224 protein-coding genes, 3 tRNA genes and 1 pseudogene (1 of these 228 cut by a window edge) are annotated in these 223,367 nt (G+C 65.0%); 108 read left to right on the forward strand and 120 right to left on the reverse strand.

What is annotated here, in order from left to right:
- Positions 1–124 carry the 5' end (the start) of an ROK family transcriptional regulator gene (locus I8N54_RS11285; RefSeq protein WP_140192465.1) on the reverse strand. Its footprint begins 1,046 nt before the window's first position, so 124 of the gene's 1,170 nt are visible here — the first part of the coding sequence; the start codon lies at positions 122–124; its stop codon lies beyond the left edge, outside the window.
- Between the two features lie 122 nt (positions 125–246).
- Here I8N54_RS11285 and I8N54_RS11290 point away from each other — a divergent pair, with 122 nt between their 5' ends.
- From I8N54_RS11290 to I8N54_RS11310, 5 genes are all read left to right on the forward strand, one after another.
- Positions 247–1,497 carry an ABC transporter substrate-binding protein gene (locus I8N54_RS11290; protein WP_140192464.1) on the forward strand — a complete coding sequence of 417 codons (1,251 nt, stop codon included), beginning with the start codon at positions 247–249 and terminating at the stop codon, positions 1,495–1,497.
- An 84-nt stretch (positions 1,498–1,581) separates the two neighbouring features.
- Positions 1,582–2,454: a carbohydrate ABC transporter permease gene (locus I8N54_RS11295; protein WP_231592344.1), complete on the forward strand. Its 873-nt coding sequence runs from the start codon at positions 1,582–1,584 to the stop codon at positions 2,452–2,454.
- Entirely contained in the window at positions 2,454–3,305 is an 852-nt protein-coding gene (locus I8N54_RS11300; RefSeq protein ID WP_140192462.1) for a carbohydrate ABC transporter permease, read from the forward strand. Before I8N54_RS11295 ends, I8N54_RS11300 begins: the two co-directional genes overlap by 1 nt.
- 16 nt (positions 3,306–3,321) lie before the next feature.
- Positions 3,322–4,446 (forward strand): ABC transporter ATP-binding protein, encoded by a 1,125-nt coding sequence (locus I8N54_RS11305; protein ID WP_140192461.1) that lies wholly within the window; start codon positions 3,322–3,324, stop codon positions 4,444–4,446.
- A 24-nt stretch (positions 4,447–4,470) separates the two neighbouring features.
- Entirely contained in the window at positions 4,471–6,600 is a 2,130-nt protein-coding gene (locus I8N54_RS11310; protein WP_140192460.1) for a beta-galactosidase, read from the forward strand.
- Between the two features lie 36 nt (positions 6,601–6,636).
- Here the strand turns inward: I8N54_RS11310 and dhaL are convergent, their stop codons facing one another.
- The 5 genes from dhaL to I8N54_RS11335 all read right to left on the reverse strand — a co-directional run bounded on the left by dhaL (position 6,637) and on the right by I8N54_RS11335 (position 13,486).
- Positions 6,637–8,367, reverse strand: a complete 1,731-nt coding sequence (dhaL, locus tag I8N54_RS11315) for a dihydroxyacetone kinase subunit DhaL (RefSeq protein ID WP_140192459.1) — start codon at positions 8,365–8,367, stop codon at positions 6,637–6,639.
- Positions 8,368–8,383: 16 nt separating this feature from the next.
- Complete coding sequence (locus tag I8N54_RS11320; protein ID WP_140192458.1) at positions 8,384–9,316, reverse strand: TIM barrel protein; 933 nt, start codon at positions 9,314–9,316, stop codon at positions 8,384–8,386.
- Positions 9,316–10,824 carry a glycerol-3-phosphate dehydrogenase gene (locus tag I8N54_RS11325; RefSeq protein WP_140192457.1) on the reverse strand — a complete coding sequence of 503 codons (1,509 nt, stop codon included), beginning with the start codon at positions 10,822–10,824 and terminating at the stop codon, positions 9,316–9,318. The genes I8N54_RS11320 and I8N54_RS11325 overlap by 1 nt, the downstream gene beginning before the upstream one ends.
- Positions 10,825–10,826: 2 nt before the next feature.
- Complete coding sequence (locus tag I8N54_RS11330; RefSeq protein ID WP_140192456.1) at positions 10,827–12,449, reverse strand: FGGY-family carbohydrate kinase; 1,623 nt, start codon at positions 12,447–12,449, stop codon at positions 10,827–10,829.
- 71 nt (positions 12,450–12,520) lie between these two features.
- Positions 12,521–13,486, reverse strand: a complete 966-nt coding sequence (locus I8N54_RS11335; RefSeq protein ID WP_140192455.1) for a sugar-binding transcriptional regulator — start codon at positions 13,484–13,486, stop codon at positions 12,521–12,523.
- A gap of 550 nt (positions 13,487–14,036) precedes the next feature.
- Here I8N54_RS11335 and I8N54_RS11340 point away from each other — a divergent pair.
- The 5 genes from I8N54_RS11340 to I8N54_RS11360 all read left to right on the forward strand — a co-directional run bounded on the left by I8N54_RS11340 (position 14,037) and on the right by I8N54_RS11360 (position 19,302).
- The gene (locus I8N54_RS11340; RefSeq protein ID WP_140192454.1) at positions 14,037–14,690 is read left to right on the forward strand and encodes a DUF2291 family protein; all 654 of its coding nucleotides are present in this window, start codon (positions 14,037–14,039) and stop codon (positions 14,688–14,690) included.
- Positions 14,687–16,237, forward strand: a complete 1,551-nt coding sequence (locus I8N54_RS11345; RefSeq protein WP_140192453.1) for a sugar ABC transporter ATP-binding protein — start codon at positions 14,687–14,689, stop codon at positions 16,235–16,237. Before I8N54_RS11340 ends, I8N54_RS11345 begins: the two co-directional genes overlap by 4 nt.
- Positions 16,238–16,259: 22 nt before the next feature.
- A complete protein-coding gene (locus I8N54_RS11350; RefSeq protein ID WP_140192452.1) occupies positions 16,260–17,336 on the forward strand; it encodes an ABC transporter permease in 1,077 nt (358 codons plus the stop codon).
- Between the two features lie 60 nt (positions 17,337–17,396).
- The gene (locus tag I8N54_RS11355) at positions 17,397–18,350 is read left to right on the forward strand and encodes a D-ribose ABC transporter substrate-binding protein (protein WP_140192451.1); all 954 of its coding nucleotides are present in this window, start codon (positions 17,397–17,399) and stop codon (positions 18,348–18,350) included.
- A gap of 103 nt (positions 18,351–18,453) precedes the next feature.
- Positions 18,454–19,302, forward strand: coding sequence for a DeoR/GlpR family DNA-binding transcription regulator (locus I8N54_RS11360; protein WP_140192450.1), 849 nt, complete (start codon positions 18,454–18,456; stop codon positions 19,300–19,302).
- 41 nt (positions 19,303–19,343) lie between these two features.
- Here I8N54_RS11360 and derI read toward each other — a convergent pair whose 3' ends face one another.
- From derI to I8N54_RS11375, 3 genes are read right to left on the reverse strand one after another with little or no spacing between them, the layout of a single operon-like run.
- On the reverse strand, positions 19,344–19,805 hold the full coding sequence (derI, locus tag I8N54_RS11365; RefSeq protein ID WP_140192449.1) for a D-erythrulose-4-phosphate isomerase: 462 nt from the start codon (positions 19,803–19,805) through the stop codon (positions 19,344–19,346).
- A 12-nt stretch (positions 19,806–19,817) separates the two neighbouring features.
- Positions 19,818–20,594: a triose-phosphate isomerase gene (locus I8N54_RS11370; protein ID WP_140192448.1), complete on the reverse strand. Its 777-nt coding sequence runs from the start codon at positions 20,592–20,594 to the stop codon at positions 19,818–19,820.
- A complete protein-coding gene (locus I8N54_RS11375; RefSeq protein WP_140192447.1) occupies positions 20,591–21,364 on the reverse strand; it encodes a DeoR/GlpR family DNA-binding transcription regulator in 774 nt (257 codons plus the stop codon). Before I8N54_RS11375 ends, I8N54_RS11370 begins: the two co-directional genes overlap by 4 nt.
- Positions 21,365–21,552: 188 nt before the next feature.
- Here I8N54_RS11375 and I8N54_RS11380 point away from each other — a divergent pair, with 188 nt between their 5' ends.
- Both I8N54_RS11380 and fba read left to right on the forward strand, forming a co-directional pair.
- Positions 21,553–22,530, forward strand: coding sequence for a class 1 fructose-bisphosphatase (locus tag I8N54_RS11380; protein ID WP_140192446.1), 978 nt, complete (start codon positions 21,553–21,555; stop codon positions 22,528–22,530).
- A gap of 11 nt (positions 22,531–22,541) precedes the next feature.
- Entirely contained in the window at positions 22,542–23,582 is a 1,041-nt protein-coding gene (gene fba / locus I8N54_RS11385; RefSeq protein ID WP_140192445.1) for a class II fructose-bisphosphate aldolase, read from the forward strand.
- Between the two features lie 60 nt (positions 23,583–23,642).
- Here the strand turns inward: fba and I8N54_RS11390 are convergent, their stop codons facing one another.
- From I8N54_RS11390 to I8N54_RS11445, 12 genes are all read right to left on the reverse strand, one after another.
- Positions 23,643–24,152, reverse strand: coding sequence for a cell wall hydrolase (locus tag I8N54_RS11390; RefSeq protein ID WP_140192444.1), 510 nt, complete (start codon positions 24,150–24,152; stop codon positions 23,643–23,645).
- Positions 24,153–24,256: 104 nt separating this feature from the next.
- On the reverse strand, positions 24,257–25,039 hold the full coding sequence (locus I8N54_RS11395; protein ID WP_140192443.1) for an efflux RND transporter periplasmic adaptor subunit: 783 nt from the start codon (positions 25,037–25,039) through the stop codon (positions 24,257–24,259).
- Positions 25,040–25,044: 5 nt separating this feature from the next.
- On the reverse strand, positions 25,045–25,974 hold the full coding sequence (locus I8N54_RS11400) for a preprotein translocase subunit SecA (protein WP_140192442.1): 930 nt from the start codon (positions 25,972–25,974) through the stop codon (positions 25,045–25,047).
- Positions 25,971–26,411, reverse strand: coding sequence for a hypothetical protein (locus I8N54_RS11405; protein ID WP_197097413.1), 441 nt, complete (start codon positions 26,409–26,411; stop codon positions 25,971–25,973). The genes I8N54_RS11400 and I8N54_RS11405 overlap by 4 nt, the downstream gene beginning before the upstream one ends.
- Before the next feature lies 1 nt (position 26,412).
- On the reverse strand, positions 26,413–26,961 hold the full coding sequence (locus I8N54_RS11410; protein ID WP_269434068.1) for an HlyD family secretion protein: 549 nt from the start codon (positions 26,959–26,961) through the stop codon (positions 26,413–26,415).
- A gap of 484 nt (positions 26,962–27,445) precedes the next feature.
- Entirely contained in the window at positions 27,446–28,510 is a 1,065-nt protein-coding gene (locus I8N54_RS11415; RefSeq protein ID WP_140192440.1) for an ABC transporter ATP-binding protein, read from the reverse strand.
- A 16-nt stretch (positions 28,511–28,526) separates the two neighbouring features.
- The gene (dld, locus tag I8N54_RS11420; RefSeq protein ID WP_140192439.1) at positions 28,527–30,224 is read right to left on the reverse strand and encodes a D-lactate dehydrogenase; all 1,698 of its coding nucleotides are present in this window, start codon (positions 30,222–30,224) and stop codon (positions 28,527–28,529) included.
- Between the two features lie 22 nt (positions 30,225–30,246).
- Positions 30,247–31,302, reverse strand: coding sequence for a glycoside hydrolase 5 family protein (locus I8N54_RS11425; RefSeq protein ID WP_140192438.1), 1,056 nt, complete (start codon positions 31,300–31,302; stop codon positions 30,247–30,249).
- Positions 31,303–31,331: 29 nt separating this feature from the next.
- Positions 31,332–32,342: a zinc-dependent alcohol dehydrogenase gene (locus I8N54_RS11430; protein ID WP_140192437.1), complete on the reverse strand. Its 1,011-nt coding sequence runs from the start codon at positions 32,340–32,342 to the stop codon at positions 31,332–31,334.
- Between the two features lie 11 nt (positions 32,343–32,353).
- Complete coding sequence (locus tag I8N54_RS11435; protein ID WP_140192436.1) at positions 32,354–33,163, reverse strand: carbohydrate ABC transporter permease; 810 nt, start codon at positions 33,161–33,163, stop codon at positions 32,354–32,356.
- On the reverse strand, positions 33,160–34,107 hold the full coding sequence (locus I8N54_RS11440; protein WP_140192435.1) for a carbohydrate ABC transporter permease: 948 nt from the start codon (positions 34,105–34,107) through the stop codon (positions 33,160–33,162). The genes I8N54_RS11435 and I8N54_RS11440 overlap by 4 nt, the downstream gene beginning before the upstream one ends.
- Positions 34,108–34,114: 7 nt before the next feature.
- On the reverse strand, positions 34,115–35,401 hold the full coding sequence (locus tag I8N54_RS11445; protein WP_140192434.1) for an ABC transporter substrate-binding protein: 1,287 nt from the start codon (positions 35,399–35,401) through the stop codon (positions 34,115–34,117).
- A 303-nt stretch (positions 35,402–35,704) separates the two neighbouring features.
- Between I8N54_RS11445 and I8N54_RS11450 the strand changes: the two genes are divergently transcribed.
- A complete protein-coding gene (locus I8N54_RS11450) occupies positions 35,705–36,331 on the forward strand; it encodes a TetR/AcrR family transcriptional regulator (protein ID WP_140192433.1) in 627 nt (208 codons plus the stop codon).
- Positions 36,332–36,370: 39 nt separating this feature from the next.
- Here I8N54_RS11450 and I8N54_RS11455 read toward each other — a convergent pair whose 3' ends face one another.
- Positions 36,371–37,573: a GTP-binding protein gene (locus I8N54_RS11455; protein ID WP_140192432.1), complete on the reverse strand. Its 1,203-nt coding sequence runs from the start codon at positions 37,571–37,573 to the stop codon at positions 36,371–36,373.
- A gap of 116 nt (positions 37,574–37,689) precedes the next feature.
- On the reverse strand, positions 37,690–39,132 hold the full coding sequence (locus I8N54_RS11460) for a helix-turn-helix domain-containing protein (RefSeq protein WP_140192431.1): 1,443 nt from the start codon (positions 39,130–39,132) through the stop codon (positions 37,690–37,692).
- Positions 39,133–39,262: 130 nt separating this feature from the next.
- Between I8N54_RS11460 and I8N54_RS11465 the strand changes: the two genes are divergently transcribed.
- Both I8N54_RS11465 and I8N54_RS11470 read left to right on the forward strand, forming a co-directional pair.
- On the forward strand, positions 39,263–40,873 hold the full coding sequence (locus I8N54_RS11465; protein WP_140192430.1) for an isocitrate lyase: 1,611 nt from the start codon (positions 39,263–39,265) through the stop codon (positions 40,871–40,873).
- Positions 40,874–40,932: 59 nt separating this feature from the next.
- Positions 40,933–41,175: an SMc00767 family acetate metabolism repressor gene (locus I8N54_RS11470; RefSeq protein WP_140192429.1), complete on the forward strand. Its 243-nt coding sequence runs from the start codon at positions 40,933–40,935 to the stop codon at positions 41,173–41,175.
- Between the two features lie 69 nt (positions 41,176–41,244).
- Here the strand turns inward: I8N54_RS11470 and I8N54_RS11475 are convergent, their stop codons facing one another.
- The 3 genes from I8N54_RS11475 to sbnA are packed head-to-tail and all read right to left on the reverse strand — an operon-like array spanning position 41,245 to position 45,267.
- Complete coding sequence (locus I8N54_RS11475; protein ID WP_140192428.1) at positions 41,245–42,711, reverse strand: alanine racemase; 1,467 nt, start codon at positions 42,709–42,711, stop codon at positions 41,245–41,247.
- Complete coding sequence (locus I8N54_RS11480; protein ID WP_140192427.1) at positions 42,708–44,252, reverse strand: FAD/NAD(P)-binding protein; 1,545 nt, start codon at positions 44,250–44,252, stop codon at positions 42,708–42,710. The genes I8N54_RS11475 and I8N54_RS11480 overlap by 4 nt, the downstream gene beginning before the upstream one ends.
- Positions 44,242–45,267, reverse strand: coding sequence for a 2,3-diaminopropionate biosynthesis protein SbnA (sbnA, locus tag I8N54_RS11485; protein WP_140192426.1), 1,026 nt, complete (start codon positions 45,265–45,267; stop codon positions 44,242–44,244). Before sbnA ends, I8N54_RS11480 begins: the two co-directional genes overlap by 11 nt.
- 267 nt (positions 45,268–45,534) lie before the next feature.
- On the opposite strand from sbnA, the gene I8N54_RS11490 reads away from it, so the two are divergent.
- The 6 genes from I8N54_RS11490 to I8N54_RS11515 all read left to right on the forward strand — a co-directional run bounded on the left by I8N54_RS11490 (position 45,535) and on the right by I8N54_RS11515 (position 51,819).
- Positions 45,535–46,266, forward strand: coding sequence for a Crp/Fnr family transcriptional regulator (locus I8N54_RS11490; RefSeq protein ID WP_140192425.1), 732 nt, complete (start codon positions 45,535–45,537; stop codon positions 46,264–46,266).
- A 90-nt stretch (positions 46,267–46,356) separates the two neighbouring features.
- Positions 46,357–46,914 (forward strand): hypothetical protein, encoded by a 558-nt coding sequence (locus I8N54_RS11495; RefSeq protein WP_140192424.1) that lies wholly within the window; start codon positions 46,357–46,359, stop codon positions 46,912–46,914.
- A 698-nt stretch (positions 46,915–47,612) separates the two neighbouring features.
- Entirely contained in the window at positions 47,613–48,698 is a 1,086-nt protein-coding gene (locus tag I8N54_RS11500) for an ABC transporter ATP-binding protein (RefSeq protein WP_140192423.1), read from the forward strand.
- 16 nt (positions 48,699–48,714) lie between these two features.
- Entirely contained in the window at positions 48,715–49,983 is a 1,269-nt protein-coding gene (locus I8N54_RS11505; protein ID WP_197097412.1) for an ABC transporter substrate-binding protein, read from the forward strand.
- Positions 49,984–50,011: 28 nt separating this feature from the next.
- The gene (locus I8N54_RS11510) at positions 50,012–50,947 is read left to right on the forward strand and encodes a carbohydrate ABC transporter permease (protein WP_197097411.1); all 936 of its coding nucleotides are present in this window, start codon (positions 50,012–50,014) and stop codon (positions 50,945–50,947) included.
- The gene (locus I8N54_RS11515) at positions 50,947–51,819 is read left to right on the forward strand and encodes a carbohydrate ABC transporter permease (RefSeq protein ID WP_140192420.1); all 873 of its coding nucleotides are present in this window, start codon (positions 50,947–50,949) and stop codon (positions 51,817–51,819) included. The genes I8N54_RS11510 and I8N54_RS11515 overlap by 1 nt, the downstream gene beginning before the upstream one ends.
- 2 nt (positions 51,820–51,821) lie before the next feature.
- Here the strand turns inward: I8N54_RS11515 and I8N54_RS11520 are convergent, their stop codons facing one another.
- On the reverse strand, positions 51,822–52,826 hold the full coding sequence (locus I8N54_RS11520; RefSeq protein ID WP_140192419.1) for a GntR family transcriptional regulator: 1,005 nt from the start codon (positions 52,824–52,826) through the stop codon (positions 51,822–51,824).
- Positions 52,827–52,837: 11 nt separating this feature from the next.
- The gene (locus I8N54_RS11525) at positions 52,838–54,124 is read right to left on the reverse strand and encodes an alpha-L-fucosidase (RefSeq protein WP_140192418.1); all 1,287 of its coding nucleotides are present in this window, start codon (positions 54,122–54,124) and stop codon (positions 52,838–52,840) included.
- Between the two features lie 164 nt (positions 54,125–54,288).
- Between I8N54_RS11525 and I8N54_RS11530 the strand changes: the two genes are divergently transcribed.
- Positions 54,289–55,398, forward strand: coding sequence for a mandelate racemase/muconate lactonizing enzyme family protein (locus I8N54_RS11530; protein ID WP_140192417.1), 1,110 nt, complete (start codon positions 54,289–54,291; stop codon positions 55,396–55,398).
- Positions 55,399–55,546: 148 nt separating this feature from the next.
- On the opposite strand, the pseudogene I8N54_RS20200 reads toward I8N54_RS11530, so the two are convergent.
- A pseudogene (locus I8N54_RS20200) lies at positions 55,547–55,899 on the reverse strand (integrase core domain-containing protein); the annotation flags it as partial.
- A gap of 461 nt (positions 55,900–56,360) precedes the next feature.
- Here I8N54_RS20200 and I8N54_RS11535 point away from each other — a divergent pair.
- The 3 genes from I8N54_RS11535 (at position 56,361) to adh (ending at position 59,935) form a co-directional block, all read left to right on the forward strand.
- Complete coding sequence (locus I8N54_RS11535; protein ID WP_140192416.1) at positions 56,361–56,651, forward strand: PDDEXK family nuclease; 291 nt, start codon at positions 56,361–56,363, stop codon at positions 56,649–56,651.
- A gap of 671 nt (positions 56,652–57,322) precedes the next feature.
- Positions 57,323–58,282: a GAF domain-containing protein gene (locus I8N54_RS11540; RefSeq protein ID WP_140192415.1), complete on the forward strand. Its 960-nt coding sequence runs from the start codon at positions 57,323–57,325 to the stop codon at positions 58,280–58,282.
- A gap of 129 nt (positions 58,283–58,411) precedes the next feature.
- Positions 58,412–59,935, forward strand: a complete 1,524-nt coding sequence (adh, locus tag I8N54_RS11545) for an aldehyde dehydrogenase (RefSeq protein WP_054540808.1) — start codon at positions 58,412–58,414, stop codon at positions 59,933–59,935.
- 306 nt (positions 59,936–60,241) lie between these two features.
- Here adh and I8N54_RS11550 read toward each other — a convergent pair whose 3' ends face one another.
- The 7 genes from I8N54_RS11550 to I8N54_RS11580 all read right to left on the reverse strand — a co-directional run bounded on the left by I8N54_RS11550 (position 60,242) and on the right by I8N54_RS11580 (position 67,438).
- The gene (locus tag I8N54_RS11550) at positions 60,242–61,339 is read right to left on the reverse strand and encodes an IS630 family transposase (RefSeq protein ID WP_140192414.1); all 1,098 of its coding nucleotides are present in this window, start codon (positions 61,337–61,339) and stop codon (positions 60,242–60,244) included.
- Positions 61,340–61,496: 157 nt separating this feature from the next.
- On the reverse strand, positions 61,497–62,498 hold the full coding sequence (locus I8N54_RS11555; RefSeq protein ID WP_140192413.1) for an ABC transporter ATP-binding protein: 1,002 nt from the start codon (positions 62,496–62,498) through the stop codon (positions 61,497–61,499).
- Between the two features lie 13 nt (positions 62,499–62,511).
- Entirely contained in the window at positions 62,512–63,543 is a 1,032-nt protein-coding gene (locus tag I8N54_RS11560; protein WP_140192412.1) for an alcohol dehydrogenase catalytic domain-containing protein, read from the reverse strand.
- Between the two features lie 22 nt (positions 63,544–63,565).
- Entirely contained in the window at positions 63,566–64,375 is an 810-nt protein-coding gene (locus I8N54_RS11565; protein ID WP_140192411.1) for a carbohydrate ABC transporter permease, read from the reverse strand.
- Positions 64,375–65,235: a carbohydrate ABC transporter permease gene (locus tag I8N54_RS11570; RefSeq protein WP_140192410.1), complete on the reverse strand. Its 861-nt coding sequence runs from the start codon at positions 65,233–65,235 to the stop codon at positions 64,375–64,377. Before I8N54_RS11570 ends, I8N54_RS11565 begins: the two co-directional genes overlap by 1 nt.
- A 53-nt stretch (positions 65,236–65,288) precedes the next feature.
- Positions 65,289–66,569, reverse strand: a complete 1,281-nt coding sequence (locus I8N54_RS11575) for an ABC transporter substrate-binding protein (protein ID WP_140192409.1) — start codon at positions 66,567–66,569, stop codon at positions 65,289–65,291.
- A 47-nt stretch (positions 66,570–66,616) separates the two neighbouring features.
- On the reverse strand, positions 66,617–67,438 hold the full coding sequence (locus tag I8N54_RS11580) for a sugar phosphate isomerase/epimerase family protein (protein WP_140192408.1): 822 nt from the start codon (positions 67,436–67,438) through the stop codon (positions 66,617–66,619).
- Positions 67,439–67,644: 206 nt separating this feature from the next.
- Here I8N54_RS11580 and I8N54_RS11585 point away from each other — a divergent pair, with 206 nt between their 5' ends.
- Entirely contained in the window at positions 67,645–69,459 is a 1,815-nt protein-coding gene (locus tag I8N54_RS11585; RefSeq protein WP_140192407.1) for an extracellular solute-binding protein, read from the forward strand.
- Here the strand turns inward: I8N54_RS11585 and I8N54_RS11590 are convergent.
- Entirely contained in the window at positions 69,407–69,955 is a 549-nt protein-coding gene (locus tag I8N54_RS11590; protein ID WP_140195465.1) for a YcbK family protein, read from the reverse strand. The genes I8N54_RS11585 and I8N54_RS11590 overlap by 53 nt on opposite strands.
- Before the next feature lie 148 nt (positions 69,956–70,103).
- A complete protein-coding gene (locus I8N54_RS11595) occupies positions 70,104–71,033 on the reverse strand; it encodes a LysR family transcriptional regulator (RefSeq protein WP_231592331.1) in 930 nt (309 codons plus the stop codon).
- 103 nt (positions 71,034–71,136) lie between these two features.
- On the opposite strand from I8N54_RS11595, the gene I8N54_RS11600 reads away from it, so the two are divergent.
- Entirely contained in the window at positions 71,137–71,856 is a 720-nt protein-coding gene (locus I8N54_RS11600; protein ID WP_140192406.1) for a putative quinol monooxygenase, read from the forward strand.
- Positions 71,857–72,053: 197 nt separating this feature from the next.
- Here I8N54_RS11600 and I8N54_RS11605 read toward each other — a convergent pair whose 3' ends face one another.
- The 5 genes from I8N54_RS11605 to I8N54_RS11625 all read right to left on the reverse strand — a co-directional run bounded on the left by I8N54_RS11605 (position 72,054) and on the right by I8N54_RS11625 (position 75,243).
- Positions 72,054–72,755: a recombinase family protein gene (locus I8N54_RS11605; RefSeq protein ID WP_198571719.1), complete on the reverse strand. Its 702-nt coding sequence runs from the start codon at positions 72,753–72,755 to the stop codon at positions 72,054–72,056.
- A gap of 77 nt (positions 72,756–72,832) precedes the next feature.
- Positions 72,833–73,345: a phage terminase small subunit P27 family gene (locus I8N54_RS11610; RefSeq protein WP_198571720.1), complete on the reverse strand. Its 513-nt coding sequence runs from the start codon at positions 73,343–73,345 to the stop codon at positions 72,833–72,835.
- A complete protein-coding gene (locus I8N54_RS11615; protein WP_140196941.1) occupies positions 73,342–73,755 on the reverse strand; it encodes a hypothetical protein in 414 nt (137 codons plus the stop codon). The genes I8N54_RS11610 and I8N54_RS11615 overlap by 4 nt, the downstream gene beginning before the upstream one ends.
- A gap of 1 nt (position 73,756) precedes the next feature.
- Positions 73,757–73,978, reverse strand: a complete 222-nt coding sequence (locus I8N54_RS11620) for a DUF7220 family protein (protein WP_198571721.1) — start codon at positions 73,976–73,978, stop codon at positions 73,757–73,759.
- On the reverse strand, positions 73,975–75,243 hold the full coding sequence (locus I8N54_RS11625; RefSeq protein ID WP_198571722.1) for a site-specific DNA-methyltransferase: 1,269 nt from the start codon (positions 75,241–75,243) through the stop codon (positions 73,975–73,977). Before I8N54_RS11625 ends, I8N54_RS11620 begins: the two co-directional genes overlap by 4 nt.
- Before the next feature lie 928 nt (positions 75,244–76,171).
- Between I8N54_RS11625 and I8N54_RS11630 the strand changes: the two genes are divergently transcribed.
- The 6 genes from I8N54_RS11630 to I8N54_RS11650 all read left to right on the forward strand — a co-directional run bounded on the left by I8N54_RS11630 (position 76,172) and on the right by I8N54_RS11650 (position 80,312).
- Positions 76,172–77,092 (forward strand): hypothetical protein, encoded by a 921-nt coding sequence (locus tag I8N54_RS11630; RefSeq protein WP_140197634.1) that lies wholly within the window; start codon positions 76,172–76,174, stop codon positions 77,090–77,092.
- 147 nt (positions 77,093–77,239) lie between these two features.
- Entirely contained in the window at positions 77,240–77,461 is a 222-nt protein-coding gene (locus I8N54_RS20330) for a helix-turn-helix domain-containing protein (RefSeq protein ID WP_140197633.1), read from the forward strand.
- A 193-nt stretch (positions 77,462–77,654) separates the two neighbouring features.
- Entirely contained in the window at positions 77,655–78,101 is a 447-nt protein-coding gene (locus I8N54_RS11635; RefSeq protein ID WP_140197632.1) for a DUF2924 domain-containing protein, read from the forward strand.
- A complete protein-coding gene (locus I8N54_RS11640; RefSeq protein ID WP_140197631.1) occupies positions 78,098–79,405 on the forward strand; it encodes a recombinase family protein in 1,308 nt (435 codons plus the stop codon). Before I8N54_RS11635 ends, I8N54_RS11640 begins: the two co-directional genes overlap by 4 nt.
- Positions 79,406–79,458: 53 nt before the next feature.
- Positions 79,459–79,899 carry a hypothetical protein gene (locus I8N54_RS11645; RefSeq protein ID WP_140197630.1) on the forward strand — a complete coding sequence of 147 codons (441 nt, stop codon included), beginning with the start codon at positions 79,459–79,461 and terminating at the stop codon, positions 79,897–79,899.
- A 59-nt stretch (positions 79,900–79,958) separates the two neighbouring features.
- Positions 79,959–80,312, forward strand: coding sequence for a hypothetical protein (locus tag I8N54_RS11650; RefSeq protein ID WP_140197637.1), 354 nt, complete (start codon positions 79,959–79,961; stop codon positions 80,310–80,312).
- A gap of 498 nt (positions 80,313–80,810) precedes the next feature.
- Here I8N54_RS11650 and I8N54_RS11655 read toward each other — a convergent pair whose 3' ends face one another.
- From I8N54_RS11655 to I8N54_RS11700, 10 genes are all read right to left on the reverse strand, one after another.
- A complete protein-coding gene (locus tag I8N54_RS11655; RefSeq protein ID WP_197097705.1) occupies positions 80,811–81,572 on the reverse strand; it encodes a glutaredoxin family protein in 762 nt (253 codons plus the stop codon).
- An 11-nt stretch (positions 81,573–81,583) separates the two neighbouring features.
- Positions 81,584–82,408 carry a DUF6692 family protein gene (locus I8N54_RS11660; RefSeq protein ID WP_197097704.1) on the reverse strand — a complete coding sequence of 275 codons (825 nt, stop codon included), beginning with the start codon at positions 82,406–82,408 and terminating at the stop codon, positions 81,584–81,586.
- Positions 82,409–82,485: 77 nt separating this feature from the next.
- On the reverse strand, positions 82,486–82,890 hold the full coding sequence (locus tag I8N54_RS11665) for a c-type cytochrome (RefSeq protein WP_140197629.1): 405 nt from the start codon (positions 82,888–82,890) through the stop codon (positions 82,486–82,488).
- Positions 82,887–84,266: a multicopper oxidase family protein gene (locus I8N54_RS11670; RefSeq protein ID WP_140197628.1), complete on the reverse strand. Its 1,380-nt coding sequence runs from the start codon at positions 84,264–84,266 to the stop codon at positions 82,887–82,889. The genes I8N54_RS11665 and I8N54_RS11670 overlap by 4 nt, the downstream gene beginning before the upstream one ends.
- 1 nt (position 84,267) lies before the next feature.
- Positions 84,268–84,708 (reverse strand): c-type cytochrome, encoded by a 441-nt coding sequence (locus tag I8N54_RS11675; protein WP_140197627.1) that lies wholly within the window; start codon positions 84,706–84,708, stop codon positions 84,268–84,270.
- An 87-nt stretch (positions 84,709–84,795) separates the two neighbouring features.
- Complete coding sequence (locus tag I8N54_RS11680) at positions 84,796–85,116, reverse strand: hypothetical protein (RefSeq protein ID WP_140197626.1); 321 nt, start codon at positions 85,114–85,116, stop codon at positions 84,796–84,798.
- 556 nt (positions 85,117–85,672) lie between these two features.
- Entirely contained in the window at positions 85,673–86,224 is a 552-nt protein-coding gene (locus I8N54_RS11685; protein WP_140197625.1) for a hypothetical protein, read from the reverse strand.
- Between the two features lie 75 nt (positions 86,225–86,299).
- The gene (locus I8N54_RS11690) at positions 86,300–87,325 is read right to left on the reverse strand and encodes a sensor histidine kinase (protein ID WP_140197624.1); all 1,026 of its coding nucleotides are present in this window, start codon (positions 87,323–87,325) and stop codon (positions 86,300–86,302) included.
- 952 nt (positions 87,326–88,277) lie between these two features.
- Positions 88,278–88,619: a YnfA family protein gene (locus tag I8N54_RS11695; RefSeq protein ID WP_140197623.1), complete on the reverse strand. Its 342-nt coding sequence runs from the start codon at positions 88,617–88,619 to the stop codon at positions 88,278–88,280.
- Complete coding sequence (locus I8N54_RS11700) at positions 88,616–89,056, reverse strand: MerR family transcriptional regulator (RefSeq protein WP_045681275.1); 441 nt, start codon at positions 89,054–89,056, stop codon at positions 88,616–88,618. The genes I8N54_RS11695 and I8N54_RS11700 overlap by 4 nt, the downstream gene beginning before the upstream one ends.
- A gap of 92 nt (positions 89,057–89,148) precedes the next feature.
- Here I8N54_RS11700 and I8N54_RS11705 point away from each other — a divergent pair, with 92 nt between their 5' ends.
- Both I8N54_RS11705 and I8N54_RS11710 read left to right on the forward strand, forming a co-directional pair.
- Positions 89,149–91,380: a heavy metal translocating P-type ATPase gene (locus I8N54_RS11705; RefSeq protein WP_208997431.1), complete on the forward strand. Its 2,232-nt coding sequence runs from the start codon at positions 89,149–89,151 to the stop codon at positions 91,378–91,380.
- A 140-nt stretch (positions 91,381–91,520) separates the two neighbouring features.
- The gene (locus tag I8N54_RS11710) at positions 91,521–91,877 is read left to right on the forward strand and encodes an ion channel (RefSeq protein WP_208990406.1); all 357 of its coding nucleotides are present in this window, start codon (positions 91,521–91,523) and stop codon (positions 91,875–91,877) included.
- A 53-nt stretch (positions 91,878–91,930) separates the two neighbouring features.
- On the opposite strand, the gene I8N54_RS11715 is transcribed toward I8N54_RS11710, so the two are convergent.
- Positions 91,931–92,392, reverse strand: coding sequence for a c-type cytochrome (locus tag I8N54_RS11715; RefSeq protein ID WP_082724933.1), 462 nt, complete (start codon positions 92,390–92,392; stop codon positions 91,931–91,933).
- Positions 92,393–92,473: 81 nt separating this feature from the next.
- Here I8N54_RS11715 and I8N54_RS11720 point away from each other — a divergent pair, with 81 nt between their 5' ends.
- The 9 genes from I8N54_RS11720 (at position 92,474) to I8N54_RS11755 (ending at position 100,659) form a co-directional block, all read left to right on the forward strand.
- The gene (locus I8N54_RS11720) at positions 92,474–92,872 is read left to right on the forward strand and encodes a hypothetical protein (RefSeq protein ID WP_140197622.1); all 399 of its coding nucleotides are present in this window, start codon (positions 92,474–92,476) and stop codon (positions 92,870–92,872) included.
- A 72-nt stretch (positions 92,873–92,944) separates the two neighbouring features.
- Positions 92,945–94,498: a multicopper oxidase family protein gene (locus I8N54_RS11725; protein ID WP_140197621.1), complete on the forward strand. Its 1,554-nt coding sequence runs from the start codon at positions 92,945–92,947 to the stop codon at positions 94,496–94,498.
- A gap of 103 nt (positions 94,499–94,601) precedes the next feature.
- Entirely contained in the window at positions 94,602–94,730 is a 129-nt protein-coding gene (locus I8N54_RS20280; protein ID WP_269802031.1) for a hypothetical protein, read from the forward strand.
- 87 nt (positions 94,731–94,817) lie between these two features.
- Positions 94,818–95,303 carry a DUF305 domain-containing protein gene (locus tag I8N54_RS11730; protein WP_140197620.1) on the forward strand — a complete coding sequence of 162 codons (486 nt, stop codon included), beginning with the start codon at positions 94,818–94,820 and terminating at the stop codon, positions 95,301–95,303.
- 66 nt (positions 95,304–95,369) lie between these two features.
- Entirely contained in the window at positions 95,370–95,756 is a 387-nt protein-coding gene (locus I8N54_RS11735) for a DUF302 domain-containing protein (protein WP_140197619.1), read from the forward strand.
- 1 nt (position 95,757) lies between these two features.
- A complete protein-coding gene (locus tag I8N54_RS11740) occupies positions 95,758–96,432 on the forward strand; it encodes a TVP38/TMEM64 family protein (protein WP_140197618.1) in 675 nt (224 codons plus the stop codon).
- Positions 96,429–97,739 (forward strand): APC family permease, encoded by a 1,311-nt coding sequence (locus I8N54_RS11745; RefSeq protein WP_140197617.1) that lies wholly within the window; start codon positions 96,429–96,431, stop codon positions 97,737–97,739. The genes I8N54_RS11740 and I8N54_RS11745 overlap by 4 nt, the downstream gene beginning before the upstream one ends.
- 67 nt (positions 97,740–97,806) lie before the next feature.
- Positions 97,807–100,140, forward strand: coding sequence for a heavy metal translocating P-type ATPase (locus I8N54_RS11750; RefSeq protein WP_140197616.1), 2,334 nt, complete (start codon positions 97,807–97,809; stop codon positions 100,138–100,140).
- Between the two features lie 39 nt (positions 100,141–100,179).
- Positions 100,180–100,659, forward strand: coding sequence for a DUF411 domain-containing protein (locus I8N54_RS11755; RefSeq protein ID WP_140197615.1), 480 nt, complete (start codon positions 100,180–100,182; stop codon positions 100,657–100,659).
- 192 nt (positions 100,660–100,851) lie between these two features.
- Here I8N54_RS11755 and I8N54_RS11760 read toward each other — a convergent pair whose 3' ends face one another.
- From I8N54_RS11760 to I8N54_RS11795, 8 genes are all read right to left on the reverse strand, one after another.
- Positions 100,852–101,109, reverse strand: a complete 258-nt coding sequence (locus tag I8N54_RS11760; RefSeq protein ID WP_140197613.1) for a hypothetical protein — start codon at positions 101,107–101,109, stop codon at positions 100,852–100,854.
- Positions 101,106–101,780 (reverse strand): YcbK family protein, encoded by a 675-nt coding sequence (locus I8N54_RS11765; protein ID WP_140197612.1) that lies wholly within the window; start codon positions 101,778–101,780, stop codon positions 101,106–101,108. Before I8N54_RS11765 ends, I8N54_RS11760 begins: the two co-directional genes overlap by 4 nt.
- 160 nt (positions 101,781–101,940) lie before the next feature.
- A complete protein-coding gene (locus tag I8N54_RS11770) occupies positions 101,941–102,228 on the reverse strand; it encodes a DUF6127 family protein (protein ID WP_232790390.1) in 288 nt (95 codons plus the stop codon).
- Between the two features lie 514 nt (positions 102,229–102,742).
- The gene (locus I8N54_RS11775) at positions 102,743–103,438 is read right to left on the reverse strand and encodes a recombinase family protein (RefSeq protein ID WP_198571723.1); all 696 of its coding nucleotides are present in this window, start codon (positions 103,436–103,438) and stop codon (positions 102,743–102,745) included.
- Between the two features lie 77 nt (positions 103,439–103,515).
- Positions 103,516–104,028 carry a phage terminase small subunit P27 family gene (locus tag I8N54_RS11780; protein ID WP_198571720.1) on the reverse strand — a complete coding sequence of 171 codons (513 nt, stop codon included), beginning with the start codon at positions 104,026–104,028 and terminating at the stop codon, positions 103,516–103,518.
- Positions 104,025–104,438 (reverse strand): hypothetical protein, encoded by a 414-nt coding sequence (locus I8N54_RS11785; RefSeq protein ID WP_140196941.1) that lies wholly within the window; start codon positions 104,436–104,438, stop codon positions 104,025–104,027. The genes I8N54_RS11780 and I8N54_RS11785 overlap by 4 nt, the downstream gene beginning before the upstream one ends.
- Position 104,439: 1 nt before the next feature.
- On the reverse strand, positions 104,440–104,661 hold the full coding sequence (locus tag I8N54_RS11790; protein ID WP_140196943.1) for a DUF7220 family protein: 222 nt from the start codon (positions 104,659–104,661) through the stop codon (positions 104,440–104,442).
- Positions 104,658–105,926 (reverse strand): site-specific DNA-methyltransferase, encoded by a 1,269-nt coding sequence (locus I8N54_RS11795; protein ID WP_140196946.1) that lies wholly within the window; start codon positions 105,924–105,926, stop codon positions 104,658–104,660. The genes I8N54_RS11790 and I8N54_RS11795 overlap by 4 nt, the downstream gene beginning before the upstream one ends.
- A 262-nt stretch (positions 105,927–106,188) precedes the next feature.
- Here I8N54_RS11795 and I8N54_RS11800 point away from each other — a divergent pair, with 262 nt between their 5' ends.
- From I8N54_RS11800 to I8N54_RS11835, 8 genes are all read left to right on the forward strand, one after another.
- On the forward strand, positions 106,189–106,605 hold the full coding sequence (locus I8N54_RS11800; RefSeq protein WP_140196948.1) for a thermonuclease family protein: 417 nt from the start codon (positions 106,189–106,191) through the stop codon (positions 106,603–106,605).
- A 138-nt stretch (positions 106,606–106,743) separates the two neighbouring features.
- Positions 106,744–107,373: an SH3 domain-containing protein gene (locus I8N54_RS20355; protein WP_140196951.1), complete on the forward strand. Its 630-nt coding sequence runs from the start codon at positions 106,744–106,746 to the stop codon at positions 107,371–107,373.
- A gap of 760 nt (positions 107,374–108,133) precedes the next feature.
- Positions 108,134–108,916 carry a hypothetical protein gene (locus I8N54_RS11810; RefSeq protein ID WP_198571724.1) on the forward strand — a complete coding sequence of 261 codons (783 nt, stop codon included), beginning with the start codon at positions 108,134–108,136 and terminating at the stop codon, positions 108,914–108,916.
- Positions 108,909–110,786, forward strand: a complete 1,878-nt coding sequence (locus I8N54_RS11815; RefSeq protein ID WP_140196957.1) for an adenine nucleotide alpha hydrolase family protein — start codon at positions 108,909–108,911, stop codon at positions 110,784–110,786. Before I8N54_RS11810 ends, I8N54_RS11815 begins: the two co-directional genes overlap by 8 nt.
- A 225-nt stretch (positions 110,787–111,011) precedes the next feature.
- Positions 111,012–111,224, forward strand: a complete 213-nt coding sequence (locus I8N54_RS11820) for a helix-turn-helix transcriptional regulator (protein ID WP_140196960.1) — start codon at positions 111,012–111,014, stop codon at positions 111,222–111,224.
- A gap of 234 nt (positions 111,225–111,458) precedes the next feature.
- Positions 111,459–111,905, forward strand: coding sequence for a DUF2924 domain-containing protein (locus I8N54_RS11825; RefSeq protein ID WP_140196966.1), 447 nt, complete (start codon positions 111,459–111,461; stop codon positions 111,903–111,905).
- On the forward strand, positions 111,902–113,209 hold the full coding sequence (locus I8N54_RS11830; RefSeq protein WP_140196968.1) for a recombinase family protein: 1,308 nt from the start codon (positions 111,902–111,904) through the stop codon (positions 113,207–113,209). Before I8N54_RS11825 ends, I8N54_RS11830 begins: the two co-directional genes overlap by 4 nt.
- Positions 113,206–113,589 carry a hypothetical protein gene (locus I8N54_RS11835; RefSeq protein ID WP_140196971.1) on the forward strand — a complete coding sequence of 128 codons (384 nt, stop codon included), beginning with the start codon at positions 113,206–113,208 and terminating at the stop codon, positions 113,587–113,589. The genes I8N54_RS11830 and I8N54_RS11835 overlap by 4 nt, the downstream gene beginning before the upstream one ends.
- A gap of 178 nt (positions 113,590–113,767) precedes the next feature.
- Here the strand turns inward: I8N54_RS11835 and I8N54_RS11840 are convergent, their stop codons facing one another.
- From I8N54_RS11840 to I8N54_RS11860, 6 genes are all read right to left on the reverse strand, one after another.
- A complete protein-coding gene (locus I8N54_RS11840) occupies positions 113,768–114,115 on the reverse strand; it encodes a nuclear transport factor 2 family protein (RefSeq protein WP_331459750.1) in 348 nt (115 codons plus the stop codon).
- Between the two features lie 555 nt (positions 114,116–114,670).
- Complete coding sequence (locus I8N54_RS20285) at positions 114,671–115,030, reverse strand: alpha/beta hydrolase family protein (protein ID WP_269802032.1); 360 nt, start codon at positions 115,028–115,030, stop codon at positions 114,671–114,673.
- A 136-nt stretch (positions 115,031–115,166) separates the two neighbouring features.
- Positions 115,167–115,316, reverse strand: a complete 150-nt coding sequence (locus I8N54_RS20290; protein ID WP_331459743.1) for an alpha/beta hydrolase family protein — start codon at positions 115,314–115,316, stop codon at positions 115,167–115,169.
- A 327-nt stretch (positions 115,317–115,643) separates the two neighbouring features.
- The gene (locus I8N54_RS11850; protein ID WP_140196977.1) at positions 115,644–116,375 is read right to left on the reverse strand and encodes an amino acid ABC transporter ATP-binding protein; all 732 of its coding nucleotides are present in this window, start codon (positions 116,373–116,375) and stop codon (positions 115,644–115,646) included.
- Positions 116,372–117,046, reverse strand: coding sequence for an amino acid ABC transporter permease (locus tag I8N54_RS11855; RefSeq protein ID WP_140196980.1), 675 nt, complete (start codon positions 117,044–117,046; stop codon positions 116,372–116,374). The genes I8N54_RS11850 and I8N54_RS11855 overlap by 4 nt, the downstream gene beginning before the upstream one ends.
- A gap of 8 nt (positions 117,047–117,054) precedes the next feature.
- Positions 117,055–117,831, reverse strand: a complete 777-nt coding sequence (locus I8N54_RS11860; RefSeq protein WP_140196982.1) for an amino acid ABC transporter substrate-binding protein — start codon at positions 117,829–117,831, stop codon at positions 117,055–117,057.
- Between the two features lie 597 nt (positions 117,832–118,428).
- On the opposite strand from I8N54_RS11860, the gene I8N54_RS11865 reads away from it, so the two are divergent.
- The 5 genes from I8N54_RS11865 (at position 118,429) to I8N54_RS11885 (ending at position 124,633) form a co-directional block, all read left to right on the forward strand.
- Positions 118,429–119,061 carry a hypothetical protein gene (locus I8N54_RS11865; RefSeq protein WP_198571725.1) on the forward strand — a complete coding sequence of 211 codons (633 nt, stop codon included), beginning with the start codon at positions 118,429–118,431 and terminating at the stop codon, positions 119,059–119,061.
- Positions 119,046–120,371, forward strand: coding sequence for an ImmA/IrrE family metallo-endopeptidase (locus tag I8N54_RS11870; RefSeq protein WP_140196985.1), 1,326 nt, complete (start codon positions 119,046–119,048; stop codon positions 120,369–120,371). The genes I8N54_RS11865 and I8N54_RS11870 overlap by 16 nt, the downstream gene beginning before the upstream one ends.
- Before the next feature lie 620 nt (positions 120,372–120,991).
- A complete protein-coding gene (locus I8N54_RS11875) occupies positions 120,992–122,206 on the forward strand; it encodes a restriction endonuclease (RefSeq protein ID WP_140196988.1) in 1,215 nt (404 codons plus the stop codon).
- 271 nt (positions 122,207–122,477) lie between these two features.
- Positions 122,478–123,989, forward strand: coding sequence for an AAA family ATPase (locus I8N54_RS11880; RefSeq protein WP_140196991.1), 1,512 nt, complete (start codon positions 122,478–122,480; stop codon positions 123,987–123,989).
- The gene (locus I8N54_RS11885) at positions 123,986–124,633 is read left to right on the forward strand and encodes an HNH endonuclease (protein WP_140196994.1); all 648 of its coding nucleotides are present in this window, start codon (positions 123,986–123,988) and stop codon (positions 124,631–124,633) included. Before I8N54_RS11880 ends, I8N54_RS11885 begins: the two co-directional genes overlap by 4 nt.
- A 342-nt stretch (positions 124,634–124,975) precedes the next feature.
- Here the strand turns inward: I8N54_RS11885 and I8N54_RS11890 are convergent, their stop codons facing one another.
- The 13 genes from I8N54_RS11890 to I8N54_RS11950 form a co-directional block, all read right to left on the reverse strand.
- Complete coding sequence (locus I8N54_RS11890) at positions 124,976–125,149, reverse strand: hypothetical protein (protein WP_197097656.1); 174 nt, start codon at positions 125,147–125,149, stop codon at positions 124,976–124,978.
- A 356-nt stretch (positions 125,150–125,505) separates the two neighbouring features.
- A tRNA-Ser gene (locus I8N54_RS11895) sits at positions 125,506–125,595 on the reverse strand.
- 153 nt (positions 125,596–125,748) lie between these two features.
- Positions 125,749–126,348 (reverse strand): M35 family metallo-endopeptidase, encoded by a 600-nt coding sequence (locus I8N54_RS11900; protein ID WP_140196997.1) that lies wholly within the window; start codon positions 126,346–126,348, stop codon positions 125,749–125,751.
- A gap of 48 nt (positions 126,349–126,396) precedes the next feature.
- Entirely contained in the window at positions 126,397–127,113 is a 717-nt protein-coding gene (locus I8N54_RS11905) for an alanyl-tRNA editing protein (RefSeq protein ID WP_140197000.1), read from the reverse strand.
- Entirely contained in the window at positions 127,110–129,515 is a 2,406-nt protein-coding gene (locus I8N54_RS11910; protein ID WP_140197002.1) for a DUF3772 domain-containing protein, read from the reverse strand. The genes I8N54_RS11905 and I8N54_RS11910 overlap by 4 nt, the downstream gene beginning before the upstream one ends.
- Positions 129,512–130,546: a cysteine synthase A gene (locus I8N54_RS11915; protein WP_140197005.1), complete on the reverse strand. Its 1,035-nt coding sequence runs from the start codon at positions 130,544–130,546 to the stop codon at positions 129,512–129,514. The genes I8N54_RS11910 and I8N54_RS11915 overlap by 4 nt, the downstream gene beginning before the upstream one ends.
- A gap of 52 nt (positions 130,547–130,598) precedes the next feature.
- Positions 130,599–131,708, reverse strand: coding sequence for a gamma-glutamylcyclotransferase (locus I8N54_RS11920; protein WP_140197007.1), 1,110 nt, complete (start codon positions 131,706–131,708; stop codon positions 130,599–130,601).
- Position 131,709: 1 nt separating this feature from the next.
- Complete coding sequence (locus I8N54_RS11925) at positions 131,710–132,153, reverse strand: TrgA family protein (RefSeq protein WP_140197009.1); 444 nt, start codon at positions 132,151–132,153, stop codon at positions 131,710–131,712.
- A 33-nt stretch (positions 132,154–132,186) separates the two neighbouring features.
- The gene (locus tag I8N54_RS11930) at positions 132,187–133,395 is read right to left on the reverse strand and encodes an SAM-dependent methyltransferase (protein ID WP_140197012.1); all 1,209 of its coding nucleotides are present in this window, start codon (positions 133,393–133,395) and stop codon (positions 132,187–132,189) included.
- 79 nt (positions 133,396–133,474) lie between these two features.
- A complete protein-coding gene (locus I8N54_RS11935; RefSeq protein ID WP_140197015.1) occupies positions 133,475–134,896 on the reverse strand; it encodes a cryptochrome/photolyase family protein in 1,422 nt (473 codons plus the stop codon).
- Positions 134,897–135,035: 139 nt separating this feature from the next.
- Complete coding sequence (locus tag I8N54_RS11940) at positions 135,036–136,670, reverse strand: BCCT family transporter (protein WP_140197018.1); 1,635 nt, start codon at positions 136,668–136,670, stop codon at positions 135,036–135,038.
- Positions 136,671–136,979: 309 nt separating this feature from the next.
- On the reverse strand, positions 136,980–137,966 hold the full coding sequence (locus I8N54_RS11945) for an MDR family oxidoreductase (RefSeq protein WP_140197020.1): 987 nt from the start codon (positions 137,964–137,966) through the stop codon (positions 136,980–136,982).
- 3 nt (positions 137,967–137,969) lie between these two features.
- Positions 137,970–138,458 carry a DinB family protein gene (locus I8N54_RS11950; RefSeq protein WP_231592734.1) on the reverse strand — a complete coding sequence of 163 codons (489 nt, stop codon included), beginning with the start codon at positions 138,456–138,458 and terminating at the stop codon, positions 137,970–137,972.
- A 143-nt stretch (positions 138,459–138,601) separates the two neighbouring features.
- Here I8N54_RS11950 and I8N54_RS11955 point away from each other — a divergent pair, with 143 nt between their 5' ends.
- The 9 genes from I8N54_RS11955 (at position 138,602) to I8N54_RS11995 (ending at position 149,033) form a co-directional block, all read left to right on the forward strand.
- The gene (locus tag I8N54_RS11955) at positions 138,602–139,651 is read left to right on the forward strand and encodes an ABC transporter substrate-binding protein (protein WP_140197023.1); all 1,050 of its coding nucleotides are present in this window, start codon (positions 138,602–138,604) and stop codon (positions 139,649–139,651) included.
- Positions 139,652–140,335: 684 nt separating this feature from the next.
- Positions 140,336–140,800, forward strand: a complete 465-nt coding sequence (locus I8N54_RS11960) for an SH3 domain-containing protein (protein ID WP_140197026.1) — start codon at positions 140,336–140,338, stop codon at positions 140,798–140,800.
- Between the two features lie 4 nt (positions 140,801–140,804).
- Complete coding sequence (locus I8N54_RS11965) at positions 140,805–141,251, forward strand: hypothetical protein (RefSeq protein ID WP_140197029.1); 447 nt, start codon at positions 140,805–140,807, stop codon at positions 141,249–141,251.
- 50 nt (positions 141,252–141,301) lie between these two features.
- Positions 141,302–142,114 carry a TIGR00282 family metallophosphoesterase gene (locus tag I8N54_RS11970; RefSeq protein WP_140197032.1) on the forward strand — a complete coding sequence of 271 codons (813 nt, stop codon included), beginning with the start codon at positions 141,302–141,304 and terminating at the stop codon, positions 142,112–142,114.
- A gap of 61 nt (positions 142,115–142,175) precedes the next feature.
- The gene (locus tag I8N54_RS11975; RefSeq protein ID WP_140197035.1) at positions 142,176–143,963 is read left to right on the forward strand and encodes an SLC13 family permease; all 1,788 of its coding nucleotides are present in this window, start codon (positions 142,176–142,178) and stop codon (positions 143,961–143,963) included.
- Between the two features lie 97 nt (positions 143,964–144,060).
- The gene (gene dnaG, locus I8N54_RS11980; RefSeq protein WP_140197038.1) at positions 144,061–146,007 is read left to right on the forward strand and encodes a DNA primase; all 1,947 of its coding nucleotides are present in this window, start codon (positions 144,061–144,063) and stop codon (positions 146,005–146,007) included.
- A 114-nt stretch (positions 146,008–146,121) separates the two neighbouring features.
- A complete protein-coding gene (rpoD, locus tag I8N54_RS11985) occupies positions 146,122–148,104 on the forward strand; it encodes an RNA polymerase sigma factor RpoD (RefSeq protein WP_140197041.1) in 1,983 nt (660 codons plus the stop codon).
- Position 148,105: 1 nt separating this feature from the next.
- Positions 148,106–148,387 (forward strand): HlyU family transcriptional regulator, encoded by a 282-nt coding sequence (locus tag I8N54_RS11990; protein ID WP_140197044.1) that lies wholly within the window; start codon positions 148,106–148,108, stop codon positions 148,385–148,387.
- Positions 148,380–149,033: a hypothetical protein gene (locus tag I8N54_RS11995; protein WP_198571726.1), complete on the forward strand. Its 654-nt coding sequence runs from the start codon at positions 148,380–148,382 to the stop codon at positions 149,031–149,033. Before I8N54_RS11990 ends, I8N54_RS11995 begins: the two co-directional genes overlap by 8 nt.
- Before the next feature lie 3 nt (positions 149,034–149,036).
- On the opposite strand, the gene I8N54_RS12000 is transcribed toward I8N54_RS11995, so the two are convergent.
- Positions 149,037–149,708 (reverse strand): SDR family oxidoreductase, encoded by a 672-nt coding sequence (locus I8N54_RS12000; protein ID WP_140197050.1) that lies wholly within the window; start codon positions 149,706–149,708, stop codon positions 149,037–149,039.
- Positions 149,709–149,863: 155 nt separating this feature from the next.
- Here I8N54_RS12000 and I8N54_RS12005 point away from each other — a divergent pair, with 155 nt between their 5' ends.
- The 4 genes from I8N54_RS12005 (at position 149,864) to ribD (ending at position 152,376) form a co-directional block, all read left to right on the forward strand.
- Complete coding sequence (locus I8N54_RS12005) at positions 149,864–150,211, forward strand: hypothetical protein (RefSeq protein ID WP_197097657.1); 348 nt, start codon at positions 149,864–149,866, stop codon at positions 150,209–150,211.
- Positions 150,212–150,263: 52 nt separating this feature from the next.
- Positions 150,264–150,683 (forward strand): secondary thiamine-phosphate synthase enzyme YjbQ, encoded by a 420-nt coding sequence (locus I8N54_RS12010; RefSeq protein ID WP_140197055.1) that lies wholly within the window; start codon positions 150,264–150,266, stop codon positions 150,681–150,683.
- 134 nt (positions 150,684–150,817) lie between these two features.
- Positions 150,818–151,288 (forward strand): transcriptional regulator NrdR, encoded by a 471-nt coding sequence (gene nrdR, locus I8N54_RS12015; protein WP_140197057.1) that lies wholly within the window; start codon positions 150,818–150,820, stop codon positions 151,286–151,288.
- The gene (ribD, locus tag I8N54_RS12020) at positions 151,285–152,376 is read left to right on the forward strand and encodes a bifunctional diaminohydroxyphosphoribosylaminopyrimidine deaminase/5-amino-6-(5-phosphoribosylamino)uracil reductase RibD (protein ID WP_231592735.1); all 1,092 of its coding nucleotides are present in this window, start codon (positions 151,285–151,287) and stop codon (positions 152,374–152,376) included. Before nrdR ends, ribD begins: the two co-directional genes overlap by 4 nt.
- Here the strand turns inward: ribD and I8N54_RS12025 are convergent.
- A complete protein-coding gene (locus I8N54_RS12025) occupies positions 152,373–154,139 on the reverse strand; it encodes an ABC transporter ATP-binding protein (RefSeq protein ID WP_140197061.1) in 1,767 nt (588 codons plus the stop codon). The genes ribD and I8N54_RS12025 overlap by 4 nt on opposite strands.
- Positions 154,140–154,252: 113 nt before the next feature.
- On the opposite strand from I8N54_RS12025, the gene I8N54_RS12030 reads away from it, so the two are divergent.
- Positions 154,253–155,434, forward strand: coding sequence for a pyridoxal-phosphate-dependent aminotransferase family protein (locus tag I8N54_RS12030; RefSeq protein ID WP_140197064.1), 1,182 nt, complete (start codon positions 154,253–154,255; stop codon positions 155,432–155,434).
- A 2-nt stretch (positions 155,435–155,436) separates the two neighbouring features.
- Here the strand turns inward: I8N54_RS12030 and I8N54_RS12035 are convergent, their stop codons facing one another.
- From I8N54_RS12035 to I8N54_RS12045, 3 genes are all read right to left on the reverse strand, one after another.
- Positions 155,437–155,655, reverse strand: a complete 219-nt coding sequence (locus tag I8N54_RS12035; RefSeq protein ID WP_140197067.1) for a hypothetical protein — start codon at positions 155,653–155,655, stop codon at positions 155,437–155,439.
- A gap of 74 nt (positions 155,656–155,729) precedes the next feature.
- A complete protein-coding gene (locus I8N54_RS12040; RefSeq protein ID WP_140197070.1) occupies positions 155,730–156,851 on the reverse strand; it encodes a pyridoxal phosphate-dependent aminotransferase in 1,122 nt (373 codons plus the stop codon).
- Between the two features lie 36 nt (positions 156,852–156,887).
- A complete protein-coding gene (locus tag I8N54_RS12045) occupies positions 156,888–157,742 on the reverse strand; it encodes a LysR family transcriptional regulator (protein WP_140197073.1) in 855 nt (284 codons plus the stop codon).
- Between the two features lie 195 nt (positions 157,743–157,937).
- On the opposite strand from I8N54_RS12045, the gene I8N54_RS12050 reads away from it, so the two are divergent.
- From I8N54_RS12050 to I8N54_RS12065, 4 genes are all read left to right on the forward strand, one after another.
- Positions 157,938–158,150 carry a DUF1127 domain-containing protein gene (locus I8N54_RS12050; RefSeq protein WP_140197076.1) on the forward strand — a complete coding sequence of 71 codons (213 nt, stop codon included), beginning with the start codon at positions 157,938–157,940 and terminating at the stop codon, positions 158,148–158,150.
- Positions 158,151–158,289: 139 nt separating this feature from the next.
- Positions 158,290–159,060 carry a Bax inhibitor-1/YccA family protein gene (locus tag I8N54_RS12055; protein WP_140197078.1) on the forward strand — a complete coding sequence of 257 codons (771 nt, stop codon included), beginning with the start codon at positions 158,290–158,292 and terminating at the stop codon, positions 159,058–159,060.
- 73 nt (positions 159,061–159,133) lie between these two features.
- The gene (gene ygfZ, locus I8N54_RS12060; RefSeq protein ID WP_140197080.1) at positions 159,134–159,868 is read left to right on the forward strand and encodes a CAF17-like 4Fe-4S cluster assembly/insertion protein YgfZ; all 735 of its coding nucleotides are present in this window, start codon (positions 159,134–159,136) and stop codon (positions 159,866–159,868) included.
- Between the two features lie 251 nt (positions 159,869–160,119).
- Entirely contained in the window at positions 160,120–160,443 is a 324-nt protein-coding gene (locus I8N54_RS12065) for a DUF6280 family protein (RefSeq protein ID WP_140197082.1), read from the forward strand.
- Between the two features lie 60 nt (positions 160,444–160,503).
- On the opposite strand, the gene I8N54_RS12070 is transcribed toward I8N54_RS12065, so the two are convergent.
- Positions 160,504–161,082 carry a cobalamin biosynthesis protein CobQ gene (locus tag I8N54_RS12070; protein WP_140197084.1) on the reverse strand — a complete coding sequence of 193 codons (579 nt, stop codon included), beginning with the start codon at positions 161,080–161,082 and terminating at the stop codon, positions 160,504–160,506.
- A 49-nt stretch (positions 161,083–161,131) separates the two neighbouring features.
- Here I8N54_RS12070 and I8N54_RS12075 point away from each other — a divergent pair, with 49 nt between their 5' ends.
- The 5 genes from I8N54_RS12075 (at position 161,132) to I8N54_RS12095 (ending at position 166,370) form a co-directional block, all read left to right on the forward strand.
- Positions 161,132–162,598, forward strand: a complete 1,467-nt coding sequence (locus I8N54_RS12075; protein WP_140197086.1) for a cobyric acid synthase — start codon at positions 161,132–161,134, stop codon at positions 162,596–162,598.
- A gap of 65 nt (positions 162,599–162,663) precedes the next feature.
- Positions 162,664–163,707: a pyridoxal-phosphate dependent enzyme gene (locus I8N54_RS12080; protein WP_140197088.1), complete on the forward strand. Its 1,044-nt coding sequence runs from the start codon at positions 162,664–162,666 to the stop codon at positions 163,705–163,707.
- On the forward strand, positions 163,704–164,870 hold the full coding sequence (locus I8N54_RS12085; RefSeq protein ID WP_140197090.1) for a M24 family metallopeptidase: 1,167 nt from the start codon (positions 163,704–163,706) through the stop codon (positions 164,868–164,870). The genes I8N54_RS12080 and I8N54_RS12085 overlap by 4 nt, the downstream gene beginning before the upstream one ends.
- On the forward strand, positions 164,867–165,607 hold the full coding sequence (locus I8N54_RS12090; protein ID WP_140197092.1) for a maleate cis-trans isomerase family protein: 741 nt from the start codon (positions 164,867–164,869) through the stop codon (positions 165,605–165,607). The genes I8N54_RS12085 and I8N54_RS12090 overlap by 4 nt, the downstream gene beginning before the upstream one ends.
- A 187-nt stretch (positions 165,608–165,794) precedes the next feature.
- Positions 165,795–166,370, forward strand: coding sequence for a thermonuclease family protein (locus tag I8N54_RS12095; protein WP_232790391.1), 576 nt, complete (start codon positions 165,795–165,797; stop codon positions 166,368–166,370).
- 178 nt (positions 166,371–166,548) lie between these two features.
- Here I8N54_RS12095 and nikR read toward each other — a convergent pair whose 3' ends face one another.
- Positions 166,549–167,016 carry a nickel-responsive transcriptional regulator NikR gene (gene nikR / locus I8N54_RS12100; protein ID WP_140197093.1) on the reverse strand — a complete coding sequence of 156 codons (468 nt, stop codon included), beginning with the start codon at positions 167,014–167,016 and terminating at the stop codon, positions 166,549–166,551.
- Between the two features lie 127 nt (positions 167,017–167,143).
- On the opposite strand from nikR, the gene I8N54_RS12105 reads away from it, so the two are divergent.
- The 9 genes from I8N54_RS12105 (at position 167,144) to I8N54_RS12145 (ending at position 176,106) form a co-directional block, all read left to right on the forward strand.
- A complete protein-coding gene (locus tag I8N54_RS12105; protein WP_197097658.1) occupies positions 167,144–168,709 on the forward strand; it encodes an ABC transporter substrate-binding protein in 1,566 nt (521 codons plus the stop codon).
- A complete protein-coding gene (locus I8N54_RS12110) occupies positions 168,706–169,689 on the forward strand; it encodes an ABC transporter permease (protein WP_231592738.1) in 984 nt (327 codons plus the stop codon). Before I8N54_RS12105 ends, I8N54_RS12110 begins: the two co-directional genes overlap by 4 nt.
- On the forward strand, positions 169,686–170,543 hold the full coding sequence (locus I8N54_RS12115; RefSeq protein ID WP_231592739.1) for an ABC transporter permease: 858 nt from the start codon (positions 169,686–169,688) through the stop codon (positions 170,541–170,543). The genes I8N54_RS12110 and I8N54_RS12115 overlap by 4 nt, the downstream gene beginning before the upstream one ends.
- Positions 170,540–171,262 (forward strand): ATP-binding cassette domain-containing protein, encoded by a 723-nt coding sequence (locus I8N54_RS12120; protein WP_140197097.1) that lies wholly within the window; start codon positions 170,540–170,542, stop codon positions 171,260–171,262. The genes I8N54_RS12115 and I8N54_RS12120 overlap by 4 nt, the downstream gene beginning before the upstream one ends.
- Positions 171,256–171,882, forward strand: coding sequence for an ATP-binding cassette domain-containing protein (locus tag I8N54_RS12125; RefSeq protein ID WP_140197099.1), 627 nt, complete (start codon positions 171,256–171,258; stop codon positions 171,880–171,882). The genes I8N54_RS12120 and I8N54_RS12125 overlap by 7 nt, the downstream gene beginning before the upstream one ends.
- A gap of 515 nt (positions 171,883–172,397) precedes the next feature.
- Positions 172,398–173,675: an extracellular solute-binding protein gene (locus I8N54_RS12130; protein ID WP_197097659.1), complete on the forward strand. Its 1,278-nt coding sequence runs from the start codon at positions 172,398–172,400 to the stop codon at positions 173,673–173,675.
- A 113-nt stretch (positions 173,676–173,788) separates the two neighbouring features.
- Positions 173,789–174,742 carry a carbohydrate ABC transporter permease gene (locus I8N54_RS12135; RefSeq protein ID WP_140197101.1) on the forward strand — a complete coding sequence of 318 codons (954 nt, stop codon included), beginning with the start codon at positions 173,789–173,791 and terminating at the stop codon, positions 174,740–174,742.
- Positions 174,735–175,586, forward strand: a complete 852-nt coding sequence (locus I8N54_RS12140; RefSeq protein WP_140197103.1) for a carbohydrate ABC transporter permease — start codon at positions 174,735–174,737, stop codon at positions 175,584–175,586. Before I8N54_RS12135 ends, I8N54_RS12140 begins: the two co-directional genes overlap by 8 nt.
- Positions 175,587–175,818: 232 nt before the next feature.
- A complete protein-coding gene (locus I8N54_RS12145; protein ID WP_140197105.1) occupies positions 175,819–176,106 on the forward strand; it encodes a hypothetical protein in 288 nt (95 codons plus the stop codon).
- Positions 176,107–176,126: 20 nt separating this feature from the next.
- Here I8N54_RS12145 and I8N54_RS12150 read toward each other — a convergent pair whose 3' ends face one another.
- Entirely contained in the window at positions 176,127–177,206 is a 1,080-nt protein-coding gene (locus I8N54_RS12150) for an ABC transporter ATP-binding protein (RefSeq protein ID WP_140197107.1), read from the reverse strand.
- A gap of 300 nt (positions 177,207–177,506) precedes the next feature.
- On the opposite strand from I8N54_RS12150, the gene I8N54_RS12155 reads away from it, so the two are divergent.
- Entirely contained in the window at positions 177,507–178,208 is a 702-nt protein-coding gene (locus tag I8N54_RS12155) for a YoaK family protein (protein ID WP_140197108.1), read from the forward strand.
- 99 nt (positions 178,209–178,307) lie between these two features.
- Here the strand turns inward: I8N54_RS12155 and I8N54_RS12160 are convergent.
- A tRNA-Cys gene (locus I8N54_RS12160) sits at positions 178,308–178,381 on the reverse strand.
- Between the two features lie 269 nt (positions 178,382–178,650).
- Between I8N54_RS12160 and I8N54_RS12165 the strand changes: the two genes are divergently transcribed.
- The 3 genes from I8N54_RS12165 to I8N54_RS12175 all read left to right on the forward strand — a co-directional run bounded on the left by I8N54_RS12165 (position 178,651) and on the right by I8N54_RS12175 (position 182,289).
- A complete protein-coding gene (locus tag I8N54_RS12165) occupies positions 178,651–179,304 on the forward strand; it encodes a protein-L-isoaspartate O-methyltransferase family protein (protein ID WP_140197110.1) in 654 nt (217 codons plus the stop codon).
- A gap of 31 nt (positions 179,305–179,335) precedes the next feature.
- The gene (locus I8N54_RS12170) at positions 179,336–180,694 is read left to right on the forward strand and encodes a TolC family outer membrane protein (RefSeq protein ID WP_140197112.1); all 1,359 of its coding nucleotides are present in this window, start codon (positions 179,336–179,338) and stop codon (positions 180,692–180,694) included.
- Positions 180,695–180,813: 119 nt separating this feature from the next.
- On the forward strand, positions 180,814–182,289 hold the full coding sequence (locus I8N54_RS12175; protein WP_140197114.1) for a hypothetical protein: 1,476 nt from the start codon (positions 180,814–180,816) through the stop codon (positions 182,287–182,289).
- A gap of 203 nt (positions 182,290–182,492) precedes the next feature.
- Here I8N54_RS12175 and modC read toward each other — a convergent pair whose 3' ends face one another.
- From modC to modA, 3 genes are read right to left on the reverse strand one after another with little or no spacing between them, the layout of a single operon-like run.
- On the reverse strand, positions 182,493–183,548 hold the full coding sequence (modC, locus tag I8N54_RS12180) for a molybdenum ABC transporter ATP-binding protein (protein ID WP_140197116.1): 1,056 nt from the start codon (positions 183,546–183,548) through the stop codon (positions 182,493–182,495).
- Positions 183,545–184,231: a molybdate ABC transporter permease subunit gene (modB, locus tag I8N54_RS12185; protein ID WP_140197118.1), complete on the reverse strand. Its 687-nt coding sequence runs from the start codon at positions 184,229–184,231 to the stop codon at positions 183,545–183,547. Before modB ends, modC begins: the two co-directional genes overlap by 4 nt.
- On the reverse strand, positions 184,224–184,937 hold the full coding sequence (gene modA / locus I8N54_RS12190; protein ID WP_140197120.1) for a molybdate ABC transporter substrate-binding protein: 714 nt from the start codon (positions 184,935–184,937) through the stop codon (positions 184,224–184,226). The genes modB and modA overlap by 8 nt, the downstream gene beginning before the upstream one ends.
- Positions 184,938–185,043: 106 nt before the next feature.
- Here modA and I8N54_RS12195 point away from each other — a divergent pair, with 106 nt between their 5' ends.
- Entirely contained in the window at positions 185,044–186,276 is a 1,233-nt protein-coding gene (locus tag I8N54_RS12195) for a 3-deoxy-D-manno-octulosonic acid transferase (protein WP_197097660.1), read from the forward strand.
- On the opposite strand, the gene I8N54_RS12200 is transcribed toward I8N54_RS12195, so the two are convergent.
- Together I8N54_RS12200 and I8N54_RS12205 are read right to left on the reverse strand one after the other, a co-directional pair.
- On the reverse strand, positions 186,239–187,372 hold the full coding sequence (locus I8N54_RS12200) for an acetoin utilization protein AcuC (RefSeq protein WP_231592740.1): 1,134 nt from the start codon (positions 187,370–187,372) through the stop codon (positions 186,239–186,241). The two genes, I8N54_RS12195 and I8N54_RS12200, sit on opposite strands and share 38 nt — an antisense overlap.
- Positions 187,362–187,919, reverse strand: coding sequence for a glutathione peroxidase (locus I8N54_RS12205; protein WP_140197124.1), 558 nt, complete (start codon positions 187,917–187,919; stop codon positions 187,362–187,364). The genes I8N54_RS12200 and I8N54_RS12205 overlap by 11 nt, the downstream gene beginning before the upstream one ends.
- A 73-nt stretch (positions 187,920–187,992) precedes the next feature.
- Here I8N54_RS12205 and I8N54_RS12210 point away from each other — a divergent pair, with 73 nt between their 5' ends.
- On the forward strand, positions 187,993–188,451 hold the full coding sequence (locus tag I8N54_RS12210; protein ID WP_140197126.1) for an NUDIX hydrolase: 459 nt from the start codon (positions 187,993–187,995) through the stop codon (positions 188,449–188,451).
- 11 nt (positions 188,452–188,462) lie between these two features.
- Here I8N54_RS12210 and I8N54_RS12215 read toward each other — a convergent pair whose 3' ends face one another.
- Positions 188,463–188,717 carry a BolA family protein gene (locus I8N54_RS12215; RefSeq protein ID WP_140197127.1) on the reverse strand — a complete coding sequence of 85 codons (255 nt, stop codon included), beginning with the start codon at positions 188,715–188,717 and terminating at the stop codon, positions 188,463–188,465.
- A gap of 73 nt (positions 188,718–188,790) precedes the next feature.
- Between I8N54_RS12215 and I8N54_RS12220 the strand changes: the two genes are divergently transcribed.
- Positions 188,791–189,420: a J domain-containing protein gene (locus tag I8N54_RS12220; protein ID WP_140197128.1), complete on the forward strand. Its 630-nt coding sequence runs from the start codon at positions 188,791–188,793 to the stop codon at positions 189,418–189,420.
- 4 nt (positions 189,421–189,424) lie between these two features.
- Here the strand turns inward: I8N54_RS12220 and I8N54_RS12225 are convergent, their stop codons facing one another.
- From I8N54_RS12225 to I8N54_RS12245, 5 genes are all read right to left on the reverse strand, one after another.
- Positions 189,425–189,901, reverse strand: coding sequence for a hypothetical protein (locus I8N54_RS12225; RefSeq protein ID WP_140197129.1), 477 nt, complete (start codon positions 189,899–189,901; stop codon positions 189,425–189,427).
- A gap of 64 nt (positions 189,902–189,965) precedes the next feature.
- Positions 189,966–190,622 carry a hypothetical protein gene (locus I8N54_RS12230; protein ID WP_197097661.1) on the reverse strand — a complete coding sequence of 219 codons (657 nt, stop codon included), beginning with the start codon at positions 190,620–190,622 and terminating at the stop codon, positions 189,966–189,968.
- Positions 190,623–190,842: 220 nt separating this feature from the next.
- Complete coding sequence (msrB, locus tag I8N54_RS12235; RefSeq protein WP_140197131.1) at positions 190,843–191,316, reverse strand: peptide-methionine (R)-S-oxide reductase MsrB; 474 nt, start codon at positions 191,314–191,316, stop codon at positions 190,843–190,845.
- A 117-nt stretch (positions 191,317–191,433) separates the two neighbouring features.
- The gene (locus I8N54_RS12240) at positions 191,434–192,132 is read right to left on the reverse strand and encodes an anti-sigma factor (protein ID WP_140197132.1); all 699 of its coding nucleotides are present in this window, start codon (positions 192,130–192,132) and stop codon (positions 191,434–191,436) included.
- Positions 192,129–192,671 carry a sigma-70 family RNA polymerase sigma factor gene (locus tag I8N54_RS12245; protein ID WP_140197133.1) on the reverse strand — a complete coding sequence of 181 codons (543 nt, stop codon included), beginning with the start codon at positions 192,669–192,671 and terminating at the stop codon, positions 192,129–192,131. Before I8N54_RS12245 ends, I8N54_RS12240 begins: the two co-directional genes overlap by 4 nt.
- 167 nt (positions 192,672–192,838) lie before the next feature.
- Between I8N54_RS12245 and I8N54_RS12250 the strand changes: the two genes are divergently transcribed.
- Together I8N54_RS12250 and cobS are read left to right on the forward strand one after the other, a co-directional pair.
- Positions 192,839–194,035, forward strand: a complete 1,197-nt coding sequence (locus tag I8N54_RS12250; protein WP_140197134.1) for a GSCFA domain-containing protein — start codon at positions 192,839–192,841, stop codon at positions 194,033–194,035.
- 119 nt (positions 194,036–194,154) lie between these two features.
- Positions 194,155–195,141 (forward strand): cobaltochelatase subunit CobS, encoded by a 987-nt coding sequence (cobS, locus tag I8N54_RS12255; RefSeq protein ID WP_140197135.1) that lies wholly within the window; start codon positions 194,155–194,157, stop codon positions 195,139–195,141.
- 25 nt (positions 195,142–195,166) lie between these two features.
- On the opposite strand, the gene I8N54_RS12260 is transcribed toward cobS, so the two are convergent.
- The 5 genes from I8N54_RS12260 to I8N54_RS12280 are packed head-to-tail and all read right to left on the reverse strand — an operon-like array spanning position 195,167 to position 198,774.
- Positions 195,167–195,865: an N-acetylmuramoyl-L-alanine amidase gene (locus I8N54_RS12260; protein WP_140197136.1), complete on the reverse strand. Its 699-nt coding sequence runs from the start codon at positions 195,863–195,865 to the stop codon at positions 195,167–195,169.
- Positions 195,866–195,872: 7 nt separating this feature from the next.
- Positions 195,873–196,283: a hypothetical protein gene (locus I8N54_RS12265; protein WP_140197137.1), complete on the reverse strand. Its 411-nt coding sequence runs from the start codon at positions 196,281–196,283 to the stop codon at positions 195,873–195,875.
- A 40-nt stretch (positions 196,284–196,323) separates the two neighbouring features.
- Positions 196,324–197,805 (reverse strand): Asp-tRNA(Asn)/Glu-tRNA(Gln) amidotransferase subunit GatA, encoded by a 1,482-nt coding sequence (gatA, locus tag I8N54_RS12270; RefSeq protein WP_140197138.1) that lies wholly within the window; start codon positions 197,803–197,805, stop codon positions 196,324–196,326.
- Positions 197,802–198,089 carry an Asp-tRNA(Asn)/Glu-tRNA(Gln) amidotransferase subunit GatC gene (gene gatC / locus I8N54_RS12275; protein WP_140197139.1) on the reverse strand — a complete coding sequence of 96 codons (288 nt, stop codon included), beginning with the start codon at positions 198,087–198,089 and terminating at the stop codon, positions 197,802–197,804. The genes gatA and gatC overlap by 4 nt, the downstream gene beginning before the upstream one ends.
- Before the next feature lie 28 nt (positions 198,090–198,117).
- The gene (locus tag I8N54_RS12280) at positions 198,118–198,774 is read right to left on the reverse strand and encodes a ceramidase domain-containing protein (protein WP_332872141.1); all 657 of its coding nucleotides are present in this window, start codon (positions 198,772–198,774) and stop codon (positions 198,118–198,120) included.
- Between the two features lie 129 nt (positions 198,775–198,903).
- Here I8N54_RS12280 and recJ point away from each other — a divergent pair, with 129 nt between their 5' ends.
- The 3 genes from recJ to I8N54_RS12295 all read left to right on the forward strand — a co-directional run bounded on the left by recJ (position 198,904) and on the right by I8N54_RS12295 (position 201,372).
- On the forward strand, positions 198,904–200,670 hold the full coding sequence (gene recJ / locus I8N54_RS12285; protein WP_140197141.1) for a single-stranded-DNA-specific exonuclease RecJ: 1,767 nt from the start codon (positions 198,904–198,906) through the stop codon (positions 200,668–200,670).
- Positions 200,667–201,185, forward strand: coding sequence for an AAA family ATPase (locus I8N54_RS12290; protein ID WP_140197142.1), 519 nt, complete (start codon positions 200,667–200,669; stop codon positions 201,183–201,185). The genes recJ and I8N54_RS12290 overlap by 4 nt, the downstream gene beginning before the upstream one ends.
- Before the next feature lie 112 nt (positions 201,186–201,297).
- Positions 201,298–201,372 (forward strand) — tRNA-Glu (locus tag I8N54_RS12295).
- A 144-nt stretch (positions 201,373–201,516) separates the two neighbouring features.
- On the opposite strand, the gene I8N54_RS12300 is transcribed toward I8N54_RS12295, so the two are convergent.
- Genes I8N54_RS12300 through I8N54_RS12310 form a run of 3 tightly spaced genes read right to left on the reverse strand, consistent with a single transcriptional unit; the run spans position 201,517 to position 204,843 of the window.
- Entirely contained in the window at positions 201,517–202,128 is a 612-nt protein-coding gene (locus I8N54_RS12300) for a hypothetical protein (protein WP_140197143.1), read from the reverse strand.
- A gap of 11 nt (positions 202,129–202,139) precedes the next feature.
- Positions 202,140–204,380, reverse strand: a complete 2,241-nt coding sequence (locus tag I8N54_RS12305; protein ID WP_140197144.1) for a xanthine dehydrogenase family protein molybdopterin-binding subunit — start codon at positions 204,378–204,380, stop codon at positions 202,140–202,142.
- A gap of 1 nt (position 204,381) precedes the next feature.
- Positions 204,382–204,843, reverse strand: a complete 462-nt coding sequence (locus tag I8N54_RS12310) for a (2Fe-2S)-binding protein (protein ID WP_140197145.1) — start codon at positions 204,841–204,843, stop codon at positions 204,382–204,384.
- Positions 204,844–204,957: 114 nt separating this feature from the next.
- Between I8N54_RS12310 and I8N54_RS12315 the strand changes: the two genes are divergently transcribed.
- Complete coding sequence (locus I8N54_RS12315; protein WP_231592741.1) at positions 204,958–206,589, forward strand: MHYT domain-containing protein; 1,632 nt, start codon at positions 204,958–204,960, stop codon at positions 206,587–206,589.
- A gap of 120 nt (positions 206,590–206,709) precedes the next feature.
- On the opposite strand, the gene I8N54_RS12320 is transcribed toward I8N54_RS12315, so the two are convergent.
- Positions 206,710–208,248 carry a UxaA family hydrolase gene (locus tag I8N54_RS12320; RefSeq protein WP_140197146.1) on the reverse strand — a complete coding sequence of 513 codons (1,539 nt, stop codon included), beginning with the start codon at positions 208,246–208,248 and terminating at the stop codon, positions 206,710–206,712.
- 146 nt (positions 208,249–208,394) lie between these two features.
- Between I8N54_RS12320 and I8N54_RS12325 the strand changes: the two genes are divergently transcribed.
- Together I8N54_RS12325 and I8N54_RS12330 are read left to right on the forward strand one after the other, a co-directional pair.
- Positions 208,395–208,742 carry a hypothetical protein gene (locus I8N54_RS12325; protein ID WP_140197147.1) on the forward strand — a complete coding sequence of 116 codons (348 nt, stop codon included), beginning with the start codon at positions 208,395–208,397 and terminating at the stop codon, positions 208,740–208,742.
- Between the two features lie 48 nt (positions 208,743–208,790).
- Positions 208,791–209,294 carry a copper chaperone PCu(A)C gene (locus I8N54_RS12330; protein ID WP_140197148.1) on the forward strand — a complete coding sequence of 168 codons (504 nt, stop codon included), beginning with the start codon at positions 208,791–208,793 and terminating at the stop codon, positions 209,292–209,294.
- 131 nt (positions 209,295–209,425) lie between these two features.
- Here the strand turns inward: I8N54_RS12330 and I8N54_RS12335 are convergent, their stop codons facing one another.
- From I8N54_RS12335 to I8N54_RS12355, 5 genes are read right to left on the reverse strand one after another with little or no spacing between them, the layout of a single operon-like run.
- Positions 209,426–209,911 carry a GAF domain-containing protein gene (locus I8N54_RS12335; protein ID WP_140197149.1) on the reverse strand — a complete coding sequence of 162 codons (486 nt, stop codon included), beginning with the start codon at positions 209,909–209,911 and terminating at the stop codon, positions 209,426–209,428.
- Complete coding sequence (locus tag I8N54_RS12340) at positions 209,908–210,669, reverse strand: ABC transporter ATP-binding protein (RefSeq protein ID WP_140197150.1); 762 nt, start codon at positions 210,667–210,669, stop codon at positions 209,908–209,910. Before I8N54_RS12340 ends, I8N54_RS12335 begins: the two co-directional genes overlap by 4 nt.
- A complete protein-coding gene (locus I8N54_RS12345) occupies positions 210,666–211,496 on the reverse strand; it encodes an ABC transporter ATP-binding protein (protein ID WP_140197151.1) in 831 nt (276 codons plus the stop codon). The genes I8N54_RS12340 and I8N54_RS12345 overlap by 4 nt, the downstream gene beginning before the upstream one ends.
- Positions 211,493–212,389 carry an ABC transporter permease gene (locus I8N54_RS12350; RefSeq protein WP_140197152.1) on the reverse strand — a complete coding sequence of 299 codons (897 nt, stop codon included), beginning with the start codon at positions 212,387–212,389 and terminating at the stop codon, positions 211,493–211,495. The genes I8N54_RS12345 and I8N54_RS12350 overlap by 4 nt, the downstream gene beginning before the upstream one ends.
- Positions 212,386–213,441: an ABC transporter permease gene (locus I8N54_RS12355; protein ID WP_140197153.1), complete on the reverse strand. Its 1,056-nt coding sequence runs from the start codon at positions 213,439–213,441 to the stop codon at positions 212,386–212,388. The genes I8N54_RS12350 and I8N54_RS12355 overlap by 4 nt, the downstream gene beginning before the upstream one ends.
- Positions 213,442–213,547: 106 nt before the next feature.
- Here I8N54_RS12355 and I8N54_RS12360 point away from each other — a divergent pair, with 106 nt between their 5' ends.
- Positions 213,548–214,171 (forward strand): helix-turn-helix domain-containing protein, encoded by a 624-nt coding sequence (locus I8N54_RS12360; RefSeq protein WP_140197154.1) that lies wholly within the window; start codon positions 213,548–213,550, stop codon positions 214,169–214,171.
- Between the two features lie 59 nt (positions 214,172–214,230).
- Positions 214,231–215,814, forward strand: a complete 1,584-nt coding sequence (locus I8N54_RS12365) for an ABC transporter substrate-binding protein (RefSeq protein ID WP_140197155.1) — start codon at positions 214,231–214,233, stop codon at positions 215,812–215,814.
- Between the two features lie 86 nt (positions 215,815–215,900).
- Here the strand turns inward: I8N54_RS12365 and I8N54_RS12370 are convergent, their stop codons facing one another.
- Positions 215,901–216,443, reverse strand: coding sequence for a hypothetical protein (locus I8N54_RS12370; RefSeq protein ID WP_140197156.1), 543 nt, complete (start codon positions 216,441–216,443; stop codon positions 215,901–215,903).
- A gap of 10 nt (positions 216,444–216,453) precedes the next feature.
- Complete coding sequence (locus I8N54_RS12375) at positions 216,454–217,833, reverse strand: hypothetical protein (protein ID WP_231592742.1); 1,380 nt, start codon at positions 217,831–217,833, stop codon at positions 216,454–216,456.
- 161 nt (positions 217,834–217,994) lie between these two features.
- Between I8N54_RS12375 and I8N54_RS12380 the strand changes: the two genes are divergently transcribed.
- Positions 217,995–218,963: a ketopantoate reductase family protein gene (locus I8N54_RS12380; RefSeq protein WP_140197157.1), complete on the forward strand. Its 969-nt coding sequence runs from the start codon at positions 217,995–217,997 to the stop codon at positions 218,961–218,963.
- 1 nt (position 218,964) lies between these two features.
- On the opposite strand, the gene I8N54_RS12385 is transcribed toward I8N54_RS12380, so the two are convergent.
- The 3 genes from I8N54_RS12385 to I8N54_RS12395 form a co-directional block, all read right to left on the reverse strand.
- Positions 218,965–219,672 (reverse strand): alpha/beta fold hydrolase, encoded by a 708-nt coding sequence (locus I8N54_RS12385; protein ID WP_140197158.1) that lies wholly within the window; start codon positions 219,670–219,672, stop codon positions 218,965–218,967.
- Between the two features lie 112 nt (positions 219,673–219,784).
- A complete protein-coding gene (locus I8N54_RS12390) occupies positions 219,785–220,648 on the reverse strand; it encodes an alpha/beta hydrolase (protein WP_140197159.1) in 864 nt (287 codons plus the stop codon).
- Positions 220,645–221,979, reverse strand: a complete 1,335-nt coding sequence (locus I8N54_RS12395; protein WP_140197160.1) for an MFS transporter — start codon at positions 221,977–221,979, stop codon at positions 220,645–220,647. The genes I8N54_RS12390 and I8N54_RS12395 overlap by 4 nt, the downstream gene beginning before the upstream one ends.
- A gap of 112 nt (positions 221,980–222,091) precedes the next feature.
- Here I8N54_RS12395 and I8N54_RS12400 point away from each other — a divergent pair, with 112 nt between their 5' ends.
- Positions 222,092–223,327, forward strand: coding sequence for an Hsp70 family protein (locus I8N54_RS12400; protein ID WP_332872142.1), 1,236 nt, complete (start codon positions 222,092–222,094; stop codon positions 223,325–223,327).
- Positions 223,328–223,367: the final 40 nt, after the last annotated feature.

Below are 223,367 nucleotides of genomic sequence, written 5' to 3' on the forward strand. Positions count from 1 at the left end.
CGATCTGACCGGCGAGTTCTGCCCGGCTGAGACCGGGCTTCATCCTCAACAAACCAAGGACGGACCGCCGGTTCAGCGCCCGCGAGGTTTCCTGTCCGCCCTTCAGAACTGGCCTCGAACTCATTGTTAGCTTTCTAAATTAACTATTGATCTTCATAGGCGCCTGCCCATAGCGTCGTCAACATTCGATGCGGAATCGGGACACGAAGAGATGTCCGATCCCGCATAATCGTGGGAGGAAATCGAATGACCAGACGACATTTCTCGCGTCGCGGGGCCCTCAAGCTCGGCGCCGGACTGACCGCCAGCGCGCTCGCCACACCGGCTTTCGCCCAGTCGAGATCGCTGCGAATCATCAACGACACGAACGCCGGCGAAGAGCGTGACGGCTTCATCGAGGTCGTCGAAGGCTTCCAGGAGGAAAGCGGCGTGGAGGTGGACCTCAGCTTCATCGATCACGAGGCCCACAAGACCGCCATTCGCAACTACCTCGTCGCCGACGCCCCCGACATCTGTTTCTGGTTCTCCGGCAACCGCATGAGAACCTTCGTCGAACGTGATCTGTTCCTCGACATTACCGATTTCGTGCAGGAGCAAGGCTATCCGGACGTCCTCGGCGGCGTGATCTCCGCCGTGACCATCAACGACCGCCAATGGGGCCTGCCGCTGAACGGTACGCTCTGGGGCAACTGGTACCTCTCCAACGTCTTCGATGAGATGGGCCTCACCCCGCCCGAGGACTGGGACGGCATGATGGCATTCGTCGACCAGACGAAGGGCATGGGCCTCGTGCCGATGACGCTCGGCACCAAGGAACTCTGGCCGGCGGCCGGTCTCTTCGACCAGTTCAGCCTGCGCACCGTGGGTCTCGAGACGCATATGGCGCTGATGAACGGCGAGATCGCCTATACCGATCCGCAGCTCGCCCCGATCTTCGAACACTGGGAAGAGATGATAAACGCCGGCGCTTTCCTCGAGAACCACACGTCCTTCACGTGGCAGGAGGCGGCGGCCCTGCTCGGCCGGCGCGAAGCGGCGATGATCAACCTCGGCCCGTTCGTGAACAGCGCGATCCCGGATGCGGACAAGAAGTTCCTGACCTACACGCCGTTCCCGAAGATTGCCGACATCCCGCGCTTCGAGGATTTCTCGACCGACTCCGTCCACATCCCCGCCCGCGCGGAGAACCCGGAAGTCGCCAAGGAGTTTCTCGAGTACTACTACCGCCCCGAGAACCTGATGAAGACGATCGGCCCCGCCGGCGCCGTGCCGCCGAGGAACGACGTCCCCGCCGGGGACAACCCGCTCGTCAACCAGGCAGTCGAGGCGCTCCGCTCCGTCGAGGGCACCGCGCAGTACTACGACCGGGATACCAACCCGGACATGGCGCAGGCCGGCCTCAACGGCTTCCAGGAATTCATGGTCCGGCCCGAGCGGCGCGACCAGATCCTGCAGCGGCTCGAACAGACCCGTCAACGGATCTACGGCGACATCTGACGCCTCCGACCCGACCGACACGAACCGGCGCAGCCCATCGCTGCGCCGGTCTCTCCCTTCACGTCCGGAGGACCGATGTCCGACATGTGGAAACGTAACCGAAGCTGGCTCTGGCCGACGATCTTCATCCTGCCGGCGGTGATCCTGTTCGGCGTGGTGATCGTCTGGTCGTCGCTGCAATCGCTGTGGATCTCGCTGCACCAGTGGGACGGCCTCGGCCCCAAGGTCTGGGTCGGCATCGACAATTACCGAGAGCTGTTCCGTGACCCGCAGTTCTTCACCGCCCTGAAGAACAACGTGATCTGGCTGGTGATGTTCATGCTGGCGCCGCCTCTCGGCCTCGCGATCGCGCTGCTGGTCAATCAGAAGATCGCCGGCATGCGGTTCGCCAAATCGCTGTTCTTCACACCGCTGGTGCTCGCCTCCGTCGCCGTCGGCGTCGTCTTCACCTGGGTCTACACGCCCCGCTTCGGGCTGCTGGCGCTCGCCTATTCCGCTTTCGGGGCAGAAGCCCCTGCCCTGCTGTCCGATCCCGACCTCGTCACCTTTGCCATCGTCGGTGCCGCGCTCTGGCCGCAGATCGCCTTCTGCATGATCCTCTACCTCGCCGGGCTCAACAACCTCAGCGAAGAGCTGATCGGCGCCGGTCGCGTTGACGGCGCGAAGGGCTGGGACATGCTGCGCCACGTCGTGCTGCCGCAGCTCAAGGAAGTCACCTTCATCGCCATCGCCATCACCGCGATCGGCGCGCTGCGCTCGTTCGACATGATCTCGGTGATGACGCAGGGCGGACCGTTCGGGTCGTCCTCGGTGCTCGCCTACGAGATGTATGAGCAGTCTATCTTCTCCTATCGCTTCGGCTACGGCGCGGCGATCGCGGCGGTCCTGTTCGTCATCATGCTTGTCTTCATCGGCTGGTATCTCAGCCGGATCATGCGCGCGGAGGACCTTCGCTGATGTATCCCCGTCCTATTCCCGAAACCGCCAAGGGCGCCCGCTTCACCTACGGAGCCTTTGTATGGGTCATCCTGCTGCTGTGGCTCGCCCCGCTGTTCGCGATCTTCCTGACGTCCGCCCGCACGGCGGAGGACATTGCCGCCGGCAACCTCTGGGGCATTCCGACCGAAATCGGCCTCGTCGACAACTACATCGGAGTGTTCCAGCTCACGCCGATGACGAGCTACTACTGGAACTCCATCCTGATGACGGTGCCGTCGGTGATCCTCGTGCTCGCACTATCGACGCTGGCCGGGTTCGTGCTGTCGAAATACCGTTTTCCGGGGAACATGCTGCTGTTCGGCATCTTCATCGGTGGCAACTTCCTGCCCGCGCAGATCATGATGATCCCGGTGCGCAACCTGATGGTGAACCTCGGCGTCTACGACACCGTCTGGGCGCTGGTGATCTTCCACGTCGCCTTCCAGACCGGCTTCGCCACGCTCTTCATGCGCAACTTCATCGCCGCGCTCCCACGAGAGCTGTTCGAGGCGGCGCGGGCCGAGGGCTGCTCGCCGATGCAGATCCTCGTCCACGTGGTCTTCCCGTTGGTCCGCCCGGCACTCGCCGCGCTGGCGATCCTGACCTTCACCTTCATCTGGAACGACTATTTCTGGGCCGTGGTCCTGACCATCAGCGACAGCGTGAAACCGGTGACCGCCGGACTCGCCTCGCTCAGGGGCCAGTATTACTCCGCCTGGAACCTGTTGTCGGCCGCGACCGTCATCGTCGCGATCCCGCCGGTCGTCCTCTTCTTCTTCATGCAACGTCACTTCGTATCGGGCCTCACCATGGGCGCGGTGAAGGGCTGAACCGGAGGCTTACGCCATGAGCAGTCTCGAACTCGAGAACATCAACAAGTCCTACGGTGGCTTCCAGGTCCTCAAGGACATCAACCTCAGCGTCGAGGAAGGCGAATTCATCGTCATGGTCGGCCCTTCGGGATGTGGCAAGTCCACGTTGCTGAAGTGCATCGCCGGGCTGGAGCCGATCGAGGAAGGCGCGATGCGCATCAAGGGCGGGGACGTCACGAAGATGGAGCCGGGCGACCGCGACATCGCGATGGTCTTCCAGAGCTATGCGCTCTACCCGCACATGACGGTGGCCGAGAACATGGGCTTCGGTCTGCGGATGGCCAAGCGGCCCAAGGCCGAGATCAAGGACGGCGTCGATCGCGCCGCCCGGATCCTGCGGCTCGAGGACCAGCTCGACAAGCGGCCCGCACAATTGTCGGGCGGCCAGCGCCAGCGCGTCGCCATTGGTCGCGCGATCACCCGCTCCCCCGCCGTCTTCCTGTTCGACGAGCCGCTGTCCAACCTCGACGCCGCCCTGCGCACGCAGATGCGGGTGGAGCTGTCGACCCTGCATGCCCAGCTCGGCGCGACGATGATCTACGTCACTCACGACCAGACCGAGGCGATGACGATGTCCGACCGCATCGTCGTGTTGAACGGCGGCCGGATCGAGCAGGTTGGCACGCCGGAAGAGCTCTACGTCAATCCCCGCAACCAGTTCGTGGCGAGCTTCCTCGGCGCGCCCCGGATGAACTTCTTCGAAGGCACCGTCGCCGGATCCGGCGCGGGCGTGCTGACGGTGGAGCTTCCCGGCCTCGGCCGCATCGACGTGCCCTCCGTCGACAACGCCCCGGTGCACACGGGTGACACGATCAGCGTCGGAATCCGGCCCGAACACATGCGCATCGCACGCGGCGACGGCCCCCGCGTCTCGGCGAAGGTCCGGCTGGTCGAATACCTCGGCAAGGAGACGATCGTCTACGCCGACGCCACGCCCCTGGCCTGCACCTCGTCGGAGACCGGCACGGACAACGTCACCGTACACTTGCCCGAAGTCAGACACCTGACCGCCGACGACACGATCGAGATCAGCATCGACCCGGCCGATGTCTACCTCTTTGGCGGAGAGGACGACGCTACCCTCACCGCCTCGAAATAACCCGACACGACAAGGGAGTACCCCATGAAGTTCAACCGCAACGACAGGCCGATCTCGGTCTGGCGGCCCATCGACACGGACACGTTCCTCGTCGGGGCGCCCCATTACCCCGAACATGTCGACGACAGTTTCCTCGAACGCGACGCCGAGCGGATGAAGGCGGCGGGCTTCAACATCGTCCGCATGGCCGAGTTCGCCTGGCACATCATGGAGCCGCGTGAGAACACCTACGATTTCTCGCTGTTCGACCGCGCGATCGAAGTGCTCGGCAAGCACGGGATCAAGACGATCCTCTGCACACCGACCGCCACCCCGCCCCGCTGGCTGACACAGCATTACCCCGAGGTGCTGCGCACCGACGTGCGCGGCCGCCCGGCAAGCCACGGCTCCCGCCAGCACGCCGACACGTCGAGCCCGGTCTACCGCACCCACTCGCAGCGGATCACCCGAGTCATGTCCGAACATTACCGCGACAACCCCCATGTCGTCGGCTGGCAGACAGACAACGAGCTGAACACTTCCACCTCGCTTTCCTACTCCGAGGTCACGCGGCGCGAGTTTCAGAAGTTCCTCGAAGACCGCTACGACAACGACATCGCGAAGCTGAACTTCGCGTGGGGCGGGGACTTCTGGGCGACGGCCTACGACAACTTCGATCAGGTCGTGCTGCCGCTCGACAACGCGCCGGTGTCTTGCAGTCCCGGACACGTGCTCGATTACCACCGCTTCCTCGCCTTCGCGACGGCACGATTCCAGTCCGACCAGATCGAGATCCTCCGCGAAGTGAACCCCGAGTGGTTCATCTTCCACAATCTCGGACGGATGACCGACATCGACTTCCGCGGCCCCTTCAGCCGCGAGCTCGACTTCAACGCCTACGACTTCTACCCGCTTCTTCATGACGAGATGCAGCGGCTCGGCGGGCCGGGGCTGGTCCATTCCCAGCATCTCGACGTCGCGCGCAGCCATTCGGGCAACTTCATCGTCCCCGAACAGCAGTCCGGGTTCGGCTCCCAGCCGCCGTTCTCCACCCTGACGCCGGAACCGGGCGAGATGCGGCGGATGGCCTATTCCTCCGTCTCGCGCGGCGCGGACGGGGTGATGTTCTTCCGCTGGCGCCCGGCGCATTTCGGGGCGGAAATCTACTGGATGGGCGTGATCGACCACGACGACATCCCGCGCCGCCGCTACGACGAGGCGAAGCAGTTCGCCGGTGAAGTGACCGCGATGAAGGACAAGCTGCTCGGCACTCATGTCCGGATGGATGTCGGCATCGCCGGCGCGGACTTCGACAACGAGGAAGCGCACAAGACCTACGCCATGGGCCTGCCGAGCCCGCATGACGATGCGCTGATCCTGCATTCCCACTGCTACCGGCGTGGCATCGCGGCGGGCTTCATCCATCCCGAGGACGACCTGTCGCCGCTCAAGGTGCTCTACGTGCCGCACTGGCTGATCTGGCGCGAGGAATGGACGGCCAAGCTCGAGGCCTGGGTCAGGGCCGGCGGCACGCTGATCCTGTCGGCCCGCACCGGGTCGCGCGACATCAACAATCACGTCATCCATGACCCCGCCCCGGGCAAGCCGCTCACCGCGCTGGCCGGCGTCACGGTAGAGGAGTTCGGGCGTCTCACCCCTCCGGATGCCGACGGCCTGTTTGCGCTCGGCGGCATGTACGACACCAATGGCAAGCGCGTGGTGAAGCAGACGGAATCGAGCCGCCGCAAGTATCGCTTCCGCCTCGGCAACCAGGAGTTCACGGCTGCCCACATGTACGAACACCTGTCGCTCTCGGACGGAGCCGAGCCGGCGGGCGAATGGTCGAACCGCTGGCTCGAGGGGCAGCCCGTGATCTCGCGCCGTGCGGTCGGCGAGGGTCAGGTCATCTATGTCGGCACCTACCTCACCGAGGACATGATGCCGGCCTTCGAGGACCAGTTCATCGCGCCCGCCGGCGTCACGCCGATGCTAGAAGATCTGCCGGAGGGGATGGAGGTTTCCATGCGGCAGTCCGATGACCGTCGCTTGCTGTTCGTGCTGAACACGACGTCGGAGCCGCTGGACGTGCCCGCGGGCCTTGAAGGCTCCGCGCTGATCGACGACCGCAAGGGCAATGCGCTGCAGGGCTACGGCGTGCTGGTGCTGGAACTCTGATGTTGGAGCGGCCCGCTTTACGCGGGCCGCCTCCCCTCAGCCGAGGTTGCTGAAGTCTTTCGCCAGTTCTTCGAGGATCATCGCGGTCGACACCGCACCGGGATCGGGGTGGCCGATGCTGCGGTCGCCCAGCTTCGCCGCGCGGCCGAAGCGGGCGACCATCGGTTCTGTCGCTTTCGCGCCCTCGTCCGCTGCGGCGGCGGCCCTGGCGAAGACTTCCGCCACGCTCTCGCCGCTCGCAGCGTCGGCAGCCGGTGCCCAGGCGTCCACCATCGTCTTGTCGCCGGGCTCCGCCCCGCCGCGCGTGACGATGCCGTCGCGCATTCCCCTGACCCAGAGCGCGGAGGCCCCGGCATCAAGGTTCAGCCGGTCGTCGACCGCCTTCCCCGCCGCGAGGAAACCGGACGCATAGAGCGGGCCGGCGGACGCGCCCACCGCGTCGAGGAAGCTCGCCGCGATCCGGCGGCACATCGCGGAGATCGTCTTGTCCTCGCTGCTCTCCAGCGCCTCGCGCACCGCGCGCCAGCCGACGTCCATCGTCACCCCGTGGTCGCCGTCCCCGATTGCCCCGTCGAGACGCGAAAGCTGGTCCTTCTCGGCCGAGATCCGGTCGGCGACCTTCAGCATTGCGGCCCGGAACAGATCGGGCGTCAGTGGACCCGAGGCGTCGAGCCCCTCGATCGACTGTGCCTCGTCCGCCTGCGCGGCGCGGTGCTGGTGCCGGGTATGCGTCCCGGACGGCGCGTCGTCCGGCTTGCCCACCTGAAGCGCGAGCGTGTGGCAGGGATGGTCGAGCAGCTCTGTCAGCTCGTCGTCCAGCGTCATCAGCGTCACGGAGGCCCCGGCCATCTCAAGCGAGGTGGCGTAGTTCCCGACCCAGCTTCGGTGGATCTCGATCCCCTTCTCCGCCAGCCGCTGCCGGACGCGGCGGTGCAGGATGTAAAGCTCAAGCATCGCGGTGGAGCCAAGCCCGTTGACCATGATCGCCACGCGCGCGCCGCTCTCGATCCCGAGGTCGGCGAGGATCGGGTCGAGCAACCGGTCCGCGACGGCGTCCGCCGTTTCGAGCTCGATCCGCTCGATCCCCGGCTCGCCGTGGATGCCCATCCCGATCTCCATCTCGGTCGGGCCGATTTCGAAGTTCGGCTCCCGCGTTTGAGGCAGCGAACAGGGGCCGAGCGCCACACCCATCGACGCGGTCGCGGCGTCCGCCTTCTTCGCCAACGCCTCCACCCGGTCGAGGTCGTGGCCGAGGTCGGCTGCCGCGCCCGCGGCCTTGAAGACGAAGATGTCACCCGCGATGCCGCGCCGCTCGCTCCGGCGGTCCCTGGGCGCGGAGGCGACGTCGTCGCGCACCTGCACCGAGCGCGCCTCGATCCCGTCCCCGACCAGCAGTTCGGCCGCCATGTCGAAGTTCATCACGTCGCCGGTGTAGTTCCCGTAGAGGAACAACACCCCCGCCCCGCCATCGGCGGCACGCGCGGCATCGCAGATTTGGGTTGGGCTCGGCGAGGCGAACACGTTGCCGATGGCCGAGGCGTCCGCAAGTCCGCGCCCGACGTAGCCGGAGAACAACGGCTCGTGCCCCGAGCCGCCGCCGACCACGATCCCGACCTTGCCATCGCGCGGCCCGTCGACCGCGGCGAGCGCCCGGCCCGTGGGGCCGTCGACGCGCAGCAGGTCGGGATGCGCCCCCGCCATGCCGTCGACCAGCTCGGAGATGACGTCGTCGGGATCGTTGATGAGCTTCTTGGTCTTCTCGGCCATTGGGCCCTCCTCCGGGTCAGACTTTGAGGTCGTCGGCACCGGTGTCTATGTGCGGCGCCCAGAAGGCAACGCTCTCGGCGATCTGGGGGATCACCTCGCGGTCGTTCGGCTCGCGCTCCTTGAAGGACAGCTCTAGGCAGATCTCGTTGTCTTCCGCCCCGCCCTCGGCGAAGGCGGCAAGCAGCGGGTCGGGCTGGATACGGCCCCTGGCGTTGAACTCTGCGGTGAAGGGGCGGTGACCGCCCTTGTCCATCAGGCTCTGCTTGATGTGGATGATCGGAGAGACCTTCGGCACCGCCCGCGCCCAGGCGTAGGGGTCGAAGTCGTCAGGATTGTCGGAGGTCACATCGCCGTGGTCGATGTCGGCCATCATCCACATCGGCACCGCCATGTCGGCGGCCGTCAACCTGTCCTGAAGCGCCATGCATTCGGCGATCGTCTCACCGAACTCGCGCCCGATGCTCATCGGCTCCCAGAAAACGTAGTCGAGCCCGGCGGCCTTCGCGTGCACGGCCACCTCGGACCAGTGGTCGATAGCGATCTGGATCAGGTCCTCGCGGCGGGCCGGGTTGTCGTAATCCTTGAAGGTGAAAATCGCGAACTGCGTGCCGACCGACTTGCCGCCGAGGTCGCCGATGATGTCGGCGAAGGTCTTGAACCAGTCGACGTAGTAGCGCCGGACGTCCGGATCCGGGTGGCCGAAGTGGTTCAGCCGCCCGTAGGGCCCGGTCATGCCCGAGGTGCAGCGCACCCCGGTGCGCTGGCAGGCGCGGTCCATCTCGCGGGTCAGCCGCCGGATCACCGGAGCGGGCCACGAGGGGTTGATGAACTCGTGCGTCAGTTGCAGATCGCGCAGGCGCAACTCGCGGGCCGTCGTCTCGATCAGGTCGGACGGCTCGGCGAAGCGATTCACCAGCGGGTTGGTGTTGAGCGACAGCGTCAGGGGCATCAGGCGGCGTCCTTCATGCCGTCGAACCAGTTCGCGAAGGCCGCCTGTTCCGCGTCCGTCAGGTGCAGCCGGTGCTTGGTGCGCCGCCAGAGGATGTCCTCGGCGGTGCGCGCCCACTCGTGCGCGACAAGGTAGCGCGCCTCTGCCTCGTAGAGGTGCCCGCCGAAATGCTGTCCGAGATCGGCGAGCGAGGTCGCCTTGCCCGCGATCATGGTGATCCGTGCCCCGTAGAGCCGCCCGTAGTGCTCGCGAAGGTCGCGCGGCATCCAGGGATATTGCGCCTTCATCGTCTCGCGGAACAGCTCGTAATCCGCCTTCTCGATGTCGCCCCCCGGCAGCGCGGCGCCGTGGGTCCAGTCCTTGCCCATGTCCGGAAAGAACTTGCCGAGCTTCCGGATGCCGTGCTCCGCCAGCTCGCGGAAGGTGGTGATCTTGCCGCCGAAGACGTTCAGAAGCGGCGCATCGCCCCGCTCCTCGAGGTCGAAGACATAATCCCGCGTCACTGCAGAAGGGTTGCCCTGTCCGTCGTCGAACAGCGCGCGCACGCCCGAGAAGGTCTCGAGGATGTCCTCGCGGCGCAGCTTCTCCTTGAAGTAGCGGTTCACGGCGGCCAGCAGGTACTCGATCTCGTCATCGGCGATCTCGGGGTTGGCGGCATCGCCCTCGTAGGCGACGTCGGTCGTACCGATCAGCGCCTTGTTGCCCTCGTAGGGGTTGATGAAGATCACCCGCTTGTCGTGGTTCTGGACAAGGTAGCTGTTCGGCCCCTCCCAGAACTTCGGGACGATGATGTGACTGCCCTTCACGAGCCGGACGTTACGGCTGGAATTGGCCCCCGCGACGCGCTGGATCACGTCGGACACCCACGGCCCCGCCGCGTTCACGACGACCTTGGCGCGGAAGGTACGCTCTTCCCCGGTCAGGCTGTCCTTCGTGGTGCAGATCCACGCCCCGTCCTCGCGCCGGGCGGACGTGCAGGGCGAGCGGGTCAGCACCGTGGCGCCCTTCTCGGCGGCATCGACGGCGTTGAGCACGACGAGCCGCGCATCGTCGACCCAGCAGTCGGAATATTCGAAGCCGCGCTTGTACTGGTCGAGGATCGGCGCGCCCTCGGGATCGCGGCGCAGGTTCAGCGTGCGCGTGCCCGGCAGCTTCTTCCGCCCGCCGAGGTTGTCGTAGAGAAACAGCCCCAGACGGACCAGCCACGCGGGCCGGTCGTCGGGCGAATGCGGCAGCACGAAGCGCAATGGCCAGATGATGTGCGGCGCTGCGTTCATCAGCACCTCGCGCTCGATCAGCGCCTCGCGGACGAGACGGAACTCGTAGTACTCGAGGTATCGCAGCCCGCCGTGGACCAGCTTTCCCGACCGGGACGAGGTCCCTTCGGCGAGGTCGTCCTTTTCGCAGAGCACGACCGACAGGCCACGCCCCGCCGCGTCCCGCGCGATGCCGGCGCCGTTGATCCCGCCACCGATGACGAAGAGGTCGATGTCCGTGTGCTGGCTCATGGTCAGGCTCCTCCGGCCCGTTCGGCCGCGTCGATTGTCATTGAAGTGTTCACGTCCTCGGCCTCGGCGCTTTCGGCGCGCTGGCGGGCGAGCTTGTCCCAGACTGGGACCAGCGCCTCGCGGGCCTCGGTGTAGGCGGGGAAGATGCCATCGTAGATGTCGATCAGCGCCGGATCGGGCGCTTCCGGCGCGCCAAGCAGCGGCGTCACCCACTCGGCAATGCAGCTGTCCATGTCCGGATAGACGCCGATCGCCACGGCGGCCATCATCGCGCAGCCCGCCGCCCCGGCTTCACCACGGGACGAGACACGCACAGGCGCTTTGTTGGCGGCCGCCAGAACCTGTCGCAGCGCGGCGGATTTCGCGGCGCCGCCGGTTAGGCGCAGCTCGGACGGCTCCGCTCCCATCGCGGCGTAGCAATCGCGGGCGGCAAGGCCGAGGCCCTCGATCACGCCGCGCATCATGTCAGCGAAGCGGTGGTGGCTCGACAGGCCGATGAAGCCCGCGCGGGCGTCGGCATTCACGAAAGGCCCGCGTTCGCCCGCTTCGGAGATGTAGGGATGGTAGAGCATCGCGCCGGGACGCGACTGCGCCATCCAGCCGTCGATGCGGCCGACGAGGTCGGAATATTCGTGCTCGTGACCGGTCTGGCTCATCAGGTCGGCGGCAAGGCGCAGCGCCCAGTCGACGTTGAGCGTGGCGGCCATGTTGGTCTGCACCTGCGTGACCATGCCCGGCACCGGCAGGCAGATGACGTACCCGGTGCGCGCGTCGTTCAGGTGAACGCCCGTATCCCGCACGGATTTCATGTGGACCCCGGTCGAACCGACTGTCGAGCAGGCAGCGCCTGCGTCGCCCGTGTGGACCCCGGCGCCGAGCGCGGTCATCACCATGTCGACGTAACCGAGCGTTACCGGTGTGCCCTCGGGCAGGCCGGTCGCGGCGGCGGCGGCAGCGCCCAGCGGGTGGGTTTGCTGCCAGCCATCGACGATCTCGGGCAGCAGCGCGCGACGGTGCGACAGACCGAGCGCCTCGATGACAGTGTCGTCGTAGGCGCGGGTGCGGAAGTTGCCGAACGTGAAGCTCGCCTCGGACGGATCGGTCGCCCGCACGCCCGTGAGGTTCAGGTAGAGCCAGTCCTTGCAGTGCAGCGCCACCTCGGCGCCGTCCAGAAGCTCGGGGAAATGCGCATCCATATGCGCCATCTGCGATCCCATCTGGCAGGTATTGAGCCCCGTGCCCGTCGCCTCGAACCGGGCACGGTCGGCGGGGCCGCCGGCGATCCGGCGCACGGTCGGCGCGGCGCGCGCGTCCAGCCAGAGCCACGCATCCGCGACGGGACGATCGTCCTTGCCGACGAGCCAGGTGCCATCCCCCTGCCCCGTCACCGCCAGCGCGGCGACACGTGACGGCAGGCCGGGGATCTTCTCGACCAGCCGGCGGAGTGCAGCAGCGCAATCTTCCCATGTCCGGTCCAGCGATTGCCATGCCGAGCCGTCGGGCGCGGTGCGGTAGTGGTTCAGAACGGAGGCATCGTCGATCTGACGGCCGCTCAGGTCGAATGCGACTGCCTTGATAACGGAGGTGCCGGCGTCGATGCCGATCAGGATGTCCCGCTCAGCCATGACGCAGCGTCCCGCCCCGCATCGCGCAAGGATCGTCGTGAATCGTCATCTCTCCTCCCTTCGGCGGCGCGTCAGGCGACGTTGTCGTCCAGCAGCGCGCGCGCCGTTCCTTCATCCGTTATGAGGCCGCTCAGCAGGCCGCCCTTGAGAACCGAGCGGATCGCCCTGATCTTGCCCGGGCCGCCGGCGACGGCGACGATCCGGCGCCCGGTCAGCGACTCGACGGTGGGTGTCAGGGTCCGGGCGCTGAGCGCGGTTTCGATCACCTGTCCGTCTGCGCCGAAGAAATGGCCCAGCATCTCGCCCTCGGCTCCGGCGGCACGGACTTCCTCGATCTCGGACGGCTCGATCATCCGTGCGGCGACGAGCTGCGCGTCGGGCTGGGTCGTGCCGATCCCGACGATCATCAGTCCCGCCTGCCGGCCAAGTTCGAACACGTCGCGCACGCCGCGCTGCGCCAGAAGCACTTCGCGGTCCTGCGCGGTGTTGGCAAAGAAGGGCACGGGCATCACGTAGGCCTCGGCACCGGTCTTCTCGGCAAGCGAGTGCATGACGTCATGCGCGGTGGCGACGTAATTGCGGGTAAGCCCGCCCATCAGCGCGACCACCCGCAGCCCCTTCACCTCGCGCACGGGCAAGGCAGAGACGGCAGCCGACAACGACCGCCCGTGACCGAACCCGATCAGCGCCTCGTCCCCGGCGTGCAGCGCGCGTTCGATGAACTGCGCGCCGATCCCGGCAAGCGCCTTCAGCGGCAGACCGTCCTCGGCGAGATCGGGAGCGACGTGCGCCTCTGCCAGGCCGAAGGTTTCGGCCAGTCGGGTTTCGAGCTCGATGCACTCGACGATCGGCCCCTCGACCACCACGCGGACCGCCCCGCGCTGAGTGGCTGCGGCGATCAGCCGGTGCGCCTTTGCATTGGAAAGTCCGAGCCGCGAGGCGACTTGCGCCTGCGTCATTCCCCCAGTGAAGTGCAGCCACGCCGCGCGAATCGCGAGACCGAGTTCTGCGTCATCATCCGCCGGCGCCTTGGCCATACTCCCCTCCCCGGATTCGGCCTGAAGAATTTTTCAGTGTTATAAAAATAGTTCGATCGGCGGGGTGAGGTCAAGAAAATCACACCAGTTTTCGTGATTCTATCAAACACGATCTCAGACTGGCGCGGGCTTGGCACGGTTTTGAAATGCCGCCCCGCAGCATCCTGAAGCCGCATTTGGGCCGACAACATAACCCCCTCAAAGCCAAAATAACCCTATTTTCCGCAGGCTAGATGCCGCCCAGCCCCCAAGCCGGCGCCAGCGCTTCGCCATAGCAACGCAGAAATCATTTCACGATCCGCAAAATCTTTCACTGATTGATTGACAGCCGACCGGAAACTTATCACGGTGATAACACTTCGAACGTGATGTTTGCCCCTCAGCGAACATGACCTCGAAGCGCGGGCGCAGGGAGAGCGCCCAACGGGAGGACACGGACCATGCGAACCGCGCTTTTGCCGGCGATCATCTGCACGCACCGCCAGGCCCCCTCGGCCTGCAGCGCCGCATGCCGCCTCTCCAGATACGAAGTCTCACGAAAGGGTCAGGCATGAGCACCGCCGCCAAAGCCCCCGCCCGCCGGTCCGGCCTGTCGCGGAAATCCATCATCACCGGCGCCGCCCTTCTTGCCCTGGTCGTTGCCATGGCCGTCGACACGCGCGTCGTCGTCATCGGATCGGACGAGGATGTTCAGGCTGCCGGCTTCCAGCCTGAAGTCTTCGGCGCCGAGCAATTCCCGATCGTTCGCGACTTCGTCCAGGAGAATGCGGTCGAGGCGACCGAGCTCGCCGCCGCCGTGCAGGAAGATCAGACAGCCGCAGGTCAGGAATACGGCGTCGGCGAAGGCTTCGGCCCGGTCATCCCCGTCACCTTCACCGGTGTCGCGGGCGAAGCGACCGCCGGTATCTACAATGTCGAGGTCGAGGGCATGCCCGAAGGCATGGGCATCCGTGTCCAGACCGGCCCCGCCATCAATGGCACCGAGCTTCGCGACGCCACCGGCGAGATCGAGTTCGGCCAGTTCACCAACCAGATCGAGTACCAGGACGCCGGATCGGCCATCAACAACGAGATGAAGGTCCAGGTGCTCGAGCCGATCGACACCAGCGACCTGACCGGCAAGAGCATCACGGTCACCGGGGCGTTCAAGCTCATCAATCCGAACAACTGGCTCGTCACGCCGGTGAGCATGAGCGTCGAATGACCCGGCAGGACCCGATCACCTCTGGGACGCCGGCCGGCACCGCCGTCATTTCGGCGCGCAACGTCTCCAAGTCGTACGGCAACGTGCACGCGCTGAAAGGCGTCAACTTCGATGTCCACCGCGGCGAGGTCACGACGCTGTTCGGCGAGAACGGCGCGGGCAAGTCCACGCTGATGAAGATCCTGTCGGGCGTCATCCAGCCCACCTCGGGCGAGATCGTGCTCGACGGCGAGGCGGTCCGTTTCGACACCTCCACCGACGCGCGCGACCGGGGCATCTCGATCATCCACCAGGAGCTGAGCCTCGCGCCCAACATGAATGTGCGCGACAACATCTTCATGGGTCGCGAGATCATGGGCCCCGCCGGCGTCGATTTCGCCGAGGAGGCGCGCCAGACCAGGGCGCTGATGGCCGAACTCGAGGAAGAGATCGACCCGCTCACACCGGTCGAGGAGCTGCGCCTCGGGCAGCAGCAGCTGGTCGAGATCGCCCGCGCCCTGTCCGTCGACAGCCGCATCCTCATCATGGACGAGCCGACGTCGGCGCTGTCGGCCTCCGAGGTCGAGGTGCTGTTCAAGGTCATCCACGACCTCAAGGCGCGCGGCGTCTCCATCGTCTACATCTCGCACCACCTCGAAGAGGCGCTGCAGATCACCGATCACGCGGTCGTCCTGCGCGACGGCAACATGACCGCGAAGGCGCCCCGCGCCGAGATCGACCTGGAGTGGATCGTGCGCAACATGGTCGGCGACAACTTCGACCTCGGCAGCCCGCCGACAGGGCACGAGATGGGCGACGCCGCGCTGTCCATCCGCGACCTCGTGGTGCCCGACCAGTCCCGCCCCGGCCGCAACGTGGTCGACGGCGTCTCCCTCGACGTGCGCGCGGGCGAAGTCGTCTGCATCTACGGGCTGATGGGTGCGGGGCGCACCGAGATGCTCGAATGCGCGGCCGGACGGCTGCACAACACAGGCGGCGAGATCCGTCTGCTGGGCGAGGACGTCTCGGGCCTGTCGATTGCGCAGCGCATCGAATCCGGCCTCGTGCTGGTCCCCGAGGATCGCCAGCGCGACGGGCTGGTGCAGACCATGTCCGTCGGCCAGAACATGTCGCTCGCTTCCATCCGCGACTTCGTGCGCGGCATCTTCACCTCCCGCAAGGCCGAGCGCGAGATCGTCGAGCGCGGCATCCGCGAGGTCACCGTGAAGACCTCCGGCGGTGGTGCGGCGATCGGCTCGCTGTCGGGCGGCAACCAGCAGAAGGTCGTCATCGGCAAGATGATGGCCACCGGCCCGACGGTCGTGATGCTCGATGAACCTTCGCGGGGGATCGACATCGGCGCCAAGGCGGAGGTCTTCCGCCTGCTGGCCGAAACCGCACGGGACAAGGGCCTCGCGGTCCTGTTCTCCACGTCCGAAGTCAACGAATGCCTGAGCATCGCCCACCGCGTGATCGTCATGCGGCGCGGCAAGATCTCGGCCGAGTTCGGCTCGGACGTGTCCAAGGAAGAAATCATGGCCGCCTCTGGCGAATCCGCCGACGCGTGACGAGACCATCGGAGTACCCCGAATGAGCGATACCAGCGCCACCCGCAGTTCCGGCCTCCTGCCCGGCAACCTTGATCCGATCAAGCTCCTCCTTGAGGGACGCGCCTTCTTCGCGCTGATCGCGATCATCATCGTCTTTGCCATCCTGTCGCCGGTCTATTTCTCGGTGAACAACTTCCTCATCATGTCGAGCCACGTGGCGATCTTCGGCCTGCTCGGCCTCGGCATGATGGTGGTGATCCTGACTGGTGGCATCGACCTGTCGGTCGGCTCAACCCTCGCGCTGTCGGGCGTCTGCGCCGGCTTCATGATGCAGGGCCTCGAGTTCGAGATGTTTGGCGTCATTCTCTACCCGCCGGTCTGGGTCACGGTGATCCTGACCTGCTGCATCGGCGCCTTCGTCGGCTCGATCAACGGCGTGCTCGTCGCCTACTTCAAGGTGCCGGCCTTTGTCGCCACGCTTGGCCTGCTCTACGTGGCGCGCGGCGTCGCGCTGCTGCTGACCAATGGCCTGACGATCAACGACCTCGCGGGGGAAGAGAACCTCGGCAACACCGGCTTCTCCTGGCTCGGCTTCAACCGGCTGTGGGGCGTGCCGATCGGCATTCTCGTCATGGTGCTGGTCGCGATCGTCATCTCGCTGATGCTGAACCGCTCCGCGCTCGGCCGCTGGATCTACTCCACCGGGGGCAACGCCCGCGCCGCAGAACTGTCGGGCGTGCCGGTCAAGCGGACGCAGGTGCTGGTCTACGTGATCTCGGGCGTCTGCTCGGCCATCGCCGGCCTCGTGCTGTCGTCGCAGCTGACCTCCGCCGGGCCCACCGCCGGCCAGACCTACGAGCTGACGGCCATCGCCGCCGTGGTCGTTGGCGGGGCCTCGCTGATGGGCGGGCGCGGCACGGTGCGCGGCACGCTGCTCGGCGCCTTCGTCATCGGCTTCCTGTCCGACGGCCTCGTGATCATCGGCGTCAGTTCCTACTGGCAGACCGTCTTCACCGGCGCGGTGATCGTCCTCGCCGTCCTGCTGAACTCCATCGAATACAAGGGCGGCCGCAAGGCCTCCCCCACCCCGTCTTCTTCGCAAAAGGCCAAGAGCTGACCTGACTGCGAACAAGCCGCCGACTACCGGCACGTACCACACTCAAGGGAGGAAACCCGAATGTTCAACCGCAGAACCGCGCTCGCCCTGGCTGCCGCTACCGCGCTTACGCCCGGTATCGCTTTCGCCCAGGACAACGGCCTGATCACCATCATCGTCAACGACCCGGCGAACCCCTACTGGTTCACCGAAGGCGAAGTGGCCCGCGCCACCGCCGAAGAGCTTGGCTACACCGCCAACGTCTCGGCTCACAACGGTGACACCAACACCGAAAGCAACCTGATCGACACCGCGATCACCAACCAGGCCGCCGCGATCATCCTCGACCCGGCGAACGCCGACGGCTCCATCGGTGCCGTGCGCAAGGCCATCGACGCCGACATCCCCGTGTTCCTCGTGAACGCCGAGATCAACGAGTCCGGCCTCGCCATCGCGCAGCTCGTTTCTAACAACGCCCAGGGTGCCGCCCTCGGCGCGCAGCAATGGGCGCAGCTCGTCGGTGAAGAAGGCCGCTACGTGGAGTTCTTCGGCAACCCCGCCGACAACAACGCCGCCACCCGCTCCAACGGCTACGAGACGGTGCTGAGCCAGTACCCGACGTTCGAGAAGGTCGCCGAGGAAGTGGCGAACTGGGACCGCACGCAGGGCTACAACAAGATGCAGTCCATCATCCAGGCGAACCCGGAAATCGACGCCGTCATCTCCGGCAACGACGAGATGGCGCTCGGCGCGATCGCCGCGCTCAAGGAAGCCGGTCAGCTGGACGGCATGATCGTGGGCGGCTTCGACGGCTCCCCCGACGCGGTTGCCGCCATCCAGGCCGGCGAGATGGCCTATTCCGTCCTGCAGCCCGTCGCCGTGTTCGCGGCCGAAGCCGTGCGCCAGGCCGACTACTACATCCAGAACGGTGAACCGATGGTCGACAGCGAGAAGCAGCTGTTCGATTGCGTTCTCATCACGCCCGACAATGTCGAGCAGTACTCCGCGCCCTTCGTGCTCGACGGCATGAACTGATCGCGGATACAACAGGACCGGCGGCCAATGGGCCGCCGGTCTTTCGCAGAACGGGACCTGCTGTATGAAGCCTCAGGCCAGACTTCAGTCGGACCAGAGCACAATGAAAGAAACACCCGACGTGGCGGCGCTCGACCAGCTGATGGCCGAGGACGTGCCCCCCGACTCCCGGCAGGCGCGCCAGCTGGCCCGCCGCCAGGCGATCGCAGAGGCGATCATGGCCGAGGGATCGATCCGGATCGAGGATATCGCGGAGCGTTTCGAGATCAGCCTGATGACCGCGCACCGCGACCTCGACGACCTCGCCGGTCGCGGGCTGCTGCGCAAGACGCGCGGCATCGTCTCCGCCGCACCGACCAGCCTTGTCGAGGCGAGCGACCTCTACCGCTCCTACCGCCAGTCGGGAGAGAAAGCCGCCATCGCCGCTGCCGCCGCCGATCTGATCGAGCCGGGACAGGCGCTCTTCCTCGACGATTCAACGACCGTGCTGCAGATGGCGCCGCACCTTGCGGAGAAGCTGCCGCTCACGGTCATCACCAATTCGCTGTCCCTGATGTCCGAGTTGAAGGGCCTGCCCGACCTCACGCTGTTCGGGCTCGGCGGGCAGTATCATTCGTGGTGCAACGCCTTCATGGGCCGGATGACGGTGCACGAAATCTCGCGCCTGCGAGCGGACGTGCTGTTCGTTTCGATGCCCGCGATCACTGACGGGATCGTCTTCCACCAGTCGCCCGAGATGGCGGACACCAAACGCGCCATGTTCGAGGCCGCCTCGCGGCGCGTGCTGCTGGCCGATCACACGAAGTTCGACCGCCGCGCGCTCCATGGTATGGTCGCCCTCGCCGATTTCGACGCCATCGTCACCGACGACCTGACGCCGCAGGTGCATCTCGACGCCCTGCAGGCGCTCGACCTCACCGTCGTCGTCGCAAAGACCGGCCAAGCCGGCTGAAATGCCTGCCCGACGCCGTGGCGCCGGGCAAGGACATGGCCTCAGGCGGAGTGGTAATGTGCGTCAAGCGCGTCGATCGCCTTCACATTGTCCGCTGATTTGCCGTCCGGATCGAACGAGGCCGACAGCCACGCCTCGGCGATGTCCTTGGCCAGTTCGCCGCCGATAACCCGCGCGCCCATCGTGATGACCTGCGCATTGTTCGAGGTCGACGCCTTGCCGGCCGAGTATGTGTCGTGGGTCTGCGCGGCGCGGATGCCCGGGACCTTGTTTGCCGAGAGCGCCACGCCGATGCCGGTGCCGCAGCACAGGATCGCCCGGTCGTAGGTGCCGTCGAGGATGCCGGAGCACACCCGGTCGGCGAGGTTGGCGTAATATTCTTTGGTCCCGGCGGGCGGGTCGCTGACCTCGCTCACGGTCAGCCCGTCCTTGCCGGACAGGTGTTCGGCCAGGAGTTTCGCCAGCGGGGCGCCGGCGCTGTCGCCTGCAATCGCGAGTTTCATGTCGTCTCCTTCTCAGACGTTGGCATTGATGGTGCGGGCGCAGCGGTCGAGGATGTCGAGGTAGCCCTCGACGTCCCAGGCCGAGCGCCCGATGAACAGCCCGTCGATGTGCGGACGGGCGATGAGCTCTTCGCAGTTGCCGGGGTTCACGCTGCCGCCGTAGAGGCAGGGCACCTTCCGGCCCAGCATGTCCGACGCGACCTCGATGATCCGGGCCTGCCGGTCGTCGGCATAGTCGGGCGACGCGGGCACGCCATGCTCACCGATGGCCCAGACGGGCTCGTAGGCCAGCAGGACCGGCGCGTCCTTCGCAGTGCCCTCCAACTTGCCGAGCGCGCCCTGCACTTCACGGGCCAGCACCTCGTCGGCGCGACCGGCGTCCTTGTCCTCGGCATGTTCGCCGATGCAGATCAGCGGGATCAGGCCATGACGTACCGCGGCCTCGGTCTTGAGGCCGACCGTCTCGTCCGTCTCGCCGAAATGGGCGCGGCGTTCGGAATGGCCGAGCTCGACGATGTCGAGGTTGCAGTCGGTCAGCATCAAGGGCGAGACTTCCCCCGTCCACGCGCCGGCATCCGCCCAGTGCATGTTCTGCGCGCCGACCTTCACGTCGGTCTTCCCTAAGGCTGCTTTCACTTCGCGCACTGCGGTAAAGGGCGGGATCACGAACCGCTGGATCGCGGGGTCGCCCGCGCTGTCCATCAGCCCCTCGGCAAAGGTCATCGCCTCGGCCAGCGTCTTGTTCATCTTCCAGCTTGTGCCGATCCAGGCCTGCGTTGCCCCGGTCATGCCGAGCCCTCCTCTGCGATTATCGTCTTTATTCCGTTGTCCCGCAGCAGCGTCGCCTGCCGGGGGTCGAGGTCACCGGACGTCACGACACCATCGAACACGTCGAGGTCGGACATCATGTGCAGCGCGGTGCGCCCGAACTTCTGATGATCGACCAGCAAGTACCGGCGCGAGGCTGAGGCGATCATGCGCCGCTTCACCTCCAGCACGTCCTGGTCCTGGTGGTAGGCGGTCCGCCCCTGCACCGCGGAACTCGACAACAGGGCGACGTCCGCCCGCAGGTTCTTCAGCGCGGCGAGCGTCAACATCCCGAAGAAGCCGTTGAACTTGCGGGAATAACTGCCGCCGAGGGCGATCAGCTCGATCCCCAGCGCGCCGGTCAGGCCCTCGATCACCGACTGGCTGTTGGTGATGACGGTCAGTGGCCGCTTCTCGATCAGGAACGGCACGAGGTGCTGCGTCGTCGAGCCGTCGTCGACAAGAACGCTGGTGCCCGGCTCGACGAACTCCGCCGCACGGGCGGCGATCGCCGCCTTCTCGCTCACGCCCACGCGGGCGCGGTAGCGGAAGTCGCTTTCGAACTGGCCCGATGCCTCGATCGTCGCGCCGCCGCGCACCTTGCGCAGCAGGCCGTCGCGTTCAAGGTCGTCGAGATCGCGGTGGATCGTCATCTTGGAGACATTGAAGCGCGCCGCCAGATCCTCGAGAGAGGCCGACCCGACCTCCATCAGGTGTTCGAGCAGTTCGTCGCGGCGGTCGTCGGGCTTCACGGTCTCTCTCCTCTGCAGCCATCCAGATAACAGTCTTTTTGAAATTTACAACGCCATTTATGTGATGTTGTGATTCTTGTTGTGATTTTTAACTTATCAACATAACAGATGCTGGAAGGATGGAGGACACCCATGACCGAACACACCGCCCCTCATACCGCGTGCCGTCATCCGCTGGCGGGCAAGGCATGAGTCCGCTGGTGCTCCCCGGCGACGATCGTCCGCCGGCACCACCGCTGGAAGAGACGCTCGCCACCGCGGACGCCGGCCCCGCCGAGATCGTCCGCGCCATCGCGGCTGCCGCGATCCCGATCGCACAACGGCTGGCGCTGGCCGCCCTGCCCGGCGACCCCGCGGCGCCGGTTGGCAGGAACGAAACGGGCGACACGGTAAAGGCGCTCGACCAGGCGGCGCACGAGCTGATGATCGACGCGCTCTCGCACGCACCAATCGCTCAGGTCGTCTCCGAGGAAGCGGCCGAGCCGATCCGCCTCAGCGACGCGGGGACGTGGGACGTGGTGATCGACCCGATCGACGGGTCGGGCAGCATCGGCATCGGGGCGCCTCTCGGATTGCTGTTCGGTATCTTCCCCGCCGCGCCCCACGTGCTGCGCCAGGGGCGCGAGATGGTGGCAGCCGGCTACGTCTCCTTCGGACATTCGACCGATATCGGACTGTCGTTCGGCGACGGCGTCCGGCTCGCGACGCTCGACCCGCGCGACGGAACGTTCCGGCTGCGCGCCGAGCCCGCGTTGATCAAGCCGACGACGAAGATGATCGCGTGGAACGCCTCGAACCACAGGCACTTCGCGCCCGGCCTCCGCCGCTACTTCGACGAGGCGCTCGCCGGCGCGGACGGGCCCCGGGGCGAGAACACCAACATGCGCTGGATCGCGGCGGCGGTCGGCGACCTGCACCGTATCCTTCTGAAGGGCGGCGTCTTCCTCTACCCCGACGATGCGCGGCCCGGCTATGACAAGGGCCACCTTCGGCTGCTCTACGAGGCGTTCCCGATCGCCTTCCTGATCGAACAGGCCGGTGGCCGCGCCAGCGACGGGCACGGCGACATCCTCGACCGCAGTCCGGCCGAGATCCACGAGAAGACCCCGCTCATCTTCGGCGCGTCCCGCGAGGTCGCGACGATCGAACGTCACCAGTCCCACTGAGGAGCCCGGACATGGCCCGCATCACGCTTCGCCAACTGCTCGACCACGCCGCCGAACATGACTACGGCGTGCCCGCCTTCAACATCTCAAACATGGAACAGGGCCTCGCCCTGATGGCAGCCGCCGACGCGACGGACTCGCCCGTGATCCTGCAGATGAGCCGGGGCGCCCGCGCCTATGCAAACGACCTGATCCTGTCCAAGCTGCTGGACGGGCTGACCGAGCTCTACCCGCAGATTCCGGTTTGCATCCACCTCGACCACGGCAACGGGGTCGACACCTGCGTGACTGCCATCCAGCATGGCTTCACCTCGGTGATGATGGACGGCTCGCTGATGGCGGATGGCACGACGCCGGCGGATTACGACTACAACGCCGGGATCACCCGCCGCGTGGTGGAGATCGCCCATGCCGCCGGAGTCTCAGTCGAGGGCGAGCTCGGCGTGCTCGGCAGCCTCGAGACCCGACAGGGCGACCAGGAGGACGGGCACGGCGCGACGGGCGTACTGGAAGAGCACCAGCTGCTCACCGACCCGGACGAGGCCGTACGCTTCGTGGCCGACACCGGGGTCGATGCGCTCGCCATCGCGATGGGGACCAGTCACGGCGCCTACAAGTTCACGAAGGAGCCCGACGGCTCCGTCCTCGCCATGCACGTGATCGAGGAGATCCATCGCAGGCTGCCCGACACCCACCTCGTGATGCACGGCTCGTCCTCGGTGCCGACCGACCTCTGCCAGATCATCAACGACCACGGCGGCGCGATCCGCCCGACCTGGGGCGTCCCGATGGAGGAGATCCGGCGCGGCATCCGCCACGGGGTGCGAAAGGTGAACATCGACACCGACATCCGCCTCGCCATCACGGCGGCGGTGCGCAGTGTGATGTGGGACAACCCCGACGAGTTCGATCCGCGCAAGTTCATGGCCCCCGCCATGACGGCGGTCACGAAGCTCGCCACCGAGAAGTTCGAAGCCTTCGGCACGGCGGGCCACGCCGCCACCATCCGCGCGACCTCCCTGCGCGACATGGCGAAGCGCTACGCCGCCTGAGCCGTAGCCCGCGGCGCCCCCTCGGCGACGAGGGAGCCCGCCGGCGATAGGTCCGGCCTGTCAGTAGCGCGCCCGCGTCAGGCCCTCGATGTTGGGCAGCGGATCGGGCTGCGTGACCAGCTCGCTCGGCCGCTTCTCGTAGAAGGCGTTCCCCCCCGCCGTAACGACGTAGTGCATGTTGTCGTAGGGCGCGTTGTAACTGGCGGCGTGGAAGAACTCGGCCCGTCCCACGTGCGGGTGCCGCTCACCCTGCAGGACAGCCGCCGCCGCCTCCTTCGCCAGCGGAAGGCCGCTGTCGGTCATCCGCCGCCGCATCACGCCGGGTGCGAACTGGCGGGGCTGGGAGACCACGCCGCAGACCGTGTCCGGATATTCCGATGAGGCCACGCGGTTCATCACGACGCTGCCCACCGCGACCATGCCGTCGCGGCTCGACCGGTTGGATTCGAAATACATCACCCGCTCCATGCAGGCCGCGTCCCGGTTGGGACGCAATCTGCCGCAGGATGACAAGGTTGCAGTTGCAAGAAGAAGGAGCGCGATCACGCGCCCGGTCGATCGGAGAGTCATGCCTGTACCGCCTGCTTCTGCCGGTTTGCCCGGCTTTATGGGAGCAGCGTAGCCAAAGGCGGGCGTGTCGATCAATCCCCTTGGGTGGCCTTCGTCGGGGAGGCCTAGAACTCGACGAGGCAGCGCAGGCCGGCGGGGATCTCGTGGTTGGGGTTGGCGAGGTCAATCTGAAGCCCGAAAGTCCCGCTTGCCGCGTCGAAGACCCGGTCGATGACGCTGATCGTGCCGACGTGGCTGCCCTCCAGCGGTGGTGGCGTTACGATCGTCGCCTCCGCGCCAACCTCCACCTCTCCGAACACGGACACGGGCAGGAAAACCTGCACATGCAGCGGATCGATCTGCGCCAGTTGCAGCACGGGACTGTTGGGGTCGGCATATTCACCGGCGGAGAGGTTCGTTTCCACCACGATGCCGTCGATCGGGCTGTGGATCGTGCGCCGCTCCAGCGTTTCCCGCGCCCGCTCCAGTTCGAGCTCGGCGATACGCTTGCGCATCTGGGCGAGCGACAGGTCACCGAGGGCGACTTCGACGCTCGCCTCGGCTTCCTCGAGATCGTTGGCCGCGCCGATGTTGCGTTCAACCAGCGTCTGCGCGCGGGCGCGCTGGCTTTCGGTCAGGTTCAGGCGGGCCTGCTGGGCGACGATCTCCGCATCGCTGACAGCGCGTTCTTCGAGCAGGCTGATCGTCGTTTCCTCCACGCGGCTCTCGAGCCGGGCAAGCACATCCCCCGCGGCCACAACATCGCCACGCCGGACCGGCACCTCCTCGACGAGACCACTTTCCGGGCTCGCGATTTCGACTGTCTGCGCGGGTTCGATGACGCAGTCGTAGCTGACCTGCGCGGCCGCGGGCGTGGTGAGGAAAGAGGCGATCAGCAGGTAGCGCATGTCATTCACTCCGGTCGGCCGCTGAAGGCGAGCATGGTATCCAGTCGCTTGTCATGCTGCATCAGGGACCTGCGGGCGCGCAAGTTCGCTCGTGTCGCGAGCCGCTGCGCGAGGCGGAAGGCCCGCAGCGCGGCGAGGCGACCGACGGGTCCCGGCAGCCGGGCAAACCGGGCCGACGGGGTCTTGCGGACCGTCGAGAGCAACGTTTCATCGGCGGAGAGGATCGTCTCCGCCGAGCCGGGCTGCCCCTGCCGCGCGGTCCGTCCCTGAAGCTGCCGGTCGATCCTCGTGGAATCGTGCCGCTCGGTCAGGATGACATGTAGCCCCCCTGCCCTCAGCACGTCGTCGTGCACGGTGATGTGGGTGCCCCGTCCTGCCATGTTGGTCGCGACGGTGACCCGCCCGGGCTGGCCAGCCTCAGCGACGATGGCCGCCTCGTCGGCGTCCTGCAGGGCGTTCAGAACGGAATGGGCGACACCGGCCCGTGCAAGCGCGGCGCTCACCGCCTCCGATGCCGCGACAGTCCGGGTACCGAACAGGACAGCGCGGCCTTGCGACGACAACTGCCCGGCCCGCGCGGCGATCACGCGCAGCTTGCGGTCCTGATCGCGCAGGACCCGCGTTGCCCCCCGGCGCAGACGGGAGCGCTTACGCGTGGGCACCCGCAACGTGCCGAGCTTGTACGTATGGGCAAGTTCGCCTGCCACTTCGCGCGCCGTGCCAGTCATGCCGGCGAGCTTCATGTAGCGACCGAAGAAGCGTTGGTAGGTCAGACGCGCGATGGTCAGCTTCTTTGGTGTGACCTCGACGCCCTCCTTCACCTTGATAAGTTGGTGGAGCCCGCCGCTCCACGACCGCTCCGGCATCAGGCGGCCAGTATATTCGTCGACGATGACGATCGCCCCCTCGCTTGTCAGGTAATGGTCGCCCTTCAGGAAAACAGGAACCCTTCCGGGTCGAACACCGGCACACGCAGGGCGAGCGGATTGGCGACGCTCATCATCCGCTTCTTGCGCCGCATCTGGCGGCCCCGGTCGGTCTCGTCGATGTCGGGGGGCATGTCGCCCATCAGCACGTCGGCGGAATGCAACTGCGCCATGAGCGAGATCACCTCGTTCTGGCTGAGCGCGTCCGAGTCGAGCTGTTCACAGGCCGTGTCCCAGGCTTGCTGCACGGTGTGTCGCCCGTCGAACATCGACATCACGAAGTAGCGTTCGGGCGTGAAACGGTGAAACCGGCCGGAGGTCCGGTCCTGCATCACGTACCAGAGCTGTCCGCGGTAGTGTGTCCGGAATAGCCGCGCGTGCTGTCTCAGCCGGGGCCGGAGGTTGGCGACGCGGTGCCACTGATCGCTGTGGAAGCTGTCCGACATATCAGGGCTGCATCCGCCACCAGGTCATCCGCAGCCAGTCCACGAAGCGACGGGTCCAGACCTTCACAACGAGACGTTCTTCCACCACGGTGCGCGCCGCGCCCTCCATGCTGGGGGCGACCCAATCGGGCACGGTTTCGAGCGAGGCTTCGACGCGGAAGAAATTGCGGCCATCGCTCTGCTCGGCGATCGGGGTGATGCGGGCGACCTCGTAGGGGATCGACGTGTCGGGCCGTGTCGACAGGCGCAGCGCGCCGGACTGGCCGGGCGCGATCTGCGCGAGGTCGCGTTCGTCGACTTCGAGAACGACGCGGTAGGCGTCGAGCGGCGCGATCTTGAACAGCTCCTCGCCACGTTCGACCGAGGCGCCGATGCGCTGGCTCAGGTCACCGTCGACGACGAAGCCATCGAACGGCGCGCGCAGGCGGGTGCATGAGAGCTGCTCATCGATCAGGGCGAGTTGCGCGTCGACCTGCTTGATCTGGCTACGCATGATGTTGGCTGTCGACATCCCGCGCGTTGCCATTTCTTCGAGGTGCGTCGCCGCGATCTCCTCGTGCCGGTCACAATGCTGTCGTCGTCATCAAAGCCGAACGGAAAGGCCATATGAAATGCTTCCGGGCGAGCACACCAAGCGAGAAGAGACGCCTGAAATTGGCACCCCATCGACTACATCCTGTTGAAACTCGTCCCTAAACTTCGAGCAGGCCAAAGACCGGCCGCCCTCTTAACCGCAAGGTCCTTGCTGTCCCCACAACGATGGACATTGCTTACTTTACGTTAACCGAAACCTAACTCTGCGCTCAAACGAAGAGAAACATTATTTCTCGCGAACTTCCCCGAACGCCGTGTCAATTGCGAACGCCGAACATTGCGAGCGATTCTCCGTAAGTCGCGCAAAATGCGTGCTTTCTGCCATGACCGGCCACAAGCGGCGCAAATCACGACAGGGAAGTCCCGCCACGAATTGCTCCGGGCGGGACAGGATCGACCTCAAGTTTCTATGTACAGGTCGCGGAGACTGCCCGGATTGTTTAATCCTTGGCCCCAATCCGCTTGCGTGACGCGGCATCGAACAGATGCACGGTTTCCGGCGCGACCGAGACCGTGATGTGCTCGCCTGGTCTCGCGGTGATGCGCTCCCGGAAGGCGACGGTCACGGTCTGGCCGGCGAACTCGGCCATCACCTGCGTCTCCGCGCCAGTCGGCTCGACAGTGACGACTTCCATGTCGAGGCCCTTGGGGTCCAGACGGAAATGCTCCGGCCGGATGCCGAGCACGACCTCGCGGCCGTCGTGGCCGGCGCCGAGCGCACCGATGGGCAGCCGGGTGCCGTCGGTCGCCACGAACGCGCCTTCGACGATGCGGCCGGGGAACTGGTTCATCGCGGGGGAGCCGATGAAGCTTGCTACGAAGAGATTGCCGGGCGCGTCGTAGAGCTCCAGCGGCGTGCCGATCTGTTCGATCACGCCGTCATGCATGACGACGATCCGGTCGGCCATCGTCATCGCCTCGATCTGGTCATGGGTGACGTAGACGGTCGTCGTGCCGAGCCGCTGGTGGTTGCGCTTGATCTCGGAGCGCATCTGCACCCGCAGCTTGGCATCGAGGTTCGAGAGCGGCTCGTCAAACAGGTAGACCTGCGGATTGCGCACGATGGCGCGGCCCATGGCGACACGCTGCCGCTGACCACCCGACAGCTGCTTGGGGTAGCGGTCGAGATAGGGATCCATCCCCACCATCGCGGCCACGTTCGCGACCTTTTCCTTCACCTCGGCCTTCGAGGCTCCGGCGAGTTTCAGCGAGAAGCCCATGTTGTCGGCAACGGTCATGTGCGGGTAGAGCGCGTAGTTCTGGAACACCATCGAGATGTCCCGCTGCGCCGGGGCGAGGCTGTTGACGACTTTTCCCGCGATCGAGATCTCGCCCGAGGTGATCGGCTCCAGCCCCGCGATCATCCGCAGAAGCGTCGACTTCCCGCAGCCCGAGGGGCCGACGAGGATGACGAACTCGCCATCCGGAATTTCCAGCGAGACGCCGTGCAGCACCTCTACCGCGCCGTAGACTTTGCGGGCCTCGCGTATGCTCATCGCACCCATCGTGTTACCTCCCCTTTTATACTGTCAGGTCGCCGGCCCAGTCCGCGCGCTTGGTGGCGCGGCCGATGCCGGGGTTGAAACTGTTGGTCGGATCGAGCGCCCGGTAGAACTGCAACAGCTCCTCGGGCGCCTTGTAGGAATGGCCGAAGTTGTGCTCGGCCGGGTAGCGCGCGCCGCGCGTGTCGAGCGTCGCAAGCAGCTTGGCCTTCACCACATCGCAATCGACGCCGCGCCGGACGAAATATTCCTGGTGCAGGACGTGGCAGAAGAAGTGCCCGCAATATTGCTTTGCCACGAGATCGCGCTCGATCTCGTCGGGCAGAACTTCAAACCAGTCGGCGGTGTTGCGCGGCAGGGCGATGTCGAGCGCGACGATATCCTCGACTTCCCTGGCGTGGACCGCCCGGTAGCGCACGACGCCACCGCCGACGGCGAAGCGCAGCAGGAAGGCATCCTCGGCCTCCCGTGCATCGCATTCGAACACATCGCCCGACCGGGACGGAAAGCGGCCGGCGAGACAGGCGCGGGCCTCTGCCGCGCCCTCGGCGGTCGTCTTGAGCAGCAGGTGATGCGCGTAGCGGTCGCGCCAGTCCTCCAGCCGGGGGGGAACCTGTCGGGGCAGCAGGCGCGAGAGGCCTTGGAGCAGGTGATCCGACAGGCGCGGGCCGAGGCCGATCGCGTCGGTCACGCCGTCGATCCAGCTCTTGACCGCGAAAGCGCGGGGCACGTTGCGTGTCCCGAAGCGTTTGATGAACCAGAACAGGTCCTTGCCGTACGTCCGCGACAGGTCGAAGGCAGTCGCGTGCAGATATTCACCGGCGATCGGCAGGTGCTCGAAGTCGCTCAGCACATCGCGCCGCAGCGTGGCGAGCTCGTCCGGGTCGTTCGTGCCGATGTAGAAGACCGCCGGCTCGGGATCGGCTGCGAACGTGTCGAGGCGGAGTGCGAAGACCGCGAGGTGACCGGCGGACCCCGACGCTTCGTGCAGCCGTCGCGGATCGGCGTTGAACCGGGCCGGAGTCGGCGCGCCGACATCGCGGACGTGATGGGCGTAGTCCCGGTCGGAGGCGGCGGCGTTGCCGCCATTGCCGACGTCTTCGGGCGCCACGTCCCATGCCTCCAGACGGCGCAGTATGTCCTCCGGCCCGGTGCCGAGGTCGATGCCGAGGTGATTGACCAGCTCCAGTCGACCCTGCGCGTCAATCCGGGCGAAGAGCGCCATCTCGGTGTAGGCGGGGCCGCGCCGCACCAGCGCGCCGCCGGAATTGTTGCAGACGCCGCCGGTCGCGGTCGCGCCGATGCAGGAGGACCCGATGACGGAGTGCGGCTCCCGACCGAGAGGGGCGAGTTTGCGCTCCAGCCCGTCCAGCGTGGCCCCCGGCAGGCACACCACTTGCGCGCCGTCCCCGATCAGCCGGATCGCGGCCATGCGCATGGTGTTGATGATGACGACCGGACGATCGTACCCATCTCCGTCCGGGGTGGAGCCGCCGGTCAGGCCGGTGTTCGCCGCCTGGCAGATCACGACGACGCCGGCGTCTGCGCAGCATTGCAGGACCCGCCACTGTTCCAGCGGCGTGCCGGGACGCACGACGGCGAGCACGGGCCCGTCGCCCTGGCGGTAGCCACGGCGGAACCGCCGGGTGGCACGCGCGCCGACATGCACATGACGCCGCCCGACGATCCCGCGGAACTCGGAGATGAGGCTCTGCATGCCGGCGCTCCGGGTCCCTGCGCTACTCGGCCGCCTTCTGACGCAGGACGGACGGCGCGTAGTCGTTGAACGCTTCGTGGCCTTTGCGCAGCGAGCCGTCTGCCTCAATGAAGTGGAGGCATTCGGGAAGGCCGACCGGGCCGTATTCGTCGCGGTGAAGGTCCGAGATCAGGCTGTGGTGCAACGCATGGACCGTGAAGCCGATGCCGCGCTTCGACAATTCGTCCAGCGTGAAGCGCATCACCTCCACATGCTTGGCGTCGTCACGCGCGCCCCAGACCGTCTCGGATGCGATCAGGCCCTTGCCGACGGAGTCGGCGAAGGCGAGCGTGTCCTCGACGAGCTTGATGAAGCCCTCCTTCTTCGTGACCTGCATCTGCGCGGCCTTGCCGTTCCAGACGTAGTAGGGATGGAAGGACAGGATATCGACCCACGGCTCGGTCGCCTGCACGGCGGAGAGACCGGGGTAGTTGCCGATGGTGATCGGCTGGCTGGCCCCGAGCATCCGCACCTTGTCCGCCAGCCACTTGAGCCACTTCAGCTCCGCCGCGCGCAGGGGGCTGTCGGCATCGTCGACATATTCCCCCATCAGCGGCTCGTTGCAGAGGTCCCAGCAATAAATGCGGTCGTCGTCCTTGTGCGCCCCGATCACGGCGTCGAGGAAGTCGGCATGGACCTCCTCCACGATGGTCAGTTCGCGGCCCGCCGGGTCGGCGGTCGAGAAGAGATCGTCGGAGTGGTTCCAAGCCGTCGCCCAGGGGATCAGGTGTTCGAGGCCGACGCCGCCGAAGTCACAGACCGGATCGCGCCAACGGTTGAAGAGCACCGGCATCACCTTGATGCCGTGGCCGGCGAAGATGTCGAGCCCGGCGTCGAGGTTCGCCATGAACCGCTCCGGGTTCCTCTGGTAGCTCTCGTTGGACAGCCACCAGCGACCGACGTTCCACTCCGGGAAGTAGCGCTTGCCGCGGGCGATCTCGACCGACATCAGGCCGTGGTCGTGGTAGTTCCACACCTCGAGCCCACTGCTGCCCCATGATCCGTCGTAGTTGAAACCGAAGACTTCGCTGGTATCCATCTCTTCTCTCCCTTGTTTGCCCCGACCGCTCAGCGGCGGTCGTCCTCGTCCACGAGGATGAGCAGTTTTCCCGTTCCCGGTGCGTTGGCCAGAAGCGCCGCGTAGGCCTCTTCCGCGTCCGACAGTCGGTAGCGTCCCGTGACGAGCGGAGCCGGTCGCAACCGCCCCCGCCCCAGCATTTCGAGCATGTCGCCCCAGACCCCCGGACTGCCGAGCGAGCCGGTGAGGGACTGGTCGCTCACCACCATCCGGTCGATGTCGACGGCGTGGGCGGCGCAGCCCGTCAGGCTCACCGCAACCAGCCGGCCATTGCTGGCGAGCCGCCCGAGCCCGGCCTCCAGCCCGTTGCTGTTGCCGCTCGCCTCGATCACCACGTCGAAGGCTTCGCCCTCTTCAGCCGCGCGAGCGCCGATCGCCGCGACGCGCGCCATGCGGGCGGCGTCGGGCTCCAGCACGGCGACGTCGGCCCCGTAGCGGTCGAGCGCGATGGCGGCAGCAAGCCAGCCGATCGTGCCCGCGCCGACGACGAGGATGCGGTCGCCCTCCTGCCAGTTGCCGCGCATCACCGCGCGCAGCGCGACGGCGGCGGGTTCGGCGAAGACGGCATCCTCTGTCGCGATCCCCTCGGGCACCTTGTGGGCGGAGGCGGCGGGATAGCGGAAGTAGCCTGCCATCGCCCCCTCCTGCCCCATGATGCCGGTCTCGGCCCGGCTGTCGCACTGGTGGTAGTCGCCCGACGCACATTTCCGGCAGGTTCCGCAGCCGATGGAGCATTCGCCGACCACGATGTCGCCGGTCGCGAAGCCCGTCACCCCCGGGCCGACGCAGGCGACCTCTGCCACCCACTCGTGCCCCGGCGTGAGCGGCAGGCTGGTCCGCCCCTCGCGCAGATAGATCATGCTGCCGTCGGCGAGCTCGGCGTCCGTGCGGCACAGCCCGACTGCGAGCGGTGCGAGCAGCAGGTCGTCGGGGCCCGGCGCCGGCATCGAACCGGCGACCAGCTCCACCCGGCCGGGGGCCGAAATCAAGAGACGTCTCAAGGCTGTTCCTCCTATTGCCCGGCCAGCGATCCGCCGATCCCGCCCACGCTGAAATAGCGGTTGAGGAAGGAGAAGATGATCACCGGTGGCAGCATCGTAACGACGGAGACGGCCATGACGGCACCCCAATCGGTGGAGGTCTGCTGGAAGAAGGACTGCAGGCCGATCGGCAAGGTGAAGCCGGTGTCGGTCTTCAGGAACACGATCGCGACGAGGTAGTCGTTCCACGACAGCAGGAAGGTGAAGATCGCGGTCGACAGGACGCCCGGCAGCGAGTTGCGCAGGACGATCCGCATGAAGCCACCGAAGACGGAGCAGCCGTCGATCCAGGCCGCTTCCTCGAGCGCGGCGGGGATCGTGTCGAAATAGGCCGCCATCATCCATGTCGCGACCGACAGCGATCCGGCGACGTAGATGATGACAAGCGCGCCGAGGTGATCGGCGAGCCCGAGGCGCGCGAACAGCATGAAGAGCGGAATGACGGCGGTGATGATCGGCAGCGACTGAACGACGAACAGCAGCAGCGAATAGCCCTGGACCAGCTTGTTGCGCCCGCGCGAGATCACGTAGCCTGCCGGCGCAGCGACGATGATCGCCGCCACAACGGTGAAGAGCGACACCAGCAGGCTGTTGATGAGCCAGTCCGCCACGAGCGTCTCGCGGAAGACATGGACGAAGTTGGAGAAGCCGAGGCCGATGGCGTCGGTGCCCGGTCGCGGGCGGAGCGACAGAAGGACCGTCGCCCCGATCGGCAGCAGCGCGATTACGGTGAAGCCGTAGACGATGCCGGTGCGGGCGAGCTTGCTCGACAGGATGGTCATGCCGGGCCTCCCGATTTGCGGATCTGGCGGAACAGGATCAGCGAGACGACGACCATCGCGGCGGTCATCATCAGCGCGATCGCCACACCGGGACCCGTCTGGAAATTCTGGAACACCAGCCGATAGGCCAGCACGATGAGCGAGGTCGTCGCGTCGATCGGTCCGCCCGCGGTCAGCAGGTAGATGGTGGGAAAGTCGTTGACGCAGAAGATCGTCATCAGGATCCAGCTGATGTAGGTGGTGCGCGCCGTGAGCGGCAGCGTGATGTAGCGCAGCCTCTGCCAGCCGGTCGCCCCATCGATGGAGGCCGCCTCGTAGACACTGCGATCGATCCCCGACAGAGCCGCCGACATGATGAGCATCATGAAGGGAAAGCTGCACCAGACCTTGAAGACGCAGACCGTGATCGCCGCCAGCAGCGGATCGGCGAGGAACAGCGGCGTCTCGAAGCCGAGCATCCGCGCCAGCGTCGGCATCGGCGAATCCGGCGTCGCGACGAGCCAGTTCCATGCCATCGAGGACACCACGATCGGCACGACCCAGGGGAGCAGCAGAAGCACCTTCACGGTGCCTCCGCCGTAGACCCCGGCGCGCAGGAGCAACGCCAGCGCCATGCCGATCAGCCAGCTCCCCGCCACGCCCGACACCGTGAAGATCGCGGTGAACCGGACCGAGTGCCAGAAGTCCGGGCTTTGCAGGACCTTGGCGAAATTCGACAGCCCGACAAACTCGCCCGGCGAGATCAGCGTGCCGTTTCGCACGGACTGAAGCGCCGCGTAGAAGACCGGGTAGGCGTTCAGCAGCACCAGCAGCAGGACCGATGGTGCCACGAGGAGGAGGAAGAGTCGTCCGCGGCCCGCGCTCCAGTCGTCGCGGGGGATCTCTCCCCCGCTCTGACCGGTCAGCGTCCGCGCGACGTTCGGCTGGTCGGCATGGCTGGTCATCGCCGGCTCACACCAGCTCGCGCAGGTCGGACTCGAGCCGCTCGAGCGCGGCCCGCGCTTCGGTCCGGCCCTGCAGCATGGTCTGGGCGAAGCGCGTGACCGCCTGCCCCGCGTCGATCGAGGCAAGCGCGGCGAAGGAGGCGCTCGACCGGGCCGCCATCGGCTTGCAGACCGGCTGCCATTCCTCGATGACCTTCACGGCTTGCGTGCGGGCGCGGAAGACCTCCGTCTCGGTGATGGAGCGCAGCGCCGGCAGCGACGGTGCCCGGCCCGCCGTCCATGCATGTTCGAGGTTGTTGACATACCAGAACATGAACTGCTCGGTCTCTTCGCGCGACGGGCTGTTGGCGTACATCATCAGGTTGTTGACGTAGTAGGCCGACCCCTTGTCGCCGTGCGGACCGGCGGGCGGGCTCATCACCACGAGGTCGCCGTCCGTCTCGCCCAGCACTTCGTCGAGGCCCGGCGTATGGTAGCCGAGGCCCGCCTTGCCCGAGCGCCACATCTGGTCGAGGTTGTCGGTCGAGTAGCTGATCGAGGCGGGGTCGATCATTCCATCGACCGCCATCTCGCGCACGAATTCCATCGCCTCGACGTTGCGGTCGAACAGCACGTCGAGCTCGCCTTCTTCCGTGAAGAGACCGCCGCCGTTGTTGATCATGAGCGCCATCATGGAGTGGTAACCGAAGTTGTTGTTCGGGCCCGCCCCGGTGGCGAAGGCATAGACGTCCATCGCCTTCAGCGCGCGCCCGACTTCGAGCCACTCGGCCCAGGTCGTCGGCGCCTCGACACCGGCCTGGTCGAGCAGCGACTGCCGGATCCAGACCGGGCGGACGTCGAGGTTCCACGGAATGCCGACATAGCCTTCGGGCGTCTTCAGCGCATCGAGCGTGCCCGGCAGGAAATCGTCGATCTTGCCGGACTCGGTCAGCATCTCGATGACGTTGTCGGCGTAGATCACCTGGCCCTGCTCGGCGAACTGGAACGCCTGGAACGCGCCGCCGGTGCTGGCCGCGGGGCCGGTGTTGGAGGCGAGCGCCGAGGCGAAGACCTGCTGGAAGTTCGCCCACTGGATCGCCTGATAGGCGGTCGGGCCGGCCTCGTAGCCCTCGACCATCTCCTTCATGGCGTTGTTGTAGGTCGTGCCGCCCCACGGCATGTCCCAGAACTTGATCGGCTCGCCCTGTGCGAAGGCGGCGCCCGCACCCATGCTGCCGGCGGCCATGCCGACGGTCGTGGTCCCGACCAGCGACATGAATTCGCGGCGGTTCAGACCCTTGGTGAAATTGTTCATCTTGTCCTCCTCTCTGCGGTCACCCGGCCACTTGGCAAGGCGATCCCGTTTGCCGGAACGCCCTTCGCGCCCGGCATTGTCCACTCACGTCCCGTGACCGTTTGGCTTACTGTCGTCCCGGCATCCGCCGCCTCTGCGCCCTGACCTTTGGGCGCTTTACCTCCTGTGGCGGCCGGTGTACGAAAAGTAAATCGTGATTCACTTTTTGGCAAGCGTCATTTTGCCAGAGGCGGGAAACGGCGGTAAAAGCTTTGAGTGACAGTCGCTTGGCGCGACGGGCGGGACGAAAGGACAGGACGCGGGATGGAGGAAACGAAGCGGGCCCGGGGGCCCTACAAGACCGGACAGAAGCGGCGCGCGAAGATTCTTCAGGAGGCCGTCGAGGTGTTCGGCACCTACGGCTACAGCGCCGGCTCCCTGCAGGAGATCGCCCAGCGCGCCGGCATCACGCCAGGTGCGATCATGCGCCATTTCGAGAACAAGGCCGAACTGCTGGTCGAGGTCCTGCGCCACTGGGACGACGCGCAGCGCATCGACGAGAAGCGGCACGTCGGCCTCGCCTACTTCCGCAGCCTGCGCGACGTCACCGCCAACAACGTCGCGCACCGTGGCTTCATGAACCTCTATTTGACGCTCTCGATCGAGGCGAGCCGGGAGGATCATCCGGCCCACCCCTTCGTCGCCGAACGCTATGGCCGCACGATGGAGGTCTTCACCCGCCACCTGCGCGAGGCGATCGAGGGTGGAGAGGTCGCCGAGATGGACGACGCCACGGTGGAGTACGAATCCCACCTGCTGATCGCGGTGCTGGACGGGTTCGCGTTGCAGTGGATGATAGATGACCGGGTCGATCTGCTGGCGATGATCACCACCTATGTCGACGCGATGATCGCCCGCTGGAAAGCCGGGGAGACCTACCGACAGGGCTGACCGGCCCGCTTCAAGATGGCGACGGGCCGGCTGAAATCGTCAGGCCGCCCGGCGCCAGTTCGGAAAGGGATCGGGCAGATCGGGCAGTGCGTCGGGCCCCGTCGCGAGTTCCTCGGAAACGAGGCAAGCATCGAGCCGGGCCTTGAGTGCCGGCCAGTCGATCCCCGACCCGATGAACACGATCTCCTGCCGCCGATCGCCCCACGGCTCTTGCCAGTGCGTCGCGATATAGTCGCGGGCGCTCGCGTGATCGGGCCAGCGCTCCTTCGGCACCGCCGCCCACCAGGTGCCGAGCGGCGTGACGGAGGACAAGGCCCCGGCAAGCGAGAACTCCGCAACCCAGTCGGGCCGGGTCGCGATCCAGAAGTGACCCTTGGCGCGGATCACGCCGGACAGCGACCCGTTCAGGACCGACAGCAACTTCTCGGGAACGAAAGGACGGCGAGCGCGGTAGACGTGGCTCGTCACACCGTATTCCTCGGTCTCCGGCACATGGTCGGCGAAGCCGTAGAGCTCTTTCGCCCACATCGGGTGCTCATGCGCCGACTCGAAATCGAACAGCCCGGTGTCGAGGATCGCGCTGGCCGGCACATCGCTGTGGTTCGTCTCGATGATCCGGGCGTCCGCGTTCAGGCTGCGGATGATCTTGCGCGCGGCGTCGGTCTTCTCCGGCCCGGCGTCTGCGACCTTGTTGAGAACGATGACATCCGCGAACTCGATCTGGTCGGTGAGAAGATGGACGAGCGTGCGCTCATCCTCCGCGCCGAGAGTCTCGCCCCGGTCCTTCAGAAGGTCGTGGCCGGAAAAGTCGTTCAGCAGGTTCGCGGCATCCACCACGGTCACCATCGTATCGAGCCGGGCGAGGTCGGCGAGGCTCTGCCCCTGCGCGTCACGGAACTCGAAGGTGGCGGCCACCGGCAGCGGTTCGGAGATCCCGGTCGACTCGATCAGCAGGTAGTCGAACCGCCCGGCCCCGGCGAGGCGGCGCACCTCGTCGAGCAGGTCATCGCGAAGCGTGCAGCAGATGCAGCCGTTCGACATCTCGACCAGCGTCTCGTCGGTACGGCTGAGCTCGGTATCGGCGCGGACGAGGTCGGCATCGATGTTCACCTCGGACATGTCGTTGACGATGACCGCCACCCGGCGGCCATCACGGTTGTTCAGGACCCGGTTCAGCAGGGTCGTCTTCCCTGCCCCGAGAAATCCGGAGAGGACGGTGACGGGAAGGCGGGTGTCAGGCATGGCGCGGCCTTTCGCTTATGGTGTGTCCGTCGCATTGCCGAAGGCGCTCCGGCGGCGACTGGCGCACCGTATGTTATGTTATAACATAACACAAGCGATGAGAGACCGTCCGCATCCTATTCGTCCGGGTCCACCTCGAAGCTGAAGCTCGACACACCCCGGATACGCTCGGAGAAGGTGAAGGCCCGGTTGATCGGCGGATAGGCCCGCGAGGCGCAATTCTGCCGTTCGCAGAGGTAGCAGTTCACGCCGATCTCCACCGGCTCGACGGCGGAGAGGTCCATGTCCCGTGCGTAGATCAGCCTTGGCGCGTAGGCGATGTCGCAGCCCAGTCCGATCGCGAACCGCGCGGCGGGGTCGGAATAGGTGCCGAGTTGCCGTGTCACCGCCCGCGCGATGGAGAAGTAGCGTGTCCCGTCGGGCATCCCGATCACCTGCGTCTGCATCTTGTCGGGCGCCTCGAAGCAATTGTGGATGTTCCAGAGCGGGCAGGACCCGCCGAACTTCGAGAAGTGGAAGCGCCCCGCGCTGAAACGCTTCGACACGTTCCCCGCCTTGTCGACCCGGACGAAGAAGAAGGGCACGCCCCGCGCCTCGGGCCGTTGCAGGGTCGTCAGTCGGTGGGCGGTCTGCTCGAAGCTGGTGCCGAAGCGCTGGCAGAGCAGTTCGACATCGTAGCGCTCGCTCTCCGCCGCTTTCTGGAACCGACCATATGGCATCAGCAGCGCGGCGGCGAAGTAGTTCGCGAAGCTCGTCCGCAGAAGTGGCCGTGCCTCGTCGGACAGTCGCGCCGCGTCGCATTCCGCCTCGATCAGCGTCTCGTATTCCAGCCGGGCGATCTGCACCGCGATCTGGAAGCGGCGCCCCGGCTGGTCGAGCCGTTCCGACAGGTTCAGGTGCCGCCGGTGCGGGTCGCGCCACATCAGCTGTCCGGGCATGACATCCTGCGGCAGGATACGCACCCGGTAGCCGTGCCGGTCCCGCAGCCTGTCGTTCAGCACGATCTGCGGCTCGGCGCTCGAGATCTTCAGCTCGTCGGCCAGCGCCTCGGCGGCGCGGTCGATCGAATCGACATGGTTCTGCCGGGCGTGGAAGTGGGCGCGCACCTCGTCCACCGGCCGCGCGGATTGTTCGAGCAGCTCCACCTTGTCGCGATCGGAGAACGGGTTCTCCTCCGAAATCGCCGCCATCGCCATATCGCGATAGCGCTCGTGCAGGCGCAGAACAGCCCGCGCCAGGGCAGGCGAAAGGTTCACGGCTTCCTCCACTTCGGTGCGGGGGATGCTCTCTCCGAAAACCGGGTCTTTCAGCGCGGCCTCAAGCGCGCCCTGAAGCTGCAGGTCGCCACCGCCCGCGATCTCGGTCATCGAGAAATCGTAGACCTGCGAGAGCTTTAGCAGCAGCTTCGCACTAACCGGCCGCTGGTTGGACTCGATCAGCGTGATGTATGAGGCCGACACATCGAGGTCCTGCGCCATCTGCGCCTGAGTCAGCCCGAGCGACCGGCGCAAGCGCTTCAGCCGCGCCCCGATGATCAGCTTCTCCCCCCGCTCCGCCATGACAATCCTTACAAGTTTCCGCGCCGCGTCATTACAAGCCTGACAGGCTAACCCCTTTGCGTGACAGGCCATATTCCCTGCCATCAGTGACATTACTAACCTTACACCATCACGCAGGAAAGGGAGAGGCATGACCCACCGCAAGACATACGAAGCGACCCGGTCCGAGATCGCGGCCCGCTATCCCGACGGTCGGACGCCGAACGGCATCTCCGTCGACGACATCGTCCAGCTCCGGCTGCAGAACACCTGGAGCACGCACCTCGAGATCGCTCGGCAAATGGCGACGGTGATGCGGGCGGACATGGCGGCCTATGACGCCGATCCGACGCAATTCACCCAGAGCCTCGGCTGCTGGTCCGGGTTCCACGCCCAGCAGATGATCAAGGCGGTCAAGCGGATGCGCGGCACCGCAAAGGGCACCTACGTCTACCTGTCGGGCTGGATGGTCGCGGGCCTGCGCAACCGGTGGGGCCACCTGCCCGACCAGTCGATGCACGAGAAGACCGCCGTCGCCGACCTGATCGAAGAGATCTACACGTCGCTTCGGCAGGCCGACGAAGTCGCGATGAACGACCTGTTCCGCGCGCTGAAGACGGCTCGAACAGACGCCGAACGCGCGGACATCATCGAACAGATCGACACTTTCGAGACGCATGTCGTGCCGATCATCGCCGACATCGACGCGGGCTTCGGCAACGAGCACGCGACCTACCTGCTGGCGAAGGAGCTCATCAAGGCCGGAGCCTGCTGTCTTCAGATCGAGAACCAGGTTTCCGACGCGAAGCAGTGCGGCCACCAGGACGGCAAGGTCACCGTCCCCCGCGAGGACTTCATCGAAAAGCTGCGCGCCTGTCGTCTCGCCTTCGAGGAACTGGGCGTCACGGATGGCGTGATCGTCGCGCGAACCGACAGCCTCGGCGCAGGGCTCACCCAGAAGGTGCCGGTCAGCCGTCACCCCGGCGACCTCGCCTCAGGCTACATCAAGTGGCTGAAGACGGAGGCGATCACACCCCGGTCGCCGATCGCGGACGGAGAGCTCGCGCTCTACCGGGACGGAGCGTTCGTCCGTCCCGTCCGCCTGCCGAACGGCCTGTTCCCCTTCCAGGAGGGCACAGGGCGCGCCCGTGTCATCGAGGATTGCATCGCCAACCTGACCGAGGGCGGGGCCGACCTCCTCTGGATCGAGACGGACACCCCGAACGTGGACGAGATCGCCGCGATGGTGGCCGAGATCCGCGAGGTCGTGCCGACCGCCAAGCTCGCCTACAACAATTCGCCGTCCTTCAACTGGACGCTGAACCTGCGCAAACAGGTCCGCGCGCAGTGGCTCGAGGAGGGCCGGATCGACGAGGGCGAGTATCCCGAGGGCAATGCGCTGATGCGCCCCGAGTTCGACGATACCGACCTCGGCGTCGAGGCCGATGCGCGGCTGCGAAACTTCCAGCACGACATCTCGACCCGGGCCGGCGTGTTCCACAACCTCATCACGCTGCCGACCTACCATCTGACCGCGAAGTCGGTGGACGAGCTCAGCCGTGGCTACTTCGGCGCGGACAAGATGCTCGCCTACGTGAAGACCGTCCAGCGGGAGGAGATCCGCACCGGCATCTCCGCCGTGCGCCACCAGCACGAAGTCGGCTCCGACCTCGGAGACACGTTCAAAGAGATGGTCTCCGGCGAGCGCGCGCTGAAGGCCGGCGGCCACGCCAACACCATGAACCAGTTCGCGGCCGAGTAGACCGCCCTGCCCCGGCCCTCGGGCCGGCGGCTGCCAACGCCAGCAAGAGGATGCAGACAATGAATGCCAACCCCGATTTCGAGCGCGTCCAGCGCCCCGAGACCGACGCCCAGACCCGCGCCATCCACCGCGTCGCCGACGCGGTTCACCGCCTGAACGAAGCCGTCCAGCGCGCCGTCGGCGAGGGCGTCTCGGTCGAGCTCGTCCGCGTCTCCCGCCACCACAGCGGCACCGGCGCATGGGGCGACCAACTCGTCCCGACGGTGCGGGAGGCTGCGAAGGTTGCATTGACTTCGGAGTAGATAGAAGCCCCGCAGCGTTTCACGCCGCGGGGCCGTTGTTTACGGTGCAAAGACGCGATCGGGCCGGGATCAGACCAGCTGTTGCTGCGGCATTCTCTGCTGCCATGTCCGCGATTGAGAGGTCGGCACCGCCCCGTCGATCCCATCGGGGCGCGGGTCGGCGTCGGCTCCTGCGAAGACCACGTTGCGGGCGAGGTCGAACTGGTGCGAGCGGCTCTCGAGGAAGTGCATCAGATAGCCGGCTGTGTTCGGGAAGACCACGATATCGCCGATCGCGACGCCGGCGGGGAACACCATCTCGCGGAGGACGAGGAACTCGGATTCCGTGCAATAGGTGCCGGTGAGGTAGCCGCGCATCTCTTCTTCCTGACGGTCCGCGCCGGTCGGGATCAGGATCGGGTCCACCATGACCTCCTGAAAGCCGGTGCGGAACTGGGTGCGGTTCATCGCGAGACCGATCATCCAGTTGCCCTCGCTGTCCCGCTTGCGATGGACCACGCGCGCCGCCGTGAGGCCGCACCCGTCAAGCGCGCTTCGGCCGGGTTCGCAGCGCAGGCGGATGCCGGAACTGACGAGGGCCTGGGCAATCGTGCCGGTCCCTGCCGGCGTGTCGAGGACCGAGGCGAGCCAGTCGTCCTGCACAAGCGACTGTGCGACGGGATAGGCGTCGGGCGCGCCACCGTCGCGCCGGCCCAGCCCTTGGTTATGGAAGGTGACGGGCTCTGCGTCGCCCGCAAGCGCCCTGTCGTGAGCGTCGAGGAAGGTGGAGAGCTGATCGGGCTGTTCGAGGTACGACATCGGGATACCGCCGCCGATGTCGATATAGGGCGAGCCGCCAACGGATTTGCGCAGCCGGTCGGCATGAGAGAGTAGCGCGACAAGCGCCGAGGACCGCTGCGCCGAGTCATACCCGTTCAGGTGAAAATGGACGCCACCGAACGACAGTTCAGGCATCTGGTCGAGGGTGTCGAGCAGCTCCGGCAGGTCCGACACCGGAAAGCCGAACCGGGAATAGAGCTTTCGCCCCTCGTGTTCGAACCCGGACAGCCGAAGGCCGACCGACGCCCTGCGACCGAGCTCCCGCGCACGGGCCGCGACCAGGGCCAGCTCGTCATGATTGTCGAGCATGATCTCCGCGCCGTGGCCGATACAGGCGTCGATCATGTCGGCCTGCTTGATCGCGGCGGTGCAGACGATCCGGCCGCCACGGACACCCGCGTCGATGGCCTGAACGACTTCCGCCTCGCTGGCCGTGTCGACGCCCCAGCCATAGTCGCGGGCCGAGGTGACGAAGGACAGGCACTTGTTGGCCTTCCGCGCGAAATAGGGTGTCAGCTGCACGCCGCGCGACTTCGCGACATCGACGAACCGCGCCATGTTGCGCTGGAACGGTGCGACGGCATGGATGTTCACCGGTGAGCCGTAGGTGTCGACCGCGCGACGCAACCAGTCCGGGGACATGGCCTCCTGCATCCAGGGCTCCAGCCGGGCGGTGAGCGGGACGGCCCCGTGGCAATGGCGGGTCGGCGTGGTCATGTCTGGTGTGCTCCTATGGCGGGTGACGGTTCCATTGCGCGGGCCGCGACGCGGGCGGCCCAGCGATCGTTGAGTTGGTGCAGCGACCTGTTCAGCGTGTCGTTGCCGAGGACGTCGACCTCGGTGAGCCGTCCGGTGACGGAGAGACCTTCCGCGCGGCCATTCAGGCCCAGCGCGCATCCATCGCGGTCGATGGCGATCGTGCCGAAATCGTTGCGACGGAGGGTGCCGTCGGCCAGCAGCCCGGAAACAGGCCCATCCGGGTCCACGGCGCTGGCGGCGGGCAGCGTGGCGTCGATACCGGGCATGGAATGGTCCGAGAGCCTGCCAAAGGTCACCAGACCGGCTTCGGACAGTGCGACCAGCCGCGCGACGTTCAGTGGGGGCGGGCCGAAGGCGATCCGCTCCATCTCTGTCGTGAGGCTCCTGAAATCCGGTCCTGCCACCGGATCGAGGCCGCCGTGACTGACGGTGCGGACAAGAGCCGGGTAGACGGCGCGCCACGTGAGGCCGAGCAGGTCCGGGATGTCAGGGGTACTGACGCCGGTTGCCGCGTCGCGTGAGTTGCGGAGCAGGTCTTCGATGTCGTCGTGACCGGGGAGGCTCGCGCTCCAGTCCGTCAGCCAGTGACGTGTGCTGCCCGGCATCCGTCCCAAGAGATCATCGACGACGAAACAGATCGGCGCGAGCAGCTCTCGCTCGATATTCCTGAGGGTATCGAGCGCGGCGATGGCCGCGGCGAGGTTCGTCGTTGCGGCCTCGAAGCCTTGGGGCAGCTGTACCCGTGACAGATCGGCCTTCGCCAGCATCGGCCGCCCGGTGCGCGAGCGCAGGTCGATGCGGGCGGGCTCCTGCCCCGAGGTGCGATAGGTGAGCCCGTTGCCGGTGTCGTCGAACGCGCCGCCCCGCCCGACCGTCAGCGCGAGCACGGCGTCGATCGCGGTCAGGCCGAACCCGCGCACCGTGACGGGTGAGCCGGCCGGGACCCGCTCGGGCGACAGTTGCGTACGCACCGGGAACACCTTGCCGCCCTCTGCCGTGCCCTGCCAGTTCTGGTGGCCGGTCGCGATCATCACTTCGTCGAACAAAGTACTGTCCTGAGCCGTCGCAACCGACCATCGAGCGCCCTGCCGCGCAATACCGGTGACACGCCTCGGCCGGATCTTGATCCGGACATTGCGCGGACAATTCCGACGGACGAGGGCGAGGCAATCGGTCAGGTAGCGACCGACGTCACGTCGCGGCGGAAACCCGTCGGGCGCCACGCGGTCGGGCGCTTCCGTCGCCGCCCAGTCGAGGAACGAGGGCCGCCCAGACTTGGCGGGCCAGGCGTCGATGTGGCGCGCGGCGAAGTTCATCAGCAGGTAGCCGGGCTGCGCGGGATCATAGACTAGCCCGGCCGCCGGAGTCGGTGCAGGTTCGAACAGGGTGATGTCGACCCTGCCCTGTTGCCCGCGCACGGCCTCCGCCAGCGCGTCGAGGCAATAGAGCCCCTTTGGTCCGCAGCCAACGATCGCGACGCGGACCGGCTCACCTCTCATCAGCACCGACCATGCCCGCAAGATCCTGTGCCGAGACTCCGAGCGTGCGTTCGACCCACTCGTCGTTGAAGACCGTGTCGAGGTAGCGGGTCCCGGAATCGTGCAGGATCGCGACGACCCGCTTGCCCCTGAGCTGCGCACGGCGGGCGCGGACAGCTTCGAGCACGCCGCCCGCCGAGCCGCCGACGAGCACTGCCTCACGCTGCGCGGCGCGGCGGCAGCCGACGACACAGGTGAGGTCGGACACGCGTTCGAGACCATCGAACCGCTGTCCCTCGGCCAGGGCCGGGATGCGTCCCGCCCCCATACCCGGAATGTGTCGGGGGCCGGCCGTGCCGTCGAACAGGCAACTGCCCTCGGCATCCACCGCCACGACTTCCGTCTTGCGGCCGCGCCGTTCCAGGAAGTCGCGGCAGCCACGCGCAGTGCCGGTGCTGCTGGTGGCCACGAACAGCGCGTCGACTGTGCCACCCAGGATATCGTCGATCTCCTGCATCGTCCCTTCGGTGTGGGCGGTGGGATTGTCGAGGTTGGCATACTGGTTCGTCCAGAACGCACCGGGTGTCTGGTCGAGCAATTGCCCCACCGCTTCCATCCGCGCGGCGAGGAAGTCGCCGTCGATCGGATCGGTGACGAGGTGGATTTGCGCCCCGAGCGCGCGCATGATCGCCACGTTTTGCGGCTGAGCCTTCGGGTCGACGACGCAGATCAGCTTCAGCCCGTGAACCCGGCAGGCCTGTGCGAGGCCGATGCCCATGTTGCCGGACGTGGACTCGATCACCGTCGCGCCCGGCGTCAGGTCACCACGCCGCAGTGCCTGTTCGATCATCTGCCGTGCCGGGCGATCCTTGGCGGAGCCGCCGGGGTTGGCGGCCTCGTACTTCACGATGAGTTCGACATCCGGATCGCCGAGATAGCCCGTGAAACGCACCAGCGGCGTCCCCCCGACGAGAGAGAGAATGCCGGGCGCGATGGCACGGTCGGCAGCCGCCGCCTTCGTGATCTGGATGTTCATGCTGCAACTCCTGCTGATCGACCCGAGGGCCACCGAACGCAGCAGACTGCGCGGGAGGTCATCGGTTCTGACTAAACTCATGCGGTACGGGATCGGGTCCGACGGTGGTCCACCAAAGCTGCCCGAGCGTTGCCGACCGCTTGCTTCCCCCTGGTCATTCCCAAGAACTGACCATTTCGAAACAACGGCATCATGCAGTTGGTTCAGCTAACATTTGTAGGGAACGGGTGCTTGCCGATGCGCCCGCCGCAACGCAATTATGCCGCCATGAAGATTTCGACCGATCTGGCCGCCACCGACCGGCGTGGAATGCTCGCCCAACTGGACCCCGAGCAGTGGGACCGGCTGCGCGCGCTCTGCTCCGATATCCGCAACATCCCGCCCCGCACGACGATCTCGGTCGCGGGAGAGCCGCTCGACCACAGCCTGTTGCTGCTCGACGGGATCGCGGTGCGCTATGTCGGGTCCGGCCCCAGTCACCGGCAGATGGTGGCGCTGCAGGTGGCTTACGATTTCATCGACCTGCACGCCCTGCCCCTGCAGCGCCTCGACCACGACGTCGCGACGCTCACCTCGGCGACGCTCGCCGTGTTCCCGCACGACGCGCTGCAGAGGCTGGTGACCGAGGACAAGGAGCTGGCGCTGCGGCTCTGGCGGATGACGCTGATCGACGCGGCGATCCACCGGCAATGGACCTACCGCGTCGGCGGCCTGCGCGCGCTAGCCGGGATGGCGCATTTCTTCTGCGAACTCGACTACCGCCTTGTCAGCTCCGGCCGCGGCGGAGAGGACGGCTATCGCCTGCCTCTGACGCAGCTCGACCTCGGCGACATCGTCGGTATCTCCGAAGTGCACGTCAATCGCACCCTCCGGCAGCTGCGCGAGGCGGGGCTCTGCACCTTCCAGAACGGCTTCCTGCAAATACACGACCGCCCGGGTCTGAGCCGTACCGGCCACTTCGACGCCAGCTACCTCTACGGCGGAGATGCGGTGCCGTAGGCCATAAGCCGCCCGCCCCGGCAAACCTTTGTTGGCATTCTCTTCGGCGACACATCTCCTACGTCTCAATACAGATCAAGGAGGTCATTCATGCCAGCCAGAGGTTTCTCTCAACCCGATCCCGGCACGGTGGCGTTGATCGCCACGCCGCAGGCGCCCGAGACTGCACGTTCCGCAACTGCGTCGACCGTGCGCCGCTACCTCGTCGAGGCCGCCGCGCGGGCTGACGTCACATCTGCCGAGATCGACGCTTTGCTCTACATCGCCTATGCGATGCACGAAGCGGCCCGTGCGGATCACCGTCCGTTCCGCCCGCCACTCGATGCCCCGCTCTGCGACGAGCGCCCGGTCGCGGGTCCCCTGCAGGCGCCGACCTTCGCCTCTCTCGCCGATCCACTCGTCAGCGCCGACCCGGTTCCGGAGTTCGACCGCGAACTCGCCACGCACCTCGACGCGCTGACCGACCGGGTCTGCTACCGCTTCCTCGAGCTCGTCCAGGTCGGAACGCAGGACTTCATCGAGACCCACTCGACCGCGTGGCGCACCGTCCGGGAGACCGGCGGCGCATTGGACGGCAGCCTCGTGGCGCTCGCTCCGGCGGACATCGCGGAGGATGGCCGCACCTTTGCGGCGTACTGGATGGGGTGATCGCGCTAACGGGGCCCAGCACAGAGCGTCCAGCGCCCCTCAATCGGTATCCACATTCACAGGAGCGATCGAGAACCCCGGCCACGCGTTGGCAGCATCGGGATACTCTGTGACGCAGTCTAACCGACTATCGCCGATCCATGACAAACTCACCGTAAATCCTAGACGGAGCGAGGCGAACAAAGCGTTCGGCGCGCTCTTAGCCCCAAGTCAGTGTCAGAAAGACGCGTCAGCACACGGAGCTTGGCCAAGCACGGGTCCGCTGAAGCGATTGCATGCTTGAACCAGCTCGCTGTCATCCGCGGGCCGCGCGCAAAAAGCTAGCGAGCGCAAATACCCGGCACAACCCAATCGGCGCCTTGGGCACGGGGCGTGATCAGCCCGTCCCGAATAACTTCGGAAACACCGGAAGAAACCGTGCATGCCTTACACGAACGGAGAAAAGGCGACCTCCGCCTTGAAGACAGAACGCTGAGACCGCTGTTCCATCCCAGTGTTTTCAAGCTTTGCTGAACTCAAGACTGCTCAATCGTTTCTCTGAATACCCAGCAACTGCGGCTACGCCAGAAGGGCTGTTTACCGAACGCTGCCGCCAAGTGGGGTGCTGGCGCACTGACAATCCGGCGGCAAGTTGAAAAAACGCATATTGCGCGCACTAAGCATTTAAGCTAACCTCGAATTGTCGCACAGAGGACGTCATGGCACGGCTAGATATCGAACACGTCACCAAGAACTACGGGGCGGTTGAGGTCATTCCCGATCTCACGCTCTCGGTCCGCGATCAGGAATTCGTGGCATTGGTCGGCCCCTCGGGCTGCGGCAAGTCTACGACGCTACGCATGATTGCGGGGCTGGAAAAGATTTCGAGAGGCGAGATGCTCATCGACGGGCAGGTCATAAACGACCTAGAGCCGGACGAGCGTGGCATCGCAATGGTGTTTCAATCCTACGCCCTTTATCCGCATATGACCGTGGCCAAGAACATGTCGTTCTCCCTTCGCGTAGCCCGCCACCCACGGGAGGAGATCAACAGGCGTGTAAAGGATGCAGCCGAAATCCTCGGTCTCACCGCGTATTTGGACCGCAAACCTTCGGCGCTTTCGGGCGGCCAGCGGCAGCGGGTGGCGATGGGACGCGCGATCGTTCGCCAGCCCAAGATCTTTCTGTTCGATGAGCCGCTCTCGAACCTCGACGCCAAGCTTCGCACCCAAATGCGAACGGAGATCAAGCGGATCCACCGCAGCGTCGGTGCAACGACCGTCTACGTGACCCATGATCAGGTCGAGGCGATGACACTCGCCGACCGGATCGTCATCATGAATGCAGGCAAGATCGAGCAGGTCGGCACCCCGTCCGAGGTCTACAAATCACCCGCGTCAACTTTTGTCGCTTCCTTCATCGGCACGCCGCCGATGAACCTCATCCCCGCAGTAGTCGCCAATGGGGTGCTCCGTCTCGAAGACGGTACCGAGATCCCCCTTCCCGTCCATCTGGAGACGCCGGTTGCGGATGGCCAGAAGCTGATATTCGGGATCCGGCCGGATCAGATTTCTCCCGAAGGCCATGGCATGGAAGCAAGCGACCCTTGGCGCAAGGACGCCGATATCAACTTGGCGGAGCCACTCGGATCCGAAACTCTGATCTTCTTTGGAATGATGGGACAGGAATGGGTCGGAAAGATGTACCGGCCCCGCGACATTCAGCCGGGCGAGCGCCTGACGCTCCTCTTTGATCTGGCCAATGCGCACGTCTTCGACGCTGAAACCGGAACGAGAATTACTTGAATTAAGGGAGGAAGATATGAGCAAGCTTACGACATACACGGCTGCGATCGCCCTATGCATGGGGTTGGCCACGCCGGCCTTCGCTCAGACGACGCTGACCTATATGGCTATCGGCCCGGAGCGGACGGCATTCAACGAAGAGATCATCCGTCGGTTTGAGGAGGAACATCCCGATATTAACGTGGAGTTTCGCTGGCTTGCCAACGAACCCTACAAGACAGGTATCAAGGTTGTGATGGAGTCGGATTCACCTCCGGACGTCTTCTTCATCTGGGCGGGAACTTGGGCGCAGGATTTTGTCGATGCCGGGGCCGTCGCCGATCTCAGCGAGTCGGAGGCGAACGGTGACCTTTGGACCGTCGGAATGCCCAAAGCTCTGGTCGATCAGTTCCGAGACGAGAACGGGCTGTGGGGCGTGCCATCAGAGCTTTACGTTAAAGAATTCTGGAGAAACGACGCGTTCTTTGCCGAACACGACCTCACTATGCCCGAGACATTCGAGGGACTTCTGAACATGTGTTCGGAAGTGCGCGAAATAGATCCCCAGATGACGCCGATCGCGTTCGGCGCCTCCGAGAGCTGGACGATCAACCACTACCTCACCACGCTCTTCCAGCGGCACGTGGCTCCGGACGTTTCCGCCAGGGATTATCGCCTGCAGGGCAATCCCGAAGAATTGTTCACCGATCCCGGCTACCTGAAGGCCTTGCAGGACTTCAAACGCCTGCAGGAGGCGGACTGCTTCAATGACGGTATCAATTCTGTCTCGCCCGAAGTGTCCCGCGCGATGTTCGGCTCGGGACTGGCCGCGACGACATATTGCGGCAGCTGGTGCCCGCCACAATTCGACGCCGCCGGAATGAATGGTGGCTACACCCCATTCAGATTTCCGGCGATCGAAGGGGCCTCGGGGGTGCAGCAGGGTTCCATGGCCGGCGCGTCGGGCTATCAGGTCTCGAATGCATCGGAATACCCCGAGGCAGCGATGACATTCCTCAACTACATCGCCAATGCCGAGTCACAGGTCCTCATGACCGAACTGACGGGCCTGCTACCCGCAAACGGGACCCAGGTTCCCGAGGGTGGGCTGTCAGAGGCCAACTCTGCGCTTCTTGACATCGTCGCAGAGGACGAGGCCACCGTTGCGGCTCTGAACACTGTGGTCGAAACGAGCGTCAGCGACGTCATTCTGAAGTCCGGCCAGGATCTGGTTGCGGGCACCGTGACGCCTGACGAATTCATGGAACGAGTCCGCGAAGCGGCCCAGACCGCTGCGGCACGCTGATCGCAAAATGACAAGGGGCGGCGAGATCATGAAGCGCCGCCCCGATCCACACGGCACAAGACGGCGAGTAGACAGTGTGAAACGGACTTTTCCATTTCCGATGCGGGGCAAGCTATTCGACATCGTCCTGGTTGCCCCGGCCGTGGTGATGTTCACGCTCTTCATCGTCTGGCCGGCTGTCCAGACGCTTCATACCTCTCTCTTCGACGAGACGAGCCGCGGTGGCGAATACATCGGTTTACGAAACTACCGTGAGCTCGTGCAAGATCCGGTATTCTGGATCGCGATGAAGAACAACACGCTGTTCATCTTTACCAATCTCGTTTTTCAAGTTGGGATCGGTACTATCCTCGCCGCGATGATCGATCGCGGCATCCGCCATTTTTCCTCGGCCATACGAACGATCATCTTTGCACCACTCGTGATTGCCCCGGTTGCAATCGGCCTGATCTGGAAGATGCTGCTCGAACCCAATTTCGGCCTCTTCCGGCAAGTTATGGACAATCTCGGATTGCCGTTTCCGACCCAAGGCATTCTTGGCAATCCCGACCTCGCCTTCCCCGCGCTCGTTGCCGTGGGCGCCTGGAACTATATTGGCTTCATGATGACGATCATGCTGGCCGCGATGCAGGGGATATCACGCGACATTTACGAGGCGGCGCGGATAGACGGTGCATCGGCGATACAAACGTTCTTTCATATCACCCTTCCGGCGGTGCGGCATGCGCTGGTCCTGTGTGGGCTCATCGTCGTCGTCGGATCCTTCAAGACGTTCGAGCTGGTTTACGTGCTGACCGGGGGTGGCCCGGGCAACACCACCCAAGTCCTAGGTACGCATATCGTCGAGAGCGCTTTCTCGTTGTTCCGACCCAACTACGCGGCCAGCATGTCAGTTGTCGTATTACTGATCGCCATCCTCTTCGGAGCGCTGCAAGTCCGTGAGCACGACAAGGAGAGGTCCTAATGTCATCCATTGACGCCAACCAGAATGCGGCCACGGGGCGTACTCGGGGTAAGACGTTCGCGATCATGGCGCGCCGCGTCTCGGCTTACGCCGTGCTCGGCCTCGCCTGCTTCATCGTGCTGGTGCCGATTGTCTGGGTGCTCGTCGCATCCTTCAAGACAAGACAGGAGATCTTTTTGTCTCCTCTCGCCCTGCCCGAGACTTTGCAATGGGAGAACTATCTCAACGCGATCGAAACCGGTTTTCCGGCATACCTGCGAAATTCTCTCATCATCACAATCTGCTCGGTCATCCCGATGGTAATCATCAGTTTGATGGCCGGGTACGCACTCGCGCGGCGCGTTTTTATCGGACGCAAGCTGATCTACATGCTCATCGTCCTAACCTATGCGATCCCGTTTCATGCAATCCTTATCCCGCTATATCGCATGGTCGATTCCATGGGGCTTCTGAATACTTACCTCGGGTTGATCCTGCCCAATATCGCGATCGGCATCCCGTTCAGCGTTATGATTCTCTATGCCTTCTTCCGAGAATTCCCGAAAGAACTTGAAGAGGCCGCGCGGCTCGACGGCTGCTCGCCATGGCGGATATTGTTCTCGGTGGTCCTACCATTGTCGCTCCCCGCCGTCTTGAGCGTGGTGATTCTTCAGACCGTCAATACATGGAATGAATTTCTTTGGGCATCTCTTGCAGCCTCAAGCGACAGCGTGCGTCCCTGGACAACCGGGATCATGCAATTCCAAGGTCAGTACAGCAGTGACTGGCCAAAGATCCTTGCCGTTGTGAACATCGTCATGCTGCCGCTTCTGATAATCTACATCCTAGCACAAAAACACTTCGTTCGGGCATTTGCGGGGATGGGTAAATAAGATCAGTCGAGCTGCACCAGAAACGGTGGAATGAGACCGTCCGGTGGCTCCGGAGCACTCGCGATATAGGTTGACGTCGTTTGCTCACCGTTATCGAGGTGAGCCACCATCAATTCGCGCCATACCCGATCGTCCGCACCGTCCCGAATGGCGGCGAGAATTTCCTCGTGATCGTCCAGCACGCTCTCCATCTCCTCAGGCTTGTTGTATCGCGCGAATGCCATGTGTGTCGCGATCAGCGGTAACTGACTACGGTGAATGGTCTCGCGCATCTGCGGGTTTCGGCAACTTCTGACAAGGCGGAAATGAAGGTCGGCCTCGACATCATTGACGAGGTCGATTGTGAAGCTTCTCGACTTACGCAGGGCATCAATACGAGCGAGCGCAGAGCCGACCTTTTGTCCTGCCCCCTCCTCCACCACGTCGGCCAGCGCAGCTGGCTCGAGCAACTTGCGGATCTGGTAGTGGTGCCTAACACCCGTGACGCCCATTCGCGGAACGATCCAGCGCCCGTTCGAGGCCTGTTCTACCAAGTTGACCCGTTCGAGCCGGCTGATCATTTCGTTCGACGTCGTTCTGCTCACTCCCAAGTGGGACGCGAGCGCGGCACTGCTCAATACAAATGTGCCATAGCTCATGCAACTCGCCACGGCCGCCTCAACTTCTGGATAATGGATGTCGCGCCAGTTCCGGGCGTCCAGGGGCCCTACCTCACGCGCGGCCGTCGCCAATGCCGTTTCTTCGAGGGGCATCCGTACAGGGTTCAGTTCAGCGCCACCAACGATGTAGCCCCGCCCCTCAAAACGAAACACAAGGCTGTCGTCGACGAGACGCTGAAGCGCGTCAGCCGCAGGTGCGCGACTGACATTGAACAGCCGCGCAACTGCGCTTTCGGTCAGGACAAGCCCCTCAGGAAGTTCGCCCTTTGTCAACAACCGGTGAGCCGCGCCGTAGATCGCGCGGTTGCGTCGCGCGGGAGCTTTCTTCGCGGAACTAGATTCTGACATAGCCTCCTATTTCACTGCAATACCGGCAATTTGTCGAGCTTCATTTCCACGATATTGTCCAGTGCATTGTCGTTTTGAAGGCCAAGGTCGAGGTGGATCAGGTCCCCCTCAACCTCGTAAGTAAGGCCCTCGCCGGTTAATAGCGTCACGGATTGGGGCCGGGCGCCACCGAGCGGAAGCGTCAGCCTGTCCTGCAGCTCCGGCCATCGGCGGACATGCACGTAGATCGTATTGCCATCATGCGTGGCGCCGCCCCATCTCCAGCGCGGGTAGGGGCCCCCACGAGTGCCGTAAATCGTGTGGCCGTACGCGTCCATCCAGGCCGCGATCTGGTTCAGAACCCTCTCCTGCTCCGGGGGGATTAGGCCGTGGCGATCCGGTCCCACGTTCAGCACAAAATTTCCCCCGCCACAGGCGGCATCGACGACATGGCCAATCATCTCGTCCGAACTCTTCACGACTTCATCAAACGAATAGGCCCATTGCCCCCCGATGGTCATTGAGCTTTCCCACGGATTTTCGGGGTCGAAACCACCAACACGCTGTTCTGGCGTGTAGAAATCTGCCTGTAGGACGCAGCGATCGTTGATTACCATGTCGGGCTGCCACGCGCGCATCTTCTTCAGAAGAGCTTCGGCATCCCACAGACCCGGGTTCGGCTCCTCGTGGTAGGCAGCGGGTGTCGCCAAGCCAGTGACGTGGTTGTCCCCCTTCTCGTTAGCCGTCAGTCCGTCGAACCACCAGACGTCGATCTTGCCATATCGGGTGCAGAGCTCTTCAATCTGCGCGTGGAGATACTGGATGTAGCGATCGTGGTTCTCGGTACGATAATCGGGATGATGCCAGTCCGGCTGCGAATAATAGATGCCCAGCCCCATATCCAGTTCGCGGCAGGCGTCCACGTATTCCCGCGTGAGGTCCCGTCCTGCAGGACAGCTTGACGAGGTTACCTTGTAGTCCGTCAGATCGGTGTCGAAATTGCAGAAGCCGTCGTGGTGCTTGGTGGTGAGGTAGATGTAGCGGAACCCCCAGGCTTTCGCCTTCGCCACGAAGTCGCGCGCATCCCAATGCGAGGCATCGAAATAGCGATAAAGGCTATCATAGAGCTCTGCCGGGATACAGGTGCGTGGCGATACGGTATGTGCCCGTGGCTTGTGCGGTTGCTCGGGTTTGTCGTTCTCGCGCGACCAGCTGATCTCATGCCCGATCACGCTGGACGGGTTCCAGTGCACGAACAGGCCATAGCGCCAATCCAGGAACTTATCGATCTGCGGTGTCGCTCCGAAGGTGTTGGGCATCGTTTCGCATTCCTCGCATCGCCATGTCTGTGCCACAGGATGCCAGCGCGGATGGCGGCAGGAGCGGCCCGACGAAGCGGGGCTCCGGGAACTTCCGGTCTTGCACCAGCGGCTAAGCTAAGTATAACCTTAACGCATAGTGCGTGCAATAGGCGTTAATTCAGATGACCACAATCGACCGAGTCGAAATCGGATTAGTCAACTTAGAGCCAAAGGTTCTGCGGACAGATGCGATCCAGACCTTTGAGGTCCAAGAAACCCCGGTCGTCACTGTGTATGACAGCGATGGCGGCGTGGGGATCGGTTATTCCTATACGATCGGTTCGGGTGGCCCTTCGGTGATCGCTCTCCTCGAGAAGACGCTTGCGCCAGCCTTGATCGGACGCGATCCGGCCTGCATCGGCGGCATCTGGTACGACCTGCTGCGCCGCACCAATGCCACTTCAGTGGGTGCGATCACTTCGCTTGCTCTCGCGGCGATCGACACGGCACTGTGGGACCTGTCCTGCCGCCGCGCAGGACAGCCACTCTGGAAGGCCGCCGGCGGTGCGCGCGACCACGTTGAGGTCTATTCGACCGAGGGCGGCTGGCTTCATCTAGATCAGGGCGCGCTGATCGAAGACGCCGTCGAAAAAAAGCAGGCTGGCTTCAAGGGAGCCAAATTGAAGATCGGTCGCCCCGGCCACGAGGACGCTGCGCGATTAAATGGCGTGCGCAAAGCCGCGGGCGATGACTTCCAGATCATGACCGACGCCAATCAGGCATTCTCGCTGTCCGAGGCCATCCGCCGAGCCAGCATTCTCGAGGATCACGGTGTCGCCTGGTTCGAAGAACCACTACCCGCAGACCGGGTCCGGGCGCATACGGCCCTCGCCCAGTCAACCAACGTGCCCATCGCGGTCGGAGAAAGCATGTACTCGCTCTCTCAGTTCAACGAATACCTGGCCAACGATGCTGCATCCATCGTTCAAGCCGACGTTGCGCGCATCGGTGGAATCACGCCGTGGCTGAAGGTCGCGGCGCTGGCTGAAGCATATGGGGTCGCGATCTGTCCCCACTTCCTAATGGAGCTGCATGTGTCCCTTGTCTGTGCCGTTCCGAACGCTCCTTGGCTCGAATACATCCCTCAGCTGGATGCAATAACGCAATCCGAAGTCGAGATCCGCGACGGTATCGCGCGACCCAGCAATGCACCAGGTCTTGGGATCGACTGGGATCACGATGCGCTCCGTCGTCTGTCCGATCTTGCACTTGTCGTCGACAGCCCGGTGTGAGGGCGCAGTTTCAGTCCAAACGTCTCTTGTAAATGACTCTCCAAGATCCGCAGCATATCAATCTCCGAGCCTCGCTTACGCCAAAGCCGGCCAGCAAACAATCGACCTGACCTGGGACCCTTCTGAACCGCACCGGGTTCGCCGGAGGCTAAATTTCGTTGCGTCGCCACGGCTTCAATATCCCCTGCGTAAAACGCGGTTTCGGCTTCACGGGCGGGATGTTCCCGATGGACTGGAGTAGGCGACGGGCATTGAACCAGTCGGCCCATTCTAGCGTCGCGTATTCGACGGCCTCGAAACTGCGCTAAGGGCCGCGGCGGTGAATAACCTCTGCTTTCAACAGGCCGGTGATAGCCTCCGCGAGAGCGTCTTCGTAGCTGTCTTCGACACTGCTCACCGACGATTCGATACCTTCCTTGCCGAGAGGCGCTAGGAATACTTGATGGACAGTTGCTGAGACCTGCAATCAATGTGGTTGACCAGTCCCATGCCCTTCGCTGGCTAGCGCTCATGGACGCCCAGCGAGGCGATCCGAGTTCCGCGCGCGATGCCATAAGCACGAGATGCCGGGCAGTGGGCCAGATCAAGTGCAGCCGTGGGGATGACGGCGAACACGCTCGGAGCTCATTAGGCCGGCTTGAGTGCTTGACGACCGCGCGCCCGTGCCAGCGGATGCGCCATAGAAGGGGCGCGTCGGAGGTAGGGGATGCGGGCCCTCTCGCCCGCTCAGATGCAGGAACGCCTGTTCAGATCCAGCGTCGGGCCACTGCATGACTGGGAGAAGCCAAACATTCCCGAAGGAGTTGCTCTCTACGAACCTGAACTTTTCGATAGCTACGACAATGCAAGCACCCAAGTCGTTCAGGGCCTAAGAACAGATCAACGATTTGAACGGGTTTCGACACTTCACTGCTCCTACCTCACCTCTTTCGAGGTTTTCACAGACGCGGCAAGGAGATGAGATGGTGGACATCGTCGATGCCGAGACACGCTCACGCATGATGGCGGGGCTCAAGGGAGAGAACACCAAGCCCAGCTGGCTCTCAGGCAGGCATTGCACGCGCGCGGTTTCCGCTTCCGACTCCATTCGAAGAATGGTCCATGGTCGACTAGACCTCGTTCTCCCGAAGTATCGCGCCGTCGTCTTTGTGCACGGCTGCTTCTGGCATCGGCATGAGGGATGCCGCTACTCCACCACTCCCGCAACGCGCTCGGAGTTCATCGCAGGCAGGTCCGAACAATATCGGCCCTGAGTGACCGCTTCAGGGGCTCGCGGCGGCGAAGCCAGTGCCCAGCCCCACCCGCATATCCCTCGAAAGAACGAAAAAATCTGGCCGCAGCCGGAGGGGGAGAACGCTTTCGCGAGGGTAAGTGGCGGAGGGGATGGACCTGACGTCGAACCTTCTCTGCCGCTAACTCATTGATTGCGCTTGCCATCAAGATCGTTCCCCTGCCCTCCAAGCCTGTGACTGCGATTCCCTCACCGAACGCCGCTTTCTCAAAACCGAACAGATTTTGTCTGCCCGATAGCCAGTCGTTGGCGGCACGGCATTAAGAAGAGACTTTGCCGTATTCGGCCATTCGCTGCGCCCTGTCTCAAGGTTCACGATGCGGACGAAGCTGACTTTAACTCCGCGAAGATCAATGGCCGCATTTAATGGGGGCATATTTAGAGAAAGCACCTCGGGTGGGAACTGGGCCTCCGAGTCGAAAGTCACTTTCCCTTTTGGTCCATTTAAAGTCCCCACTTCGGGGAACCATTTCAATCGGCAGGACTTCATCCCAACGACAGAACAGCCCAAGAATTTGAAAAAGGAGGGCGTCAAAATTTCTTGGCGCAATGAGCCCCACTGGCAGTGAAGGTTAGGACAGTAGTCGACAAACCGAGACCAGCGCGTCTTAATGATGCTGTAGGGAGAGCAAAATGACACCAAAGGCATCGCATGCTGATATTGTGATGGAGGCAACGCAGTCGACATCGGCTGCGGCAAAGTCGCGGGTTGCTGCGAGTTGGCACCGTTCTGTCATTAAGCATGGACTGGACCCTGATGAGCATCGGGCACCTGACCGAATAGAGCAAAAAAGTCTGCAATTCAGGATGGAGACGCTCGAAAAATTCATGACCGTCGCGAGCCCGCGTTTGGACGCGCTTTTCTCTCTGGTCGGGCAATCGGGTTGCGCGGTTTTCCTGACCGATACAGATGGCATCATCCTAGATCAACGTCTCTCTGATGCTGACGCTATGGCATTTGAAGGTTGGGGCCTCACAACCGGTGCCGACTGGAGTGAAGAGAAAGAAGGCACGAACGGCATTGGGACCTGTCTGACCGAGCAACGTCATGTAATCATTCATCAAGACGAGCATTTCTATACGCGCAACACAGGCATGAGTTGCATCGACGCGCCGATCTACGGCAGCAACGGTCAACTTGTGGCGGCGCTTGATTTATCATCCGCGCGTGCAGATCAAACGGAGGCCTTCAATCGCCTGATCGCGGCCCAAGTGGCCCAAACCGCACGCGCGATTGAAGCCGTGAATTTCAGGGCCGCCTTTTCATCCGCGCGGATCATTGTGGCCGAGAGCGACGACGCCGAGGCCTCAACGCTACTTGCCATTGACGAAAGTGATTTGGTGATAGGGGCCACCCGCGAGGCCCGCCGTGTCTTTGGGCTGCAACGGACGGGTGATTTAGTCGCGCGCCCTGCAACAGACATACTGGGACGTGAAGATGGCCCTACAGGATTTGAGAAGGCCGAAAAGGCCGCTGTGATTCGTGCGTTGGCACGGGCCGGAAACAACGTATCGCAGGCCGCGCGCCAGCTTGGGATCGGTCGTGCGACGCTTTATCGGCGGATGAAGCGGCTTGGACTTGAAGATAGTTAGGGGAAACTGTCTCATTGGTGAGACACCTTTAATCCCGCGACACCTTCCTGCCACAAGACGTGGCGCACGACGCAAGTCACACTCTTTGTAATCCGGGAGGAGAAGCCGGATAACAATGGAGGATTTCAAATGAACGATATGACCCACACCGAGGCAGGCACATATGTGTCGCCGTTTAAGCTGCGCTACGACAACTATATCGGCGGCGCGTTTGTGCCACCCGTCAATGGCAAATACTTCGAAAACGTGACGCCCATTACCGGTGGCTTGATCAACGAATGCGCCCGCTCTGACGCGGCGGATATTGAGCTCGCACTTGATGCAGCCCACGCTGCCAAAGACGCTTGGGGCAAAACATCTGCCACGCATCGCGCGAATATTTTGCTTAAAATTGCGGACCGGATCGAAGAGAACCTAGAACTCTTGGCCACTGCCGAAACATGGGACAACGGCAAGCCGATCCGCGAAACGATGAACGCAGACGTGCCACTTTGCGCCGACCACTTCCGCTATTTTGCAGGTGTTTTGCGCGCGCAAGAAGGCAACATGAGCGAGATCGACAACGACACCGTCGCCTATCACTACCACGAGCCCTTGGGCGTTGTCGGCCAGATCATTCCTTGGAACTTTTCTTTGCTGATGGCGGCATGGAAACTGGCCCCTGCTTTGGCTGCGGGCAACTGCGTCGTAATGAAACCAGCCGAACAAACGCCTGCCGCGATCATGGTCTTTGCAGAACTAATCAACGATTTGTTGCCAGCCGGCACATTAAATATCGTCAACGGCTTTGGCGGAGAAGTCGGCGCAGCACTTGCCAGTTCCTCGCGCATTGCAAAAATCGCCTTCACTGGGTCCACCGTCACGGGACGCAAAATCATGGAAGCGGCGACCAAGAACCTGATCCCCGTCACGCTTGAACTGGGTGGCAAGTCGCCAAACATCTTCTTTTCTGACGTGATGGCAAAGGATGATGCGTTCTTGGACAAGGCCGTCGAAGGCTTCGTTCTGTTCGCCTTCAACCAAGGCGAAGTCTGCACCTGCCCTTCACGTGCGCTGATCCAAGAGGACATCTACGAAGAGTTCATCGCGCGCTGCATCAAACGCGTCGCTGCGATCAAGCACGGCGACCCTCGCGACCCCGAGACCATGGTCGGTGCACAAGTCAGCAAGGCCCAACACGACAAGATCATGGGCTATTTCACGATCGGTCGCGAAGAAGGCGCCGAAGTGCTGGCTGGTGGTGGTTCAGCGCGGTTCAACGGTGAATTGTCAGGCGGGAACTACATCCAACCGACGATCCTCAAGGGTCACAACAAGATGCGGGTTTTCCAAGAGGAAATTTTTGGGCCCGTCGTGTCGGTAACGACGTTCAAGGATGAAGCCGAAGCTTTGGAAATCGCGAACGACACGATGTATGGCCTCGGCGCTGGCGTTTGGTCGCGTGACATGAACACCTGCTACCGCTTTGGGCGTGCCATCGAGGCTGGCCGCGTGTGGGTGAACAACTATCACGCCTATCCAGCCCACGCAGCGTTTGGCGGCTATAAGCAATCGGGCATTGGCCGTGAAAACCACAAGATGATGCTGGACCACTACCAGCAAACCAAGAACTTGTTGGTGAGTTATAGCCCCAATAAGTTGGGCTTCTTCTAAATACTTCGAAAGGCGGCCTTTGCAAATACATGCAAAGGCCGCATCGCAGACCTCGTCAGTTCAAGCTTTGTAGCTATTCCATGAATTCCAATTGAAAACCTTGCTCTGGCAGCGTGTCAGTCATTCAAGGTATTTCTGTTAACCTAATTGACCGCTCTACCTACCGATCGAGAAACGCTCTCAGAATTTAGTCTATTGCTCCGCTTTGGGCTGGAATTTCGGGGCACGATTTCCTTGTTTCCCTTATCAAGATTTAAGCCGCTCCTCAGGTGTTCGGTTCATTCGGCACATTTCATAACCTTTAACCTAGTCACCCGGAATCGAAGTTCGGTTCATTGTCTTGAGGCAGAAGCGTTTGACGGAGGTTAGGATTTCGTCGGCTGATTTGACCCATCTGTAGGGTTTTGGCTTATCGTTATGCGCATCGATGAAGGCCATGATGTCAGCCTCCAATTCAGCGACGGATCTGTGCACACCACGCTGGATTTGCTTTCGAGTGAGTTCCGCAAACCAGCGTTCGATCTGGTTCAGCCAACTGGCTGATGTCGGCGTGAAGTGCACCTGCCAAGGCGGCCTGCGGGCCAACCATGCTTTCACCTTCGGCGTCTTGTGCGTGGCATAGTTGTCCATCACCAGATGCACGTCCGGCCCTTCGGGCAGGTTGCGGTCCAACTCCTTGAGGAAGTCCAGGAACTCTGTCGCGCGGTGCCGCTTGTAACACTTGCCCACGACAGCCCCGGTCGCGATGCCCAGCGCGGCAAAGAGTGATGTTGTCCCATTGCGCAGGTAGGTATGGGTGCGACGCTCTGCGACACCGGGTGCCATTGGCAAAACGGGCTGCTCGCGATCCAGCGCCTGGATTTGGGACTTTTCGTCCAAGCACAATACGATAGCCCGGTTGGGTGGCGACATATACAGTCCCACCACGTCTTGCACCTTGTCCACGAATAGCGGGTCGGTGGATAGCTTGAACGTCTCCGAGCGATGTGGCTGCAAACCAAACGCGTTCCAAATGCGACGGATGGTCGTATGCGAGTATCCCGTCTCGGCCGCCATTGACCGAATTGACCAATGGGTTGCGTCCTTCGGTGTCGTTTCCAGCGTCTGCTTGATGATCTCGGCAACCTGCGCGTCGGAAATTGTGCGCGGACGGCCCGCACGATATTCGTCCGACAAGCCTTCTATGCGATGTTCGGCAAATCGCCTACGCCATTTCCCGACTGTATGCTCGGCATGACCAAGTTCCGCCGCGACCTCTTTGCTGGTCAACCCATCTGCGCATCGCAGCACAATCCGGCACCGATCCGAAAGCGACCGCTCCGCCTTGTGCCTGCGCAACTGCGCTTCCAGAAAACTCCGCTCCTCATCGCTGAGGTCTATCGCAACTGATGCCCGTCCACGCATGCTCGCCCCCTGATTTGTCTCAAATCAATGATGGCAAATTCAGTTCCGGGTGACTAGGACCAACGGAGGCGACGCAGCACCGACCCAGAGTACGGTGCTGGCAGGCGCTGGAAGATGTCCGCGAGCCTGCAAGTCCTGTGCTGGCTGCCCGACCATCTCAGACTGCATTACCGACTGCGTCGAAGCGATGCACCTGGCGGTCGCGGGGAACCAGGTTGACTGTCTGATCGGGTTCGAGGTCGATATTGCCATCGATCCGAACCGACAGGAGTTCGGTCTCGCCGATGTCCACGTAGGCATAGCTATCGGCGCCCAATCGCTCGAAATGCACGAGCTTGCCCTGCCAATTGCCCGAGCTCTCGGACAGGGCGAGATGCTCCGGCCGGACCCCGATCCTGTCTGCGCCGAAAGGTGCCGCTCTCTCTCCCGAAAGGATGTTCATCTTCGGCGAGCCGATGAACTCGGCCACAAAGAGAGAGGCAGGGTTGTGGTAGAGTTCCATGGGCGTCCCGATCTGCTGGATCAGGCCATCCTTGAGTACCACGATCCGGTCCGCCATCGTCATCGCCTCGACCTGGTCGTGGGTGACATAGATCATCGTGGTATTCGGCAGTTCTCCTTTCAGGCGCGAAATTTCGATCCGCATCCGCAGCCGCAGCGCCGCGTCCAGGTTGGACAGCGGCTCGTCGAAGAGAAAGACCTTCGGGTCGCGGACGATGGCCCGACCGATCGCCACGCGCTGCCGCTGGCCGCCCGAAAGCTCCCGGGGGTACCGTTCCAGGTAGTCTTCGAGGTGCAGCATCCTGGCGGCTTGCCGCACCATCTCGAGCCGTTCGCGCTTCCGGTGACCCGCGATCTTCAGCGAGTAGCCCATGTTGTCGGCCACGTTCATGTGTGGATAGAGCGCGTAGGTCTGGAAGACCATCGCGATGCCCCGCTTCGACGACGGGACCTCGTTCATGCGCTTGCCGTCGATCTCCAGTGTTCCCGAGGTGATCGTCTCGAGGCCCGAAATTGTCCTGAGCAGGGTGGACTTGCCGCAGCCGGACGGCCCGACGAAGACGATGAACTCCCCCGAACTTATATCGAGATCGACGTTCCTCAGCACTTCGGTGTCGTTGAAGTTCTTGCACAGGTTCCGAATTCGGATGTCTGACATATCGTGTTTCCGTCTACCGGACGAAGACGGCTTTTTCCGTCTCCCTGTTGTCGAACATGCGGAAGGCCGTCTCCGCCTCCTTGAGATCGAACGTATGGGTGGCGAGGCGCTCGAGATCGACGTTGTGGTCGCGGATGATCCGCAGGATGTCGTCGTACTCGGCGATCGAGAAATACCATGAGCCGAAGACCGTCAGCTGCTTGCGGATCATGTGATCGGAGGTGCGGATGCGCGTTTCGGCATTTTCGCCAACGAAGGCGACACGCGCCAGAGGGGCCGCACAGTCGAGCGCCATGTCATGTGCTGCAGGCTGGCCCGAGCAGTCGATCGCTCCGGTCAGCCCCTCGCCGCCGGAGAATTCAAGCAGGCGCTCCCTGGCGTTCTTCGCGGTGGGATCGAGGACTAGATCCGCGCCCAGGTCGTGGGCGAAGGCGCGGCGCTCTTCGATCGGGTCCAGGGCGGCTACGCGTCCACCCAATGCCTTGGCGGCCATCACGCCTGCGGCTCCCATCGGTCCCAGCCCCCAGATCCCGATGGCCGACCGGCCGTCCACGCCCACCTTCTGGCATGCCGAGTAGAGAGTTCCGAATGCATCGGTCGAGATTGCGGCGGCCAGGTGCGACATGCCGTTCGGCGTCTTCAGCAGGTTGCGGGCCGGAACTTTCAGAAACTCGGCATTGCCTCCGTCCATCGTGAAGCCAAGGCATTTCCACTTCTGGCACATGTAGAAGTGGCCGGTGCGGCAATGGCCGCAGACGCCACACCCCACACCGAGGTAGACGGCGACATTGTCACCCTCCGCGAATTCCGTCACTGCCTCGCCGACCTTCACCACGATGCCCGCCGGCTCGTGCCCGCAGATGAACTGGTTGCTGTCGCCGCCGGAGATCACGGCGTTGCCGTAGTAGAGCGAAAGGTCGGAGCGGCAGATGCAGGAGGCCTTGATCTCGACCAGGACCTCTTCAGGTCCCGGCTCCGGCACCTGGACGCTGCGGACCTCGACCTGCTTGTCGCCGGGAAGGAAGACTGCGGTCATTCTGGACATGCATTGATCCTTTGAAGGTTGGCTACTTGACGGCGCCGGCCGAGAGGCCGCGCACGAAGGAGCGTTGAAGGGAGAGGAAGAGGACGACCAGCGGCGCGAAGGCGATCAGGCCCGCGGCCGCGATGCCGCCGTAGTCGACGCCGTAGCGTCCCTGCAGGCTCGCCGCGCCCACCGTGAGCGGCTTCAGCGTCTCGGTCTGCAGGACGACGAGCGGCAGCAGGTACTCCTGCCAGGAGAACAGGAAGACGATCAGGATCAGCGACATGAGACCCGGCCGCACGACGGGCACCACCACGCCGAGAAACGTCCGCAGCAGGCCGGCGCCGTCCATCATGGAGGCCTCGATCAGCTCGTCGGGGACATCCTGCATCACCGTCCGCATCATGAAGATCGAGAAGGGCGTCAGGATCGCCGCCTGCGGCAAAACCACGCCGAGCTGCGTGTCGATCAGCCCCAGCGTCTGAAGGTTGCCGTAAAGCGCCACGATGACCGAAGGCGCGGGAACGACGAGACCGGCGAGAAAGAAGACGAAGAGCGCTTCCCGTCCGCGGAACTTCAGCTTGGCGAAGGCGAAACCGGCAAGCGGCGCGGTAAGTACGACCAGCACCGTGGCGCCGAGCGACATGATCAGCGAGTTCAGGAAGTAGGTCGAGAAGCCGCCTTCGGTCCAGATCCGGACGAAGTTGTCGAGGTTGAGCGGCCAGGGCAGCGAGAGCGGACCGGAGAATAGGTCTGCCTCGCTCCGCATCGAGGCAAGAATGATGAGATAGATCGGCGCCAGCGCATAGAGCGCGAAAAGGCCGAGGACGAGTGTCTGGAACGGTCGCTGCATCACTTGCTCCTCAGGGCCCAGAAGCTCACCGCAGAGAGCGACAGGACGATCGCGAGAAGGACGACCGACAGGACAGCCGCGTAGCCGAAGTCGCCGACGAGGAAGAAGGTCTTGTAGACGTGGGTTGTCAGGACCTCGGTCGAATACCCCGGCCCGCCCTGCGTCGTGACCCAGATGAGGTCGAAGAAGCGCATAGCCTCGATCGCGGCATAGAGGCCGAGGAACAGGGTCGAGTTCCGTAGCAGCGGGACCGTGATGTCCCTGAACTTCTGCCCCCAACCCGCGCCGTCGATATCGGCCGCTTCGTATAGCGACGGATCGATCGACTGGATCGCCGAGAGGTAGATCACGACGCAGAAACCGAAGAACGTCCAGGCGCCCACCACGTTCAGCGACAGGAGCGCGGTCTGCTCCTCCGCCAGCCAGGCATGGGACAGGCCTCCCAGCCCGACGGCTTCGAGCGCGTAGTTCAGGAGCCCGAAAAGCGGATTGTAGATCCAGCCCCAGATGATGCCGGCGACGACCAGCGGAATGGTTCTCGGGATGAAGTAGATGGCGGCCAGCGTGCGGACCGTACGCGACCCCCGCTCCGCCAGGAGCGCAGAGAGCAACAGCCCGGCCATCAGCGGGAAGGCAAGCGTCAGGACGACCCAGATGGCGTTGTGCAGCAGGGACGCCCAGAAAACGGTGTCCGTTCCGAGGCGGGCGTAGTTCGACAGGCCTGCGAACCCCACCATGCGACCGTTGTCCCAGGAAAACAGGCTAAACCCGAGGATCTGGGCGATCGGAATCGCGACGAAGGCAACGTAGAGGATGAGCGCCGGAGCGATCAGAATGTATGCGGTACGGGGGGCATGCATCGGTCAGTCCCAGCCAGGAAGGGGGCGGGCCGGAAGTCCGGCCCGCCGAAGGTTCAGGGGATCCAGCGCTCGCCATTCTCAATGGCGCTGTCCCAGGACGCCTGCATCGCGGCAAGGAACTCTTCTGGGGCCGTCTCGCCGCCGGCGAGGCGCTGAAGCTCGGGATAGAGCACTTGCGTGACGCTTTCGGGCAGCGTCGTGTGAAGGTCGTAGAAGTTGGCGTCCGGCGTGGACAGCCCCTGCTCGAAGAAGGTCTGCACCACCGGGTTAGCGCCCCACTCTGTCAGTTCTTCCGGCGAGGTGCCGATCGGCACGGTCGAGGCTTCCTGGACCCAGACCTGGCGGCTTTCGTCACTGATCAGACAGTCGAGATAGGCCGCAGCCGCATCCTGCGTGGCCTGGTCCGCATCGGCCGAAAGCTGCCATTGCGACCCTTCACCCCACATGGTGCCCGCGGCGACGCCTTCGCCGATCGGGGGCAGCATGAAGACGTCCAGATCGATATTGTCCGACCCGCGGATCATGTCCTGGATCACCCAGGTACCGGTGATGGTCATCGCGGCACGTCCCGCTAGGAAATAAGCGTTGGCCTCGTCGTATCCGATGCCGTTGAAGCCCGGCGGGAACCATCCCTGATCGGCCCAGTCCTGAAAGACCTGCGCGGCCTCGAGAAAGGCATCGTTGGTCCAGGGCTCGTCTCCGAAGAAGACCTGCTCTTCCATGTCCTTGCCGGCGGTGAGGCCGAGGATCAGGGAAAATGTGTTCGTGGCGGGCCAGCGGTCGCGGTTCCCGAACGAGATCGGTATGATCCCCGCCTCCTTGAACGCATTCGCCGCGGCTTCGAATTCCTCGTAGGTGGTGGGCACCTCGATGCCGTGCTCCTCGAACAGCGCGCGGTTGAAGTAGACGCCCATCAGGTCCTGCTCCATCGGGACGCCGTAGAGGTGGCCCTCGAAGGAGTTTCGACCGCGATAGAAGTCGTTGATCTGATCCCAGCCGTATTGCTCGTAGTACGGGTCGAGCTCGGCCAGCGCGCCGATCCGCGCATAGCCGGCCAGCACCGAAGCCGCCGGCCAGGTGTAGGCGAGATCAGGCGTCTTGCCCGCCGCGACGGCGAGACGATAGCTGTCGCGGATACCGATGGACGGTGCCACCGTGCGCAAGACCTCGGCGCCGCCAAGAGCGGGCTCGCACGTCTCGATCAGCTTGTCCATCGCGGGGCCGGCGGCCGAAATGCCGGTCTGGGCGAATTGGTCCCACTGCGTCACGACGGTTTGGGCCAGCGCTCCGCTGGCCGACAAGCCGAGGACAGCGGTTGTCACAAGGTACTTCATGGTTCTCCTCCCATTGATTGTGGTCTGCGCGCCGCGCGCCTGGCGGCCTAAATGATTGATTTCAGATAGCTGAGCGAGCGCCGGGCCATGTCGTCGGGCTCCACGCTGCGGCGGTTGAAGCCGATTTCCATCGTCAGGTAGCCGTCGTAACCAGTCTCCTTCAACGCCTCGATCAGCGAGGGAAAGTCCACCACGCCGCTTCCGGGCGGATCGCGATCGCTGTCGGACAGGTGGATGTGTTTCAACCGATCGCCGAGGCGATAGACGTAGTCCGTCGGGACCTCGTTTCGGTAATGCGTGTGGAAGGTATCGAACATGGCAGCGACGTTCGGCGCACAGACCTGGTCGATGAGCTCGATCATGTCGTCGCAATGATCGATGAGGTTGCTGTCTGAAGAGGTGGGTTCCACCACGATGGTCAGGTCCTTGCCGACATGCGTCGAGAGGGCGGCGAGCGCTTCGCGGCTCCAGTCCCAGGCCTGCTTCCTGCCGGTCCCGAAGACTTGCCATCCCGCGACGTAGATCAGCGTCGGCGATCCCCACGCGGCGCAGAGATCCGCGACCTTCTTGTACTGGTCGAGAGCAGCCTCCCGCTCGGCCCGGTCAGGCGAGGCGACATTGAAACCGGGACCGCCGCCCGGGGCGGGCAGCATGGAGGAACACGCGATCCCGTTGTCCTTAAGGATCGCGGCGATTTCACCGATGCGCTCCCTGCTCAGGTAGTCGGGAAAGGCATGGGGCGCCGCGGCTCCGATCTCGATCCCGTCGTAGCCCATGCGGGACAGGCGCCGGATGACCTCCTCGAGCGGATAGGACGGAACCCAGACGGGAAAGCCGGAATAGACCCAGGTATTGAAAGACAGCTTCATTCTTTTCCTCCCACTGGACCTGCGTGTTCTGTCCGGCCACTTCGTTCATCGAGGGCACCTTAACGCAGCTCCGCCGGCTGCAATGCCCCGAACTTGTCCAGATTGGACAAACGCCTCTCTCCGGTATGTTCACTTGTCCAATCTGGGCATGTAGATTTTGACGGGCGGCAGCGCCCGACTTCGGCAGGGACGGGAACAGGAACCCAATGGCCAAGCTTCGCGACGGAAATGGCGGCAAAAGCGCTCCGCCCGAGGGGCCCTATGAAATCGACAGCACCCAGCATCTTCAGCGGGTCCGCGATGAGCAGGTGCGCTTTGCTGAATTCGTCGCCCGCTTCTACGATGAGGCCGGGACGATCCTTAGTCTCAGCAGCGGGATACGCGAGCTGAGGATCATCCTGCACCTCGTCACCTCGCATTTCGACGGCAAGCTCGTGACCTCCTCCTCGCTGGCGGCAGAGTCGGGGTTGTCCTACGGGACCGCCATCCGAACTATCGACGGAATGCAGCAGTCCGGCCTCATCCTGCGGCGAGAAAAGACCGCGTCCGGCCGGTCGCATTCCTTGCACCCGTCGCCCGAACTTCTCCTCCGCTGGCGCCAGTTCGCCTATACCGGAGCAGAGCTGGTTCAGGACAACTTGCAGAAAGTCCCGTCGCGGCGGCGCCCGGGCGGACTTCCTGCGAAGGTCCTGCCTGCGCCGGCCGTGTTGTCCGAGAAGCTGTCCCTCGATGGCGGGCTTCGGGTCCTGGTGCACGCGGACCCGACGTTCATCGCGATGCTGAATCTCAAGCGGCAATTCGAGATGATCCTCGGAACTCCGATTCACAGCCGCGCTCACTCCATCGACCGCCTGCGGACCGAGCTCATCCGCAACGCGGAACTGGACGAGTCGGACTACGACATCGTCGCGGTCGACCTGCCCTGGTTCGGTGAGATGGCCCAGACCGAACGACTTCTGCCTCTCGACGACCTTCTGTCTATGAGCGCGGAGGATCGGTGCGACATCTATCCCGATGCCTTGGCAAGCTCGTGCTGGAACGGCCGCCAGTACGGGGTACCGATCATGGTTTCGGGCGAGGTTCTCGTGCATCGCTCGGACCTCTTCGAGAGGGCGGGGCTGGCGACGCCCCGCACGACGGAGGATGTCCTGCAGGCAGCGTCCATCCTGCACCAGCCGGGGTCGGGCATCTCCGGGATCGCCTGGAATGGCGGAAGGGGCACGCCTCTCGGGCACACGGTACTCATGCTCATGGCGGCCTTCGGACAGCCGATCATCCAGATGCACGACGGACCGGAAGGGCCCCAGTTTTCACCGGCTCCCGGTGTCGCCCACCGCCCGATGTTCGACAGCGAGGCTGCACGGCAGACGGTCGATTACCTTCTCCGTCTTCGCGAATTTAGCCCGCCCGACGTCCTCGAGATGGCCTGGTACGACCGCGCCCGCTGCTACGGCGACGGGCGCGCCGCGATGGCCTATTCACATTCACTCCTCGCCCCGGTCTACGAGCTCGACCCCGCGTCACCGGCCTACCGGAGCACCCGCTACGCCCCCCATGCCGCCGGGCCAGCCGGCGCGCCGATCGTCCCGATCGGGGGATACTCGCTCTCGATCCCCTCCAACATCGCGCCCGAGCGGATCGGGACAGTCAGCAAGGCCCTCGAGGCCCTGACCTCGGCGCCGGCAGCCAAGCTTTACCTCAGCAACGGCTCCCTCTCGAGCCCGCGACGCTCTGTCAGCAGGGATCCCGAGGTCGCCGCGCTGTCCCCTCTGATCGCGAACATCGACGAGATGGATGCACGAGGACTGCTCCGGATGTGGCCGAGGCCCCCCATTCCCGGCATATCCGATATCATTTCCATCGCGGGCGAGGAACTGCACGACATGTTGACGGGAACGGCAAGCGCACACGCGGCACTTGCCGCCGCGCAATCACGCAGCGAGCAGGTCCTCGAAGCAGTTGGACGGACTAGATCCTCAGGCCGCAGGCATGCTGTCGGGGGCCGAGCGCCACAACGATGAACACCCAGCGCAGGGTGTCGAGATACGGGACCAGCGGAAGGATGGCGCTTTGCGTCTCCGCCAGCACCTGCTGGGCTACCTCGACTCCGGCCGCGCCCAGTGTCGCAACTCCGGCCGCGCCACTCCCCTTCATGGTGCGGCTGTCGGCCAGCACCTCGCGGGCGGGCGGCGTCTCGGCTGCGAAGGCAGTCGTTCGAACCGGGAAGCGATCGCCCCAATGTCGCGCGGGTCCAAGGTCGACATGGATGAACCCGGAGCGCGGATAGTAGCCGAAGCCGAGGAACCCGACCTCCCGCGCCGCCGCCTCGGACGCCACCGGGTCGTGGTTCGCCATGGCGATGTCGAAGGCGGCGCCGTCGAGGTGCTTTGAGCGGGTCGCGCCGCCGACCGCACGGTTGTGCTCGGGGCTGCGATACGCAGAGCGGACGATCAGCGGCTTATCCAGCCGGTCGCGCAGCGCCTGCAGCCTGTCGAGCGCGGGCGGGTTGTTAAACAACACGCCGCCCCCCAAGAGGCGACTTCGCGTTGGTTTCGAGCACGTCAAAGGCGGCGAAACGGACGTTCACGTCTTTGGCGGCGAATGGCTGGGGAGAGCCCAAAGTGACGAATGCTGCACTATGGGCGAATGTCGGTTACCGACCTCACTACGCTGGCGTGCGCGTCATCTCACGGATCAGGTCATTTGTCTCTGGTCTCGTCGTTTGGTGCCGATATCGAAGAGCCAAAACAGTTCTTGATATTTCAAGACCATCGAAGGGTTTCGACACAAGGCCCATGTCCGAAGGAATTGCGGTGGCTGGCAGGATCACCGCACCTGACCCTTGCCGCGCGAGTTCAACTAACCAATCCACGCGATTTGACCGATAGGCCGCGTAGAGTTCGTGACCATGATCCGCGCAGGCCCCATGCAAAGCATCCCGCATTTCGCAATTTAGTCGGTCAAGCATATCAGTTCCAGCAAGAGTCGAAAGAGAAATCGCATTTAGTTCAGACAACGGGTGCGACTTTGACACCACGACCTTGTAATCCTCTTCATAGAGACGGTCTATGCGATAGAGATCTTCACTGACCTTCTCTGCGCTGACTACAACGTCAAATTCACAATCCCGCAACCCGGCAAGAAGCTCAGAGGATGACGCAACGATCAATTCGATTTCGGCTTGCGGCAATCGCGTACGAGTGCGCTCCATAGCAGCCGAAATTCTGTTGTGGCCAATCGTTTCGCCGACACCGACAGAGATTGGAACCCGCTCCAAGCGCATATGACGGATCGCTTCTGCCTTAGCCTGTAGCGTCTCATCGTGAACCTTCCGCAACCTTGGCTGCATGAGTTTTCCGAGGGCGGTAAGCCTGCATCCCGCACGGTCTCTGACAAACAGCTCACCTCCAAGCTCGTCTTCAAGTTTCTTGATCGCAGTCGTCAAGGAAGGTTGGGAGACATTGGCGGCACTGGCTGCGTGGGTAAAGTTTCGGTGCTCGCAGACAGCGAGAAAATACCTGATCTGGTTCATTTCCATCGCCGCATTCTCCGTCACATCCCTGTTCAGGCCATCAAACCAACTACGATAGCCCATGTCTATCAAAGAATAGAATTTCGGAATTGGAGTCCGACGCATCCGTCATGGGACAAGAGTGCATCGAAACCAACCACGATGCACTTCAAACCGGGAGACGACCATGAAAACGCAAGTCCTTCAGGCATTCGCCGCACTGGCTCTGATCACAACTTCTGCAACTGCACAGGACAACCCGATGGAAAATCATACTGCCAGCTACATCGCCATGCCCGCCGCCGAAGGCCAGACCGAAGCCTTCGCGGAGTTTCTGGCTGGTGCCGCACCGATCGTGCGAGAAACAGAGCCGGGCACCGTACTTTGGTTTGCTCTGCAAGCCGACGATACGCTCGCAATCTTTGACATCTTCGCAGATGAAGAAGCACGCGACGCTCATTTCTCAGGAGCGGTTGCTGCGGCTTTGAACCAAAACGCGGACGCGCTGGTCGACGGAGGATGGGACGGCGGTGTTGTCGCGAATATCAACAACTCCGATGTCCTGTCGGTAAAGGCGCCGGTTGATCTCTACACGGCAACGACCGCAACTTACATCAAGCTCGAAGCTGCTCCAGGTAAAGGCCCCGAATTGGCAGCCTTGCTGACCGCCGCCGGCCCCATCGTCGCAGATACCGAACCCAAGACATTGTTCTGGGCGGCGCTGCAGATTGACGAGAACAACTTTGCCATCTTCGACATCTTTGCCGACAACTCTGGCCGCGAAGCGCACTTTGCCGGACAAGTCGCCGGACTCCTGAATGAAAAGGCTCCAGAATTGGTCTCTGGCGGATGGGACGACGGTGTGTTGGCAAACGTCCACAATTTCGACATCCTCGCTACTAAGTAATCTCGAGGTGACTTGAGAAAGAAGTGCCCGGTGCAACCCATCGGGCGCTTTGCCATTTGAATTCGGATTCACCCCATAGCGGCCGTTCGAGCAAGCGCAGCGAACTGGTGCTCTGTCCCGCACACCAGACCTCCCTGTGCCTATGCGCGAATGACCAATTTCCGGCAATTCTGCGGAAGCCGCATGCTTGGACCTAGTCAAACCCGCTTCATCCGCTGCAGCAGATTACGGACACTGGAGACATGCCACCGCCCACCTCGCCGGGTCCGCATGGCCGATGCGTTGAGCTCGGCCGCGAGCGCCCTCAGGGATGTGTGGCCAGCAGTCTGCAGCTGACGTACCACCGGCGCCAGCGCCTCCGCATGCGCATCCGCGTTGGCTCGCACAGCGGCTCGCAGCGCCTCGCCGCCCTTCCCTGCCCGCCTGAGCGCCGCAGCCCCATTCGGATTGCCCAGCTTCACCCCACGCGCCTTAGCCGCCGCCAGCGCTTCCTTCGTACGCCGCGAGATCGCCTCGCGCTCCTGCTCCGCCACCAGCGCCATGATCCCGACCGTGAGGTTGTTGGCCTCCGGCATGTCGCAAGCGACGAAGCGGACGCCGCTGTCGCGGAGGGTGAGCAAGAAGGCGGCGTTGCGGCTCAGGCGGTCGAGTTTGGCGATGACCAGCGTTGCGCCGGTGAGCCGGGCCAGGTGGAGCGCCTTCTCCAGTTCGGGCCGGTCGTTCTTCCGTCCGCTTTCGACTTCGGTAAAGCGGCTCAGGATCGAAGCCCCCTGCCCCGATGCATAGTCATCGATAGCCTTCCGTTGCGCTTCGAGCCCGAGACCCGATCGCCCTTGCCTTGCCGTGGAGACGCGCTCGTATGCGACGAGCCGCTGAGGTGAGGGCGTATCGCTGACCATGTACAAACCTGCCTGACGTTGGTTGCGCAGGTGTGTACATCGCGCCGATGCCGCCGATCTCGTAGTCGTTTCTGCTCTCAGAGGCGCTCGCAGTCCGCGTCGAGCGTCAGCCCGGCCGGCTTGTCCTCGACAGGTGTGCCGTCCTTGTCCCGCAGCGTGCCGTCAGGCCCCCGCCAGACCAGTTCGATCCGGTTCAAGGTCGCTGTGCCATCTTCCGCCATCACATCAGACAGGCGCGTCCGGGAGGTCGGCGTGATCCCGAGCTCCGCCATGTAGCGCCCCATCAGCTCGAGCTGCTTGTTGGCGATCGCGATCCAGGGCGACTGCTGAACGTAGCCCGAAGGTGTCTTGATCAGCCTGGGAGTCTCTCGTTGTTTGCGGACCGCCTCGGCCCAGAGACTGTAGGATTGGCAATAGGCGGCGAAGGCAGCGCGGTCCGCCACGGTGAGGATGCCCGCCTCGTGGAGCGTGCGCGCGAGCCGACGCCACTCCTTGCGCGCATCCGCGTCGAGGTGGTCCGGACAGCGCGGCACGCCACCCTCCTTGAGCCGCGGCGACATCGTCGGCTTGAGCTTTGGCCCGCGTCTCATGTCGTGGAGTCCGGCGCCTCGACGCCGATCCTCTGTTTGCGCTCTGCGATCTGGTCGAGCAACTTCGCCAGCGCGTCCGTCGCCTGCCCCTTGTGCGTCACGCTGGTCTCGCCGGAATGCTCGATGCCGGACGTCTCCTGCCAGCCCGCCTGTGTCTTGAGATAGAAGATAGACGAGGTGGTGCAGCCGGCACGGGCCTTCTGGAGCAGACCGTGGGCCACATGCGCGATGGCCTTCGCCTTACCCCTTTTGTAGTGCTCAAGAACCTCCGGATCTCGTTCGCAAATGGCACGGAAGGTATTGCGGGCGATGCCGAAGTAATCGGCGATCTGCTCCTGGTTCAGCAAGGCGGCGAGCGTCTCGACCTCGGAGCGCTGATGATCGTCGAGGGTGATCGGCTGCCGCCCCATCTCACGCTCCCTTTGCCGTCCAGCGGTCGAACAGGCGCCGCAGCGCGTAACTGCGCACCAGCGATACCGCCATGAAGGCGAGGCCCGTCAGCACCATCTGCCGGTGTTGAGCTTCGATGCCGACCAGGGGGAACACGGCGAACTGCGTCGCAAGCGCGACGCCGTAGCCGACCACGACGTTCGCGATCGCCTCAACGAGCGACATCCGGCGCTGCTGGCTCATGCCGCCGCCTCCCCGCGTCGCTCGATCGCGGTCTCGGTGAACGTCGCTCCTCCGGACAGTATGGCGTCCTGACCGGTGAAGGCCTGCCACCGCGTCACGGCCACATCGACATAGGCCGGATCCAGTTCCATTGCGTAGCAGACCCTGCCCGCCGTCTCCGCCGCGATGAGGCTGCTGCCCGACCCGGAGAACGGCTCGTAGACCGCCTGTCCCGGGCTCGAGTTGTTCAACATCGGTCGGCGCATGCACTCCACCGGCTTCTGCGTTCCATGAACCGTGGCCGCATCCTGGTCTCGGCTGGCAATCTGCCACAGGGTCGATTGCGTGCGATCCCCCGACCAGTGACCCTTCCCCCGTACGGCGTACCATGCCGGCTCATGCTGCCAGTGGTAGTGCCCCCGGCTGAGCACATGCCTGTCCTTGGCCCAGATGATCTGGCTGCGGATATCGAAGCCGGTGGCCACAAGACTGTCCGCCACGGTGGTCGCGTGCAGCGCGCCATGCCAGACGTAGGCGACATCGCCGGGGAACAACGCCCAGGCCTCACGCCAGTCGGCGCGGTCATCGTTGGCGACTTTGCCCGTGCGCCTGGTCTTCGACGCACCGGTCTCGTTGCGCCAGGCCGGATCGTAATTCACGCCGTAGGGCGGATCGGTCACCATGAGATGCGGCGTGACGCCATCGAGCAACCGATCGACGTCAGCCTTGCTGGTGGCATCCCCGCAGAGCAATCGGTGCTGGTCCAGCATCCAGAGATCGCCCGGTCGGCTGACCAGCACCGCGGGCGGCTCCGGGGTCGTCTCTTCGCCCGCCTGCGCCTCTCCGCTCGCCAGCAGCGCATCCAGCTCCGCCCCGTCGAAGCCGAGACTGCCAAGGTCCACGCCGAGGTCTCCGAGGTCAGCGAGTTCGAGGCCGAGCAACTCCCGGTCCCATCCCGCCTGCTCCGCCAGACGGTTGTCCGCCAGGATATAGGCCCGCTTCTGCGCCTCCGTCAGATGCGCCAGTTCGATCACCGGAACGCTCGGGAGGCCCAGCTTCCGCGCGGCCAGCACGCGGCCATGCCCTGCGATGATGCCGCTGTCGCCATCGACCAGCACCGGGTTGTTGAACCCGAACTCGCGGATGGACCCGGCGATCAGCGCAACCTGCGCCTCGCTGTGCGTGCGGGCGTTGTTGGCATAAGGAACCAGGTCCGCGACCGGCCGATGTTCGATCGACTGGGCTCCGATCGGCCCGCCTACCCGCTCTGCCACTGCCTGCGCCATACCCCCGCTCCGGAAACTCTCGGCTGTTCGCCTGCCTCTCCCGGAGACCATATCACGGTAGCTAAATCCCTGTCACCGTGACGGAAAACGACAACGGGCGACATGAGCAGACAAAGTGCCGGACAATGACGCCAAGTCGCGCCACCTCGGCCAAGGTCAGCATTGCTGACCTTAATGCTCGATATCACGCGTGGCAGCTGCATGGCCTTGACCGCCGACCCGGCGCCGCGGACCATGACAACTGAGTTTGGAGTATGCGCTCAACCAGGCAGTCACGATCGCGGCTTTGGTTGCCGGTCGTGAGCGCAAATCTGGCGGTATCCGCGTTCGGCAGTCTGAATGCCGCCGCAGCTGACGTCGCCAGTAGTTCACTCGCGCGCGCGTCTCTCTCTACTACTACCTACTGTCCCTGTCGGTTGGAGAGTCCTTGAGCAGAAGGCATAGGACGACCAGCCCCGGCATTTACCGAGGTGGGTCCCACTGCCCTCAGCTGTCCGTGTCGGTCGGAGCCGCCCCGTCGCTTCAGGCCCCCGAGGTCGATAAGGTCCTCTCCTCGAGGTCAGCCGCTACTTACGACACCGGACCCGGCACCGGGGGACGCGCTTCGGCCTTTCGGACTGCGCTCGGCATCTGTCCCCGCCCCGCGGTATGCCACTCCAAATCCGGCGCCGCGGTCATGCAAACCCTCCGCTGGATCGGGTTCAGCGAGCGGCGCGATACATCCGCCCATCGAACTCCCCCATCATAAAGTCCAGCATAAATCATTGTAATATAGACATTTTCAGACACCGACCGTCAAACGACGACACTGACCCTTGATTGGCCTCACCGGCGCCGAAATAATCGGGACGATCGTCGATGCCAGCACTCGCCTAGACCGCGTTCAACCGCACCGGGGTAGCGCGAGGCGCATTCAATGGAGGTTTGAATGCTGCCATTTCGCAAACCTGCGCCCTCGCCCGCCCAGATGCGGGAACGCTTGTTCAGGTCAAGCGTCGGATCACTGCACGATTGGGAAAAGCCAGACGTACGCGAGGGAGTTGGCCCCTACGAACCAGAAGTCTTCGACAGCTATGACAACGCGCGCCGTCAAGTCGTTCAGGAAGTCCGAGCAAAGCTGGACGCAATGCCCGACACCGAACTTCAGACGCTGACCGACCGCCAGTCCGAGGGCCATGACTCTCTCCGACGATCTTGGGAGGCCTTCGTAGATGACAGCAAGCAAAGCCTCCCCCAAAGGCCGCCTTGGTACGCTGGCGGTTTCAACGTCAGACATCATGCTGCCGACCGCGAGCACTGGGCGCGCATGCCGAATTTCACCATACACGAGTTGCTGTGTCTGTCCGCAGGCGTTGAGCCGACGTCTTTCGACCAGAAGGTTCTCGAGAAGAATGCGCGCGGCAATCCCGAGACGTACTGGTCCCCCATGCAGTTCCTCCTCAAACGCCGCGAACTGCTGAACCGAAAGTTCCTGGGCTACTCTGTGTCTGGAAAAGTTGATGGCGCTGGCTTTTCGACTTGGTGCAGCAAGGTCGATTTTGAGGCCGATCAAGAGTTTCTGGAACTGCTCCGGCGGTATCATGGGCTGTCAGACGATGGAGTGCGCGGAGGTATCGCTAGGCACCCTGCCAAGACGCCGCAACAGCGAGAGATTGACAAGATCGCGCAGCTCTTCACAGCGATGGCGATTGAACTGTACGGCTTCGACCGCTTCGCCGACCGAAGCCCGACTCCGCGCGAGATCACCAATCTGGCAGCATCGATGGGGATATCGGTACACGAGGACACGGTGCGCAAATACCTCGGGATTGGTGCCAAGTTCATCCCGAAAGACTGGAAGCCCGAATAGCGCTATTCTGCCGCCGAATAGCGAAGCGATACCCCCTGAAATTTCAAATACTTAAACTTAATCGGGCAGGCCAGCTGCTGTTCCGTTACGCCACCTGCACGCTCTTCTACGGTCCCGTCATCGACCACGGACGCGGAGTAGAAAGAGATGACAAGCGGGACATCAGCAAGTCGCGGGCTGGACCCAAGCAACAGGCAGTTGAAGGAACGCGATCTCGCCGAACGATGGCAAGTTTCCCGACGCACCCTCCAGCGTTGGCGAAGCGGAGGGAACGGGCCGCCTTTCCTGATCATTCGAGGCTGCATGCGCTACCGCCTCGACGACATCATCGAGTTCGAAAATCGTCACCGGCAGGAAGGTGAGGAATAGCGGCCATGAACCCGCTCCCACCTCATCACCTCCGCCCCCTCGAACGCCGCGCCGAGCTTTGCAGGCTGCTCGCCCTCGGCCTCGTCCGGCTTCATGCGCGGAACCGGCAACTCTCTGCGGAAAATGGAGAATTTTCGCTACACTCTCCGCCCAACCAGAGCGGTGATGCAACTCCAACCAATCGGAGAGACGCATGACCGATCCCATCCCCGCGCGACTGGCCGCCCTCAAGACCACGCCGACGCCCGACCTGAAGCAGCAGTGGCGCGATCTGTTCGACAGTGAGCCGCCGCCCTTCAATCGCCGCTACCTGGAGAGCCGCCTCGCCTACCGCATCCAGGAATTGGCCTATGGCGGCCTGAAACCCGAAACGATCCGGCGGTTGGAGCGGCTGGGTGAGGACCTGGACGGTGGGGATCGCCACAAACGCTACATCCGTGCGGATCGGATGCCCATCGCCGGGACGCGGTTGATCCGGGAGTGGCAAGGCGTGGAACATGTCGTCACCGTCACGAAGGACGGCTTCGAGTGGCAGGGGCGACCCTACAAATCGCTGTCCGCAATCGCCCGCGGCATTACCGGCACGCGCTGGAACGGCTGGGTGTTCTTCGGCCTCAAGAACCAAAGGGGCCGGACATGACAGAGCTCAAGATCAAGCGCCGCTGCGCGATCTACACCCGCAAGTCCTCCGAGGAAGGGCTGGATCAGGAGTTCAACTCGCTTCACGCTCAGCGGGAGGCCTGCGAGGCGTACATCGCCAGCCAGCGCTCCGAGGGTTGGGTGCTGGTCCGCGATCAGTATGACGACGGCGGCATCTCCGGGGGCACGCTGGAGCGCCCCGGCCTGCAGCGGCTGCTGGAGGATATCGAGGACGGGCTGGTCGACGTGGTCGTGGTCTACAAGATCGACCGCCTCAGCCGGTCGCTCGCCGACTTCGCCAAGCTGGTCGAGGTTTTCGACCGGAACGGCGTGACCTTCGTCTCCGTCACGCAGTCGTTCAACACGACCACGTCGATGGGCCGGCTGACGCTCAACATTCTCCTCTCCTTCGCCCAGTTCGAACGCGAGGTGACGGCAGAGCGCATCCGAGACAAGTTTGCCGCAAGCCGCAAGAAGGGGCTCTGGATGGGCGGAGTGCCGCCCTACGGCTACCGCGTCGAGAACCGGAAGCTGATCGTCGACGCCGAGCGCGCGGAGCAAGTCCGCTGGATCTTCGCCCGCTTCCTCGAAATCGGCTCCGGCACGGAACTGGCGCGGGAGGTGGCGAAACGCGGCATCCGCACGCCGCGCGGCAACCGGATCGACAAGAAATACCTCTACCGGATGCTGAACAACCGCGCCTACCTCGGCGAGGCGGTCCACAAGGGAGAAAGCTATCCCGGCGAGCACGACGCGATTATCAACCACGAGACGTGGGACCGCGTCCACGCCATCCTGCAGGAGAGCCCGCGCAAGCGTGCGGCCCGCACCCGCGCCGAGACGCCCGCTCTCCTGAAGGGGTTGCTCTACGGCCCCGACGGCGCGGCGTTCTCGCCGACGCACACGCGCAAGGGCGGGAGGCTCTACCGCTACTATGTGAGTCAGACCGTGCTCAAGCATGGCGCGGGGGCCTGCGCGGTCGGCCGAATACCTGCAGGCGAGATCGAAGTGGCCGTCATGGACCAGCTACGCGCCGTATTCCGCCAGCCGGAGATCGTAGCGGGGACATGGAAGGCAGCGCGTGCCCAGAACGGCGACATCGCTGAGACTGACACACGTGAGGCGCTGACCCGGCTGGATCCGCTCTGGGACGAACTGTTTCCGGCAGAGCAGGCGCGCATCGTGGCGCTGCTGGTCGAGCGCGTGGACATCAGCTCGGACGGGCTCAACGTACGGCTTCGTGTTGACGGGCTCAGCGGTCTGGCTCGTGAGATGCACGCGGGTGCCGCTGAAAAGGCAGCATGAACTCAATCGCTACTTCGTCATCAAGTCCAAATGCCTAGACCAGGAGATTGAAAGTGGAACATAAGACCGAAGCTCGCGCAGGCCGTACTGTCTGCAACCCGGCGCTCCAACGGCCAATCGAGTCCATCTTGGCAGAGATCAGAGAGGGCTTCGCGAGGCAGCTTCACGTTGCCCACCTCGGTGACGGCTACCACGTCGTGCAGATCCCGGGTGAGGAAGGAGAGCCGCTGAAAGCCTGGCCTGGGCCATTTAAGTCAGAGAGAGCAGCGAGCCTGTTTCGAGATGATCTGATCGAGGCAGCAACGCAGGGCAATCCACGCGACGCTTGCTGCTCGGACGGAATATTCGATCACTTCAACCTTGCCGGACGGTTTCTGGACCTCATCGAGACCCATGAAGGCGATGCGAGGACGCTAGCAACGATGATCGCAGCGGAAAGGCCATGGATAGGGCTGGCGCCTACCAGGCTCGACGACACGGGCATCGAGTTCTGATGGAGCGGAGTACCGATCGTAATCTGCATGAGCCGTCGAGTGGCAAGGTCCCCGAGACAATGACGCTCCACGTCCCGTTCCGCGTCGTGAAACGTGGCGGGCGGAAGGAGGTGCAGCTTCCGGCAGGAGCGCCGCATCCGCAGCGTACGGACAGTTCGCTGGTCAAGGCACTGGCGCGTGCCTTCCGCTGGAAGCGCATGCTGGAGTCGGGCGAGTTCGCCACCATCGCCGAACTGGCCGAGCGCGAGGGCATAGCGCCGTCCTACATGACCCGCGTCCTGCGGCTGACCCTGCTCGCGCCCGATATCGTTGCAGCGATCCTGAACGGGAAACAGGGTCCGAAGGTGATGCTCGCAAGGCGGCTGGAGCCGTTTCCCATCGCATGGTCCGAACAAAAAGCGACTGTCGCCTAGCGGTCTACAGCAGACCTTGGAGCTCAGTGTCGGTCATGTCCGCTCCCGGCCCTTAGCAGACATTCGCCCCCCTGCCCGGTCGTCGTCGCTTCCGGCCCACACCGGACCTTGGACGGAACAATAGACGCTGCGATGCAGCTACCGGGAAGCGGTCGCCCGTGATCTGGTGCAGCATATGCTGAAAGGCCAAGGTCCGCATTGCCGACAAAGCTGCCGTTCGCTGCACGCGCCCGATCTGTGCTGCAGAGGCGCTCTTGCCGGGAGGGCGGAGAGCCGACATTCGCTGCACTTCACACTGATGACCGCTGTGCGCAAAATCGGTAACACCGCACTGCCGTGATTGTTGGTCCGCCGGAACCCGCCGCCTGCGTCGTGATCCGGCTGGTCACCGCCACCTTCACGTCCACGGTCGCGCCGGAGCATGTTGACTAAGCCATAACCATGACAGGCTCGTCAGCTGGAAACGGGGGCGTCACGGCGACACCCCCGTTTCTCGTCTCATACCCCGAGGGCGCGCAGGCCCATCCAGAGGCCCATCACCATCATCATCAGGTTCTCGGTCAGGGAAATGAAGCCGAGCGGTACGTTCGACTCCCCGCCAACGCAGGCACATTTCAACTCGCGCTTATCGATGTAGACGGCCTTGAACACGCTGACGGCCCCAATGGTCCCGATGAAAAGGGCAACGGGCGCGGAAATCCATGTCAGGACGCTTGCAGTCATCAGGATGCCAGACAGCGCCTCACCGTAGGGGTAGATCTTGCCGTAGGGCACCCAGCGTTTCGCCAGAAGGTCATAGTTCAGGAACATGGTCGAGAACTGCTCGACGTCCTGAAGCTTCTGAATCGCAAGCACCGTCATCGACAGCGAGATGAACCACTGGAAGCTCTGCCAAGTCAGGATCGTCCCGTATTGGTGCCATGCCAGCCCGAGCGCCAGCAGGGCACAGACTGAAAAGATCGCGATGACAGGCCGGTAGGTCGTGTCGCTCTGTTCTTCCTTGGGCGGGTCGATCCCGAGGAAGATGCGCAGATCGTCATGCCCCCCTACCCGGTCCCCGTCGATGAAAGTCTGGGGTGTCGTCTTGACGTCATGCTTGCGCTTGAAGGCCTCGGTCTCGTCCTTGTTCTTCAGGTGGTGATCCTCAACGACATAGCCTCTGCGCTCCAGCAAATCCTTGGATTTGAGGCCGAAGGGGCATGTGTGCTCGGGCATGACCATGCGGTAGAGAATGGCGGTTTTCGTGGTATCTTTTGGCATGATCATCTTCCTCAATTCGTGCAGGTGTACTGACCGCGGAAACCGGCCTCGTAGTCAGGGCCCGCGCTGATGATGAAGTCCTGAAGGCTGTCATCTTCCGTATCGCGCACCTGAATCCTGATCGGGTCAGCCGTAAAGCTTTCTTCCGCGCCATCGAGCCGGACAAGGTCCCCGCTGATCTTGACCAGGGCAGTGCCGCCCCCCGACACGAATACGGGCGGGCTTGTTTCGGTGTAAGTGAAGCTGCACGCGGCGCGTTCCGAAAAGACTTCGGCGATATCTGCCTGCGTCAGGAACTCCGGATCGACCTTGGAAACAACCTCGCTGGACAGGGCATCCTGAGCGGATTTCAACTCGGCCGCCGGTTTGTCCCCGGCGGGGATTGCCTCTCCAGTCGCCGATATGTCCGCGATCAGATAACGCATCTCCGCGATTTCCTTGTCCTGAGCATAGATGATGTCATCCGCCAAGGTGCGTACCCTGCGATCGGTGATTTCCGCGCGGGACGAGGTCATGATGGCTATCGAATGGTGCGGAATCATCGCCCGCATGTAGGCGCGGTCCTGCACCGTCACTTGGCTACGCACCAGCCAGAGCGCCCCCGCGAACACGATGACCGAGCTCGCGAAGATCGCGATGTTCAGCGCGTGGTTCTTGTACATGCCCAGCATGAAGGCCAGCATGACGAAGGCCATTAGCGCCCCCATGACAAGTGCCATGTAGGCGCGGGTCTCTGACCAGAAGACATGGCCGACCAGATAGGTGTTCAGGTACATCAGCCCGAACATTAGGACCGTGGAAACGGCAATCATCAGGAAAAAGCGGGAATAGGCCATCGGCGCCTCCGAGTGGATTCAGGCGAACAACAACCTTCCAGTGGGTGGATGTTCCCTGAATTCTGACTTTTCTCGGCCTATTCCTGCTGGGTTCTTTCACGTTGATAGGCACGTTCGCGCTCGGGCCAGGTGGATTTGATGTAGTCGAGGATCGCTCGAATTTTCGCATCCCCCAAGCTGTCGCCAAAGCCGGGCATGTCACTCTCAAAGCCCCCGCCGACCACCGCGGCCGTCCCGTCCCGCGTGATGCGGAACAGGATGTCATCGCCGTGATGCCAGGTGTGGCCAGTGGCATCATGCGGCGGTGCAGGCAGGCGCCCGTCGGGACCGGGACTGCGCCAGTCCGGTTGCCCCTCAAGCTCGGCCCCGTGGCAGGATGCGCAGTTTTGCTGATACAGAGCTGCGCCATCTACGCCTTCCTCAGTCGCGACGGCCTGCGCCCAGCTTGCAAGAGTTGCTGCAAATGCGACCATACCCTTCATATGACCCTGATCCAGTTCGTCATGCCCGAAGCTGCGTGCCCCAGCATGTGACAATGCAACAGCCACTTTCCCGGGTTGTCCGCAACGAAGGCGATCTCTGTCGTCTCGCCTGCCATGACCAGAACCGTGTCACGCAGCGGACCAAGGCTTCCGTCTTCCTTGCGCACGCTGAAATGTAGCCCGTGCAGGTGCATCGCGTGCGGGAAGATCGTGTCATTGGTCATGCGGATGCGCGCTGTCTCCCCGCGCGACAGGCTGACAAGAGGCGTCTCTCCCGGCCCGGCCTGCCCGGCCAGGGCCCAGAACTGTCCTTGCTGCACCAACTCCTGCCAGCTCAGCCTTTGTCCGTTGAAGGTGGCGCTTTCCAAGCCGCGCATCGCACCGCCCTGTAGCGGCATTTCAAGCACAAGCGCGGCGTCGACGCCCACGACTTCCATGCGCGGATTGCGGGGCAAGGCCCGAGGCGCACCGCGAGGCCCTGACGCGGCACGTCCTTCGACAGAGACTTCAGCAAGTACGCGCCAGCTATCATCCGCCGCGGCAAAGAAAAGTCCCGCGGCTTCCCCGTCCTCGGCGGTGACATCGACGATCAGGTCCATGCGTTGTGCAGGTGCAATCACAAGCGTATCCACCAACGGTTCCGGCGCGCCGAGCGGCATCCCGTCGAGCGCCACCGTCCAGCCAGTCAGCCCCTCCAGCTTCAGACCGAAGATCCGGGCATTGGCCGCGTTGATTAGCCGCAACCGCAGCCGCTCGTTCTGCCGGGCCGGAAGCCTGTAATCATGGCGCCCGTTCACCCCCACGAGGTTGCCGATCCGGCCTCCGTGGCTGCGCGTCATCGGCGCTGCGAAATCATCGACGAACAGGCCCGTGTCGGGGTCCAGCAACCAGTCGTCGATCATCAGGACCTCGTCGCGGTCCACATCCGGCGGCGTCGCCTCTTCGATGATCAGGGCTCCGGAAAGGCCCCGCGCGACCTGCTCCATCGAGCTGGTATGGGCGTGATACCAGTAGGTCCCCGCATCGGGCAGATCGAAAGTGTAGTCGAAGCTCTCACCGGGTGGCACCGCGTCCTGTGTCAGCCCAGCGACACCATCCATGGCATTATCGATACGAATGCCATGCCAGTGAACCGAGGTCGGAACCTCCAGCGTGTTCATCAGCCGTCGCTCCAACCGGCTGCCCTGAGCGGCGCGAATGACCGGACCTGGAATCGTACCATTATAGCTCCAAACCGGCGTTGCCGGATAGCCATCCGGGGCAAGCTGCGCAGTGGCCGCCTGGGCTCTCAGGAGCGAAGTATCTTGAGCATGTGCAAGGCGTGCCACTGGAACGGCGGCAAGACCTGCGCAGAAGGTGCGGCGCGTCATCTTCATTTCAGTTGATCCCGTTGGCGCGCTGCACTTCGCGGATGTAGGCGATGATTGACGTTACATCCGCACGGGTCACCTCGGGTTGCGGCGGCATGTCTCCGAATTTCCAATGGTGCGCGCGTACGCCGTTCGCAGCCGCCATCTGGAAGGCCGTGTCGCCATGATGCGACGGCTCGTAGATCCTGTGGATCAGCGGCGGGGCGATCCCCATTTTTCCGGCGGCATTTTCGCCATGGCAATCAGCGCAGACCGCATCGAAGGCCCGCTTCCCCATCGTCCCCTCGGGCGAAAGCATATCGGGATGCGTGGAGGCCACCATGGGCGCGCCATCCTCCGGCGACGTGATTTCCTGCACGGGGGCGGTTTGCTCGGAAGAGCGGGTGACAGCATAGGCACCAAGCACCACGGCAAGAACCGCGGCCCCGGCGAGGGTGAATTTGTTCATGGGAGTATCCTGACCTGCACGGCTTTACGGGCCGCGCGCTCTGATGATGGGGCGACAGAAATCGACCTAGGTTCAACTGGAGCTGGCTCAGGCGCGAGGAGGCGGGAGGTCCAAGGACAGACTGATCGTCGTACCAATTCGTGGCTCCGGCCACGCATGACGGAGCGGCAACTGATCGTTTTCATGCAGGGGCTGACTGCCATCCAAAAGGGCATGGGACCCACAGGTCACCATATCAGCGCAAGGCGCCTCGACCTGGTGATGACTATCGGAAATTTGCCGATCTGCTGGCACCATCGTTTCCGGACAGACCGTACAGTCATGCATCTCCGCCCCCGCCGCAGACATTTGCGGCGAGGCTGCCAGCATCAAGAGGCTGGTCAGAAAGATGACGGCGATCAGACGCATCAAGACTCTCCATCCGAGCCCCATAAGTGGGTTCCGACGACTCTGCGGTCAATCCCGAAATGAAGTATCGTCTGGGGCTGGGAACGGACATCCTTAGGCGCGAAGGTCCGGTATGGGCCGGTTGCGACAGGCGCGCCCATGCAGCAACTGCGAACTCGCCTAAGATCGACGAAGTCAATTTGGGCTCAAAGCGGTCATGGGGTGGCGCGGCAGGGCGCAAACTACTTCCCCCAACAGCCCCCACTTCCTGAACGGTCGCCTACCCTACCCCGTCGTTGGCGCTTCCGGCCCAGAGCGGGCATTTGACCAGGGTGCGGCGAAGGTCGGCTTCGAGCCCTTCCTGCTCATTCGAAGGGCTGCAGCGAACGGCCGCTCTCGCGAGCCGCCCAAAAAAGTGCCGGAACCACATGGGTTTTGCTTTGGGGTTCTGCCCGGCGAACCTTCTTTAGACGCGAGCACCGTTAGGGAGGGACAGAAACGACCGTTTTTGACAAAGCAGCTGTTCGTCATTGGCGGAGCTGCTGCTTCGATTCTCAGTCGCCTTGAGCTGACTGCACTATCCCAGCCTGTCTTCAAGTCTTCGGGCCAAGTCCCGGCGCCCCGCCCTACCTCTGATCTGCTCAGTGTGTAGCTTCGTGGCGAGCAAGTACCAGTCGCCGTCGTCAGAGGACTGGAGACGATAGTGGCGCGAGGCTCCTACTACCATTCCCTGTGCTGCAGTCGCGGCGACAACCGTGATAGTGAGGCCGCGAATTTCACTGGCATGTCCTATCTCTACATTCCCTCTCTGAAGCAAAGTCTCCAGATTGCCTATACTCATGAAGCTGCCGCTGCTGAGCGGTCCCTGGTTTGTCGCTTCTGCAGGATTCGCCAAATCCTTATCTGACATCTCCGTGCGATCGGTCACGATTGCCTCGGCAATACCCGACGCGGTTTCGAACCTGACAATGATGTCGACAACGAATACAGGCTCAAGCCCAAGGTTGGCCACGAACCAGCTCGCCTGCTTCCCGAACCCTGCGCCCAATGAGATGATAATCTCTGGTCGACGCTGTCGGCGGAAGCTGGTGAAGAAGACCTGTAAGTAAACGACCCAGATCAGCACCATGACCGCGTTTAAGATCACTTGCAGCGCACTGCTGTTACTGGATAGCCACTCAAACATAATAACATGTCATTGTGCTTACCCTGTCGGTGTACGTTCCGCCGCGCCCAAGGTTGCGGGCATAGCGACTTTTTGAGGATCGAGTTTCAGGATCACCGATAGATTTTTGTCGGTTAAGCTCCGTTCGATATCGCCATTCAGATAGAAGCGGATCGTGTTGTCGATCATCGAGGAGCCGAATCCGCTTCTTTCTTCAGCAGCTGTTCGCGTCTCTGGGCCAAACGACTCCTTCCAAAGAAGGATCAGTTGATGTTCTCGCCGTTCACTTCGAATCTCCAGTTTTCCCCCTGGGTGGGACAGCCCGCCGTATTTCATCGCATTGGTAGCAAGTTCATAAAATATCAGGGCGAGCGGGGTGACGGCCTCACCCGGCAAGCATACCTCCTCGACCTCAATATTCAACGCGTTCACATCCGCGAAGGCGCGGAGAACCGACTGGAGGAGCTCGGACAAGGTCGTCCGGTCAGCATCGCCGGCCGGACTAGAATTCCGCATGGAAAGGGAATGCGCAGTAGACAGGGCCGACAGGCGGTCCCGCATGAGCGGAACCAATTCGGTCACGCTATCAACCTGTCGAGCGCTGATGCTCAGCAAGGCACTGGCAATAGCAAAGCTGTTGGCGACGCGGTGCCGCATCTCGGCCAGCAGCAGTTGCTGCTGCTCCTCAGCTTGGCGCTGACGCGTGATGTCACGTGCGATCTTCGAGGCACCGATCACAGTCCCACTTGCATCTCGAACCGGTGAGACGGTCAGCGAAATCGGTACGAAGCTGCCGTCCTTCCTGCGGCGGGTGGTCTCATAGTTTGCGATACGCTCGCCTCGACGCAGCCTCGCAATAAAATCAACCTCTTCATCCAGTCGATCTTCGGGAAAGAGGATGGTGATGGGTTGACCGATGACTTCGTTGGCCGAGTAGCCAAAGAGCCGCTCCGCGCCCCCATTCCAGCTCTTTATGATGCTGTTGAGATCTTTGGTGATGATCGCATCATCGGACCCTTCGACGATGGCGGCGAGGTGTTCTCTCGAATGATCGATCTTGCTCATGTCTTGGCAGCCCTCACATTGGCGTAACGATAGGGTCTGTTGCTCCCAAGTGGAAGAGGCAGGACCAACACTCCCGACCCTCGGACGTTCGGGGCGACCTGCCGCGGGATTTTTGTTCCGCACAGCGGTTACTGACCAAGCTGCAGGTGAAGGTTCGCTCCAGAACGCCCAGCGGTCGAAATCCAGACGTTCTTGTCGCCGACAGAACCCACCATTTGTGTACAACCGAAAGCTGCCGTTTGTCGGAGGTCCGCTTCGTCCGCAAAGCTGACCTTGACTACCGGTCAAGGTGCCGATCTTGCGTGCTGACGCGGCGAAGGTCAGGTTCGAGCCCAAATAGGCCGGGCCGATCTTGGGAGACTTCGCGGTTGCAGCACCGGTGCGCCTGCCGCGACCGCCCTACTCGGACCTTCGCGCCTTGCGCAGCGACCTACGGCTCTCCGCCCGGCAGAAGTTCAACGCGACCCGCAACTCAGCAACCCGCACCCGGCGCATGATATACGGCCGGCAATCGTCCGATTTGGGTTCCATCTCGGCGAACGCGACTCCGGTCGAAGTGATTAGGTTGGCCCCCGGGAAAACTATACATTTACAGCATCTTATGAGAAATTCACCAAATGGGCTCAGTCATCAGGTCCAGAGAATAGCGGCCCTGAGAGACCGCTTTCGGGCCTCTTGGCGCCAAGCGCAGTGCTCAGCCCCTTCCGCATAACCCTCGGAAACAACAACAAAATCCGGCCGGAGCTGAAACGGGAGAACATTTTCGCGGGGACTAGTGGCGGAGAGAGCGGGTCTGACGTCCAACCTTCTCCAGTATAAGTCATTGATTTTATTTGATATGCACAGCTGCTACGCTGGAAGAGCGGGAGTCCGTCCGCAAAGGTTGGCTCTATCGTGATGTCGGCAACGATGAGCGGCAGTCGGCTGCCTTGATCTTGGAGAGCACCCCCGATCATCCACCAGCCGCCCTCGGCGCCAACAGGATGACGGCCGCACCGGCGAGGCAGATTGCGGCACCTGTCAGGTCCCAAGTGTCCGGGCGCTGCTTCTCGATGAGCCACAGCCAGAGGAGCGAGGCTGCGATATAGACCCCGCCATAAGCTGCGTAGGCCCGCCCCGCAAAATCGGAGGGGGCAAGGGTCAGGAGCCAAGCGAAGACGGCCAGGCTCAGGAGGCCGGGGACCAGCCAGAGCGCGCTCGCGCCTTGCCGCATCCATGCCCAGACCGCAAAGCAGCCCGCAATCTCGGCCAGAGCGGCACCGATGTAGATGGCGAGGGTGCCGGGTGCGTTCACGATGCCGCCTCGCTCTCCGGATGCTGGTGATCGGTTGCGCAAAGCGAATGGTCGCCCAGAACTTCAATGACCCGGCAATCGGCAATCCGACCGCCTGCACATTGCACGACCATGCGCTCAAGTTCGCCTTTCAGCGCAGTCAGGCGCGCAAGGCGGCTTTCAACCTCGGCCAGCTGCGCCCTGGCGATGACATCGGCGGCTGCGCAGGATTGATCGGGTCTGTCAGAGAGACTCAGAAGGTCTCGGATAGCGTCCAGCGGAAAACCGAGCTCCCGCGCATGGCGGATGAAGGCTAGCCGATCCAGTGCCGACTGCCCATAGAGCCGCTGGTTCCCGGCACTGCGATCTGGCTCCGGCAGGAGCCCGATCTGCTCGTAGTAGCGGATCGTCGGAACCTTCACGCCGGCCGCTTCGCCCAATTTTCCGATGGTGAGCATCAGATTTCCTCTTGAAGCTATAGCTACTAGAGACCTTAGGTTCCCGACTCAGCAAATACAATGTTGCCCGCTGGGCGGGTTGGAAGGGCGTGATGACGGCGAACGACAGTGCAACCTACGAATGGACGGTTTCCGGGATGGACTGTGCGTCGTGCGCCGGCAAGGTCCGGGGTGCGGTCGAACGCCTGCCTGGCGTGAGCGACGTCGATGTGGCGCTGATGACCGAGCGGCTTCGGCTGACTCTGGATGAAGGGCAGACCCCTCGCAACCAGATCGAAGCAATCGTCAAGCGGCTCGGCTACGGGATCGCGGCGAAAGGATCGAGCCCCGATCGGAAAGGCTTCGTGCTGCCGGACGATGAGCAAGCGTCCCGTGCGGACGGCTCGCGAGATGCCGCAGGACTCGAGCCCAACGCTGGATCGACAGGGCCCGAGAGCGGTCCCGGGCCCGGTTCGCGTTGGTATCAGACCGCGAAGGGCAGACTGGTGATCGGCACCGGTCTCCTCCTCGCGGCGGCATGGGCCGTGAAACTGCTCGCCTCCCAGGATGTGGCAACGTGGGCATTCATCCTCGCGACGCTCATTGGTGTCGCCCCTATCGCACGCCGCGCCGTCGCGTCCGCCAGAGCGGGGATGCCGTTCACGATCGAGATGCTGATGACAATCGCCGCCAGCGGCGCGCTCGTCATCGACGCCGCCGAGGAAGCGGCGCTCGTCGTCTTCCTCTTCGCCGTCGGGGAGGTTCTCGAAGGTGTTGCGGCGAACAAGGCCCGCGACGGGATCCGGGCGCTCGCTCGTCTGGTACCGAAGACCGCGATCCTGGAGATCGGCGGCCGGACTCGGGTGATACCAGCCGACCAGCTGCAGGTGGACCAGATCGTTCTGGTGCGCCCGGGAGACCGGGTCCCGGCAGATGGCGAAGTTATCGAGGGCACCTCGGGCGTCGATGAGAGCGCCGTCACGGGCGAGAGTGTGCCGAAGCTGAAGGAACCCGGTGCCTCCGTCTTTGCCGGCTCCATCAATTCCGAGGCGGCGCTGCGTGTTCGGGTCACCAAGTCGGCCGAGGACAACACCATTGCCCGTATCATCCGGCTGGTCGAGGAAGCGGAAAGCGCCCGGGCCCCGACCGAGCGCTTCATAGACCGTTTCAGCCGCATCTACATGCCGGCCGTCGTCGGAGTTGCGGTGCTGGTGGCCATCGTCCCGCCCCTCGCGTTCGGGCAAGGCTGGGATACGTGGATCTACCGGGCGCTCGCGCTTCTCCTGATCGGATGCCCCTGCGCGCTGGTGATCTCGGTACCGGCTTCCATCGCCTCTGCGCTTTCTTCAGGCGCGCGTCGCGGGCTGCTGATGAAAGGAGGCGCCGTGATCGAGGCCGCGGCGGCCACCACGCATGTCGCATTCGACAAGACCGGAACCCTGACCCACGGACGGCCGCGCGTCACGGACGTGGTGCCGATCTCGGGATCGGAGACAGAGGTGCTGGCGCTGGCTGCCGCCGTCGAAGCGGGGTCGAGCCATCCTCTGGCGGAGGCGATCCTGTCCCGCGCGGAAGCTGCGGGAGCGCCGTTCCTGGCCGCGACCGCCGCCAAAGCGCTTCCGGGCAAAGGGGCCGAAGCAGTCGTTGAGGGTGAAACCGCCTGGGTGGGCTCTCCACGGTTCGCCGGGGAGCGCGGTGTGTTGGACGACCACGCGCTCCGGGCGGTGGTCGGCATGGAAGATGAAGGCAAGACAGTCGTCGCGGTCTTCCGCCGGAGCCAGTTGGTCGGACTCGTAGCGCTCCGGGACGAACCCCGAGAGGATGCCGCCCGCGCGGTGCAGCAACTCAAGGCGCTTGGCATCGCGTCTGTGATGCTGACCGGCGACAACCGGCGCACGGCAGCAGCCATTTCCGCTGGGCTGGGCATTGACCATCGCGCCGAATTGATGCCCGAAGGCAAGGTCGCGGCGATCCGTGAGATGACCGCCAGGGACCGCGTGATGATGGTGGGCGACGGCATCAACGATGCCCCTGCGCTCGCCACCGCCCACATCGGAGTTGCCATGGGCTCCGGAACGGACGTCGCGCTTGAAACCGCCGACGCCGCGATCCTGCGCAATCGCGTGACCGATGTGGCCGGCAAGATTCGCCTTGCTCGCGCAGCCATGGCGAACATCAGGCAAAATGTGGCGATCGCGCTCGGCCTTAAGGCGGTGTTTCTGGTGACGACGATCCTCGGCATTACCGGGCTGTGGATCGCGATCCTTGCAGATACCGGCGCGACGGTGCTCGTCACACTGAACGCGCTGCGGCTTCTTGCGTTTGATCCGGAACGTGAGGCCTGAGATCAGATCATCGGCAGGGCGATGGTTCCGCTGCCATGCCGCAGGGCTGAGCGCTGAGAACATAAACCTCGGGGTACTGTTCCGCCGCGAGTGCTCAACATGCTGCAACTGGAATCGGGCTTCTGCTCGGTTTCGCGCTGGTGGCCGCCATCTGGTCGCGCACCACTACGGGGCTATTGGCCGTCCGGGGCGTGAAGCCGAACTCGAAAGAGAGACCGCAGGCGGCGATCATGGTGGCGTTCGTCGGGCTGCTCGCGCTCCACACGATTGAAATCCTGGCTTTCGCCGCAGTCTACAGGGCGCTGCAGGGCTGGGGCGTGGGAGGCTTCGACGGCAGCTACGACCCATGCTGGAGCGGCCTGATCTACTTCTCCGGCGTCAACTTCGCCACGCTCGGGTACACGCAGATCGAGGCAACCGGGCCGATACGGATGGTCAACATGATGCAGTCGCTCGGCGGCTTCATGGTGCTGACCTGGTCGGCGACGTTCCTCTAACTCGGTCTGCGAACTGGCCTGGCGCGAGTAGCAGCCGACGACCATGGGGAATGTCAGTTTGCCTCCGACACCCTCTCTTGGTATCGGCGCTCGCGCTCTGGCCATGTGCTCTTGATGTAGTCGAGAACGGCGCGGATGTCCGCGTCGCTCAGCACGTCTGCGAAGCCGGGCATGTCGCTCTCGTATCCGCCGCCGACCACGGCGGCGGTGCCTTCCCTAACGATGCGGAACAGGACATCGTCAGGATGGTGCCAGGTGTGGCCGCTGGCGTCGTGGGGTGGCGCCGGCAACCGGCCGGACGGAAGCGGCGAGCGCCAGCCCGGCTGGCCCTCCAGTTCCGCGCCGTGGCAGGCGGCGCACTGATCCGCATAGATCTGGCGTCCTTGCGCGATGATGTCCGCCGACGCAACGGCGGTGGATGCGGTACCGGCATAACGCCAGCCAGCAAAGACCGCGAGGATCACACCTCCGACGACCAGACCGATCACGACAGTATTTCGGAGAGCTTTTTTCAAGACGTCTATCCCCGATCACTGCGGAATAACATTCGCGTTTGGTCGAGACCACGTTGTGCCAGCGGCGAGGCGCCTGCGACAATGGACATTCTCGTGAGCAATGCCTATCTTTGCAGCATGCTCGAACGTGTCGTCACCATGCTTGCCATACTCGCGATCACCGTGGTGACGACGGTGACCTCCGCGCATGCGACACGCATGAGCATGAATTCCGGTGTGGATCACGCGATGCATGTCGACGACATGATGCACTCTCCGGTCATTTCGGGCTTCGACTGTGACGCTGGAGAGCACTGTGGATCGGCCGATGCCGAGATGTGCGAGTTCGTATGCGCAGGCCTCTCTGCCTTCCTGACGTCGGCAGGCGAGGAAGCCGGGCACGCCTACGGCGCCGCCAGTCATGACGTCCCGTCCGCGGCAATCCACGTCAGCCGTGCGCCGGGACTGAACGAACGACCTCCCAAGCTCCGTCTCCTCTGAGCGCGCCCGGGCAGACGCCCGAGGCGCCCCATCGGTATTGATGAACGGGACGGAAGTCCCGAGGAGACGACCATGAACATGCTTTCTCGACGCGGCTTTCTTGCCGCAAGTGCGGCCGCCATTGGCGCTGCACACTTGCCCCGCATCGCCTTCGCGCAAGGGGTGGCGCCGATCAGCCTCTCCGCTGCGACGCGCACGCTCGACATCGACGGTCGCGCTGCCACGGTCTTCGGGCTTGCCGGCCCCGGCGGTCAGGGACTGATCCTCGACCCCGGCCAGAGGTTCCGGGTCGATCTGACCAACGACCTGGACGTCGGTACCATCATCCACTGGCACGGACAGATCCCGCCCAACGCGCAGGACGGTGTGCCGGACATGCCGATGCCCCTCCTCGCACCGGGTGAAACCCGATCCTACGACTTCGAGGCACGGCCCGGCACGCACTGGATGCACAGCCATGTGCCCACCCAGGAGATGCAGCTGCTCGCCGCGCCGCTGATCGTGCGCTCGGCCGAGGACGTTGCTGCCGACCGGCAAGACGTCGTGATGTTCCTTCATGACTTCTCCTTCAAGGCCCCCGAGGAGGTTCTGGCCGAGATCGGCGCAGGTCATGGCGGCGGGCACGGCGCGGGCCATGGTGCCGGTGCATTGCCCGATCAGGGCGCTCCCATGGGAGGCATGGGGGCGATGCAGGGCATGGATCACGGGGCCATGGGCCATGGCGCCACGGGCGGCATGCCGATGGGCAACATGCCCGGAATGGGCGGGATGATGGGTATGGGCGGCCAGATGGGCGGCATGGCCATGGACCTGAACGACTATGACTGGGACGCCTATCTCGCCAACGACCGGACACTGTCGGACCCGGAGGTAGTGCGGGTCGAGCGCGGCGGGCGTATCCGGCTCCGGGTCATCAACGCCGCAGCGGCGACGGTGTTCTGGATCGACACCGGGGCGGCCGAGGCGCGGCTGGTCGCGGTGGACGGGCACGCCGTCCAGCCTATCGCGGGCTCGCGGTTTGGGCTGGCGATGGGCCAGCGGCTGGACATCGAGATCGACCTGCCGAACGAGGGCGGCGCCTGGCCGATCATTGCGCTACGCGAAGGGGCGCGGGAGCGCACCGGGCTCATCCTCGCCACGCAGGGCGCCGAGGTCCAGCGCCTCGATGCCGTGGCGGAGTCTGAAGCGCCCGCTTTCGACACCGATCTGGCGCAGGAGGCGCGCCTGGTCGCGCTGAATGCCCTGCCGGACCGGCCGGTGGATCGCAGCCAGATGCTTATGCTGGGCGGTTCGATGCAGCCCTATCTCTGGACGATCAACGGGGCTGTCTGGGGCCAGCACCAGCCGATCACCGCTCGCAGCGGCGAGCGCGTCGTACTGTCGTTCCACAACATGTCGATGATGGCCCACCCGATGCATCTGCACGGCCATGTGTTCCAGGTCGTCGGGTTGAACGGGCGACGCGTTGCCGGTGCGCTGCGCGACACGGTTCATGTGCCGCCGATGTCCAGGGTCGACGTCGCGCTCGATGCAGGCGAAGCCGCCCGCTGGATGCTGCACTGTCACCACATGCCGCACCTCGCCTCGGGCATGATGACCGAGTTCGCGGTCACTGCTTCGGTCTGACTTAGTCGGGGCGCTCGGACCGATCGCCCCGACGTCCTGCCCCTTGTTGTCGCTAGGGTCAGTTACGAAGCCCATCCCAGGGCTGAAAAACACGGAGTATGAAATGATGAACGGCGACAACACGGGCTCGATGATGGGTTGGGGAATGGGCTTCGGTTGGTTCTGGATGGTCGTCATCCTTGTGCTGGTCGGTCTCGTGATTGCCGCGCTGGTAAAATATCTGCGCAAGTGAGGGCTTTCCCTTACCTGAAAAGCCAAGGGCATTGTTGCTTTGCTGAATGCGCTTAACTTGCAGCAACATTCGTTCAGGAGCTGAAATATGAACTACGGACGTTTCTTTGCGATGATTGCGACTTCGACGGTCGTGATGTTTGGATTGATGTATCTGAACACCTACGCGCTCGACCACATCTTCTTCTCGCAGACGCGGATGTGGATGGCGATCTATATGGGCGCGGTGATGGCAATCATCATGCTAGCTTTCATGCTGGGCATGTATTCCAACAAGAAGGTCGATTTCGCGATCTTCGCGGGCGCTGCCGCAGCCTTCGCCCTGTCGCTGTGGCTTGTCCGCAGCCAGGAGACGGTCGACGACCTCGCCTGGATGCGGGCGATGATCCCACACCATTCCATCGCCATCCTGACCAGCGAGCGCGCCAATATCTCAGATCCTAGGGTTCGGGCACTGGCAGATGCAATCATCGAGGCACAGCTCAGCGAAATTGCTGAAATGAAGAGCTACATCGCAGACATCGAGGCGAATGGCGAGGCACCCGCGGGCACGCCCCGCGCCGAAATTGAATGACGCCACAGCCTGGTGGAGAGCAGATTCCGCTGCTGGAGTTGAAGTGATGAACCGAAAGGAACGACAATGGACTACACGATCAACCGCCTGATTGCGGACGCAGAATTTGACGCCGTCGAGGCCCGCACCCGTGCTGCGTTGACCGACAACGGTTTCGGCATCCTGACCGAAATCGACGTCAAGGCGACGATGAAAAAGAAGTTGGATGTCGAGATGCCGGCCTATCGCATCCTCGGTGCCTGCAACCCCAAGATGGCACATCAGGCGATCGGGATCGAGCCTAGGGTGGGCGCGATGCTGCCCTGCAACGTCATCTTGCGCGAAGTCGAGGACGGCGTCGAGGTCAGCGCTATCGATCCTGTGGCGTCGATGCAGGCGATCGAGAACGCCGAGCTGACGGCCGTGGCAGGCGAGGTGCGCGACCTGCTGGCGAAAGCCGTCGAGGCGATCTGAGATGAGCCTGCGCGCCGCCATCCTCACGGGCCTTGCGATCCTCGGGATCGGACTGCTCGCTGTCTGGCAGTTCGCGCCTTCGGTATTCGCCGAGGCGCGCAGCCTTCTGGACGTCGAGCGTCTGGAAATGCTGGTGGCGCGCGCCGGTCTCTGGGGGCCGGTCCTGATCGTCACGCTTATGACCCTTGCGGTCGTGGCCAGCCCCATCCCGAGCGCGCCGATCGCACTGGCGGCCGGAGCGGCCTACGGACATCTCTGGGGGACCGTGCAGGTCGTCATCGGCGCCGAGCTCGGGGCGCTGATCGCCTTCGGTCTCGCACGGGTTCTGGGGCATGATGTCTTGCGGCGGGTGTTCGGTGATCGCGTCGATGCCGGGCTTCTCGGCTCGCAGACCGCGTTGACGGCGACGGTTTTTGCCAGCCGCCTGATGCCCTTCGTGTCCTTCGACATGATCAGCTACGCGGCCGGACTGAGCCGATTGCACGCCTGGCTTTTCGCCCTCGCAACATTGGCGGGGATCATCCCGGCAAGCTTCCTGCTGGCACATTTCGGCGGTGAGGCGGTTAGCGGAGACCTCGGGCGCGCGACATGGGCGGTGCTCGGACTCGGGCTTGTGACGGGGCTGCCGCTGCTCTGGGTGGCGCTGCGGCAAAAGCCTGAAAAGGAAAATCCATGACGAAAAGCGATTACGAGAAGAACAGCATTACCCTGCCGGGCGCAGTGGCCATGGGAACCGGCGTGATGATCGGCGCGGGCATCTTCGCGCTGACCGGACAGATCGCCGAACTTGCCGGACCGCTCTTCCCGCGCTCGTTCGTCGTCGGCGCCATCGTGACCGCGTTCAGCGCCTACACCTACATCAAGATGTCGAACGCGTATCCGTCAGCGGGTGGCATCGGGATGATCCTGAAGAAGGCGTACGGCCCGACGACGGTCGCGGCGGGTGCTGCACTCCTGATGGCCCTGTCGATGGTGATCAACGAAAGCCTCGTCGCGCGCACATTCGGCACCTACACACTGCGGGCGTTCGGCGGCGATCCGGATAGCGTGCTGGTGCCAATCCTCGGCGTCGGGCTGATCGTCTTCGCCTGGCTCGTGAACGTATCGGGCAACCGGTCGGTCGGGCTTTTGTCCATCGTCATGGCCGTTCTCAAGGTGGGCGGCATCGCGCTGTTCGGGGCAGCCGGCCTCTGGGCGAGCGGCATCTCGTTCGAGGCGACAGGTGGAGACATGGGCGCCACCGGCTTCGTGGCGTCGGTTGCGCTGTCGATCCTGGCCTTCAAGGGCTTCACGACCATCACCAACAGCGGCGCAGAGGTCACCGACCCGCACCGCAATGTGGGCCGGGCCATCATCTGGTCGATTGCCATCTGCGTCGTCGTCTATCTGCTGGTGGCCTTCGCGGTCGGCTCCAGCCTGCCGCTCGACCGTATCGTGGCGGCGAAGGACTACGCGTTGGCCGAAGCGGCCCAGCCCTCCCTCGGTCAGACCGGCTTCTACCTGACGGTGGCGCTGGCGCTGGTGGCCACGGCGTCAGGTCTGATCGCCAGCGTGTTCGCGGTCTCGCGGATGCTGGCGATGCTGACCGACATGAAAATGATCCCGCACAGCCATTTCGGGATGCCGGGCACGATCAAGGACCACACACTCGTCTACACAGTTGTGATCGCGGGCTTTCTCACGGTCTTCTTCGACCTCAGCCGGATCGCGTCTCTCGGGGCCTTCTTCTATCTGGTGATGGACATCATCATCCACTGGGGCGTGTTCCGGCACCTGCGTGAGGACATCGGCGCACGGGGCTGGGTGTTGCTGACGGCCATCGCGCTGGACGCGGCGGTGCTGGCCGCCTTCGCCGCGATGAAGTGGCAGTCCGACCCCCTCATTGTCGTCCTCGGCGCGATCGGCATGGCGCTGGTGTTCCTGCTTGTCGGGATCTTCCTCGCACGCAATCCCGCCCCGGAAGACGCTCACGACCATCACTAAAAAGAGCTTGAGCTTCCAACGGCTGGAGGCCGCAAGCTGAAACAAGAGATCGAAAGGCTTGCAGACCATGGAGCATGATCATCATCACGCGGCACCCGACATTCCGGTGGGGACAGAGACGGCGAAGGACCCGGTCTGCGGGATGACGGTCACGGTAAAGCCCGACGGGCGGCACGCCGAGTTCCAGAGCGAAACCTTCCATTTCTGCTCGGAGAAGTGCCAGACCAAGTTCAAGGCGGATCCGTGGTTCTATGCCTCGGGCCGGGCCGCCGGGCAGAAGAAGGCTGCTCCGGCCAACGTCCAGTACACCTGCCCGATGCATCCCGAAATCGTTCGCGATGCGCCGGGGTCCTGCCCGATCTGCGGCATGGCGCTGGAGCCGATGGTTCCCTCGGACGAGCCGAGCGAGGAGTTGACCGACTTCACCCGCCGGATGTGGATTTCCGCCGCGGCGGCGGTGCCGCTCATTATCCTGACGATGGGTGAACTGGTCGCGCTGCCGGTGCGCGACTGGATCGGGCATCAGACCGCCAGCTATCTCGAATTCGTACTGGCCACGCCGATCATCCTCTGGGCCGCCTTGCCATTCTTCCGGCGCGGCTGGGACTCCCTCGTGAACCGCAGCCCCAATATGTGGACGCTGATCAGCATCGGCGTGGCGGCGGCCTATCTTTACTCGATCGTCGCCACTTTCCTGCCAGGGATCTTTCCGGAACAGTACCGGATGGGCCATGGCGTCGGCACCTACTTCGAGGCGGCGGTCGTGATCGTGGCGCTGGTCTTCGTCGGCCAGGTTCTCGAATTGCGGGCGCGCGAACGCACCGGAGACGCGATCCGCGCGCTCCTCGACCTCGCTCCAAAGACGGCGCGGCGCATCCTGCCGGACGGCACCGAATACGACGCGCCGCTGGAGAACATCATGGAGGGCGACCGGCTGCGCGTGCGGCCCGGCGATGCGGTCCCGGTCGATGGCACGGTGATCGAAGGTCGATCGTCTCTGGACGAAAGCATGCTGACCGGCGAGTCCATGCCGGTCGAAAAGGGCCCGGGCGATGCGGTGACCGGGGCAACGATCAACAAGAACGGCTCCCTCGTGATCGAGGCGGGCAAGGTCGGGTCCGACACCGTGCTGGCGCAGATCGTCGCGATGGTGTCGAACGCGCGCCGGTCCCGCGCGCCGATCCAGGGGCTGGCTGACCGGGTGTCGGCGGTGTTCGTGCCGACCGTGGTCGCCATCGCCATCATAGCCTTCGTCGTCTGGATGATCTTCGGCCCGGAACCCGCGTTGGTCTTCGCCATGGCATCCGCCGTTTCGGTCCTCATCATCGCCTGCCCCTGCGCGCTGGGGCTGGCGACGCCGATCTCCATCACCACGGCCGCGGGGCGCGGTGCGCAGGCGGGTGTGCTGATCAAGGACGCCGAGGCGCTGGAGCGTATGGCGGGTGTCGATACGCTCATCGTCGACAAGACCGGCACGCTGACCATGGGCAAGCCGAAGCTGACGGACGTTGTGGCGCTTGGTGACATCACCGAGACCGACCTGCTGTCGCTGGCCGCAGCTCTGGAGCGCGGCTCGGAACACCCGCTGGCTGAGGCGATCGTCGAGGGAGCCGAGGCGAAGGGTGCGCCGCGTCAGGAGGCCACGGACTTCGACGCCGTCACCGGCAAGGGCGTGCAGGGGATAGTGGGCGAACGCGCGGTGGCGCTCGGCAACGCCGCGATGATGCGGGAGATGGGGCTCGACACCGCGCAGGCCGAGGCAAAGGCCGACACCCTGCGCGCCGAGGGCAAGACGGCGATGTTCGTCGCTCTTGACGGCGCGCTCGTCGGCATCGTGGCGGTCGCCGACCCGATCAAGGACAGCACCGCTCAGGCGATCCGGGAACTCCATGCCCAGGGGCTGCGGGTCATCATGGCCACGGGCGACAACGAGCGCACGGCACAGGCGGTGGCGGGCAAGCTTGACATCGACGAGGTCCGCGCGGGCATCCTGCCCGAGGCCAAGAAGGACCTGATCGACCAGTTGCGCCGCGATGGCCACAAGATCGCCATGGCGGGGGACGGGGTGAACGACGCGCCCGCGCTGGCCGCCGCCGATGTCGGCATCGCCATGGGCACTGGAGCCGATGTTGCGATGGAAAGCGCAGGCATCACCCTGTTGGGCGGCGACTTGATGGGCATCGTGCGGGCCCGCAAGCTCGCCCGCGCCACATTGCGCAACATCAAGCAGAACCTGTTCTTCGCATTCGCCTACAACGCTCTCGGCGTCCCTATCGCAGCAGGACTGCTCTATCCCGTGACCGGCCTGCTGCTCTCGCCGATGATTGCGGCGGCGGCGATGAGCCTGTCCTCGGTCTCGGTGATCACCAACGCCTTACGGCTCAGGCGGGTCGATCTCTGACCTGCAAGTCCACACATTCAACCTCGAAAGGAAAATCAGATGACCCAAGACACTTTTTCCCGCCGCACGCTCCTGATCGGCGGAGCTGCACTGGTGGCTGCATCGCCCCTGAGGGCTCTTGCGCAAGGCGCCGGACCGGCGATCCACGTGATGAAGGACCCCAACTGCGGCTGCTGCTCGGCCTGGATCGAGATCCTCGAGAACGACGGCTTCTCCGTCACGACCGAGGCGAGCGCCGGGACGCTTCTGATGCGTTACAAGCTGGACAACGGAATCCCGCAGGAGATGGCCTCCTGCCATACAGGCCGCATCGAAGGCTACATGATCGAGGGCCACGTCCCCGCTGCCGATATCTGGCGCCTTCTGGAAGAGCGTCCGGACGCAGTCGGCCTCGCAGTGCCCGGCATGCCCTACGGCTCGCCCGGAATGGGACCGGAAAGCGAGCGAGAGGCCTTTGACGTGTTTCTGATCCGAGGCGACGGATCGACCGAGGTCTTCACCAGCTATGCTTCTGCCTGACCTTGAGGCTGCAATTCGGTTCTTGATCAGGGGCGAGAAGATATACGCGCCTGATCCCGCATAACAGCGTAGTCCGCCAGCATCTCCGCGACCGCCGACCCCTCCGGCAGCAGGGCCAGTTCCTCGGCCGCCCGCGCCTGGAGATCCCGGCTGTACTCGACGACGGGCGGACACGCCCCGAGGCTGCCGACGTCAGAAGCGCCCGTCGCGCAGCTGCTCAGCCAGATCGTCGCGAGAACGAGGGCGACGCGTCGCGGCCTCGAGCATCTTGCGTTGGACATCATTGGCCTTCTCCGTAGTCTCAAGGCGTTCGACGAGGCGTCCCGCTCGCTCGCCGAACCGCCGAAGCGCGAGCACGAACAGCACCACGGCGAGGATGATGGCCCCGTAGCGCAGCGCCGCCTGCACCCACGGGCGGGCCGCGATCCCGGTGAGGAGCCCGGCGATCACCGCCGGCCCCGCTTCCAGTCATCGAGGCGAGCATAGATGGTGACCGCGATGCCTCCGAGCGCCACAAGGATGAACACCCAGGGCAGGGTGTCGAGATACGGCACAAGCGGCAGGATGGCGGATTGGGTCTCTGCCAGGACGCTCTGCGCGACCTCGACCCCGGCTGCGCCCAGCGTCGCCACGCCAGCCGCGCCACCGCCTTTCAAGGTGCGGCTCTCAGCCAGCGCTTCGCGTGCGGGCGGCGTCTCGGCTGCAAATGCCGTCGCCCGGACCGGGAACCGCTCGCCCCACTGACGCGCCGGGCCGAGGTCGACATGGATAAACCCCGAGCGCGGATAGAAGCCGAAGCCGAGGAACCCGACCTCCCGCGCTGCGGCCTCGAACGCCACCGGGTCGTGGTTCGTCATGGCGATGTCGAAGGCGGCGCCATCAAGGTGCTTGGATCGGGTCGCGCCGCCGACGGCGCGGTTGTGCTCTGGGCTGCGATAGGCCGAACGGACGATCAGCGGCTTGCCCAGCTGGTCGCGCAGCGCCTGCAGCTTGTCGAGCGCGGGTTCGCTGACCAGCAGTTTGCCAGTGCCCCGGCAGGCGATCTCAGCCGGGCTGAAATTCCGCCAGCGCCATGCGCTCTCCGGAACGTCGCGCCAATGGCGATAGAATGTCGTGGTCATGGGGGTCCTCCGAAACGAGTTGTCGGCCCCTCGCAGGGCTCGGTGCGTTCGCCGTTCGGGAAGGTCCACTGGACCTTCTCGTCTGCCTTTCAGGCAGACCACGGCTCACCCCGCCACGAGGGCGGGTCATTGCGGGCTGATGAATGGGGATCGGGTACGGCTACGGGCCGCCGCCGAAGATCTTGAGCTTGATGGCGATGCCCGCGAGCAGCGCCAGCATGACGCCGGTGGTGATCATGCGCGCGGCAGTCTGCATGGCGGTGCGGCGCACCAGGCGGATGCAGTCCACCAGCGAGCGCAGATCGCGGATGTCGAGCGCGGCCTCGTCGCCGTCGAGGCCGACATCGGCGAGAGCGCGCTTCGCGCCTTCCTCGGCGGCCCGCGTCAGGATGGCCTCGAACTCGGCGTCGGGCATGCGGACGTAGCCCTCGGATCGGGGTGGGTTCATCAGGGTCCTCCTTCCGCCGCTCAGCCGATCTTGCAGCCCCAGAAGGACGTGTGATCGGCGGCGAACTAACCGTCCGCTACCAGGAAATACCTCTGCAGCTCGACGGTATCGCCCGCCGTCAGCGGGACCATGGTCTGATGCCAGATCGCGGTGGCGAGCGAGACGTGGGTGGCGGAGATTTCGCCAAGGGAGCCGCGGATTTCGGTGGTGCCGTTCAGGACGAGCTGCCCGCAAATTCAGGCAGTCGTGCTGGCGTTGACCTTGTACATGAGCGTCGCGCCGAAGAGGTAGGTGCCATCGACCGGGCGCCACGAAATGGTTGTTCGCGGCGTCGAAGGCCCCCTGAGCGTTATGGTCAGTGTTGTTGAGGCCGATCTTCGTCCAGGTCCCGACGCCGACATAGTTGTCGTAGCTGGTGTACGCCTTGACGCGCGGCAGCCGGGGCTGATCGACGATCCCGTTAGCGTTGTCGACGCTGAGCCAGTCGAAAAGGTGCTGACGTCGGCCGAGCCACTCAGCTGATCCTCCCCAACAGATTACGGACGTTCGACACATGCCACTTCCCGCCTCGTCTGGTTCGCATGCCTCGAGCGTTCAACTCGTCGGCAAGGGCCCGCAGGGACGTGTGACCGGCCTGTTGAATGGCGCGTACGATGGGGGACAGCGCCATGGCGAAGTCATTTGCGTTGCCCGCCACAGTGACCCTCAGCGCTTCTCCGCCCTTGGCCGCCCGCCTGAGCGCCGCGGCCCCGTTCGGGTTGCCAAGCTTGACCCCGCGCGCCTTGGCCGCCGCCAGCGCTTCCTTGGTGCGCCGCGAGATCGCTTCGCGCTCCTGCTCCGCCACCAGCGCCATGATCCCGACCGTCAGGTTGTTGGCCTCCGGCATGTCGCAGGCGACGAACCGGACGCCACTGTCGCGGAGGGTGAGCAGGAAGGCGGCGTTGCGGCTCAGACGGTCGAGTTTGGCGATGACCAGCGTTGCGCCGGTGAGACGGGCCAGGTGGAGCGCCTTCTCCAGTTCGGGCCGGTCGTTTTTCCGTCCGCTTTCGACTTCGGTAAAGCGGCTCAGGATCAAAGCCCCCTGCCCTGACGCATAATCGTCGATCGCCTTTCGCTGCGCTTCGAGCCCGAGACCCGATCGCCCTTGCCTGGCCGTGGAGACCCGCTCGTAGGCCACGAGCCGGAGGATCGGGGCAGTATCGTTGACCATGTACACACCTGCCTGACGTTGGTTGCGCAGGTGTGTACATCGCTCCGATGCCGCCGATCTCGTAGTCGTTTCTGCTCTCAGAGGCGCTCGCAGTCCGCGTCGAGCGTCAGCCCGGCCGGCTTGTCCTCGACAGGTGTGCCGTCCTTGTCCCGCAGCGTGCCGTCAGGCCCCCGCCAGACCAGTTCGATCCGGTTCAAGGTCGCTGTGCCATCTTCCGCCATCACATCAGACAGGCGCGTCCGGGAGGTCGGCGTGATCCCGAGCTCCGCCATGTAGCGCCCCATCAGCTCGAGCTGCTTGTTGGCGATCGCGATCCAGGGCGACTGCTGAACGTAGCCCGAAGGTGTCTTGATCAGCCTGGGGGTCTCTCGTTGTTTGCGGACCGCCTCGGCCCAGAGACTGTAGGATTGGCAATAGGCGGCGAAGGCAGCTCGGTCCGCCACGGTGAGGATGCCCGCCTCGTGGAGCGTGCGCGCGAGCCGACGCCACTCCTTGCGCGCATCCGCGTCGAGGTGGTCCGGACAGCGCGGCACGCCACCCTCCTTGAGCCGCGGCGACATCGTCGGCTTGAGCTTTGGCCCGCGTCTCATGTCGTGGAGTCCGGCGCCTCGACGCCGATCCTCTGTTTGCGCTCTGCGATCTGGTCGAGCAACTTCGCCAGCGCGTCCGTCGCCTGCCCCTTGTGCGTCACGCTGGTCTCGCCGGAATGCTCGATGCCGGACGTCTCCTGCCAGCCCGCCTGTGTCTTGAGATAGAAGATAGACGAGGTGGTGCAGCCGGCACGGGCCTTCTGGAGCAGACCGTGGGCCACATGCGCGATGGCCTTCGCCTTACCCCTTTTGTAGTGCTCAAGAACCTCCGGATCTCGTTCGCAAATGGCACGGAAGGTATTGCGGGCGATGCCGAAGTAATCGGCGATCTGCTCCTGGTTCAGCAAGGCGGCGAGCGTCTCGACCTCGGAGCGCTGATGATCGTCGAGGGTGATCGGCTGCCGCCCCATCTCACGCTCCCTTTGCCGTCCAGCGGTCGAACAGGCGCCGCAGCGCGTAACTGCGCACCAGCGATACCGCCATGAAGGCGAGGCCCGTCAGCACCATCTGCCGGTGTTGAGCTTCGATGCCGACCAGGGGGAACACGGCGAACTGCGTCGCAAGCGCGACGCCGTAGCCGACCACGACGTTCGCGATCGCCTCAACGAGCGACATCCGGCGCTCCTGGCTCATGCCGCCGCCTCCCCGCGTCGCTCGATCGCGGTCTCGGTGAACGTCGCTCCTCCGGACAGTTTGGCGTCCTGACCGGTGAAGGCCTGCCACCGCGTCACGGCCACATCGACATAGGCCGGGTCCAGTTCCATTGCGTAGCAGACCCTGCCCGCCGTCTCCGCCGCGATGAGGCTGCTGCCCGACCCGGAGAACGGCTCGTAGACCGCCTGTCCCGGGCTCGAATTGTTCAACATCGGCCGGCGCATGCACTCCACCGGCTTCTGCGTGCCGTGGACGGTCGCGGCGTCCTGATCCCGATTGGGGATGGTCCAAAGCGTGGATTGCGTGCGATCCCCCGACCAGTGTCCCTTCCCCCGTACGGCGTACCATGCCGGCTCATGCTGCCAGTGGTAGTGCCCCCGGCTGAGCACATGCCTGTCCTTGGCCCAGATGATCTGGCTGCGGATATCGAAGCCGGTGGCCACAAGACTGTTCGCCACGGTGGTTGCATGCAGCGCGCCATGCCAGACGTAGGCGACATCGCCGGGGAACAACGCCCAGGCCTCACGCCAGTCGGCGCGGTCATCATTGGCGACTTTGCCTGTGCGCCTGGTCTTCGACGCGCCGGTCTCGTTGCGCCAGGCCGGATCGTAGTTCACGCCGTAAGGCGGATCGGTCACCATGAGATGCGGCGTGACGCCATCGAGCAACCGATCGACGTCAGCCTTGCTGGTGGCATCCCCGCAGAGCAGCCGGTGCTGGCCCAGCAGCCAGAGGTCGCCGATCCGGCTGACAGGATTGGTCGGCGGGTCCGGCGTCACCTCCTCGCCGTCCTGAGCCTGTCCGCTCGCCAGCAGCGCATCCAGCTCCGCCCCGTCGAAGCCGAGACTGCCAAGGTCCACGCCGAGGTCTCCGAGGTCAGCGAGTTCGAGGCCGAGCAACTCCCGGTCCCATCCCGCCTGCTCCGTCAGACGGTTGTCCGCCAGGATGTAGGCCCGCTTCTGCGCCTCCGTCAGATGCGCCAGTTCGATCACCGGAACGCTCGGGAGGCCCAGCTTCCGCGCGGCCAGCACGCGGCCATGCCCAGCGATGATGCCGCTGTCGCCATCGACCAGCACCGGGTTGTTGAATCCGAACTCGCGGATGGACCCGGCGATCAGCGCGACCTGCGCCTCGCTGTGCGTCCGGGCGTTGCTCGCATAAGGAACCAGGTCCGCAACCGGCCGATGTTCGATCGACTGGGCTCCGATCGGCCCGCCTACCCGCTCTGCCACTGCCTGCGCCATACCCCCGCTCCCGAAACTCGTGGCCCTCTGCCTGCCTCTCCCGGAAAGTCTATCACGACCGCTAAAACCCTGTCACCGTGACGAAAAACGACAATGAACGACATGAGCAGACAAAGTGCCGGACAATGACGCCAAGTCGCGCCACCTCGGCCAAGGTCAGCATTGCTGACCTTAATGCTCGATATCACGCGTGGCAGCTGCATGGCCTTGACCGCCGACCCGGCGCCGCGGACCATGACAACTGAGTTTGGAGTATGCGCTCATGTTGAAGCCGTTTCTTTTAGTCCTCCTGTCAATCGTTCCAGCGGCATTGACCGCTCAGGCATCGCTGGAGGGCGTCGTCACTCATGTTCGCGATGTCGATACGTTTGAGGTTGATGGCATCGCCATCCGCCTAAATGGCATTGACGGGCCGGAGCTGAACGAGCCCCACGGCCGGCAAGCAAGCGCATTCATGCAGCAGCTGGTCGACGGCCGCACTGTGACATGCGCTCTCAATGGGGAGCGCAATGGAGATCGGTTGATCGGCGTCTGCTTCCTCGACGGACAGGATGTGGGCGCTCTTGCGATCGCTCAAGGCCTTGCCCTCGATTGCCGGCGTTACTCTGGCGGCCGCTACGCGCACCTGGAGCAGCCTGGTGCGGTCCAGCGTCTGGGTGGACGCGCCGGATACTGCTGATCTCGGCAACCTCCGAGAGAGGCTTCGATAGAGCACTGCGCCGGCATTCCCTGAGCCGAAGCCGAACCAGGTCCGAGGCCTTGCTCGAACGACAAGTGGCCGATTGCCTGATCGGCCATCGCGGATCTATCATTCAAAATGCGCAGGCTGTGGTGGATCGTACCGATCGTCGCGGTGTGGGCGATCGCCAACACCGCGGATGATATCTCCGAGAAGACTCGAGGACCAACCTCGCCATCCGCTCAGACATTCCAGACCAATCCTGCAACCGAGACGAACCTTTCAGGTCCTCAGGTCAATACCGATCGAGCGACCTATGAGTATGTCACCGGAGACCGCGTCCGGCTTCGGAGCGGGCCGACGACATCGGATTCCGTTCTCGGGCATCTCAACACGGGAGATCGCGTCAGGCTACTTGGAAGAAGCGGTTCTTGGAGCGAAGTAATTACCTCTTTCGGCAGAGGGTGGATGTCGTCCGATTACCTTTCACCTGATCAGCCGCCGACCACTGTCAGAGCTCCTGCCACCCCTAGCAGACAGATCGCGGCACCAACGGACCGGGAGATACGCGACGCGAGAGCACAGATAATCCGCCAAAGTATCGCGAGCTACCAAGGATCATGCCCCTGCCCCTACAACATCGACCGGGCCGGGCACCGGTGTGGAGGCCGAAGCGCTTGGTCCAGACCAGGGGGCTTTAGCCCGATCTGCTACGACAGCGATGTGACCGACGCTCGTTTGCAGTCCTACCTCGCGAGGCAGCGATGACCGCCAACGTGGCGTGCCGCTTAACCAAGCAGTCACGATCGCGGCTTTGGTTGCCGGCCGTGAGCGCAAACCTGGCGGTATCCGCGTTCGGCAGTCTGAATGCCGTCGCAGCTGACCTCGCCAGTCGTTCACTCTCGCGCGCGTCTCTCTCTATTGCTACCTACTGTCCCTGTCGGTTGGTGAGTCCTTGAGCAGAAGGCATAGGACGACCAGCCCCGGCATTTGCCGAGGTGGGTCCCACTGCCATCAGCTGTCCGTGTCGGTCGGAGCCGCCCCGTCGCTTCAGGCCCCCGAGGTCGATAAGGTCCTCTCCTCGAGGTCAGCCGCTACTTACGACACCGGACCCGGCACCGGGGGACGCGCTTCGGCCTTTCGGACTGCGCTCGGCATCTGTCCCCGCCCCGCGGTATGCCATCCTGCAACCGGCGCCACGGTCATGCAAACCCTCCGCCGATCCGGACCACCAGCGAGCCCTGGGCTCGCCGAACATGGTGCTTCGATTATCACACACAACTTAATCCATTGAAATATAGTCATTTTATGACACACGCCGTCACACGACGACATGCTCCCGTGTGCGAGATCGATACAGCGCTGCTGCGTGAATTCAGGCTGCCCAACCGAAGCAACCCGCTAAGCGGAGCTGGCCATCGCCACTTGATTGCTCGTTGCCGGACCCTATTGCGATCATCTCGCGTCCGCGCCTGCTTTGACATACGGCTACATCTGCGCTGAACTGAGAGCCGGGAGGAGGGCCGTCATGGGCCACAACACGCTCGGCGTAATACCGAACAACGTGAAGTGGCGGCGAGTGGTCGGGCTGCTCGGCTCAGACGCGGCCGGCCCGGAAGTCTTCGCAGCAAGCGCGCAAGCGGCCGAGCGGGATCTTCTGGACGCGTCCGATGATCCGGTCTTCGTCGAAGCCGTCAGGCTCCTGCTCGCGATCCCGGCTGCGGCAAGGTCGGAGGATTTCGGCGACGCACTGAGGCAACTGGACCTTTCCGTCGTGGATCAGCCAGAGTTGCTGGACATAATCGTTGCGACAGGCCAGCGGCTCGACAACGTGAGACGGTCGACCAACCGCCGCACCGACCTCGGCGAACTCGCGGGCCGGGCGCTCACGGCCACGCTCTCTGACTGGATCGGTAATTCCTTGCCCGGGCTCTTCGAGGCGACGGCGGATGACGTCAGGCTCGCCGCACGGACGCTGAGCTACTCCAAGCGGATCTCCGAACTCACCCGTGGGTATTTCGCGAACCTTACAAAGGCGACCCTCGCATATTGGCTGGAGCGCGATCTGAGCAACCACGTCGGGGCAGATGCACGGTTTGCCGCGCAGGGGAGCCGCAGCGCTTTCGACGAGGAACTTGGCGCGTACGCGCACGAGGCGACCAGAATCATCAAGGAGTTCTCCAGCGGGTGGTACGGCAAGACACTGCACGACCGGGGCGGCTTCTCCGAGCACGATGCCGCCTCGTTCGGAGCAGTCAGCCTGAAGAAGATCGTGGCAGAGTTAAAGGTGAAAAGGGTCGCTCATGGCTGAACCTGTAATCACCGTGTTCGAGGGCGATGACCGTCAGGAAATTCGGATCAACGGGCAGGATCCGACCTTCACCTTGGCGTTCGACGCGATCCGGGCCGCCGCCGTTACCGAGATCGATGACCTCGCGCTCGATTTCTTGGAGATCGCCGCCGCTGTGTTCGCCGCAGACAGTGGCTTCAAACGCGGCGGACCGACCCGGCCGCGAATGGGCGAAGACTGGCGTCGCGAGTTCCGGTTCCGCATTCCGGTCAGACGCTCCGAGATCTGGTCTAAGCCGGAGATCACCGACGCGCTTATCGCCGTGGCGGAGTTCCTCACCGAAGACAGCATGGCTTTCGAGTTCGCGGACGCAGAACCGGCCATACCGATTGATCCTTATTTCGACCTCGATACCAGCGGTGCGACGTACAAGGCAGACGAGGTCATCCTGTTCTCGGGCGGCCTAGACTCCTTTGCGGGGGCACTGGAAACGCTTTCGGCATCGACCGAACGGGTCATTCTGGTCACGCACCGGTCGGCTCAGAAGGTGATCCCACGGCAGGTAGAGCTCGGAGAAATTCTAAAGAAGCGATTTGGGTCCCAGGTCATGCACCTGCAGGTTCAGGCGCGGCGGAAGGGCCAGCAGGGACGGGATGACACGCAACGATCCAGAACGCTGCTCTTCACGGCTCTCGGCCAGGCGGTCGCCCGAACATTCGGCGCCCGGCGCCTCAGCCTGTTCGAGAACGGCGTCATCAGCCACAATCTGCCGATCTCACAACAGATCGTGGGCACCATGGCCACGCGCACGACGCACCCGCTCGGCCTCAAGCTCATGAACGACCTGCTGGGCCTCATCTGGCCCGGCGGGCCGTCCATCCGCAATCGCTACGAATGGCTGACGAAGACGGATGTTGTCCGACGGGTTGCAGAATACGGAGCTGCCCGTGACATCCCGAGAACCGTGAGCTGCACAAGCATTCGCGAGCAGACCAGTCGCCACACTCACTGCGGCGCCTGTACACAATGTCTCGACCGGCGGTTCGCCATTCTCGCGGCCGGACAAGCGGAACACGACAAGGCAGAGGACTACAAGACGGACATCCTGTTCGGCCCCCGCGATACGACGCGATCCCGCACATTCGCATTGGAGTGGACTCGGCACGCGATCCGCGTCGGTCAACTCGACCGCACGTCTGCCCTCACCGAGTTCGGGCAGGAGATCAGCCGCATCGTTTCAGGGAATCCCACGCTGTCGTCGCGGGAGGCCCTGGACAGGGTCCTCGATCTGCACCGGCGCCATTCCAGAGCGGTGCAAGACGTCATCGAGTCTGCGACCGTCACACAGGCAGGTGCGCTCGCCCGGCAGGCACTGCCCCGGACGTCGCTGCTCGTCCTGCATCTCAGCCAAGCGGGGCCGGAGTGTGCCGCCCCCTCTCGGCGGTTTGGCGACCTGTTCAGGCCAGCCAAATTAAACGACGTCGAAGAGGTCGATATGGTCCCTGACCCTTCCGCGTTGCTCCGGGTCGCATTCTTCGAAGACGAGAACCACGTACTCGCGGTCGAGGGACTCGGGCGGGTCGAAGGAATGCCGGCCCGTGTCGCCCATGAACTGAAGCCCCAGTTCGACGTGGATCGCGCCGCGGGCCTGAAGCCCGATGACCACCGGTACGTGGAGCAACATCGGCTCGCACATCGGACAGGCCAGACCGCGGATGCCGCCCGGCAGAGCGTGCGTCGTTGCCGGCAGACACTCGCAAGCTTTTTCGAAGACGTCCACGGTGAGCCCCCGCCACACGACCTCCTCATCGAGAGTCCGCGAGACCCGGCAACCCGAGGTTACCGGCTCGATCCGACCATGATCCCGATCTCGCGGGACCGGGTGGACTGAGTCGCTAGTCAAAGCTGCCTTGGCGCCCCCAAAAGAACGACGGGAACACCCGAGTCACGACAAATCCGCTCCGTGTCACGTCTCAGCGGTTACGGCCCTTGTTATCGCTGAGTTTTCTGGTCCGCCATGTCACGTCGAAAACCCGCCGCGTCACGCTGAAAACATGTCTAAGCCACTGACAATATTATATATTTATCCACACGAGCAGACAAGTTCAGAGGTAGCATGTCATACGCGTCCATCCCCCAGAATCCAGACCGCATGCTCAGCGAGCGCGCCCTTGCCGCCCGGTGGGTCCTCTCCACGAGAACGCTCCAGAGGTGGCGCAGCGACGGGTACGGCCCAGCGTTCCTAAACATCGGCGGGAGTATCCGCTACCGGCTTGGCGACATCCTCGCCTACGAGGCGCAGCATCGCCAGGGCGGCGATGACCTGTAACTGGAGAACAGGCGAAGTCGCGGGCAATCGCGACCCGGCCGTCGGACGCAATCCACTGCCCGCATGCGCCATGAGGCCACCAGAACGCCGGGCCGAGCTCTGCAGGCTGCTCGCTCTCGGCCTCGTCCGGCTCCATGCGCGCAACCGGCAACTCTCTGCGTCCGATGGAGAATCTCCGCTACACTCTCCGCCCGACCAGAGCGGTGATGCAACTCCAACCAATCGGAGAGACGCATGACCGATCCCATCCCCGCGCGACTGGCCGCCCTCAAGACCACGCCGACGCCCGACCTGAAGCAGCAGTGGCGCGACCTGTTCGACAGCGAGCCGCCGCCCTTCAATCGCCGCTACCTGGAGAGCCGCCTCGCCTACCGCATCCAGGAACTGGCCTATGGCGGTCTGAAACCCGAAACGATCCGGCGGTTGGAGCGGCTGGGTGAGGACCTGGACGGCGGGGATCGCCACAAACGCTACATCCGTACGGATCGGATGCCCATCGCCGGGACGCGGTTGATCCGGGAGTGGCAGGGCGTGGAACACGTCGTCACCGTCACGAAGGACGGCTTCGAGTGGCAGGGGCGACCCTACAAATCGTTGTCCGCCATCGCCCGCGGCATCACCGGCACGCGCTGGAACGGCTGGGTGTTCTTCGGCCTCAAGAACCAGAGGAGCCGGACATGACCGAGGTCAAGATCAAGCGCCGCTGCGCGATCTACACACGCAAATCCTCCGAGGAAGGGCTGGAGCAGGAGTTCAACTCGCTTCACGCTCAGCGAGAGGCCTGCGAGGCCTACATCGCCAGCCAGCGCTCCGAGGGCTGGGTGCTGGTCCGCGATCAGTATGACGACGGCGGTATCTCCGGCGGCACGCTGGAACGCCCCGGCCTGAAGCGGCTGCTGGAGGACATCGCGGACGGGCTGGTCGATGTCGTCGTGGTCTACAAGATCGACCGCCTGAGCCGCTCGCTGGCCGACTTCGCCAAGCTCGTGGAGGTGTTCGACCGAAACGGCGTGACCTTCGTCTCGGTCACGCAGTCCTTCAACACCACCACGTCGATGGGGCGGCTGACGCTGAACATCCTGCTGTCCTTCGCCCAGTTCGAGCGCGAGGTGACGGCCGAACGCATCCGCGACAAGGTCGCCGCCAGTCGGAAGAAGGGCATGTGGATGGGCGGGGTGCCGCCCTACGGCTATCGGGTCGAGAACCGGAAGCTGGTGGTCGACGAAGAAGCCGCCGCGCATGTGCGCTGGATCTTTGCGCGCTTCCTCGAGATCGGCTCGGGGACCGAACTGGCGCGCGAGGTTGGGACGCGCGGAATCCGGACGCCGCGCGGCAATCGGATCGACAAAAAGTACCTCTACCGCATGCTCAACAACCGCGCCTACATCGGCGAGGCGGTGCACAAGGGCGAAAGCTATCCCGGTGAGCACGACGCGATCATCGACCGCGAAGCGTGGGATCGCGTCCACGCCATCCTGCAGGAAAGCCCCCGCAAGCGCGCCGCCCGGACTCGCGCCGACACGCCCGCGCTGCTGAAGGGGCTGCTGTTCGGACCCGATGGCGCGGCGTTCTCGCCGACGCATACTCGCAAGGGCTACAAGCTCTACCGGTACTATGTCAGCCAGACCGTGCTGAAGCATGGCGCCGGATCGTGCCCGGTCGGCCGAGTGCCCGCGGGCGAGATCGAAGCGGCCGTCATCAAGCAGCTGCGCGTCGTATTCCGCCAGCCGGAGATTGTGGCGTGCACCTGGAAGGCGGCACGCGGACATGCTGACGACATCACTGAGGCCGACGCTCGCGTGGCCCTGCAGCCACTCGACCCGCTGTGGGACCAGCTCTTCCCGGCAGAACAAGCCCGCATCGTTGCACTGCTGGTCGAGCGCGTGGAGATCGGCACAGACGGTCTCAACGTCCGGCTTCGCGTCGACGGACTCGGCGGTCTAGCCCGCGAGATGCTTGCCGGTGGCATCGAGGCCGCAGCGTGACCCGCGGGGATGCAATCCCCGAAACTATGACGCTTCACGTCCCGTTCCGCGTCGTGAAGCGTGGCGGGCGGAAGGAGATGCAGTTGCCCGATGGCGCCGCGCAGACGCGTCCGAGGGACAACACGTTGGTGAAGGCGCTGGCGCGGGCGTTCCGCTGGAAGAGGATGCTCGAGTCCGACGAGTTCGCCACCATCGCCGAACTGGCCGAACGCGAGGGGATCGCGCCCTCCTACATGACCCGCGTCTTGCGCCTGACACTGCTCGCGCCCGACATCGTCGAGGCGATCCTGGACGGCAGGCAGGGGTCAGAGGTATCGCTGACGCGCGTTCTGGAGCCGTTCCCGCTTGAGTGGGAGGACCAGCCGGTTCTCTTCGGCTAGCAGCCCTTAATAGGCATTCCCCCCCTGCCCGGTCGTCGTCGCTTCCGGCCCTCTGCGGTCATTGGTTAGGATCTGCATTGCCGCAGGGCGGCTTCCCCATACCGGACCTTCATGGCACCGCGCAGCAAAGTCCAAAGCCCCAAGGTCAGCAGTGCGGACAGAGCGGACACTGGCGCGGTCAGCTGTAACTTCTGACGACGGCGACGCAGTTGGCCTTGGCACTTGTGAAGTCGAACACATGGCAGAAGCGTCGAGTCTGCCCGTTTGCGAACGTCACCTCTCCACTCGCAGCACCGACCTTACCGTGCGAAATTGCGTGCTGGACAGTGACAGATTTTGGTCTCCGTCGAGTTCCAAGGTGCTTAAGAACCGCACCCTTCCCCGAGATTGGCTCTGTTGAGGGATTCTCCCAGATCACGTCTTCGCTGAAGGCGCTCGGCTCAGCGTCACCGCATTCCAGCGCGATCGCCACATCCTGAGCGAACTTGTTCTTCGGTGAATTGCCACAGTCCTTGCTGCCTTGCACTTGGGCCAACGTCGCCTCCCTGCTTGGTTCATTCTCAGCATACGACCGACTTTCTGAGGGTCAAAATGGGCTCGAAGTCGGTCATATTGCGGCGCAGCGCATCTTGCGCATGGCAGGCAGTGGCGGCCGTCGCGGCCACGCGACATAGAACCGCGCAGTGACCGCTTCCGGCCCAAAGCCGACCTTCAGCGTCGGTCCAGCTATTGCACTCCGGCAAACAAAAGCTGCCGCTCGCCTCACTCGCCCGGCACGTGCTGCGGTTAGCATTAACTCTAAGGACAGTGTGGAAGTGAAGGAAAGTGTGGAAGCGGCCGTTCGCTGCGGACGTGAAGGGTATTGCTGTAGCTCTCCAATCCTGAACTTCACAGACGTGCCGCGAAGAATTTCGTCCGACCTCAAGAACCCGACGATGCCCCTCTACTGCGTCAGACCCCAGAAATTCGCTATGTGGCGTGTCGAGGAGATGCCGACTTCCAGCATGTTATTGCCCTCTTTGCCAAGGCCGTCGTCTCCCTCGGCACTGATGGACGTGCCATGGCCCATTCCTTCGATCATTTATTCCTCAATGACGTCATGGCCGGAAGTGTCGTACCAGACCCGCCGGGGAAGGCCGTCAATCTCCTCAATGCGCGTCGGCGGCCCTTCGACCTCGTGGATCTTCTGCCATTGCCGGAGAATGGAATCGGCGTTGGAACTGTCGACGGAATGATCGCTGTCGCCATGCCAGACCGAGATTTTCGACCAAGGACCGGTGAATTTCGACGCTGAGCGCACAAGAGCGTCCAGCTTGCGGTCCGACGGTCCGCCATAGCTTTTCATGCGGAAGAGCGCCTGGACCAGACTGTTCGCGCTACGGTAGGGCAGACCGGCGATGATCGTGCCCTCCGCGAACACTTCCGGATGGGTCGCCAGCATGACAGATGTAATGCCCCCCCGAGGACATCCCCGTGATGAAAACCCGAGACGGATCGATGGCGTGATCGTCAACGACCCGCATGATCATCTGCCGGATTGAGAGTGGTTCGCCGCCGTCGCGATGGCTGTCGCCCGGCTAGAACCAGTTAAATCTGCCGATTGCGTTGTTGGCCTTCCGCTGCCCCGGAAACAGAAGTGCCACCCCGCACGCGTTGGCGAGACTGGACCAGCCCGATCCGACGTCATAACTCGCCACAGATTGGGTGCTGCCATGCAGCACGACCACAAGGGGCCGTTACTAGGTAAGTTATCAGGAATGTACACGCCTGCGCTCCGCGAACCCGGGTCGGTTCCGAACTCCCTGAGGACGGTGAGGCGGTCCCTTGTTTCAGAGGGTTGCCGAGCAGAAGGTTCGTTCATGAATTGGGTTCCTTGGTGACACCGGTTTGCGCCGACGCAAAGTCAAACTGCCCTGAAAAGGTAACGCTGCATCGCAGCAATGCCACGCATGATTAGACAATGATCTGTGTACCTCACGTCCGCGTTTGGGCCGTGAACCGCGGACGGCCCTTCACCGAAATATCGATCTTTGACGGCGTCCAGGCATGCGTCTTCAGCCGACACGCCGCAGGAAGTGCTGCAACCGCTCGTCCTTTGGTGCATCGAGCATCTGCTCGGGCGGCCCCTGCTCGACAATGCGGCCGCCCTCCATGAAGAGGATCCGGTCCGCGATCTCGCGGGCGAAAGACATCTCGTGCGTGACAATCAGCATGGTCTGCCGTTGTTCGGCCACGCGGCGCATCAGGTCCAGCACCTCGCCGACCCATTCGGGGTCGAGCGCCGAGGTCGGCTCGTCGAACAGCATCAAGTCTGCGCCGATCGCCATCGCCCGGCCGATTCCGACGCGCTGCTGCTGACCGCCCGAGAGGGCGGCAGGATAGCTGTCCGCCTTGTCGGCCAGGCCGGTCTCCGCCAGGACCTTGATCGCGCGCGCCTCGGCTTCGTCCTTCGGGCGGCCCTGCACAGTAACGAGGGCTTCCATGATGTTCTGTTTCGCAGTGCGGTTCGCGAAGAGCGCGTAGTTCTGAAAAACATAGGCAGTCGCCCGCCGCAGGGCCAGAATGTCGCGCTTGCCGGCATGGGCGGCGTCGACCGCGACGCTACCGATCTCAATCCGCCCAGCCTCGGGCCGGTCAAGGAAATTCAGGCAGCGCAGCAACGTAGATTTGCCGGTCCCAGAGGGTCCGATGATGACCACCCGCTCGCCGTCCGCGATGTCCAGGTCTATGTCGTCCAGCACCGTGGTGGCGCCGAACCGCTTGGTTAGGCCACGGACCCGGATCATCTGGCGAAGGCCTTTCCAAGCCGCGTCTCAAGCTGTCTTTGTCCCTGGCTCAGCACCTCGACGATCACCCAGTAGATCAATGCTACGACGAGGAAGGCCTCGAAATACAGGAAGCTCCCCGACGCCTCCTTCTGAGTGGCGCCCATCATCTCCGTGACGCCGAGTGTGAAGGCGAGCGAGGTGCTTTTTATCATGTCGATGAAGTAGTTGACCAGCGTCGGCGCCGCGATGCGGGCGGCCTGGGGCAGCACGATCCGGCGCATCATCTGCCCTTGGGTCATGCCGATCGACTGCGCCGCCTCCCACTGGCTGCGGTCCACGCCGGTGATGGCGGCGCGGATTGCCTCGGCCATGTAGGCGGAGAAATGCAGCGTCAAACCCATGATCGCCGCCGTCACACCGTTGATCTGGGTGAGGACCGAGACGACCTGCGGCAGTCCGTAGTAGAACAGGAACAGCTGCACGAGCAGTGGCGTGCCGCGGAAGAAGCTGATGAAAAGGATCACCAGCCAGTCCAGCCCCGGCACGCGCACCACCCGTTCCACCGCCAGGAGCGAAGCGAGGATCAGTGCGCAGCCCATGGCCACGACCGCCATCAGCAACGTCAGCGGCACGTAGCTCAGGATGACAGGCACCAGCGCCAGCATATAGTCGAGGTCGAGTGCCCGCATCCGTCAGGTTATTCCGCCGCGGCGGTGGCGGCCGTCGTGATGTCGCTGCCGAACCACTCCTGAGAGATCGCCTCCAGCGTGCCGTCCTCGCGCAGGGACGTCAGCGCGGCGTCCACCCGGTCGCGCAACTCGCGCCCGTCCTCGTCGTCGCGGAACGGCAGGGCGTTGCGGATCTCCGAGAAGGGTTGCCCGGCCAGTTGCAGCGGCAGCGGGCTTTCGGCGATGACTTGGGTGGAGGAGACGCGGTCCATGACAAAGGCATCGACCCGGCCGAGCGCAACGTCCTGCTCGATGTTCGATTCGTATGTGCGAATATCGATCTCGTCCGCGTTCGGCAGGTCCCGCAGCAACTGCTCGAAGTTCGAGCCAAGGTTCACTGCAACCGATCGGCCGGACAGGTCATCGACCCCGCCGATCTCCTCGTTGCCCTCGCGCACGACGACCTGCGCGCCGTCGATCACGTAGGGCTGGCTGAAGACGAAGGCGGCTTCGCGCTCGGGGGTGATGGTGATCTGGTTGGCGATCGTGTCGATCCGCCCCGCCTCCAACGCGCCGATCAGGCCCGAGAAGGACATCGTCTCGAACTCGATCTCAAACCCCGCCCGCTCGCCGACGGCGTTCATCACATCGACCTCGAAGCCCTGCAATTCGTCCTGGCGGACGAAGGTGAAGGGGAAGTAGCCGCCCGACATGCCGACACGCAGCGTCTCGATGTCCTGAGCGGCGAGCGGGCTGGCAATGGCGGTCGACGCGATCCCGGCGGCGAAGATGAACGATCTGAGCATCTAGGGCTCCCTTTCGATTGGTGAGGACTAGAGGTGGCCACAACTGCCGGGTGCTACAACGCGTGCGTAGGAATAAGAACAGCCGAGCTAATCCAACAGCGCGGACGGCCGTTTGTTCCGCTTGCCGCTCCGCCACAAGACAAATGTTCCGTCTCAATACGGGACGGCGGCTTGGCCTACCGAGGGCATAGTCCCAAAGTAGATCCTACCGAGGTTCTAGGCGGTGGGTTGTCGGCACGCAGAGCTCCTCTCGAGCGAGGTCTTGAAGGCAGGTTTATGGGTCGGCCCCGGCTTCTGGTCTTCGCGCAGTAGGTCGGTTCGGTCTCCGACTTAGAGTGGAGGTGGATCAGTTGAACTGATCGCTCGGGTGCTTCCAGCTCTAACCGGACACTCATCGGATGTTCAGGCGACCATCCCTCCCGGCCCTAACCGGACCTTCGCGACAGGGGCTGGTCGCTGCGATGCGGCTTCACCATACCAGCCGTTCGCCGCGCCCGCGAGATCGATGCCGAGGAGAACTCACACTTCGCGGGTCGAAACTGCCGTCTGCTGCCTGTGTATGATAGTTTTCTGGACCCGTAGTGAGGCCATACAGAGGTGGAAAGCGATCCGGCCGTAACGCGATGGCAATCGGACGAAACTCTCGCAAAAGAGCCGAATCTAGCTCCCTGTGTTTCTTCGTTTCGCCATGCTATATGGGCTATCGGTAAGTATGACGGACCAGAACAGACAGACTACGACGCGGGACGCGTGCTGCAGTTTCACGGAAGCATTGCCCCTAAGGAGCACAAGCCGATGGCTGGCCGAAGGCGCGAGGGCAATCGCCCGGACAGACGTATCTGGGATGAAGATGCGACCACAATTGAGCAGCGTAAAGCTCTGTGCGCAAAAGTCTGCTACGTCGGCACGGCGAACCACAAGCTACGCCCTGGTGACTATGGCTTCACCCCGAGCCACAACCCAAGACCGTCGAAGTCACCATGCGATGCGCTTCGCGCCGTTCTCATCAAGGAAGCATCAGAACTGTTCCAGAGCGGTATCATGCGTGGCATGGTCAGCCGCTTTGAGCCCGACGGCATTCCCAAATATGTTTGGGCTGTTGATGCTGATGGCGAGGTTTATGAAGCAAAGGCTAAGGCTGATCAGGAAACCAAATATCATGGTTACCGCATTGGCGAAGATGAACAATCTGTCCGGAAGTATGTCCTGGAAGAGTGGAAAAAGCGATGACTTCTGGATTGGAATTCAGTCTCACATCTGAGGTTCTTGACGAGGGTGCGCCAGAAGAACGCGCCTCCTTTGGGATACTTTCGATCAAAGCCAACGGTCAAACGCTCACTGAGGGATTCGATCATTACCTGAATGGATTCAGGGTTGGACCGCTTGTTTCAGCCTACTACCTTGCCGAATGGTTGGCCTGGAACTGGTGGCGTCTGAGATGGGAGTCGTGTTCTCACGCCCCCGACTGGAATCTCGTTCACCAGATGAATACAATCGGCGAGGGGTATGTATGGCCGAATATTCAAATCTGGTCGGATGGACACCGATCCGTTCTTATATCGCGTCCGTCTGTCAGACCGGATGCCAAACCATTCCGGTACGTCGGTGCATCGCCTGTCGTTATTCCCTCGACTACATTTGAACATGCAGTTGATGAATTCATGCCGCGTATAATCGGAAGGCTACGCGAAAGAAAAGTTGAGTTCACTAATCTTGACCGCCTCTGGAAAGACGTTCTTGAAGAGCGCAACAATCCGGACCTCGCTGAACGGAGGCGGTTGGAAGCGCTTATGGGACGAGACCCTGATTCTATTGATGATCAAGCGATTGAAAGTTTAATAGCAAGTCGTGAACGGCTGGGGAGCGCTGCCGTTGATGAAGTCGCTGCCGGCTTTTCAACGTCTGGTCGCAGGATGATGAGCAATGTCGAAGATTTTGAAGGTGCGGCAGCAACTGTCGGTTTCAACGCAAAACTAAGTGACGCCTTACGAATGCGCGAGTTACCTAATCCAGCCGAGGTTCCCGCCTGGAAGCGCGGAAGGATTGCTGCTGACCTAGTCAGACAACAGGAACGCCTCGAGGACAGAGCTCTTACTGATAAAAAACTTGCCGAACTGATGGGCGCAAGCCCGTCTCTTCTTTCAAACGAACCTTCGGTCCAGGTGCCGCTCTCATTTGCTCTGACCGAGAGAAACGGAACGAAATCGAGTATAGTTCTCAATCAGCGTCCCAGAGTGAGCCGGCGATTTGCGCTGGCGCGCCTTATTGGCGATCAACTCATGAATCCTCCTGGGTCACTTCACCCAGCTATCAGTTCCTCAACATATAGGCAGAAGGCGCAGCGTTCCTTTGCTGCCGAGCTGCTTGCACCCTTCTCGGTTATTGATGAATTAATGGCTGGAGACTACTCAGAGGAGAAGCAGCAGGACATAGCCGATCTCTTTGATGTTTCTCCTATGGTTATTAACACGCTTCTTCGGACCCATGACAAAATTGATCGTGATGATCTTGAAGGCCTGGGATATTTGGCGACGCCCTGATTTAGAGTGAATGCTGGGAAGCAAAGGCAATTCTTTCTTTGACGTATTCGCGGGTGCTGACCATCAGCTATAGATCGCCTTTGATGAGATGCTGGTTTCGCGGCGGCTGGTCCGAGTGTCGGCGACAGGCTCCAAGCCGACCTGGGGTCGCGCGCCAGAGTATCCGTCATCTGGCCCAAGTCATCGGTATGCTCCGTCCCACAGCTGCCGATCGAGATTGGGCCCGAGCCACGTCCGGTTCCGGCCCCTTCCGGACATTCGCCAAGCTGGCTCTGCTGCGGCGCTGCTTCACCAAACCGGCCGCATCTCCTCTCCGCAGCATATTGCCTCCGAAGAGGGCCCTCAGTAGGAGGAAGCCGCAGCTGACGCGCCCTTCTTAGATGACCCTTCTATTATGGACCGGCCAGTCTCTCGTGCTCCACGTGATTTTAGCTCTTATTTAATCTTGCCATTAAACGGATAGACAGGGAGGGGCGCCGATCAGCTTGAGGGTCATGCACATAGCATAGACGAGCGGTTATTATTCGGCGACTGTGTTGTCGAACCTACGGGAGATGACAGTCGAGCCGGATGCGTTAGAGACAAAGCCATTCAACAGCCAACCGGGGCGGAAACACACGATGTCTGACGAATTGCTGAATCCGAGCGTCGCAGCGCAGTCTCCGTCCGATGCAGAGCTCGACGTGGTGGTCAACGACCTGCAACGTTCAATACAGGAGTGGGCAATCCGTCACGAGCTTTGGTTCGACTGCGGCTTCAAGTCCTTTGCCGAACGCGTCGGCGGAGAGCCTGGGGAGCCCCCCGTCGTCACAATCCTACACTTCGACGGCGACCTCGGACGCGCGCTCGATGGCGATTTCCACGGACTCGATATTGAGTTCTTCGACCTGCTAGCGCGACAAGGTTTCTGGTATGAGCGTAACGATAGTGCCAGCGTTTATTTATATCCAGAGGACAATAGCCCATTATTCCAGCCGTTCCTCGACCGCGAAAACTGGCAGTGGGTGTGCGGACTGGTCCAGCAGGACGTCGCAGATGTTTACGAAGAGCTATATTCGTACTTCGCGAGGCGCCCGGAGGATCTCCACCGCCTCACTTGGCGAGAATTCGAGACACTACTGTTCCGGATCTTCCAGGCTCAAGGGTTCACTTGCGAGCTAGGACCGGGCTCCAATGATGGCGGCATAGACGTTCGCGTGCTCCAGCGAGACCCACTGGGCGACATACTGACGCTGGTCCAAGCCAAGCGCTACTCTCCAAAGAATAAAATCGATCTGTCGGCAGTAGCAGCGCTGCATGGCGTCGCAGACGTTGAAGCGGCGCAGAAGAGCATGTTCGTCACGACCTCCGATTACCTTCCTTCGGCACGGAAGTTCGCCGGACGGACCCGCATCCCAATGAAGTTAACGACCTCTGCCGATGTCAGCGAATGGTGCCAGGAGGCAAGCGCAGGCATCATCCGCGATAAGTCAAAGCTGGTGACACGCCAAGCAGTAGCTTCGCTGCTTCAGAGCCTTACTTTTAGGGATCCCCGCATCGTCCACGCGCGGACAGGCTACTCTGTTCTCACCAACCAGTTCTCGATCATACTTAAGGAGACGAAGCACGCAGCGCTGCTGATGGCCATCCCAGCAAAGACCATCTCAGACGATGGTTATGGACAGAGAGGTTGCGAGGTGCCCGATACTGGCCCCGCTTGCCTGGACCGTCTGACAGCTGATACCGTCTTCCGCGCAAAGCGGACCGTCCACGACGGCAAGGTAAGCTATTGGGACGGTCAGAACCTATATACAGCATGGGACGGAGCTCCCGCGAGCTTCGATCTTTACGATTAGCTCGGGAATGATTGCCGGCCCTGAGTTAACGTCCATGCCAAGCGCAGCGGATGGCTGCTCCCATCCTACTTCACCAGCTTTTCAAGTGAGCCAACGCGTAGTCACGCTCGTGCATCCACATGCGGCCACTTAGTTTTGGCACAGCGTGCCTTCGTGGATAAGTTGCTCCGGTGGCACATTTAGTCAGAAGTCTGCCACATGCACATAGCTAACCTCGACATTGCACATTGCACACTTGATAGTTGCTAAAATTATACTGAGGGTTTGGTTCTTGTACGCAGAAAATGATTTTCAGTTGCTGGAAGCGCGCACTGCAGATGTACGCGTTGAGATTCCATGGCGACACAAGGGCCGCCCGTATATCAACCCTCACGCCGTCTTTAGCCGCAAGCCTCACATGGCTGGCGAACAGCATGAACATTTGACGGCAATAATCGGAAAAAACGGAACTGGGAAATCCCATCTATTAAGCGCAATCGTTCAGACATTCCTGCGCCTCGAAGAGCTGCAACAGGGTGAGCGAAAAAGGATCAAGGATGAGCTCCCGCTGGAACTTCTGGTCTATCGCGTGGATGGCCATCAATGCAGAGTCGCGCAGACAGGGCATCGCTCGATTAGCATTCAGGTAAACGGCGAGGAAGTTGCTCCCAAAGACCTTCCCTTACCGAAACGTATCGTCGCGCTGACTATCAGCCCATTCGACAAGTTTCCACTACCCAGAACAATACGTCGTTCAGTAGTTCAAGTTGATGCCGCATCATCAATGTACCAGTATCTTGGCCTACGAGACAATTTCGGTAAGGCATCCATTCGGACTCTTTTATTTAGATCCTTAAGCAGCTTGTTCGACACAGCGGATAACAGCGCTCTTAGACTGAGTAACATCGGGGCCGTATTCGACTTTCTTGGAATGAGGCCGATGGTTAATGTCATCTACGCGCTCAGGGAACGGTCATTGCTCCAAACCATCGCGAACGGCGGCGACCCTTACGCCGATCACGACTTATCTTATACGAAAAGGCGTCTTCTAGAGGATATTTCTCGAAGTGATGTGTCGTTATCCCACCTTCAACATCTAGCGCGTCTCGCCTTCGCGAAAGCTTTGGGAAGCCGTATTGGAACGCACGCAGACCTGGAGACTGGATTTCAAGACCCCTTGTTTCTCGATCTTCAGCCGTTACGTCGTGCAGGCCTCCTGAGCATGTCCGGCGTTGAAGTTGAACTCAAGGATGGGGGCCCGACCGATCTCCTTCAGGCAAGTTCTGGTCAGTTGAGTATGGTCTCTGCGCTTATCGCGCTGGCATCTGTCATCAAGAACGGAAGTTTGGTCCTCATTGACGAGCCAGAACTCAGCCTGCATCCCGAGTGGCAGGTGAAGTACATCGATTTGCTGCTGCGCACTTTCGCTCGTTACCATGGTTGTCACTTCGTAGTGGCAACTCACTCACCTATGGTGGTCTCCGAGTTGCCTGAGCACGCCGAAGTCATCTCGCTCGACCAAGAAGAGCTGCCAACTACGAAGGAACTGAAGGGTCAATCCGCAGACTACCTCCTCGCCGAAGTCTTCGGTGCGCCGACATCAAACAATCTTCACGTCCGAGACCGTATCGTCACTGCACTCCGTTTGATTGCAAATGGGGATATGAACTCCAAGGATTTTGACGAAGCGCTTGCTGACTTGCGTAAATTTGCGACCGAGTTGGAGCCAAACGATCCAGCGGCTGAATTGATTAGAAACGTTGAAGAAGCTGCGAGGGACGCAGGGACTGAGGCGCAGTCATGAATCCGGTTCAATATGGCGCTGCGTGCCAAGCACTGGTTGATACTTTCGATGCGCTTGAGTGTGGGCAAAAGGATCACAAATATTGGGGCGACGACGCTGTCGCCACTGTCCGTGCAGAGATCAAAGTACACTATATCGCCGAGCAGAACCGCCGATGCTGCTATTGCGGGCGCGAGTACCCGACCGACAACAATGCGGTCTGGGACGGTGAGCACATAATCGCCAAGAAAATCGCGCCACACTTCATGTTTGAGCCACGTAATTTGGCAGCATCATGCAAAGACTGCAACATCGCTAAAGGAGACGATGAAGTCCGCACTAATCCCAAGCGTAAGTCATTTCCTGATGAAGCGAAGCACTACAAAATCGTCCACCCTCACTTTGACAACTACCATGATCACATTCGGTGGTATGGCGATGTTGTTAAGCCACTCTCTCCCAAGGGGGCCGAGCTTGTCGGCATGTGCAAGCTGTGGCGCTTTGGCATCACCAAGGCAGGGGCCGAAGTGACACCGCCCAACCCTTTGGTCGACGGGTTGATCGGCGTGATGATGGACCCCCAAGCGGACGCCTTGACCAAGGAAGTCGCTATCGAAGCGTACAAAACTTATGTGAGGGCACAACCTCAGAAGGCGGCAGACTAAGGACGAACATCGATTTTGAGCATGGCGCGGCCATCACGAAGCTTGCAAGGTTTGCGTGCTACTCGAGATACGTCGCTCTGCGGGCAAATCTACATTTCTGAAGTTGGCCACTTGCGCAGCGAACGGCAGCTTCCCGCCCCTCCCGGACCTTGATCGACACTGCAGCAAACGACTGCTCCCCGCCCTTAGGCGACTTTGATGCGGACCGCAGCGAATGGCCGCTCTCCGCCTCTCCCGGACCTTGATCGACACTGCAGCAAACGACTGCTCCCCGCCCCTTTCGGACGTTAGTCGTCATCGCAGCGAAGGTCCGCTCTCCGCCTTTCTTGGACCTCGGTCGTCTCAGCAGCGAATGGCTGCTCTCCGCCCGCCTTCACCTATTGCCCCCTTGCTCGCATGCTCCAGCGACCAACCGACCGTGAAGCCGTGGAGGACGGTCAAAATTTTTTTCACCAAGGCCAACAGAGAACTGAGCGCCGCCTGGTCGCGGAAGCCGAAGTAGGGGTCGTCGTGCATGGTCTCGGGAAAGGTCCTCGAGACTTAAGTCGCAGCACGACAAGCAACGGAAGCCGCAGCATCAGGATGACGGGTCAGGTCACGCCAGTCTCTTGTTCGATCCCGGTCGCGCTTGACCGAACGCGACCGCGATCGACTTGATCAGGCGGACCACCCAGAAACCAAGCCACCTCAGTGACTTGCAGGGTATTCACCAAATCGGCGCAGTCATGAGGTCCAGAGAATATCGGCCCGGAGAGACCGCTTCCGGGCCACCGCGCACCGGGGCCAGTGCTCAGCCCCTCGCGCATAACCCTCGAAAACAACGGAAAAATCCGGCCGCCGCCGGATCGGGAGAACGCTTTCGCGCGGGCAAGTGGCGGAGAGGAAGGGATTCGAACCCTCGAGACGGTTTCCCGCCTACACACTTTCCAGGCGTGCGCCTTCGACCACTCGGCCACCTCTCCGCCGGCGTCTCTAGCGGAAGGTGTGGACCGAGTGCAAGAGGCCGAAGACGCTTTTCACCGGGCTTTTGCCCGAGGTCACCGCCGAGGCACCGCACAGGCAATGCGCGGGCGCCGTCGGGCCGCCACAGGGGGCGGCCAACGACAACGCGCCCGTCACTGCAGGTAGGAGATGTCCTCGGCGAAGTACTGGTAGCTGTCGGCGTTGTCGATCAGCACCTCCAGATCGACGAGAGCACGCTCCGAGCAGGCGCTGCGGGAATAGCAGATGTCTTCCGTCCGGGCGACGACGTCGAAGTGGCTCATCTCGTGGATGATCGTGCCTTCGCGGCTGCCGTTCTCCATCTCGATGGAGCCGGAGGGGAAGGCATACATCCGCGGCATCTCGAAGAAGGACGGACAGAGGTTGATGGCGAAGTGATCGTGCGTCCAGACGTTGGCGTACATCTCGCTGTCGCAATCCTCCTCGCCGATGTTGGCGCAGACGATCTTGATCTCGTTCTCGTTGATCGCGGTGTAGATCGACTTGAAGCTCGCCCGGACGGAGGCCGCGTTGTTCTTCGAGTAGGGGCCGAACCAGCGGCGGTACTCGGGGGTATCGCCGATCGAGACAGCGGCGCGCAGGGCGATCTTCTCGGCCCCGACGAGCGCTTCCTCGACGAGCGCGATCTCCCCCTTCTCGCAGCGTTCGAAGTCGTGGGCCAGCGCAGGCGCGGCTATGGTCATGAGGATGACCGCAAGGAGAATACGAAACATCCCTGCCCTCCGTTGAGACGTAACTGAGCTGACTATGCGTCAGCCCGGTCAGTCGAGCAACAGGGAGACCCGGCGGTTCTGCTTGCCCTTCTTCTCGATCTTCCCGAGGCGCACGGTGCCGATTTCGGACGTCCAGGCGACATGCGTGCCACCGCAGGGCTGGAGATCGGCGGTATTCTCACCGTCGCCGATCCGAACGAGGCGAATGCGCCCTGCCCCGCGTGGCGGGCTGACCGACATGGTCTTCACAAGGTCCGGCTGCGCGTCGAGTTCTTCTTCCGTGATCCATTCCTCGCTCACCGGGAAGTCGCAGGCGATCATGCGGTTGAGGGTATCCTCGATCTCTTCCTTGTTGTCGGGGGCTTCGGGCATGTCGAAGTCGAGCCGCCCCTTCTCAGCCCCGATGGAGCCGCCGGTGACGGGGCGCGGGATGACGACGGACAGGAGGTGGAGCGCGGTGTGCATCCGCATGTGGCGGTGCCGCCGCTCCCAGTAGAGGACCTGGGTGACCTTCGCGCCCTCGGGCGGCAGCGCGGCGGGCTCCGCGGGGATCAGGACGATGTCGTCGCCCTCCCCCTTGACCGCGGTCGCGATGTCGATTGTGCCGCCGTCCCATTCCAGCCGGCCGCTGTCGCCGGGCTGGCCGCCGCCGGTCGCGTAGAACAGGCTGCGGTCGAGGATCAGGCCCCCTTCGCTGGTGTGGCCGGTAACGTGGGCCTCCGCCTCGCGCAGGTAGGCATCGGCGCGGAACAGCATCTCGGTCATATGTCTTCCCCCTTCACGACGTCGGGCTGATCGCCCTTCAACGTGTCCTCCCAATTGTCGTGCGGCCCCTGCGTGGAGCGCGCGTCGGACCCCGCGCCGTCCTTGCTGCGCACCCAGATGTCGCGCTGCGGGAACGGGATCTCGATCCCCTCCTCGGCGAAACGGCGCGCGATGGCGTGGTTCATCTCGGTCTGAACCGACAGGATCCAGTTCACGTCGCGCAGGATGGCACGGATCTCGAAGTCGAGCGAACTGTCCCCGAACCCCTTGAAGAAGACGTACGGCTCCGGATTGTGCAGCACCATCGGATGCTGCCGCGCGATGGAGAGCAGCACGTCGGAGACCATCTCGGTATCGGTGCCGTAGGCCACCCCGACGGGGACGATGATCCGCCCGACGTTGTTGCCGCGCGTCCAGTTGGTCACGACGTTGGAGACGAGGTCGGCGTTCGGCACGATGACGTCGGTGCGGTCGAAGGTCTCGATCCGGGTGGACCGGACGGAGATGTCGCGGACGTAGCCCATCTGGTCGCCGACCTGGATCCAGTCGCCCTCGCCGATCGGGCGTTCGACGAGCAGGATGATCCCGGAGATGAAGTTCGACACGATATTCTGCAGGCCGAAGCCGATACCGACCGTCAGCGCGGAGGCGACGAGCGCGAAGTTCGACATGTCGATGCCCGCGCTCGTGATGGCGAAGATCGCGGCGATCATGATGCCGAGGTAGCCGATCCCGACCGCGACCGCGTTCTGGCCACCGACATCGAGCCGGGTCTTGGGCAGCACGGTCGCGCGCAGCGCGCCCTGCACGATCCGGGTCAGCACGTAGCCCCCGGCGAAGACCGCCGCGAAGATCAGCACGTTGCGCGGCGACAGCGTGGTGTCGCCGACGGTGAAGCCCTCGCGGAACCGGGTCCATGCCTCGGTCAGGTCGGCGACGCGGGCGCCCCAGATCAGGATGAGGATCGGCAGCGCGATCAGGGCGAGCGCCATCGCGACGAGGACCGGCAACAGGGCGTTCTCCGCCGTCTCCGAGTTGTTGGTGATCAGGATGTAGATGTCATAGACCAGCCGCTGAAGCAGCAGCACCACGCCGAACACACCCAGTGTCATCGCCATCGGACGGCCGAGTGCCTCCGCCGCCGCCTCGTAGCCAAGCGCAGCAAGCAGCGGCGTGGCCACCCCCGCCAGCGTGGCGATGCGGCCCACGGTGCTGATGATCCGGCCGCGATACTTCCGGCCCTCGTCCTCTTCCGTGTCGGAGATCGGCCGCGCGAGGATGCGGCCGAACTGGAACAGCGCGAAGCCGGTCAGTAGGTGCGCCGGGAACATCACGACCGCCGACGCCTCTGGCGAGCTGTCGATGGTTGAGAGCATGCTGCGCAGCACGGTCTCCAGCCCGATCGCCCAGCCGAGCAGGTTGGCGAGAAAGCGCGCCCGCATTCGGCCGAGCTCTCCGAACTCCAGCGGTCCGGCGCGCCCCTCTCCGTCGCTCGGGAAGTAATGCTCGCCCAGCCACCGGGTGAAGAGGATCAGGATGCCCGCGCCGAGGAGGTCGGGCAGCATGGCCTCTCCGTGGACCCCGACGAGGCCGGTCGCGATGATCCCGGTGAACAGCGCCAGAAGCCCGATGGAGGGCAAGATGAACTTGCCGGTCGACAGCAGGAAGGACAGCACCCCGTGCGATCGCCCGCCCCGTCGGTTCACCCGCGCGTTCAGCCGCCGCATCCAGAGCCGCCCGCGCATCAGCAGCACCGTTGCCACGACCACGAAGATCAGGATGGCCGGCAGGTTGTCGAAGAGCTCGCGCTGGCGGACTTCGTTGCTGATCGAGTTTTTGGTCTCCGACGCGAGAGTCGCGATACCGCGCTGCAAGGTGAGCACGCCATCGCCCCATGTCGTCGGGTTCAGCGGCATCGGCCCCCGCCCGGCGAGCGAGCGCGTCTGCCGCATCCGGATCAGCGCGTCGATTTCGCCGATCAGGCCGTTGGCCTGCACGTAGGTTTCGTTGGCGAGCCGCACCGGCGCCATCAGATCGTTCAGGCGCGACCGAAGCTCCGCCCGGCGCTCGGTGATCGCCTCCGGCTCGCTACCGCCCTCCTCGGGCGGCTCGCCGAGCGCCTCGATCTGCTGCTCGAGCGTGGCGATGCGGGCCGAGTTCTGGCCCTGCGCCTGCTCGAACCGGGTGCGATAGCCGGCGATCTCGTTGCGGAGTTGCTCGAACGCGAAGGTCGAGGCGCGCCGGTTGTCGATCGCAAGCTCTGCCCGCTCGACCACGCTCTCCCACGACAGAAGGTCGGGGACCTCTTCCCTGTTGACCGGAGAATCCACCTGCGCCAGCGCCGCCGGCCCGGCCAGGATGGCCAGCGCCAGCAGAAGCGCCGCGACCAGGCGGGAGGTCATGCGTCCTCGAACACGCCGGGGAGGTCGTCGGGCGTGCCGTCCATCCAGCCGGGCACGGGCAGGTCCTTGGACCGCAGGAACTCGGGGTTGAACAGCTTGGACTGGTAGCGCGTGCCGTAGTCGCAGAGGATCGTCACGATGGTGTGGCCCGGCCCCAGCTCCTTGGCGAGGCGCATCGCCCCCGCGATGTTGATGCCGGAAGAACCGCCAACGCAGAGCCCCTCGTCCTTCAGCAGGTCGAAGACGATCGGCAGGGCCTCCTCGTCGCTCACCTTGTAGCAGAAGTCGGGCATGAAGCCTTCGAGGTTCTTCGTGATACGGCCATTGCCGATCCCCTCGGTGATCGAGGTGCCGGACATATCGGCCTCGCCCGACTGGAGCAGCGACATAACCCCGGAGCCGCCCGGATCGGCGAGCGCGATCTTCACGCCCTTGGGCTGAAGCGCCATGCCGACGCCAGCCAGCGTGCCGCCGGTGCCGACGGCAGAGACGAAGCCGTCGACCTTGCCGCCGGTCTGCTCCCAGATCTCGGGGCCGGTGCCGTCGATGTGGGCATCGCGGTTGGCGGTGTTGTCGAACTGGTTCGCCCAGATGACGCCGTGCGTGCTGTCCTTGGCAAGCGTCTCGGCCAGCCGGCCGGAGTAGCGGACATAGTTGTTCGGGTTGCGGTAAGGCACGGCCGGCACCTGTACGAGCTGCGCGCCCGCGAGCCGGATCATGTCCTTCTTTTCCTGGCTCTGGGTCTCTGGGATCACGATGATGGTCTTGAAGCCCATCGACGCGCCCACGACAGCGAGCCCGATGCCGGTGTTGCCGGCGGTGCCCTCGACGATCGTGCCGCCGGGCAGCAGCTCACCGCGCTCGATGGCGTCGGTGATGATCGAGAGCGCGGCCCGGTCTTTCACGGACTGGCCGGGGTTCATGAATTCGCACTTGCCGAGGATCGTGCAGCCCGTCTCTTCCGAGGCGCGGCGCAACTTGATCAGCGGCGTGTTTCCCACGGCGGTGGCGAGGTCGGGTTTGAACTGCATCGTAGCCTCCTGATGCGCTGCTGGGACGGTTTAGGTTCGCACGCCGGCGAACTCAACCCGAGGCGCGCAACCGCTCGCGATGCCGTGCGAGCCAGAGCAGCATCATCACCAGCGGTCCGACGTTGATCTCACCGCTGTCGACAAGCGCCATCGCGCGGTCGAAGGACATCACGTGGCTCTTGATGTCCTCATGTTCCTCCTCCGCACCACCGAGCCTCTGGTCGGCCCCGGAGAGGTCGGCAAGCCCAAGAAAACAATGGAAATAGTCCGTGTTGTAGCCCGGCGATGAATAGACCGAGGAGATCGGCAGGACTTCGCGGATGCCGAGGCCCGCCTCCTCGATCGCCTCGCGGACGGCGCCCTCTTCCGGCGTTTCGCCCGCGTCGACCATTCCCGCGACTGGTTCCAGCACAAGGGGATGTGGATCACCGCGCATAAGCGGACCGAAGCGCAGCTGCTCGATCAGCAGCACCTGATCCGTCGCCGGATCGTAGGGCAGGATCAGAGTCGCATCGAACGACACGAAACATTCCCGGCCGAGCTCCGGGCTCAGCGCACCGTCGAACCGGCGATGTCGGAAGGTAAACCGCCGCATCCGAAAGAAGCCGTCGTAGCCCGTGGAGGTCGAAGTGATGTCGACCGGGTTGTCCGACCCGCGCACTTCGGTCGGCGCGGGTTTCACCAGTTCGGCCCGGATCCAGCCGCGCGCCTCGATACCGTGGTGCACCGCGATCATGTCCTCGACCGGCTGGCCGGCCTCGAACCGCTCCATGATCTCGACCGCCGATTCCACGGTGGCCGCCGCCCAGCGCGCCACCCAGGCGTCCAAATCCCACGGGTCGCCCGACAAGACGGACCGGTCACCCGGCATGTAGACCTCGGCCCGCACCGGACCGTCCCCCGTGCTGACCTCGACCTCCTTCACGGCGTAGAGCGTGCCGCCCTCGTAATAGTCGAGCCGTGCCCGCTCCTGCGGCGTGACGTCGAGCAGCAGGCCCGGCACGTCGCCCCCACCGGTGGCGAGGCCCGGATAGCGCTGCCCGTCGACGCCGCGCACTTCATGCCCGGCCAGCACACCGGACGGCAGCTCGCCCGGGTCACGGCCGAGCACATGCGTCAGCAGCGGGCGGTGCCGCAGCGTCCCATAAAGGAAGAGCGTCATGTCAGCGATAGGTCCGGCCCGCGATTTCCGTGACGATGCCGCCGATGATACCGACGCCGAGGATGGTGCCCCAGATCTCGTAGGTAGAGATGAAGGTCAGGTGGACGACCATCTTGTCGAACACATCTACCACCGCCGCCATCGGGCCGGGATAGAGCATGTTCAGGCTGTCGAGGATCATCTCGTAGAAGCTGAGCAGGAAAACCGCCCAGAGCAAAGTGATGACCGCACCCGTTAGTCCGACCCCCATCATCGCCGCAAAGCCGAGGCCGGCGCGGCTGCCGACGATCGACCAGCCGCAGAACAGGCCCACCACGGCGGTGAACTCGGCGAAGCGACCGGGATCGGCGTCCTCCGGCAGCATCGGTTCGATCAGGTACTCCGAGACGTACCACGCCAGCGCGGCGTAGAAGATGGCCGCCGCAAGGCGTGCGAACGTCGGCATGTCCTGTCCCTCCTGCTCTCGCGGAAGGCCGGGTCAGGCTGGCCGCTCCACGGTGATCTGCGTCACGTCGCAGTTGCTACTATGAAAGGTCGCCGCGCAAGAGGTGAGATAGACATTCCAGAGCCGCCGGAACCGCTCGTCGAAGCCGAGGCGGGCGATATCGTCCCACTTCTCGTTGAAGGTCTCGTGCCAGCGCCGCAGCGTGATGGAGTAGCTCTCGCCGAAGTCCATCTTCTTCGCCAGTTTCAGGCCGGCGTCCGCGATCTCTTCCTTCAGGCGCTTCGGAGCGGGCAGCATACCGCCCGGAAAGACGTACTTCTGGATAAAATCGACGCCCTTGCGGTAGCTCTCCCACCGCTCGTCGCGGACGGTGATGATCTGTAGCGTGGCATTGCGGCCGGGCTTCAGCCGATCGCGCAGCGTCTGGAAGTAGACGGGCCAGTATTGCTCGCCCACCGCCTCGAACATCTCGATGCTGGCGATACCGTCGTAAGAGCCCGTCTCGTCCCGGTAGTCCTGCAGTTTGAATTCGACCTGATCCTCGAGACCCGCCTTGCGGATCCGCTCGACGGCGAAATCGTACTGTTCCTTGCTGATGGTCAGTCCGGTGACCTTCAGGCCCCGCTCCTTCGCGGCGTATTCCGCGAAGCCGCCCCAGCCGCAGCCGATCTCGAGCACGTGGTCGCCGGGCTTCGCGCCCATCTGGTCGACCATCGCCGCATATTTCTGGCGCTGCGCCGTTTCGAGCGCCTCCTGCCCGCTTTCGAACAGCGCGGAGGAATAGGTCATGCTCTCATCGAGCCACAGGCTGTAGAACTCGTTGCCGAGGTCGTAGTGGGCCGAGATGTTCTTCTTCGCCTGCGTCTTGGTGTTGCGCTGCATCCAGAAGCGGAACCGCTCGTAGGCGCGCACGATCGATATCCCCGGAAAGCCGTCGAAGATCGCGTCGTTGTCGGCGTGGACGAAGTCGAAAAACGCCAGAAGGTCGGGCGTCGACCACGCCCCGTCCACGTAGCCCTCGCAGAAGCCGAGGTCGCCGTCCCGGATCAAACGGGCGAAGATGTCGGGATCATGAATGTGCGCTTCGGCCACCGGGCCGGGTTTCCGCCCCTCCGCACGGAACGTGCGCCCGTCGGGCAGGTGCAGGTCGATACGACCATGCTCCAGCTTCTGCGCGATATCGAACACCTGTGCGAAATATCGCGGAAGGTTCTTCTGCCCTTCGGTCGTCATCAGGATCATGTCTTTTCCCCGTCATCCCTAACCCCATGTGGAGTTTAGGTCGGCATCGTTAATTGTCACGCTATCGCAAGGCCATGGCTCAGAAATCCCGGTTCTGGTAGGCGTCGAGCGCACGCTCGCGGCCCTCCTTCACTCCGACCACGGGCTCCGGCTCGGGATCGTCGGGCGACATCCCCCAGCTCTTCGGGATGGCGTCGAAATAGGCCAGCGCGGTCTTGGGCGGAGAAGACTGGCCTTCCGCCACCCACGCCTTGCGGTAGTCGCCGTCCTTGTCGAACCGCTCCGCCTGCGTCTCGGGGTTGAAGACCCGGAAATAGGGCGTCGCATCGGGGCCGGAGCCCGCCGACCATTGCCAGCCCAGCGCGTTGTTCGCCGGGTCCCAGTCGATCAGGCAATCCTCGAACCATTCCTTGCCGATGCGCCAGTGACACATCAGGTGCTTGGTGAGGTAGGAAGCGACGATCATCCGGCCCCGGTTGTGCATCGTGCCTGTGACGAACATCTCGCGCATTGCCGCGTCGACGAAATCGATCCCGGTGCGACCTTGCTTCCAGGCCTTCACCTCGGCCTTGCGCTCGTCCTCGTTCCACGGGAAGGCGGACCATTCCTCGCGCCAGTTGTCCGAGGTCAGACGCGGCGTGTGGTGAACCAGATGGTACGCGAACTCGCGCCAGCAGAGCTCTTTCAGGAACGTCTCTGCCCCCTGCTTGCCCTCTTCCCGCGCCCGCACCCCGGCGTGCCAGCATGCGCGCGGAGAGATCTCTCCGTAGGTGAGGTTTTCCGACAGGCGCGACGTGCCCTCGACCGAGGGGACGTCGCGTGCCTCGCCGTAGTCGGCGACGCGGTTGGCGATGAAGGAGCCGAGCCGGTGCGACGCCGCGTCTTCGCCGACGCAGACGTAGGGTTCGACCACAGCGGCGCCGCGCTGCATGGCGGCGCCCATCTTCCAGTCTTCGAGCTTGTCCGATTTCGGCCAGCTGTCCGGCGCGGGAAGCTCCTTCGGTGCGGACAGGGTTGGGGCCACGTCGCGGCCACGCACAGCTTTCCAATAGGGCGTGTAGACCTTGTAGAACTCACCCTGCCCGGTCTCGACAGTCCAGGGTTCGAACATCAGGTGCCCCTCGAAGGACCGTGCGTCGATGCCGTCGTCCTTGAGGCCGGCCTTCACGCGCTCGTCCCTCTGGCGGGCGTCGGGATCGTAGAGCCGGGACCACCAGACCGCGCCGGCGCCCGTCTCCTTCACGAGCGCCCTCAGCTCCTCCAGCGCCTTGCCGCGCCGCAGGACAAGGCGAGAGCCTTTGTCCGACAGCGTCTCCGCAAACGCACCGACACCGAGGCCGAGCCGCCAGCGCGGTGCCGCGCCAGTCACCTCGACGACCTCGTCATGCAGGAAGACAGGGATGACCGGACGGCCACTCTTCACGGCCTCCGTCAGGCCGGGGTGATCGCCAAGCCGCAGGTCGCGGCGGAACCAGAATATGATGGGGGACGTGTCGCTCATGTCTCTCTTACGCTCGATGCCGGGTGCAGGATCAATCACCGCACCCCCTGCCCGGGTTCCGTGTTCCACCCAGCCAGAACGCAACGCGGCGCCCCCGGGATGAGGACGCCGCGCCGCAGTTTCGGATCATGTCGCCGGATCAGCGGGGCTCGGAGCGGAGCCCTTTCACGATCGAGTAGCACATGACGAGCAGGATGACCGCGAACAGCAGACCGGTGGAGATCACCATCGACTGCAGAGCCGCGAGCCCTCCGGCCAGCAGAAGGGCGATCGCAACGACGCCTTCGAACATGGCCCAGAAGATCCGCTGCGTGACCGGGGCGTCGACCTTGCCACCGGCGGTGATCGTGTCGATCACCAGCGACCCGGAGTCCGACGAGGTCACGAAGAACACCAGGACGAGGATGATCCCGATCAGCGAGGAGATCGCCGTCAGCGGCAGCGCGTCGAACACGCGGAACATCTGCACGTCGAGCACCGCATCGGCGGCGGCAGTGTAGCCGTCGTTGACGACCTGGCTGATCGCGGTGCCGCCGAAGACGGTCATCCAGAAGACCGACAGCAGCGTCGGGATAATCAGCACGCAGACGATGAATTCGCGCACGGTGCGACCCCGGCTGACGCGGGCGATGAACATGCCCACGAACGGTGACCAGGAAATCCACCAGGCCCAGTAGTAGCTGGTCCAGCCCTGTGTGAAGTTCACGTCCTCACGGCCGAACGGCATCGACAGCGCCGGCAGGTACTGCCCGTAGGCGCCGAGGTTCTCGAAGAAGCCGAGCAGCAGTGCCACGGTCGGGCCGGCCAGCAGCACGAAGACCAGCAGCAGCAGCGCGAGGCTGAGGTTGATCTCCGACAGCACCTTCACACCACCATCAAGGCCCCGGATGACCGAAATCAGCGCCATCGCGGTAATGATGCCGATCAGGATCACCTGCGAGGTGATGTTGGAGGGGATGCCGAACAGGTCCGACAGGCCGGCCGTCGCCTGCGCCGAGCCGAGCCCGAGCGAGGTGGCGAGCCCGAACAGCGTCGCGAAGACCGCGATCACGTCGATGACGTGGCCCCAGAAACCCCAGACCTTCTCGCCCAGGATCGGGTAGAACGCGGAGCGGATCGAGAGCGGCAGACCCTTGTTGTAGGAGAACAGCGCTAGCGCCAGCGCAACGACGGCGTAGATCGCCCAGGGGTGCAGGCCCCAGTGGAAGATCGTGCCGGCCATCGCCAGGCGCTCGGCGGCCGCGGCATCGCCCGCAGCCCCGCCGAGCGGAGCCCAGTCGGTGCGAAGGCCGTTTTCGCCCACCGTCGTGCCGCCCATCGCGGAGGAGAAATGCGTCAGCGGCTCGCCCACGCCGTAGAACATCAGGCCGATGCCCATGCCGGCGGCGAACAGCATCGAGAACCACCCGGCATAGCCGTAATCCGGGGTGGCTTCCTTCCCGCCGAGCCGGACGGAGCCAAGCGGCGTCAGGGCGATGACCAGCGCAAAGATGACGAAGATGTTGCCCGAGAGCAGGAAGAACCAGTCGAAGCCCTTCGTGACGAAGTCGAACATCCACGCAAAGGCCGCCGCCGCGGTGTCGGGGGCGAGGATGGCGAACAGGACGAACAGGACGATCGCGGCGCCCGAGACGACGAAGACCGGGTTGTGGATGTCGATCCCGAAGGGGCCGATCTTGGTCTCGATGTTGTCCTGTCCGATCTCGTAATCGGTGTCGATGACGCCGGCCGCCCCCTCCGGGGGTGGTACGGCGTCGGTGATTTCGTCGGTCATGTGACCTTCCATTTCTTGTTATCGGGCCCGGCCCGGGTCAGCAGGAGGGATGCTGACCAGTCCGGCAGGACGCAAAGTATCGTCCGCGCTGCCGGAAGCGGCCGGTTCAAGTCGAGGAAGACGCGATGCCTTCCGCCCGTGAGTGTCATTTCATCGCACGGCGCCCTCTCCGGCCGCGACAATATGCCTAGCGTAACAGCAGAAAGTCGCCGAAGTGAACCCGTGAAGCCGCTTTTCCGACCAAAAACGACGGATGCGGGCATGTCGTGTGACATACCCGCGCACCCGGCCCCTCGTTCGCGACAGCCGTCAGGCGGTGACGTCGACCACAACGCGGCCCTTGACGCCACCCTCCAGGATCGAATTGCCGAGCTCCGGCAGGTCCTCGAGCGTCGCGGGCACCACCATGCCGTCGAGTTTGGAAAGATCGAGGTCGGAAGCGATCCGCGACCATGCCACGCCCCGGATCTCGTTCGGGCAGGTCACGCTGTCGATGCCGAGCAGGTTGATCCCCCGCAGCAGGAACGGCACCACCGTGGTGGGCAGGTTCGCTCCGCCGGCGAGGCCGACGGCCGCGACCGAGGCACCGTGTTTCATCTGGCCCAGCACTCGGGCCAGCATCGCGCCCCCGACAGCGTCGATGCAGCCGGCCCAGGTCTCGCTCTCGAGCGGGCGCTTCACGGTCTCCGCGATGTCCTCGCGCGGCACGATCGTGGTCGCGCCGAGGTCCTTGAGATAGTCCGCGTTGTCCGGCCGACCCGTGACGGCTGCGACCTCGTGACCAGCCGCCGCAAGCAGCGCCACGGCGACGGAGCCGACACCGCCCGAGGCGCCGGTCACCAGCACGGGCCCCTGCCCCGGCTGCAGCCCCTGGTCCTCGAGCCGCAGCAGCGCGAGCATCGCCGTCAGGCCCGCCGTGCCGACCGCCATTGCCTGCCGGGTCGTCAGCCCGTCCGGCAGCGGCAGCAGCCAGTCGGCCTTCACCCGCGCTTTCTCGGCGTAGCCGCCCCAGTGAACCTCACCGACGCGCCAGCCGGTCAGCACCACCTTGTCGCCGGGCTTGAACCGGTCGCTGTCGGAGGATTCCACCGTGCCCGCGAAGTCGATGCCCGGCACGTGCGGGTAATTGCGCACCAGCCCGCCGCCGGGCCCGATGCAGAGCCCGTCCTTGTAGTTCAGGGTCGAATATTCGACCGCGACGGTCACGTCCCCGTCCGGCAGGCGGGATTCATCCATGACCTGTATCCCGGCGTGAGTATCGTCTCCGTCCTTCTCGACGACGAGCGCTCTGAACATCTGCTATTTCTCCGGCATGAGGGGAAGGTCGGTCGCGGTGGTCGCGTGACCGGCTGCGGTGAGCATCGCGTGAACCTGTCCCCGGTGGTGTGTCTGATGATTGAACAAGTGAGTAACGATCAGGGCCCGGGGGTAGGTCCCGCCCGGCCCCCAGGTGACGGTGCCGGTGAGGTCGAGCGCCGTCAGCGAGTCGGCCCAGAGCCTGATCCGTCCGTCTGCCCGGAACCGCGCGGTGCTCCACTCCGCCCCGTTCGGCGTGAGGTCTGCGCTGCCCTCGGGCGAGCCGCCCGGCAGCGACGCGCCCTGCAGCCGCGCAAGGATCCGGCGGTCGGCCCAGAGCAGGTGGTTGAGCGTGCCGAGGATCGAGCCGAAGAACGCGCCCCGGTCGCGCCGCAGCTCCTCGTCCGGCATCGCCGCGACGGTCGTGCGGATGGAGTCGTTCTGCCATGCGTTGTAGCGCGCCATGGTCCGGCAATAGTCGGGCGTGATCACGTGACCTCCATCGGGTTGCCGCCACCTCCTTCAGCACCTGCCGACTATTGTGCGCGACGGGACCGGCTGCAAGCACATCCCCCTTGCCCGCGCGCAGGCCCGTGCTAGCGTCGGTGCGGTCCAAAGACACAGGGAGAACACTCATGACCCTCAAGCATCTGCTCGGCTCCGCCGCCGCGCTCGCCACGGTCGCCTCCGCCGCCGCGGCCCAGGACGGCGACCTCATCATTCTCGACTATCCGGGGTTCGAGGATCCCGCCTACCACGCCGCCTACATCGAGAAGAACGGCGACAGCCCGACCTTCAGCTTCTTCGGTGACGAGGAAGAGGCGTTCCAGAAACTCGTCTCCGGCTTCGAGGCCGACATCGCCCACATCTGCGCCGGCTCGGTGACGAAGTGGGTCGAGAGCGGCATCATCGAGCCGTGGGACACCAGCATGATCGACGCCTTCGGCGAGCTGAACTCCGACCTGACGGGTGAAGACGTGGCCTCCGGCGATGCCGAAGCCTACTTCATTCCGACCGACTTCGGCTCGACCGCGATCGCCTACAATCCCGACGAAGTGCCGGAAGAGGACGTCTCGACCCTCGAAGTCTTCAAGAACCCCGACTACGCCGGCCGCCTGACGATCCCCGACAACGTCGACGACGCCTACGCGCTCGCTTACCTCGCCACCGGTGTCACCAACTGGTCCGAGGCGACGGACGAGGAATTCGAGGCCGCCAGCGCCTGGCTGCGGGAGGTTCACCCGAACCTGCGCACCTATTGGACGGACCCGGCCGAGCTCGCGCAGCTCCTCTCCTCGGGCGAGATCCTCGTCTCCTGGGCCTGGAACGAGACCTACCCGACGATGGTCGAGGAAGGCCGGTCCATCGCGTTCGAGCGTGAAATGACCGAGGGCTCCTCGCTCTGGCTCTGCGGCTACGTCAACATGACCGAGTCGCCGGGCTCGGAGGAGAAGGCCTACGACTACCTGAACGCCATCCTCGCCCCCGAGAGCGCGATGCCGCTGCTCGAGGCCGGCTTCGGCACCTCGAACGATGCCGCCCTCTCGAGCGAGATCAGCGAAGAGGACCTCGTCGCCTCCGGCCTCGAGTCGATCGACGTACCGGTGCTCGCCCAGCTACCGATGAGCCAGGAGCTGCGTCAGAAGCAGTCCGAGACGTTCGAGATGATCAAGGCCGGGTTCTGAGCCTCAGACCATCCGGTATTGCACCCTCGCGGGAGACCGCGGGGGTGTTTTTTTTGGGGGGGCCGTTGGGGGTGCGCATCGAGCGCGCACCCTACGCGATCCGCCTGCAACGCGCCGCATAGCCTTCGCCCCTCGGGGGAGAGGGTTGGGTGAGGGCCAGTCCGCATCCACCGCGCACCCCACACCATATACCCGCAACGCGCCGCATAGCCCTCTCCCCGCGGGGGAGAGGGTTGGGTGAGGGGCCAGCGCGCGCCCACCGCGCACCCACACCATCCACCCGCAACGCGCCGCATAGCCCTCTCCCCTCGGGGGAGAGGGTTGGGTGAGAGGCCAGCGCGCGCCCACCCGCACCCACACCATCCACCCGCAGCGCGCCGCATGGCCCTCTCCCCTCGGGGGAGAGGGTTGGGTGAGGGGCCAGCGCGCATCCACCGCGCACCCCACGCGATCCGCCTGCAACGCGCCGCATAGCCCTCTCCCCTCGGGGGAGAGGGTTGGGTGAGGGGCCAGCGCGCGCGCCCTCCCCGCCCCGACACACCACCCGCACAATCCCCAGAAGATCGAAGTTCCGCCCCGCCTTCACCAAGGTTAACCGCCCCAACCCCGCTCTGAGCAGTTGCCCGATCCCGAGCCCCCGCCTAGGCTGCCGGCAGTTCATTCACAGACCCGCATTCCAGCACCATGATCCGATTTCTCGCACCGCTCTTCTTCTGCCTCGTCGCCGCCACCGCATGGGCGGAGACACTCTATGTCCACGCCCCCGGCGATGGTTACCTGAACCTGCGCACCGGGCCCGGGACCGGCTACGCGATCGCGGCCGAGATGTATCACGGGTCCGGTGTCGACGTTCTCGACAAGCCGGGGGCCTGGTATCGGGTTCGCCATCCCGACACCGGTCTCTCCGGCTGGGCGCACAGCAGTTACCTGACGCACCGGACCGACCTGCGGGACATGTACGTGAATTCACCCGGCGACGGTTTCCTGAACCTGAGGACCGGCCCCACCAGTGGCGCGCAGGTGATCCGGCGAATGTACCATGGCGACGCGGTGAGCCTGCAGGGACGCAACGGCCGCTGGTTCTTTCTCTATCATCACGGCTCCGGCTCTCAGGGCTGGGCGCACGGACGATACCTGACGGGACCCTGACGACATGAAGACCGCCATCGCGCTGCTGTGCCTCCTCGCCGCCGCACCGGCAGCTGCCCAGGATTGTACCCTGCCCGTCGCCAATCCCCGCGCCGACGGCTGGGTGATGGAACAATCACCCGATGACGGCTGGTCGGCCAGCCACGAGGTCCTGTCACTGACCGTCCTGCTCACCGTCGACGCTCCGGTCACGCCGCTCGCGCTCGACTGGTATGTGCCGCCGGAGCTCGGCAGCCGGGTCGGCCTGCTGCGCTATTTCTCCGGCGAGCCGGGCACCTACGAGCTGACGGTGCTGGAGCGCACGGCCGTCATCGACCTCGAAAGCGGGCTGATCCTCGCCGCGCCGATCTCCTCGGCGAACTGCGTGCCGACGGTCTGGACCTGGTACGAGGACCGGCTCGAGGTCGATGACGGCCACGGCGGGGTCGTCGTGGAACTGCCGGCGGGATAATCCCCGAAAGGCCGTTTCCGCCCGGCGCGCGGCCGTGCTAAGGCACGGCGATGCGACTGCTTTTCCTTGGTGACGTGATGGGTCGTGCCGGGCGCTCGGCCATCACGTCGGACCTGCCCCGCCTGCGAGAGGCGTGGCGGCTCGATTTCGTCGTGGTCAACGGGGAGAACGCCACCAACGGTGCCGGCCTGTCCGTCGAGCACGCAAAGCTCATCCTGCAGGCCGGGGCCGATGCCATCACGCTCGGCGATCATGCGTTCGACCAGAAGGACATGCTGGGCTTCTGCGAGTCAGAACCCCGCATCGTCCGCCCGCTGAACTATTCCAAGGCGGCGCCGGGCCGTGGCGCCCGCGTCTTCGACGCGCCGGGCGGCCGCAAGGTCCTGGTGGCGCAGGTTCTGGGGCAGGTGTTCATGAAGCGCCCGTTCGACGACCCGTTCTCCGCCGTCGAGACGGTGCTCAAGAGCCATCCGCCCGGCGGCATGGTCAACGCCAGTCTGCTCGACGTCCATTGCGAAGCGACTTCCGAGAAGATGGCGATGGGCCATTTCTGCGACAGCCGGGCGAGTGTCGTGGTCGGCACGCACACGCACGTCCCCACCGGCGACGCGATGATCCTGCCGGGCGGCACGGCCTACATGACCGATGCCGGGATGTGCGGCGATTATCACTCGGTCATCGGCATGGACAAGCAGGAGCCCCTGCGCCGCTTCATCACCGGCATGCCGAAAAGCCGTTTCGAGCCCGCCAAGGGAGAGGCCACGCTGTCTGGCCTCTATGTCGAGACCGACGACCGCACCGGCAAGGCGACGCGCGTGACCGCGGTGCGACAGGGCGGACGGCTGGAGCAGTCCGGCCCGTGATCCGGCTTGCACCCCTCGCTTCGCCGGATCATCCTCACGGCTGGCGAGTCGACAGGGCATCATGACTGACCTACTCCAGCTTTCGCAGACCGGCGAAGCGATCCTCACCCTCACCATCGTCGTGATGATGTTCCTCGCGTTTCTGCGAGAGACCTATCCGGCGGAAGTGGTGGCCATCTGCGGCGCGGCCCTGATGTTGGTGGCCGGCGTCCTGCCCTACGAACAGGCCCTGACCGTTCTGTCGAACCCGGCGCCCTGGACCATCGCGGCAATGTTCATCGTGATGGGCGCATTGGTGCGCACCGGCAGTCTCGATGCGCTGACGAGTTTCGCCGACCGCTACGCGCAGACCCATCCGAAGCTCGCCATCGGGGCGGTGCTGGTGTTCGTCATCCTCGCCTCGGCGATCATGAACAACACGCCCGTCGTCGTCGTGATGATCCCGGTGATGGTGCAACTGTCCCGCACGCTCGGACGACCGGCGTCGAAGTTCCTGATCCCGCTGTCCTACGCGGCGATCATGGGCGGCACGCTGACGCTGATCGGCACGTCGACCAACCTGCTGGTCGACGGCGTGGGCCGCCGCTACGGGCTCGAGCCGTTCTCGATCTTCGAGATCACCCCGCTCGGCCTGATCGTGGTCGCGTGGGGCATGGTCTACCTGCTGTTCATCGCGCCGCGGCTGCTGCCCGACCGGGACAGCATGGCGACGCTCCTGTCGGACCGCTCGAAGATGCGCTTCTTCACCGAGGCGGTGATCCCGCCCGACAGCAACCTCGTCGGTCGCGAAGTGACAGGCGTCCAGCTCTTCAAGCGCGAGGGCGTGCGGCTGATCGACGTGATCCGGGGCGACCTGTCGCTCCGGCGCGACCTCAAGGGCGTCGAGCTGCAGGTCGGTGACCGCGTAGTGCTTCGGACCGCCATGTCCGAGATCCTGTCGCTCCAGCGGAACAAGTCGCTGCGCCGGGTCGACCAGCTCTCCACGGTCGAGACCCAGACGGTCGAAGCCCTCATCACGCCTGGCTGCAAGATGGTCGGCCGGACGCTCGGCACGCTGCGGCTGCGCCGGCGCTTCGGGGTCTACGTGCTTGCCGTGCACCGCCGGAACCAGAACATCGGCCGCGCCATCGACGACCTCGTCGTCCGGGTCGGCGATACGCTTCTGCTCGAGGGGGCGCACGAGGATATCCAGCGTCTTGCCACGGAGATGGAGCTCGTCGACGTCTCCCAGCCCTCCGCTCGCGCATTCCGCCGCAGCCACGCCCCGATCGCCATCGGCGCGCTGTTCGGGATCGTGATCCTCGCCGCGCTCAGCGTGATGCCAATCCTCGCGCTCGCCGTCATCGCGGTCGCACTCGTGCTGGTCACGGGCTGTATCGATGCCGACGAGGCCTTCGGCTACATCGACACGCGCCTGCTGGCGCTGATCTTCGCGATGCTGGCGGTGGGGGCGGCGCTCGACCATTCCGGCGCGGTGCAGCTGATCGCCGGGGCGCTGGCGCCGTCGCTGGCGGTGCTGCCTGCCTTCGCGGTCGTGTTCGCGGTCTATGTGCTGGCGACCACGCTCACCGAAGTCGTGTCGAACAACGCGGTCGCGGTGGTTATGACGCCGATCGCGATCGGCCTTGCCAACGCGCTCGGCTTCGATCCACGGCCGCTGGTGATTGCGGTTATGTTCGCCTCCTCCGCCGCCTTCGCGACACCGATCGGCTACCAGACCAACACGCTGGTCTACGGTCCGGGCGGCTACAAGTTCTCCGACTTCATCCGCGTCGGCCTGCCGCTGAACCTGTCGCTGGCCGTGATCGTCTCCATCGCCATCCCGCTGATCTGGCCCCTGGTTCCCTAGACGGTTTTCGACGGAAAACCGCTATCGACCTTTCGGCGAAAATTCGTGATCGCCGGGCCGGTGGACTCTACCCTCCCGCACCCGGATAATTCCGCCCATGAGTCTGCCCCCCGCCTTCTTCGACGAGTTGCGCTCGCGCCTGAGCCTCGCCCAGGTCGTCGGGCGCAAGGTCATGTGGGACAACCGCAAGTCGAACGCCGCGAAGGGCGACCTCTGGGCGCCCTGCCCGTTCCACCAGGAAAAGACCGCCAGCTTCCACGTCGATGACCGCAAGGGGTTCTACTACTGCTTCGGCTGCCACGCGAAGGGCGATGCGATCTCCTTCGTGCGCGAGACGGAGAATGTCGACTTCATCGAGGCGGTGAAGATCCTCGCCGGCGAAGTCGGCCTCCAGGTGCCCGAGGCCGATCCCCGGGCCCAGCAGCAGGCCGACCAGCGCACCCGCCTGACCGACGTGATGGAAGAGGCGGTGAAATACTTCCGCCTCCAGCTCAAAACCGGCGCGGCGGCTGACGCGCGGGATTACCTCAAGCGGCGTGGCCTGTCCGAGGACGCACAGGAGCGCTGGCAGATCGGCTTCGCCCCGCCCGGCTGGCAGGGGCTGTCCGACAGTCTGCGGGGCAAGGGCATCGCACCGGACCTGCTCGACGCTGCCGGCCTCACCCGCAAGTCCGATCGCGGGAAAGAGCCCTACGACGTCTTCCGCAACCGCATCATGTTCCCGATCCGCGACCCGCGCGGGCGCTGCATAGCCTTTGGCGGCCGCGCGATGGATCCGAACGACAACGCCAAGTACCTGAACTCGCCCGAGACTGCGCTCTTCGACAAGTCGCGGACGCTCTACAACCACGGCCCCGCGCGCGAGGCTGCCGGCAAGGGCGCGCCGCTCATCGTGGCGGAAGGCTACATGGACGTGATCGCGCTGTCCGAACACGGCTTCGGCGCCGCTGTGGCGCCGCTCGGCACCGCCGTCACTGAGCACCAGCTGGCGCACCTCTGGCGGATGGCCGACGAGCCGGTGATCGCGCTCGACGGCGACACCGCCGGGGTCCGGGCGGCCCGCAAGGTGGTGAGCCTCGCCCTGCCAATGCTGCAACCGGGCAAGTCGCTGCGCTTCGTGCTGCTGCCGGACGGACAGGACCCGGACGATCTTCTGAAGGCCAAGGGCCCGGCGGCGATGGCCAAGCTGCTCGACGAGGCGGACCCGATGGTGCGCGTGATCTGGGCGGAGGCGACCGAGAACAAGTCTTTCGACAGCCCGGAGCGGAAGGCCGCGCTCGACCACGCGCTGTCGCAACGCACCGCGCAGATTCCGGACCAGGGGCTGCGGCGCCACTACGACGACGCGCTGCGCCAGCTGAAGTGGGAGCTGTTCCGCCCTGCCCGCACCCCGCGGCGTGGTGGTGGCTTCCGGCGCGACGTGCCGGCGACCGCGCGGACCTCCACCCGCAACTCGATGCTCGCGACCGGCGTCATGCCCGAGGACCACCTGCGCGAGGCGGTGATCCTCGCCACCTTCGTCATCACGCCCGGCGTGCTGCCCGATTTCCTCGGCGAACTCGAACAGCTGTCGTTTTCCGGACCGGGTCACGCGGCGCTCGCCCATGCGCTGCTGCACATCGATCCGGAAACGGACATCCGTCCGCAGATCGAGGCCCGGCTCGGCCCCGATGCCCTTGAAGCATTGCTCTCCCATACCCATGTCGCCCTCACCCCCGCCGTGCGCAGGCCCGGCGATGTCGAGGCCGCGCGCCTCTGCCTGGCGGAGGAACTGGCGAAGCTGAATGCCCGGCGCGGTCACCGGCGGGAAATGCAGGAAGCCGAAGAGGACATAAGGGACGGCCTCGCCGACGAACATGTCACCGCCCGCCTTGCCCAGTCCGGGGCAACGCTGCAGCGGGCAGGTTCGGGCACGTCGTCCGAGGACAGAACGGAATTCGAGGTCGGCGCGAACGGGGCGCGAATCAGCCGCGACGAGCGTGCTCGCTTCGACGATTTGCTCGCGCAGATCAACTTTGAAAAACGGCCGGACGGCGCTAACTGACTGCCATAGGCCACATCTGAAGGTTTTTCCGGTAGAGAGCTTGCGAATCACCCGATTCGGCTTTTGATTCGAAAGCTAACTCTTCCCGGCAGCCGCCATATCCGAGGAGCGCCCATGGCCGCTAAAGACACCGACGATCACAAGGAAGACGTTCAGGACGGTGACATCTCGCTCGACATGAGCCAGGCCGCCGTCAAGAAGATGATCGCCGAAGCGCGAGAGCGCGGGTACATCACCTACGACCAGCTGAACCAGGTTCTTCCCCCTGACCAGGTCTCGTCCGACCAGATCGAGGACGTGATGTCGATGCTCTCGGAAATGGGCATCCAGGTCACCGAAGAAGAAGAGAGCGAGGAGACCGAGGAGGAGACGAAGTCCACCGACCTCGTCACCAAGGAAGGCTCCCGCGACGTTGCCCTGTCCTCGGGCGATACCGAGAAGCTCGATCGCACCGACGACCCGGTGCGCATGTACCTGCGCGAGATGGGCTCGGTCGAGCTTCTGTCCCGTGAGGGCGAGATCGCGATCGCCAAGCGGATCGAGGCTGGCCGGAACACGATGATCCTCGGGCTCTGCGAGAGCCCCCTGACCTTCCAGGCCATCACGATCTGGCGCGACGAACTTCTGAACGAAGACATTCTGCTGCGCGATGTCATCGACCTCGAGGCAACGTTCGGCAACCAGCTCGACGGTGCCACGGACGAGGAACCGGTCGTCGATCCCAATGCCGAGTCCCAGACATCCAAGAAGGACGACGGCCCCGAGCTCGACGCCGACGGCAACCCGATCCAGAAGGACGACGACGAGGACGAGGAAGACGCGGCCAGCATGTCGCTCGCCGCGATGGAAGCCGCGCTCAAGCCGCGCGTGCTGGAAACGCTCGACATCATCGCCGAGAGCTTCGGGCGCCTGTCCGAGATGCAGGACGCCCGGATTTCCGCCCAGCTGAACGAGGACGCCTCGTTCACCGAGCAGAACGAGGAAGTCTACCAGCAGCTCCGCTCCGAGATCGTTGAACTGGTGAACTCGCTTCACCTGCACAACAACCGTATCGAGGCGCTGATCGACCAGCTCTACGGCATCAACCGCCGCATCATGTCGATCGACAGCTCGATGGTGAAGCTGGCCGACCAGGCCCGGATCAACCGTCGCGAGTTCATCGACGCCTATCGCGGCTACGAGCTCGACCCGACGTGGCTCGACCGGATGAGCCAGAACACCGGCCGCGCCTGGCAGGCGTTCATCGAGAAATCGACCGACAAGGTGGAAGAGCTGCGCGCCGAGATGGCGCAGGTCGGCCAGTATGTCGGCGTCGACATCTCCGAATTCCGCCGCATCGTGAGCCAAGTCCAGAAGGGTGAGAAGGAAGCCCGCCAGGCCAAGAAGGAAATGGTCGAGGCGAACCTCCGGCTCGTCATCTCGATCGCCAAGAAATACACGAACCGCGGCCTGCAATTCCTTGATCTCATTCAGGAAGGCAACATCGGCCTGATGAAGGCCGTCGACAAGTTCGAGTATCGCCGCGGCTACAAGTTCTCCACCTACGCGACATGGTGGATCCGGCAGGCGATAACCCGCAGCATCGCCGACCAGGCCCGCACGATCCGTATCCCGGTCCACATGATCGAGACGATCAACAAGCTGGTCCGCACCGGCCGCCAGATGCTCCACGAGATCGGTCGCGAGCCGACGCCCGAGGAGCTGGCCGAAAAGCTGCAGATGCCGCTCGAGAAGGTCCGCAAGGTGATGAAGATCGCCAAGGAACCGATCTCTCTCGAGACGCCCATCGGCGACGAGGAAGACAGCCAGCTCGGCGATTTCATCGAGGACAAGAACGCGGTCCTGCCGCTCGACTCCGCCATTCAGGAGAACCTGAAGGAGACGACGACACGCGTTCTGGCCTCCCTCACCCCGCGCGAGGAACGTGTCCTGCGGATGCGCTTCGGGATCGGCATGAACACCGACCACACGCTCGAGGAAGTCGGCCAGCAGTTCTCGGTCACCCGCGAACGGATCCGCCAGATCGAGGCGAAGGCGCTCCGCAAGCTCAAACACCCGAGCCGCTCGCGCAAGCTCCGCTCGTTCCTGGATCAATAAGATGTCGTTTCTGTCCAAACTCTTCGGTGGCAAGTCCTCCTCCTCCAACCGGGAGGAGGTCAAACTCCATTCCTACAAGGGCTTCGACATCTATCCTGACCCGATGTCGGACGGCGGTTCCTGGCGGATCGCCGCCCGGATCGAGAAGACTGTCGAGGGCGAGCTGAAAGTGCACCAGCTCGTCCGCGCCGACACGTTCCAGGACAAGGACGTCGCCACCAAGGAGTCCATCGCCAAGGCCGAGCTGATGATCGACCAGGAAGGTGAGCGGATCTTTGGGTAGAACGACTGCGGATGGCATTGCCCTCCGCGGTAGCCAAAAGTGGCTTCAGACCTTCGTCGAAAATCATCCCGAGGCTCTCAATCCCCGCAGTCTTCGCCCTCTGACTTGGGTTTCGCCGGTCAGATCTGATCGGTTTCGTGAGTATCGAGACGGCCCGTTCCTCGAAAGGATCGGTTTAGCGCATCTTACCGAGCCGCTTGCAGACTTTTGGCCAATTCGGGGGGCCGTCTGGGACGGACTGGCCCTTGCCGGTGAACAACCGGTTCTCGTCGAAGCCAAGGCACACGTCGCGGAGTTTCTTTCCTCTCCCAGCGGCGCGGTTTCGGAGGCATCAAAGGCGCAAATCGCGGCGGCGCTCGCCCAGTGCAAGCTCGGCCTCAAAGCGGATGATCGCTCTGATTGGAGTCGCTGTTTCTACCAGTACGCCAATCGGCTGACCCATCTTTGGTGGCTACACCAGCACGGCATCAGCGCGCATCTGCTCTTCGTGAATTTCGTGGGTGACAAGGACATGGGCGGACCCGAAGACGTCGCGCCATGGCATGCTATTGAGAAGGCCGCAGACTACGCCTTGGGGCTCCCCAAGACGCATCCGCTTTCGCGTTTCGTCCATCATGTCCATCCCGACGTCCGGACCGGGGCTTAACCCCTACCCCGTCGGCATCAGGAACACTTCGCGCACCGCGCAGCGCGGGTCGGCTTCGAGCGCGTGCATGACGGCAGCGGCGACGTCCTCGGGTTTCAGCTTGTCGGGCTTGGCCTCGTCGAAGAAGGGCGTGTCGACCATGCCCGGCGCGACGACGGTGCAGCGCCCGCCCCACTCCTTCATCTCCTCGGCGAGGTTGCCGGCGAAGCCGTGCACGAACCACTTGGTCGCGCCGTAGACCGAGCCCGACAGGTGAACACGCCCGGCGGCCGATCCGGTGAGGATCATGTGCCCCGTCGTCTTGTGCAACTCCGGCAGCGCGGCGCGGACGGTGTTTAGCAGGCCCATGACGTTGAGGTCGATCATGCCCTTCCAGTCGTCGACATCGCCCTTCTCGGCCCCGCCCGGCTTGCCGCCACGTCCTGCGTTGGCGAAGGCCGCGTTCAAGCCGCCGAACGTCTCGACGGTCTTCGTCACGGCACGTTCGACTTCGTCGTAGTCGGTCACGTCGCCGCGCAGGGCGAGGGCCCTGTCCCCGATTTCCTCGGCGAGCGCTTCCAGCTTGTCGGCGGAGCGCGCCATCAGCGCGACGTTCCAGCCGGCTTTCGCGGCCTGCCGGGCGGTTTCGGCGCCGATTCCGCTGGAGGCGCCGGTGATGAGCAGTGTCTTGGACATGTCGGACTTTCCGTTGTTCGCTTGGGTTCACATCCCAACGGACGAGGGCCGCCTTGCGGTCCATCCGCACAAGCGCTGTGCAGTTGTCCGACACGGGCAGCGCCGCTTGTCGCACCCCGACGATTTCCGCATTCTTGCCGCAAGGACCTGATAAGATGGCGGTCAGGGCGGCATGGTGCCGTCCGGCGGCCTCGCGCCGCGAATTCCATCAAGGACAGAGTTCCATGGAAGAAACTAAGGCCCCGCTCACGGAAGAGCAGAAAATGCGGCGCAGGGCTGCCCGCGATCTTGGTCGGGCGCTGTTTCGCGCCGACTTCGACACGGCCAATCCGGAGGCCACGGCGCAGGAACGCAAGGCGGCCTACAAGGACGTCTCGCGCCAGCAGACCAAGCTTGGCATGCGGATGATGCGCCGCCTGGAACAGAGCGGCTTCAAACTCGTTCCCGATCCGGAAGCGCTTGCCAGGATGACGGAGGCGAGCGCGGAGGCGACGGCCGCCTGATCTCACCAGAAAGGACCTGGCCGGAGCTCACACTCCGGCCTTTTCGTGCCCGATGCAGACAATTCTCTCGATCCCGACCCGGGGCCCCGGCCTCACCGATTTCACCCGCGAGGTCGCCGCCTGGGTGCAGGAACAGCGCTTGCCCGGCGATGCCCTTCTGACGCTGTTCGTCCAGCACACCTCCTGCTCGCTGCTGATCCAGGAGAACGCGGACCCCGATGTGCAAAGCGATCTGCTGGCATGGCTCAAGCGGTTCGTGCCGAACTCCGACGCACCCGAGATGTCCTACCTGACCCACACGGCAGAGGGGCCAGACGATATGCCGGCCCATATCAAGGCGTCGGTGCTTCCGGTCAGCTTGCAGATTCCTGTTCTGGACGGCCGTTTGCAGCTCGGAACTTGGCAGGGAATATACCTTTTCGAACATCGGCGGCGTCCGCACCATCGTCAGGTGGTGCTTCACCTCGCGTGAGTCCCTGATGCCGCACTTCGGACCCACATCTGGGGCCAGTCTCAATTCCGTTTCCAAATACTGCGGGCCTCCCTATAGTCTAGCCATAATAGAGGGCGAAGCCCCTAGAGGCAGACAAGAAGGGGACGAGGGCCATGCGCTGTCCGTTTTGTGGGAACGTCGACACCCAGGTGAAGGACTCGCGTCCGGCGGAGGATCACGTCGCGATCCGCAGACGGCGCTTCTGCCCGGCCTGCGGCGGTCGCTTCACGACCTACGAGCGAGTGCAGCTCCGTGACCTCGTCGTCATCAAGACCAATGGCCGCCGCGAGGATTTCGACCGCGACAAGCTGGAACGGTCGATCCGCATCGCGCTGCAGAAACGTCCGGTTGAGCCTGAACGCATGGACCAGATGATCTCGGGCATCGTGCGGCGGCTCGAAAGCATGGGCGAGACGGACATCCCCTCCAAGGTGATCGGCGAGATCGTGATGGAGAGCCTCGCGCGGATCGACACCGTCGCCTACGTCCGCTTCGCCAGCGTCTACAAGAACTTCCAGGCCGCGGACGATTTCGACAAGTTCGTCAGCGAGTTGCGCCCCGCCGTGACGCCCACCGAACAGTGACCGCGGAAGCCGACCGGCGCTACATGGCGCTGGCCCTGTCGCTCGCGCGTCAGGGTCTTGGGCGGACATGGCCCAACCCGTCGGTCGGCTGCGTTCTGGTCCGCGACGGGCGCATCCTCGCCCGCGCGCGGACCGCCGATGGCGGCCGTCCCCATGCGGAAGTCGGCGCGCTCGCCGGCGCCGATGCCTCCGGCGCGACGGCCTATGTCACCCTCGAGCCCTGTGCCCATGTGGGCGAGACGCCGGCCTGTGCCGATGAACTCGCCAAGGCCGGTGTCGCCCGCGTCGTGATCGGCTGCGGCGATCCGGACCCGCGCACCGCCGGGGCGGGGATCGCCAAGCTCATGGCGGCCGGGATCGAGGTCGAAACAGGCGTCATGGAAGCCGAGGCGCGGGACGTTACCGCCGGGTTCCTGACCCGCGTCACCGAGGGCCGGCCCTTCGTGACGCTGAAACTCGCCTCCAGTGTCGACGGCCGGATCGCCACCGCCACGGGCGAAAGCCAGTGGATCACCGGCCCCGCCGCACGACGCATGGTGCACCTGATGCGGGCCTCGCATGACGCGGTGATGGTCGGCGCCGGCACGGCGCGGGCAGACGATCCGTCGCTTACCGTGCGCGGGCTCGGCATCGACCGCCAGCCTGTGCGCGTCGTCCTGTCCCGCAGGCTCGATGTGCCCCGCGACGGCACCCTGGCCCGCACCGCACGCGAGGTGCCGGTCTGGATCCTCGTCGGGCCGGAGGCCGACAAGGCCGCGCGGGCACACTGGACCGACGCCGGCGCGACGCTGATCGACTGCGAGATCGACCACGGCCAGATCTCACCGGAGTCCGCGCTGGCCGCGCTCGGTGCGCAGGGCCTGACCCGCGTCTTCTGCGAAGGCGGCGGCGCGCTCGCCGCGACGCTGCTGGCGGCCGGTCTCGTTGATCAGCTGGTGACCTTCACCGCCGGCCTCGCGCTTGGCGCCGAGGGGCTGCCGATGATCGGGGCGATGGGGGTCGACCGCTTGGCCGAAGCGCCACGCTACGCGCTCACCGAAACCCGCGCCATCGGTCCGGACGCGATGCAGATCTGGCGGCGAACCTAGGCGGACTTCTCGAACTGCAGGCGGTAGAGTTCCGAATAGAGGCCGCCGCGCTCCAGCAATTCCTCGTGGCGGCCCTGATCGACGATGCGGCCCTGTTCCATCACCACGATCTTGTGCGCGTTCCGCACGGTCGACAGGCGGTGCGCGATGACGAGCGTGGTGCGGCCCTTCGACAGCCGGTCGAGCGCGTCCTGCACGATCTGCTCCGACCTCGTGTCGAGCGCGGAGGTCGCTTCGTCCAGCAGCAGGATCGGCGTGTCGCGCAGCAGGGCGCGGGCGATGGCGACACGCTGGCGCTGACCGCCCGACAGGTTCGAGCCGCGTGGCCCTGCGGGGCTTTGCAGCCCGTCCGACAGGTTCGGCAGGAAGTCGGCGACATGGGCGGCCCGCAGCACTTCGTCGAGCCGCTCGTCGGAGATGTCCTCCCGCCCGAACAGGATATTCTCGCGCAGTGTCTCGTCGAACAGCGCGGCGTCCTGCGACACGGTGGAGAACATCGCCCGCAGATCGGCAAGGTCCATGTCCTTTGCCGGCACTCCACCGATGGTCACGCGACCCGCGGCCGGATCGACGAGGCGCGTCAGCACGTTGAAGATCGTGCTCTTGCCTGCGCCCGACGCCCCGACGAGGGCCGTCGTCTGTCCCGCCTCCGCGACGAGGTCGATGCCCCGCAGCACTGCCATGTCGCCATAGGCGAGCTCGACCCCTTCGAGCCGTACTTCCGGTGCGGCGCCGGCAGGTGATTTGGCAGGCGTCGCGGGCGACGTGATGACCGGGCGCAGCGACAGGATGCCAAGGATCCGCTCGATCGAGGCGGCGGCGGACTGCCACGCACCGGACAGCTGACCGAGGCGGCGCATCGGGTCGAAGGCGAGGCCGATCGCGGTGAAGAAGGACATGAACTGCCCGACCGTCTTGTCGCCGGCGATGATCTCCGCCCCGCCGTAGATCAGCACGCAGAGGAAACCGATGCCCGACATGACGTCGAGCAGGCCGGGGATCGCGCTCTGCCCGGCGGCGGTCTTGACCTCGGCGTCGATGCGCTGCCGGACGAGCGCGGCGTCGCGGCGGGCCTGGTAGCCCTCGAGCCCGTTCAGCTTGATCGGGTTGATGCCGTGGAAGACTTCATCCAGCCGGGTCGCCATCTGCGACGCCAGCCCGCGCGCGCGACGGGCGCTCGTGCGGACGTAGCGCTGGACGATGAAGGACGGGATGATGAGCAGCGGCGCCCCGACCAGCGCGACCGCCGTCCAGCGCCAGTCGATCGACAGCGCCACCCCGAACAGCCAGAGCAGCGCGACGAGGTCGCGGCCGAGGCCGGTGGCGATGGTGGCCCAGATCGAGTTGATCGCGGTGACGTCGCCCTGCACCCGCTCGATCAGTTCGCCCGGCGATTTGGCCTGGTGAAACGAGGTGTCGAGCGTCATCAGGTGGCGCAACAGGTCCGAGCGGATCGCGGCGGCCGTGCGCTGCGCGATCCGCGTCAGCAGGATCTTGTGCGCCATCGAGGCGATGGCCCGCACGATGAAGATGCCGAGGATGCCGAGGCCGACCCAGGCGATCGCGCCCTGATCCTTGCCGACGAAGATCCGGTCGAACATCGGCTCGATCATCAGCGACAACAGGCCGAGCGCGGAGCCCTCGATCGCCATGATCGACACGGCGATCGCGAGCGGCAACTTGAAGCGGCTGAGGTAGCTGCGCCAGAGCCAGGCGAACAGGCGTTTGCTGTCGGGGGACGCGTGTTCGGTGCTCTTGGTCATGGCGCGCAGATAAGGCTGCAGGCGGTGGCATTGCAAGCGGCGGGGACTCGTTGACCTTCCCGGCCGGCTCGACCAATGTCTGCGCCGACAAATCTCCCGCACAGGATCGCACGATGTCGCTCGCCAACGGTCGCCACTACCTTGCCATTCCCGGCCCCTCCGTCATGCCCGACCCGGTGCTCGCGGCGATGCACCGCCCGGCGCCGAACATCTACGAGGGCGAGATCGTCGACGTCGTCGGCTCTATCTCCGAGGACCTCAAGTGGGTCGCCGGCACAAAGCACGACGTGGCGATCTACATCTCGAACGGTCACGGCGCATGGGAAGCGGCGCTCGCCAACATCGCGTCGCCCGGCGACCGCGTGCTGGTCGCCCAGACCGGGCGCTTCGCCGTCGGATGGGCCGAGATGGCGAACGCCATGGGGATCGAGACGGAGATGGTCGACTTCGGCCTCACCTCCTCGATCGAACCGGATCGCATCGAATCCGCGCTGCGGGCGGACGTGGACAAGACGATCAAGGCGGTTCTGGTGAACCACGTCGACACGGCGACGTCGTTGCGCAACGACATCGCCGCCGTGCGCGCCGCGATCGACGCGGCCGACCACCCGGCCCTGCTGATGGTCGACTGCATCGCCTCGCTCGCCTGCGACCGCTACGAGATGGACAACTGGGGCGCCGACATCACCGTCGCGGGCTCCCAGAAGGGGCTGATGACTCCTCCGGGGCTCGGCTTCGTCTTCTTCAGCGACCGCGCGGCAGAGGCGCAGGCCGGTCGGTCCGTCAGCAACTACTGGAACTGGAGCCCGCGCTCGCGGCCCAACCAGTTCTACCAATATTTCGGCGGCACGGCCCCGACGCACCACATCTACGGACTGCGGCAGGCGCTCGACATGCTGAAGGACGAGGGGATGGAGGCGGTCTGGCACCGTCACGAAGTCTTCGCCAACGCCTACTGGGCCGCCATCGACGCGTGGAGCGAAGGCGGCGAGATCCGCCTCAACGTGCCCGACCAGCGCAACCGGTCCCATGCCGTGACCTCGGTCTACCTGCCGGGGGCGGAGGAGATGCGGCAATGGTGCTCGCAGAACCTCGGCGTGACTTTCGGGATCGGGCTTGGCCGCGAACCCTCCATGGACTGGTTCCGCATCGGACATATGGGCCACATCAACGCGCACATGGTTCTCGGCACGATCGGCGTGATCGAAGCGGGCATGATCGCGATGAAGAAGCCCCACGGCGAAGGCGCGGGCGGGATCGCCGCGCGCATCATCGCCGAAGGTGCGCTGGCCTGAAGTCAGGAGAGCTGGCGCTGCAGTTCGAGATGCAGCCGCGCAGAGCGGCGGCGGCGCCAGTTCAACACCCGGAAAAGCAGGTCGCAGGCGAACGCGGCGATCAGGACCATGCGGAATCCGCCGAGCACGGCAATGGTGAGAAGACCGACGAACAATGTCAGGCCGGTCGTGACCAGAAAGGCCGACGTGTAGTCCTCGACCCGGTCAGGATAGGTTTTCATGTGGTGTCTTGTCCCTCGTAAACCGGTTTCGCGTCTGACCCCTCAAAACGTACAGCATGAATGGCGGTGCAGGGTTACTGGTTCCTTAATGCGTCGAGCTCGGCAAGAGATCGCCGCAACGCCTGCGCGAAACACTCCGTATCCTCGGGCCGGCCGCAGCTGACACGAATACATCTGGACAAGGGTTCGACACCGGGCATCCGAACGAATACGCCGTTTTTCTCGAGCGCTTTCAGAAGGCTGGCAGCGAAAGCACCATCGCGCCCGCAGTCGATGGCGACGAAATTGGTGGCGGAGGGAATGGCCTTGAGCCCCGCCTCTTCCGCGATCCGGGTCAGCGCGATGCGGGCGTCCGACACCTGACCGATAACGGACGATAGCCACTCATTGTCTCCGATCGCGGCCAGCGCGCCGGCCTGACTGACGCGAGTCATGCCGAAATGATCGCGGACACGCTCGAACGTGGCGATCAGGTCGGGATGCCCGATGGCGTAGCCGACCCGCGCCCCGGCGAGGCCATGCGCCTTGGAGAAGGTGCGGAAGCGGATCACCCGCGGATCGTCCGCCCGCTCCGGCAGGCGCGATCCCGGCGGCATGAAATCGGCATAGGCCTCGTCCAGCAGCATCAACGTGCCCTCGGGCAGCGCGTCGATGGTGCGGGCGATCGTCTCGGGCGCGTGCCACGTACCCATCGGGTTGTCGGGATTGCAGAGGTAGAGCAGCTTCGCCCCGACCTCCTTCGCCTTGGCGAGCAGCCGGTCCGGATCCTCGTGATCCGCGGTGTAGGGCACCTTGTGGAGCGCCCCGCCGAAACCGACGACATGATAGTTGAACGTCGGATAGGCGCCGTCCGATGTGACGACGGGCGTGCCGTCGGTCACGGTGAGGCGAACGAGGTTGCCGAGCAGCCCGTCGATCCCGCCACCGACGATGACGTTCTCCGGCTTCACGCCGTGATACTCGGCGATGGCGTTGCGCAAGTCGTGGCTCGTGCTGTCGCCGTATTTCCAGCTTTCGGCCGCCTCTCGCTTCATCGCCTCCACGGCGTTCGGCGAGGGCCCGAAGACGCTCTCGTTCGCGCCGAGGCGGGCGTCGAAGGGGGCACCGCGCTGACGCTCGAGCGTCTCGGGGCCGACGAAGGGAACGGTCGGGGGCAGCGACGCGGCGAGCGGCGTCAGGTAGCGGTCCTTGGTCATGGCGCGGACCATGGCAGGGCCCGCCGCCGAGGGCAATCAGCCGTCGCCGTAGGCCGTCCGCACGATATCGGCGAGGCCGGCCGCCGCGGCGCCCTGCCCCTGCTCCGAGTAGTAAAGGTTCACCATGATCTCTTTCAGCTCGGGCAGTGCGCCGCCGTGCTGGATCGGCTCGAGGTAGATCGGCTCCGTCCCCTCCAGCCGGGCGGTCACGGCGAGGTCGGCGGACACCGTCGCGTCGATGGAGCGGCTCGCAACGCTGTCGACCGCCATCTCCCAGCCGATCCCCGCCTTGTCGAGCAGTGCGACGATCCCGGCGCGAAAGATGCAGTGCCGCTCGAACGCCAGCCGCAATGGGCGGTCGCGCCAGGCCACGCCCTGCGGTGCGCCGAGCCAGTTGAGCCTTTTGGTCACCAGCGTCTCGCCGCCCGCGTCGAGATTATCCTCGGTCGTCAGGATCACGTCGGCCTCGCCGCGCCGGAACTGTTCCTTCAGGTCGCGGGTAAAGCCCGACAGCAGCTGCACCTTCATGTTGGGATATTCGACCGAATAACGGCGCAGCACCGTCGGGATCACCGGGTAGACGATGTCATGCGGCACGCCGAGCGTGATCTCGCCCTCGAATTCCTTCGAGGTGAGGCGGCGGAAGACCTCATCGTTGATGGTCAGCATCTTGCGCGCGTGGGACAAAAGCTGCTCGCCCGCCGCCGTCAGACCGAGCCCCCGGCCCGCCCGGTCGAAGAGCCGCGTGTCGAGGCTGTCTTCCAGCCGCTTGATCTGCATCGAGACGGCGGATTGTGTCAGGTTGAGCAGCCCGGCCGCGCGGGTCACTCCGCCGGATTCGGCGGTGGCGACGAAAGAGCGGACGGCGGTCAGGTCGAGATTTCTCGGCATATCACGTTCCGTGATGGATCACTTGTGAATCATTCGTTTCCATTGTGCCTGACACCCCCCTATCTATCAAGCATCCTGATGGACGGACCCTGATCCATCAAGACGAGAGCCATGACGCGACCGGGGGCGGTGCGTCACCCTGTCTTGAGACCTCCGGGCCGGTCCCCCAAACCGACTGTCACGAGGACACGTAAAATGAACTACGCAAGCACCACCATCTCCCCCTCCCGGCTGTTCCAGCCTCGCCGGCTCCCCGGCATCCGCCACTATGTCGCGCTTCTGCGCCAGCGTCGCGCCCTTGCGCGCCTTGACGATCGCGCGCTCGCCGACATCGGCCTGACCCGCGCAGAGGCCTGGTCCGAAGCCGATCGGCCGCTCTGGGATGTCCCCGCGCACTGGCTTCGCTGAGGCGTCGGCAACAATCCTGCGTGAACCCGTAGGATTTGAACGATCGCGGTCCGGATCTTCTTGAATCCAATGGCCGAACCCCCAATATTCGACACAAGGTCCAAGACTGGGCCAGTGTCTTTAACCTTGGAGGGTTTTGATGGCTGACTATCAGACGGTCCGGACAGCCGGCGGCGTTCGCTCCGCCGCCATCGACGAAGGGCTCCGGGCCCACATGAACAAAGTCTACGGCACGATGTCCGTGGGCATGCTGATCACCGCACTCGCGGCCTGGGCCATCAACGGGCTCGCCGTGACGGATGTGGCAAACGAATACGCGATCGGCAACGGTCGTTTCCTGACCGACATCGGCTATGCGCTTTATGCGTCGCCGCTGAAATGGGTCGTGATGTTCCTGCCGCTGGTCATGGTTTTCGCCTTCGGCGCCATGATCAACCGCCTCTCGGCGGCCGGTGCGCAGCTGTTCTTCTACGCCTTCGCGGCGCTGATGGGCCTCAGCCTGAGCTGGATCTTCATCGCCTTCACGTCTTACTCGATCGTGCAGGTGTTCCTCGTGACCGCCGTGGCCTTCGCCGGTCTGTCCCTCTGGGGCTACACCACGAAGAAGGACATTTCCGGCTGGGGATCGTTCCTGATCATGGGCGTGATCGGCCTGATCGTCGCGTCCATCGTGAACATCTTCCTCGCCTCCCCGGCGATCATGTTCGCGATCTCCGTGATCGGCGTGCTGATCTTCGCGGGCCTGACCGCCTACGACACGCAGAACATCAAGAATACCTACATCGCCCACGCGGCGCATGGGGATCAGGAGTGGCTCGGCAAGGCGGCTATCATGGGCGCGCTGAACCTCTACCTCGACTTCATCAACATGTTCATGTTCCTGCTGCAGCTCATGGGCAACCGGGAATAAAAGCGACCTGACGTTCTGGAAAGGCCGCCTTCGGGCGGCCTTTTCCGTTTCAGGGACCGCGAAGGAGATCGGAATGAGTGACACGATCGTACTTGCCGTGACCGGGTCGGACCGGGTCAGGTTCCTCGACAATCTCGTCACCAACGATGTGCCCGCACCGGGCGCCGGACTGCGCTATGCCGCCCTACTCACGCCGCAGGGGAAATACCTCGCCGATTTTCTGATGCTTGGCCAAGCGGATCGAATCCTGATCGACGTGCCCACTGCCGTGGCGCCCGTGCTGATGCAGCGCCTGTCGATGTACAAGCTGCGTGCCGATGTCGGGATCGAGGAGACGGCCCTGTCCGTCCGCCGCGGCACCGGCCCCGCGCCGGACGGCGCGTATGCCGATCCCCGCGATCCCGCGCTTGGCTGGCGTCTCTATGGCGACGATGGCGACGACGGCGGCATCGACTGGAACGCGGTCCGGGTGGCCAATACTATCCCCGAGGCGGGCGTGGAACTGACAGCCGACAGCTACATCCTCGAGATGGGCTTCGAGCGGCTCGGCGGCGTCGATTTCCGCAAGGGCTGCTACGTCGGGCAGGAAGTGACCGCCCGGATGAAACACAAGACCGAGCTTCGCAAGGGCCTGCGACGGGTGCGTCTGGAGGGCCCGGCCGAAACGGGCACGGAGATCACGGCAGACGGAAAACCGGCCGGCACGTTGCACACGGTTGCCGGACCCCATGCACTGGCCTACCTGCGGTTCGATCGAACGGGAGGCGCGATGAGCGCCGGAGGGGCTGCCGTCGCACTCGACGATTAACCCTGGGTTAACCACGCGACTTCAGCCTGAACAAATGTGACGAAACTTTGACGAATCGTTGACCAGATCCCGACTGGTCCTAGGTTCGCAGCGGAAAACGGCCGAAATGCGCCGAAAATGCCGGATAACTCGATTTAGCCATGCGTAAGGGGCATAGCTGACATTCCCAGAACGGGGCCCCGAATCGGGTCTAAAACTGCATATTCCCCGGACGCTGAAAGTCACAAGACCAAAAAATAAAAGGAAGCGAGATGAACGATTTCGTCGATGGCACCGCCTTCAACAACGAGCAGGGCAATCGGTCCCGCAAGCTCTTTGCCGCGGTGGTGCTCGCTGCTCTCGACGACGCGATCGCCGACGACAAGAAGTACGGCAACGGTCCCGAGCAGATCGCCCGCTGGGCGCGCTCTCGTGACGGCCGTGAGGTCCTCTCCTGCGCGGGCATCGACCCGAACGAGCGGGTCGTGAACGGTCTCATGGAATTCGTGGCAAAAGGTGTTCGCACCTCCGTCGCGCTGTCGCGCGAGGAAAGCGAGCGTCGTCACGCTGCGGAACTGGCCCAGGCTGCCGCCTGATCCACCCTCAAAAAATGCTGCCAACGAAACACGCGGTCCCAAGGGGCCGCGTGTTTCGTTTCAGGGGCCGCCGAACACGAAAGCCCACATGACGAGCGGCAGCAACTGCGTCGCCCCCGCCAGCAGGATCAGCCCCCTGGGGATCCAGCCATCGAACCGGCGCCACAGCACGAGGCAGAGGATGAGGCACACCCCGATCTCGATCGGGCCGACGATCTCGCCGTAGTGGCGGCGGTCCCAGTAGCTGACCGGACTTTCGAAGATCCAGGACGTCAGCGGCCAGAAATGCGGCCGGCCGTCGTCGTGATGCAGCGGAAAGTCGAAGGCGAGGTGCAACAGCGCCGCGCCGGTCAGCGCGATGACGACCCGGTTTTTCAGCGCCAGCCCGACGGCCAGCGCGATGCCCCAGAGGATGAAGCTGTTGTCGATGCGGAACACCCGGCCCCAGCTTTCGGAGAAGTAGAGCTCTCCGAACACCGTCTCTGGCGGCGTGCCGAGGATGAAGAGGTGCCACCCCGCCAGCAGGTACAGCGACAGGTCCGGCAGCAGCGCACCGATGATGGCGGCGGTGCTCTCTGCCGGGCGGCCGGGCCGCGCGAAGGCGGCGGCGCCGAAGATCAGGTGCGCCGGCGTGTTCACCACTTCCCCCTGCCCTGTCGCTGACCTAGACCACCCTGCGGAGGCGCCGATGACAAGAGCCATCATGATCCAGGGCGCCGGCAGCAATGTCGGCAAGTCGCTCTTCGTGGCCGGTCTCGCGCGGGCGGCACGTCTGCGCGGCCTCTCCGTCGCGCCGTTCAAGCCACAGAACATGTCGAACAATGCCGCCGTGACCGCCGACGGCGGCGAGATCGGCCGGGCACAGGCGCTGCAGGCGCTCGCGGCTGGGCTCGACCCGGTGACGGACATGAACCCGGTCCTGCTGAAGCCAGAGACCGACACCGGTGCGCAGGTGATCGTTCAGGGCCGCCGCCACGCGACCCTGCGCGCCCGCGACTATGGCCGGATGAAGGGCGAACTGCTGCCCCGCGTGCTCGAAAGCTACCACAGGCTCGGTGCCGGGCGGGACCTGCTGATCGTGGAGGGCGCCGGCAGCCCGGCGGAGGTGAACCTGCGCGGCGGCGACATCGCCAACATGGGCTTCGCCGAGGCCGCGGCCTGCCCCGTGGTTCTGGTTGGCGACATCGACCGCGGCGGCGTCATCGCGCAGCTCGTCGGCACTCACGCGGTACTGCCCGACGGCGACCGCGCCCTGATCCGGGGGTTCGCGATCAACAAGTTCCGGGGCGACGTCTCTCTCTTCGACGAGGGGATGGAGGTCATCGCCGCCCGCACCGGCTGGGCCCCGATCGGCGTGCTGCCCTTCTTCGAGGACGCGTGGCGGCTGCCGGCGGAGGACATCCTCGACCTCCGCGCCGGCCCGGGGCGCGACGGCGTGAAGATCGCCGTGCCGAAGCTGCGCCGGATCGCCAATTTCGACGACCTCGATCCGCTGTCGGCCACTCCCGGTGTGACGGTCGAGATCGTGGAGCCCGGACGCCCCCTGCCCGGCGACGCCGCGCTGGTGCTGATCCCCGGCTCGAAGGCGACGATCTCGGACCTTGCCGACTTCCGCGCGCAGGGCTGGGACATCGACCTGAAGGCGCATCTACGGCGCGGCGGGCGTGTCCTTGGCCTCTGCGGCGGCTACCAGATGCTCGGCCGCAGGATCGCCGACCCGGAGGGGATCGAGGGCGCACCGGGCGAGGTCGAAGGCCTCGGCCTGCTCGATGTCGACACGGTGATGTCGGCCGAGAAGCGGCTGTCGCTCACCCGCGCGACGGAGCGGGAGAGCGGCTTCGGCGTCGAGGGTTACGAGATCCATATCGGCGCGACGACCGGCCCCGATTGCGCGCGCGCCTGGCTCGATCTGGAGGACGGGCGCCGCGAAGGCGCGACCTCGCCCGACGGACTGGTGCAGGGCAGCTATCTGCATGGCCTGTTTTCCTCCGATGCGTTCCGCGCGGCATATCTCGACCGGCTTGGCGTCGGCGCCGCGCCCTTCGCCCATGCGGCCTCGATCGAGACGACACTCGACGCGCTCGCTGCCCATATCGAGGCGCATCTCGACGTCGACCGGCTCTTGGCACTGGCGGAGCCCGTCCCCGAGGCCTGACCTTAACAGTTGCAATGCGCGCGCCGCGGCGGTTTCGTCGGGACCGATGCCAGACGGGAGACGCAATGCCGGACGTGCTGAAGAACCCTTATCGCGGCGCCGGGCTCGACCTTGGCATGCCCCGGCCCGTGGACGACCCATCCGCCGTGTCGCGTTTGCTCGCCCTTTGTCCGAGGCATGGCGACACGCCGTTGCTGGACGTGCCCGACCTCGCCGCGCACTGTGGCGTCGCCGCCGTACGGATCAAGGACGAGCGTGGGCGCATGGGGCTCGGCAGTTTCAAGGCGCTCGGCGCGGCCTTCGTCATCGCCCGCGATGCGGCCGCGAACGACCCCGATGACTGGACCTCCGCCCTAAGCGGGTGGACTTACGTCGCCGCCAGTGCCGGCAACCACGGCCTGTCCGTCGCGGCAGGAGCTGCGCTGTTCGGGGCGCGTGCGCTGATCTACCTCGCCGACACCGTCCCGGAGGCTTTCGCTCACCGTCTTCGTGCCAAGGGCGCCGAAGTCGTGCGCAGCGGCGCGACCTACGAGGCCAGCATGGATGCGGCAGAGGCCGCCGCCGCCGAGAACGGCTGGACCCTGCTGTCCGACAGCACGTGGGAGGGGTCGCTCGACACCGGACGCGGCGTGATGGAAGGCTATCTTCAGATGGCGGTCGAGGCCGCCGACGCCATGGATGAGGCGCCCACACATATCCTGTTGCAGGCCGGGGTCGGCGGACTTGCCGGCGCCGTCGCGGCTTACGCCCGCAAGCGGTGGAGCGACGGGCCTGAGATCATCGTGGTGGAGCCCGCCGCCGCGCCCGCCCTGATCGAGAGCGTCCGCGCCGGCCGTGCCGTCACCGCCGAAGGGCCGGTCTCCGCGATGGGGCGGCTCGACTGCAAGACACCGTCGCTCGTGGCGCTCGCCGGCCTCTCCGCCGACGCCGACCGGTTCGTCACGATCAGCGAGGGAGAAGCGGCAGAGGGCGTGTCGGTCCTCTACCGGCTCGGCCTCGACACCACGCCATCGGGCGGCGCGGGCCTTGCCGCGCTGATCGCCGGATTGCCCGACATCGGGCCTGACGCCCGCATCCTCGCCATCCTCAGCGAAGGCCCGGAGGGATGAACGACCGCCCGACCCTCTTCCCGGTCGCCGAGTTTCATGGCCGGGTCGAGGGCTTGCAGCGACGGTTGGCGCAGGCCGGACAGGACGCGCTGCTGCTGACCTCTGCCGCCGACATCTTCTATGTCACCGGTTTCCTCACGCGGTTCTGGGAAAGCCCCGCACGGCCGTGGTTCCTGCTCGTTCCCGCTAAGGGCGCGCCTGTCGCGGTCATCCCAGCCATCGGGCGGGACCTGATGGAGCGGACATGGATCACCGACATCCGCATGTGGGACGCGCCCGATCCCCGCGACGACGGCATTTCGCTTCTGGCCGACGCGATCAGCGAACATGTCCCGCCCGACGGTCTGCTCGGCGTTCCTATGGGCCTCGAGACGAGCCTGCGCATGCCACTTGCCGATTATCATCGGCTGCTCGACCGGATCGCGCCGCGCCGCCCGGCCGACGCCACCGACATCATCCAACGCGTGCGCGAAGTGAAGAGCGAGGCCGAAGTCGACCGCATCCGCCTCACCTGCGCCATCGCGAGCGAGGCTTTCGACGCGGTGCCTGCCATCGTCAACCGGGCGCCGACCCTCGACGCCGTGTTCCGGGGCTTTCAGTCCGCGCTGCTCGACGCCGGGGCGGACTGGGTCAGCTACACTGCCGGCGCGGCGGGCGCAGGGGGCTATGGCGACGTCATCTCGCCCGCCGGTCCGCAGCCGCTCTCCCCCGGAGACGTGCTGATGCTCGACACCGGGGCCGTGCGCGACGGCTATTTCTGCGACTTCGACCGCAACTTCTCGATCGGGCCGGTCGCGGACGAGACCCGACAGGCGCACGACGCCCTGCACGCGGCCACCGATCGGCTGATCGACGACCTCCGCCCGGGAATGCTCGCCTGTGACGCGCACCGGCAGCTGTGCGCCGCGCTCGAGCTGCGCGGAATGCGTCCCGGCGGTGGTCGCCTCGGCCACGGCCTCGGCGTGACGCTGACCGAATGGCCCTCCTTCACCGACCACGACCAGACGCCCCTCGTCGCCGGCATGGTGCTGACGATCGAGCCTTCCGTCGTACTGTCGTCCGGTCGCATCCTCGTCCACGAGGAGAACGTCGTCCTGCGCCCGGACGGGCCGGAGCTCCTCTCGCCCCGTGCGCCGGGAGAGATGGTGGAGATCCCGCTTTGACCGGCTTTCCCTACAGCCTGATCGAGGAGCCCTCGCCCGCCGGGCGGCTCGGCCTGATCGTGCTTCAGGTGGACGAGACGATCGAAGGCGACTTCCGCCGCCTGTTCCCCGACCCTGCGCTGACGCTCCATATCACGCGCATCCCCTCCGGCACCGAGCTGACGCCCGAGACGATCGCCGGCATGGCGGAGGGCCTGCCGCGCGCGACCGCGCTGCTGCCGCAGGTGCCGATGTTCGACGCGGTCGGCTACGCCTGCACATCCGGGACCCTGCTGCTCGGGCCGGAACGGGTCGAGGACCTCGTCCGCCGCAATTGCCGCACGCGGCGGGTTTGCACGCCCCTCACCGCGGCGGTCGAAGCGTTCCGGCACCTCGGCATCGCCCGCCTCGGGCTGGTGTCGCCCTACATCGCCTCAGTTTCCGAGCCGTTGCGCGAGGCGTTCGTCGCCTCCGGCGTCGAGGTGCCGAACGTCGTGAGCTTCGATGAATCGACCGAGGCCAACGTCGCCCGGATCGACGGGCGGTCACTGATGGCTGCGACCCGCGCGGTGGCGGACGGTGTCGACGCGGTCTTCCTGTCCTGCACCAACCTCCGAACGTTCGAGATCATCGCCCCCCTCGAAGCGGAACTGGGCGTGCCGGTCCTCAGCAGCAACAGCGTTTTCGGCTGGGCCATGGCACGGGACCTGCCAACCTGGAGCCGCCCGCACGGGCCAGGGCGGTTGTTTGGGTCTTAGTTCGGCCAGCGGGGCGACATTCCGGTCCGACCGCATATTTTCGCTGAAGGGTTCTTATCGGCGCCGGGCATGGCCTTGGCTCAAGCTGGCAGGACAGACCTCAAAGTATCGGCGAGCCTGCAGATGTGGCTTGAAGATACGACGATGGTCTACACCAAGTCGAAATTAGAGCGTGACAGGCCGGGAATTGGCCGAATACCTTCAACTGATGTTACTGAGACTTTTGTTGCGCGCGACGCGAAAGAAGCGTCGAAAAACACAAGAGCGGCCGATCCAAGTGCCAGCTCGACCGACGCCGGTTCCCTCTACAACGCGGCCTGCGCCTCCCAGACGCCCTGTTCCAGCGGCCACCCAATCGGTTTCCATAGAGACGCCGACCTCGCCGCTCATCGGCAAATGCTGGGTGATTGACGGTGACACCATTCAGATCGGTAAGGTCAGACTGCGCCTCGCCGGCATAGACGCACCTGAGCTTGAGCACCCATGGGGCAAGCGAGCCAAGTGGCAGCTGGTCCAATTATGCAAGGGTCAGTCCATTACGGCGAAGCTTGAGCCGGACCTGTCCTACGACCGGCTCGTTGCCACATGTTTCCTTCCCGATGGCCGCGACCTCAGCGCGGAGATGGTGAAGAGCGGGATGGCGCTCGACTGGAAGAAATTCTCAGGAGGCAAATACAGCCACCTCGAGCCCGAAGGCGTCCGCAAAAAGCACTGGAAAGCCGCGGCGCGGCAGCGCGGCGACATGCGCACTTTCGAGAAGTGATCCAGGGTTCCCCGATCGCCCGTGCTCACGAAGCGCACGATAAGCATAGGTCCGCCGCAGGAGGCCGCGGTGGAACTGGCCCGCTTCATGGCGAAGTCGGCGCATGGCGCAGACTCCGCTATCGGGTGACTGTTTAGACTGAAATTCGCCAGCTTCACTTCGCAAAGCGAATTTCAATTCAAAACCCGTCCTTGATGATCAGGTGGCTATGCCTGTGCGGTTCGCCTCTGCCGTGCTGGTGGACTTCCTGGACATCTTCAACCGGCACCAAGGACAGATGGCCGTGGCGGATTCCCCGTTCCGCAAAGAGGCCTTGCGCATAATCCTCCACATCCGCGACCTTGCCGCGCATCACCGTCACCTCCATCGCGTTGGTGTGGTCTAGCGGCACCGACAGGGCCGCGACGGCCTGGTCGTGACGGGAGTGGCGGGTGTGGGGGACCCGGCGCCCGAGGTCACGGGTGGAAAGGTCCAGGGCGTAACTGACGACCCCGATGCAGTCCGCGTCCTGCGGCGCGTCCCGGGTCAGGGCGCGGCGGAGAAGATCGCGGATCGCCTCGGACCGGTTGGTCGCGCCGGATTGCTCCATCCGCCGGTCCAGTTCGGCCAGCAGGTCGTCTTCGATCGCTATGGTAATCCGCTGCATGACCCTCTCCCTGCTGTCGCTCCAAACATCCGCGGACCGGAACCGGGGCGCAAGCAAGTCTGCGCTTTACACCACGAATAACCAAAGTATGAAATACGACTCAATAAATCATACGCCGAGGTTCCGCATGCTCCATCCGCTCTCCACCGCTGCCGTGGCCTTGTCCCTGATGATGCCGGCCCAAGTGGAGGCGCGTCCACTGGTACTTGCCATCGGCGGAGAGCCTGACGGCGGGTTCGATCCGATCATGGGTTGGGGGCATTACGGCAACCCGCTCTTCCAGTCGACACTGCTGCGCTACGATGCCGAGCTCAACCTGGTCGGGGATCTCGCGACGGACTGGAGCCTATCTGAAGACCGGCTCGTCTGGCGTGTGACCCTGCGAGACGATGCCATGTTCTCGGACGGGACGCCGCTGACGGCCGAGGATGTCGCTTTCACCTTCAACGCAGCCAGCGAAGCCGGCGGCCTGGCCGACCTCACCATATTGAAGGAAGCGCGCGCCCTGGACGACACCACGGTCGAACTGGAGCTGACCGAGCCGCGGATCACCTTCGTCTCGCGCCTCGCCACGCTCGGGATCGTGCCGGCGGAGACCTATGGCGACGGCTATGCCCGCCAGCCCGTCGGGTCGGGCCCGTTCCGGTTGATCGAGTGGCGCGAAGGAGAGCAACTTGTCGTCGAGCCGAACCCGCATTGGCATGGGGGCGAGATCGCCTTCGAGCGGGTCAGCTTCATCTTCGGCTCGGAAGAGGCCGGGCAGGCTCTGGCCCGCACCGGGGCCGCCGACCTCGTGGCCGTGCCGCCCTCGATGGCCGATGCGGCCCCATCGGGCATGGAGGTGCTTCACGTCGATACCGTGGACAACCGCGGCCTGGCCTTTCCGATGCTGCACGCGACGGGCGAGACGACGGCCGCGGGCACGCCGATCGGGAACGACGTGACAGCGGACCGGGCGATCCGGGTGGCGATCAACCAGGCGCTGGACCGCGACGCGCTGGTGGCGCTGGCCCTGAACGGGCACGGACGCCCGGCGATGGGTCCGGCAGACGGCCTGCCTTGGGACAACCCGGAGGCCGCGATCCCCGGCAACGACCCCGCCGCCGCGATGGCGACACTGGATGAGGCCGGATGGACGGACAGCGATGGCGACGGCATCCGCGAAAAGGATGGCAAGCCAGCGGCTTTCCAGGTGCTCTACCCTGCCGGCGACAGCACGCGGCAGGCGTTGGCACTGGGAGCGTCGGAACAGCTGCGCGAGATTGGCATCGACGCCCGGCCAACCGGCAGCAGCTGGGACGAGATCGGCGCCCTGATGCATAGCGAGGTCGTCGTGCTGGGCTGGGGCGCGCATGACCCGTCGGAGATCTACTACCTGCATCATGGCGACTACGCCGGGATCGACTACTACAACACCGGCCATTACTCGAATCCGGAGGTGGACGCGCGCCTTGAGGCTGCGGAAGCTGCGAACGGGGTCGAGGAGTCGCTTGCCGAATGGCAGGCCGCCGCTTGGGACGGCGAGACGGGGTTCGGTCCGAAGGGCGACGCGACGTGGGCCTGGATGGTGAACCTCGAACATTCCTACTGGGTGTCGGACTGCCTCGACGTCGGGCCATTGCAGGTTCACCCGCACGGACATGGCTTCCCGATCACTCATGATCTGCCGTCCTGGCGCTGGACCTGCGAATGAGGGCATGGCTTCCGGCCCTTCTGGCCGGACGCTTGGTCCGGCTGGCCTGGCTGCTGCCCCTGGCGGCGGTCGGGCTCTTCGTGCTGATCTCGCTTGCGCCCATCGACCCGGTTCAGGCCTATGTCGGCGGTCGCACCTCTCAGATCGGGCCGGAGCAACGCGACGCCATCGCCGCCGCTTGGGGGCTGGACCGGCCAGCGGCCGAGCGGTTTGCCAGCTGGCTCGGTCAGCTGGTGCGGGGTGATCTGGGCCAATCCATCACCTTCAACGCCCCGGTGATGCAGGTGATCGCAGCGAGACTGCCGGCGTCGATGGCCCTGGTCGGGCGCGCCTTTGCGCTGTCCTTCGTGCTGGGCACGCTGCTGGGGCTGACGGCGGGGGCAACGCGGGGGTGCTGGCCCGACCGGGTGATCCGGACCGTCGCCGTCGTGCTGGCCGCCAGCCCGGGCTTCTGGGTGGCGATCCTGCTGGTCGCGGTCTTCGCGGTCGGACTGGGTTGGCTACCCGCCTGCTGCGCGACACCGCCCGGGCAGCTGGCCTCCGAGGTCACTCTGGCGGATCGCTGGCGCCACATGGTGCTGCCGGTCGCGACCCTGTCGGTTGTCGGCGTCGCGCCGCTGGTACTCCACACCCGGCAGAGCCTGATCGCCTTCCTCGACAGCCCCGCGGCGCGGCACCTGTTCGCACACGGGGCGACGCCGGTTCGGCTGGCCTTCGGCCCCGGCCTGCGTCACGCGGCAGGGGTCGCGCTGACCCTGCACCTCGCCAGCGCGGGCGAGCTCTTCGGCGGCTCTGTCCTGGCCGAAGCCGTCTTCGCCTGGCCCGGTCTCGGGCAGGCGACCGTGCGCGCGGCGACAGGGGCGGATGCGCCGCTGCTGATGGGAATCGGACTGGCGACGTTGCTGTTCGTCTTCGCAGGCAACCTGCTGGCCGACATCGCCGCCCGGCTGGCCGACCCGCGACTGAGGCGCGTCTCATGAGCGACGCGAGCGAACTGACGCTCACGCTGCCCGGTCGCCGCCGGCATCCGCGGCGACGGGCGATGCGACACGGAATCGTCGCGCTGACGCTGCTGGTCGCGGTGCTGGCGGGCGGTGTTCTGCTGCCCGATGGCGCCTTGTCGATAAACGCGGGGTCACGGGCGCTGCCACCGCAGCCGTCCCACCCCGCGGGAACCGACATGCTGGGCCGCGACATCGCCGCGCGGACCCTCGCCGCCCTTGCGCAGAGCCTGCAGGTCGGGCTGCTGGCAGCGGGCGCCTCGACCCTAGTCGCCGTGGCCCTGGGGCTGGCCGCGACCTTCGGGCGCGTCGCCGATCACCTCGTCGGGGTGCTGACCGAACTCGCGCTCGGCCTGCCGCATTTCGTGCTCCTCATCATGATCGCCTTTGCCATGGGGGGCGGCACGACCGGAGTTGTCGTCGCCATCGCCCTGACCCATTGGCCGCGCCTGTCGCGGATCCTGCGACACGAGGCGCAGACCACCGCCGCCTCGGAGTACGTGATGATCTCCCGCGCGCTCGGGCGGTCGCAGCTCTGGGTGGCCCGGCACCACCTGGCGCCCCACCTGGTGCCGCAAATCATCGCCGGGTTCATCGTGATCTTCCCCCATGCGATCCTGCACGAGGCCGGGCTCAGCTTCATCGGCCTCGGGATCGAACCGCACCTTCCCTCGATCGGCGTGATGCTGTCCGAGAGCCTGGGAGAGATCATGGCCGGCCACTGGTGGGTCGCCGCCGCCCCCGGCCTTGGCCTGATGCTGATCGCCCTGGCCCTCGAGCGTTTCGGAGAGGCGCTGCGCCAGCTGTCCGAGCCGGCGGGAGGCATGACATGACCCTGAAGATTGAAGACCTGTCGGTGAGCTTTCCGACCGGCCTCGTGCTGGACGGGGTTTCGTTTTCGCTAGACCGCGGCGAAGTGGTCGGGATGACCGGCAGTTCCGGTGCGGGCAAGAGTATCGTCGCCGAGGCACTCGTCGGCGCGCTGCCACCCGACGCAATCCGGGCCGGCCGGATCACCGTCGACGGAGCCCCGCTTGTGCCCCGGACGATCGCGCTGGCCCCGCAGCGGCTGGACGCGCTGGACCCGCTGGCGCAGGTCGGCCGCCAGCTCGAACGTTTTGCGCGCCTTGCCGACCGATCAATGGATGTGCTGGCTGTGTTGGCAGGTGTCGGCCTGCCGGCAAGGACGGCGCGGCTCTATCCGCATGAACTGTCCGGCGGCATGGCGCGCCGGGTGCTGCTGGCCACTGCTCTTGCCACCGGCGCGGACTGGATCGTAGCCGACGAACCGACGGTCGGACTGGACGACGCGGCGTCGCGCCGGATCCTGTCCCTGCTTGCCGACCTTGCTGCCTCGGGGCACGGCGTGATCGTGATTTCGCACGACCTGATCGGGCTGGCGAAGATCGCGGCACGCGTCGTCATCCTGCGCCAGGGCCGGCACGTGGAAACCGCATCGGCGAGTGTCTTCACGGGTCCGGGCGCGGATCTGCGCGAAGAATTCTCCCGAGCTTTGTGGCAGGCCCAGCTTGCACCGGCATCACCATGCTGACGGCCCGTGCAGTCTCCAAGGCCTACGGCGACCGGCAGATTCTGACCGGAGTCGACCTCGACCTCGCCGAGGGCGACGTCGTCGGTCTCGGCGGGGCCTCGGGCTCAGGCAAGACGACTTTGGGGAAGGTTCTCGCCGCTCGGCTGGCGCCTGATCACGGCGATGTCCTGCTGGAGGGCGTCGAGGTCGCACCGGCAACGCCCGGACACCCGGCCCCCCTGCAATACGCCCCGCAATCCCCCGAGCTCGCAATAGATCCCCGATGGCCCGTGCGCAAAGTCCTCGCCAACGGGATGCCACCGGACCCCGAGGTCCTGGCGGCGCTGGGTATCCGGAACGTCTGGGCGGATCGCCTGCCCATGCAGCTATCCGGCGGCGAACTGGCTCGCGTCTCCCTGGCACGCCTGTTCCACCCTCACCTGCGGGTCCTGATCTGCGACGAGATCACCAGCCAGTTGGATGCGATCGAGCAGGATCTGCTTCTGCGAGCCCTGGTCGAACTCGCCGCCCGGAGACGGATCTCACTGCTTCTCATTTCGCACAGCAGCGCCCTGCGATCTCGGTTCTGTAGGAGAAGCATGGTGCTCGACCGGCGGGATGACAGTAAGTCCTGCGAATAGCAGCCCTGAGACCACAATGCCGCGAACGACGGCGTTCAGACTTCAGACCATTGCCGACGGTGGCGCGGCCCTACCATCGCTGCATCACCCGATCCCTATAGCGGTCGTCTGCGGCCGCGGGCAGCATCGATCATTTCGCTGGCGTCCGATTTGCAACCGAGGACTGCAATCCCGGTATCGCGACGCGCAGCGCCGAGAATTGTACTGGGATCGAAACCGATTGAAGGCATTGGGGCTGGCTGATGCGCAGGCACCACCCCACGCGTCCTCGCCTTCGCAAAGCCAACCCATTTGCCCGACACGAATGTCGCCATGGCATCCGCGAGGCGAAACCGATCGAGCTGCCTCCACACCCCCGGGGCAGGAAATACCCCGGGTGACCTGCCGTGCCGGGTAGAACGGCCCAAGGCCGGGCGCACGGAAAAAGTGTGGCCGGACGAACCCTTGACAACCTGGCGGTCGCTCCCCTTAACTTCGCCTTAAGTCCGGTAAGGACAGATTCTGGGAGGAATAAGATGACTAATGTACGACTGATGACGTCAGTCGCGGCGATGGCCCTTGGGCTCGGATCGGCGGCGACTGCGCAGACGACGATTGATTTTCTTCACGTCGAGAACAACCCGGAAACGGTGGCCCTTTGGGAGGAGATGGTCGCCGAGTACGAGGCTGAGAATCCCGACGTGACCGTGAACCTTGAGTTCCTCGAGAACGAGGCCTTCAAGGCAAAGCTGCCGTCGCTTCTGCAGTCCGACGAAGCACCCGACATCTTCTATTCGTGGGGCGGCGGGGTGCTCGACATCCAGCGCAACTCCGGCGCGCTGCGCCCGCTCACCGAAGAGATGCAGGCCAACGACGGCGAATGGCAGAGCACCTACAGCCAGGGCATCATCGACGGTCTCAGCTTCGACGGCGATATCTGGGCCGTGCCCTACCGGACCGGGGCCGTCGCCTTCTTCTACAACCGCGACCAGTTCGAAGAGGCCGGCGTCGACGGTGACGCGATCGAAACCTGGGACGACTTCCTGGGGGCGGTTCAGAGCCTCAAGGACGCGGGTCTGACGCCCCTCACCTGCGGGGGTGGCGACAAGTGGCCGCTGCACTTCTATTATTCCTACCTGATCATGCGGAATGGTGGTGCCGAGGTGATGGACGTCGCCAAATCCGGTGGTGACGGTGCCTTCGTCAACGACGCCTTCATCAAGGCCGGCCAGCAGATCCAGGAGCTGGGCGAGATGGAGCCTTGCCAGAACGGCTGGCAGGGTAGCCGCTGGCCGGAACCGCTCGGCGATTTCGCCGACGGCCGCGCCGCGATGATGCTGGGTTTCGAAGACACCAACATCGACCAGGTTTCGAACGCGACCGATGGTGAAGGCCTCGCGCAGGAGAACATCGGCCGCTTCCCGTTCCCCGCTGTCGAGGGCGGTGCAGGCAGCACGTCCGATACGTTCGGGGGTCTGAACGGCTGGGCCGTCACGGCGAATGCGCCTGACGAGGCCGTGGACTTCCTGCGTTGGTTCACCACCGCCGACAACCAGCGTCGCCTGGCCGAGACGACGGGTCTGATCCCGGTCGCGCTCGGCGCCGAGGACGGCGTGGTCGACCCGCTGGTGCGCGAAGCCGCGACGGCTCTGGGTGAATCCACCTATCACCAGAACTACCTCGACCAGGATCTCGGGCCGAACCTTGGCCGGACGGTCAACGACGTGACGGTCGAGCTCTGGGCCGGTGACATCTCGCCCGAAGATGCGGCGCAGACGCTTCAGGACACCTCTGACATGGAAAACATGCAGTAAGGTCCCTCAGGCCCGGCCGCCGCTCCGACAGCGGCGGCCGGGACACCCACCTTTGAGGCGTGTGGCGAGACGACCGAGGCGGATCCGCCGCCCAACCAAGGATCGGCAGTTTCATGGCAACGACGGAAGCATCTGCCCTCAGGGGCCGAGGCGGGCGCGGCTCCAACGGGGGCCGCTTCGGACTGTCGCGGCGGCAGATCACCTGGGCGAAATCGACCCTGCCGGTGCTGATCATCTTCCTGCCCCCGGGTCTCCTTCTTTTCACGATCTTCGTCATTCTGCCCATGGGCGAGGCAGCATGGTATTCGTTCTACAACTGGAACGGCTACGGTGAGCCGACCCAGTGGATCGGCACGCGCAACTACGAGTTCGTGTTCCAGAACAAGGTCTTCCTGACCGCACTCAAGAACAACGCCCTGATCATCGTGGTGTCGATCCTGGTGCAGATCCCGCTGGCGCTATGGCTGGCCAACATGCTGGCTCAGCGGATCAGGGGATCGCTGGTGTTCCGGCTGATCTTCTTCCTGCCTTACGTCCTCGCCGACGTTGCGGCGGGCCTGATCTGGCGCTTCGTCTACGATGGCGATTTCGGTATCGTCTCAAATACCTGGCAGGCCGTAGGCGGCGAGCCCTTCTACGCCCTGGCCGAGCGCGAATACGCGATCTGGGCCGTCCTTGCCGTGATCGTGTGGAAGTACTTCGGCTTTCACATGATGCTCTTCATCGCGGGCCTTCAGGCCATCGACAAGGAGATCATGGAGGCCGCCGAGGTCGACGGTGCGACCGGTGCGCAGAAGTTCTTCCGCATAACCCTGCCCCTGCTTGCCTCGACCGTACGGTTGTCGGTCTTCTTCTCGATCATCGGTTCGCTGCAACTCTTCGACCTGATCATGCCACTGACCGGCGGGGGTCCGAGCAACTCGACGCACACGATGGTCACCTACCTCTACCAGTACGGGGTCGTGCGGCTTCAGATCGGGTTCGGCAGCGCGGTCGGGGTGGTTCTGTTCCTGATCTCGGTCACGCTGGCCTTCACCTACAGATGGATCTTCATGCGCAATGACTGACGCGACCTCCGGAGGGATGCGCCCGAACCTGGCGCGGCAATCCTACATCTACGCCTCGCTCCTGTTCGTCGCGGCGATCGTCGTGATCCCGCTGGCGATGACCGCGCTTGGCGGGTTCAAGACGCTGGGCGAGCTGCGCACCAACGCCTTCGGCCTGCCGCAGGAATGGCAGTGGTCGAACTACGTCGATATCATTTTCAGCCAGCGCTACTGGCTACAGATGTGGAACTCGCTCGTCATTGCCGGGATCACCGTGGGGCTCACCCTGCTGGTGGGGTCGATGGCGGCTTTCGTCTTTGCCCACGTGCATTTCTTCGGCTCGAAGTACCTGCTGGCCTACTTCCTGCTGGGCCTCATGTTCCCCGCCGCCACCGCGATCCTGCCGCTGTTCATCCGCATCCGTGACCTCGGCCTGATCGACACCTACTGGGGCGTGGCGCTGCCGCAGGTGGCTTTCGGGCTCGGCCTGTCGATCCTGCTGCTGCGCAACTACTTCCGGGGCATGCCGAAAGAGCTGTTCGACGCCGCCTTCGTCGACGGCTGCGGCTACGTGCGCTTCTTCTGGCGGATCACGCTGCCGCTGTCCCGTCCCATCCTGGCGACCGTGGGGATCATCACCTTCGTGATGAGCTGGAACAGCTACATCCTGCCGCTGATCCTGCTGAACTCGGAAGAGATGTATCCCTGGCCGCTTGGCATGATGGTTTATCGGGGCGAGTTTGCGACCGACTGGCAGTTGGTGCTGGCCTTCATCACGCTGACGATCCTGCCGACCGTCATCGCCTTCTTCGCGGCGCAGCGACACATCATCGCCGGCCTGACAGCGGGCGCCGTCAAGAGCTGAGCGCGGGTCCTGCCCGTGCGCCCCTAAAACGCCCCGCCGATGACCCTGGAGGAGATACTCGACCTGATGATCCGTCTTCCGGGTCTGGACCACCGGGATCATCCGGCCCTGCGCAACAGGCGGCCCCGGCCCGAGGTCAGCCCCACCGCCTTCTGGGTTCCGGTCGAGGTCACGGGGGCTCGGGCCGCATTGCTGGTAGGCCCCGACGAGGCCGGCGTCATCGAATTTGTCGGTGGCCGATCCCGAGATCCAGACCGGAACCCCGACCCTGCGTTGGGCGGATGTCCGGGAGGAGGCCTTGGCCTGGTGCCGCCGTGCCGCCGCGTCGGACGAGGCGCTGCGGCTGGTCGACCAGCGGGAGGACGTACGGCGCCTGCTCGACCTGCGTGTGCCCGGTTCGCCCCGGTTGATGACCTTCGGGCACAGCTTTCCCGAGGGCGAGTGGACCGAAGCGACGCTCGCGATCCACGTCATTCTGTATGATATCGAGCCCGACGATGCGGCAGGATACATTGACTGACCCGCCGGCGTGACTGGCGATCAGACGCTGATCCGCTCTCCCGTGTCGCGGTCGAAAACGTGCACGAGGTCGGGCGTGATGCTCACCGTCATCTGACCTTCCCGCCGCATGTCGCTGACGCCACTGACCGCCACGGTGATGTGAGGCCCCTGCCCCAGGTCGAGGTTGTAGAACGTCAGCCCGCCCGTCGGCTCCACGTAGTCGATCGAGCCGGTAAGCGTGTTTTCCGTACCGTCGAGCGCAAGATGCTCGGGCCGCAGGCCGACGGTGACAGCAAGACCCTCCCGAACCTCGCCGTCCGGCTGCCAGTCCAGCTCGGTTCCGTCCGCCAGGCGGACGCGGAGCGCCCCGTCCCGACGCACCACCTCTCCGTCCAGCATGTTCATGCCAGGCGATCCGATGAAGGCGGCGACGAAGAGGTTCACGGGACGCATGTAGAGGTCCATCGGCGTGCCGACCTGCTGGATCACGCCGCCGTTCAGCACCACCACGCGGTCGGCCAGAGTCATTGCCTCGATCTGGTCGTGGGTCACATAGATCGAGGTCGTGCCGACCTTCTTGTGCAGGGTCTTGATCTCGCCCCTCATCTGTACCCGCAACTTGGCGTCGAGGTTCGACAGGGGTTCGTCGAACAGGAAAACCGACGGGTTGCGCACGATGGCGCGGCCCATCGCCACCCGCTGCCGCTGCCCGCCCGACAGCTGGGAGGGCTTGCGCTCCAGCATGTCCTCAAGCTCGAGCATCCGCGCCGCCTCGTCCACGCGCCGCGCGATCTCGTCTTTCGGAACCTTCGAGAGCTCGAGGTTGAAGCTGAGGTTCTTGGCCACGCTCATATGCGGGTAGAGCGCGTAGGACTGGAACACCATCGCGATATTGCGCTCGCGCGGGGTGAGGTCGTTCACGATCCGGTCGCCGATCTCGATGTCGCCGGACGTGATCTCCTCCAGCCCCGCGATCATCCGCAGGAGGGTGGACTTGCCACAGCCCGACGGCCCGACGAGCGCCAGGAACTCCCCCTCCTCGACGGTAAGGTCGATCCCCTTGATGACCTTTACCGCACCGTAATTCTTCTCGATCCCGCTCAGGCTGACGGATGCCATGCCCTACCTCCCTCGACTGCTCCGGCGCCACCATATCGGTCCGGCAGGCATGAGCAATCTTTGTCTGCCAAAGCCGCACGAAGCCATGACATCACCCTCGCGTTCAGGATGAGCAAAACGTGTAATCTCCGTAACTCCGGTAGAGGCCGGAGATTGGTCCTCCGTTCGAAATCTCGAATCTCATGATCGAGGCTCGCGCCCCCGGCGCCGATATGGAATTGCAGTGCCGAGCAACCCCGGAGACGCTGTCGCTTGTCCCGGGGCCGCAGGAAGCTGCAATGCGGGGGTCAGGGCAAACCAATGCTAATCAGAGTTGGAGACCAGCGGACGGAGAGGATCGACGTCACTCTGGCGGGCATCCTGTCGTTCATCGCCGGGGCACTCAACGCCGTCGGCTTCCTGATCGCAGGTTCGTTCACGGCCAACATGACCGGCAACGTCTCCGCCTTCGCGGACGAGCTGGCAGAGGGTGCAATCAGGACTGCTCTGTCCTTCGGCGGGCTGATCGTTGCATTTATCTTCGGCGCCGCGCTTGCCGCTGGCGCCATCCAGTACGGCGAACGGCGCAAACTTCGGTCGATCTACGCCGTGGCAATTCTTGTCGAAGGCGTGATCCTGCTCGGGATCGGAGCCGCGTTGCTCCGCTGGTCCTCGACCGGCGACGGCCCCCTGATGTTGGCGCTCAGCTTCGTCATGGGCCTTCAGAACGCCGCCACTACCCTGATCTCGCAATCACGGGTCCGCACCACGCACGTGTCAGGCATGGCAACGGATATCGGTATCGAACTCGTCGCCCTTGCCGGGACCGACGAGGTGAGGTCCCAAGCGGTTCCGAAGCTGAGGTTGCACAGCGTGACGCTTGCGTCGTTCGCGGTCGGCGGACTGGTCGGGGCCCTGCTCTTCGGCATCATAGGTTTCTGGCTATTCATCGCAGCGGCGATCAGCCTGTTTGCCCTGGCCGCGCCGCAAGCACTCGGCGCGCGGCAACCGGATGACTTGTAACCTGGCGCGGACAATCTCTTCGCTGCCGTCACCGGCATGTCCAGAACAATAATATGTGGCAGGGTGCGCGGCAGCAGGGTGGCGGAACCTGCTTGTTAATGGAGGCGAGTACCGGAATCGAACCGGTGTACACGGATTTGCAATCCGCTGCGTCACCACTCCGCCAACTCGCCAGAGTGGCCGTTTTCCTAGTCGCGACCGAAGCGCTCTGCAAGGGGGGATCCGCACATTGCGCCGAAAATCCGGGCAGATGGCTGATCGGGCCGGGGCATGACGATGCGGCACGCGGCGACACCGGCAGCCCTTTCAGGCAAGGGTCCGGGGCCGAAACCGGAGGCGATCGCCGAACAACTGATCAAGAAGTGTCTTGGATGCGTTGCCGGACCACGAATAGTGTGGCAAGACCGGATTGCCGAGGATTCTGAACGGAAGAGTTTAGTAAATGGCTGACTACAATGCCCGCCGCATCGTCATGGTCGACACGCAGGTCCGTCCCTCCGACGTGACGAAGTTCCCGATCATCGACGCCATGTTGTCCGTGCCGCGCGAATCCTACGTGCCCGACGACAAGCGCGAGGCCGCCTACGTGGGCGAGAACCTCTCCCTTGGCGGAGGCCGCGTGATCCTGGATCCGCGCACCTTCTCCAAGATGCTCGACGCGCTGAACATCCAGCCGACCGACATCGTCCTCGATCTCGGCTGCGGGCTCGGCTACTCGACCGCCGTCATCGCCCGCCTCGCCGAGTTCGTGGCCGGCGTGGAAGAGGACGAGGACCGCGTCGACGAAGCACAGGCCAAGCTCAGTGCGGAAGGTGTCGACAACGCCGCCGTCCTGCACGGCCCCCTCGCCGAGGGCGCGGCCAAGAGCGGCCCCTATGACGTCATCATCTGTGAAGGCGCCGTCGAGACGGTGCCGCAGGCCGTCCTCGACCAGCTGAAGGATGGCGGGCGCATCGCCGCGATCTTCTCGGAAGGTGCGCTCGGCACCGTGCGGCTCGGCTACAATGTCGATGGCCGCGTGACGTGGCGCTACATGTTCAACGCCGCCGCACCCGTCCTGGGCGGCTTCGAGGCGGCACCGGCCTTCGCACTCTGACAACCAAGATACGGGCAGCTGGAGAGCACCGATGAAGAAGTTGACCGCGACACTCCGGGGGATCGCCGTCGGTGCCCTGCTCGCCGGCTCCGCGATCCAGGCCTCGGCCGAAACGCTCGCCGACACGCTCGTCAGCGCCTACGAGAACTCCGGCCTGCTCGACCAGAACCGCGCCCTTCTGCGCGCCGCGGACGAGGACGTCGCAACGGCGGCGGCCGCGCTGGCCCCGATCCTGAGCTGGACCGCCAGCGCCAACGTCACCGACCCGCGCGGTGTCGACACGATCACCACCAGCGTCGGCGTGAACATGCAGCTGCTGGTCTATGATTTCGGGGCGTCCCAGCTCGCCATCGAGGCGCAGAAGGAAGTCGTTCTCGCCACCCGGCAGAGCCTGATCGACGTCGAGCAGCAGATCCTGCTGCGCGCCGTGACCGCGCACCTGAACATCCGCCGTGCCGCGGAGTTCGTCGCGCTGCGCGAAAGCAACGTGCGGGTCATCACGCAGGAACTCCGCGCCTCCGAGGACCGCTTCGAAGTGGGCGAGATCACCCGCACCGACGTGTCGCTCGCCGAATCCGCGCTCGCCGCCGCGCGCAGCGAACTCGCCGCCGCGCAGGGTGACCTGCGCCAGGCGATAGAGGAATATCGCGCCGCCGTCGGCCGCGCCCCCGGCAACCTGCAGCCCGTGTCCCCTGCCCCGCTGCAATACGGCATGGACGAAGCGAAGGCCTTCGCCGTTCGCAACCATCCGACCGCGATTGCCGCCCAGCACAACGTGACGGCGGCGGAGCTGAATATCCGCCGGGCCGAAGCCTCCTACCGGCCGACGGTCACGCTGAACGGCGGGCTCAACTACGACAATGACTTCAACCGGACCGAGCAGTTCGGCCTGTCGATCGGCGGCCCGATCAGCCAGGGCGGCGCGCTGGCCAGCAACGTCCGTCGCGCGATGGCCAACCGGGATGCGCAGCGCTCGGGCCTCTACGTCACCAAGACCAACATCGAGCAGCAGGTCGGCAACGCCTATGCCCTGCTCGCGGTCGCCCGTGCCAGCCTCGACGCCTCCAACCGGCAGATCAGTTCGGCCCGTGTTGCCTTCCAGGGCGTGCGGGAAGAGGCGACCCTCGGCGCGCGAACCACGCTCGACGTTCTGAACGCGGAGCAGGACCTGCTGAACGCCGAGGCGGCGCAGGTTTCCGCCCGCATCGACGAGGTGCTCGCGACCTACCAGGTGTTGAGCTCGATGGGCCTTCTGACCGCGCAGAATCTGAACCTCGGCGTGCAAAGCTATGACCCGGCGGCCTACTACAACCTCGTTCAGGATGCGCCGCTGGCACTGTCCGACCGGGGCCGGGCGCTCGACCGCGTGCTGCGTGCAATAGGCGACTGACCGGTTCGGCGGCGCAAGTCTCCGCAATAGCGCGAACAATTTGTTGGTATTTGTCCTATCGGTTGTTTGGTGACCGGTCTGGGGATAGACTGGTGGTCGAGGCTAAAAGCAGGAATCGCATGTCGGACCCGTTGACCAACGTGGAGATCGAGGATGTTCTGGCATCCATTCGCAGGCTCGTGTCCGCAGGGGAACCGGCAAACCCGCCTGCCCGACGCGATCCGCCGCGCGATCGGCTCGTTCTGACCCCTGCCCTGCGCGTCCATGACGATGCGCCGCCGGCACGCACGACCGCCCTGCCCGCCAATTCCGACACCCCTGCCCGCGACAAGGTCGAGGTGGCGCCGCCCGCCGCGATCAACCTCGCCGCGTTCGAGGTTCGCGACGAGCTGGAGCCGGACGAGGACCTGATCCAGGGTGATGAGTCGCAGGAGGAGGACGACCTCCTCTTCCTCCAGGACGAGGAAGAGCTGAACGCCGAACATCCTTCCGTAGACGAAGACACCTACGAGGAAGAGATCGTCGACAAGGTGGCGGCCGAACCGCACGACCGGAAAGAGGACACCGGGGACGATGTCTCCGCGATGCTCGCCGGTGTCATGGCGGCCAGCGCAGCCCATGCCGCCGACCATCCGGCACCCGCGAAGGCGGAGCTCAGCGCAGCTGAACGCGCCCTGCTGGGCGACCCGGACGAGGCCGCCCGGCCCACCGACGGACGCCCCGTGCGCACGATCGAGCCGGGCGAAGACCTCGACAGCGATGGTGAGGACGACCGCCTCCGCGCACGGCTGCGGGACATGGTGGCAAGCCCCGCCGAGACGCAGCCCGCGGACAAGGTCGCCAAGGCTAAGGCCCCACTCACCGAGGCTACCGTCGCCAGGACACCGGCTGCTGCAGAGAAATCGCCCGCCCCCGCAGCGCCTGTTCAACAGGCGACTCCCCCCGCCGCGCCGATGTCCGATGACTCGCCGGTGTCGCGGGACTCCATCCGCAAGCGGATCGAAGCCACGATCGCGGAGCTCGAGGCGGCCGTGTCCTCCTCCTCCGAGGATTTCGAACCCGACGGGAGCGAGACGCCCGCTCAGGCCTCCTTCGCGAGCCGCCAGAAAAGCCGTCTGCACCTCGTCGTGACCGGCACCGATGAACCGGCACCGACCGTCTCCGCACCCGTCGCCCCACGCGAGCCGGAGGACGAGACCGAGGAACCGGTGTTCGAAAGCGGACGCGTGTCGGCTTACGAGCAGGAGTATGACGAGGTTGAGGACGTGGAGCCCGAGGGCGCACCTGTGTCCGGTTTCCGACAGTCGCTCGGCAGGCTGCACATCGCCGACTTCGAACATGGCGAAAAGACCGAGAGCCAGCGGGCCAACCCGTCCGAGAACGTCGCCGCCTACCCCGACCTCGACGACGATCCGCAGCTTGCCGACTATCTCGACGGCGGCGCCCTTATCGACGAGGAGATGCTGCGCGACATGGTCGGCCAGATCGTGCGGGAAGAGCTTCAGGGCGTTCTCGGAGAGCGGATCACCCGCAACGTGCGCAAGCTCGTGCGGCGCGAAATCCACCGCATCCTGAACTCGCAGGACTTCGAATAACCCTTCGGGGTGGCCGGAGACGGCCCTGCGACGGAACCTGTACTCCGGCCGCGGTTCGTCCGCCAGCGCCATGGGGCCACACGACGTCGACGGAACCGAACCGCTGCACGCCACAACCGCAGCGCGCGCGAACGTTTCTCATAGGTGCATGTCAGGTGAATTGATACAGATCAATTTGCGCGACGATGAACGCCGCTTAAGCGCTAAGTCCCTATATCGTATGTAGCAATTGCTGTCGCTTTCAGGACCGCGAACAGCTCTTGCCCCTGCGTAAGCTTCATCGCATCCGCCGAACGCCGCGTGACCCGGGCAAGAAGGCGGTCCCGGCCTGCCGCCAGTCCGACGGCGACACCGGGTCCGCGTCCCGTCGTCAGCGCCGTGATCGTCACCGGCAGGATGTTCAACGCGCTCAGCCCCTGTGGTCGTTCGAGGGCAAGGATCACGTCCTGCGCCGGGACCCGCAGCCGCACCCGGTCACCCGGCGCGCCGAGCCGCCCCGGCAGGATCAACTGCCCCGCGTCGATCGTGAGCGTCGTCAGACCGTCCGCCTCGTCATAGGCCAGCACCGTCGCGAACAGCAGCGCCCCCGCGTCGCGCACCCCGACAAGAGGAACCGCGTCGGGATCGCCGAGCACCTCCATCGTCGGACCGGCACGCGTGACGCGGCCGTTCTCCATCAGGACCATCGTCGTCGCGAGGCGCGCCACTTCGCTGACATCGTGGCTGATGTAGAGGATCGGCACGCGGGCGACGTCCCGCAGCCGCTCCAGCCAGGGCAGGATCTCCGCCTTGCGCGGCGCATCCAGGGCGGAGAGCGGCTCATCCAGGATCAGAAGCTCGGCGCCCGACATCAGCGCCCGGCCAAGCGCGACGCGCTGGCGCTCACCGCCTGAAAGGTCCGCCGGATACCTGTCCAGTAACGGACGCAGGCCCAGCATCTCGATCACGTCTGCCTCGTCACGTGTTCCGCCGTAGCGCAGGTTGGCAAGAACAGCCATGTGCGGAAACAGACGCGCGTCCTGAAAGACGTAGCCGACCCTGCGCTTTCGCGCCGGCAGGTTGATGGAAGGCCCGAACAGCTCCCGACCACCGACCGTTATCCGACCGGTGTCCGGTTTCAGCAGTCCCGCCACCGCGCGCGCGACGCTGGTCTTGCCGGCCCCCGACGGACCGAACAGCGCCGTGACGCCGGCCGGGGCCGTAAAGGTCGGCGACAGGGTGAAATCGCCCAGTGTTCTGGTGAAGTCGATCTCGATCATCTGACGCGAACCCGGCGGGCCAGCCATTCCGACAGGCCGAGCGCGCCGAGCGCCAGAACGGCGGACGCGATGACGAGGCGCACGACCTCAGGCTCGCGGCCCGGCACCTGCAACAGCCCGTAGATGGCGGAGGGGATCGTCCGCGTCTCGCCGGGGATGGACGAGACAAAGGTGATCGTCGCCCCGAATTCGCCCATCGCCTTGGCGAACCCCAGGACCGCGCCAGCCAGAACACCGGGCAGGATCAGCGGCAGCGTCACCGTGAAGAAGATGCGTATTCGCGACGCGCCGAGTGTCGCGGCGGCTTCCTCCAGCCCCGGATCGACGGCGTCGATAGCGAGCCGGATCGCCCGGACGACGAGCGGAAAGCCCATGATCCCCGCCGCGAGCGCCGCCCCGGTCCAGCGGAAGGCGAGCACGATGCCGAACGTCTCTTCCAGCCAGCCACCAAGCGCGCCACGCCGCCCGAACAGGACAAGCAGAAGGTATCCGGTCACCACCGGCGGCAGGACCAGCGGCAAATGCACCAGCCCGTTGAGCAACCCCCGCCCCGGAAAGCGCCCCCGCGCCAGCAGCAGCGCCATCGCGATGCCCAGAGGGACGGAGACGACGGTCGCCCAGAGTGAGACTTTCAGCGACAGGAAGATCGCCGACCAGCCCTCCGGGCCGAACAGCTCACTCATCTACGGGAAGGAAGCCCGCGTCGGGGAACGCCGGGTGGCTGGCGACCGCGTCGAGGAACTCCGCCGCGCCGGGCGCGTCGTTGCCGGCAATCAGCGCGCCGACGTAGAGGATTTGCGGGTGGCTGTCCTCGGGCAGGTCCGCGACCACGGACACCCCCGGCTCCGCCGCCGCGTCGGTCGCGTAGACGAGGCCGAGCGGCGCTTCGCCCCGCGCGACGAGCGCGAGCGCGGCGCGCACGTTCTCCGCTTCCGCGAGCCGGGTCGAGACTTCGTCCCAGAGGCCGAGCCCCTCGAGCGCGGCCTTGCCGTAGATGCCCGCCGGCACCGACTCGACAAGGCCGATCGCCAGTCGGCCGTCACCGAGCGCGACGTCCAACCCTTCGTCGGTCAGCTCGACGGTGCCCGCGCCAGCCGGTGCGACCAGCACGATACGGTTGGAAAACAGCAGCCTCGGCTCTGTCACGAGACCGCGCCCGTCGAGCCAGTCCATCCAGTCGGTGTTGGCGAGCAGAACGACATCTGCGGGGGCGCCCTGGTCGATCTGGCGAGCGATCGCACCGCTTCCGGCATAGGCGATTGCCACGTCGTCACGTTCCGCGGCGACCTCATCGAGAGGGCCTGCGAGGCTGGCGGCGGCGAATATCGTCAGGGGCTCCGCCGGCAGTGGCGTTGCGAACATCAGAATCGGAAACAGCCAGCGAAACATGAACAGAGTATTTCGCGTCCGATTTCGGATGGCAACGCACTGGCACGAAAGGAATCCCGCTGCTACCAAAGGTAGAACGACCATTATCGCCACAGGTCCCCACCTCTTGTTCGTCTATCGCCTGATCCTTTCCATCGCGTTGCCGTTCCTCGCGATCTCCGCCCTGTTCCGCTGGCTCAGCGGAAAGGAAGACCGCAACGCGTTCCGTGACAGGCTGTTCGGCGCTCCGGTGCCGACCGGCGCGATCTGGATTCACGGCGCCTCCGTCGGAGAGCTGACGTCGGCGCGCAAGCTCATCATGGCGATCCTGAAGGATCGAGAGGCGCGCATCATCGTCACCACCAACACGGTGACCGGCCGCGACATGGTCGAATCGTGGAAGCTGCCCCGCGTCCGGGCGCGCATCGCGCCGATCGACGCGCGGGACACGCTGACGCCGATGATCTCGCGTGCCGCCGCGCTCGTCGTGCTGGAGAACGAGATCTGGCCGAACCGTATCGCGCTGGCCCACAAGGCCGGGATCCCGGTTCTGATGATCGGCGCCCGCATGTCCGAGCTCAGCTTCCAGCGCTGGAAGAACAGGCCCAACCTGATGCGCAGCCTGCTGGAGCCGGTGACGCTGCTGGTGCCGCAGGACAGCGAGAGCGGGGACCGGTTCCGGCAGCTCGGAGCACCGGCACGCGCGATGGCCGCGCCGGTGCAGCTGAAGTCGCTCTACCGGCCCGAGGGGCAGACGGATGATCGGCTGTCTTTCTCGCGGGCGCATACGGTGCTCGCCGCCTCGACCCACGAGGGGGAGGAGAACATCGTCTTCGAGGCCTTCAACCGCGCCCGCAAGTCCGAACCGAAGTTGCGGCTGATCCTCGCCCCCCGCCACCCCGAGCGGGCCGGCGACATCGCCCGCCGTGCGGCGCGGCTGGGGCTGCAGGCCGCCCTGCGCTCCACCAGCGGGCCGCCACAGAAACCGGTCTATATCGCGGACACGATGGGCGAGCTGGAGCTGTTCTACGGCATGGCCGGGGTCGCCTTCGTCGGCGGGTCGCTCGTCGAGAAGGGCGGGCACACGCCCTACGAGCCCGCCGCGCTTGGCTGTGCCATCCTGCACGGCCCGCATGTCGCGAATTTCGGGTCGGAATATGCCGTGCTGGACAAGGCCGGCGGGGCGGAGCTGGTGACGGACGCAGAAAGCCTCGCCGCGGCCTGGCTGCGCCACCGTGACGGCTCTCCCATGCCCGCGATCGCGGCGAAGAAGCTGATGCCGGTCGAGACGGACGAAGTCTTCGGTCGCATCCTGTCGATTCTTACACCCAGGCAGACCTCCGCGCGACGAGGGCGCTGATCCCGTCGCGGACCAGCTCCGTCACCGGGGCGTTGCGGGGCGCGTCGCGCAGGGTCTCGGTCCAGTGCTCCTGCGGCGTGATCTCGCGCTGCGGGCCGATCCAGCGGAGCGCACGGAGCACGGACGCGGCGGCGGGCGGCAGGCGATCGGGAATCTCGGCGCCGACAAGCGTACCCCAGACGCCAGTCCAGAGCCGCCCGACCGACCACGGATTGTAGCCACCACCGCCGAGCACGACCATGCGCGGTGCGAGCGGGCGCAGCGCGGCGACCACTGCCCAGTGCGCGTTGTTGGACAGGGTCATCCGGCTTTGCGGGTCTTCGGCCACCGCGTCCGCCCCGCATTGCAGGACGATCGCATCCGGGCGGAAGTCGTCGACGACGGGCAGGATCAGCTGGTCGAGCACCATCGCCATGTCGTCATCCGTGCTCCCGGCAGGCATCGGCAGGTTCCAGACCTGCCCTGCCCCGCGATCGGTCAGCGCACCGGTGCGCGGCCAGCGCCCGGCCTCGTGGGTCGAGACGAGGCAGGTGTCGGGATCACTCGCAAAGGCCGCCTCAACCCCGTCGGGGTGATGGGCGTCGATGTCGACGTAAGCGACCCGGGTCGCGCCGTTGTCGCGCAGCGAGCGGATCGCGAAGACCGGGTCGTTGAGGTAGCAGAAGCCGTTCGCGCGGTCGGGCATCCCGTGGTGCGTGCCGCCGGCGGGGCTGTAGACCACCCCGCCCCGCGCGACGAGCTCTCCGGCGAGGAGCGAGCCGCCGACGGCCGTCGCAGGCCGGCGGTACATCTCGGGAAAGACCGGGTTCGACGGCGTGCCGAGCGCGTAGCGGGCGCGGGTCTCTGCCGTGACCAGTTGCGTGCGCTCGGCGTCCTGGAGCGCGGCGATGTAGTCGGGCCGGTGAAACCGCCAGAGCGCAGGCGGCTTGGCGCGCGGGCTTTGCACGAATGCGGACGGCGGCAGCCAGCCGAGCGCGCGGGCGAGGTCCTTGACCGTCGAGACGCGCGGGATGCGCAGCGGGTGCCAAGCCCCATAAGACGAGTGGCGGTAGATCTCGGAGCCGATGAACCGCGGGGCCGGCAGATCAGCCGGCAAGCGCCGCCTCCACGGCGGAGCGGATCGGCCGGGACATCGGGTTCACCGCGGAGGGCCAGTCCTGCAGGATCTCGCCGTCCGCGCCGATCAGCACCTTGTGGAAGTTCCATGTCGGGGTGACGCCGCGCCGTTCCAGCCAGTCGAACAGAGGATGCGCATCGTCACCGCGCACATGGGTGATCGTGCTCATCGGCATGTCGAGACCAAAGTTCATTGCACAGAAATCGCGCACTTCGCCGTCGCTGCCGAGCTCCTGCCGGAAATCGTCCGATGGTATGGCCAGCACGACGAGGCCGGCCTCCCGGTACTGCTCCCACAGCGCCTGAAGGTCGTCGTACTGCGGCGTGAAGGCACAGAGAGAGGCGGTATTGGCCAGAAGGATCGGCTGACCGGCATAATCGGAGAGCGCGATGCTGCCCCCATCGATCGAGTCGAAGCTGAACTGTCCGATCACGTCGCCGCCGGCGATCGCGGCCGGCGCGGCGGCCAAGGTGGCTGTCACCGTGGCAAGCGCGGCGAGGAAATTGCGGCGGGTAAAAGAAACCATTTGTCTGTTCCGGGAATACCGTTCCAATCTGGCCGAGAAACTAACGCCGCATGACCCCAAGGCAAGGAGCTCGATGACCATTCAAGCCCCGTTCCAGCGACCGCTTCGGCTTGCCGGGGCCCGCAAGGCCGAGGTGCGGACTCAGTTCGCGCTGCTTGGCTGGCGTCGGGTCGAGGGCAAGCTGAAGGTCTGCCTCGTCACGTCGCGCGGCTCGAAGCGATGGATCCTGCCCAAGGGCTGGCCGATGGGCCGCACGACGCCGTCGCGGGCGGCCGCGATCGAGGCGTGGGAGGAAGCCGGGCTGGAAGGCAAGGTGGAGGCGCAACCGCTCGGGCTCGTCTCCTACCAGAAGCGCTTCGGCAAGAGCGAGGTGCCCGTGATCGCGGTGGTTTACGCAATGGAAGTCACCCGCGTCGCCGACGACTACCCCGAGAAGGGACAGCGCAAGCGCAAGTGGTTCTCACCGAAGAAGGCCGCGTCGAAGCTGGACGACGCGGAACTGGCCCACATCGTCCGTCACTTCACCGTCTAGCGGTCCGTCCCTCAGGCAACGTCGAGGCCGAGCGCGTGAATGCGTCCGACGAGGTCGGGGCCGAGCGCCTTGTGGACGGCGCGGTGCCGCTCGACCCGGCCCATCGGCTTGAAGGCGTCCGCCTCGATCCTTACGTGCCAGTGACTTTCGCCACTGCCGTCGTCGCCGGCGTGGCCCGCGTGACGGGCGCTGTCATTCCTGACCTCGAGCACCGTCGGCTGAAACGCGCTCTCGAGCCGTTCACGAATCTGCTGTTCAAGTCTCATTTTTTCCTTTCCGCCCCTTTCCTCTCGTTCCCCATCGTCTAAACTCCCGCGTCCGACGAGAAAAGGATCGCACATGCCAAAGCCCGACCCCTTCGGATTCGATATGTCCGTCTCCGCTTCGAAAAAGAAGAACCCGCGAGGCCGCCGCGGCATGTCCGGGGCGATCGAAACCTCCACGCGTGTCTGCGATCACGATGGATGCGAGGAGCCGGGCAAGTACCGTGCTCCGAAAAGCCCTGACTCGCTCGATGATTTCTTCTGGTTCTGCAAGGACCACGTAAGAGAATACAACCTGAAGTGGAACTTCTTCGAGACCTCGAACGAGCAGGAATATCTCGACCAGGTTCAGCGTGACCGGGTCTGGGACCGCGAGACGAAGCCGTTCCGCCGTTCTGCCGAAGAACAGGCGTGGGCACGGCTCGGTATCGAGGACCCGCACCAGGTGCTGGGGGAGAACGCGACGCGCAACCCCGGCAAGGCCGCGACGGGCACCCGTCGCCTGCCCCCGACCGAGCGCAAGGCGATCGACATCCTCGACGCGCGGGACAACTGGACGAAATCCGAGATCCGCAAGGCCTACAAGGCACTTATCAAGGTGCTGCACCCCGACATGAACGGCGGTGACCGCAGCCACGAAGAGCAGCTCGCAGAAGTCGTGTGGGCGTGGGACCAGCTGAAGGCGTCCCGCTCCTTCAAGGACTGATCCGTCAGGACAGCAGGGCGGCCCCGCAGCGCGGGTCGCCCGGCGCGACGGACGTGTAACTCACGCTCCATTCCCCGACCGCGTTGTCGGTCGAGTAGAACTCCGCCAACAGCAGGTCTTCGTCGCGAGGGGCGACGCAGATGCGGGTCTCTCCGTCGTCGGGAGCCGGCGCCTGCATGTAGATACCGTCGAGCCCTGCCCGTTCCTGCGACGTCGTTCCGGCGCTCGTGCCGAAAGCGACCGCCATGTTGCCGCCCGCGCTGCTCCGGCTGACGGAGACAAGCGCGACAGATCCCGGAGCCGGCGACAGTTCGAACACGATCCAGCGGCGGCTGTCGTCGGGCGCGTGGTCGAGCAGCGTCACCTCGCCCGGCTGAAGCGCCCGGAACCCGGCGGGATAGTCCGGCCAGTTCTCCTCGGCCTGGGCCGTGGCACTACCGGCGCAGGCCATCAGCATCGCTGCGAACATCGTCGATTTCATGGGATCTCCGCCGGCTGTCCTGCTCGCACCCTAGGTTTCCGGGGCGCAACCGGACAAGGCCGGATCAGACGGCAGAACGCTTCGACCGCAGGCGGAGGCCAACGGGCCTCGGCGCAGCGTCTTCGACCGGTTCGTCTTCGGGGGTATAGAGCTTGCGGGCGTTCTCGAGCGCGGCAAGGGCCGCATCCTCGTCGTCGAGCCAGTCCTGCGGAGTCTTCAGCCGAAGGGGCGAATCCGAGGTCCGGCGCACCCGCGGTTTGCCGGGAAGTGGATTGAAGATGGAGTCGCGCTCCTGCCGCCAACGGCGCAGCAGCCAGTGTGCACCGGCGAGGTGGGCGATCCAGACGACGGCCAGCAGAGGCCGCCCGACGAGCGCCACGAACAGCGAGAACGGGCCGAACATCGTGCCGAAGAGCGGAAGCACCAGCGTCCCGGCCACGAGCGCGCCGACGAAGCTCACGAAGACCCCGCCCCAGATCGCGCGCTTCCAGCCGTAGCGTCCGGATTGCCCCAGCAACTCACCAGACAGCGCAAGGCCGACGATGGCGCCGATGGCACCGGCAGCGATCTGCCACGTCTCGTAGCCCGTCAGGGGCTGAAAGAAAGGACGGTCCGGATTGTCGAGATTTGTGACGATGACGAAGCTCATCCAGGCACCGACGACGGCCACCAGAAGGTAGGCAAGCGCGCGCGCCCGCTCCCCGTCGGTTGCCCACGCCAATCTGTCCTTGATGCTCATCATCCCCTCGAACCCCGGCTGCCTGCTGACGAGCCCGGATATCGAGTCCGAACTTGGCGAATTAATGGCGAGGTGAGGGAGAATGCCGCCAAAACGGTAAAACCGCACGGGCTTCACCGGCATTGCCGCTTGACGTTGCGACCCCTTTGCGGGCCGCCGGCGGTTGGGGCCGGAATGGCCCCTTGATCCGCCGGCTTTCGGGTCAGGCCGCTTCGAACACGAGGCTGACGCCGTTCAGGCAGTGGCGCTTGCCGGTCGGCGCGGGGCCGTCGTCGAAGATGTGGCCAAGGTGGCTGCCGCACCGGTCGCAGTGGCACTCGGTGCGCACGGCGAAGAGGCTTCGGTCTTCCTTGGTCTCGATCGCGTTCGGCAGTGCCTCGTAGAAGGACGGCCAGCCGGTGCCGCTGTCATACTTCGCCTCGGACGAGTAGAGCGCCTGACCACAGCCCTTGCAGTGGTAGATGCCCGGTTCATAGACCTTGTCGAGCGGCGACGTGCCGGCCCGTTCGGTGCCTTCCTCGCGCATGACGTTGTATTCGGCGTCGGTCAGCATCGCGCGCCATTCGGCTTCGGTCCGCGTGACTTCGAAGTTGCCTTCGGCTGCGGTCAGAATGCCCGGCAGCGCGGTCAATGCGCTGGCGCCCGTGCCGATGGCCAGAAACTTGCGGCGGTTCATGATCTCTCTCCTGTTGCGACCCCGGGGACCGGGGCCGGTGGATTACATGAAGAACTCACGCACAGGATGGCCGATAAGTTTCGAAACAAGGGTCACGACGGGGTGACCCGTTCCGGATCAGAGCGGCTCGACGTAGCCGACGGCCAGAACGTCGCCAGTCGGGGACCCGGTCGGCGAGCCGCCCGGCGGTTCGTCGGAGACGGCGAAGTGGGCCTGTTCGACCGTCGCGCCATCGGGCAGCGCGAACTCGGCCACCCGGGCTTCAGGCAGGACGCCGATGGAGACCGGAGCGGCATCGTCCGTTTCCGCGAACCAAAGTTGCAGGTCACGGCCCTCGCGGCGATCGCCTTCGAGCCGGTTGACGGCGAGCATGCCGCTTTCCGGGTCGATCGCGGCGACCACGACGAGGTCGCCACCTTCGGAGGCCATCTCCACCTGATAGGCCGGGGTCAGTGTCGGACCGCCCGGCTGGAGCAGACCCATCTGCGTCACGACGAGCAGGATCAGCGCCGCGGCAGCCGCACCGAGAAGTGCCGGCAGAATACCGAGCCGCGCGAAGAAGCCCTTCTTGGCTCCCGCACCGAACAGGCGCCGTTCCAGATCACGGTAGAGCGTCGCCGGTGGCGTGACCGGCTCTACTTCGACATCGGCGATCAGCGCCATCCGCTCCGTCCAGGACAGGACGTCCTGCCGGAAGACGGAGTCCGACCGCAGGCGCGCGACGCACTCGTCGCGCTCCCCCTCGGAAAGCAATCCGAGGACGTACTCGGCCGCGAGGCCGGAGTCGTCGTCGTCGCGTTCGTCGGGACCGCTCATCTGGTCAGGCACTCTTTCAGTTTCTGAAGGCCGCGTCGCAGCCAGGTTCTCATCGTATTCAACGGCACATCGAAATGTGTCGCCAGTTCATTATAGGTCTCGCCGTCAAGGTAAACCCGACGGATGGCCTCTGCTCGTTCGTCGGGCAATTCCGACATGCACATCATGATCCGTCCGCGCTCGCTCGACGCGATCGCCAGAGCCTCCGGTCCGGGACCCGCATCCGGGATCTCACCCGCCTCGTCGAGGCCGGAACTGCCGGATTTCCGCGCCCGCAGCCTGTCGATGGCGCGGTTGCGGGCAATCGTTATCAGCCACGTCATCGGGCTGAGACCGTTCTGCTGATAGCGTCCGGCGGCTTTCCAGATCCGGATGTAGACTTCCTGCGTGCATTCCTCTGCTTCTGCCCGATCGTTCAAGACACGCAGGGCAACGCCGAAGAGTTTCGCAGAAGTTTCATCGTAGAGAGACGCGAAGGCCTGCCGGTCACCAAGGGCGACCCGCGAGATGTATCCTTCAATATCGGTAAGTTCTGCCACGGTGCCCCTCCTGAGGCGGAACTTAGACTAAGGTGCACGTTTGGCAAACACCCGTCAAATGCCGGCCATCATTAAGAGCGTTTTGTCGTGTCTTTTACAAAAATGTTCAAGGATCGCAGGATGCCGCGCTATCGTGCCGGTGCTGCCGACAAACGCGGAGTGAGTGCATGACCGAAGAGTCCGGGACCACCCTGGCCGTCCACAAGAAAGGGGCGTCGACGAAGCTGCGTCTTCAGGACAACACGTCCGGCAGCGGCAACCATCACACGTGGTTCCGCGGCAAGCATGTGAACGCGCGGCCGCCCAAGCACCGGATGCAGGGCGTGAACCAGGTGACCGACAGCGTGCTGAAAGGCTGGAAGCCCGAACGCCCGATGATCGACCACGAGACGCGGATCACCGCTTTCGGGTCCTGTTTCGCGGCCAACATCTCCAACTGGCTGGCACGGCGGAACTACCGGATCCTGAACCGCGACGAAGAGAGCAAGGCCTACGTCGTGTCGATGGGCGAAGGGATGGTGAACTCCTTCGTCATCCGTCAGCAGTTCGAATGGGCGTGGGAGAACAAGGTCTTCGACCAGCCGCTCTGGCATGGCTACAACGCCGAGGATTTCGGCTACGACGAGGCGGTCCGGCAGGAAACCAAGACGATCTTCGACGAGACGGACCTCTTCATCCTGACATTCGGCCTGTCCGAGGTCTGGTACGACGAGCCGACCGGGAACGTCTTCTGGCGCACCATTCCGAAGGACGTCTACGACGAATCCCGGCACAAGTTCCGCGTCGCGAGCCCGGCCGAGAACCTCGACAACATGCGGGCGATTCACGATCTGATCCGAAAGCACCGTCCCGACGCGAAGATGATCTTCACGCTGTCGCCGATCCCGCTGACGGCGACCTTCCGGGACATTTCCTGCATCACCGCGAACTCGACGTCGAAAGCCTCGCTCCGGGTCGCGCTGGACGAGCTGATGCGCGAGAAGCGGGACGAGGGCCATGTCCATTACTGGCCGTCCTACGAGATCGTCATGGACATCTTCCGCCAGCCCTTCATCGACGACAACCGCCACGTCGAACCGAACTGCCTGCAATATATCATGACGCTGTTCGAGCACATCTGGTGCGAGGGCGACGAGGCCGACAAGCCCTCTCTCATCGAAGCGTGGATCATCGCGGCCTCTACCGCCGGGCTTCTGCCCAACGAATTGCAGCGCATCGTCGCCCGGCGCAGACCGGACCGGCTCGACCTCGTGATCGAGAACAAGAAGCTCGACAAGGATGAGGCCACCGACAAGGCCAAGCGGCGCCTTCTGGTCGAGCTGCGCGAGAAATGGCGGGAGGAGGACGCGGCGGCGCACTCCTAGGCGACAGGCCGTCTCCTCCCGTTTCATTGACCCCTCTCGGGCCGCAGTCCACTTGCGGCCCGACGGGATATGTTGCATCCCCGGTCGGCGAAACCCCGGAAGCGAGAGGTGGCTCAGCGATGGCCGACGGCATGATGGATCAGCACGCGAAACCGACCGAAGAAATCTCGGTGCGCGAGGTGTTCGGCATCGACAGCGACATGAAGGTCAAGGCCTTCCCGGAGCGCACCGACCGGGTGCCGGAGATCGATTCCACCTACAAGTTCGATCATGACACGACGCTCGCCATCCTCGCCGGCTTCGGCTGGAACCGCCGCGTGATGATCCAGGGCTACCACGGCACCGGGAAATCGACCCACATCGAACAGGTCGCCGCGCGGCTGAACTGGCCGGCGGTGCGGGTGAACCTCGACAGCCACATCAGCCGGATCGACCTGATCGGCAAGGACGCGATCAAGCTGAAGGACGGCAAGCAGGTCACCGAGTTCCAGGAAGGCATCCTGCCCTGGGCGCTGCGCAACCCCTGCGCCATCGTGTTCGACGAATACGACGCGGGCCGCGCAGACGTGATGTTCGTCATCCAGCGCGTGCTGGAGCATGACGGCAAGCTGACGCTGATGGACCAGAACGAGATCCTGACGCCGCACCCGTCCTTCCGGCTCTTCGCGACGGCCAACACCGTGGGTCTGGGGGATACGACCGGCCTCTACCACGGCACCCAGCAGATCAACCAGGCGCAGATGGACCGCTGGTCCCTCGTGGCGACGCTGAACTACCTGTCCCACGACGCCGAAGCCGCGATCGTGCTGGCCAAGGCGCCGCACTACAATTCCGCCGAGGGCCGCAAGACGGTGAGCCAGATGGTCACCGTCGCCGACCTGACCCGGACGGCCTTCATGAACGGCGACCTCTCGACCGTCATGTCGCCACGGACCGTCATCGCCTGGGCCGAGAACGCGCGCATCTTCAACGACGTGGGCTATGCCTTCCGGCTGTCGTTCCTGAACAAGTGCGACGAGCTCGAGCGGCAGACTGTCGCGGAGTTCTATCAGCGCTGCTTCGACGAGGAGCTGCCGGAAAGCGCCGTCAGCACCGCGCGCCGCTGACCTCTCGACGGGCCTTCGGGGCCCGTCACTCCATCTTCACCGGGAATCGCGCCGCGAGGTCTTCGGCCATCGCGAGGTCCAGCGTGTCGAACGCACCGCCAGCGGGACGAAAGCGCATCCGGCACGCGTGGAACAGCGCGATCGCCTGCGGCCCCCGGTAGCCGAAGGTCGTGAGCGCCGCCGTCAGCCGTGCCGATCGTTCCGGCGTCGCGATCTCCTCCGGCTCCGGCACGTCAACCTCCGGCCAGATCGACAGCCCCGCGTCCGCGAGACGCTTCCAGGGAAACAGCGGCCCAGGGTCCTTTTTCCGGTCGGGCGCGGTGTCGGAATGGCCGACGATGCGTTCCGGCGGGATGGTCCAGCGCACCATGATCCGCTCGAGCAGCCGCTCCAGTGCGAGGAGTTGCGTCTCCGGGAACGGCTCGATCCCCCGGTTGTCGAGCTCGATACCGATGGAGCGGGAATTGACGTCCGTCACCGGGCCCCACGCCCCTGCCCCGGCGTGCCACGCGCGCTGATCTTCCGCGACGAGTTGGAGAAGCGCCCCTTCGGCCGAGATCAGGTAGTGCGACGATACCTCGTGCTCGGGCGCGCAGAGCCGGTCGCGCGCGGCGTCGCAACTCTCCATCGCGGTGAAGTGCAGCACGATCATGTCCGGCAGGGCACCGCCCCGCCGCGCCCCGAAGTTCGGCGAGGGATGCCAGAGCGCCTCGGAGTCCGTCATGGAGCGATCAGCTCGAGGTGATCTGCGGCGCTGCGTTGCCGGTCGAGAGCGGCGCGTTGGCCGCGACCGGGGCCGCGGTTCCGTTGGCCGGGCGGCGGATGCCGATGGCCTCCAGCTCATCGGACGTGATGACCGGTTGCGCCGCGCTGCTGGTGACGCCGACGTCGTCGGTGTCGTCAACCTGCGCGGCGGGCGGCAAGGCCGACCCCGCCACGATGGGCGCGGCCGTCAGAGGCTCCGCCGCAGGTTGGGTCCGTCCGGTCGCGGCCACGACCTGCGACGCGGGCCGTGGCCCGTCCGGTGTCAGGATGTAGTCGTTCGGGTCCGCGAACCCGACGGCCGCGCCGCTGTCGGGAACCCGCTGCGCGCAGGCCCCCAGCACCGTGAGAACGGCCAAACTGCCGAGGATGGTTTTCACTGCTCTGCCCCACAATTCGTTGTGTTGTTGGGGCGGGAGCTTACCACCACTTGGTCGGTTTGGCGACGAAATTTGCGGCGCGCTCCAGCGCGTAGGCCGTGTTGAGCAGATCGCCCTCTTCCCAAGGCCGCCCGATAAGCTGCAGGCCGAGCGGCAGACCCTGCCGGTCCTGGCCGGCGGGCACCGAGATACCCGGCAGTCCGGCGAGGTTGACCGTCACCGTGAAGACGTCGTTGAGATACATCTGCACCGGGTCCGCGTTCACCATCTCGCCGAGACCGAAGGCCGCCGACGGCGTCGCCGGTGTCAGGATCGCGTCGACACCATCGGCGAAAACGTCCTCGAAGTCCTTCTTGATCAGCGTGCGGACCTTGCGGGCGCGGTTGTAGTAGGCGTCGTAGAACCCGGCGGAGAGCACATAGGTCCCCACCATCACCCGGCGCTGCACCTCGGCCCCGAAGCCTTCGGCGCGGGTCTTCTCGTACATATCGACGATGCCGTCGCCCTGCGCGAGCTTGGCCCGGTGACCGAAGCGGACCCCGTCATAGCGCGCGAGGTTGGACGAGGCTTCCGCCGGCGCGATGACGTAGTAGGTCGGCAGCGCGTATTTCGTGTGCGGCAGCGAGATATCGACCACCTTCGCGCCCGCATCCTCGAGCATCTTGCGACCCTCGGCCCAGAGCGCCTCGATCTCCTCGGGCATGCCCTCCATCCGGTACTCGCGCGGAATGCCGATGGTCTTGCCCCGGATATCGCCGGTCAGTGCCGCCTCGAAGTCGGGCAGGTCGACCTCCGCCGACGTGCTGTCGAGCGGATCGTAGCCCGCCATGCCGTTCAGCATGATGGCGCAGTCGCGGACATCCTTCGCCATCGGCCCGGCCTGGTCGAGCGACGAGGCGAAGGCGATGATGCCCCACCGGGAGCAGCGACCGTAGGTGGGTTTCAGCCCGGTGATGCCGGTGAAGGCGGCCGGCTGACGGATCGAGCCGCCGGTGTCGGTGCCCGTCGCGCCGAGGCAGAGGCTCGCCGCCACGGCGGAGGCCGAACCGCCCGACGAGCCGCCGGGCGTGAGCTCGCGATCGTCGATCTTCCAGGGGTTCACGGCGGGGCCATAGACCGAGGTCTCGTTCGACGAGCCCATGGCGAACTCGTCCATGTTCAGCTTGCCGAGGCTGACCGCGCCGCCGACCTTGAGCTGGCTGGTCACGGTCGACTCGTACTTCGGCCGGAACCCGTCGAGAATGCGCGAGGCGGCCTGGCTCGGTTCGTCCAGCGTGCAATAGAGGTCCTTGATGCCGAGCGGAATGCCGAGCAGGTCGTCCGTCTCGCCCGCCTTGATCCGGGCGTCGGCGGCCTTCGCCTGTTCCAGCGCGGACTCGGGCGTCTTGTGGACGAAGGCGTTCAGCGCGCTCGCGGCCTCGATCGCGCCGAGGCAGGCCTCCGTCAATTCGACCGACGTCACCTCGCCCTTGCGAAGCGCATCCCGCGCCTCGGCGATCTTCATCTCGTTCAGCGCACTCATTCCACCACCTTCGGAACTGCGAAGAAGCCCTCGCGCGCGTCGGGCGCGTTGGCGAGCACCTTCTCGGCCTGGCTGCCGTCGGTCACCATGTCCTCGCGCCGCTTCAGGCGCATCGGCGTGACGGAGACCATCGGCTCGACGCCCTCGACATCCACTTCCTGCAGCTGCTCGATGAACCCGAGGATCGTGTTGAACTCCGAAGCGAGCGCGGGAAGGGCGTCGTCTTCGACCCTGATCCGCGCGAGATGCGCGACCTTGCGGGCAGTCTCGATGTCGATGGACATGGGCGTCTCCTGTTGATCGGATCAGCGTCTAGCGCGGGGTGTGCCGGCCTTCAAGCATGTGGCGACGGTAGAGCTCGATCATCGCCGGCAGCATGATCGAATTCAGCGTGTGCCACAGGAAATGCGTCCCCAGCGGCCACTGGTCGCACAGCGGCTGGTCGAGGGAGCGCAGCGTGATCGACAGGCACAGCAGCGCGCCCCCGGCGACGAAGCCTGCCGCCGTGGCGCGGCGGCGCCGCGCGACGATCGGCGCGTAGGCGAACAGAAGCAGCGGGACCGCCCAGTAGAAGTTGGAGATGGCGAGAAAGGGCACCCGGTTCAGCAGCGGGACGAGGATCGCGACGTAGGGAATGAAGGCCGCCGTCAGCAGCGCCGCGACCGGCCAGCGCATACGAAGGATGTCGCGGTTGGCGGCGAAGAGGTAGACGAGGATGAAGAGCACGATCGGGATCGTGTCGGCGAGCGACGCCCATGCGGTGGCGATCGTGTGGAACAGGAACGAGCCGATCGCGATCAGGCCGAGCAGCACCGAAAGGATTGTCGCGATCGGCAGCCCGTCGCGGCGCGAGCGCGTTAACATGATGATCGCGCCCGCGAGGTAGAAGAGGTTGGTGAGCGCGTTGACCGGCTCGGCCCAGAACCCCGGGTCCAGCCGCTCGCAATAAGCATCGATCGTTTGAGACAAATCCAAGTCTTTTTCCCCGATGTGCTCAACGAATTTTCAAGGAAAATTCGATATCGGATTTTCGGCGAAAATCCGATGCCGCAGGCTTTGCGGATGGCGAATCCTCGCTACTCTCCCTAGCATGCGGCCATGCAGGTTCCACAAGATATCGAAGCGGCGGCGTTCCTCGACGTCGAGAGCTCCCTCAATGGCCGGCGCTGGATCGGTCCAGCCGCCTCGCAGGACCGGCTCGCCGAAGCCCTGACCCAGGGCACGGGTCTGCCGGACGCGATCGGCAAGGTGCTGGCCCGCCTCGGCGTTCTGCCAGAGGGCGCAGCCGCCTACCTCAAGCCGGCCCTGCGCGATCTGCTGCCCGATCCCCTCGCGCTGAAGGACATGCGCGCCGCCGCCGCCCGCGTGCTCGCGGCGCTCGACGGGAAGGAACGGATCGCCGTCTTCGCCGATTACGACGTCGATGGCGGTGCCTCGGCCGCGCTTCTGCTCACCTGGTTCCGCGAGCTCGGCCACGACGCGACACTCTACATCCCCGATCGCATCGACGAAGGCTACGGCCCGAACGTTCCGGCGATGGCGGCACTCGCCCGGGATCACGACCTGATCGTCTGTGTCGACTGCGGCACGCTCAGCCATGAGCCGATCGCCGCGGCCGAGGGCGCGGACGTCGTCGTGCTCGACCACCACCTCGGGGGAGAGACGCTGCCCCCCGCCATGGCCGTCGTGAATCCCAACCGGCAGGACGAGGACAGCGGCCTCGGCCACCTCTGTGCCGCCGCCGTCGTGTTCCTGCTGCTGGTCGAGGCCGGTCGCCAGATGCGCGAGAGCGGACGGCGCGGCCCCGACCTCCTGTCCTACCTCGACCTCGTCGCGCTCGCGACGGTGGCGGACGTCGCGCCGCTGATCGGCGTGAACCGCGCGTTGGTGCGACAGGGGCTGGCGGTGATGGCGCGGCGGCAGCGGCCCGGGCTCGTCGCACTCTCCGATGTCGCGCGGCTCGATACGGCGCCGACGTCCTACCACCTCGGCTTCGTGCTCGGCCCCCGGGTGAACGCCGGCGGCCGGATCGGCGCCGCCGACCTCGGCGCGCGGTTGCTCAGCACGCAGGACCCGCACGAGGCTGCGGGGATCGCGGCCCGCCTGGACCAGCTCAACACCGAGCGACGCGATATCGAGGCTCAGGTCCGCGAGGCCGCCCTTGCCCAGGCCGAAGAGCGTGGCCTCGACGCCCCTCTCGTCTGGGCCGCCGGCGAGGGCTGGCACCCCGGCGTCGTCGGCATCGTCGCCGCCCGCCTGAAGGAGGCGACGAACCGCCCGGCCGTGGTGATCGGCCTCGACGGGGCCGAGGGCAAAGGGTCGGGCCGGTCGGTCACGGGCATCGACCTCGGCGCGTCGATCCAGAAGGTCGCGGCCGAGGGTCTTCTGTTGAAGGGCGGCGGGCACCGCATGGCCGCCGGCCTCACCGTGTCCCGCGACCGGCTGGAGGAGGCGATGGCCCGCCTCGCGGAGCTGCTCGCCCGGCAGGGCGCGGGCGCGCTCGGGCCATCCGACCTGCGCCTCGACGGGATCCTGATGCCCGGTGCCGCGACGGTCGATCTGTGCGAGCAGCTCGACTCCTGCGGGCCTTTCGGCCAGGGCGCACCCGCGCCGCGCTTCGCGTTTCCGTCGGTCCGGATCGCCCACGCGAGGGAGATCGGGACGGGCCATCTCAAGGTTCGGTTCGACGACGGCCTCGGCGCCGGGCTCGACGCCATCGCCTTCAACGCGCTCGAAGGACCGATGGGGCAGCGGCTGATGAACCACGGCGGCGCGCGCTTCCATCTCGCCGGGCGGATCGAGATCAACCAGTGGCAGGGCCGCCGCTCCGTTCAGGTCAAGCTCGAGGACGCAGCAGAAGCATGAGCGGCCCGCTCCTCATCGCGCTGACAGGGCTTCCGGCAACCGGCAAATCAACGCTCGCCCGGGGCCTCGCCGCGAGGCTCGGCGCAGTGCACCTGCGGATCGACACGATCGAACAGGCGCTGAAGTCCTCCGTCTTCGCCCCGGTCGAGGAGGTCATAGACCACGGCTACCTCGTCGCCTGGGGCGTCGCGCGCGACAACCTGTCGATCGGCCAGGTGGTGATCGGCGACAGCGTGAACGGCGTGCCCGAAACCCGCGCTGGCTGGCAGGCCGCGGCCCGGGACGTCGCCCCGATCGTCACATTGTGGGTCACCTGCAGCGACGCCGTCTCCCACCGCGCCCGCGCCGAGGGCCGGGCCAGCGACATCCCGGGGCTCACCTACCCCGACTGGCCGGAGATCGAAGCGCGCGAGTTCCACCCCTGCCCCGAGGCGACCGCGACGCTCGACACCGCCGGCCAGACCCCGGCCGAAAGCCTCGAGACCGCCTTGCACCTGCTCGCGCCGCATCTCTGATCCGGGCGCGGACCGGCGGGAACGAACTTCCAGCAAGGGCAACGAAAATTTCCGCAAGAATCCCCTTGCGCCCCGAAATCCCTTTAGCTAGATCACGCGTCACGTTCAGAGTGGCCCGTTCGTCTATCGGTTAGGACGCCAGGTTTTCAACCTGGAAAGAGGGGTTCGATTCCCCTACGGGCTGCCACTTTTCCCCGACAGATCATCACTCCGACCGTGCCACCCCTCAGGGCGCGCAGTTGAACCGCTCGGACACGACGAATGGCCAATGTCCGCTTTCGTCCGGCCGGCCCGGACGCCCTCCCCGCACTGCCTCCTCATCCCCCCATCCTCAGGGACAGGGCATCCCCGCCGCGACCCAGCGCGCGGTGTCGTCGAGGTGGTCCTGCAGGGAGCCCGGCGCTGACTCGCGGCCAGCGCCCGGCGCGAAGCCCCAGGCGATAAAGCCGTCGCTCTCCACGTCGTGCAGGATATGCTCCACAAGGCCATCGCCGTCGCGGCCGCCGTTGCGGTCCGGGTCGCGGAGCTGGGCGCAAATCTCGGCCCCCGGGCGGTCGAACCAGACGAACTCCGCCGGGGCCAACCGCCAGTCGAGGCCGGCGTGCGGCGGTGCGTGGGGGACATCGTTCGGCGCGGTGGAGGTCCTGTGGCAGGTCTGACAGGGCAGGAGCTCGGCGCCGATACGGCTCTCGCCGCCCTGGATGTTCATGCCGTGTGGGTGCGCCTCGCCGAACTCGGGGCCCGACCACATCGGTGGAGCGCCCTCCTCCACGTGGCAGTTCACGCAGCGGGGATGAGTGAGCACCGCCTCGATCCGATCCCAGGCGGACAAGCCCTCCTCCTCGGAGACAGCCGCCCCAGCGAAGTCGGGCACCTCAAGCGACGTTTCGCCCCAGGCGGAGGTCGCGAGAAGGACGGCGGCGATCGGAAGGAAGGGACGCATGGCTCTCGCTCTCAGACGAAGGTGACGAACTTGTCGAACGGCATTTCACGCAGCCGCTGACCGGTCGCGGCGAAGATCGCGCCGGCCAGCGCCGGCGCGGCCGGCGGAACGGGCGGCTCACCCACGCCGCGCACGCTTGTGGCGCGCCCGACATTGCGAACCTCGATGGACGGACACTGATAGAGCCGCATCCCCGCGTGGGCGTGGTAGTTGCGCTGCTGCGCCATCCCGTCGGAATAGGTGATCTCGCAATTCATCGCGTGGCCAAGGCCCCAGACCACGCCGCCCTGCACCTGGTTCTCGAAGTTCACCGGGTCGACCACCGTGCCGACATCGACCGCGACGAAGACCTTGTCGATGCGGATGCCCACCGGGGTCGCCGTGACGTCCACCACTTCCGCGACGGGGACGCCGAAGGATTCGACATACGAGATCCCCCTGCCCCGGCCCTCGCCAGGGTCGCTGCCCCAGTCCGACATCTCGCCCACGGCCTCCAGCACGCCCCGCGCGAGGTCGTAGTCGCACAGCCGGAGCCGTTCGGCGAGCGGGTCCGCCCCGGCTTCGAAGATCAGCTCGTCGAGGAACGCGGAGGCGAAGAAACCCTGGCTCGACGCGCCGACCGACCGCCATGAGCTGACGGGCGCGAGTTCCGGCACCGCATAGGCGCGCATCCGGAAGTTCGGCACCGCGAAGGGCTGGTCCCATGCCCCGGCCGCGATCTGCATGTCCGGTCCCGGCACCGACTGGCCGAGGCGGGAGAATTGCGAGCGCAGTGCGCTGACCGTCGCGACCTGTAGGTCATAGGTCTCGACCTGCCCGTTCCGCACGCTGCCGCGTCCGCGCGCCATGCCGATCTGGCGGGGGTAGTCCTGCGCGAAATCCTCTTCACGCCTGTAGGTCAGCTTGACCGGCGTGCCGCGCATCCGGTTGGCGATCTCGACCGCCAGCCCGACGTTGTCCCACTCAAGCCGATGCCCGAAGCTGCCGCCGGCATATTGCTGATGGTAGCGGACGTCCTCTGCCGCGTGGCCCGTGATCCCGGCGACCTTCTCGGCGACATATGACTGGAACTGGTGGGCGACCCAGATGTCGACGCCGCCATCGGTGACCAGCACGACCGCGCTCAGCGGTTCGAGCGGCTGGTGCGCGACGTAGGGGGCGCGGTACTCGGCCTCGATTACGTCCGCCCCGTCGAGCGCGGCGTCGGCGTCACCATCGTGGCGCCATTCGGAATCGAGGAAATCGTCGGTGAAGCTGTCGGCGACGCGCTGCCAGTGGGCCTCCATCTCCGCCGGATAGGGCGCGGGGCCCCAGTCGATCTCGACCGCGTCGGCAGCGCGGAAGGCGCGCCACGTGTTGTCGGCGACGACGGCGATACCGCCGGTGACCTCCATCACCTCGATCACGCCGGGCATCTCGCGGGCAGCGGTGGCGTCGAACCGCTCCATCGCGCCGCCCCGCCGCGGGTTGAGGCGGATCGCGGCATGGACCACGCCTTCGGGGGCGATGTCGATGCCGTAGACCTGCGTGCCCGTCGACTTCGCCACGATGTCGAGCCGCTGCATCGGCTGGCCGATCAGCCGCCACTGGGACGGGTCGCGCAGGGTCACCTCCTCCACCACGTCGAGCGTCGCCGCCGTCGCGGCGAGTTCGGTGTAGGGCAGCGCCGTGCCATCCGGCAGCACCACGGCGCCTGACGCGGTGCGCAGCTCGGACACCGGCAGGCCCGTCTCCTCCGCCGCGGCGCGCTTCAGCGTCTCGCGCGCGGTCGCCCCGGCGAGCCGCAGCTTGTCGAAACTGTCGGGGACGGAGGACGAGCCCCCGGTCACCATCATGCCGAGCAGCTTGGTGAAGCTGGCCAGCACGCTGCGCGTCGCCTCCGCCCGCAGGCGCGTGTCGCTGCTGCGGAATGGCGCGACATCCGCGCCGGCGGCAGTGTTGTAGTAGGCCGGCGCGGGCTCTCCCGGCTCGGTGCGGTACTGCCCGGGATCGAGGTCGAGCTCTTCGGCGATCAGCGCGGCCTGCATCTGATAGGCCCCCTGGCCGAGGTCCGTGTGCGGCGTGATGAGAACGATCTCGTCGCCGGTGATCTTCACCCACGGCGACAGGGCCGCGTGCCCCACGTCGAGCCCGTCTTCCAGAGGATTGGGATAGGGCGTCCGCACCTTCCAGATTCCGAAGGCCACGCCGCCAACGATGGCGGCGGACCCGAAGAGGACCGTACGGCGGGCGATGCGTCCAGCGCGGCTCATCTCAGGCCTCCCTCAGCCGGGCGGCGGCGGCATGGATCGCCTCGCGGATGCGCGGATAGGCCCCACAGCGGCAGAGGTTGCCCGACATGACGGCATCGATCTCGTCGTCGGTCGGATCAGGGTTCGACTCCAGCAACCACGCGGCCTGCATGATCTGTCCGGACTGGCAGTAGCCGCATTGCGCGGCTTGCGTGTCGATCCACGCCTGCTGCACGGGATGCGGGTATTCTGGCGTTCCGAGCCCCTCGATGGTCAAGATCTCGCCCCCTTCGGCCTCCACCGCCCGCACCTGGCAGGCCCGGACGGGCATCCCGTCGAGATGGACCGTGCAGGCCCCGCACTGTGCGATCCCGCAACCATACTTGGTGCCGACGAGGCCAAGCTCGTCACGCAGCACCCACAGCAGCGGCATGTCGTCCTCGACGTCCGCCGACCGGAGCTCTCCGTTCACCGTGAAGTCCATGAAACGCCCTTCCGTCGCCGTTAAACCCCGGCGTTTGCCGGTTCTGGTCCCAGCCGCGCCACACTTGGCGGCGAAAAAAGGCCGGGGACAGGACCGATCCCAAGGTACCGAACAATGTTGACCATACTATCCTGCATCACTGTGCAGCATGACATCAGTCTTGTCGTGCTGGCAGGGATCCTATGCGCGTTCGGAAGCTGGGTCACCTCCCGTCTCTATCGCCACGCCGGCAACCGACCGACGGAACATGCCATCGCGTGGCACCTGCTCACCGCGCTGACGGCGGGCATCTCGATCTGGGGCACGCACTTCGTCGCGATGCTCGGTTTCCGGCCGAGCGTTCCGGTGAACTTCGACCTCCCGCTCACCTTCGCCTCGCTGCTGATCGCTGTGGCGGGCTGCGCCGTCGGGATCGTGTTCTCCGCCTCGGTCAAGTTGCGCTACGCCTCGGCGATCGGCGGCGCGATCCTCGGCCTCGCGATCTCGGGGATGCATTACGCGGGCATGATCGCCTACCGGGTCCGCGGCCTTGTCGACTGGGATCGTGGCTACCTCGTCGCTTCCATCCTGATCGCGGTGGTCTTCTCCGCTGTCGCGCTGACGCTCGGCCGGCGCGACGGCAAATGGCGCGAATACCAGATGACCGGCGTGCTCACCCTCGCCATCGTCAGCCTGCACTTCACCGGCATGACCGCCTTCCGCATCTCGCCGCTCGACATCTCCGGCGACTACGTGAACCCCGAAGCGTTCAAGATGCTGGCCCTCGCCATCGCCGGCACCGCCATCGTGATCGTGATGGGCGGCCTCTTCAGCTACGCGGTCGAGAACCGCACCCGCATGGAAAGCATCGTGGAGCTCACCGCCGCCCGCAACGCCGCCGAGAGCGCCAGCCGTGCGAAGTCAGAATTCATGAGCGTACTGAGCCACGAGCTCCGCACCCCTCTCACCATCGTGCTCGGCTACGCCGGCATTCTCTCCCAGATCAACAGCGCGCAACCGAAGGACGCCGCCGGCAATCCCGTGCAGTTGCACGAGGGCAAGGTCGGCGTACAGGCGGAGCTTTACGGACAAAAGATCGGTACCGCCGCCAATCACCTGCTGACGCTCATCAACGAGATCCTCGACTACACGAGCATCGAGCTCGGCGACACGAAGCTGACGCGCACCTCCTTTCCGGTCAGCGACCTGCTCGCCGCGACAAAGGACCAGTTCCAGGTGCTCGCGGGCGAGAAGTCGATCCGCCTCCATACCGAGTGCGATGACATCCTCGTCCATGCCGACCATCGCCGCCTGATGCAGATCCTCATCAATCTGGTTGGCAACGCGGTGAAATTCTCCGGCGCGAGCGACCTCCACCTCAAGGCGCGCCGCGAGACCGACGGTTTCCGCATCGACGTGACCGACAACGGCTGCGGCATCGACGGGGCTCACATCGAGATGATCTTCGAGGCCTTCCAGCAGATCGAGACGGCCGACAAGCGCTCGAGCGGCGGTACCGGCCTCGGCCTCGCGATCTGCCGGAAACTGGCGCTGGCCCACGGCGGAGACGTCACCGCCACCAGCATCGTCGGAGAGGGCACGACCTTCACGCTGACCCTGCCGGAAAGCGCCATCGACGGGGCGGTCACCAGTGCGGCAACCAAGGTGCTCGGCCGCGCGCTGCGCAACCAGAAGGCGCGCCCGGCCCTGCCCCGCGCGGCGCGCAGCGGCGTACCCGGACGCGGCCAGACCATCGTGGGCGGCTGACCGCCTCAAGTCGGTCCCGAATGCGGTCAGGCCGCCGCCCCCTTCAGAAAGCGGCCGCGGGCGCAGCGCCGCAGACCGGGCGCGACGCACAATACACTGAATCCGGACAGCCTGCGCCGGTCAGACCACCGCGCCGATGTGCCAGGGCACGAACTCGTTCGCCCCGTAGCCCCATTGCTCCGACTTGGTCCGCTCGCCCGACGCGACCCGCAGGATCGCCTCGAAGATCTGCCGCCCCTTCTCTTCCAGCGACACTCCGTCGAGCACGTCGCCGGCGTTCAGGTCCATGTCGTCGAGCATCTTGTCGTACATCGGCGTGTTGGTCGCGATCTTGATCGACGGGCACGGCTTGCACCCGTAGGCCGATCCCCGGCCGGTCGTGAAGCACATGACGTTCGCGCCACCGGCCACCTGTCCGGTCGCGGAGACCGGGTCGTAGCCGGGCGTGTCCATGAAGACGAAGCCCTTCTCGGTGATCGGCTCGGCATATTCATAAACCGCCGAAAGCTCCGCCGAGCCGCCCTTGGCGACCGCGCCGAGCGACTTCTCGAGGATCGTCGTCAGCCCGCCAAGCTTGTTGCCGGGAGACGGGTTGTTGTTCATCTCCATGTTGTTGCGGGCGGTGTAATCCTCCCACCAGCGGATGCGCTCGATCAGCTTCTCGCCGACCTCGGGCCGCGCGGCGCGGCGGGTCAGCAAGTGCTCGGCGCCGTAGATCTCGGGCGTCTCCGACAGGATGGTCGTGCCGCCGTGACGCACCAGCAGGTCCGACGCGAGGCCGAGCGCCGGGTTCGCGGTGATCCCCGAATAGCCGTCCGAGCCGCCGCACTGCATCGCCAGCGTCAGCTCCGACGCGGGCACCGTCTCGCGCTTTGCGGTATTCACCAGCGGCAGCATCTCCTTGATGATCTCGACGCCGGCCTCGACCGTCTTGCGGGTGCCGCCGACCTCCTGGATCGTCAGCGTGCGGAAGGTCGGGCCCTCCTCCGTCGTGTAGGCCTCCTTCAGCTTGGGGATCTGGAACCCCTCGCAGCCGAGCCCGACGACCAGTGCGCCGCCCATGTTCGGGTTGCTCGCGTAACCCCAGACCGTGCGGCGCAGAACGGTGAAGATCGAGCCGGAGCCGTCCACGATACAGCCGTTCGCCTGTTTCAGTGCGATGATGCCGTCGACGTTCGGGTAATCGTCGAGGATGCCGGACCGCTCGATCTGCTCGACGATCAGACCGGCCACGGTGGTCGAACAGTTCACCGAGGTCAGCACGCCGATGTAGTTGCGGGTCCCCGCCTTGCCGTTCGCCCGGCGGTAGCCCTGGAACGTCGCGCGGTCGGCTTCGGCGACGTGGTCGGTCGGCTTCGCCTCGCTGCCGATCGCGTAGTCGAGCTCAGTCGTGCCCATCCCCACGTTGTGTTCATGCACCCAGGCGCCGGCGGGGATCGCCTCCTTGGCGATACCGATCGACTGTCCGTATTTGCGCAGCTGTCCCCCTTCGGGCACGTCAGCCAGCGCGATCTTGTGGCCGCGCGGCACGCGCTGCGTGGCGATCAGGCCCGACGGCAGGCGGTCGCCCGCGTCGATCATGCGGATGGCCACGGCCACGTTGTCGGCCTCGTTCAGGATCAGCACCTCGGCGGGCGCCGTTGTCGTGTCGTCTTGCATGTCTGCTCCTCCGGCGCGGGCGGGGGTCCGCTCCGCGCGTCGACGTCACCCTAATCCTCCTCAGGGTCGGCTTCCACCTCGTCCGTCGGGAAGGCGCGACATCTCCGCGCTTGCCCGCCCGCGTGCGCGACGCGTAGAGAGCGGACATGCGCGCGTTGTCCCGCCTCCTCGTCCTTGCCCTGCTGCTGGCGGGACTGGTCCTGCCGAAGGCCGGGGCCGCGTTGTCCGTGTTCGGACATGGCACCGTCATCGTCATCTGCACCGGTCACGGGCTTGAGACCATCCGGCTCGGTCCCGACGGAGAGCCGATCGACGAGGCGCCCCATGTCGAGCATTGCGGCCTCGTCCATGCGCTCGACACCGGGGCCACGCCCGGCCCCGAAGGCTGGCAGACGGCGGATCATCCACTTGGCCAGACCGCTATGCCGGCTGCCCTGCCGCCCCAGTCGACGCCTCGCAGCCGTCCCGAGCCCCGCGCGCCGCCGCGCGCCTGATCCACCCGTCACACCTTTCCCAACGTTCCAGGATCAGGAGACCGACAGATGTCGCGTTACGTCCTCGCCGCCGCCGCGGCCCTTTTCGCCACCACCGCAACTGCCCATGAATTCGAGGCGGAGGGCCTCGTCATCGGACACCCGTTCGCTTTCGCCACGACACCGACCGCGATGAGCGGCGCGGGCTACCTCACCGTCACCAACGAAGGCGATACCCCCGACGCGCTGATCGGGATCGAGGCGGACTTTCCCCGTGTGATGCTGCACACCTCCTCCGAAGAGGATGGCGTGATGCGCATGGAGCATGTGGAGAGATTCGAGATCGCTCCGGGCGAGACGCTCACCCTCGCGCCCGACGGCAACCACGTCATGTTCATGGGCCTCGACGGCGATCCGTTCGAAGCGGGCGAGGAAATCCCCGCCACGCTGATCTTCGAGACCGCCGGCCGCGTCGATGTGGTCTTCAACGTCGAGGAGCGCGGCGAGATGGAGATGGACCACTCGGAGATGGACCATTCGGTGATGGACCATATAGAAATGGATCACGACTGATCCGGCGGAGCGCGCTGACGCGCGCGCCTTGCAAGCCCGGCCTTGCGGCCGGGCGGTTCAGGGGGCTGTCTGCCCCCTCCCGGGCCTGCGGCCCGGTTCACCCCCGAGAGGTATTTCCGGCCAGATGAGGATCAGGCGGCGGTCGCGGCGGCCCAGGCGCGCAAGGCGCGGGGCCGCAGTTCGGCCTCGGCCCGGGCCACGCGGTCGGGCGTGTAATGCTCTTCCGCGTCGAGCAGGTTCACCGTCGCCTTCACCTGTCCGTCGTCAAACAGCGGCAGATTGATGACCGATCCGCAGCCGAGGCTGCCGATCAGCTCATGGTCGGGAAACACCTGTGCGATTTCGGACAGGTGGTTGGCGACGAAGGTCTCGCCCCTGCCGACCACCGTGTCGAACCAGCCGTCCATCCGGAACGGCTTGGTGCCCGAGGCCGGGTAGTCGACCGGGTGGCTGGTATAGGCGCGCCGGGCGAGGCTGGCCTCGCGGTCGAGCTCCATCACCGTGAACAGCTTCGCGCCCACCGTCGCGCGCGCAAGGTCGCGCAGCGCGTCGTAGGCCTGCTCGGGCGTGGTCGCCGCGTCGAGGGCCGCGTCGAACTCGCTGTAGGGATCACTCATGCCGGGTCGGCCTCCGTATCGTGCGCCGTGCCGCCGGACGCGGCGTAGAGGGCGCGGGTGTAGTCATCCTCGAAGCTGCCGTCATGCAGCGCCGTGGCGGGCGCGATCTCCACGATGCGGCCCTTGTTCATCACTGCCATGCGGTCGCACATGAAGCCGACCACCGGCAGGTTGTGAGTCACCATCAGGTAGGTGAGGTTGCGCTCCGCCCGGATGCGCTTCAGCAGGTTCAGGATCTCGGCCTGAACGCTGACGTCGAGGGCGGAGGTCGGCTCATCCAGCAGCATCAGCTTCGGCTCCAGCATCAGGGCGCGCGCGATGGCGACGCGCTGACGCTGCCCGCCGGACAGCTGGTGCGGAAAGCGGAAGCGGAACCGCTGGTCGAGCCCGACGGAGGACAGCGCGGCGCGGACCTTCTCGGACCTCTGTCCGATACCGTGCACTTTCAGCGGCTCCGACAGCACGGCATCCACGGTCTTGCGCGGATGGAGCGAGCCGTAGGGGTCCTGGAAGACCATCTGGCAGGTTCGGGCGAACTCGGACTTCCGCAGCGTTTCGCGCGGGCGTCCGAAAACGGACATCGCGCCGGTCCATTCGGTCGCGAGCCCGGTGATCGCGCGCAGGATGGTGGACTTGCCTGACCCGCTTTCGCCGACCAGCGCGAAGCTTTCGCCCTCTGCGATGTCGATCGAGGCGGAGTGGACGACCGCCACCCCGTCGTAGGAGACGGTGAGGTCCTCGAGGGTGAGCGCGCTCATGTCCCGCCCCATGCGCTGCGGTCGAGGACGGGAAGCTCGGCGCGGGTCTCGTGCATCCGGGGCACCGCGTTCAGCAGGCCGCGGGTATAAGGATGCGTGGCCTCCGACAGGCGGGAGGCGACGCAGGTTTCCACCACTTCGCCGGCGTTCATCACCATGATCCGGTCGCAGTAGCGGGCGACGAGGTTCAGGTCGTGCGAGATCAGGATCAGCCCCATCCCCTTCTCGCGCACGAGATCGTCGATCAGGTCGAGAACGTCGGCCTGCACCGAGACGTCGAGCGCGGAGGTCGGCTCGTCCGCGATCAGCAGGTCCGGCGAGGGGATCAGCATCATGGCGATCATGATGCGCTGCCCCATCCCGCCCGAGACTTCGTGCGGATAGAGCTTTTCCACCCGCTCGGGGTCGTCGATCCGCACCGAGCGCAGCATCTGGTGAACGCGGGCGCGCACCTCGCGCCGGGGGAGGTCCTCGTGCAGGCGCAGCGCCTCGGCGATCTGCGCGCCGACGGTCATCACCGGATGGAGCGAGAACTTAGGGTCCTGCATGATCATCGAGATCCGGGCGCCGCGCAGCGCGCGCATCCGCTTCTCGGACAGTTGCCCGATTTCCTCGCCGTCGAAGGTCATGCGGTCGGCTGTCACCTTCCCCGGTGGCCGGATCAGCCGCAGGATCGAGCGGCCGGTCATGCTCTTGCCGCTGCCGCTTTCGCCGACGATGCCGAGCCGCTCACGCCCCAGTTCGAAGGACAGGCCCTTCACCACCTCCACCCGGCCGCGCGGCGACGGGAAGGAGACGCGGAGGTTTTCGACCGTCAGCAGGCTCACTTCTGCCTCCGCGGGTCGAGCACGTCGCGCAGACCGTCGCCGAGGAAGCAGAAGCCGAGGCTGACGAGGATGATGGCGAAGCCCGGCATCGTGGCGACCCACCACTGGTCAAGGATGAAGGTCCGCCCGCGCGAGATCATCGCGCCCCACTCCGGCAGCGGCGGCTGCGCGCCAAGGCCGAGGAAACCGAGCCCCGCGGCGGTCAGGATGATGCCCGCCATGTCGAGCGTCACCCGCACGATCATCGACGACGTGCAGAGCGGCAGCACATGGAGCACGATCAGCCGCAGATCCGACGCGCCGGTCTGGCGGGCGGCGTCCATGTATTCCGCCTTGCGGAAGGTCAGCACCTCGGCCCGCGCGATCCGGGCGTATGCGGGCCACGAGGTGAAGGCGATGGCGATGATCGCATTCTCGATCCCCGGCCCCCGCGCGGCGACGAAGGCGAGCGCGAGGATCAGCTTGGGCATCGACAGGAAGATGTCGGTGATCGCCATCAGCACCTTGTCGACCCAGCCGCCGAAATAGCCCGACACGGCCCCGATCAGCAGCCCGAGCGGCGCGGCGATGATCGCGACGAGGCCGACGATCAGCAGCGTGATCCGCGCGCCGTAGACCACGCGGGAAAAGATGTCGCGGCCGAGTTCGTCGGTGCCCATCCAGTGCTCGCCCGACGGCGGCAGCAGCCGGTCCGACAGGTTCTGGCCGACCGGGCTTTCAGGGGCGATCAGCGGCGCGAAGGCGGCGGTGAGGATCAGGACCAGGATGATAATGCCGCCCGCCACTGCGAGCGGATTGCGCAGCAGCGCGCCGAACATCGCGTAGGCCCGGCCCATGTCGGCCTGCAGGCGGGAGGTCGGGGCCTCGTCGATCAGCCAGTCGCGCACGCTCATCCCCGGCTCCTCGGATCGAGGACGCGGTAGAGCACGTCCGACAGGCGATTGATGAGGATGAAGACCGACCCCACCACCAGCGTCGCGCCGAGCACCGCGTTCATGTCGGCGTTCAGCAGCGCCGTCGTCAGGTAGTTGCCGATGCCGGGCCAGGAGAAGACGGTTTCGATCATTACCGACCCTTCGAGAAGCTGCGCGTAGGAAATGCCGATCACGGTGATGAGCGGCACGAGGATCGGCCGGAAGCCGTGCACCCAGATCACCCGCCACTCCGGCGCGCCCTTCACGCGGGCGGTGGTCACGAACTCCTGGCCCAACTGGTCGAGCATGAAGCTCCGGGTCATCCGGGCGATGTAGGCCATCGAAAAGAACCCGAGGATCGAGGCCGGCAGAACGAGGTGGTCGAAGGCATTGCGGAACACCGTCCAGTCGCCCTGCAGCGCGCTGTCGACCAGCATAAGTCCTGTCACCGGCTCGACGAGCCCGTCATAGAAGATGTCGACCCGCCCCGGCCCCGCGACGAGGCCAAGGCCCGCATAGAGCGTCGCCAGTCCGACGAGGCCGAGCCAGAAGGCAGGGACCGAGTAGCCGAGCAGCGCGACGACACGGGCGATATGGTCGACCCAGGTGCCCTCTCGCGCGGCGGCGATCACGCCGAGGGGCACGCCGATCACCACGCCGATGAAGATGCCGATGGTCGCCATCTCGAGCGTGGCGGGAAAGACGCGGGCGAGGTCCTGCGCGACGGGCCGGTTGGTCGAGACGGAATGGCCGAGGTCGCCGCGCATCACGTCCCAGACGTAGTTGACGAACTGCACGACGAGCGGCCGGTCGAGGCCCATCGCCTGCTCCGCCGCGTCGTACTGTTCCTGTGTGGCGCGGTCGCCGACAACGGCGAGCACCGGGTCGATCGGGATCACCCGGCCGATGAAGAAGGTGATCGCGATCAGCCCGAGGAAGGTGAAGAGCGTGATCCCGACGAACCCCGACAGCGCCCGGCTGCTGCGCCCGAGGCGCCGCGCGGTCAGGGCGGGGGTGGTGGTGTCGGTCAAGGAGGGCTCCTGCGGCTGATACGGACAATCGTAGAGAAACCCCCTTCACGGATGCAAATAATTTTGCTCTCATGTAAAAAGTTTTTATCGACCCCGGGGGATCGGCATGGCCGTGACCGACGACGAGAAGCAGGAGGTCCGCCCGATCGGCGGGCTGATCCGCAAGCGGCGCAAGGCGCTCGGGATGACCTTGCAGGCGCTGGCCGACAGCGCGTCGGTCTCTGTCGGCTACCTCAGCCAGGTGGAGCGCGACAACGCGGTGCCGACCCTTGGCACGCTGGCCCAGATTGCCGGCGGGCTGGATGTCGAGCTCGAGTATTTCGTCGCCTCGCCCCGCCCCGCCGACGCGATCACCCGCGCTGTCGAGCGGCCGACCTTCTCGCTCGCCGGTTCCTCGATCAGATACGAGTCGCTGTCGAACGAGTACCCGGGATCGGAGCTGAGCTCCTACCTGCTGACGATTCCGCCCGGCTATGCCTCCGAAATCGTCAGTCACGCGGGCGACGAGTTCGTTTACGTGCTTTCGGGAGAGATCGAGCACATGCTCGAGGGCGAGACCTTCCGCCTCGGCCCCGGCGATTCGTTCCACTTCAACGGCGCGAAGGAGCACGCCCTCGCCAACCGCGGCGACGATGCGGCGCAGGTGCTGTGGGCCGGAACGCTCGACGTGATGCACTCGCGGGAGCGGCGCAAGATCCCGCGCCTCGTGCCCGCCAACAACAACGCCTGACAGGGGCGACGACAGCCCGACAGGGGCGACAACACCGACAGGAGATGGAGAGAACGACCATGAAACACCTGAGATCGAAACTGCTGGCCACCGTGGTGGCCCTGCCGCTGGCAACGGCCGCGCTCGCCGAGACGCCGGACGGCGTGCTCGTCGTCGCGCAGAACATCGACGACATCGTCGCGCTCGACCCGGCGCAGGCTTACGAGTTCACCTCCGGCGAGATCGTGACCAACGTCTACGACCGGCTCGCGCAGTACGACGCGGAAGACCCGACCGAACTGGCGCCGGGCCTGGCCGAGAGCTGGGAGATCGACGAGGAGGCCAAGTCCATCACCTTCACCCTGCGTGATGGCGCGGTCTTCCACTCGGGCAACCCGGTCCGGGCCGAGGACGTCGTCTTCTCGCTGTCGCGCGTGATCCAGCTGAACCTGACGCCGGCCTTCATCCTCGCCCAGCTCGGCTGGACGCCGGAGAACGTGGGCGACATGGTCGTCGCCGACGGCAACACGGTGACGATCACCTACGAGGGCGACTTCTCGCCCGCCTTCGTGATGAACGTCCTCGCCTCGCGGCCCGCCTCCATCGTCGACGAGCTGACGGTGATGGAGAACGAGGTCGACGGCGACATGGGCAACGCCTGGCTGAACGAGAATTCCGCCGGCTCCGGTCCCTTCTCGATGGACACCTACCGCCCGGCGGAGATCGTGCGGCTAACCGCCAACGAGGATTACTTCAAGGACGGCCCGAACGTCGACAGCGTGATCCTGCGCCACGTGGCCGAGGCCGCGACGCAGCAGCTCCTGCTCGAGCAGGGCGACGTCGACATGGCGCGCAACCTGACGCCCGACCAGATTAGCTCCATCGAGAGCGACGAGATCACGGTCGAGACCTACCCGCAGGCCGCCGTTCACTTCCTGTCGTTCAACCAGAAGACCGACAGCCTGACCGACCCGGCCGTCTGGGAAGCCGCGCGCTACCTCGTCGACTACGAGGGGATGACCAACTCGATCATCGACGGGCAGATGGAAATCCACCAGGCCTTCTGGCCGAAGGGTTTCCCCGGTTCCTATGACGAGACGCCCTACACCTACGATCCCGAGATGGCGGCGCAGATCCTCGAGGATGCCGGGGTCGAGCTGCCGATCCAGGTGTCCCTCGACGTCATCAACTCCGCGCCCTTCACCGACATGGCGCAGTCGCTGCAGGCCTCCTTCGCCGAAGCCGGGATCGAGTTCGAGATCCTGCCCGGCACGGGCGCTCAGGTCATTACCAAGTACCGCGAGCGGACCCACGAGGCGATGCTGCTCTACTGGGGGCCGGACTTCATGGACCCGCATTCGAACGCCAAGGCCTTCGCCTACAACTCCGACAACTCGGACGACAACTACCAGGCGACGACCACCTGGCGGAACGCCTGGGCGGTCCCGGACGAGATGAACGAGGAGACGATGGCGGCGCTGACCGAGCCCGATCCGGAAACCCGTCTCGAGATGTATGTCGACCTCCAGCAGAAGGTGCAGGAGAATTCGCCGATCATCATCATGTTCCAGGCCTCCTACCAGGTGGCGATGGATGCCGACGTGTCGGGCTACGTGAACGGCGCGACCTCCGACTTCGTCTACTACCGTCTGGTCGAGAAGTGAGACCGACGCGGTGGGGGCTCTGCCCCCGCCGCCCTTCGGGCGACTCCCCCGGAGGTATTTTCAGCCAGATGAGAGAGCGGGTCGCGCTACCAGATCGCCCAGTGTTCCCCGGCCCAGACGTGGCCGACGAAATGGACGAAGGCGGCGAGGTAGGTCAGCGACAGCAGGACCAGTGCCGCGCGGCGCCAGCGCCCCACCGGGCCCCAGCAGGCGGCGACGGCCAGCGCGAAGATCACCCCTTCCAGCGTTCCGACGAGGCGGCCGTGATGGTCCGCGTCCCAGAAGGACACCGGCGAGACGAAGCGCCAGTCGGTCAGCGGCCAGAAATGCAGGTGCGCGTCGCCGGCGTGAAGCGGAATGTCCGCCGCGATGTGCAAAAGCGCCGAGGCCGCCAGCAGTACGGCCCAGCGCGTCCCCGACAGCGACGCGACCAGCAGCACCAGCCCCCAGAGCGGCACCGAGTTGAACAGGTCCGCTGTCCGTTCGGGCAGCGCGCCGCGCGCGAAATGATCGACGAAATAGGCGGCATCCGGCAGGATCGCGCCCGCGACCACCACCCACCAGTGCACGGGAGAGGCGCGGCGTCCGATTAGCGCGAGGTTCACCGCGATATGGGCGGGCGTGTTCATCTCGGCGAGCCTACCACGCCACGTCGATGAAGATCACCCACGCGGTGACCAGGACCCCCGTCACGATCGCGTAGGCCCCGTTCCAGACCAGCCCGACACGCGCGGCCGGGATCTGCGCGAAGCTCCCGATCAGCTGGGTGGTCGCCGTGAAGGGCGAGGTCGCGCCCGAGATCGCCCACCCCGCCGTCGTCGCCACGAACAGCGCGGTCGGCGAGTAATCGTCCCCCGCCGCCGGCATCAACGGCACCAGCAGCGAGGCGGCGAGGATCGGGTTCATGCCGATCATGCCCGTCAGCGGGATCAGCCAGACGATGCCCGCCAGCAGCACCCAGCCCGGCACGAGGCCGAGGTCGAGGCCCGACCGCGCGGCCAGCGGCACGAGCAGCGCGGCGCCGACCTTGCCGATGTAGCCCGCCATCATCAGCAGCACGAGTTCCGACCGGAGGCCCGGCAACTCGCGCCCCACGTAGGTCCGCACCCGTGGCCCGAGTGACGCCGGCCCGCCCTGGATCACCAGCCAGCCGAGCGAGACGAGCGGCACGAGCAACAGGACGACGCCGACGACGCGGACGCCGAACTCGAAATGCAGCGACAGGATCAGCGTGCCCATCAGCACAAGCAGGATCACCAGCGGCTTCAGGTCGCGGGGGCCGCCGACCCTCTCGACCGGGCGGCGCACCGCGACGCGGGGCTTGAAGATCGTGTCGAGCGCCCAGCCGGTCCCCGCGATCAGCACGCCGGTGCCGATGCAGGGCAGAAGCACGCCGACATAGGTGCTGCCGGGCACGAGCGAGGCGGTCACGGCGCCCGCGAAGCTGAGCGGCGACCACGGCAGCACGGCGAGGAAGGCGCGCTGCACCGCGACGAGCATCCGTCTCTGGCGCAAGGGCCGGATGACCGGGTCCTTCTCCTCCGCCGCGCTCGCCGTGGCGAGGCTGCCGAGCAGCGCGATCGAGCCGTAGTTCAGCACCAGCGAGAAGGCCGCGCCGCCGAGCGTCAGCACCCCGTAGCGCCGGCCCGGCGGCTGGTGGGCGAGGTAGGCGCCGCAGCGGTGGATCGCGGGCGAGGTCTGCGCCGCGCTGCGCAACGTGTTGAGCGCGGCGAAGAAGGCCCCGATGAACGCCGCGAGCGCCAGCCCCTCGGTGACGACCGCGACGAAGTCGGGCCCGTTGGTGGCTAGGATCGCCGTCAGGACGAGGCCGACCACGACGAAGGCGATACCCGTCACCGTGGCCGAGGGCACCAGCAGAACGAGACAGGCGAGCGCCAACCACGGCGACGCCTCTCCGACAAAGCTCCCCGGCAGCCACTCCCGCCCGATGACGCAGACCGTCAGAAGGACCAGCGCGATGCCGAGCGGCAGGTCGATCCGCTTTGCCCAGGCTCTCAATCCGTGTCCTTCCAGGGAGTGCGACTGCATCTTTCCTGCCCTCACGACAGGCGAAAGACCAGAGCCGCGACCGCGGACATGCGGGAAATCAGGCGTTGGCGGTGGTCACCGGCGCCCGGCCTGCTATCAAGCGGGCGAATTCAACGGATTGGGGGAGAGCCATGCGGATCATCGTTCACGGAGTCGGCGCTGTCGGGGGCACAATCGCGGCGGGACTCGCGCTGTCGGGGCAGGAGGTCGTCGGCATCGCCCGGGGCCGGCAGCTCGAGGCGATCCGCGCGAACGGGCTGCGGCTTCGCTCGCCGGACGAGGACGTGGTGGCCAGGTTCGATTGCGTCGGCGATCCCTCCGAGATCGACCTCCGCCCCGACGACGCGGTGATCCTGACGACCAAGACGCAGGACACCGCCGGCGCGCTGGCGCAACTCCGCGCCGCCGGGCTGACCGATCAGCCGCTGTTCTGCGCCCAGAACGGGGTGGAGAACGAGCGTCTCGCCCTGCGGCTGTTTCCGAACGTCCACGGCATCACCGTGATGCTGCCCGCCGACTACATCACGCCCGGCGAGGTCTCCTGCTTCGGCACGCCCCGGCACGGCATCTTCGACATCGGCCGCTTCCCCGGCGGGCACGATGCGGATGACGAGGCGATGGCCGAAGCGCTGACGGCGAGCGGGATCGGAGGCTTCGTCCGAGACGACGTGATGCGCTATAAGTACGGCAAGCTGATCCTGAACCTCGGCAACGTGATCGACGCCGCGCTCGGCAGTGGCGAGGAGACAAACCCGATCCTCGACATGCTGCGGGCCGAGGGCGCGGCGGTGTTCGAGGCGGCCGGCATCGACCCGGTCGACGTCGGCGCCGCCGACCCGCGCCGCGACGAGCTGATGCAGCTGCGCGACGTCGAAGGCGTGGAGCGGACGGGATCGTCCTCGCGCCAGAGCCTCGCGCGCGGGGCCGGCTCCATCGAGACGGATTACCTCAACGGCGAGGTCGTGCTGCTTGGCCGGATGCACGGCGTGCCGACGCCGGGCAACGACTGGGCGCTCGCGCTCGGCCGCCGGTTGCTGCGCGAGGGCATCGCGCCCGGTGCGCTCGACGTCGATGCCGTGAAGGCCGAACTCGGCCTCTGACCTAGCGCGGCGCGGGCGCGCCCAGCCAGTCGGCGAGCGCGTCCGTCGCGGCCTCCGGCGTCTCGAGCGTCGGGAAGTGGCCGGCCTCTTCCAGCACGGACAGGCGGGCGGAGGGGATCAGCTCCGCCATCACCTCGAGCCGCTTGATCGGCAGCAGCCGGTCGTGCCGGCCGCCCATCACCAGCGTCGGCTGATGGATCATCTTGAGCGTCGTCTGCTGATCGCGCCGCCGCTGAAGCGCGCGGCTGTGGCGGCGGAACACCTCCTTGCCGAGCTCCTGCCCCATCCGGGTGACGGTCGACTGGACTGCGACCCGCCCTGCCCCGGGCCCGTAGCCGGCCTCGGACACCGTCTGGCGCAGCACCTCGTCGAACCGGCCGGTCGCGGCCGCGATCAGCTGCGGCTCCCGGTCGGCGGCGACTTGTGGCGTCTCGGCCTGGAAGGCCGTGGCAATCAGCGCGATGCGGGTGACCCGGTTCGGCTGGCGGCGCAGCAGCTCCAGCGCGACCGTCCCGCCGAGCCCGAAGCCGACGAGCGCAAACTTCGGCGGCGCGACGGAGAGAAGCTCCGAGGCGAAGGATTCGATGCGTTCGCACTCCGCGATCGGTGCGGTCATCACCGGATGCGCCGAGGCGACGGCGCGGACCTGCGCCGCGAACAGGCGTTCGTCCGTCATGAACCCCGGAATGAAGAGGATGGGTTCTTTCATGGTCTGCCAATGGTCGTGGTCAGGGGTCCGGGCACGGGGCCCGCGTTTGCCGCACAGGCCCACATGCTGCCGGCAGGGTCAACCGACGGACACGTGTCGGGCGAAAGGACGCCTAGTTCAGAAGGCCAAGCCGTTCGAGCCAGAGCATCGAGCGCTTGAACACGCGCTCCGTCTGGTGGGGCGAGAAGATGTCGCCGGCGATGATGTGTCCGGTGCTGTCGTCGCCCTTCTCGAGCTTCAGCGCGAGCTTCTCGACCGGGGCGCCCCATTCGAGGATCGCGGCCTCCGTCGCGGCGGGGCTGACGACCATGTCCTGCCGGTTGTAGAAGAACAGCGCGGGCACATCCATCGCGCCGTAGTCGACCTCCTTCACCGCGCGGACCGCGTCGCGCATCGGGAAGACCGCCTGCGTCGGGTAGCTCGTCGTCCAGTAGCGGGCGTGGCCTTCGTTGCGGATCGCCATGGACGGGACGTGGCCCATCAGCTTCGGCCCCCAGGTCTCGATTCCCGGCGCCTCGAGGATCCACTGCCCCGGCTGCACGGCGAGGCCGAAGTTCGGCGACACCAGCATCGCGCCCGCCATCTCCACGCCCTGAGCGGCGGCGAGTGTGATGAGCGTGGCGCCGGTGGAACAGCCGATCCAGAGCGTCCGCTCGCCGATCTCTCGGGCGATGCCGGCGGCCTCCTCCATGTCCTTCTTCCAGTCGGCGAAGGTCGCCTTGCCCATCGCGGCACCGTCGATGCCGTGCCCGTTCAGGCGCGTGGCGAAGAGGTTCGCGCCAAGCTCCTGCGCGATGCGTTCGGGGATCGGGCTGATCTCGTGGCGGCTGGCAGAGAAGCCGTGGATGTAGACGACCGACAGCGGCGTCTTCTGCGGACCGTCGAAGTAGGTCACGCATTTCTCGCAGCCGGGCCGGATGCCGGGGATGTTGGCCTCCGCCTCGGCAAGCTGGGTCGGCAGGTGCTCCAGCTTCATGCCGCCCTCATCGCGCGCCGGAACAGGGTCGCGCAGCCGACCAGCGACAGGGCGATCAACGCGGCGGGCACCAGCGTCAGCGCGACGCGCAGCATCGACAGGGCCGCGTCGGTCTGCGGGACTGGCGCGCCCGTGCTCTCCTGCCATCCGCCAGCGGCGAGCAGCAGGCCGAGGATCAGCGGTCCCACCGCGTTGGCGATCTTCTGACCGAACAGCCAGACGGCGCTGAAGGCCCCCTCGATCGGGGCGTCATCGGTGTTGCGAGTCACATCCATCAGGTCGGGATATATGGCCCATGGGATCTGCTGGTAAGCCCCGTTTCCCATTCCGGCAAAAAGGAAAAGCAGCGCGAGCAGGCTGAGCGACGCCGTCGGCAGCGCGAGGTAGATGAGCAGCAGGACGACAACGTACAGCGCCAGCCCGCAGAGCAGCGCCGGGAGCCGGCCGAGACCCGCCGACAGGCGATACCAGAGGTACTGGCTGACGACTGCGCCGACGACGAAGCAGGCGAACAGCGTCGAGAAGATGCCGAGCGCCCCGGCGATACCGGACAGCGGTCCGTCAACGGACGCCACGAGGTTCAGCGCGGCAAGCTGCAGTCCGGCGGCGATGATCGCGACGCCGAGCGTCATGACCGCGTAGAGCGTCACCAGGATCGCGAAGGGCCGGTTGCCGAGCACGAGTCCGAGAACGGACAGGAAGCTGCTGTCGGACGCCCGTCCGATACGCGGCGCGCGCCGCGTCAGGAAGAGCATCCCCCAGACCGTGACGACGATCACCGGCGCGACGATCAGCACCGCGCGGGCATAGCCCTCGCGGCTGTCGCCGGCGAGCGCGGGGACGACGCCCCCTGCGATCAGCAGGCCGAGCGAGGCGAAGACCATGCGCCACGCGGTCATGGACGACCGCTCCACCGGGTCGCGGGTCATCTCCCCCGCCATCGCGCCGTAGGGGATCGCGACGAAGGTGAACCCGATGGTGGCGAGGCCGAAGAAGCCCGCCACCCAGAGCGCGCTGGCCTGCCAGCTCAGGCTTTCGGGGACGACGAACATCGCAACGACGCCAAGCGCGAGAATCGGGCCGCCCGCCGCGATCCACGGCGCGCGGCGGCCCCAGCGGCCCGTCGTGCGGTCGGAAAAGTAGCCGACCAGCGGGTCGGTCACGACGTCAAAGGCCAGCACCGCGAAGGTGACCCAGCCGGCGACGGCCGGCGGCACGCCCAGGAACGTTGTCAGGAAGCTGAAGACGAGCAACTGCTTCACCACGACGAACATGCCGATTCCCATGTCCGCGAGGCCCCATCCGGCCTTCTCCGACAGTCGCAGCGTCATTATCCCCTCCACTCGGTCGGGCGACCATATTCCGACACGTGTCCAAGACCAATGCGATCTTGCGGCAGCCGGCGCGGCGCAGTAGTCGGGGCGCTTTGTTGCGGCGGAGGGCATGATGACGACGGGCGCAAGACTGGCGATCGACTTCGGGACGTCGAACACCGCGGCGGCGGTGCTCGCGGGCGGCCGGCCGCACGTGATCCCGATCGACGGGACCGAGCAGACCCTGCCGACGGCGGTGTTTCTCGACTTCATCGAACGGCAGACCGTTTTCGGACATGCCGCCGTCTCCGCCCTGATCGAGGGCCGCGAGGGGCGCTTCATGCGGGCGCTGAAAAGCGTGCTCGGCACGCCTCTGATGCACGAGCGGCGGCAGTTCATGCAGGAGCGGCTGACGCTGATCGAGATCGTCGCCCGCTTCCTCGGCGCGGTGAAGCAGCGCTCGGAGGCGCATACCGGGCAAACCTTCACCCGCGTTCTGTCGGGGCGGCCGGTGCGCTTTCACCATGACCCCGCGCGCGACGCGCGGGCGGTCGCGGACCTCGAAGCTGCCTACCGGGCGGCGGGGTTCGAGGAGGTCGCCTTCCTGCCCGAACCGGAGGCCGCCGCGCTCGCCGCCGGCAAGGCGTCGGGCCTCGGCCTGATCGTCGACATCGGCGGCGGCACCTCGGACTTCACCCTGTTCCGGCAGGCGGGCGAGGAGACGGAGGTGATCCTGAGCCACGGCGTGCGGATCGGCGGGACGGACTTCGACAAGACACTGAGCCTCGCCCACGTGATGCCGCTGTTCGGCAAGGACAGCCTCATCAAGGCGGAGCTCGGCCCGGACCGGCACCCTGCGCCTGCGGCGATCTTCAACGACCTCGCCAGCTGGGAGAAAATCGCCTTTCTCTACGGGCCCGACACGACGCGGGCAGTGGCGCGGATGGCGCGGCTCGCCGTGGAGCCCGAGAAGTTCGCGCGGCTGGTCGACGTGCTGGAGATGCACCTCGGCCACGACGTGGCCTTCGCCGTGGAACGCGGCAAGATCGACGCCAACCGCGAAGGCGCGAACGCCCGCATCGACCTGTCACCCGTGGAGAAGGGCCTGAAGATCCCCCTGCCCGAGCCGGTGCTGACCAGTGACCTCGCCGGGTGGTCCAGCGACATCGCCGAGGCGGCGCTCGAGACGGTGGCGCAGGCCGGGCTTGCGCCCGGCGACGTCGACCGGATCGTCTGCGTCGGCGGGTCGAGCCTTCTTCGGCCCGTCTCCACTGCCGTGAGCGACGCCCTGCCCCGTGCGGAGATGTTCTTCGGCAGCGCCTTCACAGGAATCGTTGACGGGCTGGCGATCGCGGCTGACCGATAGCCGACGGCTGTCCGGCATCGCGCGCGCGGGGTCTTCGGAT

Origin of the sequence: Pelagovum pacificum (genome assembly GCF_016134045.1) — a bacterium.
Taxonomy (GTDB): domain Bacteria; phylum Pseudomonadota; class Alphaproteobacteria; order Rhodobacterales; family Rhodobacteraceae; genus Oceanicola; species Oceanicola pacificus_A.

Bases quoted from the DNA above. Each gene is read 5' to 3' on its own strand.
- I8N54_RS11290 (WP_140192464.1), top strand. From the start codon at position 247: ATGACCAGACGACATTTCTCGCGTCGCGGGGCCCTCAAGCTCGGCGCC.
- I8N54_RS11295 (WP_231592344.1), top strand. From the start codon at position 1,582: ATGTGGAAACGTAACCGAAGCTGGCTCTGGCCGACGATCTTCATCCTG.
- I8N54_RS11300 (WP_140192462.1), top strand. From the start codon at position 2,454: ATGTATCCCCGTCCTATTCCCGAAACCGCCAAGGGCGCCCGCTTCACC.
- I8N54_RS11305 (WP_140192461.1), top strand. From the start codon at position 3,322: ATGAGCAGTCTCGAACTCGAGAACATCAACAAGTCCTACGGTGGCTTC.
- I8N54_RS11310 (WP_140192460.1), top strand. From the start codon at position 4,471: ATGAAGTTCAACCGCAACGACAGGCCGATCTCGGTCTGGCGGCCCATC.
- dhaL (WP_140192459.1), bottom strand. From the start codon at position 8,367: ATGGCCGAGAAGACCAAGAAGCTCATCAACGATCCCGACGACGTCATC.
- I8N54_RS11320 (WP_140192458.1), bottom strand. From the start codon at position 9,316: ATGCCCCTGACGCTGTCGCTCAACACCAACCCGCTGGTGAATCGCTTC.
- I8N54_RS11325 (WP_140192457.1), bottom strand. From the start codon at position 10,824: ATGAGCCAGCACACGGACATCGACCTCTTCGTCATCGGTGGCGGGATC.
- I8N54_RS11330 (WP_140192456.1), bottom strand. From the start codon at position 12,449: ATGGCTGAGCGGGACATCCTGATCGGCATCGACGCCGGCACCTCCGTT.
- I8N54_RS11335 (WP_140192455.1), bottom strand. From the start codon at position 13,486: ATGGCCAAGGCGCCGGCGGATGATGACGCAGAACTCGGTCTCGCGATT.
- I8N54_RS11340 (WP_140192454.1), top strand. From the start codon at position 14,037: ATGAGCACCGCCGCCAAAGCCCCCGCCCGCCGGTCCGGCCTGTCGCGG.
- I8N54_RS11345 (WP_140192453.1), top strand. From the start codon at position 14,687: ATGACCCGGCAGGACCCGATCACCTCTGGGACGCCGGCCGGCACCGCC.
- I8N54_RS11350 (WP_140192452.1), top strand. From the start codon at position 16,260: ATGAGCGATACCAGCGCCACCCGCAGTTCCGGCCTCCTGCCCGGCAAC.
- I8N54_RS11355 (WP_140192451.1), top strand. From the start codon at position 17,397: ATGTTCAACCGCAGAACCGCGCTCGCCCTGGCTGCCGCTACCGCGCTT.
- I8N54_RS11360 (WP_140192450.1), top strand. From the start codon at position 18,454: ATGAAAGAAACACCCGACGTGGCGGCGCTCGACCAGCTGATGGCCGAG.
- derI (WP_140192449.1), bottom strand. From the start codon at position 19,805: ATGAAACTCGCGATTGCAGGCGACAGCGCCGGCGCCCCGCTGGCGAAA.
- I8N54_RS11370 (WP_140192448.1), bottom strand. From the start codon at position 20,594: ATGACCGGGGCAACGCAGGCCTGGATCGGCACAAGCTGGAAGATGAAC.
- I8N54_RS11380 (WP_140192446.1), top strand. From the start codon at position 21,553: ATGAGTCCGCTGGTGCTCCCCGGCGACGATCGTCCGCCGGCACCACCG.
- fba (WP_140192445.1), top strand. From the start codon at position 22,542: ATGGCCCGCATCACGCTTCGCCAACTGCTCGACCACGCCGCCGAACAT.
- I8N54_RS11390 (WP_140192444.1), bottom strand. From the start codon at position 24,152: ATGACTCTCCGATCGACCGGGCGCGTGATCGCGCTCCTTCTTCTTGCA.
- I8N54_RS11395 (WP_140192443.1), bottom strand. From the start codon at position 25,039: ATGCGCTACCTGCTGATCGCCTCTTTCCTCACCACGCCCGCGGCCGCG.
- I8N54_RS11405 (WP_197097413.1), bottom strand. From the start codon at position 26,411: ATGTCGGACAGCTTCCACAGCGATCAGTGGCACCGCGTCGCCAACCTC.
- I8N54_RS11415 (WP_140192440.1), bottom strand. From the start codon at position 28,510: ATGGGTGCGATGAGCATACGCGAGGCCCGCAAAGTCTACGGCGCGGTA.
- dld (WP_140192439.1), bottom strand. From the start codon at position 30,224: ATGCAGAGCCTCATCTCCGAGTTCCGCGGGATCGTCGGGCGGCGTCAT.
- I8N54_RS11425 (WP_140192438.1), bottom strand. From the start codon at position 31,302: ATGGATACCAGCGAAGTCTTCGGTTTCAACTACGACGGATCATGGGGC.
- I8N54_RS11435 (WP_140192436.1), bottom strand. From the start codon at position 33,163: ATGACCATCCTGTCGAGCAAGCTCGCCCGCACCGGCATCGTCTACGGC.
- I8N54_RS11440 (WP_140192435.1), bottom strand. From the start codon at position 34,107: ATGACCAGCCATGCCGACCAGCCGAACGTCGCGCGGACGCTGACCGGT.
- I8N54_RS11445 (WP_140192434.1), bottom strand. From the start codon at position 35,401: ATGAACAATTTCACCAAGGGTCTGAACCGCCGCGAATTCATGTCGCTG.
- I8N54_RS11450 (WP_140192433.1), top strand. From the start codon at position 35,705: ATGGAGGAAACGAAGCGGGCCCGGGGGCCCTACAAGACCGGACAGAAG.
- I8N54_RS11455 (WP_140192432.1), bottom strand. From the start codon at position 37,573: ATGCCTGACACCCGCCTTCCCGTCACCGTCCTCTCCGGATTTCTCGGG.
- I8N54_RS11460 (WP_140192431.1), bottom strand. From the start codon at position 39,132: ATGGCGGAGCGGGGGGAGAAGCTGATCATCGGGGCGCGGCTGAAGCGC.
- I8N54_RS11465 (WP_140192430.1), top strand. From the start codon at position 39,263: ATGACCCACCGCAAGACATACGAAGCGACCCGGTCCGAGATCGCGGCC.
- I8N54_RS11470 (WP_140192429.1), top strand. From the start codon at position 40,933: ATGAATGCCAACCCCGATTTCGAGCGCGTCCAGCGCCCCGAGACCGAC.
- I8N54_RS11475 (WP_140192428.1), bottom strand. From the start codon at position 42,711: ATGACCACGCCGACCCGCCATTGCCACGGGGCCGTCCCGCTCACCGCC.
- I8N54_RS11480 (WP_140192427.1), bottom strand. From the start codon at position 44,252: ATGAGAGGTGAGCCGGTCCGCGTCGCGATCGTTGGCTGCGGACCAAAG.
- sbnA (WP_140192426.1), bottom strand. From the start codon at position 45,267: ATGAACATCCAGATCACGAAGGCGGCGGCTGCCGACCGTGCCATCGCG.
- I8N54_RS11490 (WP_140192425.1), top strand. From the start codon at position 45,535: ATGAAGATTTCGACCGATCTGGCCGCCACCGACCGGCGTGGAATGCTC.
- I8N54_RS11495 (WP_140192424.1), top strand. From the start codon at position 46,357: ATGCCAGCCAGAGGTTTCTCTCAACCCGATCCCGGCACGGTGGCGTTG.
- I8N54_RS11500 (WP_140192423.1), top strand. From the start codon at position 47,613: ATGGCACGGCTAGATATCGAACACGTCACCAAGAACTACGGGGCGGTT.
- I8N54_RS11505 (WP_197097412.1), top strand. From the start codon at position 48,715: ATGAGCAAGCTTACGACATACACGGCTGCGATCGCCCTATGCATGGGG.
- I8N54_RS11510 (WP_197097411.1), top strand. From the start codon at position 50,012: ATGAAGCGCCGCCCCGATCCACACGGCACAAGACGGCGAGTAGACAGT.
- I8N54_RS11515 (WP_140192420.1), top strand. From the start codon at position 50,947: ATGTCATCCATTGACGCCAACCAGAATGCGGCCACGGGGCGTACTCGG.
- I8N54_RS11520 (WP_140192419.1), bottom strand. From the start codon at position 52,826: ATGTCAGAATCTAGTTCCGCGAAGAAAGCTCCCGCGCGACGCAACCGC.
- I8N54_RS11525 (WP_140192418.1), bottom strand. From the start codon at position 54,124: ATGCCCAACACCTTCGGAGCGACACCGCAGATCGATAAGTTCCTGGAT.
- I8N54_RS11530 (WP_140192417.1), top strand. From the start codon at position 54,289: ATGACCACAATCGACCGAGTCGAAATCGGATTAGTCAACTTAGAGCCA.
- I8N54_RS11535 (WP_140192416.1), top strand. From the start codon at position 56,361: ATGGTGGACATCGTCGATGCCGAGACACGCTCACGCATGATGGCGGGG.
- I8N54_RS11540 (WP_140192415.1), top strand. From the start codon at position 57,323: ATGACACCAAAGGCATCGCATGCTGATATTGTGATGGAGGCAACGCAG.
- adh (WP_054540808.1), top strand. From the start codon at position 58,412: ATGAACGATATGACCCACACCGAGGCAGGCACATATGTGTCGCCGTTT.
- I8N54_RS11550 (WP_140192414.1), bottom strand. From the start codon at position 61,339: ATGCGTGGACGGGCATCAGTTGCGATAGACCTCAGCGATGAGGAGCGG.
- I8N54_RS11555 (WP_140192413.1), bottom strand. From the start codon at position 62,498: ATGTCAGACATCCGAATTCGGAACCTGTGCAAGAACTTCAACGACACC.
- I8N54_RS11560 (WP_140192412.1), bottom strand. From the start codon at position 63,543: ATGTCCAGAATGACCGCAGTCTTCCTTCCCGGCGACAAGCAGGTCGAG.
- I8N54_RS11565 (WP_140192411.1), bottom strand. From the start codon at position 64,375: ATGCAGCGACCGTTCCAGACACTCGTCCTCGGCCTTTTCGCGCTCTAT.
- I8N54_RS11570 (WP_140192410.1), bottom strand. From the start codon at position 65,235: ATGCATGCCCCCCGTACCGCATACATTCTGATCGCTCCGGCGCTCATC.
- I8N54_RS11575 (WP_140192409.1), bottom strand. From the start codon at position 66,569: ATGAAGTACCTTGTGACAACCGCTGTCCTCGGCTTGTCGGCCAGCGGA.
- I8N54_RS11580 (WP_140192408.1), bottom strand. From the start codon at position 67,438: ATGAAGCTGTCTTTCAATACCTGGGTCTATTCCGGCTTTCCCGTCTGG.
- I8N54_RS11585 (WP_140192407.1), top strand. From the start codon at position 67,645: ATGGCCAAGCTTCGCGACGGAAATGGCGGCAAAAGCGCTCCGCCCGAG.
- I8N54_RS11595 (WP_231592331.1), bottom strand. From the start codon at position 71,033: ATGGGCTATCGTAGTTGGTTTGATGGCCTGAACAGGGATGTGACGGAG.
- I8N54_RS11600 (WP_140192406.1), top strand. From the start codon at position 71,137: ATGAAAACGCAAGTCCTTCAGGCATTCGCCGCACTGGCTCTGATCACA.
- I8N54_RS11605 (WP_198571719.1), bottom strand. From the start codon at position 72,755: ATGGTCAGCGATACGCCCTCACCTCAGCGGCTCGTCGCATACGAGCGC.
- I8N54_RS11610 (WP_198571720.1), bottom strand. From the start codon at position 73,345: ATGAGACGCGGGCCAAAGCTCAAGCCGACGATGTCGCCGCGGCTCAAG.
- I8N54_RS11615 (WP_140196941.1), bottom strand. From the start codon at position 73,755: ATGGGGCGGCAGCCGATCACCCTCGACGATCATCAGCGCTCCGAGGTC.
- I8N54_RS11620 (WP_198571721.1), bottom strand. From the start codon at position 73,978: ATGAGCCAGCAGCGCCGGATGTCGCTCGTTGAGGCGATCGCGAACGTC.
- I8N54_RS11625 (WP_198571722.1), bottom strand. From the start codon at position 75,243: ATGGCGCAGGCAGTGGCAGAGCGGGTAGGCGGGCCGATCGGAGCCCAG.
- I8N54_RS11630 (WP_140197634.1), top strand. From the start codon at position 76,172: ATGCTGCCATTTCGCAAACCTGCGCCCTCGCCCGCCCAGATGCGGGAA.
- I8N54_RS20330 (WP_140197633.1), top strand. From the start codon at position 77,240: ATGACAAGCGGGACATCAGCAAGTCGCGGGCTGGACCCAAGCAACAGG.
- I8N54_RS11635 (WP_140197632.1), top strand. From the start codon at position 77,655: ATGACCGATCCCATCCCCGCGCGACTGGCCGCCCTCAAGACCACGCCG.
- I8N54_RS11640 (WP_140197631.1), top strand. From the start codon at position 78,098: ATGACAGAGCTCAAGATCAAGCGCCGCTGCGCGATCTACACCCGCAAG.
- I8N54_RS11650 (WP_140197637.1), top strand. From the start codon at position 79,959: ATGACGCTCCACGTCCCGTTCCGCGTCGTGAAACGTGGCGGGCGGAAG.
- I8N54_RS11655 (WP_197097705.1), bottom strand. From the start codon at position 81,572: ATGCCAAAAGATACCACGAAAACCGCCATTCTCTACCGCATGGTCATG.
- I8N54_RS11660 (WP_197097704.1), bottom strand. From the start codon at position 82,408: ATGGCCTATTCCCGCTTTTTCCTGATGATTGCCGTTTCCACGGTCCTA.
- I8N54_RS11665 (WP_140197629.1), bottom strand. From the start codon at position 82,890: ATGAAGGGTATGGTCGCATTTGCAGCAACTCTTGCAAGCTGGGCGCAG.
- I8N54_RS11670 (WP_140197628.1), bottom strand. From the start codon at position 84,266: ATGAAGATGACGCGCCGCACCTTCTGCGCAGGTCTTGCCGCCGTTCCA.
- I8N54_RS11675 (WP_140197627.1), bottom strand. From the start codon at position 84,708: ATGAACAAATTCACCCTCGCCGGGGCCGCGGTTCTTGCCGTGGTGCTT.
- I8N54_RS11680 (WP_140197626.1), bottom strand. From the start codon at position 85,116: ATGCGTCTGATCGCCGTCATCTTTCTGACCAGCCTCTTGATGCTGGCA.
- I8N54_RS11685 (WP_140197625.1), bottom strand. From the start codon at position 86,224: ATGGTGCTGATCTGGGTCGTTTACTTACAGGTCTTCTTCACCAGCTTC.
- I8N54_RS11690 (WP_140197624.1), bottom strand. From the start codon at position 87,325: ATGAGCAAGATCGATCATTCGAGAGAACACCTCGCCGCCATCGTCGAA.
- I8N54_RS11700 (WP_045681275.1), bottom strand. From the start codon at position 89,056: ATGCTCACCATCGGAAAATTGGGCGAAGCGGCCGGCGTGAAGGTTCCG.
- I8N54_RS11705 (WP_208997431.1), top strand. From the start codon at position 89,149: ATGACGGCGAACGACAGTGCAACCTACGAATGGACGGTTTCCGGGATG.
- I8N54_RS11720 (WP_140197622.1), top strand. From the start codon at position 92,474: ATGGACATTCTCGTGAGCAATGCCTATCTTTGCAGCATGCTCGAACGT.
- I8N54_RS11725 (WP_140197621.1), top strand. From the start codon at position 92,945: ATGAACATGCTTTCTCGACGCGGCTTTCTTGCCGCAAGTGCGGCCGCC.
- I8N54_RS20280 (WP_269802031.1), top strand. From the start codon at position 94,602: ATGATGAACGGCGACAACACGGGCTCGATGATGGGTTGGGGAATGGGC.
- I8N54_RS11730 (WP_140197620.1), top strand. From the start codon at position 94,818: ATGAACTACGGACGTTTCTTTGCGATGATTGCGACTTCGACGGTCGTG.
- I8N54_RS11735 (WP_140197619.1), top strand. From the start codon at position 95,370: ATGGACTACACGATCAACCGCCTGATTGCGGACGCAGAATTTGACGCC.
- I8N54_RS11740 (WP_140197618.1), top strand. From the start codon at position 95,758: ATGAGCCTGCGCGCCGCCATCCTCACGGGCCTTGCGATCCTCGGGATC.
- I8N54_RS11745 (WP_140197617.1), top strand. From the start codon at position 96,429: ATGACGAAAAGCGATTACGAGAAGAACAGCATTACCCTGCCGGGCGCA.
- I8N54_RS11750 (WP_140197616.1), top strand. From the start codon at position 97,807: ATGGAGCATGATCATCATCACGCGGCACCCGACATTCCGGTGGGGACA.
- I8N54_RS11755 (WP_140197615.1), top strand. From the start codon at position 100,180: ATGACCCAAGACACTTTTTCCCGCCGCACGCTCCTGATCGGCGGAGCT.
- I8N54_RS11765 (WP_140197612.1), bottom strand. From the start codon at position 101,780: ATGACCACGACATTCTATCGCCATTGGCGCGACGTTCCGGAGAGCGCA.
- I8N54_RS11770 (WP_232790390.1), bottom strand. From the start codon at position 102,228: ATGAACCCACCCCGATCCGAGGGCTACGTCCGCATGCCCGACGCCGAG.
- I8N54_RS11775 (WP_198571723.1), bottom strand. From the start codon at position 103,438: ATGGTCAACGATACTGCCCCGATCCTCCGGCTCGTGGCCTACGAGCGG.
- I8N54_RS11780 (WP_198571720.1), bottom strand. From the start codon at position 104,028: ATGAGACGCGGGCCAAAGCTCAAGCCGACGATGTCGCCGCGGCTCAAG.
- I8N54_RS11785 (WP_140196941.1), bottom strand. From the start codon at position 104,438: ATGGGGCGGCAGCCGATCACCCTCGACGATCATCAGCGCTCCGAGGTC.
- I8N54_RS11790 (WP_140196943.1), bottom strand. From the start codon at position 104,661: ATGAGCCAGGAGCGCCGGATGTCGCTCGTTGAGGCGATCGCGAACGTC.
- I8N54_RS11795 (WP_140196946.1), bottom strand. From the start codon at position 105,926: ATGGCGCAGGCAGTGGCAGAGCGGGTAGGCGGGCCGATCGGAGCCCAG.
- I8N54_RS11800 (WP_140196948.1), top strand. From the start codon at position 106,189: ATGTTGAAGCCGTTTCTTTTAGTCCTCCTGTCAATCGTTCCAGCGGCA.
- I8N54_RS20355 (WP_140196951.1), top strand. From the start codon at position 106,744: ATGCGCAGGCTGTGGTGGATCGTACCGATCGTCGCGGTGTGGGCGATC.
- I8N54_RS11810 (WP_198571724.1), top strand. From the start codon at position 108,134: ATGGGCCACAACACGCTCGGCGTAATACCGAACAACGTGAAGTGGCGG.
- I8N54_RS11815 (WP_140196957.1), top strand. From the start codon at position 108,909: ATGGCTGAACCTGTAATCACCGTGTTCGAGGGCGATGACCGTCAGGAA.
- I8N54_RS11820 (WP_140196960.1), top strand. From the start codon at position 111,012: ATGTCATACGCGTCCATCCCCCAGAATCCAGACCGCATGCTCAGCGAG.
- I8N54_RS11825 (WP_140196966.1), top strand. From the start codon at position 111,459: ATGACCGATCCCATCCCCGCGCGACTGGCCGCCCTCAAGACCACGCCG.
- I8N54_RS11830 (WP_140196968.1), top strand. From the start codon at position 111,902: ATGACCGAGGTCAAGATCAAGCGCCGCTGCGCGATCTACACACGCAAA.
- I8N54_RS20285 (WP_269802032.1), bottom strand. From the start codon at position 115,030: ATGCTGGCGACCCATCCGGAAGTGTTCGCGGAGGGCACGATCATCGCC.
- I8N54_RS11850 (WP_140196977.1), bottom strand. From the start codon at position 116,375: ATGATCCGGGTCCGTGGCCTAACCAAGCGGTTCGGCGCCACCACGGTG.
- I8N54_RS11855 (WP_140196980.1), bottom strand. From the start codon at position 117,046: ATGCGGGCACTCGACCTCGACTATATGCTGGCGCTGGTGCCTGTCATC.
- I8N54_RS11860 (WP_140196982.1), bottom strand. From the start codon at position 117,831: ATGCTCAGATCGTTCATCTTCGCCGCCGGGATCGCGTCGACCGCCATT.
- I8N54_RS11875 (WP_140196988.1), top strand. From the start codon at position 120,992: ATGTCTGACGAATTGCTGAATCCGAGCGTCGCAGCGCAGTCTCCGTCC.
- I8N54_RS11885 (WP_140196994.1), top strand. From the start codon at position 123,986: ATGAATCCGGTTCAATATGGCGCTGCGTGCCAAGCACTGGTTGATACT.
- I8N54_RS11890 (WP_197097656.1), bottom strand. From the start codon at position 125,149: ATGCACGACGACCCCTACTTCGGCTTCCGCGACCAGGCGGCGCTCAGT.
- I8N54_RS11900 (WP_140196997.1), bottom strand. From the start codon at position 126,348: ATGTTTCGTATTCTCCTTGCGGTCATCCTCATGACCATAGCCGCGCCT.
- I8N54_RS11905 (WP_140197000.1), bottom strand. From the start codon at position 127,113: ATGACCGAGATGCTGTTCCGCGCCGATGCCTACCTGCGCGAGGCGGAG.
- I8N54_RS11910 (WP_140197002.1), bottom strand. From the start codon at position 129,515: ATGACCTCCCGCCTGGTCGCGGCGCTTCTGCTGGCGCTGGCCATCCTG.
- I8N54_RS11915 (WP_140197005.1), bottom strand. From the start codon at position 130,546: ATGCAGTTCAAACCCGACCTCGCCACCGCCGTGGGAAACACGCCGCTG.
- I8N54_RS11920 (WP_140197007.1), bottom strand. From the start codon at position 131,708: ATGACGCTCTTCCTTTATGGGACGCTGCGGCACCGCCCGCTGCTGACG.
- I8N54_RS11925 (WP_140197009.1), bottom strand. From the start codon at position 132,153: ATGCCGACGTTCGCACGCCTTGCGGCGGCCATCTTCTACGCCGCGCTG.
- I8N54_RS11930 (WP_140197012.1), bottom strand. From the start codon at position 133,395: ATGATCCTGATGACGACCGAAGGGCAGAAGAACCTTCCGCGATATTTC.
- I8N54_RS11935 (WP_140197015.1), bottom strand. From the start codon at position 134,896: ATGAGCGACACGTCCCCCATCATATTCTGGTTCCGCCGCGACCTGCGG.
- I8N54_RS11940 (WP_140197018.1), bottom strand. From the start codon at position 136,670: ATGACCGACGAAATCACCGACGCCGTACCACCCCCGGAGGGGGCGGCC.
- I8N54_RS11945 (WP_140197020.1), bottom strand. From the start codon at position 137,966: ATGTTCAGAGCGCTCGTCGTCGAGAAGGACGGAGACGATACTCACGCC.
- I8N54_RS11955 (WP_140197023.1), top strand. From the start codon at position 138,602: ATGACCCTCAAGCATCTGCTCGGCTCCGCCGCCGCGCTCGCCACGGTC.
- I8N54_RS11960 (WP_140197026.1), top strand. From the start codon at position 140,336: ATGATCCGATTTCTCGCACCGCTCTTCTTCTGCCTCGTCGCCGCCACC.
- I8N54_RS11965 (WP_140197029.1), top strand. From the start codon at position 140,805: ATGAAGACCGCCATCGCGCTGCTGTGCCTCCTCGCCGCCGCACCGGCA.
- I8N54_RS11970 (WP_140197032.1), top strand. From the start codon at position 141,302: ATGCGACTGCTTTTCCTTGGTGACGTGATGGGTCGTGCCGGGCGCTCG.
- I8N54_RS11975 (WP_140197035.1), top strand. From the start codon at position 142,176: ATGACTGACCTACTCCAGCTTTCGCAGACCGGCGAAGCGATCCTCACC.
- dnaG (WP_140197038.1), top strand. From the start codon at position 144,061: ATGAGTCTGCCCCCCGCCTTCTTCGACGAGTTGCGCTCGCGCCTGAGC.
- rpoD (WP_140197041.1), top strand. From the start codon at position 146,122: ATGGCCGCTAAAGACACCGACGATCACAAGGAAGACGTTCAGGACGGT.
- I8N54_RS11990 (WP_140197044.1), top strand. From the start codon at position 148,106: ATGTCGTTTCTGTCCAAACTCTTCGGTGGCAAGTCCTCCTCCTCCAAC.
- I8N54_RS12000 (WP_140197050.1), bottom strand. From the start codon at position 149,708: ATGTCCAAGACACTGCTCATCACCGGCGCCTCCAGCGGAATCGGCGCC.
- I8N54_RS12005 (WP_197097657.1), top strand. From the start codon at position 149,864: ATGGCGGTCAGGGCGGCATGGTGCCGTCCGGCGGCCTCGCGCCGCGAA.
- I8N54_RS12010 (WP_140197055.1), top strand. From the start codon at position 150,264: ATGCAGACAATTCTCTCGATCCCGACCCGGGGCCCCGGCCTCACCGAT.
- nrdR (WP_140197057.1), top strand. From the start codon at position 150,818: ATGCGCTGTCCGTTTTGTGGGAACGTCGACACCCAGGTGAAGGACTCG.
- I8N54_RS12025 (WP_140197061.1), bottom strand. From the start codon at position 154,139: ATGACCAAGAGCACCGAACACGCGTCCCCCGACAGCAAACGCCTGTTC.
- I8N54_RS12030 (WP_140197064.1), top strand. From the start codon at position 154,253: ATGTCGCTCGCCAACGGTCGCCACTACCTTGCCATTCCCGGCCCCTCC.
- I8N54_RS12035 (WP_140197067.1), bottom strand. From the start codon at position 155,655: ATGAAAACCTATCCTGACCGGGTCGAGGACTACACGTCGGCCTTTCTG.
- I8N54_RS12040 (WP_140197070.1), bottom strand. From the start codon at position 156,851: ATGACCAAGGACCGCTACCTGACGCCGCTCGCCGCGTCGCTGCCCCCG.
- I8N54_RS12045 (WP_140197073.1), bottom strand. From the start codon at position 157,742: ATGCCGAGAAATCTCGACCTGACCGCCGTCCGCTCTTTCGTCGCCACC.
- I8N54_RS12050 (WP_140197076.1), top strand. From the start codon at position 157,938: ATGAACTACGCAAGCACCACCATCTCCCCCTCCCGGCTGTTCCAGCCT.
- I8N54_RS12055 (WP_140197078.1), top strand. From the start codon at position 158,290: ATGGCTGACTATCAGACGGTCCGGACAGCCGGCGGCGTTCGCTCCGCC.
- ygfZ (WP_140197080.1), top strand. From the start codon at position 159,134: ATGAGTGACACGATCGTACTTGCCGTGACCGGGTCGGACCGGGTCAGG.
- I8N54_RS12065 (WP_140197082.1), top strand. From the start codon at position 160,120: ATGAACGATTTCGTCGATGGCACCGCCTTCAACAACGAGCAGGGCAAT.
- I8N54_RS12075 (WP_140197086.1), top strand. From the start codon at position 161,132: ATGACAAGAGCCATCATGATCCAGGGCGCCGGCAGCAATGTCGGCAAG.
- I8N54_RS12080 (WP_140197088.1), top strand. From the start codon at position 162,664: ATGCCGGACGTGCTGAAGAACCCTTATCGCGGCGCCGGGCTCGACCTT.
- I8N54_RS12085 (WP_140197090.1), top strand. From the start codon at position 163,704: ATGAACGACCGCCCGACCCTCTTCCCGGTCGCCGAGTTTCATGGCCGG.
- nikR (WP_140197093.1), bottom strand. From the start codon at position 167,016: ATGCAGCGGATTACCATAGCGATCGAAGACGACCTGCTGGCCGAACTG.
- I8N54_RS12105 (WP_197097658.1), top strand. From the start codon at position 167,144: ATGCTCCATCCGCTCTCCACCGCTGCCGTGGCCTTGTCCCTGATGATG.
- I8N54_RS12110 (WP_231592738.1), top strand. From the start codon at position 168,706: ATGAGGGCATGGCTTCCGGCCCTTCTGGCCGGACGCTTGGTCCGGCTG.
- I8N54_RS12115 (WP_231592739.1), top strand. From the start codon at position 169,686: ATGAGCGACGCGAGCGAACTGACGCTCACGCTGCCCGGTCGCCGCCGG.
- I8N54_RS12120 (WP_140197097.1), top strand. From the start codon at position 170,540: ATGACCCTGAAGATTGAAGACCTGTCGGTGAGCTTTCCGACCGGCCTC.
- I8N54_RS12125 (WP_140197099.1), top strand. From the start codon at position 171,256: ATGCTGACGGCCCGTGCAGTCTCCAAGGCCTACGGCGACCGGCAGATT.
- I8N54_RS12130 (WP_197097659.1), top strand. From the start codon at position 172,398: ATGACTAATGTACGACTGATGACGTCAGTCGCGGCGATGGCCCTTGGG.
- I8N54_RS12135 (WP_140197101.1), top strand. From the start codon at position 173,789: ATGGCAACGACGGAAGCATCTGCCCTCAGGGGCCGAGGCGGGCGCGGC.
- I8N54_RS12140 (WP_140197103.1), top strand. From the start codon at position 174,735: ATGACTGACGCGACCTCCGGAGGGATGCGCCCGAACCTGGCGCGGCAA.
- I8N54_RS12150 (WP_140197107.1), bottom strand. From the start codon at position 177,206: ATGGCATCCGTCAGCCTGAGCGGGATCGAGAAGAATTACGGTGCGGTA.
- I8N54_RS12155 (WP_140197108.1), top strand. From the start codon at position 177,507: ATGCTAATCAGAGTTGGAGACCAGCGGACGGAGAGGATCGACGTCACT.
- I8N54_RS12165 (WP_140197110.1), top strand. From the start codon at position 178,651: ATGGCTGACTACAATGCCCGCCGCATCGTCATGGTCGACACGCAGGTC.
- I8N54_RS12170 (WP_140197112.1), top strand. From the start codon at position 179,336: ATGAAGAAGTTGACCGCGACACTCCGGGGGATCGCCGTCGGTGCCCTG.
- I8N54_RS12175 (WP_140197114.1), top strand. From the start codon at position 180,814: ATGTCGGACCCGTTGACCAACGTGGAGATCGAGGATGTTCTGGCATCC.
- modC (WP_140197116.1), bottom strand. From the start codon at position 183,548: ATGATCGAGATCGACTTCACCAGAACACTGGGCGATTTCACCCTGTCG.
- modB (WP_140197118.1), bottom strand. From the start codon at position 184,231: ATGAGTGAGCTGTTCGGCCCGGAGGGCTGGTCGGCGATCTTCCTGTCG.
- modA (WP_140197120.1), bottom strand. From the start codon at position 184,937: ATGTTTCGCTGGCTGTTTCCGATTCTGATGTTCGCAACGCCACTGCCG.
- I8N54_RS12205 (WP_140197124.1), bottom strand. From the start codon at position 187,919: ATGGTTTCTTTTACCCGCCGCAATTTCCTCGCCGCGCTTGCCACGGTG.
- I8N54_RS12210 (WP_140197126.1), top strand. From the start codon at position 187,993: ATGACCATTCAAGCCCCGTTCCAGCGACCGCTTCGGCTTGCCGGGGCC.
- I8N54_RS12215 (WP_140197127.1), bottom strand. From the start codon at position 188,717: ATGAGACTTGAACAGCAGATTCGTGAACGGCTCGAGAGCGCGTTTCAG.
- I8N54_RS12220 (WP_140197128.1), top strand. From the start codon at position 188,791: ATGCCAAAGCCCGACCCCTTCGGATTCGATATGTCCGTCTCCGCTTCG.
- I8N54_RS12225 (WP_140197129.1), bottom strand. From the start codon at position 189,901: ATGAAATCGACGATGTTCGCAGCGATGCTGATGGCCTGCGCCGGTAGT.
- msrB (WP_140197131.1), bottom strand. From the start codon at position 191,316: ATGAACCGCCGCAAGTTTCTGGCCATCGGCACGGGCGCCAGCGCATTG.
- I8N54_RS12240 (WP_140197132.1), bottom strand. From the start codon at position 192,132: ATGAGCGGTCCCGACGAACGCGACGACGACGACTCCGGCCTCGCGGCC.
- I8N54_RS12250 (WP_140197134.1), top strand. From the start codon at position 192,839: ATGACCGAAGAGTCCGGGACCACCCTGGCCGTCCACAAGAAAGGGGCG.
- cobS (WP_140197135.1), top strand. From the start codon at position 194,155: ATGGCCGACGGCATGATGGATCAGCACGCGAAACCGACCGAAGAAATC.
- I8N54_RS12260 (WP_140197136.1), bottom strand. From the start codon at position 195,865: ATGACGGACTCCGAGGCGCTCTGGCATCCCTCGCCGAACTTCGGGGCG.
- gatA (WP_140197138.1), bottom strand. From the start codon at position 197,805: ATGAGTGCGCTGAACGAGATGAAGATCGCCGAGGCGCGGGATGCGCTT.
- gatC (WP_140197139.1), bottom strand. From the start codon at position 198,089: ATGTCCATCGACATCGAGACTGCCCGCAAGGTCGCGCATCTCGCGCGG.
- recJ (WP_140197141.1), top strand. From the start codon at position 198,904: ATGCAGGTTCCACAAGATATCGAAGCGGCGGCGTTCCTCGACGTCGAG.
- I8N54_RS12290 (WP_140197142.1), top strand. From the start codon at position 200,667: ATGAGCGGCCCGCTCCTCATCGCGCTGACAGGGCTTCCGGCAACCGGC.
- I8N54_RS12300 (WP_140197143.1), bottom strand. From the start codon at position 202,128: ATGCGTCCCTTCCTTCCGATCGCCGCCGTCCTTCTCGCGACCTCCGCC.
- I8N54_RS12305 (WP_140197144.1), bottom strand. From the start codon at position 204,380: ATGAGCCGCGCTGGACGCATCGCCCGCCGTACGGTCCTCTTCGGGTCC.
- I8N54_RS12310 (WP_140197145.1), bottom strand. From the start codon at position 204,843: ATGGACTTCACGGTGAACGGAGAGCTCCGGTCGGCGGACGTCGAGGAC.
- I8N54_RS12315 (WP_231592741.1), top strand. From the start codon at position 204,958: ATGTTGACCATACTATCCTGCATCACTGTGCAGCATGACATCAGTCTT.
- I8N54_RS12320 (WP_140197146.1), bottom strand. From the start codon at position 208,248: ATGCAAGACGACACGACAACGGCGCCCGCCGAGGTGCTGATCCTGAAC.
- I8N54_RS12325 (WP_140197147.1), top strand. From the start codon at position 208,395: ATGCGCGCGTTGTCCCGCCTCCTCGTCCTTGCCCTGCTGCTGGCGGGA.
- I8N54_RS12330 (WP_140197148.1), top strand. From the start codon at position 208,791: ATGTCGCGTTACGTCCTCGCCGCCGCCGCGGCCCTTTTCGCCACCACC.
- I8N54_RS12335 (WP_140197149.1), bottom strand. From the start codon at position 209,911: ATGAGTGATCCCTACAGCGAGTTCGACGCGGCCCTCGACGCGGCGACC.
- I8N54_RS12340 (WP_140197150.1), bottom strand. From the start codon at position 210,669: ATGAGCGCGCTCACCCTCGAGGACCTCACCGTCTCCTACGACGGGGTG.
- I8N54_RS12350 (WP_140197152.1), bottom strand. From the start codon at position 212,389: ATGAGCGTGCGCGACTGGCTGATCGACGAGGCCCCGACCTCCCGCCTG.
- I8N54_RS12360 (WP_140197154.1), top strand. From the start codon at position 213,548: ATGGCCGTGACCGACGACGAGAAGCAGGAGGTCCGCCCGATCGGCGGG.
- I8N54_RS12365 (WP_140197155.1), top strand. From the start codon at position 214,231: ATGAAACACCTGAGATCGAAACTGCTGGCCACCGTGGTGGCCCTGCCG.
- I8N54_RS12370 (WP_140197156.1), bottom strand. From the start codon at position 216,443: ATGAACACGCCCGCCCATATCGCGGTGAACCTCGCGCTAATCGGACGC.
- I8N54_RS12380 (WP_140197157.1), top strand. From the start codon at position 217,995: ATGCGGATCATCGTTCACGGAGTCGGCGCTGTCGGGGGCACAATCGCG.
- I8N54_RS12385 (WP_140197158.1), bottom strand. From the start codon at position 219,672: ATGAAAGAACCCATCCTCTTCATTCCGGGGTTCATGACGGACGAACGC.
- I8N54_RS12390 (WP_140197159.1), bottom strand. From the start codon at position 220,648: ATGAAGCTGGAGCACCTGCCGACCCAGCTTGCCGAGGCGGAGGCCAAC.
- I8N54_RS12395 (WP_140197160.1), bottom strand. From the start codon at position 221,979: ATGACGCTGCGACTGTCGGAGAAGGCCGGATGGGGCCTCGCGGACATG.
- I8N54_RS12400 (WP_332872142.1), top strand. From the start codon at position 222,092: ATGATGACGACGGGCGCAAGACTGGCGATCGACTTCGGGACGTCGAAC.